Below are 230,686 nucleotides of genomic sequence, written 5' to 3'. Positions count from 1 at the left end.
CTCATCGACCCGCCCTTCCGTGTACTCGGATTGGGGTACCCTACTGAAGTAGAATGCAGCGTGGGTTCGGTGTTTCTGAAAGACTGGACGCCGGAGTACATCCCCGAAGGCTGTCCGCCCTCTTCGCGCACCCAGCTTAAGTTTGGCCCCACCAAACTTAACAAATCGGAGGTAACGATGATCTGGCTGGACGGTGGATTGCGTCCCGCTCACCCCGAACTGATTCCGGCCAACGATCCGATTGGCGACGACGATAGTTCCAACGGGGCTATCCTCATCGGCGACAAGGGCGTTATGACTTGCGGAACCTACGGGCTGGTACCCAAACTATATCTCAAAAACGGTCAGAAAATGGAAATGACCAAGGGAGGCTTTGAAACCAAATATACGGGCCTGCCTGAGTACGGCCACCAGGTAGCCTGGACCGACGCCTGCAAGGCCGGATTTAACAGTAAGGAGCACAAAGAACTTACATCGTCCTTCGATTACGCCGGTCCATTGACTGAGACGGTCATCATGGGCAACCTGGGTATCCGCAGCTATACCCTCCGCGAACCTAATGCCGACGGCAAGGGCTTCTCCTACCCAGGACGCAAGAAGCTGTTGTGGGATGGCAAGAACATGAAAGTGACCAACTTCGACCCTGCCAACCAGTTTGTGAAGCGTAACTACCGCGGCGACTGGACGCTAGGCGCATAAGGTAAATCAGCGTTGATTCTATTCATTTAATGGCTGCTGATGCTCCAATGCGTCAGCAGCCCTTTTTTATCCTTTTCCAGGCGTGCAGGAAATTTCAGACACCTTTTGGCTTTGGCAGTTTTTGGGACGGTTGCACCCGCTCATCGTTCACTTCCCCGTGGGTTTGCTTTGCGTGGCGCTCTTTCTCGAAATCCTCGACTGGTGGGGATCCAAAAAAGAGCTTCGGGCCGGAATTAATTTGCTGGTCTGGATCGGTGCCGTAAGTGCCATGGTGGCGGTGGCACTCGGACTGATCCTGGCCAATCAGGAAAACTACGGCGGCGACACACTTACCTACCATCAATGGTCGGGCATAGCCACCATGTCACTTTCCCTACTGGCCCTGGCCTTACTGCGCATGGGTCGCCTTCGCTGGTACCGGGTTACCCTGATCCTCACGGTGGTGGGCGTCACGGTAGCCGGGCATTTGGGTGCCATGCTGACCCACGGCGACGACTACCTCAGCAGCGTGCTGCCCGGAGCCAACGATCCGGCAGGTCCGGGTTCACCTACCGCTACCTTTGTTTTGGCCAGCGCCCGTCAGCCGCTTTCTACGAAACAGGTAGAAGACCTGAACCTGGAAGTACGTTCCATCTTGGCACATAACTGTTACAGCTGCCACGGGGCCACCAAGAGCAAAGGCGAACTGCGGCTCGATAAGAAAGAATTCGTGATGCAAGGCGGCGAGGACGGCCCCGTCGTGATTCCCGGTCAGCCCGAAAAAAGTGAAATGATTCGTCGGATTTCCCTGCCGACGGGCCATAAGGAAGCTATGCCTACCAAAGGCAAGAGATTATCCGCCCAGGAAATAGCGGTACTGGAATTCTGGATCAAACAGGGTGCTCCCTGGCCCAGTGGTGCAGAGAAGAGCTTGTTCAGGGTAGCTCCGCTGGCGCCGCGCACTCCCATTCTGCCCCCGGCTACCGCCGGTCTCACCAATCCCGTAGATCGATTTGTCAACGTGTATTTCCAAGAGCATAAGGTACCCTGGGAACAGGTCGTCTCCGACCGCATCTACATCCGGCGGGTATTCCTGGATGTTATCGGCCTGCTTCCCCCGCCCGCCCGGGTGCAGGCTTTCCTCACCGATCACCGACCCGACAAACGGGAATTACTGGTCAAAGAATTACTGGCCCGCGATACCGACTACGCCCAGCACTGGCTCACCTTTTGGAACGATGCCCTGCGCAACGACTACTCCGGCACGGGGTACATCACGGGTGGACGCTTCGATATGACCAAATGGCTCTATAAATCACTGAAAACCAACAAACCCTACAATTGGTTTGTGCGGGAACTCATCAGCCCGCAGGAAGAATCGGCGGGTTTTATCAAAGGGATCAAATGGCGGGGTACCATCAATTCAAGCCAGCGTACCGAAATGCAGGCTGCTCAGAATGTCTCGCAGGTACTGCTGGGCCTCAACCTCAAATGCGCTTCCTGCCACGATAGCTTTGTCAGTGACTGGAAACTGGCCGATGCCTACGCTTTCGCCAATGTGTTCGCCGACACGCTGCTGGAAATCAACCGCTGCGATCAGCCCACGGGCAAAATGGCAGGCAGACAAATTTTGTTCAAGGAACTGGGCGAAATCAGCATCGATGCGCCCACCGAAGAACGGCTGCGCGAGTTGGCCGATTTTCTGGTAAAGCCCGAAGACGGACGCCTGTATCGGACGCTTGTCAACCGCATCTGGGCGCAGCTGATGGGCCGGGCATTGTGGAGCCCGTGGATGTGATGGACAACCTACCCTGGAGCCAGGATTTGCTGGATTGGCTGGCCACCGACTTTGTCCAAAACGGCTATGACATCAAGAAACTGATGTACACCATTCTTACGTCAAAAACCTACCAGCTACCTTCGGTGGCTGTACAGGAACCGGACTTGCTGATGTCTCCCTCTTACGTATTCCAGGGGATGGTACGCCGTCGCATCACCGCCGAGCAATTTGCCGATGCCGTGAGTACCACCTTTAACCCGATCTATGGGGACACATCCATTGTGTACAAACGGTTCCCCGAAACCATGCCCCAGCAGATTCGTTTCCCTAGAGCGTCATTGGTCAAAAACGATCCTTTCCAAACCGCCCTCGGACGCCCCAACCGCGAAACCGTGAGCACGAGCCGCACTTCGCAGGCCAGCCTGCTGCAGGCGTTGGAACTGACCAACGGCGAGCTTTTGAATTCATCCATAAAAACCGGAGCGAAACGCTGGAAAGCCCGCTTCCCGCAGTCTGACCGACTGATAAGAGCACTGTATCAACGGGCCCTGAGCCGTAATCCCATGCCCCGCGAAATAGCCGTGGCCGAAGAAATAATTGGCAAAAATCCCAGTGAAGAAGGTATCCAGGATTTGGCCTGGGCCATCGTGCTACATCCTGAATTTCAGTTGATTTATTAAAAAAAGACACAAAGGAGCAAAGGCACAGAGTGGGCTTGCGCCAGATTATCAGATTCCATAGTGAGCAAAAAAACTTTGTCCCTTTGCCCCTTCATAAAAACAAAACCATGAAAAGTACCTGGAACCGACGCGAATTTTTACAGCGCAGCAGCGCGGCTACCCTGGCCGCGCTGGCCGCCGGTGCCCCTATGGCCAGTTTGCTTTCGGGCTGTAAATCCGTTGGAAAAACGGACGGCACCGCCGACACGGTCATTCTGCTGTGGATGGCCGGAGGTATGGCCCATACTGAGACCTTCGATCCCAAACGTTACACGCCCTTCGAAAAAGACATGGAGGGGAATCGGGTGCTAAGTACCTTCAAGTCTTTGCCGACGGTGCTGGATGGCATCCACTTTTCCGAAGGTCTGCAAGGCATTGGCAGCGTGATGGACAAAGGTACCCTGATCCGATCGTACGTGGCCGCTGACCTGGGGCACATTCTGCACTCGCGCCACCAGTACCACTGGCATACCTGTTACGAACCACCCCAAACCGTAGCAGCCCCCCACATCGGGGCCTGGATCGCCAAGGAGCTAGGCCCAAAAAATCCGGTCATTCCAGCCTTCATCGACATAGGGCAGCGGTTCTCGGTTGGTGAGGCCGAAGAATTGAAAGCCTTTCACACAGCCGGGTTCCTGGGTAACGAGTTTGGTCCCTTCCTGATCCCCGACCCCAGTCAGGGTTTGGAAAGTGTGCGCCCGCCCATCGGCATGGACGCTAAACGCTTCGAGCGGCGGAATCAATTATATAATGAACTAATTAGTCAGAGTCCGGTGGGTGAATTCGGTAGCGATTACCAGAAAGAATCACTCAGGCGATCCATGGAGCAAGCCTACATGCTGCTCAATTCGCCCGAATCCAAGGCCTTTGACCTCAGCAACGAACCCAAAGAAAGTTACGATATCTACAACACCGGACGGTTTGGCCTGGGCTGCCTACTCGCCCGCCGCCTCACCGAGCAGGGCGCGCGCTTCATCAGCGTCACCACCGAATACGAGCCTTTCAAAGGCTTTGATACCCACGAAAACGGCCACACGCGCATGGCGGATATGAAAAAAATGATTGACGGACCCGTGGCCCAGTTGATCAAAGACCTGGACAAAACCGGCCACCTGGACCGTACCCTGGTGGTGCTGGCCAGTGAATTCAGCCGCGACATGATGGTAGAAGGACGGCCCGACCAAAAGGTGAAAGAACAGGTCAACCAGCCCGATATCCTGACCGAGGAAAAGTTTTATGGCATGCACCGCCACTTTACCGATGGCTGCTCGATGCTGATGTTCGGCGGCGGCATCAAACGAGGACACGTATACGGCAAGACCGCCGACGAACGTCCCTGCAAAACCATCGAAAACCCCGTCAAGATCGACGGTATCCACCAGACCATCTATCACGCGCTGGGCATTGCGCCCGACACACAGTACGAGATCGAGAAGCGTCCTTTCTACACTACCCCCGACGGCAAAGGAAAGGCGGTGCTGGACTTGCTGGGATAGGGTACCCTATAACCCTTCCACCGCTGACCGTACCTCGGCCAGAAACCGGGGTACCTGCACGCGCGGATCACCTGCCAGGGTTTCGATAGGAATGTACCCCCGGTACCCTGATTTTTGGATAATTTCCATGAGGCGGGGTAAGTCGGGTTTTTCTTCCTTACCGTTGCGGTATATTATTTCTTTGATCTGCCAGGTATAGGCATAGGGCGCAAGTTTGGCGATTTCTTCATAGGGATCGCCCGCCCGAAGGCTACCGATGTCGAGGTTGATTCCCAGCCAGTCAGACGCTATTTTGTTGCGGATGTAAAGTACCTGATCTACCGTTTTGAGCAATTCATTATGGTTTTGCAGCACAATCATCACGCCCTTCGCCCGGCCGAGTTCCGTACATTGCCGGAGTCCTTCCACCGCCCAATCCATCACTTCGGCTTCTGTGTTTCCCTCAGGTACCCCTTGCCTGCGAATACCCGTAGCACGGGCGCATCCATTTTGGCGGCTACCTCCACCCACTGCCGTACCAGCTCCACATCGGCGGCGCGCTTGCCGGCATCGGGATTGGAAAAATCGGTGCGTACCCCCGTGCCGCTGATATCCAAGCCCATCAGAAAAGCCTTTTTCTTGATTTCGTATACGTATTCATCGGCAGGTACGGCCGGATAGCCGGGAAAGTAGTAGCCCGTAGGATCTACCGCGGCAAAGCCAATATCGGAGCAGAATTTGAACACCTCTTCCAAAGTCATTTCACTTTTGCGGAGTGGGTCATTAAAGGAATAAATATTGCAGCTGAGTTTTAGGTGGGACTTACCTACCCCGGCATAGGCCCGGGGCCCTGCTATCATTTTTGGAGCCAAACTCAGAGCAGCACCCCCCATAAAAATATTTTTTAGGAACTTTCTTCGATAGTCGGTTTTCATGGACGTGAGAAATTTCAGGGATTTAGTAGCAGTAAATGTATAGGTAAGAATTCAGAAGTGTCACAAATCATGGCGAGTAACCTTCGCAAGCTAGTAACTATTCCTAAAAATTATTACCAAATTCAGATACATTAAAAATTGGCATGGTTTTCGATATAACCCTATTTTCAGCAATTGGAACAGCAGCGGTAATCATTATTTTTTCTCCCTTTTGTAGGATTTTTCCTAGTGTTCGGGGTATTGGGATTGCGTTACGGGACATAAAAGGAAAACTTTTCGGGGCGAATAACACACACTTTTAATATTCTGGTATCTTATAAGTAAGCATCAGTTATAACTTCCCCCTCTATAAAATTTCCTATTCCAATGCAAACACTCACGTTAAAAACCGAATCAAGCTTCAACAACCTTGCCATTGACCTAAACAAAGTAAAGAGAATCAAACTGGACGTAGACAACCCACTGGCTCCCAAGCTGTGGATTCTTTATTTTTACGGGCAATCCCGAGACAATAAGGAGTGCGTGATCCGAATCTGGTTCTTCAACAATGCCTACGAACGTACCTACAAACTCCGGAACATTCTGAACCAATATCCCCATATTCAGCTCAGGTACCTCCGGCAGAATACGTCCAAAAACACCTTAGGCGGGTGCCAGTAACCGCTGGTATAGCCTGTAATTCTCAGAATCGAAGCAGACAAAAATCACCTTGAGGCTATCATCCCTTGCGGCCAGGAATTCGCGTACCGACCGAATCGCAATTTCGGCGGCTTTCTCTTTGGGAAAACGGTACACCCCGGTGCTGATGTTGGGAAATGCAATAGAACGAACATCGTTTTCGATGGCGCATTGGAGGCTGTTGGTATAAGCCGAGCGAAGTAGGGCCTCCTCCTGATTGTGCCCGCCGTGCCATACCGGACCTACGGTATGGATCACAAATTTGGCAGGGAGATTACCAGCCGTGGTGATGACCGCCTCGCCCGTGGGACATCCCCCTTGCCTGGCCCGGATTTTCCGGCAGGCTTCCAGAATCGCCTTACCGCCTGCGCGGTGGATGGCTCCGTCGACTCCGCCACCGCCCAGCAGTGAGCTGTTGGCGGCGTTCACGATGGCATCGGCCTCGATGCGGGTAATATCGTCCTGCACAAGTTCAATCATAGCTTCGGGGGCTTTCAGAATTTCAGATAGAGTGCCAGTCCTGCTGGGGTGGCCGAAGGTAGGCCTACATGTAGGCTTACGGAAGGGTCTTTGCCGGCGTACTCAAAGTTATAATAGTTGACGGCCTTCCGCAATTGCCGGAAACAGACTATTCTTGCCCCTATTCCGGCGGCGGCCAGACCGCCACTTACGATCAAATAGTTCTGAAAGGAATCTTCAAAGCCCGGATCGTATGAAAACACAGATGAAATGGCCCGAATAAATCCGGCAAAAAGAACAACGGTTCCCGTAGCAGTTGCACTGTACCAAACAATTCGATTTCGCTTGTGCCGACCATATAAATCTGCTAAAAGTGGGTCATTGGTAGCATTAAAATACGGCTTGACATAAGATGCCAGCAATTTATTCTCGCCGTTGATTTGATACGAATGTCCGCCAACGAACAGACCTCCGATCGGAACTAGCAGAAAGATCAGATACACTGGTTCAAACTTCATCCTGATGGCGGGCAGCGTATCGCCCGGTAGGGTAGGTGACACGACCTGGGCGTAGAGTGGAGAAAACGCCAGACTAAGGGTGAGCCATCCAAATATAAAAATCAGCCGATATTTCATACGCCATGTCCTGTTTGTTTCTTCTCCCAATGTAGCAATTTCTTCGGAATCAAAATAAAGCCTGACTCATTCCATCACCAGCCAGGTGTAGCCTTCGGCGGGTAAGGTGATTTCTATTTCCGCTTCGTAGGCCCGGTTGAGGGGGTAGGTACGGACTTTTCCTTCCTGAATGCGGATGGACGCTTTTTCCGAAAGCCCAGTGTAGTACAGGGGTAGGCGGATGGTGCGCGTAATCGTCTCTTTGAGTGGATTATAAAGCATCACCAAGCCTTTTTCTGGCAAATCGGGGTTGACGTGCAGAATCCCGTCCCAGTCACGGCCATCGGGCCGGCGCAGGTGGATAATGTCGGAATTGAGGATGGAGCGATACTTTTTATACCAGGCTACTACCTCCTGCACCGTTTGTTTGGTCGCTTCGATATCGTACAGCCTTGGCCCCCGGTAGCAGGCCTGCACCCCGGCGCCGTAGTATTGCATCATCAGTTGTTTATAGTCGGCGAGGTGTTCGCTCAGGGGTTCGAGTACGGCTTCGGGGCCGCCGCCCTGGTACTTGGTGAGCGGCACAAATCCCCAGCCCATGGCGGGTGTCTTTTCCCAGGTACCGTCGAAGATATTCTGCCGGTTCAGAATTTTCTGCTGTTCGCGGGAAAGTGAGAAATTGACTTCGCGGTACCCTAGCCCGGTCTTATGACTCCCATCCAGAAAGTACCAGTCGGGCGCATTGATATATACTCCGCGCGCGTTGAGCCAGCGGTACAACTCCTTTTGCAATTCCATCTGCACCCAGCGCGAGTCTGCAAGGCCTTTGTGACCGGGGTGAGTGGTCGAAGCGCAGAGATCACCAGGGTAGGGTCCGTCATGTTCCAGCAGGTCGAAGCCGGTTTGGGCAATAAAGGTTTTGATTTTTTGTAAATAATCGAGCCCCCAGCGGCTGGCCAGGCAGGGGGCGTGGCCAAACTGCGCACCTTTGTCAGGCAAGCCCGTGACGGGGTCGATCACATCGTTTTCGTCGTCGATGCGGCGACTGCTGAACAGCGAGTACCCTCCCAGCTTTATGCCTCTTTTGTGGGCGTAATCGGCCAGTTCCCGGAATTTGGCAATGTTGGTCGCCGAGGTATCTTCCATGTTCAGTCCGCTGCCAAAACTCAGGATCACCAGTTCGTAGCCCGTTTCGGCGCATTGATCCACCACCCCGCGTACCTGAGCTGGATCGGTACTCACCAAGTGCATGAAGATTGGGTTCTGGGTAGTCCAGGGGGCAACGGTCCGGTACATCTGGCGACGCGCCAGACCGTTGCGCTCGCGGTCGTAGCTATCCAGCAACAGTTCATAGCTACGCACCGATTCAAGCCTATCGCCAGGGGTCAGCGTGGCATCGATGCCACCTTTGGGGTAAATCTCCATCAGGCAGGGAGTCTGGTAGTTGTAATTGACCTGCGAGGTATAGCTCGAATCAACCTTCCAGTGCGTGGCCTGATCGGATAGCTCGTACCGCATGGCGTTGTTGAAGGCGTAGTCGTTCTCGATGTAAATTTTCTGCTGCTTTTTCATTTCCTCGGGCGAGCCCACCACCGCCGATTCCTCCTCGGGCATGGCCAGTATTTCGCTCACGATCTGATCCACCTGCAACGCATGGGTACTGCCATTGGTCACCGTCACCCATTTGCGCAGAGCCGGCAGCCCGTCGTAAATTGCGTAATGCACCGCCACCGTAATGCCCCGCAGGGTGGACAATGGCGAAGTAAAATGCAGCGTGAGTTCCTTTCCGGTGGGTAGTTGCCGATTCATGGTCCAGGTGGTAGGTTGCCAGTCGAATTGGTGAGTGAGCGGACCAATCGAAAAATCAACAAGCTGAAAATCGGCATCGTTTTTTTCAAAACCATCCACCCAGTCTTCCCGCAAATAGGCGTGTTCGGTTTGGCCGTAAAGGCCCCCTACGGCATACGTTCTGCCATCCAACACCACCCGGGCTTCGGGCCGCACCGAGCGGATGTACTGCTGACCCGTGGCCAGGTTCCGGAAATCGATAGTAGCGGCATTGGGAGTGAGGCGAATCCGCCTCTGAATCAGGCCATTGGCAAGCACGATGTCTTTCCCGCCGGAGGCCTGATAAATTCCCGCTTTGAATGAGTCACTGCTCAACAGCCAATCCTGGGTGACTTGGGCGGGCTTGTTTTCAGGTAGGGTCTTGATTTGGGTTAGAAAAGATTGGCCCAGGGTACCTGTATGTATTAAAAGTAAGCTAAAGAAAATAAGAGCACGACACATGAAGACAGATATTAGGTTTTGAAAATCAACCTGGTAGGAATTTCATTTGAAAAGCTATCAGGTACCCCCACTTACTTTAATGAAGGTAGCCGCAGACGCATCCTTTTACCTGTATCGAGGAAAGTCAGGCGACCAGGATCTGAGTCGTTGGGCGTTACCACCCACACCCCAAATACACCCGAGGGTAGCTTGGAGCGATACATTCCGTAGTAGAATCGGGAACCGTAGTAGGTACGCTCTTTCAGAAAATCAGTCCAGGAGTTAGGAGGCGGCAGAGCAGGAAGCGGAAGTACATATTTTTCAGAAACCAAAAGCAGGCAGCCTGGGTCGGGTTCGGTCCGCGGGTCAATGAAGAAGGTGAGATATTCGGCGGGAAGGTTGTCATCGCCTTGGCGGAAGTCAGCTTCGGCTTCGACGTTTCCATCATACTTGGGTGCATTATCCTTCATCAGGGCCTTGATGTGGGTTGGGTCGGGCAGGTAATCCGATGCATAAAACTGGCTCAGTCCACTGGTTTCCACGGCCGCTACCAGCTCTTTCATGCGCGTAGGGTGATTCCAGAAAGGAATGGCACCAAAATCGGTACTGGCGGTCAGGAAAGTCGTATAATGCTTCCAGTAATAGGCATCGAGCGAAAGTTCATCGTACTGCTTGCGCAACTGTATGAGGGAGGTATGGTAGCTTTGAAAGTTGAGCGCCACAAACCCCAGCAACCCCAGCACCAGCACACCCTGCTGCAGGTACTGTACTCGTTTCGTGAGCACTACCAGCCCAATGTAAGCCGTCGCCAGCAGCACCACGCCAAAAAGCATATACCGCCGGGAAAAGACGTTACCGCCGTACATGAAAAACTGGCTCATGGGTCGGCTAAGTACAAACATGGCCCCCGTCCCCAATACGAACAGGAAGGCCCCCAACACAAACCAGTGGCTCCATTGTACCCGGGGCTTGAAGTAATACCGCAGCACCCAGGCCACAAAAACCAGCCCCAGGAATATCCCCAGGAAAATACAGGCGACCATATCGGGGTAAAAAGCCGGATAGAGCGGATGCGGGATATCCAGGTATAGGGCATTTCCCAAAAACCCAAACCAGAGCAGGCCGTTAAAGATCGGGTGTTGCCATACCTTACCTTCTGCCGATTCGATAAAATAGTAATCGAACAGAAAATAGAACAGAATGATACCGACGGCCAGTCCAATCCACGGAATTAGGGTTCGATAGCGTTGTTGGAACCCCAGGATTATGGCCCCCACTACCCAGGCAACCATGCCTGTGCCACTGACAAAAGTAGCCACCAGCGCCGCGCCAATCCCCAGTGCCAGGCCAACCGTGTCGCGCCGTCCGAGGCCGTACGCCGACAGGAAAGCAAAGAAAATCAGCGGGGTGTTCTGAATGGCCGCAATGCCCCAGAAGGCGTTTTCGAAATAGGCCAGGTTGAAAAGTACGTAGGGTACCGGTATGAAATAATGCCAGGTGACACGCTCCTGCCTACACGTCAGGAAGAAAAGATAGGCAATGGCCAGCAGAAACAGGTTGCCCAGCAGGAGCAACCCCTTGATGTTCACGGTTCCGGACAGGGCAACCATCGCTAGCATAACGAGCCGCTCAAACGCAAAGCGGTGTTGATTGACCTGCTCGAAAAGGATTTTGGCCGCCTTCACGAAGTCGGATTCCCTTTGTAGTTTATAAACAGTCTCCAGCAGATTCCAGTCGTCGGTATAGGGAATATTGACGGTATGGGCATCCAGGATAAGGTAAAAGTAGGCCACTGGTGCCGCGATCAACCCCAGGCCCGCGACCGTCCGGAGCCAGGGAATTCTTTTGAAAAAAAAGGTTATTCCAAAGAAGAAAAGTAACACCAGAACGACCCCAAAATATTCAAATAACAAAGGATCGCTCCGTAAAAACTCGTTTGTATTCATTGCAATTGGTAAGAAGAATCAGTCTGCCAGTACTTCTGCACAAAGCAACAAGCGGGCCATTTATGCGGGCCTAATTTACAAATCGCGCAAGTTAGGGAAATCTGATTTCAAACGCACGCTACGCTTGACATGGCCTAAGGTACCCCCTATCGATCCAAGACTAGGCCACGGATTTTAGCTGGGAGTACCTAACCTCCAAAAAACATATTTTTGGAAAGTTTTCGCCAAGCTGCGGCCCTGACCCGTTTTTTTTTGAGCAATGATCCCGTACCTTTCGCTATACTTTTTTCTTGATTCCTAAGGACAATGCCCTCCATCGAACACCACAGTACTTTTGAAAAACTGAACGCCCTGCTGGAAGAAAACCTGGATAACCTGGCATTATCGCCCGATGCGCTCAGCAAGATAATCGGACTGAGCCGCGCGCAATTGCACCGCGTTGTCAAGGAGAAGACCCAGCTTTCGGTCACACTCTACGTGCGGCAGAAGAAACTGGAAAAAGCTAAAGATTTGCTGGCCGAGACAGATCTTCGGATTTCGGAAATCGCCTACCTCGTCGGGATCGAGAGTCCACAGAATTTCAGCAAGTACTTTACCGCCGCATTCCAGATCAGTCCGACCGAGTATCGTAAACAGGCCGAGATTGACAAAATTGCCGTCGAAAACACAGCCGAGGTGTCCATTGCGGTGCTGCCGTTCGTCAACATGAGCGGCGATGCCGGTCAGGAGTATTTCAGCGACGGGGTTACTGAAGAAATAATCAACGTCCTGAGCCACGTACCCAACCTGAATGTGGCCGGCCGTACTTCTTCATTCACATTCAAGGGCCGAAATCAGGACTTACGGCTGGTCGGCGAGCAGTTGAACGTCGCGCATATTCTGGAAGGCAGCGTGCGCCGGGCGGGCGATCGGCTGCGCATCACGGCGCAGCTCGTCAAAGTGGAGGACGGCTACCACCTCTGGTCGGAGACTTATGACCGGGAATTGAAAGATATCTTTGATATTCAGGATGAGATTGCTCTGGCGATTTTGCGGCAAATCAAAGTCCAGCTCCTCGGCGAAGACCAGCAAGCAACGCTCAAACGCTATACCAACAACCCGGCCGCTTACCAACTCTACCTGCACGGGAAATTTTATCACAATAAATTCGCCGGCGCCGAAGAGTACAACAAGGCCATAAGCTACTACCGCGAGGCCATCGCGCTGGAACCTGCCTACGCCATTGCCTACGCGGGCATCGCTTCCTGCTACCTCAACATGTGGTTTTATCGGCACCTGCCCTCCGAGCAAAGTCTGCCGCTGATGCGGCAGGCCACCGAACAGGCCCTGAGCCTTGATCCCGAAATAGCCGAAAGCCATCTGGCCCTGGCTCGCATGCAGATGCTCTACGAGTGGGATTTGGACCAGGCCGCCAGATCATTCAAAAAAGCTCTGGAATTTAACTGGAATACCGCCGAGTTGCGCGGGCAATACGCATTACTGCTGAGCATCCGGGGAAATCACGCGCAGGCCGAAAAGCAGGCCGAGGTGGCTCTTTCGCTGGAGCCATTTTCCCTGATCAATAACTTTTACGCAGGCTATATCTATTGGACAGCGGGCAAGGCCGACGCCGCCATAGCGCAGGGACGGCGGCTGGTCGCGCTCGAGCCTACTTTCTGGGGAGGCCATAGTCTGGTAGGAATGAATCTGATTGCTCAGAAGAACTTTGATGTAGCGCGTCAACATCTGGAAAAAGCCTGCGAACTCAACCGAAATGGCATGACCCTGAGCGCTTGTGGTGCGCTGTACGGACGAGCAGGCGAAGCAGACAAAGCCCGGGATATTCTCGATCAAATGGTAGCTCTCAACCAGTCGCAGCCCGTCGCCCGCTACGATATGGGTATCGTCCACGCCTGCCTGGGCGACTTGGACACGGCCTTTACTTACTTCGAGGAGGCTATTGAACAACACGAGCCGCCCATGCTTTTCTTCAGGTACATTGTGCGTGACTGGCTACCCTCTTTTATACAAGATGCGCGGTACGGCGTCCTCATCACCCGGATTTTCGGGTAGCCTTTCCGGTTATCCCAGTCTTCCGAAGCCAGTTCCCGGAATCGAAACTTGTTCGGGATGGCTCCTACCTTAAGGGTACCTTTCCATCTTGCCCAAAGTGTCATTTTGCGCCTTTTATTGTTGTTTCGAGCGACTTTTTGCCAGAAAAATGCTCCGTGCAACAATAAACCAACTTCCTGCAACAATGCACCACGCCTTTGATAGAATGAGCCAAGTCCAGTCAACCGCAACCCGCGACCTTTGTATTGTTCGCTGCTGATCAATACGCGGACACTTTCAAACACTCATTCTATCATAAACACTTTAAATAACAAGATCATGAAAACGCTCCAAACTTCCGCCATGACCCTGATGCTGGCCCTGTTGACTTCCGCTACCCTGCTGGCCCAATCCGAAATCTCCGCCAAAGCTACCCCCGAACCGGTAGCCTCCGTGAAACATGCCTACGCAGCAGCCCCCACCCTTCCCACTACCGCCACCAGCCCCGAAAGCAAAACGTTCGGTATCGGCCTCTACCGGGTGCGGGAATCGATGACCATGCGCCTGACCCTGGAGAAAAAAGCGGGCGAAAAAGTGCTCGTGCGGCTGCTCAATCAGCAGGGACAGGTCCTGCACCAGGAGGTGGTGGGCCGGCAAACGAAAGTGTACGGCTGCAACTTCGACTTCTCCACGAGTAAGGATGGCAGCTACACCATCGAGGTGGTCAACGGAGACGAAGTCCAGCACAAAACCGTCACGCTCTCTACCGCAAAAGTGGTCGAAACACCTGCCCGTACCTTAATCGCCATGCAATAGGTACCCCCTGCCAACAACCGACTTCCGGTAATATGCCGTCTCCTCTTGTTCACACCTAAATTTTGAAAAGCCGGGGCAGCACGCGCAATGCGCGTGCTGCCCCGGCTTTTCAAGGTACCTTCAATGCATTTCAAAAGGGAAGCAGTATCTTTAAAGGCTGAATTAGGTTGCCGGGTATGATTACCACTGAGAACACACTAATTGAAAGACTGAACCGCCTGATTGACGACAATCTCGACAATCCTGCTTATACGATCGACGCGATCTGCCAGACGCTTGGCGTGAGCCGGTCGCATCTGCACCGTACCGTCAAGGAACTCACCACACACTCCACCTCGCACTATATCAGGAAGCGTCGGCTGCTGCGGGCCAAGGAACTGCTCACCGGAACCAATCTGCGCATTTCCGAAATCTGTGATGCGGTCGGTATCAATAATCCCCAGAATTTCAGTACCTACTTTACGGAAGAATTCCGGATCAGCCCTACCCAATTCCGCAAACAGTTCGCCCAATATACTGCCCTTGCACCAGAGCCTGCTCCTAAGGGGGTACCTCTTCCCGATATGCCGTCAGAACCGGAAGCCGGAGCTGCAAAGCCGACAGTACTGTTCTTAGGTTTTCGCAAAGTCACCTGGATATACGCAAGTATAGCCGCTACCTTGCTGTTAGCTATAGGTACCTGCGCCTACTTCTGGTTAAAGCTCCGGTCTGATCAATCCGTTAGTACATCTGTCAGTTCGCTGGCCGTGCTGCCCTTTGTCAACCTCGGGAATGCCGATGGAAACCCGGCCTGCGTGAGTATCATGGATGATATTTACACCTCGGTCGCGCACCTGGATAATTTGAACGTTATCGCGCGGTCGTCGTCGGACAAATACCAGGGTACGCAAAAGGGAGTCCTGCAAATTGGCGAAGAACTCCGGGTTGCCCACGTGCTGAAAGGAGATTTCCTGAAAACCGGAGATCAGGTTCAGATTAAAATCGATATCATCGGTACCCAAAATGACGCCGCAGCCTGGACGAAGAAATACAGCGCGGCCTACAAGGATATTTTTCAACTCACCAACCAGATCGTGGCCGACGTAGCCCGGCAACTGAAACTGACCCTCGACGCTGGGAAAACGCTGGCTCGTACACAAAACATAGAGGCTTATAACGCCTTTTTGCAAGGGAGGCAATTAATGAACACGCGCACGAAAACCGATCTTCTGGCTGGTATCAAACGCTTCGACCGTGCCATTTCGCTCGATTCCGTCTTTGCCGAAGCCTACGCTTACAAAGCCGCCGCCACGCATCTGCTGCCAACATCGGGAGAAGCCGAAACCCAGGAGAACTTTCGGCTGACGGAGCAAATCGCACTGACCGCCATCCGCCTCGCCCCGACTAACAGTACGGCCTACGCGGTACTGGGCAGCCTTTACCACGCCACCCACCAGTGGCAGGCCGCCGAAAATGCGTTTAGGATCGCACTCCAGCATAACCCCAACGATGCCCAGTCCAATTATTGGTACAGCCTGCTGCTACGGTCGGTGGGCAGGGTGGATGAAGCTGTCGAATACAGTACCCGCGCCGTAACGCTCGACCCGCTGTATCCGGTTATTCTGGCCGGGCACATCCTCAATTGCGTGTATGCCAACCGGCCCGAGCTGGCAAAGCAAAATATCGAAAGTGGACGGGTACTTTTCGATAATTCATCTGCCTTCCACATGGTCATATCACATTTTCACATGCAACAGGGCCACTTTGACCAGGCCATCGCCGAAGTAAAGCGGGCCATCGTTTTGAATCCCGACGATAATGGCCTGATTTCCCTACAGATGTATAGCGAAGCCCGGGCGGGCAATCGCCGGAAAGCAATCACCTTTCTGCACAATTTGACCACTTCCCGTCCCTGGGACGACTACCAACGGTCGGTGGTATATGCCGGGCTACAGGAGGCCGACAGTTCCCTCTTCTACCTGCGAAAAGCCGCCGATGCCGGGTACTATTCCCGTGACACCAAGGTGAATGAGATCTTCGCGCCCTACCGTTCGAGCCTGATTTTCCGGGCCGTCCTGCGCCGGTACAATCTGGCCGATTGATTTTTCTACTTCCTTTTCTCTTCAAAGACACACTTCGTAGGCTATCCGTAGCACAAAAAGTACAGCGGCCTACCCCAGCCATGCCTATCCTATTAGGGGCACAAGGGTCTTCGTGACACAATACACGAAGGATTGGCACAATACACGAAGTTTCTGACACAATACACGAAGAATTTCCTGCCCGTTTCCCGGAGCTTTGTAGCAGCCTGTCCAGATCACTTTCCATCATGAGTTTAGTTGGCGGAATTGTCCATTTATGGGTCGACTCAATGTGTTTAAGCCCCAAACCTATATGAGAACAAATACTCTACTCCTATCGCTGTCGACCGCCTTCGTCCTCCTCGTTGGTTTAGTAGGATGTACTACGGCCCCCAAAGAAACGGTGTCCATGGCCGAACCAACGGGCCAGTTTGATCTGGCGAAAATCCGCACCGAGATTCAGGCCCTGGAAACGGATTTCGGCAAGGCCGCTACCAACCATGACCTCGACGCCCTACTGGAATACTACGCCGACGATGCCATCTCGCTGGCCAATGATGCGCCCATGCTGGTAGGAAAAAAAGCCATCGGCGAACATTATACGAAAAACTTGATGGGCGACAAGAAAACCCATACCTACCAAACCATCGACGTATTTGCAGAGGGAACCCTGGTAGTGGAAACCGGAAAATCCACGGTAACGAATTCGAATGGAACCATTCGTACGGGCAAGTACATGGCGCTCTACGAAAAACGCAACGGGCAGTACGTCTGTCTGCGGGAAATGTACAACAACGACGAACCGTCGCAGTGAAAAACGCTCGATTATAGGCAAATGCAACAATGAACCAAGTCAGTGCGACAATGCTCCACCCCTTTGATAAAATGAGCTAAATCCTGTCAAATCCAACCTGTGACCTTTGTACTGTTACTGCCCTTAAAATCAAGGATTTACCCTCAATATTCATCATTTATTTCACTAGAATAAACCATCATGAAAAAAACAGGCATCATCGGTGGCGCTGGATTTATCGGCAGCCACATTACCAAAAAATTCCTGGCCGAAGGCTACGACGTCCGGGTGTCCGTCCGGGATTTGTCCCAAAAAGAAAAGTACGCGCACCTGCATGATCTGGAAAATGCCGCGTCTCATCTCGAAATCGTCCAGATGGATGTGCAGGATGAAGCCGCCCTCCGCGCGTTTTTGCAGGATTGCGACATCGTCGTCCACAGCGGCACGCCCTTTCAGCTCGACGTGCAGGACCCGCAGCGCGACCTGCTCGACCCGACGATCAAGGGAACCGAGAATTTCCTGAAAGTAGCAGGTGAAACTCCTTCGCTCAAAAAAGTGGTTTTCGTGGGTTCGGTCGCTTCGATCAATACGTCCTACCCGCTACCCGACCCCAGTCGCTCGGCCGACGGCGTGTATGCCGACGACGTATATACCGAAGCGGATGAACCGTACCTCGACGCCAACGACCATCCCTACGCCCAGGCCAAGTACTACGCCGATCAGGTGGTGCGGAAGTTCGTAAAATCTCAGCCTGACGCGGCTTTCGAGGTTGTGAGCGTGTACCCCACCTTCGTGACGGGACACTCGCTGTCAGCTCGTGACGATTCTTCTTCGATGGGGATACAGTATTTGTTCAAAAACAAAATTGCCCCTAATCCTTTCGTGGAGATGATGTTCGCGAAAAACGTCGAGTTTGCCATGGTATCGGTCGCCGATGTGGCTGAGGGGATTTTCCGGGCCGCGACAACCCCTGGGCTGCATGGCAAGAACTATCTGCTCACCGGCGAAAGCTACAAAGTATCGGACATCACGCGGATGCTCAACGGGCAGGAACCCGCAGAAGCAGCCCGTACCGTGTACAGCGGCGCGGCGGCGACGCAGGATTTGGGGTTGCAGTTCCAGGCCGCCCACGTACCGCTCAACGAGTGGGCGTAAGCCAACGCTGTCAGCCATACCCTTTAATTCAATTTTTCACACAAAACTCAAACTCATGAAAACGTCACTCTTTGCCCTTGCCCTGCTGCTGAGCAGCACCTGTTTCACGACGGCGCAGGATTTCTACCTGCCCTCATCTTCAAAATCCAAAAAGGCCGTAGCGGCCCTGCACCAGGCGGCAGAACTTTACGGGAATGTCCACTTCGCGCAGGGCAATGAAAAAACCGCCGAGGCTCTGGCCGAAGACCCGAATTTGTTTATGGCGCATGTGAATGCCGTACAGTTTGCTTCCAAGGCCAACAAACCTGCGATAATCGAAAAAGCGTTGGCCGTCGATGCCAGTAACTTCAACGAAGCCGAGAAAATCATGCGGGGCCTGATGGAAAAATGGGCGCAAGATCTCGACTACCTACCCACCGAAGAAATGAAAGCACTGGTGGCAGCCTATCCCAAAACACCACAAGCTACGGAATGGGCTTCTTTACACGCCTTTTTTACGGCAAAGGATGTAGAAGCGGGCCTGGCATATTCCCAGAAGCTAGCTAAAATGAGTCCGAAGTACGGGCCCAACTACAACACGATGGGCTACATGTACCTAAAAAAAGGAGAAATGGACAAAGCCAAAGCAGCACTCGAAAAGTACATCGCCTCGGCCCCAAAGGAACCCAATGCCTACGACAGCATGGGCGAGTACTACATGAACACCAAGGACTACACCAAAGCGGCGGAGTACTACGATAAAGCGGCAAAACTAGGCCTTGCCGACGCCAAAGAGCGGGCCGACAAGGCGCGCGAAATGATAAAGCAGGAATAATTCAAAGACTCTGATCCTCATACAATTAGTTAGGTCTGTGTTACAGAAAGGCGTTTTCTGCTGGGAAGCGGCTTTCCATTTTTTTCTTTTCCTCACTTTCAAAACCCAATAATTCAATGAAAATCAAACAATTTACTTCCATTCTGGCCGCATTTACTGCCCTAGTTCTATTTGTTGCGGGCTGCAACACGACCGCAAACGAGTCTGCCACGAAAACCACCGACGTTTCGGAGATGACAGCCGAGCAAAAGCAGACCATCGAAAAGGAAATCTCGGCCCTCACGACAGCATTCTTTCAAGATGTCGAAAAACTGGACATCGAGGCATGCATGGCTTACTTTGAAGACACGCCCGAGTTTCTGGCGGTTAATCCGGATGGCACTCCCGGCGACTACACCTCACTCAAAAAGCTGAACGCGGATGCTTTCGACCAGTTTGCTACGATGGCTGTGACCCCTAAAAAGGAAGTCATCAGAATCCTGTCAGACACTCAGGTACTCTACACCGTCTTCACTACGATGAATTTTACGCTCAAAACTGGTGAGAAAATGAAACTCGATGAGGCTGGAACCATGCTCTTTACCAAAATCGACGGCGCGTGGAAAGCTACCTTTTACCATGAGTCGGGATCAGCACCCGTAGTGGTAGAGTAGCGGATAATAACCATGGGGTCTGTGTCGTATGAACGCCCCCTTACAAACCTTCTCTTCTTTTCCTCACTTTCAAAACCGAATAATCCAATGAAAATCAGACCATAGTTTTCCAATCCACCCATCTACGTTGCTGCGAGTAGTCTGCGTACACAGCCGGGCAAGGTACGCTCTGTCCCTACTGTGCCCTATACCAAAAACGCAACGGACAATAGGATATCTCTGCATTCGGGTAACATATAACGATGATGGACCATTGCCCTGAAAAACGCCGCAGGTGCCTCCAACGAAAACTTTGCCCTTTCAATTTTTTCACTTTAAACAACCAATCAAAACCAATTGTGTGTATGAAAAACCACTACACTCCACAAAACCCCACACACCTAGGCTTGGCTTGGCCGCTTAGAAAGCTGTTACTGGTCTTCCTGCTGCTGGGCTGCACCTGCGCCCTCCACGCCCAAACCACCACCTGGACGGGTGCGACCAACATCGACTGGGATACGCCCACCAACTGGTCTACCAATGCAGTGCCCACCGTCAACGACAATGTCGAAGTCCCCTCGGCACCAGCCAACCAGCCCACTCTCAACACAGCAGCCTCCGTAAAGGGATTGCGCGTACAATCGGGAGCTACGCTTATCCTTTCGGCGACGGGTAATCTGATGCTGCCTGACGCGGGCATGTCCAACGATGGTACCCTTACTAATAATGGAACGATAACCATATCCACTACCAGTCAGGATGGTGTGTATAACACCGGTTTGTTTCAAAATAAGCCTACCGGGACACTGAGGATAAACAAGCCTTGGGGGAACGGCATTTGGAATCTAAACAGCAGCAGTACAGTGATCAATGAGGGAAAGATTTTTATTGGTGATACGGACAATACCGGAGTCAGCGGAATTCTGAACTATGGTACTTTTACCAACAAGGCCACGGGTGAAATTCATATCGACCGCAGCCGGTCGAATGCCATCGCCAACACGAGTAGCTTTACCAATTCGGGTACCATCACGATTGGGGCCCTGGTACCCCCTGGTGGCAACGCCATCGAGAACCTGGCTGATGTCGCCACCTTCACCAATGAAGCCTGCGCCCTGATTCGAGCCTTTTCCAATGTCCTGAATACGAAAGGAAGTTTTACGAATAATGGATATATATCCGTCAATTCAGTAAAGGTCCCGAGCGTTCCTGACGTGCTTGTCAATTCGCCCGCGGGCGTGGCGGGCTCCTACACTTTTTCACAAGCCAATTTTGGAGCGAATGTGAATTCCGTCAATTTAACAGCGAATGGAGTTTTTGTAGATGATGCCACTGTACCCAATCCGACTCAGGGATGTAGCCCCCCGGTGAATGCTGCCCAGTTATCGGGTAAAATTGCCCTGATCGACCGGGGAGTGTGCAATTTTAGCCAGAAAGTCTACTACGCCCAACAGGCGGGGGCCATCGGTGTGATTATGTTCAACAATGTAGCCGGTGGAGAATCCATGTTGGTCACGATGGCGCCCGGAGCCTTTGCCGACCAGATCACGATACCGACGGTCATGCTTACCTATGAAGCTGGACAAAGCATACGTGCGGCACTTGCTGGCGGACCGGTCAATATAAGCATTATCCAAGTTAGTCTTCCATCGCCCCCCATTACCAATCAGGGTGTCATCAGCTTTAGCTACCCCCTCGGCATCCCAATTCCTAATGTGACCAATAACGACATCATTGCCCGATCCGGTGCCAGCTGTGGAAACACCCTTTCGCCGGCCTTGCAGTTGGGAGGTTCCGTCAGCCTCACGGTAGGAACCACCTGGTATAAAGACGAGGCACTTACGATGCCCGCCGGTACCTACAACCAGCAAACGAACACTTTCACGATCACAAATCTGGCCGCGGGGGTACCTATCCGGTGTACTTTTCTGTGGCTGACAACGACAACGCCTGCACGCGCACCGTTTCCATCCCCGTGACGGTACGTCCGGCCATCAACCTGACCACCAGCGGCAACACCTCGGTCACTTACGGCTACGGCAGCAGCTGCACCACCCTAACGGCCAACGCCTCGGGCGGCACGGGTACCCTCAGCCTGTCGTGGAGCACAGGAGCCACGAGCGGCAGCATCCAGGTCTGCCCCACCCAAACGACCACCTATACCGTCACGGCCACCGACGTGGTCAATTGCTCGGTCACCAAGCAAATTACTGTAACATTCAACGACGTGCGCTGCGGCTACGGCGGAGTGAAGGTATGCCTGGGCGGTCGCGAGCAGTGCATCGCCCAGTACCTGGTACCCACCTACCTGCGCTTAGGCGCCACGCTCGGCGGCTGCAATGCCAATGTACCCGCCCGTCTGAGTTATGAACTGGCGCAGGAGGTACCCTTCGGCCTCTCCCTCAAAGCCTACCCCAACCCCGTACACGATGCCGTGACAGTCGAGGTGCTTTCCCCTTCGGCGGGACCAGGTACCTTCCAGATACTTGACCTATCGGGGCGGGTGCGGCAGTCGCGGAAAGAGAATCTGATCGAGGGGTTGAACGAGGCGGAGTTCCGGCTGGGTAGTTTGCCGACGGGGATTTATCTGATAAAGGTAATAGACGCGCTTAATCAGCAGGGCGTGGTACGGGTGAGCAAGGAGTAAATTTTCATCAGCCGGACGGGATATCCGTCCGGCTTTTTATCATACATACAACTAACCACTCTCAAATCATGAGGACTACTACCAGCAATAAATCTCGTACAACCACTCGGTGCCGGGCTATCCGGTTATTGTAATACCGTTTGTATCCTGCTGGGGGCTCCCCCCCATTTAGGGACAGAATTCTGTTGAAGTACTCAATGTTTCCGCCGAACTCATGGGCGAACTGTAGAAGCTGGCACTTCGCCGGGAAACAAAAACGGCCCAAATGCGGGCCGATTTGTCTTATACCGCCGCGAAATAGTGGCTTTGCTTTGACAACTTTCAAATGAAGCAGCAATCATTTCATAGACTCTGATCATCCTACGATCAGATTAGGTTTGTGTTACAGAAAGGCGTTTTCTGCTGATGAAGCGACTTTCCATTTTCTTCTTTAAATTTGCACGCACTTATCTATGACCCTCGGACTGTGCCACTTCAACCCATTCTTGCCAAATCCCGCATTGAATCCATCGACGTGCTTCGAGGCCTTGTCATGGTTATCATGGCCCTGGACCACACGCGTGATTTCTTCCATTCCACCGCCTGGACCGAGGACCCACTCAACCTCGCTACTACCACGCCCATCTTGTTTGTAACTCGATGGATTACCAATTTCTGTGCGCCTGTTTTCGTGTTTCTGGCCGGTACGTCCATCTATTTGCAGAGTTTGCGAAAGACCAAACAGGAATTAAGCAGTTTCCTGATTAAGCGGGGGTTGTGGCTGATTTTTGCTGAATTAGTTATTGTCAATTTGGGCATGACGTTTAATCCGCTCTACACGATTCAGATTTTACAGGTAATTTGGGTAATCGGTATCAGCATGGTAATTCTGGGGTTGCTGATTCACCTGCCGTTCCGACTGATACTAATCTTGGGACTCGTGATTGTGCTGGGCCATAACCTGCTGGATGTGGTGGAAGCTGCACCGGGTTTCAAGCCGTCCCTCTGGTGGGATTTGCTGCATCGGCGGGGCATCTATCCCTATGCAAATGGGCATTTTCTTTTCGTCCTTTATCCAATCCTGCCCTGGCTGGGACTGATGCTGCTAGGCTATTGCACTGGCACGTTCTTCGCCCCGACAGTTTCGCCCGCCACACGAAAAACTGCGCTATTGCTGACCGGATTTGGCCTGCTGGTGTTTTTCATAGTCCTGCGGTTCAGCAATCTGTACGGTAATCCGACTCCCTGGAGCGAGCAAAAAAGTGGCTTGCTGACGGTATTTTCGTTTATCGATGTCAATAAATACCCGCCTTCGCTGCTGTATATGTGCATTACCATTGGCCCAGCGTTGCTGTTTCTGGTAGCGATCGAATCAGTAAAAAACCGCCTGACCAATTTCCTGCGGACATTTGGTCGAACGGCGTTTTTCTACTACATCGTCCATTGGTACGTGCTTCATTCGCTTTGTCTGCTGATGTTTCTCTCGCGGGGGCATCTGCTGTCTGATGGCGTAAACATTGCCACCAAAACCCAGACCATCCTTTTGTTTGTAGTGCCTGGCGAAGGAGTTGGCCTGCCTGTCGTTTATGTAATATGGGCGGGGACAGTCTTAGTCCTATATCCGCTTTGCCGCTGGTACGACCGCTACAAAACGAGCCATAAGGAAAAATGGTGGCTGAGTTATTTGTAAAAAGCAGGATGCTTCCCCTAAAAACGCGCTGAATCGACAGTCTACTGTAAGGGTGAGGAAGGAGTAGAATACAAGATATCATTTAAAAAAGGCCGCGTCGTGCGGCCTTTTTTTTGCCTCTTTTTGACTGATTTTATTCAAAATCATATCCCCAAAGCGAAATGCAACAACAAACCACGTCCCTGCAACAATGCACCACGCCTTTGATAGAATGAGCCAAGTTCGGTCAAACGCAACCCGCGACCTTTGTATTGTTCGCTGCTGGTCAATACGCGGACATTTTCAAGCACTCATTTTATCATTAACTTCTAAATACTACGACCATGAAAACGCTCAAAACTTCCGCCCTCGCCCTGATGCTCTCCCTCGTTGCCGCCAACGCTCTATTTGCTCAGAAAAAAAACTCCCCCGCCCAGCTTGCTTCTCAGCAGGTAGTGGTTATGGCTGAGAATGCTTCTACCCATCAAACTCTGACAAACGCCTATCCCGAAGGCCGAACTTTCGACATCGCGATGTACAAAATCAAAGATTCAGTGAAAATGCGCCTGCTGATCGAAAAGGACAAAGACCAGAAATTGTCCATTGTACTTTTTGATAAAGATGGCGGTGTACTTCACTCTGAGACAATCTATAAAGGCACTGAGAAGTACGGCCGCAGCTTCGATTTTTCAAAAATGAAAGATGGACAATACACCATTGAAGTAAAAAACGGCAAGGAAGTGGTCGGAAAAACGATCAGCCTGTCGACCGACGAGGTCATTCAGCAGCCTGACCGGATACTCGTAGCAACCAATTAGCCATCCTTATAGCCATCTATTAGCCATGAACGTATCGGACGGTGGGGTAAGTACTTACCCCACCGTCTGGTTTTTTATGGGTCCGAATTCATATATCAAGTACTGTTGGATATATGTCAATAGCCGACGACTAGGTACCCTTTAAATTAATGCAGCGTATGTCAATAAAGTACCCTCATAAATGTATGATCCGCCCTCAATAACGCGCTAGCTTGTGGGTGTATACCTGATCCGCGCCACCGATGCGCTGAACCATCAGGCTTCCGTACGGGTGAGTAAGCAGTAAAAGAGACTTAACGCTCTACTTCTAAAAAATCCACCAACCAAGTATCAAAGGCTGGTGGAGTTTCTAGAATACAATATTATCAATGAGCCGCACTCCGCCCAGGTGCGCGGCCATACACAGGGCGGTTTGGCCGACAGGCTGTACCTCCTCGACGGGTTGCAGGGTACCCGCATCGGCTACCTCAAAGTACTCCAGCAGAAAATCGGGGTACCGCATGAATTGTGTCCGGACGTGCTGCTTTGCCTCTTCCACCGAATAGCCCGCCGCCAGCATCTTTTGGGCTTCTCCGAGGGTTTTGTAGATTAGGGGAGCCATCACCCGGTGTTCGAGGCTGAGGCGGCGGTTGCGGGACGAGAGCGCCAGCCCGTCGACTTCCCGCACCGTGGGGCAGGGCACAATCTCGATAGGAAACGCCAGATCCTCTACCAATCGCCGCACCACCGCTACCTGCTGCAGATCCTTTTGCCCAAAGTAGGCCCGGTCGGGCTGCACCATGTTGAACAGCCGCGCCACCACGATCCCCACCCCATTGAAATGTCCCGGCCGGAAAGCACCTTCCATCACGTGTTCGAGGCTGCCGAAATCCAGTTTTAAAACGGGAGGTACCCGGTACATGTCCTCGGTCGAGGGCGCAAACACTAGCTGGCAGCCTGCCGATTCCAGCAGGGCGCAGTCCTCATCCAGGGTACGGGGGTACCTGGACAGATCGTCGGGATTATTGAATTGCAGGGGATTGACAAAAATGCTGGCCACGGCGATAGTGTTTTCCTCCACTGCTCTTTCGACCAATTTCAAATGCCCTTCGTGCAACGCTCCCATAGTAGGCACCAGGCCCAGCGTAGTATCAATTTTTTGGATTTTTCTTAGGTGGGTTCGAAGCGCCCCGGGGTCACTTAAAAGAATCATGTGGTGGTGGAGGGGTTAGGAAAGTACGGTTGCTGACCCGAATTCATCCTACAAAACCGGTCCTCGACAAATTTCGGTCTGAGGCCAAAACCATAGGCATGGAAAGAGCCAAGCTGCCCGCAATATTACAATTACTTGGAAATAATTATTGAAATTCGGCTTTTTTTTGTATAATTTTGCAAATCTTTTTTTCACAAACGTCAAGTACCTGTATGGACAAACTACGAATTTTGTATGTATCCAGTGAAATCAACCCTTTTCTTCAAACCACCGATGTAGCCGCTTATGTAAGGCAACTTCCCCAGGCCATGCAGGAGCGCGGCGCCGAAATTCGCATCCTGGTTCCCCGGTTTGGCCTCATCAATGAGCGCAAAAACCGTCTCCACGAAGTAGTCCGTCTCTCGGGCATCAACATTACCGTCGGCGAAGAGGAAAAGCCCCTCGTGATCAAGGTCGCTTCCATTCCCAACGCCAAGCTGCAGGTTTATTTCATCGATAACGAAGACTATTTTCACCGTAAGTCCGTTTTCTTTGACAAGAAAAATAACTTTTACGACGACAACGACGAGCGCGCTATCTTCTTCTGTAAGGGGGTACTCGAAACCGTTAAGAAGCTGGGCTGGGCGCCCGATATCGTGCATTGCAACGACTGGATGACCGCCCTGATTCCGATGTACCTGAAGACCACGTACCGGAACGATCCCATGTTTAAGGACACAAAAAGCGTTTTTACTGTGTATAATAACGCTTTCAGTTATAAATTTGACGCCGATCTGCTGGAAAAGGCGAAGGCCATGGACGTGAGCGATGAAGCCCTGGCCCATCTGCGTTCCGCCGATTTTGAAGGGTTTATCAAGCTTGGATGCGCGTACGCTGACGCCGTCGTAAAAGTAGACGAAGATTACAGCGAAGAATTAAATCAATTATTGAATGAATCACCCAAGCGTGTCGACCTCGTCGAAGAAGACGACAACCTTTCAGAAGCGTATTACAACCTGTATAACGGGTTGGTTGGTTAGAAATAGAGCAATCGGGGTGGTCGTTCTGACCACCCTGCTATTTAGCTGCGATCCCCCCGGCAACATTGGCGTCACGCCGCTTACTCCCGTAGAAACCCTTTTTACTGACACCCTTACCGTCCGAACCTCCACCGTACTGGCCGACTCGGTCCGTACCAGCAATCCCGATATATTTCTGGCGGGTCGCTACGTGGACCCGCTCTTTGGTACTATCACGGCATCCAGCTTCATCCGCATGTCGCTGGGTTTTCAGCTTGATCTGGGCACGACGGCTGTGTATGACTCCCTGGTGCTGTACACGCCTTACAACTATACCTATGGTGATACCCTGCCCGAGCAAACCCTATCGGTTCACCGCATAAGGGAGGTGATCGATCCTCTTAAGAACTACTACAACAACAGTACCCTCACGTACGACCAAACGCCCCTAGCTGCTAAAACCTTCCAGGCCCGACCGCAGGCCGATGGTACCCTGCGTTTTAAATTACCCGACGATTTGGGTAAAGAGCTGTTTGCCCTATCGGGCCAAACCGCCGGACAAACCAACGCCGAGTTCTCCAAAGTATTGGGCGGACTGGCCTTGATTCCTGGTGCCAAAAATACCGCTGTACTGGGTTTTCCCGGTATAGTAGGTACCAATAGCCCGCTTAGTCTTCGGTTATGGTACCATACCACTACCGATACGATCTCCACCAGCTTTCCGCTCAATGCCGTGGTGGCGCTACAATCCGGAGCTACTATCCGGGCGGGCTTCAACCGCGTCACGGCGGATCGAAGTGGTACCCCATTGGCTGCCCTGAAGCCCCTGCAACCCGTACCGGCCAGCAGTACCGGTGAGCGTACCTACGTGCAGGATGCCCTGGGTATTCGTACCAAGATCGAAATTCCCTACCTCAAGGCATTGGCCAAAAACGGCCCGATTGGCATCAACCGGGCAGAACTCAGCGTCAAACCCGACCTCACGGCCGTGCAGCCGGGTCTGACTCCTCCTTCCTACCTGGTGCTGCTGGAAACGAACTCGACCAATCAAGTCCAATACAAGGCTAACGGCTTTGCGAGCGTTGCACTCAATGATAGCACGTCCAGAGGCTCCGATCCTCCTTCGGTTCTATTGGATTCACGCTATAAAAACTACACGTGGAATCTGGCCACGCACCTGAACGCAATACTGGCTGGCAGTAAGACGAACGAAGGCTTTCTGGTGACGCCTGTCTATATCCAAACCCTGGCACAGAGGGGTACCTTATACGACTCCCAATTCAATAACCGCGTGAGCCGCCTGGTACTGAGTGGAAAACCCGAGGATATCAAGCTGATTGTCTTCTATACCCAGGCGAAGGAATAAAAGAGGGGCAAAGTACCTAAGTGCAAAAGTACAGGAGTACCTTGTTTTAGAAGCGTTTTCGCACTGCCTTGGGTACTTCTGAACTAAGGTACTCTCGTACTTAAATACTATTATTCACTCATTCAAAATTAACTGACTATGTGTGGAATTGTAGCGTATGTAGGACATAGAGAGGCATGCCCTCTGATCATCAAGGGCCTGAAGCGGCTGGAGTACCGGGGATACGATAGCTCGGGGGTCGCTTTGCTGAACGGCAGCGGTCTGGTGATACATAAGAAAAAAGGTAAAGTGTCGGATCTGGAAACAGAATTGTCCGCCAAAGACACCCACGCTACCACGGGTATGGGCCACACCCGCTGGGCAACCCACGGCGAACCCAACGACACTAACGCTCACCCGCACTACTCCAACGACCGCAAGCTGGCGATCATCCACAACGGAATCATCGAAAACTACGCCACGCTGAAGCAGAAGCTTCAGCAGAAAGGTCACGTTTTCATCAGCGATACCGATTCCGAGGTACTTATTCATTTCATTGAGGATGTACGGCAAGAAACCGGAAATTCACTGGAAGAAGCTGTTCGCCTGGCTTTGCAGGAGGTCGTGGGTGCCTACGCCATTGTTGTTATGTCCGACGAGCATCCCCGGCAGTTGATCGCCGCCCGCAAGGGCAGCCCGCTGGTGATTGGGATCGGGGAAGACGAATTTTTCTTTGCTTCCGATGCTACCCCGATTATCGAATATACTAAAGATGTGGTGTACCTCGACGACTACGCCATTGCGGTGGTGAAGGATAACGAGCTCAATATCCTGAATCTCGATAACGTACCGCAGGCACCCTATATTCAAAAACTGGAACTGGAACTCGACGCTATCGAAAAGGGTGGTTATGAGCATTTCATGTTGAAAGAGATTTTTGAACAGCCCCGTTCCATCGCTGACAGCATGCGTGGCCGCGTGCGGGCCGACGAAGCCCACCTACAGCTGGGTGGCTTGCGCAACTACCTCGACAAACTGGCTGACTCCAAGCGGATTGTGATTATCGGCTGTGGTACCTCCTGGCATGCCGGACTGGTGGCCGAGTACCTCTTTGAGGAATTGGCCCGCATCAATGTGGAGGTAGAATACGCTTCGGAGTTCCGGTATCGTAATCCCATTATCAAGGAAAATGACATTGTCATCGCTATTTCGCAATCGGGCGAAACGGCTGATACGCTAGCGGCCATCGAGCTGGCCAAGTCCAAGGGAGCGATTATTTTTGGTGTGTGCAACGTAGTGGGTTCGTCCATCGCCCGCGCCACGCATGCGGGCGCCTATACGCACGCTGGACCCGAAATCGGGGTGGCTAGTACCAAGGCCTTCACCGCGCAGGTAACGGTGCTGGCCATTATGGCATTGGCCGCGGCTCAGCGCAAAGGTACCATATCAGAAGAACTGTACCGTCAGCTTCTGATCGAGCTGGAAAACATTCCCGACAAAGTAGAGGAAGTGCTGCAAAGTGCCGCCAAGATCAAGGAAATCGCTTTCATTTTCACCTACGCCCGTAATTTCATCTACCTGGGTAGGGGTTTGAACTTCCCGGTGGCGCTGGAAGGTGCCCTGAAACTCAAAGAGATTTCCTACATCCACGCCGAGGGGTACCCCGCCGCCGAAATGAAGCACGGCCCCATCGCCCTTATCGACGAAGATATGCCGGTGGTGTTTCTGGCGACTAAGGATAGCTCCTACGACAAAATCGTATCCAATATTCAGGAAGTCAAAGCCCGCAAAGGTAGGGTGATTGCCATCGTGACCGCAGGTGATACGCTGATCCCGACGATGGTGGATTTTGTGATTGAGATTCCCAAAACGCACGAAATGCTCATGCCACTACTGTCGGTCATTCCGTTGCAGCTCCTCTCTTACTACGTGGCCGTCATGCGCGGGCGCAACGTGGATCAGCCGCGCAATTTGGCAAAGTCAGTGACGGTGGAGTAATGAATTTAGAATTCTTTGTTCCGAGGCTATGATTCATTTGCAATGAAAAGTTACTGTATCCTTTTTCTGATTTTCGCGCTAGTTTCTTGTGATTTCAACCGCATCGACCCCTCTGTCGATACGTTACGTATAGAGCCCTTGTTTTCTATTGACGAACGGGAAGTGGATATGGCAGTACAGTTGTATCACCATTACACACAAAGTGATAAATCGAAAGAGTTCTATGAGGTAATTGTTGAAAGGACTGGAGCGATTCTAAATTATTGGCCTGAAAAGCAACTGTTGACGGTATGTGCTAATCCAGGCAGTAACTGGCTTGGCCAATACAAAGAGATCGACACAACTAAGTTGAAATGGATTGGGGACAATAAGATTAATTTCAGTCAATACAGAGATTCCCTAATGATCAATCGTCCTACTGATACCAGATTTGTTAAAACCAATGGAAATCCTTAGGGGCCAATAGATATGGTAAAGTCGATAAAAGTTAATCTTTTGTTTCTGATTGGTTTGTTGTTGACGGCCTGTGGTTCGGGTGATGAGCAGGATGGCTACGTACCCAAACCCAAGGGTTACAACCGCATCGCACTGCCGTCGCACCAGTACCAGCCGCTGGAGGGTACCTACCCCTATGCCTTCGAGTATTCCAGGTCGGCGGTTATCCTGCCGGATACCTTCGCCGGGGCCGAAAAAAACTGGATTTTCATCTACTATCCCCGCTTCAACGCCAACATTCAACTTACCTACAAAGAAGTACGCAACAGCCCCGCCCGCCTGAAAGACTTCATCGACGATGCCTACAAACTGGCCAGCAAGCACCAAATCCGGGCTTCGGCTTTACAAGAGCAAACCATCCAAACCGAAACAGGCCGCACGGCCACACTCTTCCGCCTGGAAGGCGACGTACCTACCCCCTTTCAGTTCTACACCACCGACAGCACCACGCACTACCTGCGCGGGGCGATCTACTTCCCCACCGCTACCAAAAACGATTCATTAGCTCCCGTAATCGATTTTATTCAAAAGGACGCATTGCGCCTGCTGAATACATTGCGGTGGAAGTGAACTGATACAGTCAGACGGATTTGTATGATTTATGCAAGCGAAAGCGTATAGTTTTTTCATATTTCTTCCGATGCTTAACAATAGCATGGATTCGGTGAATAATCTTGTTTCGAATGGCGTCTAAAATCAACATTTTATTTTTGCCTCCGCCGGGCGCCCGGCTCTGTTACCTTTCGCTGATAGTATTTTTGCAGCTACCTTTAACTCGAATGGCCGACATAGCCGCTAAATAAACAGAAACTTAACGGGGCCGCCCAGCGGGCGTTTGCGAGCATATTGACTAACATGACTTCGCCCATGAACACTAGTACCAGAACTATGTTCGAAAGGAACCGTGAGCTGGTCCTAAAAATCCGGACACGGAACTTTTTAACTTCGTGTCAAATGGCTAAACATTCAACCCCCAAACGAAAGTACACCGCCGAGTTTAACGGGGCAGCCCGCGCTGACCGATGTGCTGCGCCTAGTTGCTAACGGCGAACCCATTCTCGCAGTAGCCCGCAAAATGGGCATCAGCGACAGCATCATCCATGCTTGGCGTTCGGCTGAAAAAAAGAAGAAAGGAGATGTGAGTTCCACTCTGGAAGAGGAAACGGTCCGCCGTGGCGGTTGAATCGCTCAAAAGGCAACTTCGCCAGACTGAAATGGATCGGACGACCGAAGCCGCGAGAGATTTTAAAAAAAGCTGTCGCCATTTTCAGCCGACAGACCTGAGACTAATCTATCGATTCATTGAGCAGGAAGAGGGCAATTTTCCGGTAAGGCTCCTATGCAACACGCTGGAAGTCAGCAGGAGCAGCTACTATGCATACCGGGCGGACAAAACATATCAACCCTCAGAAGCAGACCGGCAAATGACAGCTCATATTCAAGAAATCTTCTGGGAGAATCGTCGGCGCTACGGTAGTAGACGCGTACAAAAAGCACTTCTTGAAGAAGGGGTTGAGGCAGGCCGCCACCGAGTCAGACGGCTTATGGAGGAGCAAAACTGGCGGGCGATCCAGCCCCGTAGCTTTGTACCCCGTACTACCGATTCGAGTCACGGCTTACGGGCATGCCCCAACTTACTGGTCGCCTTGGGACTGCCTGACCGGCCCAACCAAGCCTGGGTGGGTGAGATCACTTACCTGCCGCTTGCAAGTGGCGACTGGGCGTATTTAGCCAACTGGCTGGAGTGGTCCGCCACCGCGGCTGTTCTCCCGTCGGATTGTAGGCTGGTGTGTGGACGCAACAATGCAGGAAAGCCTTATTATCAGAGCTTTCGATCAGGCAACGGCCTTGCGGAGACCTGAGCCAGGCTTGATTGTCCATTCGGACCGGGGCGGTCAGTATTTTGGCCAACAATTCCGGAAGCGGCTTGCCAAGTGGAAGTGCAGTCAAAGTATGGCCGAGAGAGACAACCCTTACCAGAACGCCCATGCAGAGTCACTATGGAGTCGATTGAAAGCCGAATTACTGGAGGATGGATGTTTTGAAAGCTTGCGGGACGTACATGACGAGTTATTTGATTACATCGAAGGATACTACAACATTCGGAGATTGCATTCGGCGTTAGGCTACCAATCACCAATTAATTTTGAAATGCAGTATTACCAAGCTAATTTTAATAAAACTCTAAATCAAAAAGTGTCCGGCTAGACCGGCCCACCTCACCGCACCTGCAAGACAAGCCAATTTCTTAGGAGCAGTGAATTTTTTAAATTTATCAGTTGCTAAAATTATCGCGGTTGCCACAGCTGGCCCTATACAATGCTCCCCAAAAACTGGCTATTACGCACTTTGTGTGATTCAGCATCGGTAGATCAGCCGTTGTCGCGATAAGTCCAACTTTGCCCGTCCATACATCTGCTGCTTGATGAACTTAAGTCTAGTCACCTGTCCCGCGCGGCGTCCGTCTTAGTTTGGTCGTTAATCCATTCAGTACCCAAGGCCGCTCGTACAGCTGCATATTCTTGTTGAAGGCGCGAACTCCAAACTGATGTAGCAATATGGCTGAGCAAATTTGACAACGAGCCAACCAGCTATCAAGTGACTCCGCCTTCACGTGCACCCGAGCCTACTCGCCCGAATGATCCCTGGTAATCACTTCTACGCCTGGATGGGCCTTGAGCAAATTGCATAAGCCCTCCGCCGTGCGACCCTGCAATAAATCGATGGGCTGATGCTTATTGAGATCAATCGTAACGGCGAACCGTCAGAATTGTACCGTATGTCTTAGCTTTTCGTATTGCCCAGTCATCAACACTCAATGCATGAGGTGTTTGTAGGTCGACCGGTTGCCATTTTCGGATAATCCTCACCAACGTGTCATGACTAGTGAGCATATGTAAATGGATTAGCAAGCGAGCACTAGTTTTTCCACCCAGCACCATGGCCACATTGCGTTGGGCATGAACCAACAGGCTAGTTCGATGAAAAAAAGTAAACAACCAATCTGGACAAGGCTGCCCAAATGTTCGTTTTGGGCGAACTGAGTTCAGGCATCGAAATCGTCTCAACCTTACTCTTAACTGGACTTGTTTATCGCCAATAAATAAATCCGTTGGTTTACGATAATAAAATCCGTGTAATCGGCTTGATACTTGCTGACAGAGTGGACAACAGACCTGCTGATCAGTTGTATGGGTTATTAGCATGTAGCCTCCCTTATTGGACTGGCAGTCTTTAACTTGGCAATTGGGGAGATAAATGGGAAATGGGTGCTCATTGAGGCAGAACAACAAAAGCTAAAAATCAGATCAACTACAATTAGTCAGCCACACAAAGTGCGTAAGAGCCAACTTCTGGGGAGTACCATAGGCATGAAGGAGAAAAGAGAGGGTAAGGAAAAGTACAATTTGATCCTTTTTGGATCAAGCTTAAATCGACCGAAAAACCTTTCCAAGATTTGGAGATCACCATAATCCGAAGTAACTTTACAAAAAAATGTAACCCCAGATTTTGCGATCGCAGGGTGAGATAAGAACAGTTAAAACTATTTTCACAATTCAAACCATTACAAAATCATGAAGAAATTATTTCTTTTCATCACTTGTGTCTTTCTAATTGCTTCTTGTAAAGAAAAAGATTTAATGAATCCACAAACTTTAGAAATCAAAACCATCAAAGATGTTAAGCTAGTGGATGGAGTTCTGAGTTTCTCTTCGAGGCAGCATTTGAAAGATGTGATTCAGGAAATTTCCGCTAGCAAGGAAATGGAGAATTGGTATTCGAATCCTGAATTTACTTCGCTTCTCAAAAGGCAGAGGTCTATTACCCAGTCCGAGTATGATAAGATAGGAAAGACGGGAGAATTGGGGGAGTTAGGTGATGTATTGACCTTTAAAGGAGAAGGCGATAATAAAATTCTAGGAAAAATTATAAAAATACCTGAGCTTTCGGCCGTTTTGAATTCTAAAAGTTATGTGATTGTATCAGATTCTGCATATCATATAGGTACCAATGAGGTTACTTCTATCCATATTGGAGAGGATCTTGACAAGTTGTCAAGCTTTCTCAAGGATCCATATATACAAGGTGCTCACAGAGTTGAGATAGGAAGAATAACATTAAAAAACGCTAGAATTCAAAGTGATTTTCGACAAACTAGAGGTGACCGTCGGATTTATGGCTCAAATGAAATTATAAGCTTTGGCGGGGTGGGATCATACAGACAGCTTTATGTAGAATATTTAAAGAAAAATTGGATTGGATGGTCGCCAACTGAAGCTCCTCGTCTTAGTTTTACGATTACTGCGACGACACAGCCATATGGAGGGCAGTACCTTTATCACAAAGTTGAAGCCTGGAATGTGGAAGGCATTGGGTTTACACTCCAAGAATCAACTTGGGGTACTTTGATATACTATAATTTTAATGCAAACATGGATTGTGATGTATTCGGTGAGTACAATTTTACAGCGAATTTTTGAAAAGTTAGGGTAACATTTGTTGTCAGGAGCGTTTGTATAATTAGTTATACAAACGCTCCTGATTATTTTTAAACCAAATGCATTTCCAAATGCTATGCTATACTTGTCTCCAACGAGATCAAGAACAATTTTTATTTCAGAGCATGAAGTTTATATGTTTTCTTTTATTATTACTTACGACTGGTTGTGAAGAGACTGATCTCAATCTTGATGTACCATATGCAGGTGATAAGCTTGTATTATGGGGAAAACTCAAGGCAGGGTCTCCCATTAGAATTCAAGTAACCAGAACCTTCAATCCAGTTGGCTCTATTCCAAATGACGTCTCCGTTTCGGATGCAAAAGTGGAATTATTAGTGGATGGTAAAGAATCTATTGAATTGTCATCATTGGCTAGCGAAAGAGGCGTCTATGTATCTGATCGTATTGTACAGGCAGGAGCAACCTATATTGTAAAAGCCTCGACTCCATTACTATCAGCTGCCGAATCAGCACCTGTACTAGTTCCATCGGATGTACCGGATATTGAAGTAGTACGAATCCGCAATGTACCTGGTGAAATCAACCACCAGACGCGCCAGGATTTAGTAAGTCTATATTTTACAGGGCAGCAGCCTAAGTTAGAAAGCTATTACACACTCACAATTTTATCTTACTATGAGCAAGATACGATATCTGCTGGTCCGTATGGTGCCGCGGACAATATACCTGCCAAGGAAGAGGATTGTCATACCTGGGCAACAGAAAAAATATCTACCTTTTATAATGAAGTTACAGGACGTACGTTTGATCGTTCCGCCTCCGTCTTTTTTGTGAAAAGTAAATGCTTACCGGACTCTAAGACCCCTATAAAATTCTATATTGAGACAGGTAAGGGAAATTTTGATAAGCCAAAGTGGGCTTCCAAGGTTACAATGAGAATTGGAGTCGTGACCAAAAATGCTTTTGATTATGCCAAAATAGAGTACGACCAGCCTGAGGGCATCGATCTTCTCGTGCTTCCCCCCCAAAGAGCGTTGACCAATATCAAAAACGGCTACGGGCTCATTTTTGCTTCCAACGAAAAGGTGATAGAAATAAAATGACAAGGTATTTAATAATTGCCTTTTTCTTAGTAAACAGCGTACATATAGTTTTTTCTCAAAAATTAATTATAAGTGGAACCGTGCGTGATATAGCGAACGGAGAACTCCTTGTAGGTGCCACCGTGTGGGATAGTCTGTCGCAAACGGGCGTACAAACAAATGCCTATGGCTTTTTTAGTCTCGAAGTCCCGGGCGATAACCACTTCCTTAAAGTCAGCTTTGTTGGCTATGCGTCCGTGTACATCAAGGATTTCGTCCAGTATAAGTACCCCCTTGATATCAAGTTAACGCAGGATAACCTTTTGAAGGAAGTAACTATAAAAGAAATCAAAAATATTGATGCGCCTGCGGGAAGTTTATCGATTCCTATGGATAAAATAAAGGCAATGCCTGCGCTTTTGGGTGAGGTGGACGTTCTGAAGGCGTTAAGTTTTACCCCCGGTGTTTCCACGGGAACGGAAGGTAGTGCCGGTTTGTATATCCGGGGAGGAACACCGGATCAAAATTTGATCTTACTGGATGAAGTGCCTGTCTACAACGTTACGCATTTAGGTGGATTCTTTTCGGTTTTTAATCCAAATTCCTTAAAATCGGTAGATTTATACAAAGGCGCATTTCCTGCCCGGTATGGAGGCAGGCTAGCCTCGGTGATAGACCTAACGATGAAAGACGGGAACAACCAGAAATTCGGCGGGGAAGTAGGGATCGGCATCCTCAACCAAAGTCTGACATTAGAAGGGCCGATCGTTAAAAACAAGGCTTCATTTATTGTGTCGGGGCGGGTTTCCACTCTGGGACTTTCTTCCTTATTACAGCCGAAGAAAACAAGTGGGTATGGTGAATCCCGAAAGTATCGTTTTTATGACCTGAACGCAAAATTCAATTATCAAGTCAACAAAACGGATCAGATTTACCTAAGTTTCTATAATGGTTTTGACAGATTCACCTACGGCGAATGGAGCGCTATAAACGGGAGGTCAACGGAAACCTCACTGGGTAACAACTGGGGAAACACGACCGCAACCTTTAGGTATAGCAAAGTGTTCTCGCAAAAACTGTTTGCAAGGTTCATTTTGCTCTATTCCAAGTACACCAGTGAGCTGGCCAATAACTTTGAAGACCTCAATGTCGACGCGGAACCCGTGAAACTTTATCGGAATACCAATGCGGGGCTAACGGATTTAGGTGCCAAAATTCAGTTTGACTATTTCCTCTCCAATCGTGCGAATCTTAAGTTTGGCCTGGACCTCACCAGGCATTCTTTTAGTCCTTTTGTTACAAAAAGCAACTACAGTGGATCTCAGCAGGAAACCGGGAAAGGGACGCTCCCCGCAACGCAACTGGACTTTCATGTGGATGCTAATATCAGCCTAACTGACAGGTTGCACTTTAATCCCGGTCTTCGCTATAGTACGTATCATGTCAATAACCGGACTTTTTTAAATCCGGAACCACGCCTTGGATTAAACTGGTCGCTTCCGGCCAACTGGGCACTTAAGGGTGGGTATGCAATCATGAATCAATACGTTCATCTACTTACCAACAATGGCTTTGGCTTTGGTTATGACGCCTGGCTTCCTTCAACCGGCAAGGTAGTTCCGTCGCGAAGCGCGCAATTATCAGTCGGTGTGTACAAAACTTTTCCTCAGGGAGGTTTGGAGCTGTCTTTGGAAGCTTATATCAAAAAGATGAAAAACCTGATCGATTATCCTGATGGTACCAATTTTAGCGGCTTGCTTGCTGATTCCTGGGATGACATTGTCATCAGAAACGGAGTTGGGCGTGTGAAAGGAATTGAAATGATGTTGAGTAAAAAGGCTGGCAAATTCAATGGATGGGTCTCCTATACCTTATCAAAGTCAGAACGAAAGTTTTCGGAAATCAATGATGCCGAGTGGTACCCAATGAAGTATGACAGACGGCATAATGTAGCGATAACCACAAACTACGAGCTTGGTAAAAAATGGAAGTTAAGTGCCAGTTTTATTTACCAGACCGGACATGCCGTTACTTTACCGGAAGCGGCCTTTATTGCTGAAAATAGTGACGGCCCCAGATTTATATATGATAAAAGAAACAACGGGCGAATGCCTGCATTTCACCGGCTGGACATTGGCGCAAGTAAATCTTTGGTAACGCCCCATAAACGTAATGCGGAGTTAAGACTGGGCTTGTACAATGCTTATAACAGGAATAATCCGCTGTATCTGGATATGAAGACTGAACGGAATCGGGATTTTGTACCAACCCGGATTTCAATAAAGCAGGTTTCATTCTTCCCTATACTGCCTTATATTGGCTACACACTCAAATTTTAACATAATATCATCCATATTGACCATGAAAAAAATATCTCTTTTCTTTCTTACCGCTTTTCTGATGTTTTCCATCAATTTGTTTGCACAGCAGGGAGGAGATTCCAATCAGATTGATGGATCAACACGCATTCCTACTTATAAGACCTTAAAAAAAGGAGCTTTGACTTTTTCATTAAATGGCTCTGCCAATAATAGCAGGCAAATAGCGGGCTGGTCTCTGACACCCCAGGCTGGATATCTGGTCGCTGACCGGCTTGTGGTTGGGCTGCAAATGTCTGTGGCCAATCGATTCTCCAAACAGGAATATAATAGCTGGGTGAGCCTGAAACGTGGTGCGGTAAGGGAATATGCTTTTACACCAGAGGTTTACGCCCGTTATCATGTGCTTCCGTTTCGATTAAGCCCATTTTTACAATTGTCATCAGGTTATAACATTGGGGAATTTACTATAAACGATGGATTATCCAGAGACAAAATTTCTTTAAGTACCAATAATTACGTCATGTTTGGGGCGCTTGGTTTAAGCTTGCGAATCGGTGAGAAGATGGCGTTACAAACGCAATATAACTTACCATTGATTGTGGACTCGAAAAGAAATGATATGATTGGAGGCAACCGTTTTCGTCTGGGATTGTCATTATACCTCAGATAATACCTAAATTCAAGACCAAGCAGGAACAATAGAAAAAAGTTATTGAATGTAAACAAAACATTTTTTGGAGTGTCCTTATAAAATTGCATCAAGGAAGTTGCAACATACAATAATAGGTTGCAACTACAAAGCGGGCCAAATATCAAATAGAGTTTTATAACTGTTCATTTTCAGCCATTGACCAACGTAAACCGCTCAGATAGGGCCAATCAAAACGGCATTGGGTGCTGCTCTCCAGTTGATCCACATCGCATTCTCCCTGTAGATTAACATAATGCCAGATCATAGCCGTCCCATGGCGAACCGCATCCAGAACTAACTCAAACGTGAGTTTTACAATAAAGTACTGATGATCAACAATTTGGGTAAAGAATAAGGCTAAAAAAGGTGAATTTTGTCGTGACCAAACATACAAAATCCTTAATCAGCCTAGCCAATGTATGCCATCGATTTGACAAAAATAGTTGAAATATTCCGCATCGGCCTTTGGATTTGTGCGATGATAAGAATTCCAAGAAAGCCATAACTTGAAACACTCTCATTTTGAGAGTAAGCCAGTTCCCGTAGTGTCCCTACCCCCTTTTGTAAGCCAGTTTTAACTGGAGTTTAAGACGCTTGTCGGTATTCAACCGGGGGTCATAAACTTCAATGCCTGGTGAGGACGTTCCGTATTGTACTCCACCAACCAAGCATCCCCTGTTCGGCGCACCTGCGCCAGACTACTGAACGCGTTGGCATTCAGCACTTCCCGTTTGAACGTCTCATTGAAGCGATCAATATTAGCATTCTGAGCAGACGCCGCGCGGTCGGTTTGCCCGGCTCGATCTAGTGCAAGGCTACGTCCTGCTCTTTACGCCAATCCCGCAGGTCCTGACTGATAAAACGCAGGGGCGCACCCCTCCGGGCCGTTGTCGCTCCGCAACCCCGCTGGTTTCCCATACCTTTCCACTAGCTTTTTAAGTAAACCAAGCACTTGTTTGCCAGGCAAAGAGTAATCCATGGCATGGGTCGCCCCGCTCAACGCCCTATATCTTCCGCCGGGTGGCTGATGCCGACTCTAGCCCGTCATGCATTGAGTCATAAAACCAAAACCTGCCTTTTCTCCAAAAACTTGCCTCAATACGGCCAACCGTGTATCTTTGAGGTTCAGACACTTATCGCAGGATACCGCTATGGCCAAAAGAATCCCCAAAAACCAACTCCCGCTCGACTACTCGGTACACGCCGACCGCATGGTACTGGCCCTGGGCCAGGTGGAGAGCCAGCAGGTTGCCGAGGTACTGTTTAATGATTTAGTGGCCGGAAACTGGCTCATCGAACCCGCCGGAGAAGTGGCCGATGTATCATCGGCACAGGATATTATCAACAACATCGGTTTGAGGCTACCCTACCCCGAGACCGTCAAGGTAGCACAGCTACACGGCATAGGTACCCTTTTTACGGGCTTTTCGGCGGTATTCCGGCAAAAAGGCTGGGTGTTTGTCAACGCACAGGCCGAAGCCAACGAACGCTGCTACCACACCTACCTGCTCACGGTGTCGCTGGGCCTGAGCCGTTCTTACCCCAATGCGGCTTCGCTGGCGCAACGGGCCGAACAACTGGTTTTTGAAACACAACTACCCCCCAAAGAAGTAGGTACCTTTTTCTACGAAGGCATCACCAAGATCCCGGGCTTTCTGGCGGCTGATATCGCCGATTTCTTCAAGGTACCCTTCCCGATGGTACTCAAGCGGGCCTTGCAACTGGAAATCATCACTGACGAACAGTACCGCAACTTTATGACCGTGCAGCCCGCGCGCTCCGAAAAACCCCGCGAGCTCTTTGTAGCCCAAGAGGGTAGCATGGACGACTTCGAAGCGCAGCTTTTTGGGGGAGAATAACCGTATGGAGAAAAGATACCAGGGATTCCCTTATCAGGTTTCCTTTCTCCGTTTCTTCCTTCTCCTTTCTTTCCTTTTCAAGATTTATAATGAATCGTCAGTACCGTAATATCATCGAACTGATCCTCGGTGCCGATGAACTCCTTCAAATCGACCAGCAGTTTATCATTGATCTGCTTGGGCGTTTCCTCACCCGTTAAGGCCTCCAGGTGCTCCCGTAGACGGGCCAGTCCGTACCGTTCCTTTTGACTGTTGTTCGCGTCGGTAGCGCCGTCGGTATACAGGAAAAAGGTATCCCCGTGGGAAAGTTGCATCACCTGTGTCGTGTAGGGGAAGGTACCTTCGATGGCCAATGCCAGTCCGCCGTGTTTCTTCAGGGTTTCCACCGTACCGTCCTTCCGGCGGATCAGCGGTGGCTCGTGCCCGGCATCCACGTACTCTACCACGCCGGTTTTCAGGTCAATAATTCCCAGGAAGGCTGTCACAAACATAAACGAACTATTGTCGGCGCAGAGGAATGCATTGACCTGCCGTACTTCATCGGTAATGCTGCCGCAGGTAGGGCTCAGGAAATGACTCTTGAAAATAGCCTTCGTGATGGCCATGAACAGAGCCGCCGGAATACCCTTGTCCGACACGTCGCCGATGATGAAAAACAGGCGGTTTTCGTCCAACAGGAAATAATCGAACAGATCGCCGCCCACTACCTTGGCAGGTTCGAGAAAAGCATGCAGGTCGATATCCAGCCGATCGGGGAAGGGAGGCGATTCCTTGGGTAACATCGATTGCTGGATTTCCTTCGCGATGCTCAGGTCGTTTTTGATGGCAATGAGCTGGTCGCGCTCTTTCTGAAAAAGCTTGAGCATCGTGATATGCTCGATGGTCTTATTAATGGTAATCTCCAGATCCTCAAAATTGATGGGTTTGGTAATAAAATCGTAAGCGCCCCGGTTCATAGCCACGCGGATATTGTCCATATCGCCGTAAGCCGACACCATCACAGCTTTCAGCGCGGGATCGCCCCGCTCGTTGAGCATGGACAGGAAAGTCAGTCCGTCCATTTCGGGCATGTTGATGTCCGACAGGATCAGGGCGATGTCGCGGTTCTCATCGAGTTTTTCAAGGGCTTCGAGGCCATTATGCGCGAAGATGAACTCAAACTGTTTCTCGCGGATTTGCTTTCTGAACCGCTGGGTGATCAGCATTTCCATATCGAACTCATCGTCCACATTTAATATTTTCATTCCCATGATCGTATTTGTTTTACTAGATTAGAATTTTTTCGCTATTGCAGAATATTGAAGAGGTTTATCACAAATCGAGCGGCAGCCGGATGGTAAATTCGGTAAATTCTCCCGGTTCGGATTCTACGCTCAGGGTACCCCTGTGGGTGTCGTTGATGGTGGCCAGACTCAGGGAAAGTCCCAGGCCGGTACCTTCGCCCGGAGGCTTGGTCGTAAAAAAGGCATCGAATACCTTCTTTACCACTTCTTCGGGAATCCCGGTACCATTGTCCCGGATTCTTACTTCAACGTGGTCGGCCTTACGGGCCGAACTCACCGTAATGCGGGGCGTGTAGTTGGCATCCGTGCCCAGTTTCCGTTTGGCATTTACAGCATAGCAGGCATTATTCACCAGATTGATAATCACCCGGGTAAATTCATTGACCACCAGCCTGACCTGCCCTACCTGCGGATCGAGCTGGAAGGTAAAGGCCACATTGAACGCTTTATCCTCACCCCGTACGCCCTGATAGGCCAGCTTGGCAAATTCTTCCAGTAACTGGTTCAGATCCGTCGCTACAAACTGCGTAGCATCCTGGCGGGTTTGCGACAGCATGGACGTGACAATCCGCTCGGCGCGTCCCCCGTTTTCCCGAATCCGGCTGAGGTTGGTTTCCACCATCTCCACCAACTCATCCAGTTCATCCGAGTCTACGGCCTCAGGCTCGGTGCGCAGCCGGCTCAGCAGCTCTTTCAATTCAGTAAGCACATCGAGGGCGAGCCGGGAGAAATTGTTGACGAAGTTGAGCGGATTCCTGATTTCGTGCAAGATACCGGCCGTGAGCTGCCCGATGCCCGCCAGGCGTCCCTGCTGTTCAAGCCGCTGCCGGGTTTCAAGAATTTCCTGGCTTAATTTTTCAATATCGCCCGCCAGCATCACGTTGGCCTGTTCGAGTTGCTGCTGATGATCGGTGGTATCCATAGGAGTATAAGTTTGCGGTCGAAAGGAGTAATTAGCTGTTTGGTGACAGCCTTGTATCGGTTCAAGCATCTATCATGCAGTCCTTTATCTGTTTATTATTTAACCCACCAGCTTGCTCAGGCTCCTTGCTTTCTGGTTTTCATTTCCTGTTTCGTCTTCGGCTGCCTGGTATTATAGAACTCTCCCGAATCCAGAAACTACTGTCCTGCCTCCTCTCAGATTGTGGGAAGCATGATGGTCAACACCGCCCCCTGTCCTTCCTGAGATTCGATTTCGATCAACCCGCGGTGAAATTCCACAATGTCCTTACTCATGTACAGCCCAAGCCCCGTACCCTTGGAGGTAGGTTTGGTAGTAAAAAACGGACTGAACATCTGCTCCATTTCTTTTTTGGGAATACCTTTCCCGTTGTCTCTGAACCGGATGACTACTTTTTTGGGAAGGTTTTGAGTAGACACCACCAGTTGCGGACGGAAGTCCCGGTTCTGTCGGCGTTTTTCGGCGGTGGAGTAAAGTGCATTGCTGATGATATTGTTGAGCACACTTTCCATTTCGTAGGGAAGTACATTGACCCGGACCGAGGGTACTTCCAGCTCGAACACCAGATCGAGGCTCAGTTCCTGATCACGATTCTCATTCTTCAATTGCTGGTAGGCCAGCTTGCACTTGCTTTCCAGAAATGAGTTCAGCTCTGTTTCAAAGAAATCGGTGGATTTTTCCTTAAGCAACCGCTGCATATCTTTCACGATCCGGGTCGTGCTATTCCCATGCTCCTTGATTTTCAGGAGATTGGTTTTTAACATATCGAGGTCACCGTAGTAATCGTCGGCGACTTCCTCGGGCAGGCAGTTGCTTTCGGAGGGTACCAGTTCCACCAGCTCTTCGATGAGATCGTGGGAAGATTCCGAAAAGTTATTGATGTAGTTCAGGGGGTTCAGGATACGGTCGACAATCCCCCGGGTGAGTTGCCCTACGGAAGCCAGGCGTTCCTGACGGATCAGTTCCTGCTGGGCTACCTTCAGATTATTCAGCGTTTGCTCCAGGTTCCCCAATATGCGGGTTTTGATGAACGCCGCGATGAGGTGAGCTTTCAAATTGCGGATCATGTCGAAATCCCGCTGGTCGAAGGCGTTGGCCCGGGTGGTGTTTTCAAGGGTGATAAAACCCTCCACGCGACCTTCCACATTCATGACTACCGTAATCAGTGATTTGGGCGGAGGCAGCGTGTCAAGTGCATTACCCAGGGGTGTAAAATGGGTTTCATTCCGAAGGTACACGTCCTCAACCTTCTCCACGGCGCTCGTCAGGTAGCGTTCTTCGGCCTGCCGCAGACTGATGTGAATAGGCTCAAGCTGGGCCATGTCGACATTCCCGTAGGCAGCCTTGAACCGGAAGCTATCGGAAGACTGGTCGTAAATCAGGGCCGTGGCACTATCCATGCCCCGTATGATGTTCAGCTTGGCCAGTACGGTTTCAAAAAGGCTCGTGAACTCAATCTCCGAGTTGATCGACTGAACCACCTGGTCTATTTTTTCCAGTTGGTCATTCTTGGAGGCCAGCTCCAGCGACTGTTCCTCCAGTTCCTGCTTTTGACTGGAGATCTCTTCGGTACGCTCAGCGATCATGCTTTCCAGCCGATCCTTTTCCTTAACCAAAGCGCGCAACCGCCAGCGGATCAGCCAGAACAAGCTTACGCCCATCAGCAGGAAATAAAGCACGAAGGCCCACCACATCCGGTACCAGGGTTTTTCGATCACGAATTCGTAGGATGCCTCCTGGCTATTGATGCCATAACTGTTCCGTGCCCTGACCCGAAACACGTATCGACCGGGGGGTAGGTTGGTGTATTCTTTCTGGCTTTGGGTGGACCATTCGGACCAGGTATCGTCGAAGTTTTCCAGGGTGTACTGGTACACTAATTCTTCGCCGACGTTGAAACTGGTGGCTGCAAACGCAAAACCGATATCGTTCAGATTATAGCTGATTCTTTTCGAGGCGGGACTCAGAACCGAGTTCTTTACTGTCACGTCTCCCTGGTAGTAGCCGTCGTAGGCCAGCGTATCGGCTTTGAGTGTGATCTTGCGGATGAGGGCCGGATAGTCTTTGAGAAAATCATCCGCCAGCCGCAGGTCGAACCGGATCACTCCTTCCGGTCCCCCAAACCACACCACGCTGTCGGCATCGGGATATATGGTTTTGAAAGTCCGATCCGAGAAAGCCCCGAAGGGCTGGTTGTTCTTCTGATACGAGTTCTGACCCTGCCTTTTATAAAGGGTGATATTCTTTTCGTCCCCCTGGGTGGTCCAGAAATTTCCGTTACGATCCTGCACCAGGGTACCTATCCAGTAATTCGTCGCCGAGCTATCGACTCCGAAAAGATTGTAAGGTACAAACCGGTCCGAGGAAGGGTTGTAGCGGAAGGTACCATTTTTGTTCCAGGCGATCAGTCCCTCCGTACTACTCAGAATCTGATTGTACAAAGGGGTAGTCAAACCCTCCTGCTTACCGTAGAGTTTACGCTCAGCGGCCTGGATGCCGGTGCGGTAAAGTCCTTTGGAAAGGGTTTCAAGCCATATATTGCCCGAACCGTCTTCGGTGATTCCCGAAATCTGCTCATTAATCCCCGGGACCTGCCGGTAGCTGTCCGTCCGGGCGTTCAGAATACCCAGCCCGCTTTCCAGCCCCACAAAAACCACATCGGGATCGCTTCGCAGTGGGTAGAGGGCTACGGCGAAGTCGCGGGTGAGCGGCTGAGCGGAGGTTCCGCTGACGCGATAGACCCCCTTGCTGGTAGCAGCCAGCAGAGCATTGGAAGTTGCGGCCAGATAAAAACAACTGGCATTGAGACCCGTAACCGGCCGGGCTACGAAGCCGTCGAGATAGTACAGGCCATTCAGGGTACCAACGTACATCCTTCCCCCATACCTCAGCATACGGTTGACTTCGCCCTTGACTCCCACCCCCTCATCAAAAACCGACACCGGAGAGGGAATATCCACCTGGGCGATGCCGTCGTTCAGGGCCATCCAGAGAATGCCCCCCCGGCTCTGGAACAGGCTGTTGGCTTGGGTATCATCCAGCCCTTTTCCCCGAACGATCTGCCTGATGGTTCCCTGCCGATCCAGAACAGCTACCCCACCCTGAAGCGTGGCCAGAGCCAGGGTACCGTTCCCAAGCCGAAGTCCTGCGCTAATCTGATTGGCAATGAGGTAGGCATTGGCAGGTGAATCGAAGCGCTCAATGCGGTTTCCCGTCAGCTTGTACAGTCCCTGGTTGCTGGTGGCTACCAGCACCGAACCGCCATCGAGTGGTAGCAAGGCACTCATGTCCAATAAAGGAGGAAGCCCTGGAGCCAAGGCCACAGGGGTACTATGCTCGCCATTAAAGCGCGTAAGTCCCTTTTTTTTCTGGTAAAAATAGATTTGCCCGTTCACGCTGAAAGCCGAGCGAATAGGATCATCGGTGCGCCATTCCCGCAGGAGACGGTTTTGCCAGAGGTAGATATTCCGTTTGCCCACAAAATAAACCCCGGCCTTTGTGCCCAGTACCGCAATGATTTCACCAAAGGTAGTCGCCAGGCTATCGCTCAGGCTTTCAAAGTGGAGGGTACCTTTGGCGTCGGGCTTCAGGTAGCCAAACTCACCGTTGGCCCCCACAAAAATTTTTCCTGACGGGTCCAGATACAACGACGATACCTTGGCATAATTATCGGTGGGAATCGTGCGCCAGGTAGCACCATCGTATTCAAGTACCCCCGCAAAATTCCCAAAATAAAGCAAACCGCGCTTGTCCTGTACGATTGCGAAATTCTGGCCGTGCGCGTTATATTCCTTGGAAGTATGTACCTGCGCTATGGGGTTTCCAATCTCCTGGCGGTTGGTCTGGGCAAATACCGGACCTATCAGACACCAGAACGCAACGATCCCCCCAAACCTCCTCCACCGCCAGCCGGGCCGGGCCGGCAGCGTTTCGTTATACAGATTCAGTAAGTGTCGTACGGTACGGATCATTGTTTGTAAAAACCTTGTTCTATCGTATTTTCTGTGTTTGGTGCGTGCTACTGGGCCATGGCATTCTCGGCGACGGCCCCCTGTGGCGGGGCGGCCAGTTGGTACTCGAACGCCCGGAGGTGGTTCAGTTGTGGTTCGTCCATAGCGTATACCTCCGAGGGTTCGCTGGCTCGCATCGTAATCTGTTTTGATTCGGCCGGTGTCAGCTCGCACCAATCGTACGGCCCGAGTACCTGGGTAGGGCCCTGATTCGACTGGACGGTCAAAGTACCGCTTGCCACCAGCCAGAACACTTTTCCGGGACGTACCAGCACCTCTTCGCCCAGAGCCTCTCCCGCTTCCAATGTATACTTATTCAGGAAAGGAGCCACCGTCAGCAGTTCATCCCCGTCTCTGAGCCCAAATCGCTCGGTACGCCGCAACACATCTACCCGGTACCACAACAGGTCATAGTCTAACGGAGAGTTCGCTATGCGGCGGCAAATTTTGAGATGAAACGTGTCGTTCCGTGCCTCCATCACCTGCCGTAACGATTCAAAACGGGCCGGATTGGATTTGTAAAGCGCTGACAGGGCTATTTCAGAAATAACTTCGTCGGGTGATACGGCGTGGGCGGCCAGGATAAGGGCATTGTCTTGAGGCAACTGGGCTAATTGGTGCAGGGCGGTGGCCTTGAGCCAGCTCGAAACCCGCGAGAAGTGCCGGTTGACTATATCCCCAAGTCTCTCCTGAGGCGAGAGTACACGCTGAGGATAGTCTGCGGCGCAACGTTTGAGCTTCTCCACCAGGGGAACGTCTTCAAATAATGGGATCAATTTTCCTTTCCACTCATTGGGAAGGGTCATATTCATCACCTCCAGCAGGTACCCCTGGGTTTCGTGGTTGTCGCTGAGGAGCAGTTCACTGATAAAATCGTACCGCTGTGCACCGGGCAACAATGAGAGCAGCGTGAAGATTTTGGGCACGATCCGGCGTTTTTCACTTTCAATTGCCGACTGGATATCCGAATCGGGCGGGTAGCCGCTTAAGTCGCGCTGCGCGGCCAATAACCATACAAATAACTCAATCCGGTCGCCGATTTCGGAGGTAAGGTAGATACGTTCCGTGATCGTGACCTGATAGTCAAGCTCTTTCAGAGCTCCGTATACCTCATCCCGCACCGCGGCATCCGGTGAGTTCAATACCGACCGCAAAAACTTGACGGCCCTGGGACCGCCGATCTGCCGGATAACCCGGATCAGCCGCAACTGCATTACGGTATGGCCCGCCGACTGCCCAAAACTGCGGGCCAGCTCACGGATAGCGGTTTCGCCAACGCCCAGCAAACCATACGCGGCGGCTTCATGGGTAGCATCCCGCTCCAGATGAACGATCAACAGGGGTAGGAGCTCGGGATTTCGGATGGTAGCCGCGGCAGCCAGAGCGGCGTTCTGAACCGCACTCGATTCATCGTGGATAAGCCGCGTCAGGTATTTATAGGCAAAGTACCGGCCCGACTCGCCCAACAGGCTGGCGGCCAGCACGCGGTCCGCCGTACGGGGAGATTCCACCAGTTTGACAATGAACTCGAAACTGCTCCGCTCCGAACTCAGTGAGGCGGTACGGCGGGCTTCCGCGAGGCGCCACGCCGCGTATTGGTAAGCATCCAGGCTATGCCTGATTCCGGCCTGTGACTTCTCCAGCAACGCCCGCAGCACACCACGATACTGGCCCTGTATCTTGAGGGACACATAGAGCCATCCCATCAGAATAATCAGAAAAAAGGCGGCAATTTCGACGGTACCAATGAAACTCACACTCGTGAGCAACAACAGAATTACCCCCGGTACAATGTTACCGAACGCTTTGGGTCCACCCTCGATCCGGCTTTGCACTTCGGAGCGCTCGGAGGAGGGAATCGGCTGCATAAGTACCTGAAAGGAAGGCTCGTTGATCGACTTGCGCACCGAACTCATAAAAAACCGACTCAGCACGATGAAGGCAAAAAAAAGAGCGGTGGTACCATACACGACGCCATAGCTAACGGCCAACGTCAAGCTGAAAAGCAGCGTTAGGGGTAGCAAAGCTACCCCCAGGGTCAGGCCAAAGCGAGCGATGAGTTTATTGTATAAAACAGTCTTGATCACGATTTCGATTAAAGCACAAAACCCAAAGAAAACCCCTAGGAAACTGGCCAGGAGCTCTTTGTCGGGAAAAACCTCCTTGGATTCTACGGCGAACATAAAATCTACGAAAAACAAACCCACCACCGGCAGCATGGCCAATAGAAACACCAGAAGGTAGTAGGGATTGGCCAGGAAACGCTTCCAGCTGCGCGGGTTGCCCGCCGAGGTAGCTTCGCGGGGCGCGGGTTCGGCAATAACCGCCAGCTGCCCCGAGAAACGATTGATAATAAGGCTCATGAGCAGGATACAGGCTCCTACCGCCAGGGCGACAATGTACAGCAGCTGATCGGTGGATATGAACTTAAGCAACAGGGGGACCGAAAAATAACTGACAATGGAAGAAATCACTTCTCCGGTGCTGATCAGGCCAAACAACCGCTTGGCCTGCTGAAGGTTGAACAGGCGGGCCGCCGTGGACCAAAAGGTGATGCCATTTACAAATACGAACACCCGGTTCCATACAAACAGAAAGAAAATAAACCACTTGATATCGCTGAACTGATAAGAAAGCACCAATCCCGTGACGGAAAACATCAGGAAGTAAATGAGACCGTTGACCAGGTAGGAAAACCGGATCCTTTTTTGGATGTAGCTCGTAATCAACCCCAGGGCATACACTACGATTCCACCCACGATGTAGGCCTTGGGTAGCATGGTGCGCTCAAAGGAAAGCAGGAACAGCGACGTGGTAGCCGTGTAGAAAATAGCTACCGCCACGCCCATAAAGAACGAATAGCCGATGAACAGGCCAACGGTTTTTTCTTCACCTTCCTTAAGGTCGACAAAACGGTATAACGAGCTACTGGTCAAAGCGTGTTTTTATACATAGTAAGCTGAATAACAAATCCTTATTCATCGATCGATCCTTTTTTTAAGTCCAGCGCCATCACAAAAAAGGGACGCTCCGGCATCTCGGGGATATTTTCCAGTTGCTCGATCAGGACGAATCCCTTTCTTTGCAACGACTCGATGCGCGACAGTTGCGGAAAGGCAATCATCACATCGGCCTGCCGGGTGGCGCACTCGATTCTGATCCGATCCATCTGGCCCGCCAGCCCCATCCCCCGGTATTCGGGTGCCACCACCAGGCGGTTGATCGAGGCAATTCGCCGGTTTTCAAAATAGGGCCTGTGCTCAGGCTTGAGCAGGTTCGCATACGGAACATCACTAAGCGAATCATGGAAACTGAGCCTGGAAACCGCCACAATGGTTTGATTTACCGTGGCAACCCAGTGATGGGAAAAGCGATCGATTTCATCGAGCCAGAGGTCTTTGGCAAAGAAATCGGGATTCACCCCACTTTCATTTTTCCATCCCCGTATCCTGAATTTGCCGATTTCGGTCATCTGGTTAGGGTAAAAGACTTCCTTTATTTCCAAACCCTTGCTCAGTTGGTGTAGAGTGCGTGTCATGGCCAATGGGTTTACAATGGGGTATATAGTATTGGTAATGGATGGATAGTTCATGGGGTTAGGGTTTTTAAAGGTTTGTGAAAAGTAATGGCCGGTACCTTAGCTAATGCACGTCCACCAACACGCCCAGCGCTACGTAGCGGCGGTCCTGCGGGAACCTGGATGCGAAAGAAACCCCATCTGCCGATCGGATCCCCGGCACGAAGTATTCTGTATCGGCCAGGTTGTTGACAGTCAATTGGAGGGAAATCCCCTTCAGGATATTTTGATAGGTAACGGTGGTATTAAAAATCAGATAAGGATCAAACCGTGTGATTGGATTGCTGCTTCCCGAGGTACCTAACCCGGTTTTGCGCGCGCTCACATAGTTGGCAATCAGGTTTACGTCCAGTTTTTTGGTTACTTGATAATTGGCTCCCACATTGCCCATAAAATCGGCTATATCACTGATTCGCTGGTCGGTTTCCTCATCCCAGGGCTGTGTAAAGGTAAAATTACCCCACACGTTGAGTCGGTCCGTTTTGTAGGAACCCTCCCCCTGCATCCCCCAGATCATTTGTCTGCCGATGGGCTGGAATTGGTTCGTACTGCTCCCATCGGGTAACTGTACCCGCGCGGTGCCGATCACATTACTATAGACGGCATGGTAAGCCTGCGCACTGAACGACAGTTCTTTGTTAACCCGTAGGTTGGCGCTGACCTCCACATTCTGCACCCGTTCGGGCAGCAGGGTAGGGTTGTTGAGGCGGCGATCGGGTGCGGTGCCGTACTTCTGCAGGTTGGAGGCATCTTTGAATGCTGTGGCATAAATGCCCTTGAAAATAAACTTTCCCCGAATCAGGATGGCCGCCAGACGCGGATTGATCACCGACCCGTAACCACCCAGATTCCGGATACGGTTATCGTCCAGCCGCAATCCGGCCACTAGTTTCAGGTAGCTTGAGGGCCGATAGGTCAGTTGCGAATACAGACCCAGATCATAACTACGGTAGTTGTTTCCACCCGCAACCGAATCGAGCAGATAGCCCGTTTCATCAGGAAAAGGCAGGTTTGAGCGGATATAGTCGCCCTGGATATAGCTGGCCCGGATTTCCAGGCCACCACTTATATCTATTTTAGCCGAGGGCGTTAAGAAAAAGCGTAATTCATTCCGAAGTTGGTTGGAGTAGCGGTAGGAATACTGCGTCGTGGTAGTAGGCATGCGCCCATTGGCCAGGTCGAGCAGGGAATAGCGTGTATTGTAATAGCCTGAGTAGGAAGCCAGGTTAGTATTACCATTTATTTCGTGGATTTTGAACGAAGTGATGTTCAAAACCTGAAATTTTTCGCTGAATGATTTGGTATAAACGCTCGAAAAAGCATTGTTGGCCGTAACCCAGCGCGAGCGGTCGGGAGCCACCAGGCGCGAGCGGTTGGTGTACCATGGTGTGGCTCCCTCATTCGTTTTCCAACTATAGGCTGAGAGCGTCAGCTCCTTGAATTCCACTTTCACGCGTACAAACCAGTCCTGCGAAAAATTATCGTAGCCCACGGGCTCGCCCGTTACCGTACCCGCAAACACTCCGGCATTATCCAATTCGGCTGCTTTCTGCTGCCCCTCGGGCGTAAGTCTGATCGCGGATGCTTGTCCATTGTTGGCATAATCGATGGCAAAGAGATTGCTACCGGGGTACTTCTGGAGCAGCCCGCTGCTGGTCAGGTATTTCTGGGCCAGAAAATTTCCACTGGCATCGGTACCCTCCATGCTCAGCAACCCCGCGTACTGATCGGGCGTTCGGGGATCGTAGTTCCAGGTAGCATAGCGGCGTGCGAGGTTCATTTCATCGGACTGAAAGTAACGCCCGATGACCGACACCGCCACGTCCTTGGTTTTCCCAGTCAGGATGCCATCCACGCTGGAGGTATTCCAGGTACCCGTTCGGGCTTGTCCGGCGAACCCCAGCTTATTGTTGGTTCCGGTGCTGGCTTTGTAGCTTTTGGTAATCACGTTGATCACTCCCGAAAAAGCATTGGCCCCATACAAGGTAGAAGCGGGCCCGTAGATGACTTCCACACGCTCGATGTCGGAAACCGGGTACTGCCGGGAAATGGGTATGTTATTAGAAACCAGGTCGTTTTCTTCCACGCCATCAATCAGAAGCAGGATGCGGTCGTTGGAAATGGAGCGATAACCCCGCTGGTAGAAATAGGCATAGCCGGGCCCATTTCCCTTGGCAATATCGAAGCCGGGCAAATCGTGCAGCATCTGTTCCAGACTATGATAGCCCCGTTGCCGGATGTCCTTTTCGGTAATTACCATCACTGTGGCAGGTACCTGAAGCAGGTTTTCAGCTTTTTTGGAAACCGAGGTGATTTCCATAATTTTTTCCTGCAAATCTTTCATATCCTGCACCAGGGCCTTGAATTGATCGGAGGCCGAAAAGTCGGGTTCGAACACGGGGTTGATGTCCAGAATCTTCTGTGTGGCAATGCGCGCCTGCTCCAGCGAATCCATAGCCAGGTACGTTTTGACCAGAATTTTGTAGGCCTGTACCTTTCCATCCTCATTGAAACCATTCTCGATACAAGGCCGCAGGCTCTGCAATAATTCGTCGAAATTCCCCGTTGCGTACCTTTTTTCGGCGTCGGGAATCAGGATGGACTGGTCGCAGGCATTCTGGGCCCAGGAAGCTGTGCCCAGCAACACCAGCAAGATCGCTCCCAAAGCGTTGGATAACTTCCTGAGCCGAAAGGCGGGCGGTATGGAGATACTGTTATTGAACATCGCTCTTCTTCACTGATTTCTCATAGGGCACATCCCGACCGATGTACCGGTTCCATTCGTCTTGCGTCAAGTCACGGTCCACTTTCCGAAGTACCTGTTGATACAGGCTATCGGGGTCTATATCCCATACCCGCACGGTGCGGTCGGCACCGCAGGCCAGTAGCTGCTTGCTGTCTTTGGAAAAAGCCACCCCGAATACCCAGGTGTCGAAATCGTCGAGCAGGATGGGTTGCACCTGCCGGTTAGCAATATTTTCATAATTCCAGAGATGCACCGTCCAGTCGTAGCTGCACGTAGCCATCAAGGTCCCATCAGGAGAAAACACGATATCGTTGACCGGCGAGGTATGGCGACCCGAGAGGGGCGAGCCTATGCGGTCGATAGTTTTGCCGGAAAAGCCCAGTTGGTACAGCATTCCTGCCGAATTGGCGGTAATCAGACTGGTACCATCCGGACTAAAAGCCAGGGCCGTGACCCGATTGCCGAATCCGAAATAGGAATGAATGTCCGGCGCTTTGCCCAAATCGGCCAAGTCGAACACCGCCACGCGCCCCTGACTGGCCCCGCAGGCGAGGTACTTGCCATCGGGGGTGAGTCGGGCACAGAAAAACTCCATTCCGGATTTAACGTTCTGCACCGAGTCCGGACCCGCGGATGTAATCTTCCAGGTTCTGACAGCCCCGTCTCCGCCGACGGTGACGAGTTGGCCACTGACTGGATTGACCAGTACACTGTTGATCACCCCAGAATGGGCCTGTATCACTTTGGAGGGCCCGCCTGCGGGTTGCGCAGTAGCCCAGGCATACAGGGCTCCGGTGGCGCTGCCCGCAACTAACTGGCTCCCATCCTTTGAAAAGGCCAGGGAGCGGAGGGGTACCTTCTTGTCACCAGTAGAGAAAGTCTGTACGCCCGGATGTCGTCCCAGATCCGCATTCCAGACTTTCACCGTACCGTCGTCACCTGCCGAGGCGTACGTATCACTGCCAGGCTGGCGAATTACCGTCCGCACCTCACCGTTGTGCCAGCGGAGGATCGTCTGGGTATCGGCCACCTTGGCCAGTGCCTTAAAAATGTCGGGATTGTCCTTACGCCCTCCCGTGCGAAGATTAAGTCGGAAAGACTGGGCAGCCAGGAGAGCAGGCAGGCCTTCCTGCGAATTGTCGCTCATCTGGTACGACTGGATGGCTACCGACCGGGCTACCGCCCGTCCCCGCTGGGCTTCGGCATCTTTCTGGGAAGTCTGTGCCTCCCGACGCGACGAGTCGGCCTGAATTCGTAAAAGGTCGGCCAGAGCCCTCGACTTGACCGCCAAATCTTTCTGCATCTCGGCCCGTTTCTGGGCCGAATCTGCCTTGGTTTTTTCAACAATGGCAATTCCCCGGGCTATTTCCGCCTCCAGGCGCTTGACCTCGGCCGTGCGTTGTTCGCGCACGGCAATCGCACGCTGCTCTTCGGTGAGCAGGCGCTGCTCTTCGGCAATGGTTTCCTGCTGTTCCGCAATCCGTTTTTGTGAAATCGACTCCCGGGTTTGCTCCTCTGCCCGCTTCCGTTCCGCCAGGGCCAATTTCTCTTTTTCCACCGACTGTTTTCGGCTTTGTTCGGCATCATAGCGCAGTACCAGGGAAATCACCAGAAAAAGCAGGGACATCAGGGAGCCCACGCCCATGACAATGGCGAAGTAGCGCGCCCGCTTGAGCTCCCGCTTTTGTTTGTCTTCACTATCCTTGATGGTGTTTTCATATTGGATCAGACTGTTGTCCAGATAATTGACTACCCGTTCAAAGTAGGGGTCGTATTTTTCGGCCCATTCAAGGGTAGGTTGCTCGTCACGGAGCCACTTGATGCCCAGCTGCAATTCGGGATTGACGAGCAGGCCCGTTTTACCCGCTTGATTGAGTTGGGCGGCCAGGCCGATTTTCCGGTACAGTTTGGCCGATTCGGTTTCTTCGCTGATCCAGCCCCGGAGGCGATCCCACAGGATCATTATTTTCTCCAGTGAAATATCGATAAATGACTCCTGATCGATTTTCTGGGTATAGGAAGGCGTCAGGAAAGATACCCCCTGTTGACGGAGGCGATTGATCACATCGGTCAGGAGTTCTTCCGACAAACCCGTCACGCGCATGATCTTACGTAGCCGCATGGGACGCATGACCCCGATGTCGCCGGGAGCCAGTTCAATGAGGGACTTGAATAATTTCTCGGTAGCCAACTGGCTTTTGGCGTCGGGAAGAGCGTGATAGATTTCCTCAGCATGGCGCGAAATGGCCTCCTGCATGGTGCCAATGGCCTCGTAGTGCGTTTTGTCGATCGGTTGCGGCGTATGTTGATTTTCCCAATAGTCCCAGGTACGCATCAGTGCGTGCTGCAGAATCGGCAGACTGTCGTAGCTACTGCCGATTTCTCCAATTAGCCGGTTGGTCAGTTCCGAAGTGATAGTGGCTCCTCTGGCTTCGATGGGTAGGACGATGGCCTGCCTGATTTCGCCGGGATTCATTTTGGGGAGCAAATAGTAGCCCCGGTTGATCATTTCGGTAAACCCCTCGTAGTTGGTGCAGTTGTCGAGGTAGTCCGAACGCATCGTCAGTACTACATAAACCGGACTGTCGGGCTGCCGCACCATTTCCATGATCGCCCCGATCAGTTGTGCGGTTTCGCTATTTTCGTCGGTCGAACCATAGCGAAAAACTTCCTCGAACTGATCGATCACCAGCAGAGTGGAGCGGTCGGGAAATGTCCGGAGCATCAGCTCGTGCACCGGACTTGCACCCGCTCTCAATTCGGCCTCAAGGCCTTCAAACCCACTTTCCGAACCCGAAACGTTTTTACGCAGGGCCTGGGCCAGGCTCCGGATGGGGGCCGCACCCGGCTTGAACAAAATGATGTTCCAGTCTTCAGAAGCTGTGCCACTGAGCTTTTCCCGTTTCAACGAGGGTACCAAGCCCGCCTTGATAAGGGACGATTTTCCGCTACCCGACGAAGCCACAATAGCCAGAAAACGGGTAGCGGAAAGTTTGTTCCGCAATTCCCGAATATGGTTCTCCCGACCAAAGAACAGGTCGGAATCCTGCGATTCGAAGCTTCTTAGTCCGGGAAAGGGATTTATTCTGGTGGACATGGTTCGATTTTGAATACTGGATCGAGTGAATGGGTGCTTACTACTACCTGGTTTTGCATTCTGTCACCTTGCCCATGATTCCTGCTCGCTCCCTTCTCCCCAATCGCTTATTTATTCATCTTGAAAATATTACGGTTTCGATCAGCGACACGCTCATAAGAAAAATCATCCACGCCTTTTACAGTCAGAAAAATCCCCAGGCCGCCAATATTTCTTTCTTCCAGCGGCAGGGCCAGGTCTTCTTCATCGGGGAGTTCCCGGGTCAACGGGTCGAACGGGGCGGCGGTATCTTCGAACACGACGACGAGTCCTTCGTCTGTAAAGGCATGCAAGACCTCGATCTCACCTTCCAGCCCGGCTTCTTCGTAGCCATATAGCACAATATTGGTGGCGATTTCATCGGCGGCGAGCCTCAGGTTATAGCTCGCCTTCTTGCTGAGGCCCGCCTGCTGGGCAAGTTCCGAAATATGTTGCCGGATAAGATCAATAGACTCGACCGTTCCGGGAAATACTTTTGACTCCATTTTTTTGGTGGAGAGTTGATCAGGCGGAACACCCCGTAGCGGCCGCCTGAAGATGGATAATTGAACGTGCAGGAATTCCGAAGCGCGTGCCCGGTACCATCCTTGCAGCAATCGGCCTGTAAATTAACAAATTAACTGGGGTACTTATCCACGATTGTGACGCTGTGCAGCAGGCCTGTCTTATCGAGGGTGTCTACGATTGCCTCCTGCGGCTTCACAATGTAGATATTCAGCGACGGGCCGATTTTCTGTTTGGAGAAAATCAACACCCGCAGGCCTGCCGAAGCCATGAAGCTCAAATTCTCCATATCCAGCACCAGATCTTTGGGCGATTCAAGGGCTACTTTTTCGATTTCTTTTTGAAACAAGCGGGCCGAGAGAGAATCGAGCTCACCCGTGAGTTCGATCGTGGCTACTTTGCCGGTTCCGACTACTTCCGACACATTGGAATTTATTGAAAAGCTCATATTTTTTATTAATTGAAAGTGAACGTTGAAGATTGAAAATGCGACTACTCGGTTTGTCGGTGATTTAGACAAAAAGCAAAAAGCTGGGGGTACCCTATCTGATTGCTAAGAAGCAAGCAAATGACCTGCCAAAATCTCTGCCCCTTGAAAGCTACTTTCCCACCAGAATCATCACCGACCGGGGGCCAATGACAATGCTCTCCTGGCTGGCCGTGAGGGGTTCCTTGCCGAGGGTATTCACGGCCTCCGAATCGGGCATATCGGTGTTGGAAAACACGTGCCACTTCCGGTCACGATTAAGGACGGGCAGTTCAAAGGTCAGGCTTTCCCAGTACATGTTCATCGCTACATAGATCATGCTGTCTTTGATCACTCCTTGCTTGGCGTGGTCGCCGTCGAGCATGAAGGCAAACGAACGGCTGTACTCCGCGCCGTCCATGTTCCAGGCCCGAGCTCCGTGAAAGCTGATGTCGGGGTACCCGCTTCCCACATAGTCAGAGTGGGCGAAATGCGTGGAACTGCGCAGCACAGGATGCGCCCGCCGGAACTTGATCAGGCTTTGGGCGAACTCAAAGAGGGATTTGTTCTTTTTCAGCAGCGACCAGTCCAACCAGTTGAGCTCATTATCATGGCAGTAGGTATTGTTATTGCCCAGCTTCGTACGACCCATTTCGTCACCCATCAGTAGCATAGGTACCCCCTGGCTCACCAACAAAATGGAAAGCGCATTCTTGATTTGCTTGCGCCGGAGAAAATTGATCTCGATGTCGTCGGTTTCTCCTTCCCAGCCGCAGTTCCAGGAGTGGTTATCGTTACCGCCGTCGCGGTTATCCTCGCCGTTGGCCTCGTTATGTTTTTCGTTGTAGGCGAACATATCGTAGAGCGTAAAGCCATCGTGGCAGGCAATAAAATTGATGCTCGCCGTGGGCCCACGGTAATAGTACAGGTCGGGCGATCCCTGAATACGTTGGACCATTTCGCCTACCTGCCCCGTATCGCCTTTGAGGAACTTCCGGACCGTGTCGCGGTACTTTCCGTTCCACTCGGCCCAGCGGCCGTAAGCCGGAAACGAACCTACCTGGTACAGCCCACCTGCATCCCAGGCCTCCGCAATGAGTTTGCATTTGGCCAGAATCGGATCGTAAGCCAAGGATTCGAGCAGAGGCGGATTGCTGAGCGGGCTACCATCCTGCGCCCGGCCCAGAATAGCCGCCAGATCAAACCGGAAGCCATCGATGTGGTAGTCGGCCGCCCAGTAGCGCAGGCAATCGAGCACCATGTCACGCACGATGGGGTTGTTGCAGTTGAGGGTGTTGCCCGTACCCGAAAAATTGAAATAGTACCCTTCGGGCGTCAGCATATAGTAGGTCTTGTTGTCGATGCCCCGGAACGAAATCGTGTGGCCCCGCTGGTCGCCCTCGGCGGTGTGGTTGAATACGACGTCCAGCATCACCTCAATGCCATTTTTGTGCAGTTCCTTGATGACCGTCTTCAACTCATCCACCTGCATTCCGAACTTTCCGGTGGCGGCATAGCCCGCCTTGGGCGAAAAGAAATTAACTGTACTATATCCCCAGAAATTGACGAGCATTTCGCCCGTGACAGGATTGGGCTTACTGTTTTCCCACTCGTCGTACTCATAAATCGGCATGAGTTCGACACAGTTGACACCCAACTCTTTGAGGTACTTAATCTTATGTTTGATGGCGCTGAAGGTACCCGCATTTTTTACTTTGGCAGAAGGATGCTGGGTAAAGGCCCGCACGTGCATTTCGTAAATCATTAGATCCTCGATCGGATACTCCAGCGGATGGTCGTTTTCCCAATCGAAATCCTCGAACGCCAGCCTTGAACGGTAGGGGTACACATCGTCCCAGTTGGGTTCGGCCAGCCAGGTGTCGCGTCCACCCAACGAACGGGCGTACGGATCGCTCAGGATCACGCTCTTATCGAAACGATGGCCGAGTTCGGGGGCAAAGGGGCCATCCATACGGTAGCCGTATTCGAGACGCTCCACGTCCAGGTCGAACACGATCATACAGTACACATCACCTACCCTGAACTCATCGGGAAACGGAATTTCGGCAAAAGGTTGGGGCGCGCCCCGGTCGAAAAGCACGAGCGTACAGGCCGTGGCGGCGCTGGAACTAATGCTAAAATTGACCCCGTTGGGTACCGTGGTAGCCCCGTAGGGCATGGCGTGGCCCCGCCGGAATTTTATACCCTCATGCTCGTGGGTAGGGTAGTAGTCAATCCGTATGTCGTTAATACTCTTAGTATTGGTTGCCATTAGCTAAGTGCTTTTACGCCGTCTTCGGGAAGATCGGCCAGGATGAAGAAACTGATGAAGCCCGTATTTTCCATGACGTCCTGGATTTCCTCCGAAACCCCCACAAGGACGATTTTGCCGTTACGGGCTTTTACCTGCCGGTACAGCATGAGCAGAGCCCGTAGCCCGGCGCTGGACAGAAACTCCACTTTGGTAAGATCAATCATGATCTTGTCTTCACCCTGTGTAGCCTCGACAGTCTTTTTCTCGAACTCCCCGGCGGTGCGGCTATCGATATCGCCTTCGGCTTCAATCACCGTGATGTCCTTGATGGTCTTGATGGTAACGTTCATGAGTTATGAATTATGAGTTATGAGATGTATGGGCAGGTCTTGCCTTGCTTGTTCACCTCCTTTCAGACTCCTATTTTTTGGGGGTAAGCAATACCTTTACACGCACCTGTTCTTCGGTTTCGGGCAGGGTGACCGTCAGCCCTTCGGCATCATAGTTGTCATAGGGCTTGTCGTCTATGTAACATTCCGTAATGCTGATGCTACCCTCGGGCAGGATGTCGGGCGATACGCGCAGCACGCCATTCTCAAAAGCGTTGGGGTAGGGCTTGAAATAAAAATAGGTGGGGGTCTTGGTGATGAGCAGATTGACATATACCGTCGACAGGAAGCAGAGCTCCATGCTATGGTAGGCACTCATGGAGTGACTGCCCTTGAAGCGCTCCGTTCCCAGCAGGTAGGGCATGCCGTTGGCGAAGACATTGAAATAAACCCCGCCATCGTCAGTATCCAGGAAGAAGGCGTTGTAGAAAGCCGCCGCTTCACGGGCGTGTTTCAGGTACTCCTCCTTACCATCGATCCCGTGCAGAATCATATAAGCCAGAATAGCCTGCTCCTGCTGCCACCATGCCTTGCGGTCGTGCCATACGAACTGATGGTGGCCATTGGTTTTATTTACACGCTCCACTACATCGTACCAGCCACCACGTTGCCGGTCAGAACCCGCGTCAGGCATGATCTCGGCGATTTTCTCGGCAAACTCCTGATACGAATCCTTGAATTTCAGCGACTGCATCCGCATGAGGTTCCAGGCGATTTTTAGGTTGTGACCCGCTACGGCGCGGTTCTGCTGCCAGCCCCAGCTTTGGTCCTTGCTCCAATCGTCGAAAAATTTTTCCTGTACAAACGGACTGTTCTCGTAATCGGGGAAATATTTGGTGATCGTGTCGAAGGTATATTCCAGAAAATCGGCGTGGGCTTTTTCGCCCGTTGCCAGGTACAGGTTAATCAGGTAGGCCGGTGCGTGGTCCCCCACGGAATTCCAATTTTTGCGAGCCATATTATGGGCCAGCGACTCTTCTTTGGCACTCAGGGAAATAGGATGGATGTGCGAGTAGTACCCTTCCCCGTCATGATCCTTATAGTATTTCTCAAAAAGGTCGAGGGTCTTGTCGATGTCGTAACGGATGCGGGCGTCACCCGTGAGGCGGTAGGTTTGAGTCGGTCCGGCGAGGGCATAAATCTGCTCGTACATCGGGATCGAGTCCAGGTCATCGCCAAATTCGGACGTAAGCAGTTTGGTTTCCTTCTGGCCCTCCACTTTCAGTCCGTGGTACCAGTAAATCAGATCGTCGTCCTGGTCGAAAAACCGCAGGTGGTCGCGAAGGTACTCGGTACCCAATTCGGCCCCTTCCAGAAATTCATCTTGCCCCGTGAGCATATAGGCCGACGCCAGGCCATAGACCATGCGGGAAATCGTGTCGGTTTCCTGCAGATAATCACCATGCTTGGTTCCCGCCAGATTCAGCATGGTACGGTAGTTTTTATAATTGATGCGCTCCTTGGGATAATCGAATTGCCATTTGAGATAGCTCGTGCCCAGCGACCGGATCTGTTCGATCCACCAGTTTGGCTCCTCGTGGCGATACTGGCCCGCTTCGTGGCCGGGGAATATCATCCACTGGCCTTCGAATACATTATCCTCTTCCTGTTCGCCGGGATAGAAAGTACCGTACACAAACACGTGCTGTCCTTTACTGGACAGGAGTTCATCCATCTTGCCCGAAGCATCCTGGTACGATTCGGTCAGATTACGCGTGAATCGGGCATAAAGTGAGGGAGTCATATTGATCTTGAATGACCGTCCATCCGACGTTTCAAGGGTAAACCATTTATCCTGAGGCTGATACTCCGTCACGTAACCCGCGATGGTATCCGAAAAGGTGAAGTCGATTTTCATTCTGCGTTTTGATTAAGGGTTGAAAATGAGTTTTTCATAACATCGGGTAAACTAACATATCTGTGTCGGCCTGCATCAGGCCAGTTCGGGCTGATCCTTATAGCCTTGTGATATTTCCACAATATTGCCTTCGGGGTCTTTGATCCAGACCGTCTTCCAGCCGGGAATAAAATCCTCGAAGCGCAAGGGACCGAGCGTGATCTGTGCATCGTCGCCCATCTCGGCCAGTTTGGCATCCACATCGTCTACCTGGAAGGCGATGTGCCGCAGGCCCGGATAGTGCGGGCCATCGGCACCGGCCATGGGGTAAGGACGCTGTTCTTCGGGCGGAAATACTTCCAGATAGAAATCGTCGGCATTTTTCAGAAAAACCAGTTCAGCATCATCCCCTAGATCAATAACCCGAGCCCGGTGAAAACCAAAGTACCGGGCATAGAATGCCTCGAACGTAGGCATATCTTTGACAGTGAGAGCGATGTGGAAAAATGGCGTCTTCATGGGTACGGCCTAGCGATCGGCTTCCGATAACATTTCGATGATTTTGCTGGCAAACAGGTGGGCATGACCACCCGAACGCCCGGTCACCAAGTCGCCATCGACTACTACATCTTGGTTGGTATACAGGGCTCCGTACGCTTTGGCATCGCCGATCAGGTTGTTGTGGCACACCAGTGGCCTTCCCCTGACCAGTTCGGTAGCGGGAGCCACCAGCCACAGGCCATGGCAAATGATGCCTTTCAAGATTTTCTTTTCGGCAAAAGCCCGTTTCAAAAATTCTGTCGCAGGAGGAATTTTCTCTACGTCTTCGGTATAGCGGAGCCGATCCGACACCATGCCGGAGGGTACGATGATGGCATCGTAGCTGCGCAGTTCTTCATCGGACATACCCTCGAAACTTTCGCGGCACTCCATGGGTGCGCGGTACTCATGCCCATGGAAGGTAATGCTCGGCTGCCCCCACAAGCGGCTCAGGAAGTGCAGTTCGGCTCCCTCCTCCGGAAAGCGGAATTTGTAGTAGAATATTTCATTCTCAAAATAATCCGCCTCAAACAAAACTCCGATTTTTTTACCTTTCAGTTTCATACCATTTGGTTCATTTAATATTAAAATACAGGAGGATTATTCACTTATTGTCGCACGCCAGGGGTACCTTATCAACTGCTCTCTACATTAACTTACTACCTGTCATAAACGGACATTAGAAACCGCTTGCTCAAAGCGTCAAAACGGCGCGTCGAATCAGAGTCTTGGCCAGATTGAAAAGATGACTGCCCAGAGTCAGCGAGGGATTGTAGAGTCTGAGCCGCTCTTCACCCAGCCGAAGCGTAGCTTCTTCGATTCCCCGGACGGTACATTCTTTCCCCGCCAGGGCCGCACTGACTCGATGCAGCGGGATAGGTACCGGCGTACAGCCCGATAGCACAATCCTTACTTCCTCAAGCGTATCGTCTGATTTGCGCGCCCAGGCCGCTACTCCGCACACGGCTTGTCCGGAACGCAGATAGCCGACCGACTGATAGCCGCTGCTGTACCGGCCCGCTTCGGCTAGATAGAAGCCTACAGGAGCCTCTCCGGGAGCCAGTCCCAGGCCCTCAGGGCTCATGTAATGGCCCGCAGAAATCTCCCTTTCCCCTCGGGGCCCTTGCACAATCAGCCTGGCATCCAATACCATCAGAGCCGCGGCCAGCCCCTGAAAGGCAGTCTCCCGTCCCAATATGGCACGCAGGTCTTTCAGCCGCTGGTTGTTGGGGGTAGCCACACTCCGGAGCGCCATATCCAGGGCGGGAAAATCCCGCACCATGGGGTGTCTTTGGAGAGTATCCATGGTAGCCATTATACCAATCAGTAGCCCCCCTCCTTCTCCACCACGGTTTCATCGGGCGAAAGGGTACGGGGTTTCTGGATCGAAATGGGTCGCATGCTAGCTCGCATGGGCATGAAGACTGCAGGCTGATGGGTAGGTTGGGGGACCGTCATTATAAAGTGGCGTTGCGAAAACCGTGAACGAAAAATCAAAAACAATTACTAGTCAATACCTACCTCATGTAGGTATACGTACAGTTTTTGATTTTTCGCCTTCGGCTTCGGGTAGAGAGGGATGACCTCCGTGTATAGAAAGTACCTGATACAAGGATAGTTATTGACCAATCCTTGTTCCTAGCGGATCATAGCGTCGATCAGACTCAAATCCAAACCAACATTCCTATAGTGTTTGCGGGCTAGCTCGAGCATGGTGAAACCATCGTCATAACCGACCATTTTGCCGTTTTCGACGTTGTCGATGTAGATAAGCCCAGCCGATACGACAAAAAAAGTGACCATTGGTTCGGGAGCATCTTCGGGTACAACCAGCGTATGGGCCTCACCCGCCGGCTCGTAGATGAAGGTACCAGGCTTGGCCACCCAGTCGTGCTCAAGGTAATGCCAGGTGCCGCGCAGGGTATATCCGTACACCGTGCTGATGTGGTAGTGTGCGGGGAGCTTGGCGCCGGGTGCTATTTTCAGAACATTCGTGAACCCGCCCGTGCTTACATTGAAACTGCACGCCTGGAACCAGGCACCATCCACGTAGGGAATCCACAGTTTTTCGTCGTCCAGGTTTGTGTGCGTTACGTACTCGTGGTGTTCACGCTGGCCCGGCTGGAGTCCGTCGGTAAAAAAACTGAATTCTTGAATTGGCATAACGATTTTTGTTTAAAAATTGAATAAAGAGATTGCTTTATGAAACTTGGACTGCCTTGCTCGCAATTGCCTCGGCCAGATCGGTATAGCCCAGAAAAGCGGCCAGTTCGGCGGGTGTGTTGCCATCATGGCCTTTGAGGTCGGTGCGTACGCCTGCCTCCAGTAGTACCTCCATGCAGTCGCCATGCCCGTGCCAGACCGAATCGTGGAGAGCCGTGTAGCCATTGTAAGGTCCCTGGGCGTCTACTTCCACGAGCCCCTGCTCCAGCAGAGCTTTCAGCGGGCCGGGGTGGCCAGCGTAGGCCGCCTTATGGAGCGGGGTAGCTTTCAATAGATAGTCAACAATCCGGGGGTTAGCTCCGGCCTGGATCAGCGCTTCTACGATATCCGTAAAGCCATTGAAGCAAGCCACCAGCAGAGGAGTCTGTCCGTCGTTTCCACTGCCTACCACCGGAGACTTTTGATTGACGTCCACGCCCGATTCTATCAATTCTTTTACTTTTTTCAGATCATTGGAGGCAACCGCCTGCATCAGGGCTTGTGATGCCACGGCTTCCTCCTCCTTGCTGCGGTACTCTTCCAGATATTCGCGGATCGATTTTCCCCAGGCCTCCTTTTCGGGATTGGTAAAGCCGGCAGTCCACAGTATATCGTCGCCGATAAAGTCAAAGGCAGTACCACCATAGTGAGTCCTGATGGAAGTAGCAGCGCCCCGCTCCAGTAGGTACTTGACCATCGCCGGTTTCTTGGACCAGATGGCGTCGATGAGGGGCGTGTGTCCTACCGTAGCCGATTGGTAATTGATGAACGCGCCGTGATCGAGCAGTATCCGGGCAACTTCCACTACGCCGCTTTGGGCTGCTTTGTGTAGTACCGACGCGCCTAGCGAGCTATCCACCGCAAAAATATCAGCCCCCGCTTCGAGTAGTTTTTCGGTCATCTGTACCAGGCCGAGGCCGGCGGATACCATCAGTAAGGTATAGGCCGTAGGGCCCCTCCGGTTGACATTGACCCCTTGCGCGATCAATTGGGTGGCAGTGGCGAGGTCATTTGCCTGGACGGCAGTCAACATACGAAGATCAGGAGCAAGTAAGGGGGTTTCTGTTTTCATAGAGAGTTTAGTTAAAAGTATTCCTAACAACCGACCCGATGGACCCGATCAATCGGAAGCCTGGCATCGGGTTTTGCGGTTTGCGGCTTTGAAATTGCAAATCGATTTATTGGCATGCCCCTGAAATTATGGTGAACCTGACAAATCCGGGGATGAAACCTTTTAGAAGCCTGCCCAACTTTATTCATATATCGGTGCCTGATTGTACAACTTGTTTTTTTAAGTTGTAATTTTAGGCTATCCGTTACAAAAAGACTCCGTTGACAAGCATCGTATAACATTTCGATGCTCAAGACCATTGGGACAATGACCGGCTTTCCGGCAGATTCGGGAGCCAAGTTCCAGCTAGCACACACCTGCACCGACCGAAATCCACCGCTCGGCCTACAATCTCTGGAGTTCGCATCCATTTTTAAATTATATGTAGTTAATTATATCATATTTGTTACAGGATAATAAGGATAGGTAGTCTTCAATTGACGGACCTATCTATGAGTTCAGATGTAGTTCATTATTGTGTTCCCTCAACGAAACTTCCTCTCCATGAAACCACTTCAACTCCTCCTGGTATCCCTTCGCCCAGACTGGTGCGAGTCACTTTCTAAATCATTATATAGCGCGGGATACGCTTATAAGATCAAAGAAGTAGGAAATAAGAAAGAAGCACTCAGAGCTTGTAACCAATCGAAGTACGATGCACTGATTACTTGTTGCTGTCTACCCGATGGGTCTCCTACCGATCTGGTACAGGTACTTGGGAATACCATGCCCTGTCTGGTAATTCGTGATGGATGCCCTGCTGGTACCGCCACCGATACGCCCTCTTTTTCCACCCTTGAGGTACAGCCGCCCCCCGCTACCCACCAGCCCAGGGCTTGGGTGGGATTGGTGGAAAATACCATTCGCCGGTGGGAAAATGCCATGGCCGCTCAACTCGATAAGCAAACGGGCAACCAGCGTAAACTCTACGATAAAGCTGCGAATCTATGTGCCAATGAGTTACAAAATATTTCAAATAATACTCCCGAAAACGTACTGGAAATCATTCTGGAGGTACTAGAAGTAAGTCGGGTTTACATCCGTGACACCATCTCCGAGAATTTCCGCGCCTCCCCGTTTGTGCATGAAGTGACAGCTTCCGGTCAAATGCCCGACCTGGGTCCCTATCGTTCGGTGTATGAGGTGGCGCTCTCAGAATCCGATGGCTCGAAACGCTACCTGGGCGTAGAAGACACCATCACTCCCCGTACCTGGAACAAGGGTGAGGCCGAACTCCTGAGTACCGTAGCTACCCTACTTAAAGCCAGCCATGAACATAAAACCCGATCCGGCACCAGCTGGCTGCATGGACTTATGGGGAGCAATTCAGTGTCTATGGCCTCCTAGTTTTCTGCATAACTGATCGGTATCGACCGCCTGGGAGATGATATGACAACACCGCGCTACTTTGGGATTCGGGACTTATGGCGCTTCTGTATAGTCATTAGCCTGATTGTGAACTTGCCTCAGCTTCTGACATTCGCTTGGGAGCCCCGGCTTTCGCCTGCCTTGTACCAAACCGGATCGCTGGCGCTGGTCTGCCAGTTTGTGAGTAGCTTTCTGTTCGGAATGACCCTGGCTCTGCTCGATCTGGAATCGGTCCAGAACTCCATGAAGTGGTACCTCAGGCAAAGACCAGCTACCCGGTGGGTCATTCGGATCGCAGTGCTGCTGGTCCTGACCGAGTTGTTTTTCCAGTTTCAACTCTTAGTTACCGGGCCCGTACGCGAAAACTCGCTGTTGCACCTTACCTACTTTGTGCGTCACTCGGTGATCGTAGCTGCTATTCGGGGATTTCGGTATTTTATTGACATCATGCATAAGGTCAATCGGATAAATATTGAAAACGAACAGTTGAAAAGGCTGCAGATCAAGCACCAGCTGGACGTCCTGAACAATCAGCTCAATCCTCATTTTCTGTTCAATGCCCTGAATATCCTCAACGTTTCGATCATGACTGACCCGGGTAAGGCACAGACAATCGTTCATAACCTGTCGGACATCCTACGCTACAACCTGAAAATCCAAAACCAGAATCTGGTTTGTCTCGCGGAGGAGCTGGAGGTAGCCCATTCGTTCCTGGGATTATATAAGGCCCGTTTTGGCAATAAGTTGATGTTTACTTTCGAAAATACCGAGTTACGCAAAAAATGGTATGTGGTACCCCTGGCGCTGCAGCTCCTCATCGAGAATGCCATCAAGCATAATGTCATTACTTCCGACCATGTGCTGCATCTCAACGTGCTGGTTGACGAAGAGGCGGGACAGCTGACGATCTCGAATTCAATCCATCGTAAAACCCACACGGACGGTCTGGGAATCGGCCTGAGCAATCTGGATAAACGCTATGAACTCATTACCGGCCAAACCACGACCCAAACAGAGGATGCCCGGCACTTTACCGTAATGATACCGCTTGTAGAATCACCATGACCAACCTAGTAATCATAGAAGACGAAGAACCAGCCGGACATTACCTGCGGGATCTGGTGCAGCAAATAATTCCCCAGGCCAAGGTACTGGCAATTCTGGAAAGTGTGGAACAGTCGGTAGCCTGGCTCACGAGCCATCCGGCCCCTGACCTCATTTTTCTGGATGTGCAGTTGGGTGATGGTACCTGCTTCGACATTTTCGAACATACGTCTGTGCAGAGCCCGGTAATTTTCACGACGGCCCACGATGAATACGCGATCAATGCTTTCAGACTGAATAGCGTAGATTACCTATTAAAACCCATAAAGCCCACTGCCCTGCATCGCAGTCTGGATAAATTTCTCCATACCAAGGGGGAAAATCTGAAAGAAAAAGTGAAATCGCTGGAAGATATCATCCATGGCCAGCTGCTGCATAAGAAACCTGTCCGCCGGAACTTCCTGGTACCTTACCGCGATAAGCTGATCCCGATCCGGGACGATGAGTTCGCCTGGTTCACGATTCGGAACGGCGTAGTGGAGGGTACCCTGAGCGATGCCCGCAATTATGCCCTCGACAAACCGCTGGAAGAACTGGATAATATGCTCGATCCGAATCGTTTTTTTCGGGCCAACCGACAGTTTATCGTGGCCCGGGACAGCATCCGGGAAATCGAGTTTTATTTCAATGGCCGTCTGCTGATCAGAGTGTCCCCCGCTTCGCCCCAACCAATCCTGATCAGCAAGGAGCGGGTACCTACGTTCAAAAGCTGGTTTGAGGAAAACTAGGTACCTCCCTCATTCATGCCACTCAAATCCGGCAACGGACTCACCGAAGTCCAGCCGCCGTCGACCACCAGGCTTTGTCCGGTGATGTGCCCCGACAGGGGCGACAGCAGAAACAACGCCGCATGGGCGATGTCTTCCCGAATCGCCGGACGCCCTGTGGGCGTGATTGCCGACCATACCTTGGCGTAGGTCGGGTCTTCCTGCAAGGTGCGCTCGGTCAGGGTGGCGCCGGGCGCTACGGCATTGATCGTGATATTGTGGGGTGATAGCTCCAGCACCAGATTTTTGGCCAGCATTTCCAGTCCGGCCTTGGTCATGGCGTAGGCAGCCAGATACTCATGCGCCTGATGACCCACTACTGACGACATGAGCAGGATGCGTCCGCCGGTCCGCTGGCCGCCCGAATCCTGATGCCGCATCTGTCGGGCTGCTGCCTGGGCCAGCAAAAACGATCCAACCAGATTGGTTTCGAGTACCCGGCGCAAATCGGCCGCCGGGTACTCGAAAAAATCACCAAACAGCGTGATGCCCGCATTGGCTACGGCAATGGTAAGCTTGCCAAAATGCTCTACGGACTGCTGTACCATTTCAGCAATGACCTCCTCATCCGAGGCATCGCCGGCTACGGCCACACATCGGCCGCCTTCTTTTTGAATGGATGAGGCTGCTTCTTCGGCAAGGGCACCATGCAAATCGTTGAGTACTACGCCTGCACCCTGTAAAGCCAGTTGCCGGGCTATCTCAAAGCCTATCCCTTGCGCGGCACCCGTCACGATGGCCACCTGATCGGCAAAAAGTTTATCAGTCATTCTTTTGGATTCTGGATTCTGCGAAAAATGGGTTTAGGAATCAATCTACTCTCACCTCACTACACATATCCTGTACTTTGTGCCTTTGCCCTTTAATGCCCTGTTCCTCAAAAATCAATGCGAATCACGCGTCACCTTGTCGCCTGAACCACCGCGCAGGAAATCCATATCCGCCCCTTCGTGAGCTTGCAACACGTGGTTGATATGCAGGTTAACGTACCCCCGGTTGTAGCCCAATTCCAGTGGTTTCCAATCGACACGGCGTTTTTCCAGTTCTTCGTCCGAAACATCCAGGTGCAGGCGGCGGTTGGCCACGTCAAGCTCGATCATATCCCCATCCTGCACCAGCGCCAGGGTACCCCCTACCGCCGCTTCGGGCGACACGTGCAGCACTACCGTACCGAAGCCAGTACCGCTCATGCGACCATCGGAGATACGTACCATGTCCATCACGCCCTTTTCCAGCAATCGCTTGGGTATGCCCATATTGCCCACCTCGGGCATACCGGGGTACCCTTTCGGACCTACATTTTTCAGCACCATTACGGTGTTTTCGTCAATATCCAGGTCAGGATCGTCCAGCCGGGCTTTGTAATGGTCGATGTCTTCAAAAACCAAAGCCGGACCCCGATGCTGCAGCAATTCGGGTTTCAGCGAAGCCGATGGTTTGAGTACGGCTCCATTCACGGCCAGATTTCCTTTCACCACCACTAATCCGGTCAGTTCCTTCACGGGTTTTTCCAGGGTACCTATTACTTCGGGATCGAAGCATTCGGCCGACGAACTGTTTTCCTGCATCGTTTTGCCATTTGCCGTGATTACACCGCCGTGCAGGCGTGACATAAGCTCTTTTATGACCACGGGTAAGCCGCCCGCGTAGTAAAAGTCTTCCATAAAGTACCCCCCGAAGGTTGCAGATTGGCCAGCAACGGGATATCGGCCGACAGGTGGTCGAAGTCGTCCAGTTTCAGGTCTACCCCGATGCGGCCGGCGATGGCCAGCAGGTGAATCACGAAATTGGTAGATCCCCCGATGGCGGCGTTGATCTTGATAGCATTCTCGAAGGCCTCGCGAGTCAGTATTTGCGACAGGCGCAAATCTTCCTTCACCATGTCCACGATGCGGCGGCCCGACAAATGGGCGGCTACCTTACGGCGCGAGTCGGCCGCGGGGATAGCGGCATTTTCGGGAAGAGTGAGGCCAAGTGACTCGACCATACAGGCCATAGTGGAGGCTGTGCCCATCACGGCGCAGTGGCCCGCGCTTCGACACATGCAGGCTTCGGCGGTACTGAGCTCGTCTTGCGACATTTGCCCTTGCCGGTAGGCTTCACTGAACCGCCAGATATCGCTGGTGCCGATGCTCTTGCCCCGGTAACGGCCCGTGAGCATGGGCCCTCCTGATACCACGATGGTGGGAATGTCAACGCTGCATGCACCCATCACCAGTGAGGGGGTAGTTTTGTCGCAGCCGCACAGCAGTACGACCCCGTCGATGGGATTGGCCCGGATGGATTCCTCCACATCCATACTCGCCAGATTGCGGTAGAGCATGGCGGTGGGTTTGATGAGTGTTTCGCCGAGCGACATCACCGGGAATTCCAGCGGAAATCCACCCGCTTCCCACACGCCACGCTTGACCGACTCGGCCAGTTCGCGGAAATGGCCGTTGCAGGGCGTGAGCTCCGAAAAGGTATTGCAAATGCCAATGACGGGTCGGCCTTCAAATTCGTCGGCGGGGTACCCCTGGTTTTTCATCCAGGCGCGGTAAATGAAACCATCCTTCCCTTCTTTGCCAAACCAGCCCCGGCTGCGTAATTCTTTTTTATCCATGAGTATTATTGGGTTCTTTTTCGTAGATCAACTAAGAAGGCAAAGGTACTTTGGACCGAATTATAATGGCCGTCCGTAGCAGGACTTTTGTTTAAAAAACATTTCCGGACTAAAAAAATGGCTTATCTGCCAAATATGCCGCCCCGAAATACAGTTTATTAGAAGTATCTTGCATTTGATTTTTAGGGACAGGACTGCCCCCGCTTACCAAGTCGAGTACCGTGACTTTATTCCAAACCATGTCTGATTTGATTACAGCTTTCCGCAAAACCTCCGGTCTACTCATCGCCACCCTGGCCTGTATGCTCGCCCCTCCGCTTTCCGCCCAACCCGCTACCGACGCCTTTCTTGAAAAAATACTGCAGCAGCATCCCGACTGGTTTGGCGACCTCCTCAAAAATCCGGACGCGCACGGCGTGCAGATCGTATACACCAAAATAGACCGCAACCGCAAGAACGAGCCGCATTTTACTACCTACCGCTACAATGTAGACCGCAACAGGTACTTCTACCCGGCCAGCACGGTCAAGCTGCCCGCCGTATTGCTGGCTTTGGAAAAGATCAATCAACTGAATATTCCGGGACTGGATAAATACACCCCCATGTTCACTGAGGCCGGGCGTCTCGAGCAAACTTCCGTTACTTCTGACTCGACCTCCGAAAGCGGACTACCCTCCGTGGCCCACTACGCAAAGAAAATCCTGCTGGCCAGCGACAACGATGCTTTCAACCGGCTGTATGAATTCATTGGTCAAGAAGACTTCAACCGTAAACTCCACGAAAAGGGGTACCTCAATGTACGCATCCGGCACCGCCTGGAGCTACCCATGAGTACGGAGAACAACCGCTATACGAATCCCGTCCGTTTTGAGAAAGATGGCAGGGTACTTTATCATCAGCCGATGGCCTACGCCGAAAAAGTCGAAGACGTCGCGTCGCCTATTCGAATGGGAAAGGGGTACCTTAAGAATGGCGAGCTGGTGAACGAACCCTTTGATTTTACCGAGAAGAATTTCTTTGCCCTGGAAGATCAGCACAAGCTGCTCAAGGCTATCTTTTTTCCTGAAAGTCTCCCACCCCACGAACGGTTCGACCTGCGGCCTGACGATTATGCGTTCCTGTACCGGTATATGTCGCAGCTACCCATGGAAACCAGCTACCCCACGCACTATTCGGACGATTACTACGACAGCTATGTGAAGTTTTTCCTATTCGGCGACAGCAAAAAGCGAATGCCCCGCAACATTCGCCTGTTCAATAAGGTAGGTGATGCCTACGGCTTCATGCTGGACAATGCCTACATTGTGGATTTTGAGCGGGGCGTGGAGTTCATGCTAACGGCAGTGATTTATGCCAACGAAAATGAGATCTTCAACGATAATACCTACGAATACGAAACCGTCAGCTTCCCGTTCATGTCGCATTTGGGAAAGGCAATTTTCGACTATGAGATCAACCGAAAAAGGCACGGCCGACCAGATTTGAGCCGTTATGAAGTGGAATATGATAAATAAAACTGACCTTGCCTAGAATGAGTGGCATTCACTCGTTCACAATGCGCCAGGGGCGGCAATAAATCAGGTTATACACATGACCGGCAATGAGAAGGCCCGAACCGAGGTACCCCAGCGTCCGGAAAGCCGGAAAATAGTTTTCCAGGATCAGCGAAACGGAAAATAACAGGAAAGCGCTCCACAGAAAAAGCCGAAGCAGGGGGTTACGATGCTCACGGGTGGCAAAGTAGACTGCTACGCCGTTTATAAGAATGAAAAAATAATCGAGGTCAATTACACCTATCGTATGGCTGTGCGCCGTGAGCGAAGTACCCAGCGCCAAAACGGGAGTAATAAGGCAGTGAATCAGGCAAAGTACCGAACCCGCAATGCCCATGTAGTCGGCTTTGCTGTGAGAATGTCCGGTAGGTACGCTGGAATCGGTTTTCATACTTATTGCAATAGTGATGCAAAAATAATCGGAAACTTTATGATTTGCAACACTGTTGCATAATAAATCGTTCACAGAGCAGGATTGAAAAAAGTACCGTACCTTTACTGCCTGATCCTGCCCATCATACCGCTCAACACCCATGGAACAGTTTGTCAGCTCTACCCTCAAAGATCACAAACTTCGCACGACTTCCTGCCGCGAGGACGTACTGGAGACTTTTGTGAACCGTGAAATGGCGCTTTCGCACGGAGATTTGGAAAGTGCCCTGGGCGAACGTTTCGACCGGGTGACAATCTACCGTACTCTGAAGACCTTCCTGGAGAAAGGTATAATTCACAAAGTGCTCGACGACGAAGGTACCCGTTACGCCCTGTGCCGGGAGCGCTGCACCGAACATGACCACCACCACGATCACGTCCATTTCAAGTGCAATCTATGCGGACAAACCAACTGTCTTGAAAACCTGCACGTGCCGGCCGTCAAGCTACCCGAGGGTTACCGGGTGGAAGAAGTCAATTTGCTGATTCAGGGACTTTGTGCGGCCTGCTCAATTTCGGATGAGTGAATGAGGAAATAAAGTACGCTTCATCCCCTCATTCCAAATCAATTAATCTACTTCACTACCAAGTTAAAATTCAAATTCACATCATCGCTGCCGGGACCGGCGGTACCGTCTTTCATGATTTTATCACTAATGGGAGGCTGATGGCGTAACTGTACGCGCAGGGTACCCGTTCCGGCGGCTCCGGTTTTGACCGTACCGACCAGGCCGATCGGCAGATTACGGGCATCTTTATCACCATAGGTGTACGTCAGCAGGGATGCGGGGGTAGGCGTAAACACAAAAAGATGCTCATCAGCCTTTTCCTGCACTTCCTCAGTAATGTCATCCGCTGGATTTTTGCTTTCGTCCAGCACGGTCACTTTCAGTACGTACTCCGTATTTGCCAGCAGCGAGATGGTATCGAACTTCGTGGGTGGATTACCGCCATCCCCGTCAATATCGCGGTAGGTGAAGGTTTGATCACCCGTAAAGATAAGGGTTGGGGAAAATTGCAATTGAACAGTAGTAATTAATTCATTCTCATCGTCGGGTTCCACGTCGGAGGCCGATTTACACTGCGCTAGCAGAAAAGTCAGCCCGATTAGCATTGCTGGAATCCATTTGTTTTTCATAGCCATACCTGAGTCATGATTTTAGAGTAAACGATTGATTTAAAAATTGTTTATTTTCCAAAAACATAGCGGACGCGCAGGGACACATTGCGCCCCATGTCATCGGCGTAGTAGCGGAAGCGGTTGAGGTAATCGCGGTAGGCCGTATCCAAGATGTTATCTACGGTAAAGGTGAGTTCCAATTCCCGTTTTTCTGCCAGGGGCAGAGTACCACTTGCCTGCACGCTCCACAGGGAGTAGCCCGCGGGCGGGGGGCGAAATCGCTCGCCGGGGGTACCCGTCGCTGCTCTCCTACCCAACGATTGGATAACGATACGGCCATTTTGCGCCAAGTACCTACCTCCTGCCAAGTGGATTTCAGTTGATTCTCCCAACGATTGGCGGGAATATTGACCAGGTACGAATCATTCCGTACATCATTCACCCGCAGGTAGGTCATCTTACTTCCCCACGAAATATGCCTGCCCAGTTTCCAATCCACATTGGCGTCGATTCCTTTGAAAGTTGCGTCAGTTTGGGTGTACCTGAAGTAGGGAAAGGCTCCGCGTACGGTTAGGATGGGTTCGGCCTGGGGTTTGAGGTAGATGTAGTCCCGGACGTAATTATAATAACCACCTACCTCGAAAGTCAGCTTTTCATTGGCGTACCGGATACTGCCAATGGCGTTGCGTGCTTTTTCGGGCACCAGGGTAGGATCACCTTCTTCATAGGCCGCTGCCCCGTGGTGGACCCCATTACTGAACAATTCACTCACATTGGGCGCCCGCCAGGCCGTACCCAGGTTGAGTCGCACCGACCAGCGGTCGTTCAGATTACGCCCTGCGCCCAGGGTGCCCGAGGCATTGTGAAAATTAAAAACATTCGTCTGTTTTTCCCGGCTGACGATCCGGTAGGTAGTGAGTTGTCGGTAATCGTAGCGTAGCCCGGCTTCCAGCTCCCAGCCGTTGTGTACCAGGCGCTCAATGGCGAACAGACCCACGTTCCATTGATCGAAGTTCGGAATAAGGGGACGCCCATTCATCACGTTGTACTGGTACAGGGTACTCACGCCGATTTGCCCGGTAAACTTTTGGGCCAACGGCTTATGATCCCAGAGAATGTCATTCGTCAAAGTAGTGAGGCGAAATGAAAGTTCGGGATGGTTGAGGGCGGCCAGGGAATCATTGCGGGGGCATGTAGGTCATACTCCAGACGATTGTCGTACTGAAATGCCGACACCCATTTCAGGCGATTACCATCCGGAAAATGGTAATGTACCTCACCTTTGAGCAAATTATGTTTAACCTGCTGATAGGGGCGATTGATCGCATAGCTGAAATCGGATTTGACCAGCGGCTCACCGCTGTTGATGACATTGAGCAAATCCGTCACGCTTCCGATATGTGAACCCGAAAAAATCCCAATTCTGGTAGCAAAATGACTGTAAAACACTTCAACACCGAACCCTTTTTTGCGATACCCTGCCGCCAGCGAGTAGTTGCGTTCTGAGATACCGGTGTTATCCAGGAAATAACGGGGCGTTCGAATATTTCCACCCCGCTTGAGGGTACCCTGCGCGCGCCAGCCGAAACCGCCGAGGCCTTTTATGCCCCCCTGTAGCGTTGCCGATCCTGCTCCCTGCCGTCCGTTAGAAAATCCCGCCGCGTTGACTTCCCCACTAAGGGGCTTGTTGATGGGTAGCTCTTCGGGTTCAACCAGAATTACCCCACCAATGGCATCGGAGCCGTAGCGTACTCCCGCTGCCCCTTTCACCACTGACAACCGTGTGGCTACGAATGGGTCTATCTCGGGTGCATGTTCCGATCCCCACTGCTGTCCCTCCTGCCGAACCCCATTGTTCATGATCAAAACCCGGTTGCTATGCATACCATGAATGACGGGCTTGGCGATGGATGAGCCGGTTTGCAGGGTTGTGATACCGGTAATGCCCTGCAGGCTTTCACCCAGGGACTGACCCCGCGTTTGCGCCAGATCGCTGCCGGTAAGCGTAGCAAGTGGTTGCGTGACGGGTGCGTCGGTACGATGGGCGGTAATTTCGACGTCCTCCAGATGAATTTCCTCTTCGGCAAGCGAAAAATTCTCTTCGTGCCCCTCCACCAGATTAACCGTATCGCGCCGGGATTGGTACCCCACAATCCGGCATTCTATTTCGTACCGACCTGGGCAAAGATTAGTAAACTCGTAGCGCCCATCGGCATCAGTGAAAATGCCCTGATTGGATTTCACCAGCAACAACGTAGCCCCCACGATCGGTTGCCCCGTGTGATCGTCGCGCACCACACCTCTGATAAAGCAATGACAATCGGCATTTTGGGCGAGCCCGTCCGTTGCAAAGAACCCTTCGCAACTAATGAAAAGACAAAATAGAATCAGTAGCCGATGCATAGCGCTTCTTTTTTCGGATGTGGCCGTAGGCTTAATGCCACATTGTTGCAAATATAGATCAAATGCAACCTTGTTGCAAATGGTTAGATAAACTTCTTTCCATGCTGCTACACTTTCACAGTTTAGTACCTTTGCCCGCTGTACCAGGACAAGGTTGCCCAAGCATGAACTACATTTTTTTGATTAAAATAACCCTTATGCCTCTGTTGATTGCAGGGGTTACGCTGAGTGTGCGACGGTGGGGAGCAGGATTAGGAGGATGGATAGGCGGCTTTCCGTGGGTAGCAGGGCCCATTTCATTCTTTATGGCCTGGGAGCAGGGGGCGCCGTTTGCCGCCGCTACGATTCCGGGAGCCCTCATGGGAGCGCTGGGTACCTTTCTATTTGCATTTTCGTATGCTACTCTCTCCACCCGTTGGTGGTGGCTGCCCACCGTGCTAGTGAGCTACGGAGTCTTTTTTGTCGTAGCAGTAGTGGCCTTTTATTTCACCCCTACCCTACCCTGGGGCATTCTGATTTCGGTTTCTGTACTGGCAGCCGTGCTGTATTACTTTCCAAAACCAGCTCAGGCTGCCGCCGTTACACGTCAGCCTCGCTACGACATCCCACTCCGCATGCTGGTGGCGACGTTGTTCGTGCTCATACTTACCCAGGCTGCCGAAAGACTTGGGCCGGAATGGAGCGGCTTGCTGACACCTTTTCCTATCATGACTTCCACGCTGGCGGTCTTCACGCATGCGCAGCAGGGCTCCACGGCCACCATACGCATCATGTACGGCCTCCTACTGACAGGTTTTGGCTTTCTCACATTTCTGGTCGGGGTACATTGGATAGTACCTTTGTTCCCCATCGGCTGGGCCTACCTGCTACTATTGGTGGTTACGCTCGTGCTTAATGGCATCACTCTGCGACTGATCCGCTGAGGACGGGCATTTCCACAATGGCTTTTATCACTCCCGATTCTGGTTTTAGAAGGGTAGGAAAACAATCGGGTAGTGCGTCAAACACCACACGGTGGGTGATCCAGGGAGTAGTGTCCATACGTCCGTTTTCGATGGCATTGATAATCGTACGGAAAGTATGGGAGGTAGCATTGCGACTGGCTAAGAGCGTTAGCTCTTTACGGTGAAAGGTAGGATCATGAAAGCTGACATCGCCCTGGAAAAGCCCTACAAAAACCAGCTTGCCGCCGTGGGCGCAGTAGTCAAAACATTTCATCATAGAATTGGGATTGCCCGTGGCATCGAACACTACCGTCGGCAAATCTCCCTGCAGCATATCCCGCAGCGCTTGGGTGGAGTCATCGGCCGCCAGTAGAGTGTGTCCGACGCCCATTTTTTCGCGACAAAACCGCAGGCGGTTCTCGTCACGGTCAGCTACCACGAGTGTGGCCCCGCTTCGTTTTACAAATTCCACCACCGAGAGTCCAATCGGACCTGCCCCTACCACCAGCACCAGATCGTCGGGTTTTAGCTCGGCCCGCTCTACGGCATGACCTCCAATAGCCAGCGTTTCCACCAAAGCAAGTTGTTCTTTTTTCAAGCGGTTGGAGGGATGTAGTTTTCCTGTGGGAATTTTCAGATATTCGACCATCCCCCCATCGGTATGCACACCCAGCACCCGTAGTTTCTCGCAGCAGTTGGTCAAGCCACGCCGGCATGCCTGGCATTCGCCACAATCCAGGTAGGGTTCTACGGCGCAAAAATCACCCACTTTCAACCCGTATGGGTCGCCTTGCAGGGCGAGTACCTCCACAGCAAGTTCATGGCCCAACACCCGGGGGTAGGTAAAAAAGGGCTGGTTGCCCCGGTAAGCGTGCAGGTCGGTACCACAAATTCCGATGCAGACTACCCTTACCAGGGCATGTCCATTCGCAAGGGTGGGGTCGAAAGGTACATCGGCAAACTCAAAATGGCCGGGTTGGTGCAGGGTAAGTGTTTTCAAAGCTCAATGAAATGAAGTAGGCGGCCAAAGTAGCAAAAAAATACTCCGCAATTGCCATCGGCACAACAAAAGAAAGCTCCCACCCAAAGGGCAGGAGCTTATCCATACTATACACACACTAAAACTTTTATATATTGTCACTCCCGGGGGTGGTGACTCAGATCAGGATATTTCGGGTAACCAATTCACCAAAAATACCTGCTCCCAATGTCTTGATCGGATTTTTCACCTGCGGAGCAGAAAGATAGGTCTTCATGTCGGCAGTAATCTCGAATGTTTCGTAAGCGGCCCGGTCGAAGAGCAGGAAATTACTTTCCAGTTCAAAAATCCGGTAGCGGCTCTGATTGAAACGGTAGGTCGTGCGCTTCTTGCTCAGGTCATAGGTGGTATTGACATTGGAATGCTCGGGGTTAATCACCATAGCATTGTGAATGTACGTCCAACCCTCCCATTGATCAGGATATTTCTCAATATACTGGCCAAAGTACTTATAAATGGAACTGAGGGAACGGTAGCAAAATTCTTCGCGGCTCTCGTTCTTCTTTAGAGAAATCGGTTTACCGATCCGGAGCACATTTTGCAGATTATTCTTACGGTACTGCACAATGGGCAAAATAGGAACGCCTGTCAAGTAACTTGCGTAGGGTACACCCTTACGAACCCGGACCTGCTGATTGAGTAAATCAACCGTAACTTTGTGGTCCTCTCCTGTACCGGTGTCGCCATCGAGGTACACCAGCATCGAACGACCTGCCTGTAGCTCCCGGGTCATTTGCAACAGAACCCGGGGATCTTCGGCGTTAAGGATATTTACTTTACTCGGTGTATTAAAAGTATCGTGCATCTCGGCACAGTACTCTTTGAATTCAGCGCGCTGCGATTCGAAGACTCCCTGACGGACCAGTGTGGAAAACTGGTACCCCTTCCGTAGCAGCAGATTGGCAATGAGCCGGTACGATCCGATGTGGAAGGTGCAGAAGATGAAGGGCTTCTTCGGATTTTTGAGGAGAGACAAATCGCCTTCCAAATCCGAAACATCGCTTAGATGCATCAATCTGCGGTCAAACTTTTCCAGAGACAAATTACGAAGCAAGTTCGTATACATAGTCTCATGAGTGGCTTCTGGCAAAGCGGGCAGGAAGTTGGTCAGATTGGCCGAAAACAAGCCCGATCGAACACAGTACCCCTCTTCGCGGCGCATATCAACCCGATTGAATGCATCGATGCACTCCTGCGCTACCTTCTGATAGGATGTAAGTGATTTTGCTTTCATGGGTATTTGATTTTGGCAGTAATATTACTATTACAGTGACACAGACAATCCTTTGGAAGACTCAGGAACTACAATTCCGAAGCATGACATATCGCCCATTCCAGGACCAGCCAGCAAGGTGTGGTTAATTTCGTTTTTGGCTTTGATGATGTTGTTTTTCATGTACTGTGACAACGAGCCTTTAGGAGTAATTTCGAACTTTTTCATAGGGACTAGTTTTTTTTGCGTTTGAGATTTATTTTGACCAATTTGGATACCGATGAACGTCTTGGGGTTATGAGGCGTTGTATTTTCTCAAAACCTTATGATACAAAGGTATAGCACCGAGGCGCTCCAAATAATCCGCGCATTTTCCTATATTTACATTAAAAACTAGTCATTAATGACTAGTTTTAAACTCGTCTTAATTTTGTATGAAGGCCCATGATCCTGCTTCTTTTAGCCACTGAATAAAAATGACCGCTTGTGAAAACGCTTGAACTGAATCGTTCTTTTTTGAAAAAATCGTGGAGTGGCCTAGCTATTCTGTTTGTCATTGTATTATTCTACGAAATTTTCAGCTGGACCTTTAATCCGGAATTCAAATCGACCAGCGTAGAAACCTCCCATGGCTTTCTTGGGTACCTGTTCAACTGGGTCATCGGCTTTTATTTGCCCGAATTTGTCAGTCTATATATTGTAATAGTCCTGATCGATCGTTTCCATGACGTTTTTCGGATCAATGAAATATCCCTTACGCCTAAGTCAATCCTTTTGTATGAGTTAAAGCTTTTGCCCGTTTTCCTGACCGCCTACTTCTTTTTTATTCCTATTACTCTGCATCTTCGTTTCTTTTTGCGTGAGTTTCCACATTTTGAAGCCAGCCGGTATGAGAGTTACTATCTGGTTTTGCTTTACACTTTCACAGGATATATCATTTATACCCCCTTTGTCCTTATTCTGGGCTATATTCTGCTGAATGTCTCCCTATTTGTCGATTTCCTACAAAACTTGAAGAAGACAGCCAGCCCTCAGGAAACGGTCTTCGATGCATTTGCCTCTTATGCGAAAGGTACCCCCGTCCTTATATACAATTGATAGAAGCCAAAACTGCCACAGGCGATACGATTCTCAATGTAAATGACTGCTATCTGTTCGAGACCGAAGATGGAAGCTACTATGTGCATCACAGTCAGGGAAAACTTACTATATCGAAATCGTTGGCAGAACTGGAAAATGAACTGGATCCGGATCGTTTTTTCCGGGGCAACCGCAACTTTATCCTCAATCTCAACTATTTCGATAGCTACACCTACTGGGAAAAAGGAAAGTACATCCTCCATTCAAAGCAGCTACCTAAAAAAGAACTGGTGATGCCCCGCGCCCGCATGCAGACCCTCAAAGAATCGTTGGAAAAGAACTTGTCCAAATCTACTACCCCTGCATCGCTCACTTCCCGCCCGCTTGCGGATTCGACAGAAAACCCTTAATCTGTAATCCCTGCCGCAGTAGGTGCCTTCCACTAGCCAAAGAGAATTTCTGGGTGATGTTCTGTTTATGATTGGCCAGAGTACGGTAGCTCATGTTCAGTTGGTCGGCTACCTGATGGCCTGTGAGACCTTTAGTCAGTAGCTGCAGTACCTGCCGCTCACGCTTGGTAAGCGACTTGATGATCCGCAAAGTTTCGCTGTCGGCCTCGGTGATACCCAATTCATGAATCAGATCCTTGAAACAGGTACTGTAATAGGTATCGTCTTTCTTCGTGGATTGCAGGCAGTGGTATAATTCCTCGAGTTGGTCCTCGGCGTGCAGATAGGCGCTGAACTTGGCCTCTAGTACTTTCGATATATCGCGGGTGTCGTGGCTGTTTACGTAGAGTACTACCTTAGGTACCTTCTTCATTTGTCCCAGGGCATTCATCAGTAAGGAGGCGTCGCCGATAACCCCTACTTCTGTTATGACACACGATGGTTTTTTTGTTTGAATTTTGCTTATCAGATCATCCAGCTTCGAAGCTCTGCCTACCACATCAAATCCTTCGGTCTTGAGCAGGCTTCCCAGTACTTCACATGTGAACGGTTCGGACTTAGCGACCAGGACAGTAGCGTCCGTTTTCTTCAAAGCCCATTTCGAATTCATTTCCTTTTCCATTGTACAGATAGCGTTTTAGTGCGTAGTTATGCATCGAAAGTAGGCTGTGTATTAATACATTAATAATGGTTCACGGTGAAATCAACACTTTTGACCGTGAAATCTACACATTCGATTGGCCCTAAAACGTCGCTTGCTGGCCTTCGCTCATTTAAAGTAAAATCCCGACTGAATCGTCTTCCTTCCCAGAACTTATTTCTGATTAAAACTTTGTCGATACCGGTCCAGCAAACTATCCTTTCTACCGTAAAGCAGTACGGCCAGAAACTATTCGGTTTCATCAGGAAGCGAGTGAACTCGCACGAGGACGCCGAAGACATTTTGCAGGAAGTGTGGCAGCAATTGAGTAGTGTGGTAAACATCGGCGAGATCGAGCAGATGAGTGGCTGGCTCCATACCGTAGCCCGTAACAAGATCATCGACCGCCAGCGAAAAAATGTCCCCGAACCGCTGAGCGATTCTGTGTACGAAAGCGATGACGGAGCACTCAACTTTAAGGAAATTCTGCTGATTGATCCCGGCAGCGACCCGGAGGCGAAGTACATGCGGGAACTCTTCTGGCAGGAGTTGTTCACCGCCCTCGACGAATTGCCTCCGGCCCAGCGGGATGTATTCGTATGGAACGAAATGGAAGACATGACCCTGCAGCAGATCGCGGATAAGACGGAACAGAACCTCAAAACAGTTATTTCTCGGAAAGGATATGCTGTAAAATATTTGCGTAAACGATTGCAAACTCTGTATAACGAACTTTTCAACTACTGATATGACCCCTTCCCGATTTAACCGAAAAAGAGTCGCGCTGCGGTTCCTTCTTATTATTCCGGCTATCATGGCCCTTCTTGCCTGGGTGGTCATGCTGCTATGGAACGCCATACTTACCCCTGTACTGCTCGTCAAGCCGATTGGGTTCTGGCAAGCGGGCGGCCTGCTGATACTGTGTCGGATCCTCTTCGGAGGCTTTGGGCGAGCAGGCTGGGGCCGTCCCCGAGGCAGTGGTCCACCCTTTGGCCGAAACCGGTTTTCGAATATGACTCCCGAAGAGAAAGAAAGGATTCGGGCGGAGTGGAAAAAACGTTGCGTCGAGCGAAAAAAGCAGTAATGCAACATACTCCTTTTGACAGCTCTACTAGCCTACAGGGCTGTTGTTAGTATAATAAAATAACAATGAGCCCTCCTTTTACAAAATATTTCCTGCCCGGTAAAGTAATTCCCCAGGTTATCCGTCTACTTTATTATATCATCTTTCAGTGTGTTTTTTTTAAAATATTTACAGCTATGAAAATTTTGAAACCTATAGTATTTGGCATTTTATGGGGAATTGCCCTATTCTACCTACCCTTTTTCGTATTAAGGGTCGCTATCGTGTTTTTAATCATTGCCAGTCTGTTTCGGCTTTTCCGGGGAAGGGAGTGGCATCGCCGGGGCAACTACGGGTATATTCACGAGCGACGCTTGGCTTTTGCCGATAAAATACGAGCCATGAGTGATGAAGAGTATTTTCAATTTAAGCAAAACCAGTCAAAATTCCGCGATTTCGAGGATGAGGCTAATACCGGTAACCGCCCTTAAACATTCTAAACAGCAAATACCATGAAAAGAAGCAACCGAATTCTCCTTAGCCTGGTGGCCGCTGCCGTCACCTTCGGCAGCTTATATGCCTTTATGGGCCGTCCGCCGGGTTTTTCATACCGCAATCATTTCGACGGTCGTGAAGGCTGTAGGGACTGGTCGTATAGAAAATCGGGGGATCATCCCGACCGATCTACCCAAAATAGAGCATCTTCGGAACCCGCTCCGACCGAAAATCAGTGAGTAGATTCCCTTATTGATTCAATTCCCTAAATAGCCGAAAGCCGCGCCCAGTTACCTTGGGCGCGGCTTTCGATTAAATAAAGCTTTCTTTAAACCTACACTCTCACCAACTTGATCGGATACGTCTTTTTGGCATTCCACTGGCAGATGTATACATTCTTCTCATTATCAACGCAGACATCGTGGCAATGCATAAACTGGGGGTAGTTTTGTACCATCATTTGTAGCTGCCCATCGCGGTATTCGGGTTTGGTACCTCCGGGATTAGAAATCACTTTGTCGTTTTTATCCAGAATCGTCACAAACCCCGAATTGGGCGTTTGATTGAGGTACCTTAGCCTTGACCAACATACGCCGGCGTACAGATTGTCGCCATCCATGACAGGGCGACACACGTAGGCACCCGGTAGGAATATGGTCGATAGGTACTTTCCATCCAAGCTGAAGCGTTTGAAGGAATTGTGTACGCGTGAGGTTACCAACAGCGTAGGATTGGCTTTGTTGCGGTAATCGATGGCTACGCCGTGGGCAGTAGCGAACTGATGATCCTCATCGCCGGGTCCACCAAACTTATCAATATACTCGCCATTCGTGGTGTAGCGGAGTATCCACTGCGAGCCGTAGCCGTCGGCCACGTAGATGGTACCATCAGGCCCGATGGCCGTTTCAGTTGGTTTAAAAGCCATTTTTTCTTCGTAGGCCCCTACTTTCGAGGGATGTTCGATGGTTAGGAGTACCTTACCCTGTATATCGGTTTTGACTACTTTCCCCAGGTTGGGATCACAGATAAACAGGAACTCCTCGCCGTTGGCATTCCAGAGCGTGAGGCCGTGGCCGCCCGGGTACTCGTGGCCCCAACTGTCCAGCAGTTTGCCGGAACGGTCGTACACCAAGATGTTGTTTTTCACCTCGTCACCAACCATAATCAGCCTACCCTTGCTGTCCTGCACCATTTCGTGGCAGTTGTTGATGGGAAATTTAGAGGAATCCAGATCTCCCCAGCCTAGCTGTACTTTGTAGGTATGGGTACCGTGACCGATGATTTCACCATTGGTTTTGGGCTTTGCGTTCAGTATGTAGAAGGGCTTAAAAGTCATAGCTGTTGCAGTGAGGGCCGTAGTTCGCAGGAAATTACGGCGGGAAGGGTTGGAATTGATCATGGATTTAGCGTTTTATCAGCAAATAAAGACTCCGAATGGGGAGTTATACTAAATCAAGTGTAAATTCTCTCTGTTTTGACAGGCTTAGTAGGTACGGACAATCTATTCTTTTTAGATTAAGCATGAAAACCAAGCACAAAATCATTTTATTTCTGCGCTTTACCGTATGGTTTGCCCTGTTCCAACCCGCCCTCGGACAAGAACTACCCTTGATTACCAATTATTCGAGTACGACCTACCGGGCACACAACCAGAACTGGGACATAAGCCAAAGGGACGACCGAATCATGTACGCTGCCAATTCGGACGGGCTGCTGGAATATGACGGGGCCAACTGGCGGCTTTTTCCACTGCCCAACGGGCAGATTGTGCGCTCCGTGCTTTGCGATAAGGATAAAACAGGTACTCAACGTACCTATGTGGGTGGTTTCGGTGAGTTTGGATTTTGGGAGAATACCCCCACCGGGAAAATGACCTATCACTCGTTAAGCAAAGGAATTAGATTCAAGAGTATTGAAACGGAAGAAATCTGGCACATTCTGAAAGCCGGCGAGACGATCTATTTCCAATCGTTTTCCTACATCTACCAATATGACGGCAAGCGTGTGACCGAAATCAGGGCACCAGGCAACTTCATGTACCTGCGTAACGTCGGGAATCGGCAACTCATTCAACTGATCGACAAGGGATTGTATATTCTCGAAGGAAAGACATTCCGCCCGCTAGAAGGAACGGAGGACCTCAGCCGAACCAGTGTATCCTCCATTCTGCCTTTCGATCAGGGCAAAATTCTCATCGCCACCGCCAAACATGGGCTTTTTTTGTGGGAAAACGGCAAAATGCGGCCATGGAATGTAACGATCGCAGCTGAACTGAAAAAAAGCATTCTTAACAAGGCTCTCCGTTTAAAAAACGGTACGTATGCCTTCGGTACCATACTGAATGGCCTGTACCTTGTATCGGCGGAAGGCGACCTGATAAGCCATTTTGATTCACAGAATGGGCTGCAAAACAACACTATCCTGTCCCTTTTCGAGGACGCCCGGCAGAATTTGTGGTTGGGCCTGAACAAGGGCATGGATATGATCAGCCTGGCTTCACCCCTGAGCTTTTACACTAAAACCAATAACCCCCTGGGTACCACTTACGCGGCTGCCGTGTGGAATAACCGGCTCTATGTGGGTTCCAACAGTGGTTTGTTTGTCAAAAAATGGCCCTCCGGCGAGCCATTCCAGTTGGTGCCAGGTTTGCAGGGACAGGTTTGGGACCTTAAAGTGATCGATGGGCAGCTCATTTGCGGCCATAGCGAAGGTACCTTTCGAATCACCGAAACCCAAATAGAAAAGATTTCCTCCATCCCGGGCGGCTGGACCTTGCTCACCATTGAGGCAAGAGGGGAAAAGTTTCTGATGCAAGGTACCTATACAGGACTGCACATCTACCAAAAAAATAACCAAGGCCTATGGGAATACGCTCACCGGGTCGAAAAGGTACCTCCTATACCCATCAAAGGGATAGTCCAGGATAAAAACGGGGTTTTCTGGCTTTCCCACGCCTACAAAGGATTGTACCGGATGCGGCTGAATGATGATTTGAAATCTGCCAAAGAATGGTCGGCCTATGAATCGCCCCTGGAATTGCCCAGCGAGTATTCTGTAGAACTCGCTTCTTGGAAAAACAGGGTACTGATTCGATCGGGAGGGCGCTTTTACACGCCTACTCCTCAATACAAACTGATGCCTGATCCTGATTTTAACGCCGGGGAAGACGATATCTATAAATTACGCATGGGAATGGCGGGTGAATGGTTTAAAATCTACCGCGATCAGGTGTTTCTTGAAAGAACTGACGGTGAAAGTCGAGGTTTTGGTCTGTCACTGGTAAGAAATTCCGAAACGATTGTTCCGCTTACAGACCGTTATTACTTGTTTTGCCTCGGAAACGGCTATGCCCTGCTCGATCGCTCGAACCTGAATAGTCAGGTTGCAGAGCCTTTGGTGCCCCTTATCAGAAAAGTGACGAGCCTGACTCAATCATCGGTTTCGTTCCCAACAACCTACCCACCGCAAATTCCTGATCAAACACGCTCTCTACGAATAAGTTACGCACTCCCATTATACGGCAGTGAAATCCTATACCAATACCGACTGAAAGGCCTGACCGATGCCTGGTCTGATTGGACCGTGCAAAGTTTTGCGGATTTTACCAACCTGGCGGTCGGTACGTATGATTTTCAGGTCAGGAATTCGCTTAATCCGCTCGTGACTTCTTATGTATTTGAGATGCAACCGCATTGGTATGAAGCACTATGGGCCAAAATTCTCTTCTTATTAGTCGGAATCTCTCTGATAATCGGCCTTATCCTTTGGCAGGAGAAACGATTGGCCGCTCACCGTAGGAAGTTATTGGCTGAGCAGGAGCAGAAACTACACCAGCAGCAGTTGGCGGCGGAAAAAAAGATCATCGAGATACGGAACGAGAGCTTACAGAATGAGATAAGGAACAAGAGCCAGCAATTGAGCAATATCGCCATCAACGTGGTACGTAAGAACGAAATCCTGGAAGAAATCCGGGACGAGTTACAGCAGGTGAAAGCAGAAATGGGACAGCAACTGTCTAATATACACTACCACAAATTGTTGAACAGTATCGAACGCAATGTGTCGGGCAAGGAGGACTGGAAGCTATTCGAGGATAACTTTAATGATGTGCACGATGAATTCTTTAAACGGCTGAAAAAAATAAACCCTTCGATTACCCCTTCCGAACTCCGCCTGGCAGCCTGCCTGAGAATGAACCTGGCTACTAAAGAAATGGCCCCAGCACTGGGAATTTCTGTTCGCGGTGTAGAAATCAAACGCTACCGACTTCGAAAAAAGTTAGACTTGGACAATGATGTCAATTTGAACGATTTCATGATGAACGTTTGAATCTTCCCTAAAAATAGCACTTTTACAGCCAATTTTATTGCATTATTTCTTTTGATGTAGTGGTGATGTACTGCTTTATTTGACAATCAGGCACGATCTTTTGTAGTTTTGAATTCAATTAATTCTTACAATAATTCAACATCATTAATCTTCATCATCAATGAAAGAAATAGTACGATTTACGTACCTGCTATTATTTATGTGTACCTGCGGCTACGCGCAGGCGCAAGAGATTAGCATTTCGGGTAAGGTAACTGCTTCGGATGGGAGTGCTTTGCCCGGCGCGAGCGTGCTCCTAAAGGGGACCACGACCGGCGTGCCCACCGACATAGAGGGTAATTTTACCATCCAGGTACCCTCACCTACCTCAGTACTGGTATTCTCCATGATCGGAATGGCACCCAAGGAGGTTACCGTAGGTACCCAAACCAATATAGAGGTCGTGCTCGAAGACGATGCTAAAGCCCTGAACGAGGTAGTAGTGATTGGCTATGGTACGGCCAGTAAGCGTGACCTGACGGGTTCTATCGTTACCATCAAGGGAAAGGATGTGGCTGACAAGCCGGTTGTGAACCCCGTAGCGGCTTTGCAGGGACGGGTAGCCGGGCTATCGGTTGTGAATTCAGGCCGCCCTGGTGAGTCGCCCGACGTACGCATCCGGGGTACCAACTCCATCAACGGCGCTAAGCCTGTGTATATCGTGGATGGCATCCTCAATGACAACATTAACTTCATCAATCCGGCGGACATTGAGTCTATTGAAGTTCTTAAAGATCCTTCGTCACTGGCAATTTTCGGGGTGCGAGGTGCTAACGGTGCTATCGCTATAACTACGAAAAAAGCCAAGCCTGGACAATTAAACGTGAATTTCAACAGTACGGTGGGTTTCAAACAGGTGCAGAAGCGTATTAGCCTCACCAATGCCGATCAGTTTAAAGAACTCTACAACGAGCAGCTTACTAACCAAGGCAGCGCGCCCTACAACTACGCCAACTGGACAGGCAATACCGACTGGCAGGACCAGATTTTCCAGAAGGGCATCCTGAACTACGATAATATCAGCATTTCAGGCGCAACTGAGAAAAACAAGTTCTATATGGGTCTTGGCTACGTGAACGAAGAAGGAATAATCAAGCACGAGCAATACCAGAAAATCACTATCAATATCAATGATGAATTGCAGGTGTCGAAAGCCCTGAAATTTGGCGTGACCTTCAATGCGTACAAGGCCAATTTGCCTGTGAATAAGAATGTCGGCTCTGCCATTGTGGCTGCGCCGATAGCGCCGATTCGTGACGAGGCGAGCGGTTTGTACCATACCTTACCCGATTTTCAACGCGCCCAGGTGTATAATCCTCTGGTAGATGTAGAATTGCAGAAAGGTACCGCCGTCAACCGCGAATACCGGGCCGTCGGTAGTATATATGGGCAGGTTTATTTCTTGAAAGATTTCAATTTTAAAGCATCACTCTATGCCGATTACGGTTTCAACACGGGTCGCTCGTACCAGCCCTTGATCACCGTATATAATCCCGAAATTGTTGGAGAAGACAAACGGGATAATCTGGTACGGCAGACGTCTGTCAATCAGTATCAGAACATTTATCCTAAACTCCAGCAGGATTACCTGCTCACCTACGCCAAAACTTTCGGTAAGCATGATCTAACAGTGCTGGGCGGGGTTACGACTTATTACAGTGGCTATGAGAGTACCTCATCCAGTGTGCAGCAGGGGACGAGCTTTGCCATTCCGAATGATCCACAATACTGGTATGTAGATAACGTAGGCGATCCCTCGACCAAACGCGGATCGGGATCGGCCTGGGAATCGGCTACCCTTTCCTATTTGGGACGGGTTCTGTACAACTATGATGGCAAGTACCTGTTGAACGGTTCTTTTCGTCGGGACGGGAGTTCGGCATTTACGGGCAGCGGTCGCTGGCAGAATTTCGGTGCCATCGGTGCCGGTTGGGTAGTGAGCGAGGAAGATTTCTTCAAAAACCAAGGTGTGATCGACTATCTGAAAATCAAAGGCTCGTGGGGTATCCTGGGTAGCCAGAACATCGACGATCGCTACCGCTATCCCGCCTACCCTACCCTTACGGCGGCTAACTCGGGGGTATTCGGAGAGAATATCGTGGCTGCCTTGCAGAATGAGTACCTCTACGACCCTAACCTGCGTTGGGAGACCAACCGTGCTTTCGAGGCAGGTTTCGAGGCCTATACTCTGAATAACCGCTTGTTCCTGGAAGCTAATTACTACAACAAGTTGACCAAAAATATGCTGGCCCTGATACCGGGTGCGGCGGGTACGGTACCCGGACTGACCAATACGGGTGAAGTTTCCAACCAGGGTATCGAGCTATCGGCCAACTGGAACCAGGATGTCACGAGCGACTTTTCCTACACAATTAGCGGTAACTTCACCACCTTGAATAATAAGGTTAGGAAGCTGGCCACCACCGGTTTCGACATCATCAACGGTGCCTCCCGTACCACCGAAGGCTATCCGATCGGTTATTTCTGGGGGTACAAGGTTGCTGGTGTGTACCAGAATGACGTGGAGTTTGTAAAATCTCCGGCTAGCTCCATCGGGGAAGTATTCCCGGGCGACCTCAAATATGAAGACGTCAACGGCGACGGGTTCATCACTGAAGCGGACCGCACCATCATTGGCAACCCTACGCCCGACTTCACCTACGGCCTGAACTTTTCGGCTACGTATAAGGGCTTCGATTTGGCAATTGGTGGACAGGGAGTATTTGGCAACGAGATTTTCCGTCAATGGAACCGGGGTACCTTTGCCCAGTTCAACTACCAGACTGCCCGCCTCGACCGTTGGAATGGTCCGGGTACCTCCAACTGGGAGCCGATCCTGAACACTGGCCGCTCCAACAACTATCTCATTTCTTCGTACTGGATCGAGGATGGCAGCTACTTCCGCATTCGGAACGTGCAGTTAGGGTATAATTTTAAGAAAGAGGCGCTGGAAAGACTCAAAATTAAGTCCTTGAGGCTATTCGTCAATGCCCAGAACCTCCACACCTTTACCAACAGCACAGGCTATACACCCGAAATAGGAGGTAGTGCTATTTCGTTCGGCGTGGACAACGGCACCTACCCCCTACCCGCGATCTATACGTTTGGTTTGAATCTAAATTTCTAAGGAGAGAAGCGGCAGAGGCATAAAATAAAAACAACTGAGTGACTAAATACCTTGACGAAAGAAACACCCACTTTGTGCCGCTGTCGCTTTGACCCTATCTAAAAACTCAAAAACATTAAACACATAAACTCATGAAATTTTTCAAAAAACCGTTGGTCGTTACGGCCGTTATGGGTCTGCTGATCCTGTCGGGCTGCAAGGATTTCCTGGATCGCGAACCGCTGGGACGCTATACCGAGAAGGATATACCTGCCGGCTCGTTCGACAGCCAGGTATTTGGCGTATATGCCAAAATGCGCAGTTTCGGGGTATCGGCCATGCCCTACCTGGCCATCCATAACTTCCGCTCCGATGACGCCGTAAAAGGTAGTTCCACGACGGATGGAGTGGCGCAGGAAAAAATATACGATCAATTTCAGTATGTCAAAGATGAGTGGCTGATGAACAGCTATTGGAGCGACCATTACGCCCTGATCAACGCCGCCAACGCGGTTATCGCTGACATCGACTCCGTGGGTGCTACTGATGAAGCCACGCTGATTAACAAAGGCGAGGCCAAGTTCATGCGGGCGTATGCTTATTTCAACCTCGTGCGGACCTACGGGGAAGTGCCTAAAATTGATTTCAAAATCAACGACGCTGGACAAGCTAACATTCCTAAATCGCCGACAACAGCCATTTTTACGTTGATTGATGCCGACCTCCAGGAAGCGGCGGCTACACTACCTGTTTCCTGGGACGCCCAGTATATCGGACGGCTCACCAAAGGCGCTGCTCTGGCGTTGCATGCTAAGAGCTACATGTGGCGAGGTAACTGGGCCAGTGCCCTGGCGGCGGCCAAGCAGGTCATTGGACTGGGCAAGTACAGTTTGGTTAGCGATTATAGCGGCATTTTTAGGGAAACAGGCGAAAATAACGCAGAGTCCATCTTTGAGGTACAGGCTTATTACGACATTTCGCAAACGGGTCTGGGTATCCAGTATTCCCAAATGCAGGGCGTACGCGGTTCGGGAGCCTGGGATTTGGGTTGGGGCTGGAACACGCCCACGCAAGAATTAGCCGATGCTTTTGAAAAAGGTGACCCCCGGAAAGACGCCACACTGCTGTACTCCGGCCAGGCAAATACCCCCTACAACGAACTGGTACCTCCCGCTACGGTCAGCGTTCCTCGCCCATATTGGAACAAAAAAACGTATACCAATCCTACCCTACGTGCTGCCAAGGGTAGCCGTTTCGGAGAATGGGTCAACCTTCGGGTGATACGCTACGCCGATGTGCTGTTATGGGCGGCCGAAGCTGCCAATGAGTTGGGTGGTGAGCAAAACACCACGGATGCTCTGGGCTGGCTTGAAATGATACGTGCGCGTGCCCGGGCCGGTAATGCGGCCGTACTTCCTGCCATAACCACTAAAAACCAGGCTGAACTTCGGGAAGCGATCCGTCATGAGCGGCGTGTGGAATTAGGGATGGAAAATGAGCGTTTCTTTGACCTGGTACGCTGGGGCATTGCCGAGGAGACCCTAAAATCCAGCGGTTACCAGTCCCGGAACCGGTACCTTCCCATTCCGCAGCCTGAGATTGATAAATCGAAAGGCGTGTTGGTCCAAAATCCTGAATATTAAATCTTCTAAAATATACCTATGAAAAATAGCAAATCAATTCTAAAGGGGCTCTTCTTCCTCGGAATGATCGCAACGGTCTTTTCCTGTCAGAAAATGGTACGGCCCGAGCTGGTGTTAGTCTCTGACGACGATCCAGCCTTTAATGGCCCCCTACAACGGCTATGGGCTTTTGAAGGTACCCCTACCGACAGCGTATGGGGTAGCCGGGGCACCGCGACCGGTATCTCCTATATCGACGGGGTAAAAGGCAAAGCTTACAAAGGCTCTACAACTGGGCAAATCGAGTACGCCACGGCGGGTAAAGTAGCTACCATGGAGAGCTTCACCATCGCTTTCTGGATGAAAGCCGAGAGCCGGGACGGCGGTGCCCAAGCCGTGTTCATGCTACCCAATACCGACGATTTTTGGGGCAATACTTTCATGCTCATCGATGGGCCCGCCAAAAATGACTCCATGCTCGTCAAATTCAATTTTGCGGGCAACTGGATTGAATTTACGGGTAATGGTACCAACGCCAACGGCCTGAACCGCTGGCCCGACGCCTATAATAAGTGGATTCACGTGGCTTTCACATACGATGCGGCTACGTCGAAGTTTGCCGCGTACCGCGATGGTACCAAACTTCCGCTGGATGCTACTGTTACGGAGCGCAAAAAGGACGGGGCACCGCTGGGAGCTCTCAAATTCAACAACCCATCCAAGTTTGTCATTGGTGGTTTCCAGCAGCATATCGGTATCAAAGCGCCCGCCGACAGCTGGATGCTGCATTACACTGGCGGGCTGGATCAGTTCCGTATTTATACCAAGGCTCTTTCCGATTCGGAGATTAAGGAACTATACACGCAGAAAAAGTAGGGGGAGGGAGGGATTCCTTCTCTCCCCTCTTTTCTAGCCAATGGGGGTACCTTTCCTGAAAATAGAGGAAAGCGGGACTCTCCGTGTACTTCTCAAACCAGTTAACTTTACTTCGATTTTGAATATTAACCGGATAAAGGCCGCATTTTGGCAAATTGGCTGTTGGGCTACTTGCATCATGTTGGTTGCTGGCTGCAAAAAAGAAGATCCTACGCCGCCCAAGCCCACTGTGTTTAGCCTAAATTCCCTCAAAGTCAACGGCACCAATCAGGGCTTTAACTATGACAACTTCAATCTTAATCCGGTAATCGACCTTTCTTTCTCAGCCAAAATAGATCCCGCATCGGTCCCTAAAGGAATTCAGTTGAGCCACAGTTCGGGCAGCAGCATTCCGCTGAAAGTTGTGTACCAGAGTAACGCCACCGATCTGACCGTCCAGCCAGAATCGCCCCTGGTAGCTCTGGAACGCTATACGTTACTAATTTCGCCCGATCTGAAGTCCACAGCTGGGGGTACCTTTCAAGTGCCTATTACCGTCAAGTTACGTACAGGACTGGATTCCACGGCCAAATTCCCCACCATTTCCGATGATTCGCTGCTCACGCTGGTACAGCGCAAAACCTTCGGCTACTTTTGGGAATTCGGCCATCCGGTCAGTGGCCTGGCGCGGGAGCGGAACACCTCCGGCGATGTGGTCACCTCGGGGGGCAGCGGGTTTGGTATCATGGCAATACCTGTGGCCGTGCACCGGAATTTCATCACCCGCAGTCAGGGCCTGGAAAGAATCCAGAAAATTGTGAATTTTCTAGGTACCAAAGCCCAGCGCTTCCACGGAGCATTCCCGCACTGGCTCCATGGTTCTACGGGTGAGGTAGTACCTTTTAGTCCGAAGGATAACGGGGCCGACCTGGTAGAAACGTCTTTCCTGATGCAGGGCCTGCTGGCGGCCCGGCAGTATTTTAATGGAAATGACCCCGCCGAAAAGGCACTACGTGATGACATAAACGCCCTCTGGAAAGCAGTGGAGTGGGATTGGTTCCGGCAAAACGGTCAAAACGTACTGTATTGGCACTGGAGCCCGGACTATGGCTGGGAAATAAATCAGAAAATTTCGGGCTGGAATGAGAGCCTGATTACCTACGTCCTCGCGGCTGCCTCGCCTACCCACACGATTCCCAAAGTCGTGTACGACGAAGGTTGGACCCGAAACGGTGGCTTCCGCAACGGCAACACCTACCAGGGCATCACGCTACCGCTTGGTCCCGACTACGGCGGGCCACTTTTCCTGGCGCACTACTCGTTTCTGGGCCTAAATCCCCGCCAACTCAAAGATGGCTACACCGATTATTTCACTCAAAATCGTAATCATACACTCATTAACTACCGCTATTGTAAAGAGAACCCCAAGCATTTTTACGGATATAGCGGACGCTGCTGGGGCTTAACCGCAAGCGATATCCCCGATGGCTATACGGCCAGTTCGCCTACCAACGATCGAGGTGTCATCGCGCCCACCGCGGCTCTGGCGTCTTTTCCCTATACACCCGACGAATCCATGGAGGCGCTTAAATTCTACTACTATGTCCTGGGCGATAAAATCTGGGGAGAATATGGTTTTCACGACGCCTTTTCGCTCGATCAACCTTGGTTTGCTACGTCCTACCTGGCCATCGATCAGGGACCGATTATCCTCATGATTGAAAACCAACGCTCAGGCCTGGTGTGGGATTTGTTAATGAGCTGTCCCGAAGTAAAATCGGGACTCAGCAAGTTGGGTTTACAGTAACAACTTATCTAAAATCACAGCCTGTGTCCGACAGGATAATATAACCGCCCATGAAACGATCCGCTCTGACTCTACCTATATTCCTCGGCCTGTTTATGCTGGCCTGTATTCCTGGCCTGGCCCAAAAGAAAAAAAACGTATCTGTTACGTCCCCTACTTTTAACCCCGCCGACCGTCCCAAAAACCTATCCGATACTGCCTTATTAGAATTAGTACAGAAACAGACTTTCCGCTATTTCTGGGAATTCGGCCACCCAGTGAGCGGTATGGCGCGCGAACGAAGCAACGAGGCCTACGACTATGGAAATGAAGTCGTCACCACCGGAGGCACCGGATTTGGGGTCATGGCTATGATTGTTGCTGCTGAGCGGAAATGGCAGCCCCGCGATTCGGTAGCCGAGCGACTGTTAAAAATGGTCAAATTCCTGGCCAAAGCCGACCATTATCACGGAGTTTTTCCGCATTGGCTCAACGGTGCCACGGGCAAGACTATTCCGTTCAGCCGTAAAGACGATGGGGGCGATCTGGTCGAAACGTCCTTTCTGTTTCAGGGATTGCTCTGTGCCCGGCAGTATTTCAACGGCGACACTGAAACGGAACGACAACTCCGAAACCGCATCAACTGGTTGTGGAACGACGTGGAATGGGATTGGCATACGCGCGACGGACAGAATGTGCTGTACTGGCATTGGAGTCCCAACAATGGCTGGAGCATGGACTTCGAGCTGCGGGGCTATAACGAAGCCTTGATCACCTACGTGCTGGCAGCTTCCTCACCTCGCTATGGGATTTCTGCCGCGCCCTACCACAAAGGTTGGGCCATGAGCAACCATTTTAAGAATGGAAAGGAATTTTACGACCTGATTTTACCGCTGGGATTCGATTATGGCGGGCCGTTATTTTTCGCTCATTATTCGTTTGTGGGGCTAAATCCAAAGGGGTTGAAGGACCGTTACGCCGATTACTGGGAGCAAAACGTCAACCACTCGCTGATCAACTACCGCTACTGCGTGGATAATCCCAAAAAATTCAAGGGCTACGGCGAAGATTGCTGGGGCCTGACGGCCAGCGATACCTATAATGGCTACAATGCGCACTCCCCCACCAACGATTTCGGTACCATCACCCCTACCGCCGCACTTTCTTCTTTTCCCTACACCCCGCAACAGTCCATGAAGGCCGTACGGCACTTTTACGACGATCTAGGCGATAAAATCTGGAGCGAATATGGCTTTGTGGATGCTTTCAACGAATCTCAGAACTGGTACGCCAAATCGCACCTGGCCATTGACCAGGGACCTATTATTGTCATGATCGAGAACTATCGGACGGGTCTGCTCTGGAATCTGTTCATGAGTGTGCCGGAAGTACAAATGGGCCTTAAGAAACTGGACTTCCAAACTCCGGGCACAAAGTAAGGTAGATTACAAAAGCAGTAGAAAGCATTTTTCACTACTTTTGGTTCTGAACTCAACTCTGATTTAACCCTCATGGCTATTAAAAAACCCATTGTAACGCTCACTGTGAATCCGGCAGTGGACAAGAGCACTACCGTGGAACGGTTGGTGCCTGACAACAAGCTTCGTTGCGAAAAACCCCAGTTTGAAGCAGGTGGCGGCGGTATCAATGTAGCTAAGGCGATACACCGGCTGGGCGGCGAGCCTATTGCAGTTTTTACTTCCGGCGGCCCCACCGGTCAGCGACTGCAAAAGCTTGTCAAAGCCGAACAGGTGAATATCCGGGTGGTGGAGACTAAAGAATGGACCCGAGAAAACCTCAACATCGTTGAGACCACGACTGGACTGCAGTACCGATTCGGGATGCCAGGTACCGAACTGATGCCCACCGAAATTGAGGCCATCATCGACACTCTGGAAGAAATTGATCCTACCCCTTCGTTTATTATTGCCAGTGGTAGTCTGCCGCCGGGGGTACCTACCGATTTTTACCGGCAAATTGCCAACCTTGCCAAGCGGCAGGGGGCCAAATTCATCGCCGATACCTCGGGCGAATCCCTTCGCCTGGCTTCGCAAGCGGGGGTGTACCTCTTGAAACCCAACGTCACTGAGTTGAAAGAACTGATTGGTGCCGACCGTTTGGAAATGGACGAACTCGACGAAGCTGCCCGTGCCCTGATTATCCGGGATAATTGTGAAATCGTGGTGATTTCTATGGGCGCGATGGGCGCCATGCTCGTTACGTCCGATTACGTGGAACACATTCCGGCCCCGCCCGTATCCAAGAAAAGTACCGTAGGTGCAGGCGACAGCATGGTGGCGGGCATGGTCTGGACTTTATCGCAGGGCAAATCCATCCGCGAAGCAGTGCGCATGGGAGTAGCCTGTGGCACGGCCGCTACGATGAATCCCGGCAGCGAACTATTCCACATGCCCGATGTCAACCGCCTACTCGACTGGCTCAATCGCTACGAAGTACGGTATGCCTCGAGTATTCGGTGAGTAAATTCAGGAGTTAATCAAATAAAAATTCCCCACCGATTATCGGCTTATTTTATTGAGCATACTCCATGACCCGCTTCCGTTCCGGAGCGGGTTTCTTTTTTATATCCAGAATAGTAAAGCCAAGAGTTACGAGTGTAGCGATAACAAAATAGGTACCAACGACGTAACTCATCCAATTCCCCGCCGAAGGTACCCCGAACCAGTCACCTAAATAGAATAATATTCCCAGCCCAAGCCCGTTTTTTGCCGTTTCCCACAGCCAGGCGTTGGGGTTGCGGTCCATGAGTTCGGTGTAGGCGTAAATGCCCAGAAAAATAAATCCTCCGCAGAATATGGCGTTGGGAATTCCGATTTGCGTCAGATTGCTGAACAGCATGAATATCAAAAAGAAGGTAAAGGCAAATTGCGTCCAGGTCCAGGCAATGAGCCAGGGCGAAGCAGCAGGGGCATATTTTTCAAAGTCGTAGACATCCTCGATCTTTCTGACAGGGTACCCCTCCACCACATCGGCGGGTCGCCAACCTGTCGGCATGAACCAAATCCGGGCCTTATCATACCAGTTATGGGTACGCCAAGCATCCTGCAACAATAGCCACAGATGCCCCCAGTTGATTTTGATGGGATTCCAGGTACTGACCGGGCGGGTGATGCCGTACACGGGGGTACCTCGGGCAGTTCTTCCTGAAAGGTACCAAACAGTTTGTCCCAAATGATGAGAATCTGACCGTGGTTTTTGTCGAGGTAAATCGGATTGATGGCGTGGTGAACGCGGTGGTGCGAGGGCGTGACCAGAAATTTTTCCCAGAAACCCATCCGACCAATATACACCGTATGGTACCAGAACTGCGCAAACAAGTGAATGGGAGCCAGCACCGCAATGACCACCGCAGGTACCCCCACGATGGCGGCGGGGATCAGAAAAATGGTGAATAAATTGACAATCCCGGAGATACTTTGGCGCAGCGCGCAAGCCAGGTTGAATTCTTCACTACTGTGATGAATAAGGTGACGGTTCCAGAGCACATTGATTTTGTGGTTGAGCAGATGTCCCAGGTACCCGGCAAAATCCAGCGCAATGAAAGCGATAAGCCACACCCAGAAGGTGCTTTTTATTTCAAACATAGCCCAATGCTCCACCATCCAGGCGTAGGTAATGATGGAAATCCCCAACCCCAGCGCATCTTTCAGGCTGTTAGTAAAGCCCGAACTGAGACTCGAAATCATGTCCATGTTCTTGAAGTGATGCCGAAACCGGAGCCAGCCGTACAATTTCTCCCCTAGCACGGTAAGCAGGAAGATGGGCATCGCGATCGTCAGGATTTTAGCATACTGTTCCATTGAATCAAGGGCTGATGAACGATGAAGAGCTGGCAACTAGGTTTACTTGGTCAACCCTGATTGAGGATAAGGGTAGCATTATTCGGATATAAAGTTGCCGAAATTTCAGGAATAAGCCAAGCTTTGATTAAATTCCCTGGGCCTTGCGCCAGTGGAGAAAATACAAAATCCGATGGTGCAGGCGGGAATATTTGGCCGGAGCTGGAGCAGTAGGTATACCAGAATTCGGATTGTCCACAACAAATCCTTCTAGCAACGATCGGTGAGCTTCAATCACGGAATCTGGCTCGGGCTGCTGATCGGCCAGCTGTTTATCCATGAAGGGCGTAAAATCAATTTTGCCCTTCCGGCGCAGAATTTTCTGTGGCAGAAAATCACGCATTGCTTCGCGCAGAGGTCCCCGGCCATAACCTTCGTAAAATTTAAGCTTCGATGGGATGAACATGCACAATTCAATGAGGCGTTTGTCAAAAAAAGGATGCACGATCTGTACCTGATGATGCGCCCCGATGATGTCATAATATTCACTTACCTCACTCATCATCTGGTACAGCATGCCCCGGTTGATCAGCAAATTAGTGGTTGGGTGCAAAGCTTTACCCTCTTTCATAAAAGGAACGCACTTGCCAGGTAAGGTAGGATCTACTGAGTAGGGTTCGGGGGTACCTACCTTACGTGAAAATTTTTCCAGAAATACCTTCGTCAGAAAAAGTGGTGGAATTTTCAGATGAAAAACAGCGCCTTTGAAAAACTCCCATCCCGCTTTTGTCCGGTCGAACATCGTCGGTAATATTCCCAGCAGCAGGGCAATCATTCGTCGGTAGTACACCGTTTTTCCTTCTTTACTGCCGAATACTTTTTGGTAATCACGGGGGTCGTGGGCCTGCGTTATGCGTTCCGCAGCCAGTTTCCAATTCCCCACCTTAATAGCTTCATAAATGTACTCGGTACCATATCCTACGACAGTATCTCCATCGCTACCCGTCAACAAAACCCGGCTTTCGGCTCGGTTCACATCCTTCAGGAGGGGGTCGAAGTTATTGTATGTCAGCGAAAACATCTCCGGCATATCGGTCATCCGGGCTATCTTGGCCAGATTCCCATAGTAATCCTGTTCACCGAGGGTATCAGTATGTCGTACAGGGTACCTTTCCAGAAAAGGAAGTACGTATTCTTTTTCGGAGGTTTCCGCCAGCTCGGTATCCATGTAATACGTGGCTAAGGTACATTCCTCCTGCTGGAGAAGGGTGGCTGCCACAGCCGCCACTGAGGAAGAATCCAGCCCGCCACTCAGGAAGGAACTCACCGCATAAGGCGTTCTGATACGGCACCGTACAGCTTCCAGAAAAGTAACTTTAAAAGCCGCCAGAAATTCCTCTTCACTCTGGTATTGGTAGCTTTTGGGATCTACCTTCCAATACATACGCTCCCTGAGCTGCTGCTGATCGGCCACCAGGCAATGGGCTGGCGGCAAACTGTTTATTTCCTTAAAGAAGGTATTGTGCTGGTAGATGTTATGCTGTCCCCAATGGCAGAGGTAATTGGCCACGCGACTTTCATCGAGTTCCTTAGGAATCGCATCGAATGCCCATAATGCTTTGATTTCAGAAGCGAAAACGAAGTACTGGCCAGGAAGGTAATGGTAATAAAATGGACGCACTCCTGAATGGTCACGTCCACAGAAGATTTGTTGGGTAGCAGAATCCCAAATAACGAAAGCAAAATCCCCGATCAAAAAATCCAGGCAGGCTTCTCCCCACTTTTGGTAAGCGGCCAGAATCAGCCGACTATCCGGTATAGGATCATATTCAGACGGTGCCCCGAGCCCTAAAGTTAAAAGTAGTTCGGTCCGGTTATCGATGCGGGCATCGGCCACCAGCACCAGGCCCGCATCGTCGGTCAGGGGTTGGGCTTCGTAAAAAGATTCGGGAGTGACTTTTAAATGCAGGTACCCCAATGCGGCAGTTCCCTGAATAAGAAATTCTGAACCATCGGGGCCGCGGTGTTCGATCCGTTCGGCCATCTGCCGGATCAATCCGGGGGCCGGTTTTTCACCGTCCCACCGGATTAGTCCTACAATACCGCTCATTTTTATGAAATATTATTGCTGACGCCAGTAGCCCATTTCGGCATTGGTAACAATTTTGTTACGCTCCCGCCCATTATTCAATTCAGTAACATATAAGCTAGGAACCGATGCGTCGTCATTGAGGACATTGGTAAAGATTATGTTTTGGCCGTTAGGGGAATAACGGGGATCCAGATCATTACTACCCGCTGGCTTTTGCAGGCCATTACTACCCCCTGTGGCAGAAGCGGACAGATCGTGCAGCGACTTGTCATTCAGGTAAAGCTCAAAGATTCTCGCATCGATTTGACGCCCCGCCTCGTTGCGGAACTCATTAATGTCCATGGAGAAAAGAACTTCACCCCCATCGATGGATAGTACCGGATTACCAACGCGTCGGGAACTGGTAAGAATTGTTTCTTTGAAACCACTCGAATAGATTAGCTCCAATTCATTGTCGTATACTGTTTCACCGGTAGTACGAGCTACTACCGTTTTGGTAGCGTCATTCCAGTTGCAACCCGCATACTGTCTGCCATTTGCCGCACGTGCTATTTCGGTCAGGCCCGTACCATCAGTGGCAATCGAATATAGTTTGTTATTGCTCGGATAAATAATCCGTGACCCATTATTAGCCCAGCTGAATGACAAATCCAGTGCCATAAGACCGGCGATAGGGACCGTGGTTATCTTTCTCAGCCCTGTTCCATCCAGATTGATCACATAAATATGCAAGCTTGTCGATCGATTGGAGATAAATGCGATCTGCTCACGGTTAGGACTTACTATGGGCCGCCAGTTACTTCCCTCCGAGGTCAGTTTCACAATTGTGTTATCGTCATTTGCGGCATATATCTGATAATTGCCGCCCGTAGATCGCGTAAACACGTAGGATAGGGAAGGGAATTTAGGGGTTGTAAACGTCCATACTTCACTGAATACAGATTCTCGCCCATCCTTTGCCACTACTTGCCAGTAATAGGTTTTATCGTATTCCAGATTATTGACAATCAGCGAATCATTCGTAAAATTCGTGATGTAGGGTGTAGTGGGTGAGCCTCCGCTTTTAAACAGATACACGTCGTAGGTCAGAGTATCCCGGTCAGGGTCGGAAGCGGTCCAGCTCAGGAGCACGTTGTTAATCCCCGCTACCGCACCTCCCACGGCAGGAATAGGATTGGTGGGTTTGGTGGGGGGACGGTTCGATTTCAGGTCCTCGGACATATAAATCGTCACCACCGGATTTTGGTCTTCTGTCACCTCTACCGTGACATACTCGTTGTAGAGCCCCTTCTTTTCAGTACTAATCGTATACTTCCCCACCACCAGGCTGTCAAAAGCAAAGTTGCCCGACGTGTCGGTCTGGAAGCTTCTGCCGGAAGGATTCAGCTTGATGAGTACATCACTAAGTGGTTTTTTCGTAGCATTATCAACGATCTTACCCGTGATCCGCCCGTACACCTTAGGGGTGACAAATAAATCCTCCGTGCAAGATGCCAACCCAATACACAGTGCCGCAATCAGCACCAACGCCACATGGCTTACCTTGAAATTCATCGTATGCGAGTAGATTAATGTATGTTGTATAATATTCAGATCTGGAATAGAGGGAATTGCCTGATTAATTGTTGGTGGCGGGGACAGGCTCCGTGGCTACAATAGCGCGCTTTTTGGAACCTTTACCTATATAAAAGGAAACGCCGGCCGAAAACCTGAGGAACGAATCATTGAGCCGTCCGTTGGCTATGCCATCCACCATATCGTTTGTCATCCAGTAGTAGTCAGCCATCGCCCGTAAACCGATATTCTTGGTAAGCAGGGCTTCGATGCCAATTCCTCCTTTCAGATAGGAAAAAGTTTTGAGATCACTGGAAAAGCCCGAACCACTGGCTGTCTGGGAGATTCCGCCCCCAAAACTCCCGAAAGGAGAATAACGCTCGAAGGGTAAACTTTGATATACCAAGGATAAATCAGCATTGCGCCAGTTCCGGTCCATCACGAAAGATCGGTCAGCCGTTGAAGTAGAAAACGAGCTGACAAATCCATTGGCTTGTACGCCCCATTTGGGTGTTAAGCCCACCGTTACATTCAGGCCATATCCCGGTTTCCAGGTGGGTACCTCATAGTCACCCCGCAAACGTAGCGTGGATGCATAGGGGGATACACTAATTCGGGGGCGTTCAAAATGATCGCTGTTACCGTACACATCCGTGTTGGCCATGAGTTGCTTTTCTTCTTCGTAGTCGGCCAACTGTTGTTTAGTTTGCTCGGCAAATTTTTCATCCGCCTCCCATAGACCGTCTTTAATTCCTTCCAATATCAGTGCCTGTACTGCCTTTTCGATGGCTTCCGTTACCGCCATTTGGTTGGGTTCCGTCGTGGTGAAGCCCGTTTCAGCTTCAAGAATGCGCTTGAAGCGCACTACCCTGTACAAACTGGCATTCACCGATTGGGAAAGAATGGTTTTGGAAGAGTATACCGTTTTCAGGATTTTACCCGAGCGGGTCGCAATGGCTCGAAGGTACACCGTCACCCGGTCCTGCCGATATTCGGTTGACCCTCCCGCACCGAAATAGCGTAGTCCCCCACCTCCTGTAATGATATTGGCATCATAAGAAATAATGCCTCCCTCCAGGATCATCCCGGCATACAACAGTGGGGGTAGAAGTTCATTGGTATTGTTATTACTGTACTGGGCTACGCTCGACCGGATTATCTTCCGTTCGTTCAGAAGGTTACTCACGTTCTCCCGTTCGATATTGACAAACCACTTACTGTCCTCCATGGCTTTGAGCAGGATATTTGTTGCTCCCTGCGTCACTGCGGTAGAAAAGTTCGAAGTTTCCGAAGGCTTATATTGTCCAGTCTGATCCCGAAACTTATAAACCGCGGTCGTAATCGCTTCTTTGGGCGCTGGTAACGAACGTAATTCTTCCGATATGGATGTTTCTTCGCCCAACCGGGCTGATCGGGGTTTAGTGGGCTGATGAAAATAGGCTGCACAACCGTTCAGCACAATGGCGACGGCCATCAAGCATAGCTTGAGGAGGTATTTTTTCAATTGCATACTCTGATAAAACACGAATGGATGATAAAGGAGGATTCCGGGGAATTTTTCAGAAGTAAGGGACGGTGACGGTGGTTTCGCCTCCCTGGCCATCCACAATGCGGATGTTTACACCATCGGCGGCATTAGTAATGTCTACCCGCAGGTCGCCAAACTGAAAGGTACCCTCCTGTAAAGAGTCTTCTCCGAACTGGGCATTCAACAACTGCGTAGTAATGCGGCTGAGCAACTGGCGGCTCAACGAGGAAGAGAAATCATCCAACGAATTGCTATTGTTGAAACCACTGCCCGTCTGGCCGGTTAACGGAGCCGTGGGATCCTTGCTTTTATCCTGGAACTGGGCCGAAGCCTGCAGCCATTGGGCATTGAAGTAGTACCCGCCAAAAGCTGGGTTTTGCGCCCGGTATATCAAGGTCTGCGCTTGTACACTGAGGGTTCCGCCTAAAGCAATAAGTGTGAGGAGTAGTAACTTTTTCATAGAATTGTTTTTTAATGACCATTAGCTAGTTAGTATATACCGCTACCCATTTGGTCGTCGCTGCCCAATTGTTTTTGAAATTCCTGATAGTTTTGAATATACTGCGTTAAGGCCCCAATGGCATCCTCCGCCATAAGTTCAATCACACCCTGGCGAGGTTGAAGAAATTGCTGGTAAATCATAACGTCGTTGACCGAAATGGACACAACTGTGGAAGTGCCAATACCACCCGGAGCGGGTTGCTCGTCCACCGCAACATTCAGTTCTTCTCCAATGTCGGAGAAAGCCGTAGGGGAAATTACGGTAGTGTCCGTCTGGACAGAAAGCCACTGCTGATAAAAAAACTCGTAAAAATCACGACCATTTTTAGTACGAGTGTCGTCCAGTAGTAATACGTTGGATAGGGATTCGAGCGAGATATTTTGCTCTAGGGGTACAAAGGTTCTTTCGTCGTAGTCTTCCTCCACTGCCTGTCCCACACTCATACTACTCACAAACATTCCTGTTACGGTCAGTATTAACCCAAGGAATCGTTTGCACCTTTCTTTATTGTCCATTGATAAATACTTTCATGCCTCCGCTCTGCTCGATTCGGATGGGTCGGCTCAGTAAGCCCGAGCCTTGGTCTATGAGTTGGTTATTGTTACCACGCTGTATGATCTGCAGGGTATTGTCATTGGCCTGTACGTTGCGCAGCTCCAGAACGTTGCGATTACCCTGCTGAACAAATTGAAAATTATTCCGTTCGCCCAATAATTGTACATCCATGGTGTTGAACGACCCATCCTGAATCATCTGGATTTGATTCTCACCCTGCTGTGGATTGATGGTTTGCTGGTTGGCATTACCTCGCTGGTAGGAAGTCAATTCGTCCAGACTTACCGACGAGGCAGAAGCCAGTACTTGTTTGATAGATAGCCCCGATTGGTTGAGCAGTGTGAGTTCCGAAGAGCCGCTGAGTTGCTGGGCATGCGCCGCACTGTTGAGCAGCAGTACCGTTCCTGCAAATGCCAGTAATTTCTTCATGGGTGGATTAGTTTTGTTTGATGCTGATGGAATTGCCTGAGCCGGACTGACTGATTTGTACGGTATTGCCTTTGCCGCCCTGGCTCTGTATAGATACCTTATTTTTCTGGCCGGCCTGTTCGATCGCTACGTTTTCCATGAGGGTACGGAGCGAATCGGGGGTCGTATTGCCTTCGATGTGGATTTGGTTGGTACCTGTCTGCGTGATGATGCGGGTATGGTTGGATAGCGAATCGCCTTCCGTGCTCTTGAGATTCATGTTGATGACGTTTTTTTCTCCCTTCTGCACTAACTGAGAAGGTTTTTCGGCAGTTTGAGCGGACGCAACTGTGGCGGAACCCACCAAACCAAGTAGTATTAGTATATTTTTCATAAGGGCTGAATAGATTAAGGATTGATGTAAGCAAGTATGGAGACCATCCCCTTCCGGGGACAGTCTCCATGCCGCTTTTACATGATCTGCAAAGGTACTAAGAATGTGGATTTATCCAACTTCCTTAGAGGTTCGTTTGCACGATCGTTGACATGTTATTCATGCCCGACTGGTTGAAGTTGATCACGTGATCTTCTCCCGTTTGTGACAACGTAGCCATGTTATTGTGGCCACCTTGCTGTGCGGTAGGATTACCACCCAGACCTTGCAACGTATTGCGGTTACCCGTCTGAGTCAGCGTCAGAGAGTTCTCATATCCTGACTGATCCAACAGGGCCGTGTTCACCTCGCCGCTCTGGGTAATGGTGGCCGTGTGACCGACGCGGCCGGGATCCGTACCCTGATTCAATATAATTACGTTGGTGTTACCCGTCAACTGCTTCAGGGTAGCTTTGTTCTCGTCCAACGTCTGGGTCAGCGTGATGGATTGGTTACGACCATCTAGCTGCTGAACGTCGGCATCGTTACGACGGCCTTGCTGTGTGATGATGATCTGCGACTCAGACACCGTGGATGACTGCGTGGCAACCGCTTTGTTAGGCAGTGAGAATACGTCGGTCAGGCCTACATTGACTTGCAGAATCGTTGCCAAGTTGTTTTGACCTGCCTGCGTAATCGTAGCTTCTGACTTAAGGCCCGCGGTGCCGTCACCTTGCTGACCGATCAGCGCAATGTTCTGACGACCCGTCTGGTTTACAGTAGCCGTATTATCGAACACCTGCGTGAAGCCCAGCAGATCAACCAAGTCGATCGAAGGAACAGCCGGAGCGATGTTACCTTGGGCAACCCCAATAAGGCTCATGTTAGCGTTCTGCGTAAGGTTGATGGTGTTACGCTGACCGTATTGAGCGGCAATAATACCACCTGTCAGTACTCCACTGCCGTTCAAACCGTTCTCAGAGCCCTGCTGATCGATCGTGATCGAGTTGTTGTGGTACCCCTGAGCAGCCACGAATGCGTTGTACGAACCTGACTGATCGGCAATCAGAGTATTACCATTCTGACCGTCCGTTCCGTACTGGGCAGCAAGGCCGATACCGAATGATCCACGTTGAGTAATCGTTGCTTTATCAAATTCACCGGCCTGCAGCACAAAGGCATTGTTATCTGTGTTCATTTGATTCAGCGTCAGGGTTTCGTTGTCACCCGTTTGCAGTACAAATGCCACTTGGTTTTCACCTGCCGTCTGGTTCACCGTAGCGTTGTTGTCCTCCACCTGGTCAATACCGTTACCATAGTTGCCACTGGCTGCCTTGATGTTGTCAGCTACGGTGTTGGCGTTGGTCGACCCCAGCGCTCCGCTTAATCCAGGGTTGTTGTTGGTTTTCAACTGCAATACCGTGGCGCTGTTCAGCTTGCCGGGTGACGACTGCGTCGTCTTAGCAATGTTGGTTGTACCATACTGTACCGTAACGGCAAAGTTGTCGCGGCCCGTCTTCTGGTCGATCGAGGCATTATTTCCGATACCGCCCTGAGCCGTTACAGCGTCGTTGTCGGTACCTGCCTGCATAATCGAGGCCGTGTTCATGGCGTGGTCGAGGGTACCCAACACACCACCCTGCAATACGCGGGCAATGTTGTTATCGCCCATTTGACCTACGGTCGACATGTTGTCGTCACCACCCTGCTCGGTACGTACGTAGTCGCGGCGCGTGCCGTTCTGCGTAACTGTACTCTTGTTGCGGTCACCGCCGTACTGATCTACCTGAGTCGTGCTTCCGTTAGCCGATTGCGTTACGGTAACTTCGCCGGCTTTACCAAGCTGATTTACAAGAACTATGCTAGGTGTGGCCAAATCCAGGGTTCCCGTCTGCGTCACAGTCGCCTTGTTCATGTCGTCGCCCTGTGAAACTTGTGCCTGGTTCCTACGACCGGCGTTCTGCGATACTGTGGCTTCGTTTCCGATAGCAGCCTGTGCGATTACTACATCACCACCCTTGGTACCATCGGCTTGCACTACGGTAGCTTTGGCATTGCCAGCCGTCTGCTGATTGACAATTACAGTGCTTGGATCGCCCAGATCATCCGTACCACTTTGGGTAATGGAGGCGTAATCATCCTCATACTGAATAACCAGTGCCTGGTTCAGGTCACCCTTCGTTTGGTTCACGATGGCCACGTTATTGTCTCCATCAGGAACGTTTTGGATGATTTGCATAATGTTCTGCGAAGTACCAGTTCCCTGAGTAGCCGTAGCCTTGTTGCCCTCCGTGGAAGCTTGATCGTTCAATTGATCAACCAAGATCTGGTTTGTCGTACCAGCCTGATTGAGCGCTATCTGGTTGTTGCGACCATTCTGGGTCAGCGACGTATTGTTGCTGATACCTCTCTGAGTACCGAACGATGACATATCACCGATCGTACCACCGATGTTATTATTCCGACCATACTGAGCAGAGTTGTAGGTATTGGCATTGCCACCCTGGTTCAGTTTAGCGTTGCTACCCTGGAACAATTCAGAGATACCCTGGGTAAAGTTAGCGGTGTTACCCGAGCTATTCTCCATTTGCTCTACTTCCACCGTGCTCGACTTACCCAATTGGTTTACCGTCACTGTGCTGGGAGTACCGCCCAGGCGGGTTCCGATTTGACGGATGGTAGCATAGTTACGCTCTGCGCCGTTTGTGTTCTGGTTTACAGTAGCCTGGTTTCCATCACCTGTAAGTTGGCTCACATCGGCTGAGTTGCGGGTATCGTCCAGTTGGTTTACGCCCTGAAGAATCGTGATTGTGCTGTTAACCGGCTCCGTTTGATTAGCTGGATTGGCGCTCTGCTGCCGTACTTTGGCATACTGGTAGCCCTGCTGTGCTACAGTAATGACGTTGTTGTTACCCGCCTGCTGTACGTTAGCACCACCGTTGTTGGTCTGGTAAATGGTCATCAGGTTTTGAGCAATGTCACCGCCGCGTTGCGTAACGGTAGCTAAACCCGATGAACCCAACTGCGTGATGTTGGCGGTTCCCCTACCCACACCGAGCTGGCTCAGCATCACTGTGTTGCGGCTGGTATTGGGCAGTGGCCCAACATTACCGTTAGCACCATTATAAGCATTACCGGGAATCGCTCCTCCCTGCTGAATGGTGGTGGTGAACTGCGCAGTACCACCGGCAGGATCGCCATCCTGCAATACTATGATACCGTTGTTCCAGCCTGACTGGGAAGTATTGATCGTACTGGTGTTGGTGAATACCGTCTGCGTAGCTTTGAGGCGGTTGTTCTGGCCATACTGGTCAGAATTGATCCGGTTAGAAGCACCTTCCTGGAATACGTCCATGTAGTTGCGCATGTTCAACTGCGTCACTCCGATGGAAATCTGATTCAGGTTGGCTACGTTCTGCTGGCCGGCCGAGAATACGTCGAAACCCTGACGGATTTTGATCTCGTTGTAGCCCTGGAACTGCTTGACATGATATACAGTCAGAGGGTTGGTCTTATCGTTCTGATCAGCGGTAAAGAAGTTATTATTGCCCGATTGCTGGATCGAGTTCTGCGCGTACACGGAGGTGCAGCCAAAAGCGATCCCTACTATTAAAAGTATTCGTTTCATATGTTATTCTGGTAGGAATGAAAATTTTGAAAAAATTTTGATTGGAGCAACTCCGCTTACAGATTGATCACGTTGTTGTTACCGTTCTGCTGGATAAAGCGCGTTACGCCACCCGTAGCAATTCCGTTCACGGTATTGTTCATACCCGTCTGGCGAATTTCCACGTCGGTCGGCAAGCCCTGAATATCCTTTTGGGTCAAGAACGCCTTGTTGGCCGTACCCTCCTGCTGGAGAATCAGGCGGCTACCGCCCGTCACAGATTCCTGCGTAATGGTGGCATCGTGGTTTCCGTTTCCGATCTGGTAAACTTCCGCAATATGACCGTTGGTATTCTGGGTAATGGTTACCCGGCTACCAATTTGTCCTTCCTGGAAAGTGTAAGCCGTGTTGTTATTACCCGGCTGGTTGATCGTAGCTACGTTGGAGCCGGTGTTGGTTCCAATCTGCTGCTGGGTAACGGCCACGTTGAACTTACCCGACTGGTTGATGGTCGCGATGTCGTCCGATCCGTTCTGGATAATGGCCGCCCGGTTGAACTGCGCAAAACCAGTTTGGTTGATCGTAGCCGCGTTGCGATCCTGGTTGCTGTTTACAACAATCAAAGCTTGGTTGTCTTCGGCGTTGTCGGCCTGATTGATGGTAGCCTTGTTCTGGTTAGCTCCATCGGCTTGTGTACCATTCAGCTGGATACCCGCGAAGTTGTTACGGCTAGCAGCACCCTGCGTTACACTGATCGTGTTCATATCACCCACAACAGTGATACCGGCGTTGATTCCTATACCGACCGCAGTGCCATCCGCACCCAGGAAGTTCGGACCTGCCAATGATTGGTTTGGTCCAGCCAGAACCCGTGTCCGGGTAAATGAAGAGCCAATAGCAGGGCCACCCCCGGCGAAGTTACCGATGTTGTTGGTATTACCGGCTTGATTGATCGTGATGGAGTTGTTGTCGCCCACCAGATTGGTGTACGACTGGCCATCCTTGCCCGACTGGGTCAGCGATACGGCATTGTAGTCGTTGTCGTTACCACCCGTTTCCAACAAACGCGCGCGGTTTGTGTCGCCCGATTGGTTGAAAATGACGGGGCTTCCACCGTTAGCCATACCATCGCCCCGAATCTGGATATCGGCCCGCATGCCCTTACCCGATTGCGTTACGCGTACGTAGTTATTTTCACTGTCGTTGTTGATAATCTGCACAGACGCATCGTGGTTTGCAACGGATGTGTTGCTCTGTGTGATCATCACGTCGTTCAATTTACCCGCTTCGTCGATCAATGCCTGATTGGATTTTCCAGTCTGCATGATTACCGCCTTGTTGTCGGTTACCACTACGCCATTCTGGTTGATCCTTGCCTGGTTGTTCTGCCCGTTCTGGGTCATGTTACCCGTGTTACGGGCACCATTGTTCTGGTTAAGGGTAGCGGTGTTGTTTTGTGCGTAAGAAGCCGTTGCGACCGCGATCAGCATCCCAAGCGATAAGATAATTTTTTTCATACTACATTGAATTGTTTGGATATAAAGATTATAAAGTATTTACATTTAATTAGTTAGGGATCAACAAAGAATGTTCATCCCTAACTAAAAATCCTACAATTTAACCACCGCCACCACCGAAAGGTCCGTTGGTGGCACCACCGGGAACGTCAGCCGAGAAAGAGCCAGCGGCCAGCGTTAAATTCTGCACTTTTCCTTTGACGCTCAACGTCGGTTTTGTGTACGTTTTCTTTGTGTTGTTCATTAGAATTCTCATTAAACAGTGAAAAAAAGATTTAAATAGATGGTTTGAGTGAATAAACTAGTAAATACAGATTAATCAACTCCGCAAAGGTGTTGATTAAAGGGTAGGCATCAAATAGGAAATAAGCTAAGAATCCATAGGAAAGTGTACTTATTGATCAAGTGGTCACAGCCTCCACAGTAGGCTGCGTAGCGTACCGCATGGCAAATTTGTACAAATCAATGGTCCTGGCCAATTCGAGTTTCGTCATAAGCTTTGATTTATGGTTTTTTACCGTATGAGGGCTGATAAATAATTCTTCGGCGATCTCTTTGTTCTGCATACCTCTGGATATGTAGTTCAGGATTTTCCGCTCGTGATCCGTGATGCTGGCGGGCAGATGCGGCGTTTCCACATAGGTCCGACGAATGCGGGGGTGCACATACCTCAATCCTTTGCTTACGTTATTGACGCACGAAATCAGTTCCGGCCCTTTGGATTCAGGAATCAGAAACCCATCGATGCTGACCTCCTCAAGCATGCGCTCCGAATACAATTCGTTGGTACATACCAGAATGCGGTTAATATGTGGAAAGTGCTTCCGCAAAAAAGCAATATCAGAAAAAACCTGAGTGAGATGGTCAATCGTTTCGGTGTACAGGAAAATATAAGCAGGATTGTGGTGAATTGCAAGTTTCATCCCATCTTCCAGACTGTATATCCGTAACTCCCACTCGTGTAATGATTCTTTGAAGTGGCGGCAAAACTCCTTTTCCGTCGAAGCTGATAGACCACATAAATATACTAACCGGGATGAGGGTTGAGGCTGTACAAAGTTGACCATAAGCAATTTATTCAAGTCAGTGCGCGCTACCTGGTACGCTCAGAAATTCATCCGCAGTAACCTGGTACCGACAAATCCATTTGCCCGGGCAAAGATATACGATTTACGGTAAAAGGACGTGAATGGACTACTGAACGCACAAATTAATTCACTTTCTTTTGTATATATCCAATGAATTGCAAAGCTCAATCTATGGCCCGGGCTTGTTGCGACCTTCCGGGAAAGGTCCGATGGGCCTGGCTTTCTAATAGGGGGGAGATACTTCTTGGTGGGATAAGCAAGGGCGACCCTGACTCTACTGGTTTTTATTCTTAAATTAATAAATAATTGCCATAAGCCCTGACAAATGTAAATATTTGCCTGCTACTTTAGCAACAGTATTAAATAAATACTTTAAATCAGGTATTCAACAGAATCGACTCCCGCAAGTTGTTGCGTCAAATTTAGCTGCATGGAAATCACAAACGAAAGCGAATATGCCCAGGCTTCCGAACGCGCCGATGCGCTGTACGGAGCACCGGCAGGTACCCCCCAAAGAAAAGAGCTAGAGGAACTTCTGGCCGCCCTGAAAGCCTACGAGGAAGCCTTCATCCGAATGCTGAAAGAAAACAGCTGACCCGAATTGTGCATGAGTAGGTAGCCACAAGGGGAGTCTTTACTTTCACGGTAGCTTTTGCTGCCTACCCTCGCCTACTCTTTTCCTGATCTAGATCTCTCAAACTGTTACTGACTCTATGCAACTCCAATCTCTGGCCCGTGCGGCTTTTTCCCTGGCCGCGACCGGCTTCTTACTTTCCACCTCACTGCCTGCCACCGCTCAGACGGGGGTAGGTACCAAGCCTATCAAGGGCGCGGAGGTCTATTTCGACGGCTCACGTAAAATGCTCGATGAAAAGTGGACCTACTGGGATGGTCCCCGTCTGGCCGCCAAGCCACCCATCAAGTGGACGATCATGAAGGATCCCACCGGCCAGGGTACCGTGCTGAACAGCAACGACCCTACCGCCGCCGGAGGATTATACGGCTCGGCCGATATTGTGACGAAGGAGAAATTCCGCGACTTCCGGGTACATGTGGAATTCTATATTTCCAAACCGGGTGGCAATAGCGGGGTATACCTGCAGAACCGCTACGAGATTCAGGTACTCGACGGCGACACGACCAGCCACGGCCTGGCGGCCGTGATTAACGAAACCCCCTCGCCCTACTACGCCTACAACGGCGTGGGTAAGTGGAATGCTTACGACATCGAGTTCCGGGCGGCACGCTTTCAAAATGGCAAACGTACCGAAAAGGCGATGCTGACCATGTATTTTAATGGGAAGAAGGTCCACGACAATCAGACCATCAACCAGGTGTGGGGAGGTCCCAACTCGGGGATCGACGGAGGCAACGACGGCGGCAAGGGCATTACCGATACACCCGGGGGCCTCAAACTGCAAGCCGAAGGCCATGATGTGCTTTACCGGAATATCTGGATCAAAAAACTGGATCTGGAAAAAGCGGACACTTCGTTTTAGTGGAAAGTATCAGATAAGGAGCAAAGGCACAGAGGCACAAAGTTTTTTGAGGATTGTTTACTGATTCTGTGCCCTCATTCTTCTATTCCTCTTACCACCTACCCCTGTGTTACTAAGGTACCCCGGGTACTTAGCGCCTCTCTGCCTTTGCTACTCTGTGCCTTAAAAAAACTACCTTTGCGCCATGAAAATATACTGGCGATTGCTTTCGTACGCGCGTCCACTACAGCAGTACATTATTCCTTTTTTCTTCACCTCCCTGTTGGCGAGCCTCTTCGGGGTACTCAATTTCACGCTGCTGATTCCGCTGCTCGATCTGCTGTTCAATCAGGTGGATACCCCTACGGTGGTACGCCTGCCTGATCCCTCGTTCAGTCTCGACTATCTGGGTAGCCTTTTCAATTATTACTTCGGTACCTTTTTGCAAAGCCGGGGCAAACTGGGAGCGCTTCAGTTCGTCTGCGGCATTATCATCGCCTCGGTCTTTCTTTCCGATGTCTTCAGGTACCTGTCGGCCCGGATTCTGGAGCGCTTCAAAGTCAACATGGTCGCGCGACTCCGCCAGGCCGTCTTCGATAATACCATCGGCCTACAACTGGGGTTTTTCTCCAACGAGCGCAAGGGCGATCTGATTTCGCGGGTCATGACCGACGTGCAGGAGGTAGAAAATTCTATCGCCACCACGTTTTCGGCGGCTTTCAAAGAGATTTTCACGCTTATCGTGTACCTGGCGGTGCTGTTCAATATCTCAGTCAGCCTTACCCTGTTCGCTTTCCTGGTGTTTCCGGTATCGGGGGCGTTTATCGGCTACATCGTCAAGCAGATGCGCAAGGATGCCCGTACGGGTCAGCAGCGCCTGGGCGGACTGATCAGCCTGATGGACGAAGCCTTCGGGGGTATGCGAGTGGTAAAGGGCTTTAACGCGGAACCGTTTATTAAAGGTAGGTTTGGACAGGAGAACGACGCCTACCGCCGGGCGATCAAGTCCATGGCCTACAAGCGCGAAATGGCCGGCCCTTTCTCCGAATTCATGGGGGTCACGGTGGTGGCGCTCATCCTGCTCTACGGGGGTTCGCTCGTATTGTCTAATCAGTCGGAGCTTTCTGCTTCGGAGTTCATCTCCTACATCATTTTATTTTCGCAGGTACTTCGGCCGGCCAAAGAAATATCCAACGCCTTCAGTAACACCCAGCGGGGCATCGCTTCGGGCGAGCGCGTGCTAGAACTGGTGGATGCCGTCAATGCCATTCCCGAAGATCCCCGGGCGGTACCCCTTACCGAATTCCGGGATCGGATCGAGGTCCGAAACGTGTCTTTCTCGTACGAGGAAGGCCTGCCCGTGCTGAAAAACATAAATTTCACCATGCCAAAGGGAAAAACCATCGCTTTGGTAGGTTCCTCGGGCGGCGGCAAGTCCACGCTGGCCGACCTGGTCCCCCGGTTTTATGATCCCACCGAAGGACAAATCCTGATCGACGGCCAGGATCTGAGAAAACTTATCCCGGCCTCCCTGCGGGCGCAGATGGGAATTGTCACGCAGGAATCCATCCTGTTCAACGACACCATTTTCAACAACATCGCCTTCGGAGCCGACGTTACGCCGGAAGAGGTAGAGGCAGCCGCCCGCATTGCCAATGCCCACGGCTTTATCATGGAGCAGCCCGAAGGCTACCAGACCATCATCGGCGACCGGGGTACCAAACTCTCGGGCGGCCAGCGCCAGCGCCTGAGCATTGCCCGCGCCATTCTGAAAAACCCCCCGATCCTGATCCTCGACGAAGCTACCTCCGCCCTGGACACGGAGTCGGAGAAACTGGTGCAGGAAGCCCTTACCCATTTGATGCAAAACCGTACCGTACTCGTAATCGCCCACCGCCTTAGCACCATTCAGCATGCTGATGAGATACTGGTATTGCACCAGGGTCAAATTATCGAACGGGGTACCCATGAAGAATTGCTGGAAAATTTCGACGGCTTTTATCGAAAGCTAACCGTCATGCAAAACTAGAGGTGAGCCGAGTTTTCCTATCAGTAACTCTGCTTCGGTGCTGTCGGTTGATTGTGGTACCTTTCTTGCGGTGGTAGGATAATCCCTGTAACTTTGAAGCAGCAAATGCCGTCCCCCTTCTCAGAATAGTTTAATAGTCGCTACTTACTTAACGAAGGAGGCCATCATATGTCCAGGAATTACCTCATTTCTACCCTTCTACTTTTTTTATATTTCCCGACCCAGAGTCAGGTTTTACGGCTGGATTCATCGTTTGCCAACTCCAGGCAAGTCTCGCGGCACATGTCTTTTTTCGTGGACACAACCGCCGCTCTTACCTTGTCCGAAGTACAGAAGCAGTCTTTTAGTCCCGTTGAAACTAACAACTTCCGCATACCTTTTTCAAACCATACCTACTGGTACCGGCTTACGCTGAAGAATGTAGGGGCGGACGAGGAAAAATGGTACCTCAGCTGGGATGACAATCCCATGGAGCAGATCGATTTCTACGTTTCTGAGGATAGTTCCGACCGAAACTACCACAAAACATCAGGCGGTGCATTCGTAGCCAAAGAGCAGCGGAAGTACCTGGGCACGAATCCCTACTTTACCTTTGAATTGGGGGATAGCGAGCAAAAAACAATCTACTTACGCGCCAGAACCCAGCGGGGTCAACGCGTACGAGTGATTTTGTACCGGGGCTCATCGTTTTTTCAGGAACAGGCCAAAGGCGAGAGCCGGGCGGGCTTTATCAGCGGGTTGGTCGCCCTTCGGCTTTTTTACATCGTTTTATTGGCGATTTTCGGGGTGCGGGAGTACGTTTTCCGGGCGTATTCTACCAAGCTAGCTATTCACTCGCTTAGTTATTGGGGTTTGACAGGCGACCTGGGAGAATTCCTTACCAATGCTCCTTTCCCGGCCGCACTTATCAATATTATTGCCCCTCACCTTATACCTATCAGCTATGTGATTGCAATTAAGGCACTTTTGCCCATCGGTCGCTTCCCCCCCTATGTCCGTTACCTGTTGAATGGCATCACACTGCTGGTGATTGCCTTGAGCGTGGCCATTGTCCTGGACTACCGCTGGTACTGGCTCCTGATCAGTACCTGGCTGGTACTTTTTTCTCAGGGAGTAGTGCTGCTGCTTTATGCCCTTTCGATGTTCCGCAGGTACTCTATCGACTGGTACTATTCGGTTCCCTTCCTGATGGGACTCATCAGCTATTTTTTCTGGCAGATGAGCCTGCTGGGTATCCTGAATGCGCCCTGGGTGTTCCAAACTTCCAGTCTCCTTTTCATTGGTGAAATATTCGTTTTCGGGCTGTTTCTGGGTAAAATCATTCGCAACTACGAGCGGGTGAAAACAATGGCGCAGCAGAAGCTAGAGTTCACCGAGGCCCAAACCGAAAAGCTGAGAGAACTGGATACACTGAAAACCAATTTCTTTGCCAACATTTCGCACGAATTTCGCACCCCGCTGACTCTGCTGGTGGGGCCGCTGGCCGATTTCAAAAACAAGTACCCTGCCGAAAGCCTGATTCCGGCTATGCAACGCAACGTGCGCCGCCTGCACGACCTTATCAACCAACTCCTCGACCTTTCGAAAATAGAAGCGGGACAACTCAAGCCCACATTGGTCAGGGCCGACCTAGTAAAATTTCTCCGACCTGTACTCGCCTCGTTCGAATCCCTGGCCCAGAGCCGCAATATATTGTTTCATTACGAGCAGAACAGGCAGGAAAAGGAAGCTCTTTTCGATCCCGATCAATTGGAGAAAATCGTAACCAATCTGCTGTCCAATGCCTTCAAATTTACGCCCGACAATGGCCGGATCGAGGTAATGGCCGACTATTCTGCGCGAGAATTGCTCCTTACCGTGCGTGACTCTGGCATTGGAATCCCGGCAGCCCGCTTGCCCCATATTTTCGATCGATTTTATCAGGTCGAGGCACAGGACGAATATGTTCAGGAAGGAACGGGTATCGGTCTCTCGCTGGTCAAGGAGTTGGTTGGGGTGCTACGGGGAAACATCGAGGTGGAGAGCGAGCCAGAACGAGGAAGTACCTTTAAAGTACGGCTGCCCATAGATCCCCAAACCTGGGCAGGGTACCCCATTCGCGAGCATGACGTAGTTTTACAGCCCAGTCTGCCCGAAAATCCAGGAGACGGGGTACCTTCGGGAAACAGTTTTCTTTCGCAGGAGGCCGAGCCCGACCAAGAGGTCGATCATGACGACATGCCCCTGTTGCTGGTGGTTGAAGACAATCCTGACCTACGGGCTTATATTCGCTCAATCTTCGAAAAAAAGTACCGGGTCATAGAAGCAACTGATGGAAAAAAAGGTCTTTCAGAAGCCTATGAGCGCATTCCCGACCTGGTGGTGTGTGATGTGATGATGCCCCGGCTCGACGGCTTCGGCTTTTGCAAAGCACTCAAAGCCGACTTTCGCACCAGCCATATTCCGGTCATTATGCTCACAGCCAAAGCCACTCTGGACGATCGGCTCGAAGGACTTAAATTAGGGGCTGATGACTACCTGACCAAGCCCTTCGACCGCCAGGAACTCAGCGTGCGGGTTCAGAATCTGCTGAAGCAACGTGAACTCCTGCGGCAGAAGTATAGCCAGCAAATGAATGAACCAAGTACAAACACTTCCGTAAAAGACACGGAGCAAGTCGAAAAATATCCAGTTGGGGACGAGCCAGTCCGGGACCATCCATTCCGGGACTATCCAGTCCGGGACGAATTTCTGGAAAAGGCTATTGAGGTGGTGAATGAACACCTTGCCGACAGCAGCTTCAGCATCGAGGAATTTTGCCAGACCATGCAGGTAAGCCGCACCCAGCTGCACCGTAAATTGAAAGCGCTCACCGGCCAGAACAGCACGGAGTTTATCCGCAATTTTCGGCTCCGTCGCGCCGCCGAACTGCTCAGTACGGGTAGGTATACTGTATCGGAAGCAGCCTATCAGACGGGTTTCGAAAGCCTGTCCTATTTCTCGAAATCTTTTCATGAATTGATGGGTATTCCTCCCTCCGAGTGGGGGGCCATAGCTAATTACCAGCCCAATCCCCCAACTTTCTCTTTTTTGACGAGCCACTCAATCTGAAATTGAGTGGCTCTCTCATTTTCAGTCACTTATTAAAATTCTGGAACATAGGAGCAAAACGTTTGGAACATAGGAGCAAAAGAAAATTGTCCTGATGCAACATAAGAGCAAAAGATGTAACATAGGAGTTAACATCCGACGGGGAGGTTTGAATAGGTTTGTGTCACAATCAGGAGAGCGTTGGTGCTTTCGTGTATTTGTTCATCTCGACTTACCGAAAACCTAGTAGTACATGAAAAACGATTTACTTTTTCCGATCCGGAAAACCTACACCTACCTGAGAGCAATGCTGCTTGTCATCAGCCTGCTCATACTGGCTTCGCCTTCCTTCGCCACTATCCGCTACGTCGATGATGCCCGGCCCGACAACAACGGCGATGGCCTCAGCTGGGGCACGGCCTTTAAAGACCTGAAGCTGGCCATATCCGTTGCCCAGGCGGGCGATGAGATCTGGGTAGCCCAGGGTACCTATAAGCCCACGACCAATCCTGCCCAAAATGGGGCTTCGTTTTCGATGAAGGAGGGCGTAGCCATTTACGGTGGCTTCACCAGCGGGCAAGCCAACCGAAACGACCGCAACCCTGATCCTGCGACGAACAATACCCTATTGAGCGGAGATATCGACAACGACGGCCTCCCGACGGGCAATAGCCGTACTGTCGTGTACAATAACTCGAGCCTAACGACGGCAGCTATCCTGGATGGCTTCACGATCACGCATGGAAACAGCAACGCGGCTTCTGGGGGGGAATGTACAATGAAAACAGTAGTCCAAAGGTTGTCAATTGCCGGTTTGTCGGCAATTCAGCGCAAATTGGCGGGGGCATGTACAATACGTCTACCACCGGAAATGTCTGTAGTCCGACGCTGGTCAACTGTACTTTTCAGAACAACTCAGCCAGCTTTGGCGGAGGCATATACAACAATGGCAGAACTGGTACCAGTAGCCCCACGCTGACTAACTGTGCTTTCATCACGAATACATCTGCTTCCGGTGGCGGTGCTATGTATAACGACGCCAGTTCAAATATGGGGGGCAACAGCAGCCCCGTTCTAACCAACTGTCGGTTCACGGAAAACTCTACTACCGGCTCCAATACCTTTGGTGGGGCCGTCTACAATGTAGTCAACGCGGCCAGTGGAACCAGTGATCCGGTCTTTACCAATTGTTCGTTTCAGGGCAATACTTCCACCAGTTTTGGAGCTGCCGTTTTCAACTATGGTGGAACAAGCGGTGTCAGCAGTCCTACCTTTACCAACTGTTCATTTCAAGCCAACATATCCTCCACTACCAACGTAGGAGCTATAACCAATTACAGCATGACTGGGGCAAGAAGTGTACCCCTGACAAACTGTGTGTTTTTTGATAATGGAGGAAGTGGCACGATCAAAAACCTGATTGGTGGCACTTCTACTGCTTCATACAGTCTATTCGAGCCCTCGGTAAACAATTATATCGACGGGGGAAATAACCAGACTACCTCCGTCAATCCCTTTATTTCCACCACCAGCACCGAACTGCGTCCGGGCTCACCTGCCATCGACGCGGGTAATAGCGCGGCCAACGCCACCTGTACCGATCTGGCGGGCAATGTCCGAATACTCAACAACATCGACCTGGGAGCTTACGAGTTTGGCGCTGCCCTGCCCTACTCCGCCGCCCTCAGCGGTACGGCCACCATTCCGGCGGGCGGCACGGCCAATCTGGCCGTTGCCCTCGGTGGTGGAGCTGCTCCTTACACGGTGACGTATGTACCCAATGGTGGTAGCAATACGCCCGTAACCGGCTATACCAGCGGGGCCAACATTCCCGTCAGCCCTAACGCTACGACAACCTACCGGCTGGTCTCGGTCACCGACGCCAGCGGTTGTGCGGCGACACTCGCAGGTACCCCGCCGGGTGGTAGCGCTAACGTCACGATTCAGGCTCCCCCCCCACCATCACTTCTCTCTCACCCGCCAGCGGGCCTTCGGGTACGGAGGTGACCATCATGGGCACCAACCTGAGCAACACCACCAGCGCGCTGCTGCGGGGGATTCCCTGCAAGGTCACGCCCGTGTCGGCCACGCAGGTGCGGTTCATTGTGCCCGCGGCGGCTTCGGGCGGGCCGGTGCGGCTGACTACGCCGGGCGGCACGGCGCTGTCCCCGGCGGCCTTCGCCGTCACGCGGGACAATATCCTTAACTTCCCCCTGGTGACCGAGAACTTTAACAGCATCGCCGTGGGCAACAGGTTCGCCCCCACCTTCACCGACCTGGACGGCGACGGACGGCTGGATATGCTGGTCGGGGAGCAGGATGGCAGCCTCAGCCACTACGAGCAGGACGCGCCCAATGCGACGAGCTTCACCCTGGTGACCGATAACTTCAACAGCATCGACGTGGGTGGCAATTCCAAGGCCACCTTCACCGACCTGGACGGCGACGGACGGCTGGACCTGCTGGTCGGAGAATTCGATGGCAACCTCAACCACTACGAGCAGGACGCGCCCAATGCGACGGGCTTCACCCTGGTGACCGATAACTTCAATAGCATCGACGTGGGCTTTAATTCCGCCCCAACCGTCACCGACCTGGACGGTGACGGGCTGCTGGACCTGCTGGTCGGAGAAGCCAATGGCACCCTCAGCCACTACGAGCAGGACCCGCTCAATGCGACGAGCTTCACCCTGGTGAACGAGCGCTTCAACGACATAGACGTGGGGGGAGCTTCCACCCCCACCTTCACCGACCTGGACGGCAACGGGCGGCTGGACCTGCTGGTTGGGGAAAACGCTGGCAACCTCAACCATTACGAGCAGGACGCGGCCAATTCGACGAGCTTCACCCTAGTGAACGATAAGTTCAACAACATCGACGTGGGCTCAGGATCAATCCCCACCTTCACCGACCTGGACGGCGACGGGCTGCTGGACCTGCTGGTCGGGGAGCAGAATGGCAACCTCAACCACTACGAGCAGGCTACGGCCACCGTCAGCGGCGGTGGCACGGTCTGCGAAGGAGCCACCGCGCCCAGCGTGGAAATCGCACTCAGCGGCGGCGCACCCTACTCGCTGACCTACTCCGACGGCACCAACTCCACCACCGTCAACGACATCAACAGCGACACCTACACCATTACCAATCCCGCGGCGGGCACCTACACCGTCACGGCCGTCAGTAACGTTTATGGAGCCGGCACGGCCAGCGGCAGCGCCATAGTCACGATCAATCCACAACCCATGGCTACCGTCAGCGGCGGCGGCACGGCCTGCGCCGGGGCCACCGCGCCCAGCGTGTCCATTGCCCTGACCGGCGGCGCGCCCTACTCGCTGACCTACTCCAACGGTACCAATTCCACCACCGTCAATGACATCAACACCAGCCCCTACGAGATCACAAACCCGGCATCCGGTACCTACACCGTCACGGCCGTCAGCAACGCCAGCTGCACCGGGACGGCCAGCGGCTCAGCCACGGTAACGATCACTTCCCGCCCAACAGCCCCGACGCTCTCGGCCGCTCCAGGCAACACGACGACCAACCAGCCCATCACCGTCACGGCCAGCGGCTGCGAGAGTGGTACCCTCAACTGGAACGCCAACGGTGGCACCGACAACGAAAACGGTACTTACCTTTTCAACGATCCGGGTAACTACTCGATCTCAGCAACATGTACGGTGGACGGCTGCACTAGCCAAGCTTCGGAGACACTCAACCTGACGATCGGCGATTGCCCAACCATCACGGCCAGCTTTGAAGGTACCACCACCCTCTGCGCCGAAGAAAGTACCAACCTGAGCATCACCCTCAATGGCGGTACTGCACCTTACACAGTAGTATACTCCGACGGCAGCACCAACACCACGCTGAATGACTACACAAGCGGAACCACCTTCAACGTCAGCCCCGGCAGCACCACGACCTACACAATAGTTTCGGCCACCGACGCTAACGGCTGCACAGTCACCGCCGGAAGCTCAGCTACCGTTACGGTCAACCCACGGCCCACAGCCTCCGTCAGCGGCGGCGGCACAGCATGCACCGGGGCCACAGCACCGAGCATCATCATCACCCTGACGGGCGGCGCGCCCTACTCGCTGACCTACTCCGACGGTTCAAACAGTACCACCGTGGACAACATCGACAATAACTTCTACTACATCACCAGTCCCACGGCGGGTACCTACACCGTCACGGCCGTTAGCAACGCCAACTGCACCGGAACGACCAGTGGCAGTGCCAGCGTGACCATAAAGCCGCTCCCCTCGGCCCCGACAATCTCGGCCAGCCCCGCTAACACGACCACCAATCAGCCAATCGTCGTCACGGCGAGTGGGTGCGAAGGTGGAACTATCGACTGGCTGATAACGGGCGGAACTGGCGTAGCGGATGGCAATCAATATACGCTCAGCCAGCCAGGTAGTTACCAACTTGGAGCTACCTGCACCCAAGACGGATGCGTCAGTTCCTGGTCGAATATCCTCAGTCTGACCATCGGCGATTGCCCTGCCATTACGGCTGGCTTTGAAGGTACTACCACCCTTTGCGCCAATGAAAGTACCAATCTGAGCATCACCCTCGATGGCGGTACTCCGCCTTACGCGGTAGTATACTCCGACGGCAGCACCAACATGACGCTGAACAACTACCTGAGCGGCACAGAATTCGCCGTCAGCCCGGCCAGCACCACGACCTACACCCTCGTCTCGGTCACGGATGCCAATGGCTGTGCGGCTACCTTTAACACCGAGAGTAATAGCGCCACGGTCACCGTCAACCCCGTGCCTGACGCCCCTACCCTGTCGGCCGATCCGGGAACCACGACCACCAACCAGTCCATCACCATATCGGCCAATGGCTGCGAAAACGGCACTATCACCTGGTCACCGACCGGCGGCACGGGTCTGGCAAGCGGCAACCAGTATACCTTCAGTCAGCCAGGTACCTACTCGATCTCAGCGACATGTACGGTGGAGGGTTGCACCAGCCAAGCTTCGGAGACACTCAACCTGACGGTCAACAACTGCACACTGGCTCTGGGCCAGCCCATGGTGACCGACCTGACTTGCTTCCAGAGCGGCGACGGGGTTATTTCCCTGACCGCCACGGGTGGGACAGGTACACCGTCCTACACGCTCAACCCTGGCAACGTGCAGAGTGCCACCGGCAGCTTCAACGGCCTGAGCGCGGGCAGCTATACGGTTAGCGTCACCGACGCCAACAACTGCACGGCCACCAGCGGATCGATCCAAGTCGACCAGCCCGAGGCTGTGCCCGCCCCGACTTTGTCGGCCGATCCCGGCACCACGACGACCAACCAGCCTATCACCGTCTCGGCCAATGGCTGCGCCGGTACCCTCAGCTGGAACGCCACGGGCGGCACCGAAAACGAAAACGGTACTTACCTTTTCAACGATCCGGGCAGCTACACGATTTCGACCACATGCACGCTGGACGGCTGCACCAGCGAATCGTCCAAAACGCTCAACCTGACCATCAATAGCTGCTCTACCATTACGCTGACCAACCAGAGCCAAACTGACGTTTCATGCTTCGGAGCCAACACCGGCAGCGTTACCCTCACAGCATCAGGTGGCACGGGCCCCTACACTTACTCGATTGGCGCAGACAGCAACACCGACGGCAACTTCGATGATCTGGCGGCCGGCTCATACAACGTCATCGTTACCGATGCCAACCAATGCTCAGCCAGCACAATTGTCCTTATCACCCAGCCCGACGCACCACTGACCCTAACGCCCGGCTCACAGACCGATGTCGCCTGCTTTGGCGGTAGCACGGGTAGCCTGACCGTTTCGGCATCGGGCGGTACAGCTCCCTACACCTACTCAATCGGTGGAGACAGCCAGCCGGGTGGTACTTTCGATGAACTTGCGGCCGGAATCTACACGGTCACCGTCACCGATGATAACGGATGCACAGCCAACACGCCGGTCACCATCGCCCAACCCGACGCAGCCCTGGGATTGCAGACTACCGCACAAAATAATGTCAATTGTTTCGGCGGCAACGACGGCAGCTTCACGGTCAACGGCACCGGCGGTACGGCTCCCTATACCTACTCGATCGGCGGAGATAGTCAGCCGGGCGGTACTTTCGGTGGCCTCTCGGCGGGTACCTATACTGTCATCCTCACCGATGACAATGGATGCACCGCAACTACCTCTGTCACCCTGACCCAGCCCGAGGCGGTGCCTGCCCCAACGATCTCGGCCAGCCCCGCCACCACGACCACCAACCAGCCCATCACCGTCTCGGCAACGGGCTGTAGCGGCACGGTCAATTGGAACACCAGCGGCGGCACCGACAACGGCGATGGCACCTACACCTTCATGGCTGTGGGCAGCTACTCGATCTCGGCCACCTGCACCGTCGGCGGCTGCACCGGCCCGGCCTCGGAAACCCTCAGCCTGACGATCAACCCCTGCCCCACAATCACGCTCTCCACCACCAGCCAGAGCAGCGTCAGATGCTTCGGCGGCAACGACGGCAGCTTCACGCTGAGCGCCTCGGGTGGCACCGCCCCTTACACCTACTCGATCGGCGGGAACAGCCAGGACAACGGCACCTTCGCCAACCTGGCGGCGGGCACCTATTCCGTTTCCGTCACCGACAACAACGGCTGCACCGCTACCACCGGCGTAACCATCACCCAGCCCGCCGCTCTCGCGCTGACCACCTCGGGCAACACGGCCGTCCTCTACGGCTACGGCAGCTCCTGCACCACCCTGACGGCCTCCGCTTCGGGCGGCACGGGCCAGATCGCCCTGGCGTGGAGCACCGGGGCCACGGGCGGCTCGGTGCAGGTCTGCCCCTCCCAGACGACGAGCTACACCGTGACGGCCACCGACGCGGCGGGTTGCACCACCAGCAAGCAGATCACCGTCTCGGTCACCGACGTGCGCTGCGGCTACGGCGGGGTGAAGATGTGCCAGGGCGGACGCGAGGTATGCGTGGCCCAGTACCTGGTGGCCACCTACCTGCGCTTCGGCTACACGATCGGGCCCTGCGGCGCGGGCAACACCCGGCAGGCCGCCGACGAGCCGGCCGAGCCCACGCTGAGCCTGTCGCTGAGTGCCTACCCCAACCCCACCACGGGCCATGTGACAGTGCAGGTGCAGAGTCCGGGCTCGGGCAGGGCCACCTTCGAGCTGGTCAACGCCCAGGGGCGTGCCGTACAGCGGCAGGCGCAGCAGCTGAGCAAGGGGCTCAACGAGGTACCCCTTGAGCTGGGGGTGCAACCGGCGGGTAACTACCTGATCCGCTGCGTCGACGCGCAGGGGCGACAGGCCGTCGTGCGCGTCCACAAAGAGTAGTCTTTTTTTAATCCCTGGAACTCCTAAAAAAAGCCGCCGACTGCGATTCAGTCGGCGGCTTTTTTGGTAAAATCCAATTAGTAGTAAGCCCATTTTTTGTTGCTTGACCACCTGGCTTTTGTAAAATACTGGCTTGATTTCTGCACGCTTTTGTATCTAAACAGCTCCTTTTAATCAAATTAATTCGCAGTTTTGTAAATCCGCTACAGTTAATGGTACCCCCTTTCAAGTAGTGCTCCCCTCTTTTTGCTCACTGATTTAAAAAGCAATCCATGAGAAAAGACTGACCTATTATAATCCATTTCATGAAAAAAATTGGTTTACTGTTTGTCTCGCTGCTGTTTGCGCTCAACCTCGCTGCGCAAGTCATCACGCTCGACGCTCAAACAAGTACTCCCTTTGTAATTTCCGATCAGGTTAAGCAGTTCGTGGACTCCACGGCAGCTTTATCGCTGGCCAAGGTACAGAATAACGATTTCCAACCCGTTGGAAAGAGTGTTTTTCACTTCCCATTTTCGGATAACGCCCACTGGTACCGCTTCACCCTGCGGAATGATACGCCGGAACGCCATACGTGGTATCTGGAATGGGGAAATTCCATTGTTGAACAGGTAGAATGTTATCTGCCTCGTCCCGACGGCACGTATCAGGTGTTGCGGGGGGGGACACTCGTACCAGAAAGCGACCGAGCCTATGATGGCCCAATTCCGTACTTTGAACTCGGACTGGCGACTGGTCAGCAAAAAACCGTATACCTGCGGGTGAGGAGTCAGCGGGGACATCGCTCGGATATAGTGATCCATGATGCCCGTTCGCTTCGCCGGGTAGAACTGGACGATGCAAGCACGTCAGGATTTGCCAACGGCATGGTGCTACTGCGTCTTTTCTTCGTATTGCTGCTGGCAATTTTCGCGGTCAAAGACAGGGTATTCCGCGCTTACAGCTTCCTGCTGGTACTTCGCTCACTGGGTTTTTGGGGAATTCGCAGCGACCTGGGTGAACTCTTTACGGATAATCCTGACCTTGCTACTCTATTGAATTTCCTGTCCTACCATCTGGCACCCATTGGTTATGTATTGATGGTAAAAGCCTTATTCCCGTTTGAGCGGCTGCCGGGCCTGATACGCCACGGCCTGAACGCGATTCTGGTAGCAGTACTGCTTTTAGGGGTCATCGTTACCGTCGATTATAACTGGAAATGGTTACTGGCCAGCCAATATCTCGTTTTGCTGGCCCAGATTTTTATCTTCGGGATGTATATCTATGCCCTGGCCAAAAGACTGAAGATCAACTGGTATTACTCCGCCCCTTTTCTATTAGGGATAGGTAGCTACTTTTTTCTGGTGCTGAGTTCGGTGGGTGGAATCGACGCAGACTGGGTATTTGGGGTAGCTTACCTGTTGTTTTTCAGTGAAATTTTTGTTTTCGGCCTGTTTCTGGGAAAAATCATTCTCGACTACCGCCGGGAACGCGAAACGGCCCAGCAGAAAGCGACCTTACAGGAGGCGCAAGCCGCCCAACTCAAAGAACTGGATGCACTTAAAACCAATTTCTTCGCCAACATCTCCCATGAATTCCGTACTCCGCTCACCATGCTGGTAGGGCCGCTGGAAGACTTCCGGCAGGAGCAACCTGCCAACCCCCTCATCCCGGCCATGCAGCGCAGTGTACGGAGGCTCAGGTCGCTCATCGATCAGCTACTCGACCTCTCGCGGCTCGAAGCCGGACATCTGAAAGCAGATATTGTTGAGGCCGATCTGGCCGTTTTTTTGCGGCAGTTGTTTGCGTCTTTCGAGTCACTGGCGCAGAGTCGAACCATTATTTTCAATTACCAGCAGAATTTTGGCAACCACACGGCCCGTTTCGACCCCGATAAGCTGGAAAAGATCGTCACCAATCTGCTATCCAATGCCTTTAAGTTTACGCCCGAAGGCGGGCGGGTAACGGTAGACGTGACCTTCACCAACTCCGACCTGACGCTGCTGGTGCGGGACTACGGTATCGGGATCGAGGCGGAGCGGCTGTCGCATATCTTCGACCGCTTTTACCGGGTAGAAAGTACGGGACAAAACAACACGGAGGGAGCGGGCATCGGCCTGTCGCTGGTTCACGAACTGGTGAAAGCCCTCAAAGGACAAATCCGGGTCGAAAGCGAGCCGGGCCGGGGTAGTATCTTCACGTTGCGGCTCCCAACCGACGCCACTACCTGGGCCGAATACACCGCCGGGGAAAATGCCTCCAACTTGGCCCTGGCTACCCCGGAAGCTGATGTTCCGAATCACGGCGATACTCTTCCTGAACAGGGTTCCCGGCCGGACGATACGCCACTGCTACTAATCGTGGAAGACAATCCCGACCTGCGAAGCTACATGCTCGGCATTTTTGGAAAAAACTACCGGATCATCGAAGGCCATGACGGGCTGGACGGCCTCGAACGCGCTTTTGAGGAAATCCCGGACCTGGTCATCTGCGACGTGATGATGCCCCGACTCGATGGTTTTGGTTTTTGTAAAAAACTCAAATCCGATCCCCGCACCAGCCACATCCCGGTAGTGATGCTCACGGCCAAAGCCACCCTCAACGACCGCCTCACGGGGCTGGAACTCGGGGCGGATGATTACCTGACGAAGCCTTTCGTGCGCGCCGAACTGGAACTGCGGGTGCAGAATATGCTTCGGCAGCGCGACCTGATGCGCCGCAAATACAGCCGTCAGTTGACCGACCCCACGGCCCGTAACCAGGATTCCCCCGTGGTGGAATCGATCGATGAGAAATTCCTCCGGAAGGCGATCCGCACCGTGGAAGAACTGGGGAGCGACAGCCAGTTTGGTATCGAGAATCTCTGCGATGCCCTGAACACCAGCCGCTCCAATCTGCACCGGAAGTTAAAAGCCCTCACCGGCCAAAGTACCACGGAATTTATCCGCAGCATCCGCATCCGCCGCGCCGCTGAACTACTGAAACAGCCGGATGCCAGCGTGTCGGAAGTGGCCTATCAGGTCGGGTTCGAGAGCCCCTCCTACTTTTCCAAATCTTTCAGCGACCAGATGGGGGTTTCTCCCACCGACTGGGTCGCCAGCAAAAAAAAGAGTTAAGGGGCAAGGCAGGACAACAATCCAGGCGATGTCCCCCTTTAACCGTTCTCCATTCCCCCCTTTACCGCCAAAACCCCGTTTCCAGCCACCGAGCGGGGTTGGCTGCAACAATAGTACACGTCTGCAACAATAGTACACGTCAATTTTTCTGGTTTTGCAACACTAGTGGTAGTGATTGCAACAATAGTGATAGTCGAGAAGAGAAGCGGAAGGTAGTTTTGTGCGTAACCATTTTCCACCGAAAGGGCAGCGGCCTTTTCCGCCCCTATTTTTTCAACCAAACACTTCACCTCATGAAACTATTACTGCTCTCGCTCTCGGCCTTTGTCAGCGTCATTGGCCTTTTCGATTTCAGCCAGTTCGATCACCTGGACATCACCGGCGACCGGTTCGACATTTCCTGGGGCGACATCACCGATGACCTGTGGCGATAGAAACCGGTGATTTTTTTTAAGTATTTTTTACCCATTCTAAAAATCATTCCTATCATGAAAAATCATTTACCCTATTTCAGGTTCAACAATCTGATGGCGCCGCGCGCCGCAGTACTGCTGCTTGTGCTGTCGTTTCTCATGACGCCGGCCCTGGCCATTACCCGCTATGTAGATGCCGCCCGCCCCGACAACAACGGCGACGGCCTGAGCTGGGCCACGGCCCACAAGTACCTACAGACGGCCCTGGCCGCCGCCCAGTCCGGCGACCAGATCTGGGTGGCCCAGGGTACCTACAAGCCCACGACCAGCACCACCGACCGCGAGGCCACCATGGCCCTGAAAGAGGGCGTGGCCATCTACGGTGGCTTCACCAGCGGGCAGATGAACCTGACCGACCGCAACATTGACCCCGAGACAAACAACACTATCCTGAGCGGCGACATCGACAACGACGGCACGCTTGAGAATAACAGCTACTTTATATTCGTCAACAATGGGGCACTGTCGTCGTCGGCCATTCTGGACGGCTTCACCCTCACCGGTATCAACACGCCGACAAGTTTCACGCGGGGGGGAACGATCTGGTTACAAAGCCCCAGCGCCGACACCCCCTGCAGCCCTTACATAGCCCACTGCCTCTTCCGGGACAATTACGCTGGCAATAACGGAGCCGCCTCCTTTGTAGATGGCAACAGCAGTCCGCAATTTGTAAACTGCACCTTTCGTAATAACTCCACGGGGGTATTTCCCCTATACGGAGCCGGCGGTGCTATTTATATATCTGGGGGGTATGGTACTACTACCAAACCCCAGTTCATCAACTGCGCCTTTCAGAGCAATCGGGCAGGCTTTCAGGGGAGCGCCATCCGTATTGACCAAGGTGGTGGTGGTGGAGAGGCTACGCCTACCTTGATAAACTGTTCTTTCCAAGGACAGCAGCGGGCAGGTGCTTTGGCGCCTGGCAATGCTATTTATAAAGCAGGAAGCGGCCCGTTAGCCATAATGACTAACTGCATATTCTGGGACAACGGTAGTAACGCATTTTCTCAGAATTCTAGGAATACAAATGTCAATGTCAATGCCAGCTACTGCCTGTTCGATGCTGCGATGGGCAACTACCCGGGAACGAGCAACCTGACCACCACAGTCAATCCGTTCGTATCCTCCACCAGCACCATGCTGCGCCCCTGCTCACCCGCCATCGACGCGGGCAACGATGCAGCTTACGAAGGCCCGGCCACCGATCTGGCCAACAACCCGCGGACGGTGCGCACCATCGACATGGGCGCCTATGAGTTTCAGGGGGCTGCCCCCGTCCCCATTCAGGGTATCCTGATTAGTGGCAATACAAACATCACCACGGGCTATGGTAGTAACTGCACCACGCTCACGGCCAGCGGGGGCACGGGTACGTTCACATACACCTGGATGCCCGGCAATCTGACAGGGGCCAGTGTGCAGCTCTGCCCCACCGAGACCACGACCTACACCGTGACGGCGACCAACTCCAGCGGCTGTTCCGCCAGCCAAACGGTGACCGTGGATGTGCAGGACGTGCGCTGCGGCTATGGTGGGGTGAAAATGTGCCTGGGTGGTCGGGAGCTATGCGTGGCGCAGTACCTGATTCCTACCTACCTGCGCTTCGGGGCCACCATAGGCGGCTGCAATAGGCCCATTCCAACGCGTATCGGTTACGAGTTGGAATCGCAAGAACCGAAGCTGGGACTGTCGCTGAAAGCCTACCCCAACCCGACGCTGGGCCGGGTAATGGTGGAAGTTCAGATTGAGGTAGCCGGCACCGCACAGTTCGACGTGCTGGACCTGGCGGGGCGGAGCGTGGAGCAGAGGGCCCTGCCCCTCACTGAAGGTACCCACGAGGTAGCCTTCGACCTGGCTTCCCGGCCAGCGGGCTCCTACCTGATCCGTTGCCGCGATGCGGTGGGCCGGCAGGCTGTCGTGCGTGTCCATAAGCAGTAATAAAATTGAAATAATTCAAAAATAAGGCTAATTCAATTCTAGATAAACCAGCCCTGTTTTTGGGATCTGGTAGTCTTGTCGGAAAAATGGGATAAGTCCGGAAAAATAAAAAATCATGGACAATTAGGCCCATAAAAGCAAAAAGTGGAACATACGAGCAAAAGATGGAACATAAGAGCAAAGGATTTTGGGCTCTGGAGACTTATATTTGCAACAGGCATCCGGAATAGGTTCACGGTTATTCCCCGCTCAACGTTCCTAAAATAGTACTACCCGTTTTCCCGTCGCCGGGAGACAGGTACCTGGCCTTCCTTCCACACCTGATTGCAGACAACTACGATTGGAACACTATACACACACACCCAATTGTTCCGTTGTACTTTGACGTTCTCTCCGGTGAGTTCCCCATGCAGGATTTTACCTGTTTGGGAATCACCGGGGAGAGGCCAGGGTACCCTGCTGCCTCCTCTCCTGGGATTTCAGCCGGAAGGCCACCCAGAGGGTTGAGAAATTACGGGTAGGTTGAGAATTTGTAGGTTCCTTCCTACATTTACCTGATGAAAAACTTTCCTGCCTTTCTTTTCGGACTGCTGGTACTCATGGCCCTGGGGATGTCATCGTGCCAGGAAACGTACCCTCCTTTGGCGGAAACGGAAGAAACCACGGTACCCTACGCCCTGGTTTCGGTGCTTCAGCCCGGCAGCGCCACGGAAGCTACGGTGGAGGTAAAAATCCCCCAAACAGAAACCGAAGATTTTCGGGTCGACTTACGCGATAAATCAGGGCATAGCCTACCCCTCCAGACGGGTTCCAATGTGGGGGTAGCCAATTTTAAGCTGCGTACCTATTCGGCCAGCCAACTCGTAGCCGGAGAGCCATATACGGTTCAGCTCACGTACCGGGATACCCGGAATAACGAAATTACCGTGAACCGAGCCTTTACCGCCCGGTCGTCCGGTTCCTGGACGAAACTCCCCCATGCTCCGATTTTTGGAGGAGACTATACCGGTGCGGCCCTGCTTTCACCTTTTTTCCAATCCCGCATCGCTGTGTATCGGTACGCCACCGAAAGCAACTGGAATTTGCTGCGGTACAGTCAGGGTTGGGAAAGCACGGTAGCTACCAACCCGCTGCCTAGGCACGGAGCCATCACGTTTCAGCTGGCCTATTTTGGCACCAACGAGCAGATTTTTACCGGCTTTGGCTATATCACCAATGAAAAAATCCCCGGCAAAAAAGCCTACCTACCCGATCTCTGGTCGGTCGGCAATTTCTTTTCGCTGGGCGGGAATACTACCCAGGTTTTTCACGGTTTTGGAGCTGTCGATGCCACGGTCAAGTTCTTCACCACTATCGATGAGGTTTTTATTATAAAGGAACATGACCTGGGTACCATGTACTCCATGAATTTCCGTTGGGAAGAGAAGCCCGTTCGACCCTTTCCGGAAAAGACCGGAAGCCTGACGGCCTTCACCCTCGATGAAGTAGGGTATGTACTGAATCAGGTACCCGGTACCGCCCCGCATTTGTACGCCTATTACCCGCAGCGCGATCAATGGGAGCGTAAAGCCGATTTGCCGGGGGGCGAACGCACCGAAGCCGCGAGCTTTTCAGCCCACGGCAGGGGCTACGCGGGTCTGGGCTTGAGCGCCGAAGGTACGGGCCTCCGAGACCTGTGGGAATACGATCCCGGGCTGAACACCTGGCGTTACCATTCGGAGTACCCCGGCCAGGGTCACCAGTTGCTCATCGCCCTATCGGATCAGGAAGAGGCGTACCTGGGCTGGGGTTATGAGAGCCGGACCGTCGAAGGCTCACAGGCCCGACAGCAGGTAGGGTGTACTGATTTTTGGAAATTCGTTCCTTAGCTATGAGATGTGGATTATGAGATATTTTTATAGTCTCTCTTTTCTTTTACTGAGCCTTGTCTTCAATTCCTGCGTGGAAGAGGTACAGCTGCCGCCGCGTTCGGTGGAGTCGCGGCTGGTGGTGGAGGGGCTGGTTACCAACGAGGCTCCTCCCTATTCGATTAAATTGACCTATACGGGGGTGTATAATTCACTGCTGTACGGACAGCAGGAAATCCCCGTCAACGGGGCCGCCGTAAGCATCACCGAAGTCGGGGGACGTACGGTTCAGCTACAGCAAGACCCCATCACGCCGTTTTTTTACTGGCAGCGCGACCCAACCTTCGTAGGTACCGTGGGCAAGAGCTACCAGCTTACCGTAGAACTGACCGATGGGACCCGCTACGTTTCCGACCCTGAACCCCTGCATGAGGTACCCCCCATCGACCGTCTCTACGCCGAGTACCGCCCGCGCCCGAATGACGATTTTTCTAATCCCGATCAATACGAAGTCCTGCTCGACACCCAGGACCCCGACACGCCCGGCAACTTCTACCGCTGGTCGGGCTACGGCTACGTGCCGCGCTTCTCGACGGGTGAACCCAGGGGATTCGCGGGTAAATGCTGCCAGTACTGCTTTTATCCGATCTACGGATCAGGCTCCGACGTACAGTCCGATGCCCTGATCAATGGCAAGGCCATCAGTCGCCGACCCGTGCACGCCTCCCCCATCTACTATCCCGGCCAGCATTTTATCGAAATCAGGCAGTATTCCCTCAGCCAGAAGGCCTACCAGTTCTGGGTTCGCTTCGAGGAGCAGCGCAAGCGAACAGGATCGCTGTTCGACCCCCTGCCAGCCTCCATCGAGGGAAACCTCCACAGCGAAAACGACCCGACCCGGCTAGCCCTGGGGTACTTCGGCGCCTCCGCGGTGAGCACCCGCCGGATGATTATCCCCGGCGACACGTTGACCGTCGGTCGGATCGAGATCAAGTACGGTACTGAGTTTGTCAAGGATGGGAATTGCCAGCGGGTATACAGTCAGGGGCAGTTGCTGGCTCCCGAGAACTGGCTTAAATAGTGGACAGTTGACAATGGACAATAGACAGTTTGAACGCTGGTTTGCGCATGTAACCTGCTCCGCGGGAAGGTACCTTTGTAATGCACTTTGGTGTGTAATCCTACTCGTTCCGCTAAGCGGATTGGGTCAGGGATGGACGTTGCGCGGACGGGTACTGGACGATTCGACGGGGCGCGCGGTGGTAGGTGCGTCGGTGGTATCGCCTGTTTCCAAGGCATCGACGCTGACCGATAACGCAGGACACTATACGCTGCCCCTGAAAGCGGGTGAGCAGGTTGTGCGTTTTTCATCGGTAGGTTATTTTTCCAAAAGCCTGCCCATCACCTACCGCGAAACGCTTTCGGACTTTGACGTGATCCTGCTCCCGGAAATCAGACAATTGCAGGAACTGGTCGTGCGCGATCGTGCGCCCGACGCCAATGTGCGGGCCAGCCAGATGGGTGTGGCCACGCTGGACATCAAAACCCTCAAAAACATTCCGGTCGTATTTGGCGAAACGGACATCATCAAAGCCCTTACCCTGCAACCCGGCGTGACCACGGTAGGTGAGGGTTCGGCGGGTTTCAACGTCCGGGGCGGACGTACCGACCAGAACCTGGTGCTGCTCGACGGCGCGCCCTTGTTCAATACCTCCCACCTACTGGGCTTTCTGAGCAGTGTCAATGCCGACGCCGTGCGGGATGTGAACCTCTACAAAGGTGATATTCCGGCTGCCTACGGTGGGCGCCTGTCGTCGCTGCTGGCTATGACCACCCGCGATGGCAATAAGGAACGACTCCGTTTTTCCACGGGCCTGGGCCTGATGACGGGCAATTTCACCGTAGACGGTCCGCTTACGCACAATAAACGATTGACCTTTGCGGCCGGAGGGCGTATTGCCTACCCTAACCTGCTGATCCGCCGTTTTCCCGAACCCACCAACCAGAACCGGGCGTTTTTTTACGATGTCAACGGGCGGCTCTCGTACGAACTTTCGACCAACAGCATCGTATCGGCCACGGTGTACCGGAGCAGCGATTCGTTCAAATTCCCCGAAGACACACTCTACGGCTGGCAATCGACCACGGCTACCCTCCGCTGGAACAAGCGGCTAAACCAGGCTTTGTCTTTTGAACTCGCGGGCCACCTCAGCCACTACACCTTCCAGCTGGAAGGCATTTCTCCTACCAATGAATACACCTTCCGATCTGGCATCCGCCAACACGACGCCCAGGCGCGACTACTGTGGGTGCCCAATCCGGCGCATACGCTCGAAGGTGGCGTGAGCGTGACCCAGTACCACTTATCGCCAGGCAATCTGGCGCCCGTGGGTGAATCGAATATCATCGAAATCCAGGTCGCACCCGAGCAGGCGCGGGAAGCCGCCCTCTATGTTTCAGACGAGTGGGTACCTGCCCCCTGGCTATCGGTGCGGGCGGGCATTCGCTACGTAGCTTTCAGAAATGTGGGACCAGGGCGGTTTCTACACTACGATCCTGAGGTACCCCGCAGCGCCGAATCTGTGCTGGATACGGTTTTGTTCACCAAGGGCAAAGCACTGGCGCGTTTCGGGGGCTTCGAGCCACGGCTGTCGGTGCGCCTCACGACGGGGAAAGCCAGTTCGTTGAAAATGAGCTATACCCGCAGTCGCCAGTACCTACATCTGATCTCGAACACCACGGCTATTTCGCCGGTAGATTACTGGAAACTGGCCGATCCTTTTGTCCCCCCGCAGGTGGCTACCCAGCTGGCGGTGGGTTATTTCAAAAATTTCAACGACAATGCAATAGAAGTATCCCTGGAAGCCTATCAGAAACAATTGCAGAATCTGGTCGAGTACCGCAATGGGGCTACCCTGTTGCTAAACCAGCATCTGGAAACGGACTTGCTACCCGCGCAGGGAAAAGCCTATGGCCTTGAAATAAGCATACAAAAAACGAAGGGTATTCTTACCGGCCTGCTTTCCTACACCTACAGCCGGACGTTTGCACGGGTGAATACCCCCTTTTCCCGCGATCGGATCAACGGCGGCGACTGGTATCCGGCTACCGTGGACCGTCCCCATAGCGCCACGGCTTCGGTACAGTGGAAATGGCGCAAAGGCTGGACCTTCGGCACGAATTTCGTGTACACCACCGGGCGGCCCATCACCTACCCCGATGGTACCTACCGCCTCAACGATGTGGTGGTGCAGGATTTTTCCAGCCGCAACCTCGACCGCATCCCCGAATACCACCGTATGGACATCGCCTTCACCAAGGACACCCGGCAAAAGCCCGATCAGCCGAAATATACGCTTTGGTCTTTTTCCTTTTATAACCTCTACGCCCGTAAGAATCCCTATTCGATCTATTTTCGGCAAACCGGCACCCGGCTGGTGAGCTACCGCCTGTCGGTATTCGGAACCATCATCCCCTCGATCAACTGGAAACATTATTTCTGAGAGAAAGGTACCCTAGCGCTCCTGGCTCCTGGTTTCGTCCCCTTCTTTGTAGGGGATATAGTACAGCACCAGATTCATCATTTCATTGGTCGAATTCCAGCCATAGGTGACTTCGCGCGCGGGCTGGCTAGGATTCTCCGGATTTTGGGAGGTGTTGTCGTAGGTCGCTTCGGCGATGATGGTCGATCCCGCGGGCAAATGCAGCAGGGTCTTGAACTGGTAAGTCATTTGCCAGGCGTAATCCCAGTCCTCTATTTTCACAAAGGGTACCAGCTCTCCGCCTGGCGTAATGGCAAAGGCCCGGAATTTTTTTCCCAGAAAATGCATGTGGGGCATGACCGAAATCAAAGAAATAGCCTGCTGGGTAGGTCCATAACTCATGTAAAAGGTAGGTTTGCTCTCGGCGGGCAGTACAAACGGCTGATTGGTAATATCATTTTCGGTCAAAGTCAAAGTTCGAACCTCCCGCTCTACCTGGGCCGAGTCGGTGAGATAGAACCGAACGCCCGACTGGTCTGTCTCGTCAATGGGTGAAGGTGCATAGTGCATATTGAGCAACAAGTCGGTACCTGCACGGATGCGCTTGGCCGTACCGGGTGGAAAGTTCACACGGTCATTGCCGGGTACCCAGCCATAGAGAAAATCCTCTTCGAGGGGTGTTTTCTGAAATTCTATCACGCGCGGGTCGTCTTCCCGCATTCCGTCGATGCCGCGCATGGTACGGGTAGTATCGGTCATCAAGCGGCTGTGGTGCAACACCTTGCGATTACCTACCTTAAACTCGATGGCTTTTACGTAAACGTCTTTTTCCAGATTAGTGGGGATATTGAAGTAGCGAAAATCCTCCCGTTCATTTCCGATGATTTCATAAGGCTTCGTCATGGACCATTCCAGAAAATCGGCCGCAGAGGTACCTTGTACAGTATCGTTCTCGATCGAAACGGACTTATTCCTACTGCGCTTGCCTTCCGGCGATCCATGGGTCACCCAAGCCTGAATGGTCGAGATTTCCTCCTCCGACAAGCCCCGTTCATTGGCATACTGCTGAAAATTCCGGTCTGCCCGAAACGGGGGCATATACCGACTTTGGGTGACTTTGCCGATAAATTTGGCCCGCTTGGCGACTTCTTCGTAGGTGGTCAGTGGAAAAGGCCCTATCCCTCCCTTGCGATGGCATTCGATGCAATTACTTTGCAGAATGGGCGCTACGTCGGTCTGGTAAGTGACAGGACGCTGGGCATACCCCCGCACCCCTGCCACCCAGATAATCGCAACAATATACCTACTCCACTGCATGCGTAAATTCTTAATTGAACACCTGTATATACCTACCCAAATATAACAGAAAAAGCGGGCTCAAAGGCCCGCTTTTTCTGTTATAAAGTACTCAGGACTATTAGCGTACCTGCACTGTGATACTGCAGTTCGTAGCCAGGTTCTCGTTACATACCGAGGGGCTCCAGCTTTTGTAGACCAAGCCGTTGTCAGCCACCAAATGCCAGGAAACAACCAGATTGTCACCAGCGATGAACTGTGCCGCAGCGGTACGTTTTCTGGCCTCGCTAAATACCGGCACCGCGGTGGTTCCATCGTATTTGAAGGTAGCCGATTTGAACAGATCGTACACCTTGCTGGCATCAACCGTGAACTTGTTGTCTTCGTAGGCGGCTACCGCGTCCAGCGTGGTGAGGAGCTTGGTACCATGATTGGCCACCGCGGGGTTTCCATCCTTGTCTATGTAAGGCTCGGTAAACTGAACGTATAATTCAATTTTGTTCACCGTCACCTTGTTGTCAAAGGATGCCCAGAACAATTTAGCCTGGGCCGGGGTGGTGGCGAAGGTAGCCGGCTTGATGGACAGAGCGTCCGGTCCTCCCCGCAAAGTACTGCCAAAGTCGGGATTGAAAGGGTCCTTCTGTGCCACACCATTGACGAGGAAGGTACCAAAGCCGCTTGCCGCACCTTCGAACTCCACGTTGGGGTCCAGGTCAGGATTCTCGCAGGACATCAGAATGGCTAAGCCCACCGCAAGAAAAGAAGAGGTCAGTCTAAATATTTTTTTCATAGTGATCGATTCTTAGTTGGATTATCTTGGATAGCTAAACTTCAATTTATCCCAGAAAAGAGCTGCTTCGGGACGGTCAAATGCCACCGGAGTCTGCGGTGCGTTCTGGTTCAGGGTAGTTTCCTGAGCGGGCTGCGGCAAACGCAACGGGAAGTTACGAATCTGCTGAATGGGTACCTGCAGGTTGTTGGGCAGGCCCGTACGGCGGAAAGCATTGTAGATTTCGAAACCATTGCCCAGATTGCTGAAGAATGCCTGCCTAAGGGCTACATTCAGTTTTTGGGTGGCATTGGGGGCTTCGTCATAGCGTTTGAGGTTAAGATTCACGAAGCTGTCGATGGAAGCGGCTGTCGGTGCTACTGCAGTGGCATCAGACGCCAGACCCAGTGCTACTACTTTGGCAATCTGCTCACGAATGGCTTTTTCAAACAAAGTACGGGCATCTCCCTCGATTCCAAGCGCCAGAATGGCTTCAATCTGATAGTACTTTGTCATCCAGCTTGTGATGAAAGGTACGATTCCATCACCCGCCCGGTTTGCGCCGGTTCCGCCTGTTCTACCGGCGGTTGGTCCGTCATAAGCACCAGCCGCGGGGTAGGTACCTGGGGAAAGACGGTAATTCACATCGTTAGGTACCCCCGAAGCATCTCCCCGGTCGCGACCAAAGAAACCTGCCAGGTACTGACGGTCAGCCGCCGTAAACGTTTTGCCCTTATCGGTATACAGCTGCTTGATCACGTTCGGGTTCAAGGCCATATAGGCATAGGTACATCCGGCTAGCTGTGAGCAGGGAATTGTCGAGCGGTCCGTAGGATCCTCGGGGTTCAGCACGTAGTTGGTCTGCCGCTTGAAATAGAAAGGCAGACGGGGATCGTCGTCGCGCAGCATCTCAAATACCGGCTGGTGCAGGAAATACGTGAAGCCGCTCTCGGAGTTCACATACGCCGACTGAAACCAGGGGTGGCGTCCATCAGGTACCGCCAGGCGGTTGTATTTGAACTGGAAGTCATCTGCTGCCGCCGTAATGTAATCGCCCCCGTCCAGAATCGCCTTAATCTCGGCCGCAGCCGTTGGGCGGTCCAAACGTGAGTTGATCAACAACCGCAGCTTCACAGACTTGGCCAGTTTACGCCATCTTGTAATGTTTCCGCTATAGAAAAGGTCACCGGTTACTGAGGTAGGCGCCGTTTTGGCAAAATTAGCTACGGCATCGTCACACAGTTTGATGAGATCTTCATAAATCACCTTATCATCATCAAACGCGGGATTGATGTTGCTTTCGGCGTAGCCTCCGGCAAAAGCCTGGGAATAGGGCACTTCTCCGAACATATCTACCAGGATACTGAAAAAATACGCCTTCATGGTTTGGGCGACACCCAGGTAGTGCGGATTCTGGCCCGAAGCCTGAGCCGCCACGATGATTTCTTCCAGATCCTTCATAGGACCTGAATAGAACGAGTTCCAGCTACCGTTGTACGAGTTGAAGTTCAAATCGTAGGTATCGCTGCTGGAAAGCCAGCCCGTGAATCCGAGGGCGCTATAATTCAGACCCTGGAAGAAATCGACCGCACCCAACTGAGCGGAGGGAAGCAACAGCGCGAAATCAGCCGAAGAGGGGTTGTTGGGGTCTTTGTTAATATCCAGATCGAATAGGCTGCAACTTCCCATGGAAACAAGCAAACCCAGAGTCAGGAGCCATTTATAAGTTTTTTTGATAAATTTCATAGTTCTAGAATATCGTATTTGATTGATTAACAACTCCTATTCTTAGAAAGTCAACACCAGGTTGGCCCCCAAACGGCGCGTTGTGGGCTGTGCTCCCAAATCGAAGCCCTGGATGTTTGAATCAGGGAAGGACGACAATGTTTCAGGATCGAAATTCAGCCCTTTCAGCATGTTGGGCGTGCTGAACCACAGGTTACGACCGGATATGGTAATACGGGCGCTTCCAAAAGGTGTTTTATTCAACAGGCTTTTGGGTACTGAATAGCCCAGTGACAACTCACGCAGACGTAGCGTGGTAATGTCGTACACATTTACTTCATCCTGACCATACGCACCATATCCGCTTGAGAAGTGCGAATCGAAGGCCGTAATACCCGTCGTATTTTTGATTGGCTGGCCATCATCACCCAGAATCGCCTCATAGGTACCAGGGTCTCCGTACACCCCCGGAACCACACGCAGTCCCTCACGATCGGTCGAGTTGGCCAGTTGTCCCCGCAGCAGCAACGAAGCCGCCGTAGCTGAGTACATCTGTCCGCCCTGCCGCCAATCCAGCAAACCTGTCAGTGTGAATCCTTTGAATGAGAAGGTGTTGGTCCAGCCCAGTGTAAAGTTGGCGTTAGGGTTGCCAATGATTTGTGAAGTAGCCATACCGAACGGCAAGCCCAGCGTTTCGTTGATCAGAAGATTGCCTTCCGAATCACGGGCATTCTTAGTACCGAAAATTTGACCGTATGGTTCGCCCGTGCGGTGGATGGTTCCCAAAGCGGAGCTACCCGTACCACCCAGGAAGATCTCGCCCTGAGGACCGGCATCTTTTACGATAGACCGGATGCGGGTAAAGGCCACATTACTGTTCCACTCAAAACCGTTGCTTAACCGCACCGGAACCAAAGTAAGGCCAATTTCCCAGCCCTTGTTGTTGATCCAGCCGGCATTTACCACTTTGTAGTCATATCCAGACGACGAGGCAATGCGTTGTTGTACAATCTGATCACGGGCATCGGAATTAAACCAGGTTACGTCGATTCCTACGCGGTTGTTGAACAGCTGGGCTTCAAAACCTGCTTCAAGCTCCGTCTTGAACTCAGGCCGCAGTTCGGCATTGTTCAGGGTATTGCTGGCCGTAGCATTATAGAAGACAGCACCGGCGTAGTTTCTATAAGCAGTTCCCAGAGGGTACACGTTGAAGATGTTGTAGGGATCGGTATCCGAACCCACTTTACCATACGCAGCACGCAGTTTCAGGTTATCCACCGCAGCCGGGAATTTCAGCGCTTCCGACAGAATGAAGGAGAACGTAGCCGCAGGATAGAAATAGGTGCGGTTGTCGACGGGCAGGGTCGAAGACCAGTCCTTACGGCCGGTCAAGCCGACAAACACCATGTTATTGTAGCCAAACTGCATGTCGGCATACACACCATAAAGTCGACGTAACGAGCGGGAATCCTGATTTACAATTTGGGTAGCCGTAGCGCTGGCGTTAGTAACGGCTTTGGATATGATATCCGTTCCGGTTACTATCTGACGGTTACGAGCCCGCTGGTTGGCGTTACCTCCTATGATGGCGCGGAAGGAAATTGATTCGCTGATATCCTTGTTAATGGAGATAATGGCGTTGTAATCCTGCTCAGTGAAAGTCTGATTATCATTCCGGATAAATCCCAGAGGGGCAGAGACACCACCCTTGGCCTGAGAGCGTACACGGGCATCCGTATACGTGTTGATTCCTCCTTTTACCAGTACATTCAACCAATCTGTGATGTCGTATGACAGTGTCATATTACCATAAGCCCGGTTTACATTACTGGTCGAACGGTTGTATTTAAGGCTCCAGTAAGGATTGTCAAGCGCACGGTAGAACAGATTGTCACCCGAGGCGGGGTATTCATAGGGAAGGCCGTTCAGGTCAAAGTTACGGGGCAGGTAGAAAATACGTCCGAAGATTGATCCTTCGTTGCCATATCCGCCGTAATCGGTGTAGAAGCCGGCACCAAGGGGAGGGTTATCCGTTGTGGTATTCACGTAGTTGACGGTACCACTTACATTCAGCTTGTTAGCCAGTACTGCCGTACCCCCGAAGCTAATCGAAGTACGGGTACCTTTCTGTGAAGGAACGATACCTTCGTTGGTCATCCGTGAGAGTGTAGCATTCAAGCTGGTTTTGTCGCCGGTCGAGCTAATGTTCAGACCGTTTTCGATCAACTTGCCATCCTGGAAAAATCCGCCTACGATATCATGGGGTACCAGGGCATAGGGAAGGCCGTTGCCATACTGGTCGCACATATCGGGAAAGGCCACGCAGAAATTAGGACGGGGAGCCAGTGGGTTCTCCGCAAAGCCAGCGGGATAGGGCTTTCCTTTGTCAGGTCCGAAGCGGTACAAGCTCACATCCTTGGTGTAACGCTGGCGTCCACCGAAATTTTCCTGATTGACCCGATCGACCTCCGAAGGGAAGGGGGAACCCCAGTTCCCAATAAAACCACCATTGTAGTTTCCGTTCGAACCCTGCATGTACACATCCTGGTATTCAGGGAGTTTTGAAATCTGCTCCTGGTTATAGGACGAATTGAGGGTAACTTCTAGTCCTTTGCGGGCCTTCTTACTACCCGCTTTGGTCGTGATCAGAATAACCCCGTTCACCGCACGCGAACCATACAGGGCGGCCGCTGCAGCTCCCTTAAGTACCGACACCGACTCGATGTTGTTGGGATCAATGTCGTACGCCCGGTTGGAAGCGCCCGTGTTGGAAGCAAAGCTACCCGCGCCGCCCGCACTTACCGAGTTGTCGAACGGAATTCCGTCTACTACGAACAAGGGCTGAGTCGAGCCAGTCAGCGAGTTGAAACCCCGGATGTTGATCTTGGTAGCCTGGCCGGGAGCACCGCCGCCCCCTGTTACGGTCACGCCGGGCATCTTGGCCGACAGGGCACGCAGGGGATCCGGCTCGGAGCGCTGGGCAATTGCATCGGCATCAACGCCCGTTACGGCATAGCCGAGGCCCTTTTTCTCGCGCTGGATACCGATGGCTGTCACCACTACTTCCTGCAGATTCTTGGTGTCAGATGCCAATTGCACATTGACTACCGACCGGTTGCCAACCTCAATCTCCTGGGTTACGGTACCCACGAAACTAAAAACCAGCGTAGCATTGGAAGAGGGTACATTGACGGAGTAGTTGCCGTCAGCATCGGTGTTCGTACCGGTGTTGCTACCCTTCACAACCACCGATACTCCGGGAAGCGCGCTACCGTCTTCGGCAGAGCTGATCTTGCCGGTCACTTTTCGGTCCTGGGCATAGGAATACACCCAAGTCGAGCACACCACTAAGAGGCTCAACAGTAAATTTTTCCTCATTTACGATTTAGTTTAGGTTAAAAAATGGTAATCCTTCTGGCAAATGTAATTAATCAAAAATACAATTCAAATCTTCGTGTTTAAATTTAATTTGCCAAACATTATACATTTTACCTGACGCTTCGATGAAATATAATTCTGATTGTAATACTTAAATATTAGTTACAAATTATTATAATGCATTTTTCCGCTATCTGACGGTATATTCTTTTGAGATACATATAGTTAAAAGGACACTAATTAGTTAAGCAATAGTATGCTTACAGCGTATCTTGTCTTAGAAACATGCAATCCTAAAAAGAGCCGTTATTTTTTATACTCTAGAAGATGGAATACGGAAGCCTCAGGCCAGGGAAGGAGTCTGCCGGAGTACTTGACGGGCATGACGATACCCCAGAACGAAAAGCTCGCGGGCTTTTCGGAGATCGTATACGGAATAATCGCCCAGTTGTGGAGATTCAATCAATAGCTGGCATTTTTCGAATCGCTCCATTGTTTTGGCGTGTACCGCCAAAATAAGACTGCGTGCCAGTACTTCACGGGTACTTTGGGGAGGACGCTGCAGCTTGAACGGATTACAATGTACCCCAATAATATAATCAGCTACGCCTTCGAGGGGCTCAACGGGCATGTTGCTGAGTACCCCGCCATCGACCAGATAATGCCCTCCAAACTGCATAGGGGCAAATAAACCCGGCAGACAACTGGACGCCAGCACCGGACGGGCCAGTTCACCTTCGCTGAAATAGATGGTTTTGCCCAGATAAATATCGGTAGCTGAAACAATGAGAGGTACCTTGAGGGACTCAAAGGTATTTTCTGGTATGTATTTTCGATAGAAAGTTTCCAGCCGGTCCAACAGCAGTAGCCCGCTGCCGGCAAAGGTAGGCCGCATATACCGAACGAAATTGGTGCTTACGATCATTTCCAGAATCTCATCCGGACTATATCCATAGGCCAGCAGCCCCCCTGCAATGGCTCCCGCGCTGGTACCACTAATAATATCGGGACGAATGCCATGTTCATATAACGCCTTCACCGCACCCAGGTGCGATACGCCCCGCGCGCCACCTCCGGATAGTACAAGTCCAATTTTCATAACTGCCATGGCCGACTCTGGATAGGTAGTCAGCGTTTTAGTAACGGCTAACCCTCTCCGATAGTTTACAGAAAGGCAGCCATTGGTCCCCGTTCTCTGATCCTTATCCCCTTTTCGGTTTTTTCTACAACGGCGGCTTCGTAGACAGGGTCGTGCTCGAAAAGCAGAATACAGTTTTTTTCCACTGCGCGGCTTAGCACCTGCTCCTTTTCCTGCATCGTCAGCAGAGGTCGCACATCATAGGCCATTACCCAGGGCAGAGACACATGCGCCGACGAAGGAATCAGGTCGGCAGCGTAGATGATCTGATTGCCGTTGTACTCAATCACAGGCAGCATCATTTGCTCGGTATGGCCATTCACATGGATGAAATTTAGGTTCTGGAAAGGCGAAGAACCGGCTTCAATATAGTTGAGTTGGTCCGAAGCCTGAATAGGCAGGATATTCTCCTTCAGAAACGATGCCCGTTCGCGGGGATTAGGATTCAGCGCCCACTGCCAGTGTTCGGTATTGGACCAGTAGGTGGCATTGGGGAAAGTCGGGCGCAGTCCGTTCGGTCCGTTTACGACGGCCCCCCTACATGGTCGAAATGCAGGTGGGTCAGCACTACATCCGTAATATCCTCCGGTTTGAATCCCGCTTTCCCAATCGATTTCAATAGCGTAGCGTCGCCATGCAGATCATAATGTCCAAAGAATTTTTCATCCTGCTTATCGCCCAGTCCGGTATCTATCAGAATCAGCCGGTCATTCTCCTCGATTAGCAGGCAGCGCATAGCCCAGGTACAGCGGTTTTGGTCGTCGGCAGGATTGTGCCTGTTCCATAATACTTTGGGCACGACCCCAAACATGGCTCCGCCATCAAGTTTGAAAAATCCGGTGTCAATAATGTGTAGCTTCAAGGGAGTGATACAGGTTAGTGATGAAATAACCCGAACGATTGGTAGGGAGCTATAGGAATTGATCGGATCGGGAGACCCCAAAAATACGAACTATGGAGCAAATAGAGGAATCCGGGAGCTTGTTCACGTCCTTCTTGGTCGGAATTCAGTTGGAAAAAATAAAAAAGCAGAACCTTATCGATAGCTTTAATGATACCGTTTACAGTCTTAGGCATATACGCTCACAAGGTACCTGACATCGTTATCGGCCGACGCTTCGAGAAGGTGGAAGGTAGCGGGCGCTGAGCGCTGGAAAGGAATTTCTGTTTATTTCTTTCCTATTCTGGCTCCACTGAAATATCTGCAGTCGGTTGCCATTATTGGCAATGACAATCCAGGTAACTCCGTCGGTCCGCTGGAGGGTAACGAGCCCTTTGGCTTCTTTGTCAGCCAGAATCCCCGGGTTGGGACTGTAACGGAAGGCCCCTTTTCCCGCTCCGAGCAGCAGGGTACCTTTAGAGGCATCCTGCCAACCCCCGACAGTTTCGGAAGCATAGGAATTTCCGACCAGAAGTGCATCAAGGTACCCGTCATGGTTGAAGTCTTCGGTCCAAATGCCATACACAGGAGCAAATTGTGCCTCCTGAGGAAGCGGATGGGGTTTGAAGGTGGTACCTGTATTCTCGAAGTACATGGTTCTCAATTCGGTACAGCTCAGGTGGTAAGCCGACTGGATTTCTTCTTCCGTGAATGACTCCTCAAACGTAGCCGTTGCAAAGGACTGGAAATCCGAGAATCGCCGCTTCATGGACGGAATCTGGGAGGTTATTAAATCGCGGGTAGGCAGAATCCACTTTCGATTGCCATTGAACTCAGTCAGGATGGGATCTATGCGCCCGTTATTGTCAAAATCAGCGGCATATACTTCAAGGGGTTCATCTGGCGAAGCTCTGTACTTGGTGTTCAATCCCAGGTTACCGGCCATGAGGTCCAAATCACCATCCTGATCAAAATCCCGGGCGGTCAGAGTATTCCACCAGCCGCTTGAGCCCGGTACCTTATGTACAGAAAATTGCTTTCCTGCCTGATTGGAAAGAATGGTTATGGGCATCCACTCTCCGCACAAAGCCAGGTCCGGCCAGCCATCACGATCCGTATCAGCCCATGCGGCCGACGTAACCAGCCCCAGAGTCCGAAGGCTGGGCGCCAGTTGATCCGTGACGTCAAGGAAGCGCCCTCCCCTATTTTCGAGCAGGAAGCTCTTCCCAGGCATGGGGTATTGACCCGGAATAAGGCGGCTGCCCCGGAATAAATCCAGGTCACCATCCTGGTCAAAATCCCCCGCTACTACGCACGATCCGCTAATATCGATAGTGGGAAGAGACTGCCTGCTCAGAGAGAAGTTGCCAACGCCATCATTCAGGTATAGTCGATCCTGATAGGCGGCAGAGGTACCCTCGGCGTGGCTCCCCCCGCTGACGACATATAAATCGGAGTCGCCGTCCTGGTCGGCATCAAAAAACAAGGCTCCGGTGTCCTCCTGATTGGCTTCCTTAGGTACCTTGGTTTTGAAGAACCGACCATTGGCCTGCTGTAGATACAGGTAGCTTTCCTGCTCGAAATCAGACCCGATGAACAGGTCATCCAGCCCGTTGCCATCGACGTCCGCTACGGCTAAGGGAGGGCCGTTCTGTGACTGCTTATGGGGCAGCAGGGGCGTGCGGGCAAAGTCGTTGAACTCAGTTTCTGTGTGTGTATAGTCCAGCCCCCATAATTGGGGATCAATTTCCTGAAAATAAGCCGGGGTAGTAGGCAGAGGCTGTTTATAAATACCCATCGGGCGATAGGGAATATGCAGCAACTGATTGGCGGGAATGTTTCGCAGCACTTGATATTGTCCGTTATTCCAGATGATTTCCACGGAATCAACCTTCGCTGCGTTTCCCAAACCGAAATGCAGAAAAGGTTCTACGGACGATACGTACCCCCGCGTCGGGTTCAATTCTGCCGTTTGCACTTTGCTATTATAGTAAAGATTGACTTTCGTTCCCAGCGCCGAATTGCGGTCGAGAGTAAGCCGGAGCCAGGTGTTATTTTCGGGTACTTTTTTCTGGCTCTCTTGATTGAGGGTATTCTCATAGACGAACGCCTCATCGTCGATAGCATTAATCACGATATCCAAATCGCCATCGTTGTCCAGATCGGCATAAGCCGCTCCGTTGGAAAAGCTGGGCGCATCAAAGCCCCACTTTTCAGAAACGTCCTCAAAGGCCAGGGTACCTTCGCCCCCCCGGTTGCGGTAGCAGTAGTTGGCTAGTTTGACTTCGGGAAGCTGCAGGAGCTGCTGGTAGGCCTTCGCATTCTTCTTCTGACCTTCACCAAAGCCACCCGCGTGCAGATCGGCCAGATAGGCCGTAAAATCCAGATTCGTTACATCGCGGCGGTAGCCGTTGGTGATCAGTAGGTCGCGGTACCCGTCATTGTCAAAATCGGCGAAAAGAGGAGCCCAACTCCAGTCCGTTCTGTCGACACCCGCCAGTTGTGATATATCCGAAAAGTTTGGCCTAGAGGGTACCCCTTCCTGCATCCCTCCGCTCTGCCCACGGTTCAGCTGTAAGGTATTGCGCATGAACTGCGGCTGGTACCCCATCGCTAGGTCCATCTGAAAGCGATTGTAGTTATAGCCGGGCAGCATCATTTTTCGCCGTTCGTTGGTGCCGGGCAACATATCGACTACCATAATATCAGGCAATTGGTCATTGTCGATATCGGCGATATCGACCCCCATGGCATTGTGAGTCTGGTGGGTAAGGTAGTCGGGGGCGCGATTCGTAAAGGTTCCGTTGCGGTTATTGACCCAGATCAAATCATTGGATAAGAAATCATTGGAACAGTAGATATCTTCCCAGCCGTCGCCGTTGAGATCGCTGACGGCGATTCCCAGCCCGTATCCTTCCGTAAGAATGCCCGCTTCGCGGGTGACGTTAGCAAACACCGGATGGCCCGCCGCGCCTACCCCCTCGTTCCGGTACAGGCGGTCGTTGGAGGCCGCTTCGCCCTTCACATGCTTGGGGCGCAGGGCGTTGCGATTGTGCTGGTCGAGGGCATTGGTAAGTACGTAGGCGTCCAGGTCGCCGTCGTGATCGTAGTCAAAAAAAGCGGTTTGGGTACTGTATCCGCAATCGTCCAGTCCATAAACCTGCGCCTGCTCGCGGAAGGTTACAGGCTTTCCGGCACCGCTGGCCTGATTGACAAACAGTAAATTGCGCCGCCGGGTCGTATCCGGGCCGAAGCCCGCCACGCTGACGTATATATCGTCCCAGCCATCCTGGTTGATATCCACTACCGTCACGCCCGTGCACCAGGCGTTGGTACCTACCCCCGCTTCTTTCGTGATATCCTTGAATGTCAATGGTTTTCCGGCCAGTTGCCCCTGATTGAGGTACAATCGACAGGAAACCTGATTGCCGGTAAAGAATACATCCTGCCAGCCATCCTTATTGAAGTCGCCGATTCCTACGCCCCCGCCATTATAGAGGTACTCGAACCGCAATACATTGAGTGAGTCGGATTCCTGTATCCGGTTATTGAACGATATGCCCGTGCGCGAGGACGGAAGCTGACGGAACAGCTTCGCGGGAGGTTGCGGGACAAGGGCCCACACCACCAGGGCCAGTACGGGAATCAACAGCAGCAGTGGTCGCATGGTTTTAGGCTGGTTGAGTGGGGTCGGTTTCATAAAGAACCGCGGGGTATGAATTGCATCGGAATGCGGACGGTTTGCTTCTGATTGCGGGTGATGATAGCACTCAGATTTCGGGCAATGGCGGATACGTCCGTTTTTATGACGGAAATACCGCCGCCGACGATGGTCTTGAAACTGGCATCGTTGAAAGACACGACGCCTACCTGCTGCCCCAACATCCACCGCTTGGAAATTACCTCCTGCACAGTTTTTACCAGATCCTCGTCATCAAAGAGCAGGTACGCCGATTCTTTCTGAAGAGGCACTTCGTCTACCGCGTCCATCACGCGACCTTTCAGGCCGTATTTCTCCGTAAACGACCAGAACGTATTGTACCACTCGGCGGGGATATATTGGTTGTCTGTGGTGATAAAATTGAGAACGGGGTACTTCCGAAACAGGCTGGCGGTCTGTTCAAGTACCTGCCTGAACTGGTCACTGTCTCCAAAGCGCACCGATGCACATTTGATGGAAGAAACTATGCTGGAGTCATCCAGAAGGATGAGGCGCTCGGTGGGGATTTTATTCAGTACTTTCCTCAGCTCGTCCGTCTCGAATAGATGGTGGGCCATCAGGACGAAATAATGGTAGTGGCCAGCCTGATTTTCCAAACTGTCCAGAAGGTACTTATGCTGATATTCGTACGTATAAATATCTACCTTATAGCCTTTTCCCAGTTGCTCGCTGACAGCATTGAAAAGGGTCCGGTTGCTCTCGTTGATTTTACCCGTCAGGAACAGAACCCTTTTCAGGGCCCGGCCCTGGGCAATGAAAAAGCCCTGGCGGTACAACGAGGTGATGTGTCCACTCTTCAGCAGGGTACCATACGCTTTTTCCACCGTGGCGCGGGCCATGTAATGTTCGGTGCTGGCTTCGTTGATGGAAGGCAACCGATCGCCGGGCTTGAATACCCCCGCTTCGATCTGGGATATGATGCCGTTGGCAATCTGTAGAAATTTAGGGGTACCTCCCCGTTCGTCGATGCGTAAAAAGCCCGCCCGTATGTTTGTCGTTTGTCCAATCATCGTTTTTGCGGTTTTGCGTGGAATTATTAGCCAGTCACTGAATCCGCTTCCTGAAACACGGTCTGGATAGTGACACGAAAGTAGGGAAGCAGAGCGTAACTGACTTAGACGATTCGTGCAAAAACTTGGACATTTTTCACATAACATATTCATCAACAAGCTATTTCAAAAAAAGTAGACCGAAGAAAGTCTTCGGTCTACTTTGAACATCGGCCTAATGGAAACTAATCTCTCGTTAGGGTAGCTGGCGGAAAATCAGTACCCTGGGTTTTGGACAATATTGGGGTTCAGGTTGGTTTCAATATCCGGGATGGGGTAATACAAATTCTTATTCACATCGAACGAAACGTCATTACGGGCCGAGCTCCAGTCCCAGGTAGCCAGGTTGATCTTGCCTCCCAAATGCCAGCGGCGCAGGTCGAACCAACGGGCTCCTTCTTCACCTGCCAGTTCTCGAAAACGTTCAGCCATGATCCAGTCAAATATCTTGGCCTTGTCGGTTTCGGTGGTGGAGAAATTGGCCGGTACCGTTCCGTTAGGTACCATCTCACGCGCCCGGGTCCGGATCTGATTGATCAGTCCGATCGCTTCGGCCGTCGAACCGCCCGATTCGAGGATGGCCTCGGCTTTCAGCAAAAGCACATCGGAGTAGCGCAGGATGCGGGCATTGTTGACCGACGCTACCCCTGACTGTGATTTCTGATCGCCCGTGTGCCAGTATTTGTAGAAAATGAGCGTCTGTGGGTCAAGGGTCGAGGCGATGCGCGGATCACCCGCTTCGAAGGCGTTAACCAGCTTTTGCGTAGCCGTATAGCGGGGTTGCCCGCCCAGTTGCGAAGAACCTTCGTACCATCCCCAAAATCCGGAGGTCGAGCCCACGCCATTGCGCTGGAAATCGTTGGCCAGCCAGACATTGTCGTTATCGGGCTGTGAAGCCTGGAACTCAAACAGCGATTCAGCGTTATTTTCGGTTTTAGCGTCGAAATTGTCATTAAAATCGGCCACCAGACGCACGCCCGTTATTTTGTTAAAGGCCGCGATGGCCGCGGTGTAATCCGTCGTATTTTTCTTGACCGATCCCCGGAATACCAGCGCCTTCCCCAGCATACCATTGGCCGAATTGCTCGTTACCCGGCCGCGATTCATATCATCCCAGGCAGCGGGGAGCAGCGTGGCTGCTTCGGTCAGGTCTTTGATGGCCTGGTCGATCAGCTCGGTATCCTTGGAACTGGGTGGAGTGGTCTGATCGGGTGTCTGAATCCGTTCGGTAATCAACGGGGCCGTTCCGTAATAATTCCAGAGCAGGAAATTGGTATATCCGCGCAGGAACAGCGCTTCACCCCGAAAACTGTTTTTCAGGTTGGGCGTCTGAATGATCCCGCTCTCCTCATCCAGTTTCTGGAGCGTCGTGTTGGCCCGGTTGATCAACTGATAGGCGGTGCGATAAAATACCTGGTTCTGACTGGTGGATGGCTGCAGGGTTCCAAAAATCTCGAAGGCGTAAGTACCTGTAGACGTGATGTCGTCGCCGGGAAGCTGCCAGAATCCATGGATCGGCGAGTTCGCATTGAACCAGTAGAAATCCGTCAATTTGGCGTAAATCCCCAACACACTTTTATTAAAGTCCGATTCTTCGGTGAAGTAGGAGGCTTCGGTGGGTGAGAGCGGTTGCAGATCCAACCGCTTTTCGTTACAACTGGCGTAGATCAGTATAGTAAAAGCGAAGGCAAACAGAGAAATTACAGAATATTTTTTCATGATAGCGAGTTAGAAAGAAGCGGTGATACCCAGTGTTACAGAACGTACGGGGGGAATAAGTTCGGAGCCTCCCCGGTCGATATCCTCGGGATCGGGGCCGGTCCAAGGTGTAATGACAAACAGATTCGTAGCCCCCACGTAAGCCCGCAGACCATTGATAAAACCCAGTGATTTGGTAAGCGAGGCAGGGATCGAATAGCCCAGTTGTACGTTTTTCAGGCGCAGGAAAGCCGCACTTTCCACAAAGCGGTCCGAGAATCGGTTGTTGTTGGCGGGGTCGGAACGTACCGCGCGCGGCATCGTGGTCGACGGATTCTCGGGCGTCCAGCGATCGAGGGTCGTGGTCCACTGATTCGTGCCGGTACTGCTCATGCTCTCGCCCGCGGCCCGCCAGGAATTGTAGCGGTACACATCTCCCACCCCCTGAAAAAAGATAGACAGATCGAACCCCTTGTAGCTTCCACCCAGATTTACTCCGTAGTAATAACCCGGAATCGTACTGCCCAGAAAGGTTCGGTCGTTGGAGTTGACCACGCCATCCGGCGTATCCGAAGGCAATTGTCCGGCCTCGGTGGGGTTGCCCTTCACATCCTGAAAGTACATATCGCCCGGAGCAAAATTATTGTTGTTGGTCGCGTCGGAGTATTGGGATTTCCAGGTATCTATTTCGGACTGATTCTGGAAAATACCCCCCACCTTGTACCCCCACAGGTAACCGATGGGCTTACCGACTTCGATGCGTCCGAATTCACCACCAAAGGGCTGATTTTGAAACGTCGATACCACCGCGTTTTTAGTCGTGGTCAGATTGCCGGATAGGTTGTACTGGAAATCGTCCCCGATCGAACCATTGTAGCCCAGTTGAAACTCCACCCCACTGTTGCGGACCGAGGCAATGTTCAGAATGGGCTGATTCTGATTTCCCACGCTGGCCGCCAGGTTGGCTGACTGTAGAATGCCGGACGTGAGGCGGTTGTAATACTCTACAGTGGCGGTCAGCTTCCCGTTAAAGAACGAAGCGTCCACTCCCAGGCTACTGGTGGTGCTTACCTCCCACGTCAGGTTCTGCACCGGGAAATCGGGTAGCGACACCCCATTGAGCAGGGTACCTATGGCATTGCCATTGCCCGACCCCAAGGCATAATCCGGAGCATCGGAAACGAGCGACAGGTAGGCAAATGAGCGTGTTTCCTGATTTCCCAGCTTACCCCATCCCCCCCGGATTTTCAGGTCGTCGATAAAGGTAGCCGATTTCATGAAGGGCTCCGCGCTGATGCGCCAGGCCGCCGAAATGGCCGGGAAAGTACCCCATTTGTACCCGGGGGCAAACCGCGATGCTCCGTCCCGGCGCAGTGTAGCGTCCAGATAGTATCGGCTGGCGTAGTGATAGCTGACGCGCCCCAGGTACCCCTGCAGCGCGTTGATATCGCGCAGGGAACTGACATTGGTGTAAGGCTGGATGTTGGTGAGACTGCGAAATTGAGGTTGTGAAAACTGGATCTGGGAGGCACCGCCCTGCAAGAACTCATACACATAGCGCTGGTCCATGGCGTTGGCCAGCAGATCGAGATGGTGGTCGCCAAAGGCTTTGGTGTAGTTGATACTAAACTCCTTGACGATGTTGGTGTTGCGGGTATGGCGTTCGCCGTAGGTACCCTTCGAGGTACCATCGCCCACCGAATAGGGATTGCCAGGATTCTGCAGGAACAGGTAGTTGCGGACATCCGTCCAGCTGTTGCGGCGATTGTAGTAAAAGTCGGCGCTCAGAGTACCTTTGAAGCGCAGGCCGGGTAAAGGCTCCAGCTGAATAAACGCCGTTCCGATGTTGCGCAGCAGCGTATAGCGGTTATCGGTGGTTGCCGCTGAGCCAAAGCTGTTATTATTGGTTTCAGGCCCCCACAGCAGTGTCGACTGGTCGATGACAAAGGGTGGAATGGAAGGCAGGTACTGGGGACGCGCGCTAAGGGGCGCGCCCAGCTCGGGGTTGGGCGCAAAGGTCACGTTCACCGAAGGCGCGTAGCCCAGCGGTCCGTCAGCATCGTAAATCGGTTGCCAGGGTGAAGTATCGGCCGCGTACTGCAGGGCGCTGGGCGTATTATCCAGCGCTTCCGAGTACGCCAACCGGTAGGTGAGCCCGGTCGAGAGGTACTTCGAAATTTTGGTATCGACATTGGTCGCCAGCGTGTAGCGTTTCAGATTATTCTGAATCAGCGGACCTTCCGTATCCGTATACCCCGCCGACACATAGTAACGGGTCGACTCATTGCCTCCCGATACGCGCAGGCTGTAATCGGTGTTGGGCGCGTTCCGGTTCAGCAGGGGCGTCTGCCAGTCGGTAGTAGGTAGATTGCCGAGATAGTTGGGGCTATCCGGATTGAATTGTGCGGGCAGGTTGACGGCCTCATTGGGATTGTTCGCGTAGGCTTCGCGGTACAGGGCCGTAAATTGGGGTACATCCAGCATATTCAGCTTTTTGGTTACGTTCTGAATACTGTGCGACAGGGAAAAATCCACTTTCGGGGCGCCTTTCGCACCTTTTTTGGTCGTAATCAGCACCACGCCGTTGGCGGCCCGCACGCCATAAATGGCCGCCGCCGACGCGTCTTTAAGCACAGAAATAGACTCGATGTCATTCGGGTTGATCATCGACAGTACGTTTACATTGCCCCGGATGTCGCGCGTAATGGATCCTGAGGCGTTGTCGGTACCCGAACCGAATTCCGTAAGGGGAATCCCGTCGACCACATACAGGGGCTCGGCGTTACCGAAGGTACCCACGCCCCTGATCCGCACCTGAGGCCGGGCCAGCGGACTACCGCCGGGGGTCGACACGTACACTCCGGCCATGCGGCCCTGCATGGCCAGTTCGGGAGCCTGAGCGATGCTTTTGCTGATTTCTTTGGAGGAAACCGTCGAAATGGCCCCCGTCAGATCTTTCTTCTCGCGGGAGCCATAGCCGATCACCACGACTTCGCTCAGGGAGCTTTCTTCGGATACCAGCGAAACCGTGTACTCGCCCGCGTTGGTAATTGGAACTTCCTGGCGGGTGTAGCCCACAAACGAAACGACAAGCTGCTGCGCCGATTCGGGAACGGACAGGCTGAAGGTACCATTAGCATCCGTCGTGGTACCCTGATTCGAGCCGGCCACAATCACGCTCGCTCCGGGCAATGGGGTATTGGGGCCCGCCTCGAGTACTTTTCCTCGTAATATTCGGTTCTGGGCATAGGTACTGCCTGAAAGCAGCAGTAGCCCCACCCCGATTAGTAGTGTACCTAGACACCGGTAAAGTAGGTTCATCATGTAAGAGTCAGTAAAAGATTTGTATTTTAAGGGTGAAAATTGAAATCTTTAGAAGATAACTTTGTCCTGTTCTGTCATAGTAATGCGTATTCTGAAACCTTACCTGCTAGTACTTATCCTGGGATTTCCGGCCTATGGCCAAATCTCGTTCGCGCATCTGACAACGGCTGATGGTCTGTCGCAGAGCACCGTATGGGAAATGGTGCAGGATAAAAAAGGCTTCATCTGGATGGCTACCGCCGACGGACTGAATCGCTACGACGGCTATACATTCAAAGTCTATCGCAACCAGCCCGGCCAACCGACGAGCCTCCCCACCAGCAACCTTGGGGCTATTTATGCCGACCGGCACGGTACCCTCTGGGTCGGGCCCCGTAAAAACGGCTTGAGTCGACTTCGTGAAGACGGCGAAACTTTTGAGCATTATTCGCTCTACTCACCGGATAATCCCACCAAACAGATCAGTATTTCCTGTTTTGCCGAAGATGAAAGCCGCCTGTGGATAGGTACCGTGGAAGGGGGACTATTTTATTATGATTTTGCCCAAAAGAAAATAGCGCACTGGCAAGATCCGCGCGTGGACAATTCCATTACGGCTATGTACCGGGATGAGCAGGGGGTACTTTGGCTCGGAACCGAGCAGGGTACCCTACTCGCGCTGACGGCGTCTACGGGCGAACTGGCCGCCTACCCTATTCCGTTTATCGCCGAAGCGGCTCCGCATCATCAGACGATCAACGTCATCAAAAAAGGCCGCTGGGGCGGCTTATGGGTCGGTACAAACGGCCGAGGCTTGTTTCAGTTCGATCCTCTGGCCAAAACGTTCCGGCAGGAGCTGATCAAGCCGGGTGTGTATGAAAAAGTTAATGTCATTACGGATGTGGTGGATGACCGGACAGGAAACCTTTGGATACTGACCGATTATGGTGCCTGGCTATACCCACAGGGCGACCGCGAGAAACGGATCTACCTCCTCCCCGATAGTGAGGATGAACGTAGCCTGAGTACCCACGCCCTAAAAAAAGCGTTTTGCGATGCCGCCGGCAATGTCTGGATCGGTTCCTGGCAAGGGGGCGTCAATATCCGGTATGCCCAGCCCGAACGATTCAGTTCTTTCCGGCACCAGCCCCACAATCCGCAAAGCCTGCTGGACGACCGGGTAACGGCCGTCGCCTACGACCGGATCGGGAATTTATGGACGAGTTCGACGAAGGGCTTGACCCGGATTTCGGCCGACCGAAATGGGTTTCGGCGTTTTACGTCCGACAATTCGGCTTTGGCGGCCAATGATATCAATACGATTTGTACTACCCCGCAAGGCAATCTGCTGATCAGTACCTGGACCGCAGGTTTTGCTTTTTACGACGCCGATCAACAGCAATTTACGCCCTACCTATTGGGCGGAAAAAGCAAATCGGTGAAGGCCTTTGCCCTGTCGGCATCCGGCCACGTGTGGATCGGAACCCACGAGCGGGAGTTGTACCAGTTTGATGAGCGTACCCGGCAACTTCGCCGGGTCGATACCCGACCGCTGAGCAGTTTTTTTCAAAAACTGGATCTCAATACGCTCTGTGAGGACTCGTACGGTAATTTATGGATTGGTACCTACAATTCCGGGCTACTCCGCTGGAATCCCCGAACGGGCCGTATCCGTCATTTTACCAGCAGTCCTACGCCGGGCAGCCTGGGTAGCAACAGTATTACCACGCTATATGAGGATTCTCAAAAACGACTCTGGATCGGGACAAACGGAAACGGTTTACAGCGATTCGAGGCCCGAACCGAAAAATTTCAATCCCTGACCAGCCAGCAAGGGCTGGCCAACAACTTCATTGCCGCTATCGTCGAGGACGAAGCGCATAACCTCTGGCTCTCGACCAATGGGGGCATTTCGTGCTTCAATCCCCGCACTTTGGGTATCGAAAATTATGATCCGAGCGACGGACTCATTGGCCGGGAGTTTTTACCGGATGCCTGCGCCCGACTTCCTACGGGTGAGTTAGCTTTTGGGAATATGCTCGGCCTCGTCGTATTCCGGCCCGAGCGGGTGCGCGAAAAAACAGCGCCGCCCAAGGTGTATTTATCCAGCCTCAAATTATTTAACCGCCCCGTTAGCCCCACCGACGCCGATGCACCAACATCCGTGGATCTAACCGATGCCACGCGCCTTGTTTTCCGTCCGTCGCAATCGGTTTTCACGATTGACTTTACGGCGTTATCGTTCCTGCCCCACCGCAACATCCGGTACGCTTACCAACTGACCGGCTTTGACGACGACTGGAACTACGTAGGTTCGCAGCGATCGGCACCGTATACCAATCTGCACGAGGGCGATTATACTTTTCTGGTAAAAGCCGCCATCGGGAATGGGGACTGGAGCCCGATCAGATCGGTGCAGATCACCGTGCTGCCTCCCTGGTACCGTACCTGGTGGGCCTATTCGTTGTATACGTTACTCTTGCTAGGTACCTTGTTCGTCCTCCGACGGGTTATTCTGATTAGAGAAAGGCTTAAAGCCGATATTCGCATGAAGCAATTGGAAGCGGATGCCATCAAAGCCCTCGATGATGCCAAAACCAGCTTTTTTACAAATATTTCTCATGAATTCAGGACTCCGCTTTCGCTGATTCTGGCTCCAATGGATAAGTTGATCGGCGACCCTACCTTGGGTCAACGGTTCCAGCACCAGTTCCTGACCATCCAGCGCAATGGCCAGCGCCTGCTCAGGCTCATCAACCAACTCCTGGATTTATCGAAGTTAGAGAGTCAAAGTCTGCGTCCGGACATCAGCCGCAACGACATCGTGCCGTTCGTAGAACGTATCGTCCATTACTTTGACGAATTGGCCGAAAATAAACAGATCAACCTCATTTTTCTGTCTAATTTCGATTCCTTCGATGGGTGCTTCGATCCGGATATTGTTGAAAAGGTAGTTTACAATCTCTTATCCAACGCGCTAAAATTCACACGCCAGGGTGGGGAGATCAGGGTAGTTGTAAGCATTGATCCATCCGAAAAAAGCATAAAGTTAACGGTAAAGGATTCCGGAATTGGCGTGTCGGAAGAAGCCCAGGCCCACATTTTTGAGCGTTTCTACCAGGCCGACGGGCTGCCTGCGCAGAAGAAATCGGGTAGCGGAATTGGCCTGGCCCTGACCCGTGAGCTGGTCGAACTCCACCGGGGGCGCATTACTGTAGAAAGTACCCAATCCGTAGGTACCACGTTTTCGGTGTACCTGCCGCTGGCTGAAACGGCCTTCCCAGCCGAGTGGCTGGCCCAACCCGCCGATTCGTCGGCCGCAATGCCACAGGCGATTCTGCCCACGTTTGATCCGGAACGGCCCGCCGTATCCATCCCTACGGACAAAGCCCAACCCATTCTGCTGGTTGTGGAAGACAACGAAGAGCTCAGACAGTACCTGAGCGAGAGTTTCGCCACCAGTTACCAGGTTCTGACGGCGGCCCATGGCCGACAGGCGATTTCGCTGGCCCAGAAACATATTCCCGACCTTATTCTATCGGATTGGCTCATGCCCGAAATGGACGGTACGGAGCTTTGCCAGGCGATCCGAAGCAATGAAAAAACCAGCCATATCCCTTTCCTGCTGCTTACGTCCCGATCAGCCAACCAGAGTCAGATCCTGGCCCTCAATACTGGCATCGACGATTATATGACCAAGCCGTTCAATCTGGCCGTACTGGAAACCAAGGTGAAAAGCTTGATCCAGAACCGCCAACTCTTGCGCGAGAAATGGAGCAAAAAACTACTGGTTGCTCCCACCGAAATTCAACTCCCACCCATGGAGGAGCAGTTTATTCAAAAAGCGGTGGCCATTGTCGAAACGCACATCGACGATGCCCATTTTGACGTGGAGCAGCTGGAGCAGGCGATGAACATGAGCCGGATGCAGCTCTACCGCAAACTGAAAAGCATCGTCAATATGTCAGGTATCGAGTTTATCCGACAGGTACGGCTGAAACGCGCGGTGCAGCTTTTGGAAAGCGGCCACTTCAATGTCTCGGAAGTGGCCTGGCAGGTAGGTTTCAACGATCCTGCCTATTTCACCCGCTGTTTCAAAAAAGAATTTGGCAAAAGTCCTCAGGAGTTTCAGGCAAAGACTTAGATTAGCTACTGTTTTGTTATTCGGATGTCATCGCACCAGAAATCCGAAGCCGTATCGCTTTTGTAGATAACCAGAAACATACTGGTAATAGATGCCGGTAAGGTAAAAATGGCTGACTTTTCCTGAAAACCCACTTCGGTAAAATTGAGCGAACCAACTTGGGTTTCGGTACCACCCGCGGTGGTAGTGTACTTCAGAGCTACTATCGTCGCCACCGAAACAGTCTGGCTGTTTTTTCCCCAGGCGGTTATTTTGTAGGTCGCGCCGGGTTGCAGATAAATGACCTGACCCAATCCCCCCGCTGCTCCCTGTTTTACCTTCACCGAATAGTTACCTTCTTTGACGTTGGTCGGGGTATTGTCCAGTTGAGCCGTGCCGAAATTAACCCAACCGGCAATGTTTGCGGAGTTATTGACGAGGGTTCCTCCGTCAAAATTAGCATTGCTAAGCAAAACGGCGGGCGGCGTCAAAGCCACATCGGTACCCTGTAATTGAGTATGGTTATCCAGCCAGATCAGGTTTCCGCCAAAGCCAAGATTGGTGGGTTTTGCCCCCGTCGTATTGTCGATGGCAAACCCACCGCCATCGCCTGTATTGGCCAATTTGTAGGTATCGATTCCGGCCCAGTGCCAACCAATCCGCCCTATCTTTTGCGGAATACCCACCTGCATGACAGACGAGGCAACTTCGGCCGTCACATCGGTTGACCCAACGCCATATTCGCCGATGAGAAGGGCCAGTTTTTTGGCCTTTACTGAATTTACATAGTTGTCCAGCCTTGATTTTCCATAAACCCACAAATCATAAAGATGCAGGGAAAACACAAGATTCCGGTACTTGCTGGTAAGCATTTCGCCGTAAGTGAGTGCTGCACTATTTTCGGTTGCGGCAAACCCATTGGCCTGCCCATATCCATGCTCATCGCACACGATTATATTGTCGGCTCCGGCATTGCGGATGGCCTTGATGATTGTTTCGTGGACTGTTAGCCACGAAGCCGGTACGGATCCTGAGCCTGAGCTACCGGGTTCGTTAATCAGATTAAACCAGACGTACGCGTTCGTTTTGTACTTAAGTGCTTGCGCGGTCCACCACGAAACGGCGGTATTCAACTGGTCAGTGTTTGGATACGTACCGGTAAAACTATGGTCTTCCAGTATTACGACCACCTTCTTATCAGTAAATGACTTCACGATCGCATCTAGATCGGAATTGTTGGGATTGTTGTATGGGGGATTCTGTACCCAGCAGTTTAGCCGTATGGTGTTAAATTTCCAGGTATCGACGATCAGGTTTATATCAGGAATTGTCTGTCGGGTCCAAGGCCAACCCGGACCGTTGACATTGATGCCTTTCGCGATAAATTCCGCGCCGGTTTTATCTACTATTGTCGACCCGTTTACGGAGAAATCAGCAGATTCCGTAACCGGAGGTACGCCGGGTATTACTGGCGCAGGCGAAGTGCCGGAGTCCGTATTTTTACAGGCTAATAACCCGCAGGTAGCCAGGAGCAGAAGTACAAAATACACTTGAAGGGTTTTCATACGCGCGTAGAATAACAATAAAGCAAAATTTTCGATTTTGAGAAGAGCAGGAGTTCGTTCAGCGGTAGCTCACGGTAACCTGATGCGTCCCGGCGGGTACCTCCCTAATCACCACATACTGGCTGTCTTTAACTTTTTCCAGGCTGGCAATGCTCTTTTTACCGTCAATACTTACCTGCCTAAGTTGCTTGCCCGGTGGCAGAAGTTGCCGGATCGTGTATTGCTCCGGATCGCCCTTGACGGCTAGCGAAATGGTTTTGCCTTTTGAATCATGCTGATACGTATAGCTGACCGATTTGCCCGAGGGACCGTAGGCAATGGTAATGGACACATCGTTTTTGTTGGCCGCCAACCAGCGGGGCGACAGTTCGACCTGCTTGAACGATTGATCCAGATCCACCACGCCCGCCAGTCCTTCTACCAATGCACTCATGACGGCGGCCTGCCCCCAGTTGTCCGGAATACCGGCATCCACGGTACCATCGGGCTTATAGGAAACTGGAAGGGTACCTCCGTGTTTGGCATTGAGGGCCATCATCCGGTTCAGAATATCGAGGGCGTACGATTCGTATCCGTGCTGAAAAGCCGCTTTGGCCAGCTCTCCGCCCACGATAGTATTGACGCCTCCGTTCATATACGAACCGGGCAGGTACCCGGCAAAACTCGGCTCCACGGGCGGGTACACGCCAAACCATTCCGCAAAAGCATTTTCCACGTTACTATCCCGGAGGCCCCGGTAGGTTTCGATGATTGACTGAGCCATCGAATCGGTAGGCAAGCCCCGGTTGATGTCGTAGGGATTGGACAGGCTCAGCGTATTTTTCTGATCCATCTTGAGGTAGGTCGGCATCGGATCGTCAGGAACAAAATGGGCGTAATAGCGGCCGTTCCAGCAGAGGTCGTTTGTCCGTTTTCTGAAACCTTCGGCCTGTTCGGTCCAGTAGGTAGCTTTCTGCGAATTTCCTAAGGCCGTATACAATTGGGCCAGTTGCCGGCTGGCGGCGTACATGCCGCTGTTGTCTCCGTGCATGATGCCCATCGGCGTATTTTCATCGATGTCAAAAATACCGGTCTGGACATCGTGGCCCTGCTGCACGTACTCGGCCCGGGTCGTCGGGAGTTGCATGAAGTCCCAGGTATCGAGCGTATAGCCGCGCTTTACCAGCTGGTATTTGTCCGACCATCGCAATGGGTCGGTCATGGAATAGTGAAGGCCTTTTTCCAATCGATCGATCCATTGACGAATGTAGGCCGTATCGCCGGTGGCCTGCCATATATAATGGCCGCCTTCCACCATCAGGTATTCCAGATCGGCCTCCACCGGCAGCCGGTGCATCTGAATCGTGTCGCGGGCAAAAATGTGCCAGTAGCGCTTGTCGAACAGATTCATACGGTGGTTCTCGCGCGCATTCATAGGGTAATAATAGTCGTAGTACAGACCTTCCCGGGTTTGATTCTCCACGAAAAACTGCCAGAAACTACTAATATCCGGCTCGAAGTACTTCATGGCTTTCATGACATGCACATGATCGCGAATCCATTGCACAAACTGTTTCTGCTCCTTGCCACTGAAATGCACGGTTTTGCGGTACTCAGTTTGGATTAGCTGCTTCTTCATACTGTCGAAGAAAGTCTGATATTCGCCGGCACCCTGACCAAATTCGGTCTGCGCCTGCCCCAGACAGGTATTACCAAGCGCCACACTGAAAAGAAAGAGAAGTTTACCAACGGTTCGCATAGGTATTATGATTTTGCATAAAGGGCACAAATAAGTCAGCAAGTAAATAGCTGCAAATGGAAGGTTTATCCTGCTTTATCCTCGGTGGCCTGGAAACACTGGCCCGGAATTTCTAGCCAGGGTACCTTCCCAATCCATACAGAACAGGACAGGGCGGCCGCCCGTTTGTCGTAACTAGCATCCAAAACCAAAAAAATGCCGCCCTACAAGCCGCTTTATACTTGATTCTATTGATGAGGTTTTTTTTGCCAATTCTACTCCTGCTGATATTTTCGGACCTGTGCGCCCAGGAACCCAGATCGGCCGTCGTGAAATCTTATAATGGGCGACCTACCTTGTTCGTGAACGACACCCCGCAGGTACCCGCCTTTTATGCCCTTACGCATGCCTACGGAGGGCGGTGGTCGTGGGAAGAGGTACCTGCCCGTAATCTCAATAATTTTTGCCAGATCGGCTTCCGGCTTTTTCAGGTCGATTTGTGGCTCGAAGACCTCTGGTACCCCAATACCGACACGCTCGACATCCGTAAGGCGCAACACCAGGTGCGCGGGGTGCTGGACCAGTGTCAGGACGCCAGCGTCGTCATTCGCATTCATGTCAATGCGCCGTTCTGGTGGAACAAAGCCCATCCCGAGGAGTGCACGCAGTTTGCCGATACGCCCGTGGATACCACTCTCAAGGCCGGACCACCCTACCACAACGAAGAACACGACATTCACGCGGCGCTACGGGCCAGCCTGGCCTCGGCCCGCTGGAAGCAGGAGTCGGGTGAGAAGCTGGTGGAACTTTGCCAAAAACTGGCAAAAACACCCGAAGGAAACGCCGTCATCGGCATGCACGTGGCCGGGGGTATCTACGGCGAATGGCATTACTGGGGCTTTATCGACCACGATCCCGACACGGGCCCGGCTATGACTGCCTACTTCCGCAACTGGCTCAAAACCAAATATAAAACCAAGGAAGCGTTGCAAAAAGCTTGGCAATCGACCACCTACACGCTCGCTGATGCTACGGTACCCAATACCGCCGAGCGGCTCAAAACGCAGGATGGTTTTTTCAAGGACCCCAACCAGGAACAGCGTACCATCGACTATTTCACCGCCCAGCAGCAGGTGGTTGCCGACGATGCCATCTACTTCTGTAAGCTGGTAAAAGATACCTGGCCCCGGCCCATCGTTACCGGTATTTTCTATGGGTACCTGCACATGACTTTCAATCGGCAGACGGTAGGCGGGCATTTGTTCATTCGGCAGGTATTGGACAGCCCCTACATCGACTACCTCGCTGCTCCCCAAACCTACTGGCCCGATAGCCGCAAGGCGGGTGGCTCGGGCAATTCGCGGGGCATCATCGAGTCGACGCTTCTGCATGATAAATTGTGGTTTGACGAGATCGACAACGGGTACCTTCACGCCAAAAATGATTTTGAAAATATCCGGTACACCGAGCGGTATGACTCGACCTATGCCAATATCATCCGTCGGTCGGCGCTGCTGCCGCTCATGCGGGGCATCGGTTTCTGGTTTTACGATTTTGGTCCGCAGAAAGGCTTTGGCTGGTGGGACAATCCGAGGTACCTGGCCAGCATGCAAGCTGAGAAACAGCTCTTTGAAAAGCGGCTGACGGTACCTTACCATTCTGAAGCCGACGTGCTTTATGTCTGGAGTCAGGATGTATTTTACTACCTGAAATCCGCCCCGCTGCCCATCACGGTCAATGTACTCGATCATTCCATCGAACAGGCGCTGCGGTCGGGCACGGTGGGCGATCAGATTTACGATTTCGATCTCGATCGCGTGAACCTGGACCAGTACAAGGCGGTGGTATTCATGAATGTGTATGCCCTGACCGATGCGCAACGCGATTTCATTCAAAAGAAAGTGGCCAAAAACAACCGGACGATTATCTGGAATTACCTGACCGGCTATACCAATGGTACCCGGCTGGATCTGGATTTTGTCAAGACGCTTACGGGCATGAATCTCGAACGCGTACCCACTGGCCCGGCCCCATCGGTTAACTTTCTGACACCCGGCTACACCTATACATTCAGCGGACCGGTCGAACCCCTCGTGGTGGTGCAGGATAAAAGCGCCCAGCCTCTGGCCCGGCTTGCAGGTACCGACCAGGTTATCATTGCCCGGAAACAAGAAAAGGAATTCACCTCGGTTTTCTGCGGACTGCCCCTGAATGGAACGGATGGCTTTCGCGAAATTTTCCGACAGGCGGGTTGTCATATCTACAACGAACAGAACGATTTTACCTATGCCAATTCGGGTTTGCTGTTGCTGCATACCAAAGCGGGAGGTACCCGGACCATCCGACTCAAAAACGGGAAGTCCATCTCTGTTCCTTTGAAGCAAGGTACCACCCTGCTTCTGGATGCCCAAACGGGTGAAATCGTACTACAATGAACTTCATGAGGGTTAACTATCAAATAGTGGGGTTCTGCATCATTTGCCTGCTGGTTTGCCTCAGTGGCTTTGTCGTTGAGGTACCTGCGCCGCACCACGCAAAATCCGATGCGGACACGATGCAGGTACCTGCCGGATTCATCGTGCAGCAGTTCGCCGCGGAACCCCTGGTAACCAACCCGACCAACCTGGAAGTCGATGAGCGCGGGCGGGTCTGGGTGACCGAGTCGCACAACTATGACGTAGCACCCGCTGAGTTCGATAAAAAAGGCGATAAAGTCGTCATTCTGGAAGATGTCGACGGCGATGGAAAAGCGGATAAGCGAACCGTTTTTTTTGAACATCCCGGTCTGAAATCACCCATGGGATTGTTGCTGGGTGAAGACCGGGTGTATCTGGCCCAGGCCCCCTACCTCCTGATGCTTTTCGATACTGATCACGACGACCGGGCCGACCGCATCGATACCCTGTTTTCGGGTTTTGGCGCGCGTGACCACGGTATCCACGCGCCCTTCTGGGGACCCGACGGCAAGCTATATTTCTCGATGGGCAACCACGGCGGTGAAGTACTCGACAAGCAGGGTACCCCCGTGCTGGATAAGGCCGGAAATCCGGTCAACGGAAAAGGAAAACCGTATTGGAATGGCCTGATTCTGCGCTGCAATCCCGATGGCAGCCAATTGGAAACCATCGCTCATAACTTCCGGAACCACTACGAGCCTGCGCTCGATTCGTACGGTAATCTCTGGGTGTCCGACAATGACGACGATGGTAATGAGTCGGTCCGTATCAACTACGTGCTGGAATACGGAAACTATGGGTTTGCCGACGAAATGACCGGTGCCGCCTGGACTACTTTCCGGACGAATCTTGAAAAGACTATCCCCGAACGCCACTGGCATCAGAACGACCCTGGTGTGGTCCCCAATGTGTTGATCACCGGGTCTGGCTCCCCGGCCGGTCTTTGCTTTTACGAAGGAGAGCAGTGGCCATCGTCCTACCGGGGGCAACTGATCCACGCTGAAGCCCTGCACAATGTGGTGCGGACTTACCACCTTCAAAAAGAGGGCGCAGGGTACCGCGCCACTATTCAAGAGGTATTAAAAAGTAGTGATCGGTGGTTCCGTCCGATCGATGTGAGTGTAGCACCCGATGGATCGGTGCTGGTGGCCGACTGGTACGATCCCGGCATTGGGGGAGGCACAGCAGCCGATGCCGACAAAGGCCGGATTTACCGCATCAGCTACGGGAATAACCGGGCATATCGGGTACCCAAGCTACGTTTCGACACCTATGAAGCGGCAGCCGAAGCCCTGAAAAGCCCCAACTGGGCGGCGCGCCGAAAAGCCTGGAGTAGTTTGAAGAAAGCAGGTACCTCGGCAGAAACCGTACTGGAGAAACTGTATCATTCGGGCAATCCAATCTGGCAGGCCAGGGCGTTGTGGTTACTGGCGCAGCTGGAAGACAAAGGTACCTCGCACCTGACCCTCGCCCTTGGGGAGTCGAATCCTGATATTCGCATTACTGCCCTGAGAGCCGCGCGGCAGCTACCTGTTTTTCCATTTTTACTTTTCGCCAAACTGGCAAAAGATCCTGCCCCGGAGGTACGGCGTGAGTGGGCCATTGCCCTGCGGCCTCTCAAAACCACCGAAGCGGCCGAGTCGTGGGCGACGCTGGCCATTCAGCACACGGGTAGCGACCGCTGGTACCTTGAGGCCCTGGGAATCGGCTCCGATCTTAATGCCGACGCCTGTTTCGAGGCTTGGCTACGGAAAGTCGATAACAAGTGGGATACCCCGGCGGGGCGCGATATTGTCTGGCGGATCCGCTCGGCGAAGGCGTTGCCGATGCTGGCCCAACTGATTCGGGAGACACCCGATGTAGCCGAAACGCTGCGTTATTTCCGGGCTTTCGACTTCCATAATTCCCCGACCAAAAATAAGGTACTGTTATCGCTGCTGGCCGATCCCCGCCCTGATGTTCAACGACTGGCTCTTGAGCACATGGACAGCAAGTCCTTGGTCCGGACTCCGATGCTCGATCGGGCGATTGAAACGGCTTTGGCTACGGCGGGTCAAACGGAAAGTTACGTGCATCTGGTCGATAAATTCAATCGTTCCGATCAGAAGAGCCAGCTCCTGAATCTGGTCCGGTGTTGTGCAGAACGTCAGGTAGGGGTCGAGGCTTTGCAGCTGCTGTGGCGGTTTGGCGGGAAAGAATACATCCAAAAACAAATGCAGGATGATTCAACGGCTCGGGCTATCATGACTGCCTTGCAGGGAAATGGCAGTCCCGACGCCCTGGCGTTGCTGCGGGAGACGATGCTGAACGAAGTCCGACCGGTGGAACTCCGAAAAAAAGCTACCCGGGTGCTGGGCAGTACCTGGGTGGGCGAACGTTATTTGCTGGATGAGGTTAAGAAAAAGACCTTCCCCGAAGTCTTGAAACCCAGCGCGGCTAGTGTATTATTCAGTGCTTACCGCAATGAGATCAAGCGCGAAGCCGCCAACTACTTACCCAAACCGGCCGCCCGAAACGGCGAGCCGCTCGATCCCATCTATTTGCTGGTCAGTGCGAAGGGGGTACCTGATCGGGGGAAAACAATTTTTGCTCAGAATTGCCAGGCCTGCCATCGGGTGCGCGGATCGGGTGTCCTGTTCGGACCAGAACTCTCCAAAATCGGCGCCAAGCTACCGAAGGAAAGCCTGTTCCGGGCCATTCTGTATCCCGATGAGGGCATCAATCAAGGATACGAAACTTACCTGATCCAAACTCGAAGCGAGGGTCAGTTGATGGGCCTGATCAACAGTGAATCGAATCAGGAGGTTGTTCTGAAACTCCCCGGCGGCCTAACCCAAACTATACCGAAAACCAGCATTATTTCCCAAACCAAGGTACCTCAATCTATGATGCCTCCGTTTGGTGAAGTTCTCTCCCAGCAGGAATTGATTGACCTTGTGTCCTATCTGGAAAGCCTGAACTAAATAAGCGACAAGAGGTACTCGACAGGGTGATAGTCCAAACCTAGCCAAAGGTACCTTACATCCACACTTCATGTTAGCTCTCGATCCAGTTGGGTTAACATCACCTACCTACAGGCAGCCAGAAATAAAAGGTGCTGCCCATGCCCACGGTACTTTCAACACCGATTTGTCCGCGCTGGGCTTCGATGAACTCTTTGCAAATGGCCAGCCCCAGCCCGGTCCCTTCCTTCAAATGGCCGGGTACCTGAAAATAGCGGTCGAAAATGCGGCTCAAGTACCTCTCCTCGATGCCTTTACCCTGATCTTTTACATAAAAAAAGAGCTGGTTTTCTTTTTGTTCGAGGCTGATTTCTACCCGGCTCTGCTCGGGGGAGTGCCGGATGGCGTTGGTCAGCAAATTAGTAAGTACCCAGGTGGTTTTATCGTGATCGGCCTGAATGCGTGGCAACGACTCGCCCAAACGAGTGACGAGACTCATGCGCTTTTGTTCGGCAGGTACCCTGATCGTTTCCAGGGCGTAGTCCAGAATCCTGATCGGGTCGGTGGGTTCGATGAACAACTCGATTTTGCCCGTTTCAATCTGAGTCATGTTCAGGAGCTCCCCCGTAATCCTGAGCAGCCGGTCGCTGTCGTCACGAACACTCTCGAGGAGCTGGGCCTGCTCGTCGTTGATGGTACCCGTCACCGGGTTCTGCAGGAGCTGCAGGCTCAATTTGATGGAAGAAATCGGCGTTTTCAATTCGTGGGAAATGGTCGCCAGAAAATGGGTTTTGGCGTAATCCAGCTCTTTGAAAAGCGTCACATTTTTCAATAGAATCACGTGCCCCCTGGATTGCTCCTTCCTTTCGCCCGTAGGAACCACCTGGATCCCCACGATTTCCTTTTCGAAATAGCTTTCCCGGTTATCCTTGAAAATTTTTAGCGGGGCAGGCGCTTCCTTCGGTTCCGAACGCGTTTCAGCCGACAGGTCGTCAGTCAGCGCCCGCATCAGGTCGTTGACTTTGGCAATATCCTTCGACGAGCGACCTACCACCTGTTCTTTGGCCATGCCCAGTACCTGCAGGGCATTGCGGTTGGCAAACAGAATCACCTGATTTTCATCTAGCCCAATCACGGGCTCCTCCATGTGCTCGATGAGAGCTTCACTCCGCTTTTTGGCATAGAGCAAATCGGCCAGGCTACTGCTGTCAAACTCCTGCAACTTCTCAGCCATGGTGTTGAACGACCGCGCCAGATCGCCGAATTCTCCGTGGCTTTCGAAATGGACGCGCTCGTCGTAGTTTTTAGCCGCGATTTGCTGAATGCTTCCGGTAAGCTCACGAATGGGATTGGCAATGTTGCCGGGCAAATTGACCAAAAGCACCAGGGCTATCAGCAAACAGATGGTACCGGTGAAGGCAATGGCCGATGTGGCCGTTTCGGCAGTAGCTCTGGCCTGATCACTTTTGGCTACGATCGCCCGCATGTTCAGCCCCATAATGTCTGACAAATCACGCCGCACCAGCCGCCGGAGCGAGTCGCTGGACAGACTTTCCTTCAAAGCTTGAAAATGTGCGACCAGCTGGCGAGTCGCTTCGGCCTCGCCGGGTTCGGTGATATTGCCTGCCTGCCGGGCGAGGTTCTCCTCAAAGTCCCGGGACGAAAAGTGCTCCAGATCTGGTTCGTCCAGGGCGATCATCATGTTCCGGGCATAGTCCAGCGTCTTGTAATTGGCGCGGAGGATGTTTTCGGTGTCGTTCCGCAGGTCGCGAATGTACTTTCCGCTGACAAAAGTGACGGTCACGATCAGCAAAAGCAGCAATCCGACACCGAGCGAAAGTTTGGTTTTTATTTTCATCAGGAAAGAATGCCTACGTCAATGTCCGTAGTATTGAGTTTTTTGAGTAAATCATTGAAAAGACTGGTCATCGCAATCACCCGCAGCAGGCTCAGGTGAGGCTTTCCCAAGCAGATGGTGGTAATTTGGCGGTGTTCGGCTTCTTCAATGATCGCGGTGGATATGTCGCGCTTTTCTACCACAACTACCTCAGCGCCCAGGCTGGTAGCCAGCTTGAAATTGTTGATCAGATGCCGCTGCCGGTCGAGCGGAATGCGGTCATTGCTTTCGCGGGGCGTGCGCACATACAGTACCAGCCAATGACTGGTGTAATAGCTTGCCAGCCGCGCAGTTTTCCGGATCACGGCCCGGGCCGTTTTATCATTGCTGCTGATGCAGGCCATAAACCGTTCGTGGCGTCCCATTTCTCCACGGGGTACCTCCTTTTCCACTTTTCGTTCGACCTGTCGTGCCACTTCTTTGAGAGCCAGTTCGCGGAGCTGTAAGATACGATCGGGCTGAAAGAAATGGGTGAGCGCGCGCTGAATTTTATCCTGTGGATAGATTTTTCCTTCTCTCAGGCGCGCAATCAGCTCATCGGCGGTCAGGTCGATGTTGACGACTTCGTCGGCCAAATGCAGCATCCGGTCGGGGATGCGCTCGGCCACTTCGATGCCGGTGATCCATTTCACTTCTTCGTTAAGGCTTTCGATGTGCTGGATATTGACCGCACTGATCACGTTGATACCCGCCTCCAGAATCTCGACGACGTCCTGCCAGCGCTTCTCATTTTTACTTCCCTCAATGTTGGAGTGGGCCAGTTCATCGACGATCACGACTTCCGGTCGCAGATTGATAATAGCCTGCACGTCCATTTCTTCCAGCTCTTTCCCTTTGTAGAACAGCCGCCGCCGGGGTACTAGGGGCAGGCCGTCCAGCAAGTCGTGCGTTTCGGCGCGGTTATGGGTTTCGATATAGCCAATTTTCACATCGATGCCGCTTCTGACCAGCATTCGTGCCTCCTGTAACATCCGGTACGTCTTACCTACGCCGGCGCTCATGCCAATGTAGATTTTAAACTTTCCCCGTCTTGCTTTTTGGATCAAATCCAGGAAACGCTGCACATTTTGTTCCTTTTCACCCATAACAGAAAGGTTTGGCACTCGCGGTGGTCAGCCAGTTTTTTTTCGAAAGTTATTGGGCCAAATTATCCAAAGCCAGGTTCAACGCTAATACATTGACTTTTTCGGGGCCAAATAACCCCAGGAGAGGTTGTTCGGTGTGCGCCGCGGCCAACTGGCGCAGCGATTCCTCTGAAACGCTCCTTGCCCGGGCGATTCGCGGAATCTGCACCAGCACGGCTTCTACCGACAAGTCGGGGTCGAGGCCACTGCCGCTGGCCGTCACCAGTTCGGCGGGTACTTTCTCCATCCCGGGATTATGCGCCCGAAAGGTATCGACGCGAGCCGCCACGGTGGCCAGGTACTCGGGATTGGAAGGCCCCTTGTTGCTGCCGCCCGACCCGGCGGCGTTGTAGTTTACCGCCGAGGGACGGCTGTTGAAGTACCGGTCGGTGGTGAAGTTCTGGCCGATTTGGGTAAAGTAGGTCGCGCCGTTATGCGCTACTACCTCGCCTTTCCCCTTATTGGGGGCAAGCTGGGCGATACCCCAGATGAGGGCGGGGTAAAGACCCATAAAAAGTACCACGCACACCAAAGTCAGGCGCAGCGCGGGAATCAGGTTCGTTTTCATAGTTTATTTCATTACAATTTTTTGAAAAAATGAGCGGCTACTTATAAAATTGTCGCCACCAACAAATCAATAAGCTTGATTCCAATAAAAGGCAGCGCAATACCACCCAAACCGTACTTCAAGAGGTTTTGGCGCAGCAACGCACTGGCTCCGATGGGTTTATAAGACACACCTTTCAAGGCCAGCGGAATCAGAATCGGGATGATGATGGCGTTGAAAATGACCGCCGACAGAATGGCCGATTCCGGGCTGTGTAGCCGCATAATGTTCAGCCCCTGCAACGAGGGAATAGCCAAAATAAAGAGGGCGGGCACGATGGCGAAGTACTTGGCGACGTCGTTGGCGATGCTGAACGTCGTGAGGGTACCCCGCGTCATGAGTAGTTGCTTTCCGATTTCGACAATCTCAATGAGTTTGGTGGGGTCGTTGTCGAGGTCCACCATGTTGCCCGCCTCCTTGGCAGCCTGGGTACCGCTATTCATGGCCACGCCCACATCGGCCTGCGCCAGGGCGGGGGCGTCGTTGGTACCGTCGCCCATCATGGCTACCAGCTTACCGCTTTGCTGTTCGCGGCGGATATACTCCAATTTATCTTCTGGCTTGGCTTCGGCGATGTAGTCGTCAATCCCGGCTTTCTCAGCGATGTAGCGGGCGGTCAGGGGATTGTCGCCGGTGACCATGACCGTCTTGACGCCCATTTTTCGCAGACGATCGAAACGCTCGCGTATCCCCAGCTTAATGATATCCTGCAACTCGATGACACCGATCACGGCTTCGTTGACCGCAACCACCAGCGGGGTACCCCCATTGCCCGAGATGTCGTTGACGCGCTCGGTTATTTCCTGGGGGAAACTATTGCCGCTCTTTTCCACCATGTCGCGCATAGCGTCCGAAGCCCCCTTACGGATGCGGGTCGGTCCTTCGCCACGCGGTCCGGCGGGCAAATTGACCCCACTACTGCGGGTTTGGGCGGTGAATTTTATGAAGGTCATCCCGGAAGTATCGTCGCTGATTTCCCGTCCGGCAGAATAGCCCGGCTGAGCCAACGTCTGCTCACGCGCCAATTCCACGATCGACTTACCCTCCGGGGTATTGTCGGCCAACGAACTAAGTACCAGGATTTCCCGAAAATAATCGTCTGAAACACCGGGAGCGGGATAGAAGTGGGTGGCTTTGCGGTTACCGATCGTGATGGTACCTGTTTTATCCAACAACAGCACGTCGATGTCGCCCGCCGTTTCCACGGCTCGGCCCGACTTGGTGATCACGTTGGCCCGCAGGGCGCGGTCCATGCCCGCGATGCCGATGGCCGCCAGCAGGCCACCAATGGTAGTGGGAATCAGGCACACGAACAGCGAGATGAAAGCGGCGATGGTAATGGGCGTGTTGGCAAAATCCGCGAAGGGTTTCAGCGTCACCGTTACCAGAATGAACACCAGCGTAAAACCGGCCAGCAGGATCGTCAGCGCGATTTCATTGGGAGTTTTCTGCCGTGCGGCCCCTTCTACCAGGGCAATCATCTTATCCAGGAAACTCTCGCCGGGCTGCGTGGTCACTTCCACGATTATACGGTCGGAAAGTACCTTGGTACCGCCCGTCACGCTGCTTTTGTCACCATCGGCTTCCCGGATTACCGGGGCGCTCTCGCCCGTAATCGCGCTTTCGTCGATAGTCGCCAAGCCTTCCACAATCTCCCCGTCGGTCGCGATAATGTCGCCCGCCTCGCAGAGGAAACGATCGCCTTTGCGTAGCTGCGAGGAAGAGATGTTCACAGGGTTATTGGCCAGCAAAGTATCGCCCGCTGCCACTCGCCGGGCGGGCGTTTCTTCCCGCGTTTTGCGCAAACTATCGGCCTGTGCCTTGCCGCGCGCTTCGGCGATGCCCTCGGCAAAATTGGCAAACAACAGCGTGAGCAGAAGAATCGTAAAGATCGCCAGGTTGTAGCCCAAAGTACCCTGCGACTGCTCCCCGGCCAGAATCCACAGGCAGACGCCCAGCATGATAAAAGTACCTATCTCCACCGTGAACATGACCGGATTGCGGTACATTCGGGCGGGATTCAATTTAATAATAGCCTGTTTTCCGGCTTCCAGCACGAGGTCCCGTTGGAAAAGGGACGTATTTTCAGTTGCCATGAGAATATGATTTTAGGTCAGTAAAGAGAGAAGTATTCGGCCAGCGGTCCGAGGGTCAGGGCGGGGAAAAAGGACAGGGAAGCAATGATGAAAATGACCGCGAAAATCAGCACCCCGAAAGTACCTGTATCCACCCGCAGGGTACCCTGGCTTTCGGGTGTGTAGCGCTTGGCGGCGAGTTGCCCGGCGATGGCCACGGGCCCGATGATGGGCAGGTACCTCGCCAGCAGCATCACCAATCCTGTGGCGTAGTTCCAGAACGGCGTATTATCGCCTAATCCTTCCAGACCGCTGCCGTTGTTGGCCGAGGCGGAGGTAAACTCGTACAGCATTTCGCTGAAACCGTGGTAGGCCGGGTTGTTCAGCCAGCCCGCCAGTTGAGTCGGATTCTGCATATACAGGTAGCTAGACAGCGCCGTTCCCGCCAGAATCAGAAAGGGATGCAACAGGGCTATCCCCATGGCGATTTTCATTTCGCTGGCCTCAATTTTACGGCCCAGCAATTCGGGCGTGCGGCCTACCATCAGACCACTGATAAAGACGGCCAGAATGATGAATACGTAGAAATTAAGAAACCCAACCCCGACGCCGCCGTAGAAGCAGTTGATCATCATGCCCAGCAGGGTAGTTAGTACCGTGAGCGGGGTCATGCTGTCGTGCATGGCGTTGACCGAGCCATTGCTGGTGACGGTGGTATTGATGGCCCAGTAGGCCGAAGCCGCCGGCCCGAAGCGTACCTCTTTCCCCTCCATGCTTCCCGCGTTTTGCGCTACTCCCAGCGCTGTGAGGGCAGGATTTCCCCCCAGTTCACTCGTCACCGCCGGAATGACCAGTAGTAAGAAACCGAGCGTCATCACGCCGAAGATGGTCAGAGCCAGTTTGCGGCGTTTGAGCATGAAGCCCAGCGCGAAAAGCAAGGCAATGGGAATGAGGAAGATGCTGACATTCTCGACGATATTGGTGAGGTAGGTCGGGTTTTCGAGCGGATGGCTGCTGTTGACGCCGAAGAATCCGCCGCCGTTGGTACCCAGCTGTTTGATGGAAATAAACGCCGCGACCGGTCCCCGACTCACGGCCACGGTTTCGCCTTCCAGGGTAGTCATGGTACCCTGGCCCTCAAACGTCATAGGTACCCCCTCAAACACCAAAATGATGGAAGAAACGATGGCCAGTGGTAAAAGAATACGTGTGCAGCTGCGCACGAGCAGCCTGTAAAAGTTGCCCAGCGAAGGGTTCAAACTTTCCCGCATAGACTTGAAAACGACCGCCACGATCGCCAGACCCGTTCCCGCGCTGATAAATTGCCACAGCATCAGCGTCATTTGACCCAGGTAGGAAAGCGACGATTCGCCGGAGTAGTGCTGCAGATTGGTATTGGTCACGAAACTGATCGCCGTATTGAACGCCAGGTCGAGCGACATGGACGGGTTGCCGTCAGGATTAAGCGGCAGCCAGCTCATGTTGGTCAGCACGAGCAAGGCAACTACCAGCCACCAGCCATTGATGACCAGCAGGGCCACCAGGTTTTGTTGCCAGGTCAGGGAAGCACGGGAGTCGATACCGCTAAGCTGGAAGATCAGCCGATCCAGCGGATCGAAGATTTTGTCGAGCCAGGTACTTTCGTCGTCGAATACCTTGCCGATGTACCGTCCCAGCGGAACGGCCAGCAATACGACCAAAAGGTACATCAGGACTATACCGAAGATTTGTGTGTTCATAGTTTAGAATTTTTCGGGTTTGATCAGCACGTAGGCCATGTAGGCAAATACGGCGATGGAAATGATGAATAAGATGAGCATACGGAGCTTTCGTTGGTTTGTGAAAGTGGATATGCCAAAAGCGTGCGCTAAAAGCCAGTGTCTGGTTAACTACCTATAAGTCAAAACCTTGAAGCGGACTCGAGAAATTCAGGCATAAAAAAAGCCTATCAAAATGATAGGCTCTTCTCAAATTGATAGGGTACTTTAGAGGGAATACTCCTCGATTTTTCGGTATAGCGTAGCGATTCCGATCTCAAGCAGGCGAGCGGCTTCGGCCTTGTTTCCTTTGGTATGATTGAGGACTTTCTGAATCTGTAATTTCTCGGCGCTGTTCAGCGAAAAAGCGGACAAACTCGGACTGGGAGCGGCAGGTACGCTAAACTCAAAAGGCAGCAAAGCGGCCGACAGCGGTTCGGTTCCGGCCAGGATCACAGACCGTTCCAAACAGTTGCGAAGTTCGCGGATATTGCCAGGCCAGGAATATGCTTTCAGGGCGGCCAGAAAATCAGCCTCGTAGCTCAGGGGTACTTTTTTCAGCTTGGCGCAGAATTCCGCAATGAAGTGCCTGACCATGGGTTCGATGTCGGCCACGCGCTCGCGGAGGGGGGCAGGTGCAGCGCGAACACATTGAGCCGGAAGTAAAGGTCCGGCCGGAAACGCTGCTGTTCGCTTTCGGTTTTCAGATCGCGGTTGGTTGCCGCAATCAGCCGGAAGTCGGACTTTCGGGGCTTCTGCTCGCCTACCCGGATGAATTCACTGGTTTCCAGTACCCGCAACAGCTTGGCCTGCAAATCCAGCGGCATTTCGCCAATCTCATCCAGAAACAGGGTACCTCCATCGGCTTCTTCGATAAAGCCTCTTTTATCATTTAAAGCACCTGTAAACGCCCCCTTGACGTGACCGAACAGCTCACTTTCCAGCAGGTCACGGCTGAAAGTACTGCAGTTCAAAGCCACGAAACTGCGGCTTGCCCGACCGCTCGCCTGGTGGATGGCCTGGGCAAAAACCTCTTTGCCGGTCCCGGTTTCGCCCGTCAGCAGCACCGTGGCGTCGGTAGCGGCTACTTTCTGCGCCAGCTCAACTACCCGCCGCAGCGCCACCGAATGGCCCAGAATGGCATCGAAAGAGTACTTTTCCCCGACCCGTTTTTCCAGATTTTCCACCCGTTGGCGCAGTTGGGTTTTCTCAATGGCCCGGTGAATCAGGGGAATGATCTTGTCGTTGTCATTGCCTTTGGTGATGTAGTCGAAGGCTCCGTGCTGGATGGCCCGTACCCCGTCGGGAATGTTGCCGTAGGCGGTCAGCAAGATCACTTCCGTGGCCGGAGCGGTTTCTTTCAGTTTTTTGACCAGCTCTACGCCATTGGCATCGGGCAGCTTAACGTCGCACAGAATGACCTCAAAAGTTTGCCTTTCCAAAAACTGCAGGCCCGTTTTTGCATCGGCAGCTTCCTGTACTTCGAAGCCCTCGGCCCGGATAATACGTGCCAGCAGGGAACGCAGCTTGTCTTCGTCGTCGATGATCAGGATTTTATGCACAAGCGATTGATTTTAGTCCCGAATATAGGAAGGTTCTTTATAAGGAAAACGCGTCTTGAGAAATAGGATTGGCAAGGATGTGCCGAGCCCAGGGTACCTCTCCCTCCGAATCACTGGCTAAGGCTTCACAGTCTTATACGGCCCGAAGGTTGAAGCCCGCTCATCAGTAAATTTTCTTACTAATGCTTTTTCGAAAGGGAAAGTAAACCTTCTTCCAGTGCACGTGATTTCTCCTACCGACGAAATACTATGGCACCGCCTCATCGATGGTAATGAGGCGGCGTTTACCGCATTATTCGAGCGATACTACCCTACCCTAGTACGCTACGGAAGGTCGTTTATCCCTGATTCAGACCGGGTTCAGGATTTTGTTCAGGATGTATTTGCGGGCATTTGGCTGTATCGTTCTACATTGGACGAATCCGCTGTGGTGAAAGCCTATCTGCTGGCTTGTGTCCGCAAGCGCATTGCCCGTTTTCAGGCTCGTGACCGTATATTCAGGGAAACCACTATCCTGGATGACGCTGAGTTTTCCATTTCTTTCACGGTGGAGGACCACCTGATTGCCAATGAAGAAACAGCCCGCCGGGTCTATCAACTCAATCAGCATCTCAACTCCCTACCTCCACGCCAAAAAGAGGCTTTGTTCCTGAGGTACCACCATGGGCTGAAAACCGAACAGATCGCCCGTATTCTTAACGTCAACTATCAGTCTGCCAGTAATTTGATTCACCGAGCCCTAGTATGCCTCAGACGGGACTTGAAAGGTACCCTGCTTTCACTGGGGCTGGTGCTTTTTGAAATAATTTAAGTTTTTCAAAAAAAATCACCATTTACTGAGTATCGGCCCGAAAAGCTGTCCTCTCTGCTGTTGAAATGTACTTTCAGATGCAGCAGCGAGATCAATATACATCCGTGGAGCACTTCCTGGACGATGAATCTTTCAAGAGGTGGGTCCTTAGGGGGGAGGACACCCAGGGATGGGAAGAGTGGACCGTAGACACTCCGCAGCGGGCCAAACTCGTGAAGGATGCCCGCGTTGGGCTGTTGGCCATGAGGGTACCGGAGGAAAAGGTTTCCCGGCCGGAAATTCAGGAAGCCCTGCAAAACACCTGGGCTAAAATCAAAGCATCCGATACCCCCTACCAGAATACAGTCAGAGTTCCGTTCATGAAACAGAATTGGTGGAAAATTGCCGTTTCGGTACTGATCACGGGTACATTACTTATGGGTTTATACAGGGCATGGCCAGGTACCCTTCCTGAACTATTACAGAGTTCGCCTGCACCTGAAAATCAGATCGCTACCCTGATCCAGAAAACCAATACGGCAGACCATCCGCTGCTCATTATGCTACCCGATGGCAGTTCGGTGCTGCTGCAACCCCGAAGTACGTTGCGCTATCCGGTGAGATTCGATGAACGCAGTCGTACGGTTTACCTAACCGGGGATGGTTTTTTTGAGATAAGCAAGAATCCTGAAAAACCATTCTATGTGTACGCCAACGAGCTCGTTACCAAAGTGGTAGGTACCAGTTTCAGGGTTAAAGCTTTCACAGATCAAGAGAACGTGGAGATAGTGGTTCGGACGGGTAAAGTCAACGTCACCTCCACGCAATCAGCTGGAAATCCAGAAAGTGAGAAGGTACTTCTTCTACCGAATCAGGGCTTACGTTTCGCGCGCCAAAGCGGCATTTTTGAGAAAATTGAGGACCTGACGCAGGAGAAAAACCTCACCCGGGATCTGAGTAACATTGAGAAACTGAGTTTTGAATTTGCGGATGTCCCCGTGGCCCAGATATTCAAAACCCTCGAGCAGGCGTATTTGGTGAAGATTGATTTTCCCGCGGAAAAGCTGACGAACTGCTACCTGACTACCTCACTGAACGATCAGCCACTTTCGGAAAAGCTGAAGATAATTTGCGAAAGCCTGGGACGACGCACACGCTACTATATCAATGAAAATCAGATCACGATCCAGTCCGATGGATGCAACTAACCTAAACCCGAATGCCCATGATTAGAAAAATCCCTAAACAAAATGAGCGTCGAAATGCTGTAACATACTCGACGCTCAGGGTACCCCGGCATGTTCTGTAAAACATGTTCCCAACGAGAAAAAAGGGGAAATGATTTTGCCAACACTCCTGTAAAAAGTATCAACCAAACCAATCAAAAGTATGAAAATATCTTTGACTCCTAAACGATTGCTCTATCGAATCGTGCAAATATCTCTACTACAAATAACGATAGCCTTGCTGTGCTCAGGGATTACCCTAGCTACCTCGGTAAAGGGCCAGGGACTGCTTGATCGAAAGGTTTCTGTGCAGGCGACGGGACAGTCGCTCAGCCAGGTGTTGGCCTCGCTGGAAAAGTCGGCCAAGGTAAAATTCTCGTACAATTCCCGTACGGTGGATCTTAGACGGCCGGTCACGATCAAAGCTAGTAACGAACCATTAGCCGACGTTTTGAACCGGATTTTGACGCCTTTGAAAATAAATTTCCTCCAAGTCAGTAATCGGATCGTCCTGCGGAATGAAGTTGCCGAAAATCTGAAGATCCTTACCAGGGTACCTGCGCTTTCGATTCCTGTCAATATTCCTCTGGACTTCAATGTGAGCGGCAAGGTGACCGATGAGAGCGGAGAGGGATTGCCCGGAGTGAGCGTGGTGGTGAAGGGGACCCAACGGGGTACCACCACAAACCAGGAGGGTCTGTACACCGTGGCGGCACCCGATGGCCAGGGTACCCTGGTTTTTTCCTTTGTGGGGTATTTGTCTCAGGAAGTAGCCATCAACAACCGCGCCCAGATCAATCTGAGCCTCAGTGTAGACACCAAGGCGCTGAACGAAGTGATTGTGGTGGGCTATGGTACCCAGAAAAAGCGGGATCTGACGGGAGCCATTTCCAGCATTTCCAGCCGGGATATTGCCGAAACACCTTCCTCCAACTTTCTACAGAACGCACAGGGTCGTCTGGCCGGGGTTGATATCGTACGTACCAATGGGAATCCAGGCTCCGCTCCTACCATCCGTATCCGGGGAAACCGCTCGATCAACGCCAGCAACAATCCGCTCTATGTCATTGACGGCATCCCGACGGATGTGAGCATCAACGATTTCAATCCCAACGATATCGAGTCCATGGAGGTACTTAAGGATGCCAGCGCCGTGGCCATTTACGGTTCACGCGGGGCCAACGGGGTTATCCTGATCACCACCAAGAAAGGCAAAGAGGGCAAGGCGGTCATCAGTTATGATGGCTACTACGGAATCAAGAAAGCCAAGAAGAACCTGAACCTGATGAATGGTGAGCAGTTTGCCCAGTATTCCCGGGTTTCCAGGGGGATCGACGCCAATGACGCCAGCAAGGACAATACGTTCTTCAGTACCCTGGAAATCGATAATCTCAAAAATGGCGTGGAAACCGACTGGCTCGACCTCATCCTACGGGACGGACAGCAGCAGCAGCACCAGATTTCGGCCAGTGGCGGCAACCAAAATACGACCTACTACCTCTCCGGAGCCTTTTACGACGAAAAAGGGATTATGCAACAGAGCGACTACCAGCGTTACTCGTTCCGGGCCAACATCGAAACCAAGCTCACCGAGCGGCTTCGCGTGGGCGTCAGTTCGACGGTATCCAGTGATTTGCAGAATGTGATGTCCAATGCTCCCTATACAAATGCCTTGCAGTTTTCACCCCTGGTACAACCCTACGATGCCGATGGGAATTTCATTGCCTACCCCAACCCCCGCGAAGGACTGCTCACCAGCCCCTTGCTGCAATACCAGTCCGGGCAGTACACCGATGAGCGCAGAAAGTACCGGGTATTTGCCAATATTTTTGGGGAGTACACTTTCACCGAAGGGCTTACCTACCGCCTGAATTATGGTCCGGATTTTAGTATCTCACGCCAGGGACAATACAGCGGTACGCTAGCCGGAAGTGCCAATACCGCCGGAGTTTCCAACCAGCAGAACTTCGCCTATACGCTGGAAAATATTCTTTCATTCAACCGCAAGTTTGGTGATCACTCACTCAATGTAGTAGGACTGTTCAGTACTCAAACCAATCGTTTCGAATCGTCGGGAGCTACCGCCCGGAACATCCCCATCGAATCGAGCTTGTTTTACAATCTGGGCAGTGCCGAAACCGTCACGGGCATCAATAGCTCGCTCACTAAATGGGGACTACTCTCCTACATGGGCAGAGTCAATTACAGCTTCAAAGATAGGTACCTGCTTACCCTGACGGGCCGGGCGGACGGTTCCTCCCGCCTTTCCCAGAAAAACAGGTGGGCCTTTTTTCCATCGGTATCGGCGGGTTGGGTGATCTCCGATGAGGCGTTTATGAGCAACGCGAAGGTTTTATCCTTCCTGAAACTCCGGGCTGGGTACGGAGCGGTGGGCAATACTTCCATTGCTCCCTATCAAACGCTGGGTGGGCTCGAACGCTCCGTGTATGCTTTTGGCAATGACCCAGCCTTCGGCTACGCGCTGAACGTGATCCCGAACCCTGACCTTCGCTGGGAGATTTCGAGTACGTTGAACCTGGGTATGGATTTTGGCTTACTGAATGACCGCCTGACGGGTTCGCTGGAAGTGTACAAGACCAACACGACCGATCTTCTGCTGAATCGTCTGATTCCCATTACTTCAGGCTACGAGTCTATTTTGCAAAATATTGGCGCCACCAGCAATCAGGGCTGGGAGCTATCGCTGAACGGCAATATCCTCCGCTCACCCAATGGATTCAAGTGGGAAGCGAATCTGAATATATTTAGCAATAAGGAAAAAATCGTCGAGTTATTCAACGGGAAGGACGACGTGGGAAACCAATGGTTCATCGGACAACCCATCAGCGTTTTCTATAATTTCAAACAAGAAGGTATCTGGCAGACCAGCGAAGCCGACGAAGCCGCCAAGGTGAAGCAGAAGCCTGGTGACATCAAGATTGCGGACGTCAATGGCCGCGACGCCGAAGGCAACCTGACCAATCAACCCGATGGGGTTATCAACGCCGACGACCGGACGGTACTCGGTTCTACGGTACCCAAGTGGAGCGGCGGACTAACCAACCGGTTGAGCTACAAGGGAATTGATTTCTCTTTTCTGGTATACGCCCGGCAGGGACAGTACATCCGGAGCGACTTCCACAATCTGGGCGGAAACAACTGGCAGGGACGCTACAATGCCATCAATTTTGATTACTGGACGGTTGACAATCCGGTCAATAAAATTCCCCGACCCAACTCCGCCGCGGCTCCCCTGTACTCCGATGCGGTCCGGTTTTTCGATGGCTCTTTCGTAAAAATTCGGAACATCACCCTGGGTTATACCATCCCCAAAGCGATTACTTCCAAAATCAGAATCAATAGCCTACGCCTGTACGCAACGGCCGACAACGCTCTGATTTTCTCTCCCTACAAGCTAGTAGATCCCGAGACCGCCAACGGTATCGTAGGGGGTAGTTCACCGATGACCTCGGCCACCTACGTGTTTGGTTTGAACCTTAAATTCTGAAACCCTTACTAACATGAAAAAGAAATATATTGTATTCAGCCTGCTGTCTGTATGTACCCTCTTTACTTCCTGCAATGATATTTTACAGGAAAATCCGGTTGGACTGGCCACCGCCGAAAGCTACTACGCTACCCCCAAGGGCATTGAGGATGGTCTGAAAGCTACCTACACGTCCCTTCGTAAATTTTATGGTCGCGAGCCTGCTTTTTTCCTCACCGTAACCGGCACCGACATGTACACCAATGGATTTGGCGGTGCCACCAATAATCCGGACTACAACAACTATTCGCCTAACTTTTTAGGGTCCAGTGCCTATGTAAAAACCATTTGGGATACTTTTTACGTCGGGATCAACCAGGCTAACGCCGTAATCGGGCGCGCGCCCAAAGTGGCTGGTATCAGCGAGTCCGAACGCAACCGAATCATGGGAGAAGCGCGCTTTTTGCGGGCCCTCTATTATTTCCACCTGGTACAGCAGTTTGGTGATATCCATTTTACGCTGGAAGAAACCCAGGGCGTTGAAACGGAGGCAAAACGCACACCCGTAGCTACGGTGTACCAACAGGGTATCCTACCGGATTTGCAATTCGCCGTAGCCAATCTGCCCGCCAAAGCGCAGAACTACGGACGGGCTACCAAACATGCCGCGGAGGGACTTCTGGCACGCGTACAGCTCACGCTGGGCAACTGGGCCGAAGCCGAAAAAATGGCCGCCGCTGTGATCAATAGCAATGATTTTTCGCTGGTGAAAAATTACGCCGATTTGTGGGATATCAACAAAGAGCTAAACACGGAGGTGATCTGGTCGGTACAGTATACCGACAATCCACTCACCAATGGTACAGGAAATCCGGATGATGGTTCAGGAAACTGGGGGCATTTGTATTTCCAGTTTGACTACACCCTCAACCCGGCCCTGACCCGCGACATCGTAAACGGGCGTCCTTTCCAGCGGTTCATGCCCACCAACTACACGCTCAATCTTTTTGATCTGAGTAAAGACAGCCGCTTCGATGGCTCCTTTAAAACCGTCTGGATTGCCAATACGAAGGCCACTATCAACGGAAAGACTGTCGTACCCGGCGATACGGCCATCAAAATCGTGCTGCACCCCGTACCCGATGCCGTACAAAAAGCCGCGCCTTACTGGCTCATTGACTATAACAACAAGTGGGTAGCCAGCGTAACGGACCCGCTGGAAATAGGCGGATCGAGCCGGCGCCAGTTTCCGACACTGAAAAAATACCTGGATCCCCTGCGTACCAGTGTGAATGCAGAAGACGGAAGGCGTGATTTCATGGTGCTTCGTCTGGCCGAAATGTACCTGATTGCCGGTGAGGCGGCATTCCGGCAGGGTAACCTGACCAAAGCCGCTGAGTATGTCAATGTGGTACGTACGCGGGCGGCGCTGCCTGGCAAGGTAGCCGAGATGCAGATTACAGCCGCCGATCTGAGTGAAGATTTTTTCCTCGACGAACGTGGCCGCGAGTTGGCTGGTGAAATGCACCGCTGGTACGACCTGAAAAGGTCGGGAAAATTTCTGGAACGGATCAAGAAATACAACCTGGATGCGGCCGTCAATGTAAAAGAGATGCATCTGGTGCGACCCATTCCCCAAACCCAGATCGACCGCGTGACCAACCCCGGTGATTTTCCTCAAAATCCCGGCTATTTATAATAGTAAAAGGCAAGAAATTCATGGTAAAGAAGGGATTTTATATAAGTGGGGCGCTCGTTATTCTGTTTTTCGTGCTCAGCGGTTTGTTTGTGCAAAAGCAACCGCCCAATGTGCTTTTCATTTGCATTGATGACCTCCGGCCCGATTTGAAATGCTACGGAAATACCGAAGTACGTTCTCCTAATCTTGATGCACTGGCGGCGGAGTCGAGCCTTTTTACGAGACACTACGTCACCCAGCCTACCTGCGGAGCCTCGCGCTTCAGTCTCTTGACGGGCAGGCGTCCGCGGACGCCGATCCACCTTACCAATGAAGCCATTGAGCGGGAAATCAGCGGGAAGCCCCGCTCCGAAATACCCGAAACCTTCGTGGATCATTTCCGGCAGAGCGGCTACTATACCGTAGGGATTGGCAAGATCAGCCATTCGCCGGACGGCTACGTGTACGGCTACGAAGAACCCCGAAGCAACCAACTGGAGCTACCCCACAGCTGGGACGAAATGCTGCTGGATGCCGGAAAATGGATAACGGGCTGGAATGCCTTCTTTGCCTACGCCGATGGCACCAACCGCCAAACCCATAAAGGAGAGGTAAAACCCTACGAAAGCGCCAAGGTACCCGACGAGGGGTACCCTGACGGACTGAGCGCCCAACTGGCCGTGACCAAGCTGAACGAACTGGCGAAGAAAAGTCAACCGTTTTTTCTGAGTGTTGGCTTCTTCAAACCCCACCTCCCGTTCAATGCCCCGCAGAAATACTGGGATTTGTACGACGAATCGAAACTTTCGTTGACGCCCTCGCCCGACCTACCCACCGACGTAAACCCGGCCAGCCTGCACAACAGTGGCGAGTTTAACTCCTACAAGGCTGGGGATGAGAATGCCTCACTGACTAAGCCCGTTTCGGATGCGTATGCGCGCAAGTTGCGCCACGCCTACTACGCCGGTGTGAGCTACACGGATGCGCAGGTAGGTAAGGTATTGGATGAATTGAAAAGACTGAAACTGGATAAAAACACGATTGTGGTGGTGTGGAGCGATCACGGCTGGCACCTGGGCGACTACCGGGTGTGGGGCAAGCATACCATCTTCGAGCGCGCAGTCCGGTCTGTTTTGATGGTGAAGGTACCCCAAACAGCCGGCGGGCAGCAACGCGACGAGATTGTGAGTAGTATCGACATATATCCTACCTTACTCGAGCTGTGTAGCCTCAAACCCGTCGGGAATCTGGACGGACAAAGCTTCGTCCGTTTGCTAAAAAAGAAGAAGGCACCTGCCTGGGAGAATGTGGCTTACAGCTATTTCAACCGGGGTGTCAGCCTTCGTACCGACCGCTATCGCTTTACTAAATACTTCCGAAAGCAGGAGCCTATCGTTGAATTATACGATCATCAGGTTGACCCTAACGAAAATCACAACGTAGCCAAAGAGCGCCCTGAGGTCGTGGAAAAACTAACGCCCCTATGGGCAAAAGGAAACACCGGAGTTTACCAATAAACTTAATTTCAAATTTTATGAAAATCAGATCACTTCTTACCCTATTCCTGCTCGCCCTTTCGGGGATTCTTTACGCCCAGAAACCCAACATCATCGTCATCATGGCGGATGACCTGGGGTATAGCGACATCGGCTGCTACGGCTCTGAAATCCAGACTCCGAACCTAGACGCCCTGGCCGCGGGGGGCGCAAAATTCACTCAATTTTATAACGCTGCCCGGTGCTGTCCGAGCCGGGCGTCACTGCTCACGGGTGTGTACCCCCATCAGGCGGGTATGGGTCGGATGGTGGTGACCTCGGCCATCAAGAACCGGGACCCCGAAACTCCCTACCAGGGCTGGCTGAGCCGCAATACCGTCACGATTGCCGAGGTACTTAAAAATGCCGGCTACCAAACTTACATGTCGGGCAAATGGCACGTGGGCGAAGAACGCCCGGACTGGCCATTGCAACGGGGATTTGATAAGTACTTTGGCCTGATCAGCGGGGCCAACAGCTACTACCGACTGCTACCCGGTCGGTTGATTCTGGAAGGTAACGAACCCTACCAGATTCCCGAGGGCTTTTATATGACCGATGCCATTTCTAAAAAAGCCGTGGACTACATCGATGCTTCGTCAGGAAAACCCTTCTTCATGTACGTGGCTTACACCGCGCCGCACTGGCCGCTGCACGCACCCGAGGAGGAGATGGTAAAGTACCAGGGCAAGTACCTGAAAGGCTGGGATAAGCTGCGGGAGGAACGCCACGCCCGGCAACAGAAAATGGGCCTGCTTCCAGCTTCTCAGGTACTATCTGACCGTGACCCGACTCTGCCCGCCTGGGAGGATGCGCCCGACAAGGACGAGTGGGATCAGAAAATGACCGCCTATGCAGCTATGGTCACGCGCATGGACAAGGGCATCGGGCAAATCGTAGCCAAGCTCAAAGCCACTGGCCAGTTGGATAATACGTTGATTATGTTCCTCTCAGACAATGGTGCCTGCGCCGAAGAGCTCGACGGTCGGGCTAAACGTGACCTGGGTGAGGAAGCCTACGAACGGTCGCTGGTCACGCCGCCGGGTAAGAAAGGATCTTATGTGGCCTACGGCAAAGAATGGGCTAACCTGGGCAATGTACCCTTCCGCTTGTACAAAAGCTATACGCATGAGGGGGGTACCTCTAGCCCGTTGATTGTACATTATCCCAAACTGATCAAGAAATCTTTCCAAACCGATCAGGTAGGCCACATCATGGATATCATGCCTACCTGCCTGGAACTGGCCGGAGCGACCTACCCCACCACCTATAAAGACCACAAGATCAAGCCCGTGGAAGGGAAAAGCTTGCTGCCGATTCTGCGCGGGCAAGTGAGGGTACCCCATGATTTTATCGCCTGGGAACACTTTGACAGCCGGGCCATCCGCCAGGGCGACTGGAAACTGGTGTGGGCTAAGGAACTGAAAAAATGGGAGCTCTACGATTTGTCCAAAGATCGCGCTGAACAGCATGACTTGGCCGGTTCCAAACCTGAAAAAATGCAGGAATTACTTGCCAAGTATACCGCCTGGGCGAGCCGCGTAGGTGTAGATAAATGACGTTGTGGATGAGTAACTGGTAGCAGACCTGGCCAGAGTAATCTTTGATTTACAGGGAAATACTTCGGATAGGTCTCGTGTGCGTTTGAACCGTTCTGTTTATGAACGGTTCAAACGCAGTGCTCAATAGTGACCAAGTGGAGGTCGGGCAAGTAGAATATAGCATCCGCTGCCTATTTCTTACAAGTACCTGCGCAATTTCCCTCCGAACACATGACCCTACAACAACTTCGCATCTTCCTCGGGCTGGCCGGCATGGGTTTCTGGCTGGCGGCCTGCATACCTTCGCAGGAACAGCCCACTGATCGCGAGGTAGTGTACCAGGTGTCTACCATCGATGCCCTGCTTGCGGGCGAGTACGACGGGGAAGTCACCTACGGGCAGGTACGCCAGCACGGTGATTTTGGCATAGGTACTTTTAACGCTTTGGATGGGGAAATGCTGGAGCTTGACGGGGATGTGTTCCAGATAAAGTCCGATGGCAAGGCTTATCCCGTGGCGGATTCAACGAAGACACCCTTTGCGGCCGTAACCTATTTTGAAGCCGATACCGTGGTACCCCTTACAGGTCCCGTTAGCTTTGAACAACTTTGTGCACTGATAGACAGTCTGATTCCTTCTGAAAACAATTTCTACGCCATCAGGATAGAGGGCGAATTCGAATCCATAAACGCCCGAAGTGTGCCCCGGCAGGTCAGGCCCTACATTCCGATGGTGGAAATCGTAAAAACCCAGCCTACGTTTGCCTACGAGCGGGTGCAGGGTACCTTGATGGGCTTCCGTACGCCGCCGTTCATGAAAGGCCTCAATGTACCCGGCTACCACCTGCACTTTATCACCCACGACCGAACGCGCGGCGGGCATGTGCTGGCTTGCTCTGTGGCCAAAGGTACCCTGTCGATTGATTTCACTTCGGGCTTTCACATGACACTGCCGAACTCGGGCAGTTTCCACCGCATAGATCTTACTCAGGACAAACAGGCCGAACTGGAAAAAGTAGAAAAATAAGTGGTCGTAGCAGGCTTATTTCTCAATAATCACTTAACCTGCCTGGCTTAAACCATGACTAAGTAATGGCATCTAACCCGTACAACAACACCGAATCAGCCATGGAACCGAGCCGCACAACCGCCCAATACAGCGTACAGAAAACGCCCCTGGATCAAAAAGTAAAAATCAGCACGGCCGAACCTTTTGAAGAACTCATCCGGAAGTACTGCTACGTCAAAATGTTGAGTTGATTGTTCAGCCGTTTACGCTACCTTTTTCATTCCTTCGATTTTCTGAACGACGATAGATTGTAAGTCAGCGCTACAAACCAGCCCGTCCGGGGAAACACCTGGACGGTGGGTACCTCCCTGGGAAGTGTTTCGGTCGGGTAAGACCTATCCGTCCTATACCGCCCATCTAGGAGGGTACTTCCTTTGAAGGTTGCACCAAGAGTCAGTACCAGCCGGGTCTCGCGGCCCATCAGTACCGACCCGCCTAGATGGAATAGAAATCCGTCGAAGGCGGTGGTGGTACTTACACCGGGGCTAAGCGCCCAGCTGGTTTTACGGGCCGTACGCTTATACAGGTGCGCAAATGCCCCAATCGAAAGTAAAAGCCGGGTGCCGGCCTCTTTCTCGTAGATGAAGGATTGGCTCGAATCCTCGGAAGACCCTGCGTAATAGAGTTCCTGGCCGAAGAAATGGTTATTTTTTAGTTGTCCGCTAAATAACACCCCCGTACTGAAATCCACCTTCCAGCCCCCCACAACGGGTATGCTGGTTCGCGCCGTCAGTCGATTGGGATAGTTACAGGTCAGAAGCGTATCAGCCTGGAAAGTCAGGCGCAGGTTCACCTCATCCTTACTGGCTTTAAAAGGATCCGATACGTAGGTAAAGTTGGCCCGGTTGATACGATTGTAATTATCGAGCAGGGCCTGTATTTTGTTTTCCTTGGCCAGTTTATCCATTTCATCTACCTTCTGGAAAGCCATTGCCACAATGGGCGCCACCTCCGCGGCATTCGGGCTAACATTCGTAGCCGGAATCCTCAGTACCTGAGCCGCAATGACATTGCGGGCGTAGCGGACCGCGGCGATACATTCCAGGCACTCATCCCGCAGCTGGGCTGCCTGCTCGGCCCGCCCCTCTTTATCTACCAGCAGCACTGCGTTCGTAATCCGGCAAAGCTCCTCTTCCAAAGTCCCGTACGGACGTTCGCAGTCGCGGAGCAGGTTGGTAATGACGTTACCCAAGCGTTCCACTTCTTCCATATAGGCGTAGCAGTCGTTGATCGTTTCTAGCTGGTGGTCAATTTCGCGCAGGGCTTCCTGGCCTGAGTCAGGCATTTCCAGAATATCCGGCCCGGCATCTTTGGTTTCGGGAAGGGTCAGTGTGGCAAAACCCGGCAATCTGAAACCCGTAAGCACACCCGGCGAGTCCACGTTGAAGTTCTGTTGGTTCGCCGAGCCTTCCACCCCGAACAGGCTCCGATTTACGTCGGTCACCTCGATGCTGTATACCTCTCCGTGTACTAAACTGGTGGGCCATCGGTAAATGCGGTCTTTGATGTCGTTAAAGGGAACAATAATAACCGACTGCGCCTGGGCTTGCCAGGCCATCAACAGCCAACAGAACAAGAATAGTTTTTTCGTCATATGTGGATTTATACGGGCCGATGAAAAATATCGCAACCGGGCTGTCCTACCCCTATGCCCAAAGTTAGCAGGCTTGGGAAATAAACCCAGTTTTCTTCTCCCGAAAAAGGATGTTTTTTCGGGATGATTGGCCAGAAATCGCCGTCCGTTGCTTTAAAACTTGTTGCATCTGGGGCATTTTATAACTTTGAGTTGGCTAAGTATTAGTCCATTGATAAAGCGCAGGTAGGGTACCTTATCCGATTAGGATGCTCTGAGCCAGACCAAATTATTCCACTACGTTTGTCACCCGCGTAGGTATTCTTGGAACGATCAACGGGTACCCTAGGGTACTCATTCAGAAAATGGACCATTTGAAAGTAAGATTGGATTTCAGTGGGCTATATTTGAGTAGAAACCCGGTTTTCAAGTCTATTTTTTTATCAACCATCTTTTTCCCATGCCTTTTAAAATAGCTCTGTTCTTTGGTTTTGCCCTGACGACTCTGCTCCGCCCCGATCCCGTCAATCTGTATCTTATTGGAGATTCCACTGTAAAAACCGGCTCGGGCGTGGGACAAAACGGCCAATGGGGCTGGGGAAGCGTGCTGTCACAACATTTCGACACCACCCGGATCAAGATTCACAACCATGCAATCGGGGGCCGGTCGAGTCGTACTTTTGTGAGCGAAGGACGATGGGACAAGGTCCTTTCCCAACTCAAGCCGGGAGACTATCTGCTCATCCAATTCGGACATAATGATTCGAGTCCGGTAAATGATACGCTTCGCGCCCGGGGTACCATCCGGGGCATCGGGGAAAAAACCGAAGAAATTGATAATCTAATTACCAAAAAACACGAAATAGTTCATAGCTATGGCTGGTACCTGCGCAAATTTATCGCCGAAGCTAAGTCCAAAGGTGCCATCCCGATTGTCTGTTCACCGATACCACGCAACAGCTGGAACAAGGACCATATCGTGCGCCCCGACGACAGCTATCCGCAGTGGGCAGAGGCCGTTTCCGACGCGCAGGGGGCCTACTTCATCGACCTTTACGAGCTGATAGCCACCGAGTATGACCGCAGTACTCCCGCGCAGGTCAAGCAGCAGTATTTCACATCGCTGGATGATACCCATACGGCCCTTGCCGGCGCTGAACTTAACGCCAAAATGGTAGCCAAGGGGATAAAGTCATTGAAGAAATGCGGGTTGAGGGGGTACCTGAAGTAGAACGTCAGTCTTTCAGTTTTTGAAGGAAGAAATAGGGTAGTTAAATGCAAAGAAAATGCCGCTTAAATCAAACAAAAAGCACCTAGCGACTCAACGCTAGGTGCTTTTTTGATGTGGGCCCACCAGGGCTCGAACCTGGGACCACCTGATTCACTTTCCTCCGATTTCCCGGAGTAGTAGGACTATCTCATCACCCGTCTCACCTTGGTGAGGATGGGGTGGGGGGCGTTGTTAGGGGCGTATTGGTGGTCTCCTCACCCCTTAGTCTCTGCACCTTCCAGATTACAAAATCGACCTTTATCTGGCTTGGCTCAGGATTGCCATCGGCACTACCCGGAAGGTTTCCCTGAATTAACCCCTACACATCCGCTGATTCCTCAGCGGAGGCACCGCGCAAAATTCGTTGAACACTTGGAATGAAAAGTTCGGGGTTATGTTCTTCTGCGTGGCAGTTAGAACAAAGCAAAATGCATTTTTTGGCTTCCTCCAGTATCAGGTTCCATCTCTTGTTAGAAAGGACTCTCATATCCAACTTGAATTGCTTCAAATCAGCATCTACATGATGAAAGTGCAAAGCCGACAGATTGCGATCGTATCCGCAATTGGCACATCCTCCGCCCATTAAAGCAATCAACTCCGTCTTTCTTTTCAAAGACCTTAGCGTCTGAGAAAAATAGGTGTTGGCTTGCTCTTTTATTCTGTAATAGTGGCCTCTCTGTTTACAAGCATTGGAACAATACTTTACTTTCTGTCCACTAATCGCAGTTTGGCAAACGATGCACTTTCTTTCCATTTGTTCAAAGAACTTGGCCCGATGAGTCAGGTGCTCTAACCGACTGAGCTATAGGCCCCACTCTTGACGAGTTTGGATTGCAAAAATAGGCGTTCCAATTCTTATCACCAAGTATGTTGTGTAAATGTTTAACTGTGTAATCGTGTAATTGTATCTTTGACGGAGACACATGCACGGTGGATCATTTGTAAGTGAACCCAATAGCCTACTCTTGCAACAGTCTGACAATTATACGATTCAACCAATCGATACCCCTTTGAACAAACGAAAAATCCTCAATGATCCGGTCTACGGGTTCATCACCATCCCGTCGGAACTGCTGTTCGATCTGGTGGAACACCCGTACTTTCAGCGGCTACGGCGTATCCGGCAGTTGGGAATGGCCGATCTGGTATATCCCGGAGCGTTACACACGCGCTTTCATCACGCGCTGGGAGCCATGCATTTGATGGGACAGGCCTTAAAGTCGCTGCAGGAAAAGGGGCATCTGATTTGGGAGCCCGAATGTGAGGCCGCACAGATCGCCATTCTGCTGCACGACATTGGACACGGACCGTTTTCGCACGTACTCGAAAACACTCTACTTTCGGGGGTACCCCACGAGCAATTGTCGCTTCTTTTCATGAAAGATATGAATCGGGCAATGAATGGGCGACTGGACATGGCCATTCAGATGTTTCAGGGTACCTACCCCCGCCATTTTTTCCATCAGCTGGTTTCCAGCCAGCTGGATATGGATCGCATGGATTATCTTAATCGCGACTGCTTTTATACAGGGGTGGCCGAGGGTACCATTGGGGCCAACCGTATCATTAAAATGCTGGATATACATAAGGATGAGCTGGTCGTAGAGGAGAAAGGGCTACTTAGCATCGAGAACTTCCTGAATGCCCGCCGCCTGATGTACTGGCAGGTGTACCTGCATAAGACTTCGCTCTGCGCCGAAGCCATGCTGACGCAGATCATTCGCCGCGCACGCGACCTGAGCGAAGCCGGAGCCGACCTGTACGCTTCTTCAGATTTGGGCTTTTTTCTGAGAAACCGATCGGCCCTCGATGACTTTAAGAAAGATGCCGACCTGCTGCAGACGTTTGCCCGGCTGGACGACTACGATATATGGAGTGCGCTGAAAGCCTGGGCCCGATACCCCGATCCGGTGCTATCGACGCTCTGTCAGGGCCTACTCAACCGCCATCTCTTCAAAATCCAATTCCTGGATTCTCCCCCCAGCTCCGAGCTGCTGGAAGTCCTGCACCGTCAACTTGCAGCACAGGGGGTACCTCAAGACCTGATCTCTTATTTTCTGGTAGAAGGACAAACCACCAATTCGGCTTATGTGACCGGTGAGGACCAGATCAAGGTAAAAATGAAGAATAATACCATAGTGGACATCGTGGAGGCCTCTGAGCTACCCACCATTCAAGCGCTTAGCAAGATTGTCCGTAAGTATTACGTATGTTGGGCTAAAACCGTATCTTTGCCGGCGTAGTCGTGCCGCAAAGATTTATGGGACAATGAAGCTTAGTGAACATAAAAACTGAACCACACCCTCGTAAAGCGGTATTTGTCCAAGTCGTTTTGATCTAACTATGGAATTTACTATCGGGCAGATCGCTCAGTTATTAAAGGGTACGGTGGTAGGCGACACCGCCGGTATCATCCATTCCGCCGCCAAGATTGAAGAGGGAAAACCCGGATGTATTTCGTTCCTTTCCAATCTTAAATACGAGAACTATCTCTACACGACGCAATCTACGGCGGTATTGGTGGATCACGATTTTAAACCCCGCAAGGCGCCTTCGACCACGCTCATTTATGTAGAAAACGCTTATCTGGCCTTTACGCAACTGCTGGAGGAATATCAGAAAGTAACCAAAAGCGCACGACGGGGCGTTGAGCAGCCTAGTTTTCTGGGTGAAAACACGCAGGTAGGTCAGGATGGCTACCGGGGTGCTTTTTCTTACATCGGCCGTCAGTGTCAGATCGGCGAGCGGGTCAGGATTTACCCACATGCCTACATTGGCGACAACGTGCAGATTGGCCACGATACGGTCATTCATCCGGGTGTCCGGATTTATGACAACACCATCATTGGAGCCCACTGCATCATTTTTGCCAACAGTGTCATCGGTAGCGACGGGTTTGGCTTCGCCCCCCAGCCCGATGGCAGCTACAAGACCATCCCCCAACTCGGCAATGTCGTAATCGAGGACCACGTCAGTATCGGGTCAAACACCACCATCGACTGCGCTACCATTGGTTCGACGATCATCCGCGCCGGGGTCAAAATCGACAACCTGGTCCAGATCGCCCATAACGTTGAAATTGGGAAAAACACCGTTATCGCCGCCCAAACCGGCATTTCGGGTTCCAGCAAGCTCGGAGAGCAATGCGTGATAGCCGGACAGGTGGGTATTGCCGGACACCTTTCCCTGGCCAACCGAACCAAAGTAGGGGCACAGTCGGGGGTAGGTAAGACTATCCGGAAAGAAGGACTCTCGCTGAGCGGCTCACCCGCCTACGACCTGACCGCCCACCTGCGTGCCCTGGCCGTGCTGCGGAATCTACCCGAACTGGAAAAACGCCTCCAGGCAGTGGAAAACGAGCGCATTGACACCGCCAACAACGCCCCTTCCTGACTCTTTCTATTCCCTCGAAATCTCTCCTGTCATAGCAGTATTACCAGTAAGCAATGAACGAAAAACAACAGACCATAAAGAAAGCGGCGTCGGTGTCGGGCGTAGGACTACACACGGGTGTGTCGGCCACGATGACTTTTCTGCCTGCTCCCGCTAACCACGGCTATAAGTTTCAGAGAGTAGACCTGCCCGACCAGCCCATCGTGGATGCGGATGTGGATAATGTAGTTGACCTTTCGCGGGGCACAACCATTGAACAGAATGGTGCCCGTATCAATACTGTAGAGCATACCCTGGCCGCCCTGGTGGGCCTGCAAATTGACAATGTCCTGATTCAGCTCAATGGTCCTGAACCCCCAATCCTGGACGGAAGCTCGATGAAGTTCATCGAGGCGCTGGAAGATGCAGGCATTGAAGAACAAAACGCCTACCGTAACTACTTTGAAGTACCCGAGTATGTCCACTATGTCAATGCCGACAAGGACATCGAAATGGCTGCCCTACCCTTGTCTGACTACCGCCTGACGGTGATGGTGGACTACAACTCCAAGGTTATCAATAGCCAGCACGCCTCGCTGAACGACATAACTCTTTTCAAAGAAGAAATTGCCTCCTGCCGTACCTTCTGCTTTCTTCATGAATTAGAAGCCTTGTATAAGCAGAATCTGATCAAGGGCGGTGACCTCACCAACGCCATCGTGATCGTGGATCGCCAGGTACAGGAAGGCGAACTAGATCATCTGGCCAAACTGCTCGATAAGCCCAAGGTAAGTGTAGACGAGTCGAAAGGAATCTTGAACAATGTAGATCTGCACTTTCCCAACGAAATGGCCCGGCACAAGCTGCTGGACCTGGTAGGTGACCTGGCGCTCGTGGGTCGTCCGCTCAAAGCGCAGATTCTGGCGGCTCGTCCCGGTCACGCGGCCAACGTGGCTTTGGCCAAGAAAATCAAAAAGCTGATGAAAGCCGCCAAGGACGGGGTACCACAGTATAATCCCAACAAGGCACCCATTCTGGATATCAATCAGATCGCCAACCTGCTGCCACACCGCTACCCGTTCCAGATGATCGATAAAATCATCGCTCTGGACGAAATGAGCGTGGTAGGCACCAAGAATGTGACTATGAACGAGCAGTTTTTCCTCGGTCACTTTCCTGGCAACCCGGTTATGCCCGGTGTGATGCAACTGGAGGCCATGGCCCAGACCGGCGGTATTCTGGTGCTTAGTACGGTACCCGATCCCGAAAACTACTGGCCCTACCTAATCGGAATCGATAATTGTCGCTTCCGGCGCAATGTTGTGCCGGGCGATACCGTCATATTCAAATGTGTGTTCACATCGCCCATGAAACGGGGCATTGTAAAAATGAGCGGACGTGGCTACGTGAGCGGACAACTCGTGTGCGAAGCCGACATGATCGCCAGCCTGGTCAAGAAAAAATGATACAACCCCTAGCTTATATTCATCCCGAAGCAAAAATTGCTCGTAATGTTGTCGTCGAACCGTTTGCCATGATTCACAAGGACGTGGAAATTGGCGAGGGTACCTGGGTGGCCTCTCACGCTGTAATTAACGAAGGGGCGCGCATTGGCAAGAACTGCCGGATCTATCCGGGTGCGGTCATTTCGGCCATCCCCCAGGATCTCAAATACAACAACGAGTACACGCTCACTTTTGTAGGGGACAATACCACAATCCGCGAGTATGCTACCATTAGCCGGGGTACCGAGGAACACTGGAAAACTGAAGTCGGCAGCGACTGCCTACTGATGGCCTACGCCCACATCGCCCACGACTGCGTCATTGGCGATCACTGCATTATTGGCAATAATGTGCAGATGGCAGGACATGTCCACGTGGATAACTGGGCCATTGTGAGCGCCATCAGTGCGGTGCATCAATTTGTCAAGATCGGTGCTCATGCCTTCGTGTCGGGCGGATCGCTGGTACGCAAGGACGTACCACCCTTTACCAAGGCAGCCCGCGAACCGATTTCCTATGCGGGGATCAATTCGGTAGGCTTGCGGCGGCGTGGCTACACCAACCAGCAAATTGCCGAGATTCAGACCGTGTATCGCTACATCTACATGAAAGGCCTAAATAATTCCGACGCCCTCAACCAGATCGAACTGGAGCTACCTCCTTCCGACGAGCGCGACGAGATTGTGAATTTCATACGTACCTCCGAGCGAGGTATCATGAAAAGCCCGCTGCAATTCGGTGAGCATCACGACCATGAATGAGACGGGGAACCGATAACGGGGCAGGATTGAATAATGGACTTATTAGGGCGAACTTACGTGTTCGCCCTTTTTGGTTTTTAGCTAGAAATCAAATCGGCGACTTGGCTTCCAATTCGGGTTCTGTTTCCGGTTCTTCCTTGTTGATCCAGGTAGCCGCCGTGGCAAACCAAACGACCGTGGCTACCAATAGCGTTGTTTTCATTTGGCTTTCGGTCAGAGTGTCGGCATAGAAAAGAATGGGAGCCAGTACCACAGCCAGCAGGCAGAGGTAGGAGAGAATTTTTACGACCGTCATAGTTTCTTCTGGGAATATTTGCTGAATATCAGGTATAATGCCCCGCAGCTAAGCCAGGCAGGTAGGGTCAGGAAGGAGAGAAAAACACCACCAAACGCAGAGATCGAGTAAAATACGGCCATGCTGATAAGCCAGGCCAGCAGCACGGAGCTATTGAAATTAATTCCTGCTTTCTCTGCGTAATTTTGAATGATTCCCGCTTTCCCGGCAAAATAATGATCGAATACAATGATGGCACCGATGGGAGCCAGAATAAAGCCATACACCGCCACGAAGTCCAATAATTGCATGGCGAAAGCTGGGAAAAGTCCGGCGATGGTAGCTACGGTCCCGGCAATCAACGTCACTTTTACCGTTGAAAAGCGCGGCGCAATGGCCTGAAAGGCCAGCCCGGCCCGATAGATGGTCGGATTGGCAGTGGTCCAGCCCGCTACCAGTACGCAGATGAGTCCGGCAATGCCCACCGCATTATTAGCCAGGGGGCCGGGCGCGACGGTAGGTGCCTGTCCCGCCGCCAACATAGCTTGCGCTTCGGCCGAACGAATGTAGAGCGCATACATCAGACAAGCGCAAATCCAGGCCAGGTAGTGGCCTACGTACATGCCCGCCGCAGTAGTCCAGCCGGAACGTGGATGCCGGGCATAACGGAAAACGGACAAATCGGACATACCAATGTGCATGGCCGCATTGCAAAACCATGACCACAACACGACGTGCCAGAAGGTGTATTTGATTTGCCCGGGAAAGGGTTCCCGACCTTCACCGAAAATATCCCAGAAATCACCAAAGGAAGCTACCCCCAGCCCCTTCAGTGCCACTACTCCACAAGCCAGAAAAACCAGTACCATCCACGGTGAAGCGATGTTGGCAAATTTTGAGACCATATCGTAGCCTCGTGCCGCGATGATCGAAATCACCGCACCGATGGCTACTACCACCACGATCCAAGTAATACCATTGGGCGTAGTATCAGTCAGTTTGGGCATCTCCATATCGAAAGGAATCCCCACCGCCGTGGCCGAAACGGTAATCATGGCCCCCGCCAGAAAGCAGAAAAGTACCCCATTGGCCAGATTGTAAACCGTGACCAGGCGGCGTCCGCAGATTTTTTCCAGCTGGTAATAGAGTGTCAGCCGGACGTCGGTAGCGATAGCGGCTGTAAGGTACCTCCAGCATAGTACGGCCAACAGATTACCTAAAAATAACCCCACCAGCAAATCGAACGCACTGACACCCGCCGTCAGGAATAGCGGCCCGATGACAAATTCGGTACCGGCGGCGTGCTCGCCGGCATACATGCCCAGAAAGCTTTTCCAGCCTTTCAGCTGGCTGGCTGGAACGGGTTCACGCTCGTATTCCTGTACTACGGGCGGGGTAGGTGCAAGGGTAGTGTCGGGGGTCATTTTTTTTAAGGATAAAGGGAGGAGAAAGAAAAAGGTGAATGGTCAAAAGGTGAATGATTAATCGTCAATAGGCTATTGTTTAAAGTCAAAACCTCTTTACCCGTTGACCATTAACCTTTTTATCCTGAAATTAGCTCATAAGAAAAACCGTCATACTGCGCGAACCGTGGGCACCCAGTACCAGCGACTGTTCAATGTCGGCGGTTTTGGAAGGTCCAGCCAAAAACAGCCCGAACGGATATTCGGCCTGCGCGATGCGGTCGTAGGCGTGGTGCATGGTAGGTAGCAAATCGGTTTTCTTCACGACCACCGCCAAATTTTGGGTAATGAACGGCGCCACACGCTGCCCCATCTGCGCTTCGGTGAGCCACAATGCTCCGTTCTCTGCCACGCCGAACTGCGCTTCCAGAATGCACAGCTCCACATTTTCCAGCGAGTGGGGGTCGTCCTGCTGCCAGTCGGTTTCAGCAACCGATGAAAGTTCAGACAAAGTGGATATAATACGCTGATTTTCTGTAAAATATTTATTTACATAGGAAGTAATTTCCTGTATTGTCTCAATCTCGATGACCTGACCGCCAATCCCTTCCAGCGTAGTCGTGAACTTTTCCACGGAATCGTAATCCACTACGGCTAGGGTGGAAATATCCGGTAGCGGCGTAGCCACGGGCTGATTTCGGGCGATGGCCTGCAGAATATTAGCTCGACTGTCCATTTCTATTTTTTGAATACCATTCCCGAAAACTTTCCTTGGGCGGTTCGGGCATCTCGCGCTGTTTGTACCATGGATTGAGGCCATTGCTGACCACAAAAGGAGCTACCCCCATCACCTTACGACCTACCTTGCCGGCCAGGCCAAACACACCCGGATGCGATAACGTGAAGGTCATGGCCTGCATGGCGACTTTCTTGCCGAAGGGCACGTATCCTTCTTTTACCAGTACCTGCCGCCATTTGTACAGCTGATCATGAATATCAATTTTGACCGGACACACATTGCTGCACGAACCGCATAGCGTGGAGGCAAAGGGTAGGTCGGCATTTTTGCGCATGTCCAGGTTCGGGGCAAGAATGGAACCGATGGGCCCGGCTACGGCCGAGTGATAGCTGTGGCCCCCGCTGCGCCGGTATACCGGACAGGTGTTCATGCAGGCCCCGCACCGGATGCACTTCAACGAATTACGGAAATCCTCGCGGCCCAGCTGCTGCGAACGACCATTATCCACAATCACGATGTGCATCTGCTGACCCGCGCGCGGTTTCTTGAAATGGCTCGAATAGGTCGTGATCGGTTGGCCCGTGGCCGAACGCGCCAGTAGGCGCAGAAAAACCCCCAGGTGCTTACGCTGCGGGATGATTTTCTCGAACCCCATGCAGGCAATGTGTACGTCGGCCAGGTGGGCGCCCATGTCGGCGTTACCCTCGTTGGTACACACCACAAATTCGCCGGTTTCGGCAATGGCAAAGTTGACGCCGGTAAGCGCCGCCCGGCGCGATACAAATTTTTCGCGCAAATGCTGCCGGGCGGCTTCGGTCAGGTACTGGGGATCTTTATTGCCTTTCTCGGTACCCAGGTGTTGGTGGAAAGTTTCGCCAACATCCTCTTTTTTGAGGTGAATCGCGGGCAATACGATATGGCTCGGTTTCTCCTCGCGTAGTTGTACGATGCGCTCACCCAGGTCGGTATCTACCACCTCTACCCCATTTTCAATCAGGTATTCATTCAGGTGGCATTCCTCGGTGAGCATGGATTTACTTTTTATTATGGCCTCCACACCGTTATCTTTCAGAATTCCGAGCACGATCTGGTTGTGTTCCAGGGCGTCCATCGCCCAATGTACCCTGATGCCATTCTCTTTTGCTTTTTCTTCGAAAGCCATCAGGTAATCGTGCATATGGGATAGCACGTTATGCTTGATTTGGGAGGCAGCTTCGCGTAGATTTTCCCATTCGGGCAACTGAAAAGCCGCCTTGTCGCGCTTTTGCCGTACCCACCACAGCGTTTCGTCGTGCCAGGTGGTACGTTCGGCGTCTTTTATGAAATTCTCCGCTAATTCTGCGTGGTTCTGTTGCTCTTTCAATTCAAGAATATTTTTATCAGGCCATGACAGCGACCATATCGACTATTTTTTCGGCTAGTTGCGTATTTCCACTACTCGTAATCTGCTTTCTTGCTTCTTCGGGGGTTACTGCTTTTGAAAAAATCCGCCAACTTATTTCCTGACTCAGGATGATTTCACCCGCCGGCGCTAGATTTGTTTCCTTCCGTAACTCCCAGGTACCTCCATCCGAATGCAGAAACCATATATAGTCCGTTGCTGCTCTAACTACGAATTTAATGACCGTTCCCGCGGGCGCTTTGACGTTCCGGTAGTGATAGGGGAGCGCACGCATCGAGGTTTCCAAATAGGGATAAAACAGCTCCCCCACATACAGCTCCTGCTCCTGCCCCACCGCCGCGCGGATCTGCTGCTGGTGGTGCCACTTTTCGGTATAGTCCCGGGCGATATGAAACCAGTTTTGGGATTCTTCTTCGCCCGCCCAGGCCACGGCAAAAGCCGCTTTGTCCGTGGGATCCAGCGTTTTCAGAAACGTACTGTACTGATTCCCGGTCTGCTCCAGTAATTCAATAATAATCGCCGGACTGAGGCGCTTCATGGCCAGAACCCATTCAGCATTCAATCGATTAAGGTACTCGACCAAGTCCCGGTAAGAATTGATTTCCGGGGCCGCGCTACCAAAATAGCCATCCCGTAACATAGACAGCGTGCGCAGATTTCCGTCCAACAAATGAACCGCCACATCTTTGACACACCAGGCGGAAGCCAGGGTAGGTTTCTGCCAGTCCTCCGGCGTCAACGTGCGAAGTACCTCAATCAGTTTTGCATCAAGACGCGGAAAAAGATCGACCGTTGGAATAATGTCCATTGTACTCATGGCCTTGCTTTCAGACTGACTCGCCTATGCAACGGGTTCGGTCACTCCTACCTTCGCTCCGTTCAATATTTCGGCCAGGTGCATCACCTTAATCGGCAACTTCTCGCGGCGAATGATCCCTTCCATGTGCATCAGGCACGACATATCACCGGCCGTCAGTACCTGCGTACCGTTCCTAACATGATCATAGACGCGATCCTGACCCATGCGCACCGACAAGGCTTCTTCGGACACGCAGAAGGTACCCCCAAAGCCACAGCATTCGTCCTTCCGGTCCAGCGTGACCAATTCCAGGCCTTCGACCTGACTTAAAAGCTGCTCGACTTTGGAAAAAGGGGGCGCGTTCAATTCGCTCATCTGCGCTATTTTAAGACCGCGCTGTCCGTGACAACTTTGGTGCAGACCTACCCGATACGGGAAACGTACCTTCAAGTCGTTCACATGCAGCACATCCGTCATGAATTCCGTCAACTCGTAGCACTGCGCGGCTAACTGAGGTACCCCCAGGTGCTCTTTGATGTGCATCGTGCAGCTACCCGACGGACAGACGATGTAGTCGTAGCCGGTGAAGTTTTTTACAAACAAATCGTTGCATCCGTGCGTCAGATGCTCAAAGCCCGAGTTGGCCATGGGCTGGCCGCAGCAGGTTTGATTTTTGGGAAAATGCACTTCGCAACCGTGCTTTTCCAGCAGTTCCAGCGTAGCGATGGCTACCTGTGGATAAAACTGATCGACGTAACAGGGAATAAACAGACCTACTTTCATTGTCAGTCGTTAAACGCTGACAGCGTTTGTAACGCTGTCAGCGTTGATTTATAGGCCAGTGGCCACCGTTTTCAAACCGCGTTCTTTGATTAAATGATCCCGTACCTGCAAACTACGGTAGGTCGTGATCGGATTCAGAGCACCGTTGCGGCGCAGCCGTGCTTCGCGGATCAGCGGACGGACATCGGTACGATAGGCATCCTGCAACAATTCCTGCCCCAGTACTACATCATTGTCAGCCTGCGCGGCTTCCAGCGCGGGCGTATCGACCAGCAAAGCCTGCGCGTACGCCAGTTGAATGGCTTCCAGCGACTGGATCAAATCTTCCAGCGGATCTTTGATGTTGTGGCTGGCGTCGATCATCCAGGCAAGCGGCGGGTTATTGGCTTCGTTATGGTTCATACCGTAGACCAACTCATTGAAGATCAAAAACAATTGGTAGGGCTTAATACTACCTACGGTCAGGTCGTCGTCGCCGTACTTGCTGTCGTTGAAGTGGAAGCCACCGAGTTTTCCTTTCATCATCAGGGTAGCTACAATCTGTTCAATGTTGGTGTTTGGCAAATGGTGTCCTAAATCGACCAGACAAAACGCTTTTTCGCCACAACCTTCGGCCAGCATCAGGGAGGTACCCCAGTCCTGAATCACCGTAGAATAGAAACTCGGCTCGTAGGGTTTGTACTCGATGAACATCCGCCAGTCAGCGGGCAATTCGGCGTAAATTTCCTGCAGCGAACGTTGCGTATTCTGTAACGATTTCCGGAAATTATTCTGCCCCGGAAAGCTCGCCCCGTCGGCCAGCCAAACCGTCAGCGATTTCGAACCCAGCAGCTTGCCGTACCGGATTACCTCCGTGTTGTGCGCCACGGCCTGTTCGCGCACGGCGGTCTGGCGGTCGGCCAATGAACCATACTTATAGGTTTCGACTTGCCCCTCCTGGTCCTGAAAGGTATTGGAGTTCACCGCGTCGAACACAATACCGTGGCTGTCGGCCAATTGTTTGGTGGCTGCCGGGTCGGTAGGAATATCCCACGGGATGTGCAGCGACACCGCGCCGGCGGTCTGCGTCAGGGCGTGGAGCAGACCGATATCCTCTATTTTCTGTTCCAGGTTGACGGGTTGCCCCCCGGTCGAAAACCGCCCGAAGCGGGTACCTCCCGATCCCAGCGCCCAGCTCGGTATGGCTACCTGAAAGTCAGCCAGTTTCTGAACAATGGCCTCCGCATCGATGCCTTTTTTGTCCAGCGCCAGTTTCAGGAAGCCGAAATGCTCGGCCTGTTCAGCGGCCTTTTGTTTGTTTAAATCCTGAATTTGATTTAATTCTAATTTCATTCGTCAAAAATGATTAATTCTACCGCACAAAGGCATTGGCCATTCCGCCGTCTACATTGATGATATTGCCGGTGCTCTTATCCAATATGGCGACCAGCGCAAATACGCCGTTGGCGATATCGTCGGGATAGATGATCTCATTCATCAGGTTGCGCTTGGCGTAGTGGGCAGGCAGGTCTTCTACCTTGATACCGTACGCCTTGGCGCGGCCTTCGGCCCAGGCACCTTCCCAGATTTTGCTACCCACAATCACGCCATCAGGATTGACGGTGTTGACGCGGATTTTCTCCGGTCCCAGCTCGGCGGCCAACAGGCGGGCCATATGTTGCTGGGCGGCTTTGGCGGTCCCGTAGGCCACGTTGTTGGGGCCAGCGACCAGACCGTTTTTGGAAGCAATACTAATAATGTCGCCACCGAAGCCCTGCTTACGCATGACGGCTACGCCCGACTGCGCCATGTGGAATTGGCCTTTGACCAACACATCCTGCAAAATATCCCAATCTTTCTGCGTGGTTTCTTCCAGCGGTTTCGAGATGGCTAGTCCGGCGCAATGTACCACGATATCGACCCCGCCGAATTCCAGACAAGCCTTCTCAAAGGTACCCTCTACGGCATCCGGATTTGTAACGTCGCCCGCGGCGTAGATCGATACGTCGCGCTTGTAGGTAGCATTGGCTTCCATGAGGCGATCTTCGGCGATGTCGGTCAGTACCACGTTGGCACCTTCGGCGGCCAGTTTGTCGGCAATTGCTTTGCCAATGCCACCACCACCGCCCGTCACGATCGCCACGCGGCGCGACAAGGGCTGCTCTTTCGGCATCCGCTGCAACTTGGCTTCTTCCAACAGCCAATACTCGATGTCAAAAGCCTCCTGACGCGGCAGGGCGGTGTATTCCGAAATCGCCTCGGCACCGCGCATGACATTGATGGCGTTGATATAAAATTCAGCAGCTACCCGGGCGGTTTGTTTGTTTTTGGCAAACGTGAACATACCTACCCCCGGATACAGAATCACGACCGGATTGGGGTCGCGCACCGCCGGGCTGTTGTCGCGTTTGTGCGCCTGGTAGTAGCCCCTGTATTGCAAGCGGTATTCCTCAAATGCATCCGTAAGTTGTTCCTTTACTTTTTGGGTATCGCTCAGGTCGGCGTTGGGTTCCAGCGATAGCACGAGGGGCTGAATCTTGGTGCGCAGAAAGTGGTCGGGGCAGGAGGTACCTAAGGGCGCGAGTTTGGCCAGATCGTGGCTACCCACAAATTCGAGCACCCGCTCGTCGTCGGTAAAGTGTCCGATCATGCGCTTTTCGCTGGAACACAGTCCGCGCAGAATCGGAGCTAGTTGGGCGGCTTTTTTCTTACGATCCGCCTCAGGTAGGGCCATTACTTTTTTGCCTCCGAACACCGGTCCTTTTTTGCCCAGATGATCTTCGATATATTGCGAAGCCTGCTCGATAACTTCCAGGCTATTCACGTAGCATTCGTACGAAGTATCGCCCCACGTAAACAGTCCGTGGCTACCCAGGATAATGCCCCGGATGCCGGGATTTTCGTTCAGGCAACGTTCCAGCTGCAACCCCAGGTCGAAGCCCGGCCGCTGCCAGGGTACCCAGCCCATGGTATCGCCCCAGATCTCTTTGGTAATCGCCTCGCTGTCTTTGGCGGCGGCAATGGCGATGAGGGCGTCGGGATGCAGGTGGTCGATATGTTTGAAGGGCAACATCCCGTGCAGCGGCGTGTCGATGGATGGGGCCGCGCTTTCCAGATCATAAAGTGTATGGTAAAACAAGGCCACCATTTCGTCCTCATGTTCGAGCCCGCGGTAGATTGATTTCAACGAACGCAGCCGCTCGGTATAGAGTCCGGCGATTCCCTTGCGCGTCAGGGTACCTATGTCCCCGCCAGAGCCTTTGATCCACATAACCTCGGCGGGCTCGCCGGTCAATACGTCTTTTTCGATGGTTTTACAACTAGTGTTACCTCCTCCATAATTCGTGATACGGAGGTCGGCTCCTAATATATTGGAACGGTACAGAAACAAAGCCACTTCGTCGCCCGCCAGTTCGGCGGCTTTGGCTTCGTCCCAGAGATAACTGACGTGCTTGAATGTTTTGGTAGGATTCATGGAGTTCTTGGTTCTGAGTTCTGAGTTCTTTTTACAAAAGTACCTCGCCTCCTAAACCTAACCATCCTATGCTGTCCCACCAGGCTAAAGCCTTAAGAATCACAAATTCAAAAGTACCTATAACGATGCCCGTACTGTGAGGTAAAAAGGATTCTCGTAGTGCTCTTTTGAATTGGACAAGATGAGTTCAGCGGCCGTACGCCCCATCGCTTTGAAATCGGTAGACATGGTCGTGATGCCATTCAGCAGCAGTCTTTTCAGGGGTGTTTCATTATAAGAAACCACTCCGACTTCCTTCCCCATCACCAGCGATTCCTGGATAATTTTCTCAATCAGAATCACCAGATCATCCTCCATAATGTTGATGTAGGCCTGTTTTTCCTGGATGAATTCCTGGCTAATATCCGCGATAATGCGGTGATCGAAGGCGTAGTCGCGGCAAAAATTGATGAAACCTTCGGTGATTTCACGGGGTGCGTAGCTATTTTCCGGGAAAATCAGGTTTAGCGTGTGGTACTTGGCCAGCGCGTCGGCGGCTTTTTCCAGGGAGGTATAGATGTCACGCTCAAAATTCTGGTATACGGCCCCAAACTCGCCACTAATTCCCGGAATGATTTTGTCCAAAATAATCAGTTGCTCCTTGGGCAGCGTGTTGATCACTTCGTAGGCTTTTTCCTCGCCTTCTATAAAATGAGGAATGATCACGTAGTGCGTGTACTCATCCTTGCGCTGCTCAATCAGGCGCTTGAAGAGGCCGAAGTCATTGTTATAAATGTAAAAATCGATGGCAGCCTTATCGCCGATGGTCTCGACGAAGGCATCATAAATGATTTTTTTGTGGGTACTCAGCTTATTGAATAGCAGGAACACTTTCAAATGCTGGCTGTGGTCGGTCTGTTTGATGAAGTACCCTTTGCCGGGTACCGAGCTAAGTACCCCCAAGCTTTTGAGGTGATTGTATCCCTTCTCGGCCGTCACGCGGGAAATGTCGAACTCGAAGCTGATTTCATTGATCGAGGGCATCACATCGCCCTTGTCGATCACACCCGTCTGGATTCCCTTCAGAATCGCGTTGCTGAGTTGGAGGTACTTGGGCGTTGCCGAGTACTCGTCGATCCGGATGGTGCTGAGTATTTTTTGGGAAAGAGACATGGCTTGCGAAAGAAATATCCAGGCTTCCTGTCAACGTAAATCCTTGATGGCGCAGAAATCCATATCGCCGTAATCGAGATTTTCGCCCGCCATGCCCCAGATAAACGTATAGCTGGAGGTACCCGCCCCGGCATGGATGGACCAGTTGGGCGAAATCACGGCCTGTTCGTTCTGTACCCATAGATGTCGGGTTTCCTGCGGCTGGCCCATGAAATGACTCACCGCCTGGCCTTCGGGTACCTCAAAATAAAAGTACACTTCCATGCGACGGTCGTGGGTATGGGCCGGCATCGTGTTCCAGACACTGCCCGCTTTCAGTTCGGTCATGCCCATTTGCAGTTGATTAGTGGGCAGAATACTATTCACAATCAACTTGTTGATAATCCGGTGGTTGGCCGTTTCCATGCTTCCCATTTCTACCACCTCAGCATCGGTGCGCGCGATCTTCCGGCTCGGGTAAGCCTGGCCGGCAGGAGTTGAATTGAGGTAAAATTTGGCGGGGGTACCTTTGTCGTGCGACAAGAACTGAATATCGCGGGTACCTTTCCCTAAGTAAAGCGCTTCTTTGTATGCCAGCTCATACTCCACCCCATCGGCTATGACTAGGCCTGAACCACCCACGTTGATGATGCCCAACTCGCGGCGTTCCAGAAAATAGGCTGCTTTGAGGGCTTCGGGGGCTTCCAGAGCCAACGACCCGGTGGTAGGCATTACGCCGCCGGTGAGGTAGCGATCAAAAAAGGAGAGCGTCCAGCAGAACTGATCGGCCACGAACAGGTTTTCGATCAAAAAATTCTGCCGAAGCTGCTCGGTGTTCATGCCCTTGACTTCATGGGGAGAACTGGCGTAACGACTCTCAAAGAAAATGTTTTGCTCCGTATTTACGTCGTTCTTATCACTCATTTTGGTTTATAGGAAAATGGGTTAGGAATATAGGTATTGGTTCCGGGCGGCGACCCGGTCGCAAGGTACCTATTCTTCCATTTTATTGGAAGTGTTCTTAAAAAGGAGTCAGTTTTCCATCCTTATCTTCTCCGTGGGGACGATCCAGGTCCAGGCCATCCAGTATGATGACGCCCTGAATCGATGAGAATCTGGCCGGGTCCTGCTGCCACGACCAAACCAGCTGCCCCATAGGACTATATTCGAGGAGTTGGGTACCTTTCGCGCCCATTTCCTCGCCGTGGCCTTGCCAGTTGGTCACGACGATGTTGCCACTTTTCAGGATTTGGAAACCCGCGTAGAAGTACGGATGTACCTCGGACGGGCCACCGAGGGTATCTTTCAGGGTACCATCCGGGGCGAGAATCTGCAAATTGGCAGAGAAACCCCCACTTACGAGAGTACGACCATCAGCCAATCGCACGGCCTGCCAGGCATGTTGTCCCTTTTTAGGGTAATTCAACTTGGCCCGCCAGATGATGGTACCATCGGATTTTCCCTCAAAGACTGTATCGTCGGAAGTGATCAGAAAGGTATCCGTAGCCGTTTCTCGCACCAGACGGACGTAGCTGAAACCCGGATAGTTGATAGTTTTTATGACTGATCCGCCCTCACCTACCTCGACCAGCACAATGCCTTCCTTGCCCTGCCAGTTCAATCCTGTCAATAAAGTGTTGCCGTTGCGCAAGCGTCGGGCGGCGATGGTACCCTTGAATATGTTCAATTCGGATACCTTATTTCCCGTTTTTATATCGTGTTCCTCGTAGCCATCCCCGGTACCGACCAGTACCCGCCCCCGACCGACCAGCTGCAGGTCGCGACCATTCGGGATGGGGACGTACCAGTTTTTTTCGGGATGAGCCAAATCTACGTAACTGAGTTGCGACAAGCCTTCGTCGCGCAACAGCAGCTGTTTCGGTGGGGTACCTGACTGTTCTCCTCCACTCGGCCGGGACGGTTTACAACCGCTCAGCCCAAAGGCCATAAGAAAAAGAAGCGCGAAGCAGCAATTTTTCATTCAACAATACTCAAAAATGTGAAGCATCTGTGCCGTTGACCTTTCCTATTTCCGGTAATCCAGCGCCGGTGGACGATCACCCAGCAAGGCCTCATATTTGAATTTCTTCCCGCGTTTTTCGTCGAGCTCAGCCTTGGCTTCGCTGAGGGCTTTGGGATTTTGGAAAAGATCCGCCGCTGTGTACGCGATGGTTTTGGCAGCTACCATCATGCCCTTGCGGCCGATGCTGGTACCTCCGGCCGCCACGGCCTGCCAGCTGTGCGCCGCCGTGCCGGGTACCCAGGTGGCCGTGCGCAGGCCTACCGTTGGTACTGTCCAACTCACATCGCCGACGTCAGTAGAACCCATGCCCGCGCGCTCGTATTCGTAGGGAAGGATTTTGGCCGCGCTGGCCGGATCGGGCTTTTTGTCTTCGGGCACATCAAAAGAGGTTTGCATTTTTTTGGCAAAATCCATTTCGGCGTTGTCGTACTTCACCCCACCTACCTCGGTAAGGTTTTTGTACATCACTTTGGCCAGTGTTTCCAGCGGCAGCAGTTCGTGCACTCCGCCTATAATCTCGTGCTTCACGGTGGTACCCGTACCCAGGGCGGCACCCTCGGAGGCTTTTACAATCCGCTCCCACATATCCTGCACCACGTCGCGGCTCGGATGCCGCACGTAGTAGTATACTTCGGCAAAATCAGGTACCACGTTGGGCGCCTTGCCACCCTGCGTAATCACGTAGTGAATCCGTGCGTCGGAAGGTACGTGCTCGCGCATCATGTTCACCATGTAATCCATCGCCTCCACGCCATCCAGTGCCGAGCGGCCACGGTCGGGTGCGGCGGCAGCATGGGCAGCTATACCTGAGAAGCGGAATTTGGCCGAAATATTGGCCAAAGAAGAACCTGCACTGGCGCTGTTGGAATCCGAAGGATGCCAGTGCAATACGGCATCTACATCGTCGAACAGGCCAGCGCGTACCATGTATACTTTGCCCGATCCCCCTTCTTCGGCGGGGGTACCGAATACTTTGACGGTACCTTTCTGCTTGGTAGCTACCATCCAGTTCTTGACCGCGATAGCCGCCGCGGCAGACCCTACCCCGAACAGGTGGTGGCCACAGGCATGGCCCGCCGCGCCCTCCTTAAGTACCTTGCGGCTGGGCCAGGCATCCTGCGACAGACCGGGCAAGGCATCGTATTCGCCCAAGATACCAATCACGGGCTGGCCCTCGCCAAAACTGGCCACAAAAGCCGTAGGAATCCCGGCGACACCTTTCTGGATTTTGAAGCCTTCCTTACTGAGCATATCCTGCAACAGCGCCGAGCTTTTATCTTCCTGGTAGCCTACCTCGGCGTAGTCCCAGATTGTTTTGGCGGCTTCGCCGTATGCCTCCTCCTTTTGATTCAATTCTTTGCCTATGCGCTCGTGCGCACTCTGAGCCCATAGGCCGCCACTCAGCAACAGCGCTGCTGCCAGCAACAATCCGTTTCGTTTTTGCGTATTCATTCTTGATGTTCGTTTAGGTTTTCTCGTCCAAAATAAGGAATCTGTGTAGATTTGTTCAGTTGAAAATGGAAAGTTGAAAGTTGAAAATTATTAGAACTCTGTAAAACAGCAAATTACCTTCGATTTGCAAATGTGAAATGGCTAGGGCCAGTATTTCAATTCCAACCAATCTCCAACTATTTGAATCCAATCTGTTAGTGAAAATTTCCGCAAAAGAGGTAGGTAAGAAGTTTGTATCGGAATGGATCGTGCGAGGCGTCAATCTGCTGTTAGAGACGGGTGAAAGCTACACGCTGGTGGGTCCCAACGGGAGTGGCAAATCCACCTTGCTCCAACTGCTGATGGGTAACATGCCGCCTTCGGAAGGAACAATTCACTACGAGATGGCTGGCAAAGAGCTGGATATCGACGACTGGTACCGGCAAATCGTGCTGGCCGCGCCTTATCTGGAGCTGATCGAGGAATTCACGCTGCGCGAAACCGTCGTGTTTCACCAAAAATTCAAACCTCTGAAAAACGGACTTTCGGCGGCCGATTTCGAGGATTTTGTGCAGCTCTCCCACGCCCGAAACAAAGCATTGCGCCACTATTCGTCGGGTATGAAGCAGCGTGTGAAGCTGGGACTGGCTTTTTTGTCGGATGTTCCGGTGGTGCTACTGGACGAACCCACCTCGAATCTGGATGCGGCGGGCTCCAAATGGTACCTCGATAATGTGGTGAAGCTCACCGATAATCAACTGGTGTTGCTAGGTTCCAACCAACCCCAGGAATATGAATTTTGCAAAAATATCATTTCCGTTTCGGCGTTCAAGAGGTAGGACCTTTTACAAAAAAATTTACGATTTGAGATATATTTTTACTGCGTTGGCATGAACAATTTTTTACAACGTCTTTGTCTGCTCGGGATCGTGTGGCTTTGGTTTGGGGGAATGGCGGCAGCCGAAGGGTTGCGTTTTATTCAAAACAAGGGACAATGGGAGCAGGAGGTACTTTTCCGCGCCGAGATCCCCGGCGGCTTTCTTTTTCTCAAAAAACAGTCTTTGGTGTATGTGCTGTACGATGGGCGCGAACTTTCGGCCCGCCACGCGGCGCAGCCTCTGACCGATACCGACGACCGCGCCCGGTTGGCTTCTTCTCCCACTTTCATCAAGGCGCATGGTGTGGAGGTACATTTTGCGGGCAGTAGTCCCAATGCTCAGCTTTTGCGGCTCCGGCCCGATGGCAGTTCCTACAATTATTTCATTGGCAATGATCCCAGCCGCTGGGCCAGTCAGGCCGAAGGTTTCGGGGAGGTATACTACAAGAATCTATATCCGGGAATTGATTTTCGGATCTATGCCCATGAGTACACCATCAAGTATGAGTTTATCGTCCACCCCGGCGCGGATGCTTCCCGCATTGGGCTCGATTACGATGGCTCAGACGAACTGTTGCTAAACTCGGCCGGACAGCTTGAAGTGAAAACGAGCGTCGGCTCTTTCAAGGAAGCCAAACCCTATACCTTTCAGGAAATCAATAGCCGTACCCGGGAAGTCAACGCCCGCTTCACCCTCATGGGCAAGCAGGTGCAGGTTGCCTTGCCCAACGGTTACGACCGTACCCACGATTTGACGATTGATCCCGAACTGATTTTTTCCACCTATTCAGGCTCGCTCTCCGACAACTGGGGCCATACGGCCACCTACGACGCACAGGGGGATTTGTATTCGGGTGGTACTGTGTTCGGAGTTAATTTTCCCGTAACGATTGGTGCCTTTCAGGTGCAGTTTGGCGGCCAGGTCGATACGGGTATCATGAAGTTCAGTCATGATGGTACTCTGCTCATGTACTCGACTTTTCTGGGCGGCAACAGTACCGATATTCCCAATAGTCTGATCACTAATTCCAAGGGAGAGCTTTTCATTTATGGAACTACCTCTTCGCCCAATTTTGCCACCACGGGTTCGGCTTTTCAAAGATCGTTTGGTAAAGGCGCGGGCATCACGCCCATCGACGGGCTCGACCTGCCCAATGGCAGCGATATGTACATTGCCCGGCTTAGTGCCGATGGCAAGCAACTGTTGGCCGCTACCTACCTGGGCGGCAGTGGTAACGATGCGCTGAGTACCGTGCAGAATGTCCAAATCAGGAATTACGGGGATACCTTCCGGGGCGAGATCGTACTGGATAAAGATGAAAACGTGCTGGTGGTTTCCTCGACCAACTCCACCAATTTCCCCCTGAAAAACGCCTATCAATCTACCTTGCAGGGGCGGCAGGATGCGACCATCTCGCAGCTATCACCCGACCTTTCCACCTTACAATGGAGTACCTATTTCGGGGGTGGGGCCTACGACGCCGCTTTTTCGATCAAGCCCACGCCCGATGGTGATGTGTACATTACGGGTATCACCCAAAGCAACAACCTACCTGTGCAGACGGGAGCCTATCAGAACCAGCTGAAAGGCTCCGAAGATGCCTACGTGGCGCGCTTCAAAAACCAGCAGTTCCAGCAGGTTAGCTACCTGGGTACCGATGCCGCCGACGGGGCCTACCTGCTCGATCTTGATCCGAGCGGAAATGTCCATGTCCTCGGCCTTACCCGCGGCAACTACCCCATTACCAACGGCGTGTACAGCAATGCCAACAGCGGGCAGTTTGTGCATGCCCTCGACCCTACCCTTTCCAAATCGCTCTTTTCCACGGTGATCGGTTCCAGGAAAGGTACCCCTGATATTTCACCCACGGCTTTTCTGGTCAACGAGTGCGGCAATATCTACATCGCCGGCTGGGGCGGTAGCGTGAACGTACGCACCGCCTACAATACCCAAAGCAGCACCAACGGTATGGCCGTCACGGAAGACGCCCTGCAACGTACCACCAATGGCAACAATTTTTACATTGCCATTCTGGAAGCCGGCGCCAAGACACTGCTCTACTCGACGTTCTTCGGTAGCGTGAGTCCGCCCAACCCGGCTGAAGATCGAGGCGACCATGTAGACGGCGGAACGAGCCGTTTCGACAAAAATGGTGTGATTTACCACGCCATCTGCGCCTGCGGAGGTACCCGCTTTCCGACTACCCCCAAGGCCTGGTCGCGGGTCAACCGGAGCGACAACTGTAACAATGCAGCCTTTAAGATCGACATCGACCGCCTGAAGGCCGATTTCGATGTGTATGAAGGTACCAAAAAAGATGTAGTACAGGGCTGCGCTCCGCTCAAACTCAACTTCCTGAATACCAGTCTGGGTGGGGTAGACTATATCTGGGAAGTGAATGGCAGCGGTTTTTCGCGGGACGAAATCCAGTCGGAATACACGTTTGAAAATGCTGGGGAATATACCGTAACCCTGCGTGCCTTCAATCGCCTGACCTGTAAAAAAGTGGACGTCGCTACGCGCAAGATTGTGGTGAAAAGCCTCGACACGGTCACCAAAGGCGATACAACCGTTTGCCACGATGTACCCGTACCCTTGTCAGTATCAGGCGGCACGGAGTACACTTGGACGCCCGCCCTGGGCCTGGACAACCCCAAGAGCGCCACTCCTACCGCTCAGGTGAAAGAAACGACGGAGTTCAATGTCGAGATAAAAGACGCCGCGTTCGGCTGCGTGGTGAACAAAAAAGTGAAGGTAACGATCGACGACAGCAAGCCCGATTTTCTGGCGGGTACCGACGCCACGATCTGCCCCGGCCAATCGGCCCCACTCACGGCTTCGGGTGGAGCCACACGCTACCGCTGGCTGGCCGACCCCACTTTGAGCGATAGCGTAGGAAACAAAATAACAGCCACTCCCATCATTACAACCACTTATACCGTAGAAGCAGAATATGGAGACGGTTGCAAACCGAAAAAAACCGTCACCATCACCGTAGAAGACAACAAACCCGACTTCAATGTAAGTCCCGCGCTGCTGGTGTGTGCGGGGGTACCTACAGAGCTTCGGGCCTCGGGCGCGGCTACCCAATTTGTGTGGAAAGGCGACTCCACGCTCAATCCTACCCTAGGTCCGGTGGTCAGCGTTTCGCCCGCCTACACCACCACCTACACCGTACAGGCGCAGTACGCCGATGGCTGTAAACCCGAGAAACAGGTAGTGGTAACAGTGGAACGGAATTATGAACCACTTTTCGACATTGCTACAGCCGGGGAAGCCTGCAATGAACCCACAAAGTACCAATTCATCAACCGCACCCAAAATGCCGACCGATACGAATGGAACATGGGCACGGGACCGATGCTGACGACCAACGATGTGAAAGACCGCACCTTCGACCGCCCCGGGGAATATGTGGTCACGCTGACTGCCTACAACAAGGCGGGCTGCGCTTTAACGGTAGCCAAAACGCTCAACGCCGCGCCACCCCTGGTACTGCCCAATGTGATCACGCCCAATGGCGATGGCAAAAACGATACATTCGTGGTGCCGGTGAGCAATTCTTCACTGCAGGTGTATAACCGCTGGGGCAAGCAAGTTTTTCAGGCCAGCGACTACCAGAACAACTGGGGGAAGAGCATCACGAATGGTACCTATTTCTATGAAATCGTCACGCCGCAGGGTAGCCGGTGCAAGGGTTGGGTGCAGGTTCTGGAGTAGAATTTATTTTGAACTTTATATCCTATAACAACATTTTGAATACATTCGGAAGCTATTTCATATTATTACCTTCAACCAATATTTCCAAAATGAAAAATCTAATCGCATTGCTTCTCTGTCTCGCTTTCACTTTTCAGGCAAAAGCGCAGGAAAATTTCGGTAAGAAAATCAATGAAAAATCAGCCATCGCCGCTTCTCAGCTTCCCGACAGGATGGGCGCTAAGGAAACCATGAACGCCAAGGTGACGGGTACCGTAGAGTCGGTGTGCCAGGCCAAAGGCTGCTGGATGAAAGTAAAACTGGATAATGGCGAAACCATGCGTGTGACCTTTAAGGACTATGGATTTTTCGTGCCCAAGGATATTACCGGCAAAACGGTTGTCGTAGAAGGGGTAGCGGAAAAGAAAACTACCCCCGTGGCCGAATTGCGTCATTACGCTGAGGACGCCGGGAAAAGCAAAGAAGAAATTGCCAAAATCACCGATCCGAAAAACGAACTTGCCTTCGTAGCTGATGGTGTGATCGTTAAATAGGTACCCTTCTTCTGGAAGGTACCCCCCACAATCAAAAAGCCCGCTTTCTCGTCGAGAAAGCGGGCTTTTTGGTAGGCCAATTGATATGATCACACTGGTTTATTCTGATTTTTCGAGTGCATCCAACTGCTGTATATCCTCCTCGTTCAGATTCAAGGAGGCAGCCCCTACATTTTCCTCGAGGTGCGCTAACGAAGAGGTACCCGGAATCGGCAACATGACGTTCGAATGCTGCAACAGCCACGCCAGGGCTACTTGAAAAGCCGTAGCATCATGTTTTTTTGCGACTTTGGCAATTAGTTTCTGGCTATTGATACTCCCCGCCGACAACGGATACCAGGGGATGAACCCTACGTTGTGGGTTTCGCACCACTTCAGGGTACCTTCCCAGCGGCGCTCGGTGGGATTGTACATATTTTGCACCGAAACAACGTCCACAATGCCGGCAGCCTTTTCAAGTTGATCGACACTGACTTCGGAAAGCCCAATGTACCGGATCAGCCCCTCCTCCTGGGCTTTTTTCAAAGCGCCCAGACTATCTTCCAGGGGTACATGGCTATCGATGCGGTGGAGCTGATATAAATCGATGCAATCAACCTTAAGGCGTTTTAAGCTACCCTCCAGGCACGAACGCAGGTAGGCGGGATCGCCATTGGGTTTCCATTGATTGGGACCGGGACGCGTCAGTCCACCCTTGGTGGCAATCAGCATTCCGCTCGGATAGGGATGCAGCGCCTGCGCGATCAACTCCTCCGAAACGTTAGGGCCGTAGCTGTCGGCAGTATCGATAAAGTTGACCCCCAGATCGGGCAAACCGCGCAACAAGCGCAAGGCTTCGTTTTTATGATCCGGTGGCCCCCAAATTCCCCCTCCTGTGATGCGCATGGCACCGTACCCCAGGCGATTTATTTTAAATTTTCCTCCAATTCTGAACGTGCCTGCCTGGCCCGCACCTACCTCTTTATGATTCATGGCTTTAAAATTCTATTTCATTCAGAAAAGGAACTATGCCCTTTTCAGTATATCCCCGCCAGGAACATCGCATTGAAAATTCCCAGCTTAGAAAAACTACCCGTTTCCAGTCGTCGCTGCCGGGCCCGCTTTCGCATCCGCCGGGTTGATTCTCCCTCAAAAAACTGTTTGTATTCGATCCAGAAACGATACACCCCTACCTTTAACTTTCTTTGCTTTTTCCGTTCCATGTCTCTGCGGAGTTTTATAATATTGGTGTTAGGAATAAATTTCCTAAACTTCGCAAAATTTCTATGCCATCACGCCTCCATCCCACCAATCGACCTGAATCTGGGGCAGGTACTCACATTCTTTGCCCTAAACGGATTTATCCCTCCCCAAAACTGGGAAAATCAGTCAACATTTATTGCATGGACGTACGCGGGGAGAAATAGCAGGCGGCTAGTGGCGGCGGGCGGATATCACCTCCACCAGGGAGCGGTCAGGGGTGGTCCGGAAAGTAGAAGCGGTTCACCAATCCGGGGCGTAACCAGGGGTACCTTCAGCTCTCCGGCCTTGGCCGTAACCCGCTCGATAGGCTCATACCAGGGGTGCAAAGCGAGCGTAAATTTGCCCCAGTGGACAGGTAGCAGCATTTTGGCCCGCAGATCTACGGCCGCCTGAGCGGTCTGTTCGGGCATCATGTGGATGTAGCGCCAATTGTCGTTGTATTGCCCGCATTCCAGAATTGCAAGATCGAACGGCCCATACTGATCACCGATCTCCTTGAAATGTGTGTCGTAGCCCGAATCGCCGCCCAGGTAAAAGGCATGGCCGGGGGTTTGTAATACAAACGACGACCAAAGCGTTTGGCCACGCTTGAAAAGGCGACCCGAAAAATGCCGCGCGGGCCATGCCGTAAAATTCAGTACCCCAGCTACTGTGACATCTTCGTGCCAGGCCAGTTCCTGAATCATTCCCGGGTCGTAACCCCAGCCTTCCAGGTGCGCCCCTACTCCCAACGACGTAACCACCTGCTTCACTTTGGGACGCAAGCGATTGATGGTTGGATAATCTAGATGGTCGTAATGGTCATGCGTCAGGAGCAGCACATCGATCTCGGGCATGTCATCGACCGAGTATATATTACTACCGGGATAGTTTTTTCCAAAAAAAGAAACCGGCGAGGCATGGCCACTAAACACCGGATCTACCAGAATTTTCCTGCCCGCTACGATCAGCAAATAAGAAGAATGTCCAAACCATACCAGCACCGGCTCATCCGTGGGTAGGGTTTTCAGGTTGGTATGTACCGAGGGTAAAGGTTTATCGGGCTGGCGATCCTTGCCGGGCTTCAGAAAATCAACAAACGCCTTCCACATGGAGACGTCCTCCGACATGACAGGAGTAGCACTAAGGTTATGAAAGGTACCCTCGCGGTAATTTGAGGCTTTTCGAATACGTTCGAGCCGGGCGGCGGCAGGTACCTTGCCAAATTGGGGCTGTTGGAGAAAAAACCAGATGCCGAGGGCAATAAAGATTATTAAAATAAGAAATAGCATAGGAGATTAAGCAGAAATAGGTTTCGTCTTTCTTCCTAACTCAACGCGCCTTCTTATAATTCAAAACCGACTAATCGTTGAATAGCATCCGGATTTAGAGTATTCGCTACGCAGCTAATATTTGCCCCGTACCTACCCTTTTCCTGAAGGTATCTCTCCCAAAAATTCGTTTCATACCTGTCCAACCTACCCACATATAGTCAAGATTCAGTACGCAACTTAGACGTCTGGAAACGTCCGGAGAATAGGCATAACCCGTTTATTCCGAACGTAAGGCTTTGATGGGATTGGCCCGCGAAGCCTTCAGACTCCGAAAACCGACGGTGAGTAAGGCCACAAACAGGGTGATTACGATTGCCAGGATAAAAATGCCCGCGCCGGGTTCAACCCGGTATACGAATTTATTCAGCCAACCTTCCATTACCCACCAAGCCAGAGGAGCCGCTAAGGCAAAAGCGATCAGCAGCAGTCGAATAAATTCTTTGCCGAATAGCCACAGGATGCTCGGATTGCTCGCTCCCAGCACCTTGCGCACCCCTATTTCTTTGGTTTTCTGCGCGGCCATGAACGAAACCAATCCATACAAACCCAGGCAACCTACAAAAATCGCAATGCCTGTAAACGCCTGAATGAGCCGAAGCAACATATTGTCCAGTTTATAGAACCGCCCGATTTCCTCATCCATAAAACGGTACGTAAAAATGGAAGACGGGTATAGGGTCGTCCATACTTTTTCAAGTCCCGCCAGGGTAGGTCCCAGATTCGCCAGGTTCACATTTATCCCGCAACTGCCGTAACTCTCGCTCCGGGTCGTGAGGCACAATGGCTCGATGGCGGCACGAAACGATTGGAAATGGAAGTCTTTCATAACCCCGACAATGGTACCCGGCCGGCCATTAATCGTGGCTGGCTTCCCGAGCACATCGTCCAGGGAGGCTAGCCGGAGTGCCTTCACGGCCGTTTCATTCAGTAGGTATTCGCGAATCGTGTCCGAGGGATTCAGATTGCGCCCAGCCAGAATGGGAATTTTGAACGTTGGGACATACTGGTGATCGGCGGACTTGATGGCAATGGAAAAATCTTCGGCTTCCGGCCGCGAATCAAAGCGGATACTGGTACTTCCTACGGCTTCGGAGGCGGGAGGGGTATCAAAAAACGTCGCATTTTCAACCCCCGACAACTCAGAGAACTCGGCACCCAGCGCACTGAGTTTTGATTTTTGGTTATCAGGTACCGGCAGAATGACAATGGCATCTTTCTGGAAACCCATATCAGCCTGCTGTGAATAGCGCAACTGGGTAGTAATGATTAGCGTGCCGATGATGAGGAGTTGTGAGATGGCAAACTGACCGACGACCAGCCCTTTCCGCAACGAAAAGCCTCCTGCCGACCGCTGGGCGGGCATCCCTTTCAGCGCCAGTAGGGGCTGAAAACGAGCGAGGATGAGTCCGGGATAAGCCCCGGAAAAGAAAACCACGAGCAACAGCAGAACCGATAAAAAGGCGAGCAGGTACCTGTCAGTCAGCAGATTGAGGGTCAGATCAATTTCAAACCACCCATTGACAAAAGGCAGGGCCAGATAGGCCAGTCCCAGAGCGACAACCATGGCCAGGCCCGCTATGACTGCCGTTTCGGTGATAAATTGCCAGAAAAGCGGGGCGCGCCTACTACCCAGGGCTTTTCGGACGCCAATCTCCCGGGAACGACCGATCGCCTGCGCTGTAGCCAGGTTGATGAAATTGACACAGGCCGTCAGGATCAGGAAAAAGCCGATCCATGCAAACGTCCTGAGGTTCTTCTTATCGGTCTTCCCGCGTAGCTCCGGGTTGAAATGGACGTCCGAAAGGGGCTGCAGTCTGAATTGAAAATATTGGGCTGGTTCCTTATCGTAATACGTATTAGAAATCGCCGGAAGAATTGTCTTGTTCACTGAGGCCGCCGATATGCCGGGTTTTAACCGGACAAAACACTGCATCTCTTTATTGACACTGAACCACCAGTCCTTTTCGACCATCCAGGGGCTGTGATCTTGCAAATTGCTGAAAGGAATATAGATTTGAGAACGAAAGTCGGTGTTGGGTGGTAGGTCTTGAAGTACCCCCGTTATTCTCACCAGTAAAGAATCATCGACACGCAATAGTTGACCGACCGGATCCTGAGTTCCGAAATATTTTTTAGCGATTTCATCGGTAATGAGGACGGTATTACGGTCCTGAAGAGCGGTTTTCGGATTACCCTGTATCAACGGAAAATTGAAAATGCTCAGAAACTCCGGATCGGCGAACGCGATATCTTCTTCAAATTTTTTCTCCGGCGATACCGAAACGACCCGTTTGGGCAGAAAAGCGATTCGACCTACTTCTTCCGCGGCATTGTACCCGCCTCGGAAGGCCTCACCCAGCGGATTGGGTACCCCCGTATTGTAGGTGACTTTTTCCCCATGAAACTCGGTATAAATACGATAAATGCGGTTTTGATCGGCATGAAAATCGTCAAAGCTCAGATGGTATTTCACGAGCGTAAAAATCAGAATGGCACAGGCAATACCCAGACTTAGACTGACCGCATTGATTAGAGTATAGGATTTGTGGCGACTGATTTTTCTGAAAGCAACCTTTAGATGATTATTGAACATGGCTGTAGGGTTTGATTGTGAATCAAAAATGAATTTGCTATCTAAATGGGTGGATCGGGAAGTATTGCGCCACAGCCGGGGATGTAGGAGCAACACCATTTCCAGCACATATAACAGGCGGGCTTTTGTATAGCCGTATCGCTGACCTCGCTTGTGGAATAATTCATACAGGTCACCCAGAATTTCTTCGCGGTGGTGTGGGGCTGCGATTCGGCCTAGCAGGCGCTCCGCCCAGCGCGGCGGCTGTGAATTGATTTTATTCTTTCGATTCATCTCAGATTCCAAAAGCAGTTTTAGGAATACCCTCCCACAATTCATTCCGGATCCGCCGCGCTTCCCGCAGCGATTGTTCTCCCGCCATAGTCACCGTGAACAAGCGTTTGCGACGCCCCCCACGTTCCGCGGTAGCCTCGCCCAAGCGGGATTGCACGAGCCCTTTTTCTTCCAGCCGCTGCATAGCCCGATGTACCGCCCCCAGGCTCATGGGCCGCTCCAGGCGTTGACTTAATTCTTCCATAACCGCCACGCTATAGGCTTCATCGTAGCACAGCGCGATCGTTAGCAAAACGATCTCTTCGAACTCGCCCAATTGGGTACCTTTCATCGATCGGGATTATTAATTCCAGAAGGTATAGTATTTCTTTCTCTTTTGCATAGCAAATCCGATGCCAGTATAATTCACCGGCTTCTAAGGCTCAAAAATGGCCTTTTTGTAAATTGAAGGATTTTAAATCGTCCGTTTCCGAACATTTCGCCGTCCAGATTTGAACGGCTGGTGAGGAGTTCCAAGATTCGTAGGAGATTTCCTACCCGGTGGCTTTCTGCGGGAAGGTACCTATCTACTTGTGAGCGTTAAAAACGCGGTGCAGAAAGTCAGTGATGTAGGTGACCGTGGGAGAAAACCAGGGATTGAAAAACAAAAAAGTGTGGGGCGCGTCGGGAAAGGCATGTACCTCTGAATAGATACCTAGCTTGTCCAAGCTCGTAATTAAGTCGTCCCGCCCGGCGTGCATCCGATCTACCCCGCTATTGATGAACAGAATGGGAGGCATATTCCGATCGGCATGGGTGAGGGCTGAAGCTTCCCGCCACAAGTCAGGTTTTTCGGTTTTGCTATACCCAAACCAGTACGTAGCCGCCGATATATGCCTTAAATCATCACCCTCGCCCGATTCGGGATGGATGAATGCCAATATACCATCAATATCGACTACCGCCTGTACCGTACTCGTCGGGCTTGGATTGTCCCCTACCCCTTCGAAGGCCGGGTTGTGGTTGGTGCTGCCGATGAGGGCAGCCAACTGCCCTCCCGCCGAAAAACCCAATACGGCAATCCGGCTCGTGTCGATGCCATACGTTGTGGCATGGGTACGGAGCCAGCGAACCGCCGCTTTCAGGTCATGTACGGCAGCCGGGTACAGGGCTTCCGTCGACAGGCGGTACTCTATGGGTACGGTCACAAACCCGCGGGCTGCCAACTGCGCCGCCAGCGGGTAATTGTGTGAGCGGTCGCCCGATCGCCATCCACCGCCGTGAATCATCAGAATAGCCGGACGGGACCGGAGGGTACCTTGTGGCGGGGTATATACATCCAGAACCAGATCCCGACCAGGCATGGGAGTACTGTACGGTATGTTTTTGTCAATCCTGACCCCAGGCGGCAGGGTGGAATCGGCCAAGGTTATTTCAGGGTACCGTTTTTTTTCTTGTACAAAAGACTTCCGAACCGTGAAGCTCGTATCGCGCCCTCCGGTGGGGCTTAGCTGCGCATAGGTAGCCGTAACGAACAGGGTACCTACCAGCAAAAGTATCGTCTTTCTCATTGACTTTTATTTCTGTTTGCCTTCCTATCTAATGCGCCGTCGCCCTATGTTACGGTGGCCGGGGGTACCTGTGCAACGGTACCTAGAGCCAGCCGAATTAGATAAAGATCAGAAGCCCTGACATGGCCTTAGTTGGTTTTGGGCTGCACGATGTGGTCGGCCAGATCCAATTTGAGCGTTTTGATGGAAGCCAGCACCAACTGTGCCATTTTTCGGGCGCCAAGTTCGCTGAAATGCGTATTGTCTACTTTACCGTTCGGGTAATTGGGATGCTCACCCGGTGCGAGTTGCAGAAATAGCAACTTTGAAGTTTCGGGGCCGAAGCTTTGAAGCAGCTCCTGACTCTGCCGATCCAGATCAATAAGCGGTACGTTAGTTTCACGCGCCACTGCCCGCGTGAGTTCAGAATATACCGCGTGGGTTTCCTGAATTTTCCCTTTTTCGTCGAATTGGCGGCGGGCAACGGGCGTGATGAGTACGGGATGGGCTTTTTTTGCCCGGCTTTCCTCAATGAATCGAACCAGGTTTTGCCGAAATTCAACCTCCGGAGTATAGCTCTTTTTGGTACTTACCTCATCATTATGCCCAAACTGGATCAGTACGTAATCGCCCTCGTGCAGATGGTCGGCTACGGGCTGCCAGCGGTTTTCTTCGATGAAGGTACGGGTACTTCGTCCGTTCATCGCCCGGTTATCGACCGTAACCTGCTCATCAAAAAAATGAACGAATGGCATTCCCCAGCCCGTTTCGGGGTAGGCTTTTTCGGCTTTGATCGACATGGTCGAATCACCGATGAGGTACACGGTGATTTTTTCAGGCGGAAATGTGAAGGCCAGCAGCAAGAATAAGCCAACACAGGCGACACTTCTGGAAAATGCAGATTGGGTCATGAGTTCAAGGGTTTGCGTATATGAGGGGTACATCAGATTCTGAAAGATGCCGCTAATAAAGCCAATGCTGGCTAACGAGTAGATTAAAAACCTACGGTAGCGGGCTGGGGGCTGAAACCGAAATAGGCTTTGGCATTGCCATAGCAGATGTTCTGTACGACCTTCCCCATCCAATTAAGATCGTCGGGGAGTTCACCGTTTTCGATGTCGTTGCCGAACAGGTTGCAGATAATGCGGCGGAAATATTCGTGACGAGGGTAGCTCAGAAAACTACGGGAGTCAGTCAACATACCCACAAACCGACTTAGCAGCCCCATATTCGACAGGGCGTTCAGCTGCCGCTCCATGCCGTCCTTCTGATCCAGAAACCACCAGCCCGATCCAAACTGAAGCTTACCCGCGACGGAGCCGTCATTGAAGTTGCCGATCATGGTAGCCAGCAGCTCATTATCACCAGGATTCAGATTGTACAGTATTGTCTTCGCCAATTTGTCATTCGTATCCAGGCGGTCAAGAAAACGAGCCAAGGCGCGGGCCTGGGAAAAGTCCCCGATACTGTCCCAGCCCGTATCGGGGCCGAGTTGCCGCAGCATCCGCGAGTTGTTGTTACGCAGGGCACCGAGATGAAACTGCTGGGTCCAGCCTTTTTCCCAATCCATCTCGGCCAGGTACACCAGCATCGCCGATTTGAATTTCTGTACCTCCGCCCCGGTCAATACCCCTCCGGTACCCGGCTGGCTCGCCCGGAGTTTGTCAAAAATGGCATGGATTTCGGCTTCGGTGTAGTCGTCGGCGTAAATCTGCTCCAAACCATGATCGGAGAGCTTGCAGCCCATCTCCGCGAAATAATCGTGTCGCTGGCGCAGAGCTGTCATAAAATCGTCAAAACCACCGATCGCTACGTTGCTGGCTTCTTCGAGCCGATCGACATACGCATTGAAAGCCGCCGCATCTTCTACGGCCATGGCCTTATCGGGCCGGAAAGTAGGCAGTACCCCAATCTCAAACCCATCGTCCGACAACCTTTGGTGGTGTTCCAGTGAGTCAACCGGATCGTCGGTAGTACAGACGGCCTCTACATTCATCCGGCGCAGCAGGTTTCTGACCGAAAAATCGGGTGATTGCAGTTGTTCGGTGCAAGCATCGTAAATACGCCGGGCGTTCTGGCCGTGCAGTATTTCAGTAATGCCAAAATACCGCTGCAATTCGAGATGGGTCCAGTGGTAGAGCGGATTCCGGACGGTATAGGGTACGGTTTCGGCCCATTTTTGGAATTTGGCAAAATCCGGTTGATTGCCCGTACAGTACTTTTCGTCCACGCCGTTGGTACGCATGGCCCGCCATTTGTAATGATCTCCATAGAGCCAGATTTGGGTGAGGTTGTCAAACGTATGATCATCGGCAATCTGGGTGGGAGGCAGATGGCAATGGTAGTCGATAATCGGCATTGGTTTGGCAAACGTTTCATAGAGGTGCTGTGCCGTTTCGGTTTGCAGCAAAAAATCATCATTCAAAAAGGTTTTTTTCATTGGAATAGGGAGATGATGGAAAATAGGCTATTCTTAATTCTATATACTATTATTTCTTCACAGAAAGGAGGACGAGCCCAGTGGAGTTTTCGAGGTGTATTTTCAATTGGCTGCGACTCCATAATGAACAAACTGGGTGCCGAGTGTCGCCAGGGCTCCGTGATCTACCAGTTGGGTCAGGTAGCCAGTCACAGCATCGGCAAACCCGGGTAGGAGGCTCAAATCCTGTCCCCAAAGATTTGTGTTTTGAAGGACCGTTTGTGTAAGGGCAGAGGGAGGCAGCCGGGCCCATAGATCGGCAAAATAGGGCGCTCGTGAATCATGAATCGGGTACTTCTCACCATTCCGTTCGCCGCACAATACACCATCCTGCCGGGTGGTTGCCCGCATAAATAACAGATACCCCGCAAAACCGAAGGCCATGTACCGCGACCCGACCGGCCGGCTGGCAATATTTTCCCTCTGATAATACCTGACAAGGGTCTGCACATTCCGAAGCTGCATCTTCATGGAGTACTGAAGCGTGATATCCAGCCAGCGATGTTCAATATAAGGATTCCGGTATCGGTCCAGTACCTGAAGCGCGAACCGTTGGGCTGCTTTTTCGTCTACGTCCGGCATTCCCGGAATCAGTTCGGCCAGCAGAAGCCCGCTGATAAATGCGGCCATTCGCTTGTCGGCCATCGCTTCGCCGACCGTATCGAATCCACACAGAAAGGCCAACCCACAGCTCAGCGTATGCGAACCGTTGAGCAACCGAATTTTCAGTTCACGGAAGCGATTGATATCAGGCTGGATACGAACGTTTTCATCAGCCTGATGGAAAGACAGTACCTGCTTTATCCGCTCCATGTCCGCATGGGGGGGTACCTCAATAGCCCACAGGCGGTACGCCTCCGCTATGGTCATCAAGTCGTCCTGGTACCCTAGTTGCGCCGTCAGCGATTCATACATCGCCGGTTCCGGCTCACCCGGCACAATGCGGTCTACCAGGGAGTTGCAGCAGATATTGGCCGTTTCGAGCCAATCGAGAAACTCGCCTTCCAGACCGTTGCGGTGCGCAAGTTCAAGCAGAATCGCTTCGAGTTTGGTACCATTGTCAGGCAGGAGTTCCGTCGGAACGATCACCAGTCCTTTGGCAGGATCACCCTCGAACGCCTGGTACCGCGCGTAAAGTACGGCCAGCAGTTTGCCTGGAAAAGACTGGGGTACGGTCTGTAGGATGTCTTCATTCACCAACTGAATACCTATCTCAGTAGTATTGGAAATCACAATCTGCAGATCGGGACTGGTGGCTACCCGCATCACCTCGTCCCACTGTTGGCTGGCCGACAGCACGCGGCTAATGGCTGAACAGACGACGTTTTCCTCGATAAGTTGTTTGTCCCTGATGCCTCGGATACAGAGCGTATAGAGATTGTCCTGTCGACGGAAGGCCTCGAGATCGCCCCCTTCGGTCGATTTAACAACGACGATGCGGCCATTGAAAAAACCCCGTCGATTGGCCTTATCGATCAAATAGTCGGGCAATCCGCGCAGCAGCACGCCCGTTCCGAACTGGAGTACCCGCTCCGGCAAGGGCTGTAGCCCGAGGGTACCGGTTTGGGCGGAAAGCAGAGGAAGTAATTGGGCAGATGAAAAAGGCATAGGGAATGGTTACGGGGGTCAGGTGATTATGCTCGTCACACAAGTAAGTGAGCGGGATAGGTAGGTATCATAATTTATTCGCGCAAACGTCATCGGATTGGTGACCAGGGAATCAGAAAATAAGTAATTGTTTTACTGTCGGTTCTTTTCTTTGGAAACGGTCACGCTGATTTAAGTTTTGTACCTGACTGAGACTAACTATTGGATTCAATCACAATTAAAGATATTGCCCGCGCCCTGGATCTGTCCACATCGACCGTTTCACGGGCTTTGCGGGACAGTTATGAAATCAGCCCGGAAACTAAAAGGCTCGTGCTCGATTATGCCAAACAGTTCAACTATAGGCCTAATCAGATTGCACGGAGTCTGAAAGAAAACCGCAGTCGCATCATCGGGGTGATCGTTCCGCAAATTGCCAATAACTTTTTCTCGGAGGTCATCAACGGCATCGAGGCCGCCGCTTACCTCCGGGGTTATTATGTGTTTATTTTCCAAAGCCACGAATCCTACGAACGTGAACTGGTGACTTTGCGGCAGGCCATTGACCGTAAAGCCGATGGTCTGCTTATCTCCCTTTCCAGCAGCACCTCGGATGTGTCGCTCTTGCAAAGCCTGCAGGAGAAGAAGCTACCCATTGTGCTATTCGACCGCGTTTCGGCCGAACTGGACGTACCCTGTGTCACTTCCGACAACTTTGGCGGCGCTTTTGCCGCCACCGAGCACCTGATTGAAACGGGACGACGACGCATCGCGCACATCACCATACCCTCGTATATTTCCATCACCCAGGAACGCCTGGCCGGCTACCGGGCTGCCCTCGAACGGTACGGGCTGGGGTATGACGAAAACCTGGTCCGCTACACCGACTTTGGACAGACCGACGTGGGGCCGGTTATCAACGATCTTTTGACCCAGGCCCCCGATGCCTTTTTAGCCGCCAGCGATCGGCTCGCCATTAGTTGTCTGGCCGCGCTGAAAAAGCGAAATATAGCCATTCCAGAGACCGTTTCGCTCGTAGGCTTTACCAATACCCCCGTGGCTGATTTGCTGGACCCAGCCCTCAGCGCGGTCGAACAGCCCGCGTTGGAAATCGGCCGCATGGCCGCTCAGCAATTGATCGACCTCATCGAAATGAAGGCCGATACCCTCAGAGTCGGCCGAATCAGTATACCTACGCGGCTGGTGGTCCGGGCTTCTTCCCGGTTGACGTAGCTCCCAGTCAATCGATTTTCGATAGCTCATCGCATTGATCCATCCCATTTCTTCAGCCATTTCGGATATTCTCGGGCCAGCAATTGGGCGGGCCAGGTACCATACCAGGCATAGCCCGTCCGGCGTTCGGGATCGATTTCTGCCAGGCTGTATTTTTTGATACCATCGCGCCCACAAAAAAACGGCCGGTTGGTATCGAGTTCGTAAAAACGCGCCCACAGGGTCGAGTTGGAATCAGCTACTACCACCATATCCTTCCCTCTCGGTAGTTGCGGGGCGCTAACGATTTTGGTAGCAATACCCGTCAGCCGTACCGAATCGAGCCAGGCTACCCCCGCCCGAACGGCTTCTTTCACTGCGGGTGACGGATTTTCAAGGCTCATCAAAAACCTCAGGATTCCCACGCTTTCACCTCCGCTCAACGATGGCAGCTCAAACTTTCGGGCATGGGTAGGCAACAGGGTGATCCGGTCGTGTTGGGCGCACCAGGCGGTACGGGTACCATTCTGTATGTACTGCGTATTCAGGATGCAGGCAATGCCACGCTCCACCGCCTGTTGGGCTGGCAATACAAGGGCTTTGTCGACTGCGTCGAAGCCTTTGGTGCCCTCCGCGGTGTATCGCATCACCCACAGTACGTCAATCATGGCGTTATCGTTGTAGGTAATCTGCTTGCGGTAGCCGCTCGAATCCGGATAAAACTGCGCCCAGCCACCGCTGGCTTGCTGGGCGGCCAGAAGGTACCGGATACCCCGTTCGGCTGACTGAAGGTAGGCAGGGTTTTGTGTTTTCTGGAAAGCGCTGACCAGGTAGTTAATTTCATGAGTAGTGGCCTTGTCATCGATGGTAGCATCGAGCCGTACCTTGTTCTGGACCAGCAGCTGCTGCTGCTCTGGTGTGAGTTGCAGAGAATAGTCGATGGCGTCACCGCCCGGTTGGGGCCATCCGCCATTGTCGCGCTGGAATAGCAACATTCGTTCAGCAATCGGGTCAATTGTCTCCTGCGTATAACCAGCGGCGGAAAAATGCCAAACAGAAATACTAAAAAGAAACAGGAACATACTACTAT

172 protein-coding genes and 3 pseudogenes (1 of these 175 cut by a window edge) are annotated in these 230,686 nt (G+C 52.0%); 81 read left to right on the top strand and 94 right to left on the bottom strand.

The window, feature by feature from the left end; genetic code table 11:
* From GBK04_RS18915 to GBK04_RS18905, 4 genes are all read left to right on the top strand, one after another.
* Positions 1–699, top strand: the 3' portion of a protein-coding gene (locus GBK04_RS18915) for a Gfo/Idh/MocA family protein (RefSeq protein ID WP_152762349.1). It extends 792 nt beyond the left edge of the window; the window shows 699 of its 1,491 coding nt (coding positions 793–1,491); its start codon lies beyond the left edge, outside the window; its stop codon occupies positions 697–699.
* A gap of 82 nt (positions 700–781) precedes the next feature.
* Positions 782–2,476: a DUF1549 domain-containing protein gene (locus GBK04_RS18910; protein WP_373331128.1), complete on the top strand. Its 1,695-nt coding sequence runs from the start codon at positions 782–784 to the stop codon at positions 2,474–2,476.
* Positions 2,476–3,138: a DUF1553 domain-containing protein gene (locus tag GBK04_RS30805; protein ID WP_373331127.1), complete on the top strand. Its 663-nt coding sequence runs from the start codon at positions 2,476–2,478 to the stop codon at positions 3,136–3,138. Before GBK04_RS18910 ends, GBK04_RS30805 begins: the two co-directional genes overlap by 1 nt.
* 107 nt (positions 3,139–3,245) lie before the next feature.
* Positions 3,246–4,673 (top strand): DUF1501 domain-containing protein, encoded by a 1,428-nt coding sequence (locus GBK04_RS18905; RefSeq protein ID WP_152762347.1) that lies wholly within the window; start codon positions 3,246–3,248, stop codon positions 4,671–4,673.
* 6 nt (positions 4,674–4,679) lie between these two features.
* Here the strand turns inward: GBK04_RS18905 and GBK04_RS18900 are convergent, their stop codons facing one another.
* Both GBK04_RS18900 and GBK04_RS18895 read right to left on the bottom strand, forming a co-directional pair.
* On the bottom strand, positions 4,680–5,093 hold the full coding sequence (locus tag GBK04_RS18900; protein ID WP_373331469.1) for a sugar phosphate isomerase/epimerase family protein: 414 nt from the start codon (positions 5,091–5,093) through the stop codon (positions 4,680–4,682).
* The gene (locus GBK04_RS18895; RefSeq protein ID WP_152762343.1) at positions 5,093–5,587 is read right to left on the bottom strand and encodes a sugar phosphate isomerase/epimerase family protein; all 495 of its coding nucleotides are present in this window, start codon (positions 5,585–5,587) and stop codon (positions 5,093–5,095) included. Before GBK04_RS18895 ends, GBK04_RS18900 begins: the two co-directional genes overlap by 1 nt.
* A gap of 366 nt (positions 5,588–5,953) precedes the next feature.
* Here GBK04_RS18895 and GBK04_RS18890 point away from each other — a divergent pair, with 366 nt between their 5' ends.
* Positions 5,954–6,247 carry a hypothetical protein gene (locus tag GBK04_RS18890; RefSeq protein ID WP_152762341.1) on the top strand — a complete coding sequence of 98 codons (294 nt, stop codon included), beginning with the start codon at positions 5,954–5,956 and terminating at the stop codon, positions 6,245–6,247.
* Here the strand turns inward: GBK04_RS18890 and GBK04_RS18885 are convergent.
* The 4 genes from GBK04_RS18885 to GBK04_RS18870 all read right to left on the bottom strand — a co-directional run bounded on the left by GBK04_RS18885 (position 6,230) and on the right by GBK04_RS18870 (position 11,552).
* A complete protein-coding gene (locus GBK04_RS18885) occupies positions 6,230–6,745 on the bottom strand; it encodes an O-acetyl-ADP-ribose deacetylase (RefSeq protein WP_152762339.1) in 516 nt (171 codons plus the stop codon). The genes GBK04_RS18890 and GBK04_RS18885 overlap by 18 nt on opposite strands.
* A gap of 14 nt (positions 6,746–6,759) precedes the next feature.
* Entirely contained in the window at positions 6,760–7,359 is a 600-nt protein-coding gene (locus GBK04_RS18880) for a hypothetical protein (RefSeq protein ID WP_152762337.1), read from the bottom strand.
* Between the two features lie 66 nt (positions 7,360–7,425).
* Complete coding sequence (locus tag GBK04_RS18875) at positions 7,426–9,627, bottom strand: alpha-galactosidase (protein WP_373331126.1); 2,202 nt, start codon at positions 9,625–9,627, stop codon at positions 7,426–7,428.
* A gap of 71 nt (positions 9,628–9,698) precedes the next feature.
* Positions 9,699–11,552: a hypothetical protein gene (locus tag GBK04_RS18870; RefSeq protein ID WP_152762335.1), complete on the bottom strand. Its 1,854-nt coding sequence runs from the start codon at positions 11,550–11,552 to the stop codon at positions 9,699–9,701.
* A 306-nt stretch (positions 11,553–11,858) separates the two neighbouring features.
* On the opposite strand from GBK04_RS18870, the gene GBK04_RS18865 reads away from it, so the two are divergent.
* The 11 genes from GBK04_RS18865 to GBK04_RS18815 all read left to right on the top strand — a co-directional run bounded on the left by GBK04_RS18865 (position 11,859) and on the right by GBK04_RS18815 (position 24,966).
* The gene (locus tag GBK04_RS18865; RefSeq protein WP_152762333.1) at positions 11,859–13,604 is read left to right on the top strand and encodes a helix-turn-helix domain-containing protein; all 1,746 of its coding nucleotides are present in this window, start codon (positions 11,859–11,861) and stop codon (positions 13,602–13,604) included.
* Between the two features lie 318 nt (positions 13,605–13,922).
* Positions 13,923–14,399 carry a hypothetical protein gene (locus GBK04_RS18860; RefSeq protein WP_152762331.1) on the top strand — a complete coding sequence of 159 codons (477 nt, stop codon included), beginning with the start codon at positions 13,923–13,925 and terminating at the stop codon, positions 14,397–14,399.
* Between the two features lie 176 nt (positions 14,400–14,575).
* Positions 14,576–16,480: a helix-turn-helix domain-containing protein gene (locus GBK04_RS18855; RefSeq protein WP_152762329.1), complete on the top strand. Its 1,905-nt coding sequence runs from the start codon at positions 14,576–14,578 to the stop codon at positions 16,478–16,480.
* A gap of 292 nt (positions 16,481–16,772) precedes the next feature.
* Positions 16,773–17,273, top strand: coding sequence for a YybH family protein (locus tag GBK04_RS18850; RefSeq protein WP_373331125.1), 501 nt, complete (start codon positions 16,773–16,775; stop codon positions 17,271–17,273).
* Between the two features lie 180 nt (positions 17,274–17,453).
* Entirely contained in the window at positions 17,454–18,407 is a 954-nt protein-coding gene (locus tag GBK04_RS18845) for an NAD-dependent epimerase/dehydratase family protein (protein ID WP_152762325.1), read from the top strand.
* Between the two features lie 55 nt (positions 18,408–18,462).
* Positions 18,463–19,221 (top strand): tetratricopeptide repeat protein, encoded by a 759-nt coding sequence (locus GBK04_RS18840; RefSeq protein WP_152762323.1) that lies wholly within the window; start codon positions 18,463–18,465, stop codon positions 19,219–19,221.
* A 116-nt stretch (positions 19,222–19,337) separates the two neighbouring features.
* Positions 19,338–19,874: a YybH family protein gene (locus GBK04_RS18835; protein ID WP_152762321.1), complete on the top strand. Its 537-nt coding sequence runs from the start codon at positions 19,338–19,340 to the stop codon at positions 19,872–19,874.
* A 344-nt stretch (positions 19,875–20,218) separates the two neighbouring features.
* A complete protein-coding gene (locus tag GBK04_RS18830) occupies positions 20,219–21,832 on the top strand; it encodes a PA domain-containing protein (RefSeq protein WP_373331124.1) in 1,614 nt (537 codons plus the stop codon).
* Complete coding sequence (locus GBK04_RS18825) at positions 21,784–22,500, top strand: T9SS type A sorting domain-containing protein (RefSeq protein WP_152762317.1); 717 nt, start codon at positions 21,784–21,786, stop codon at positions 22,498–22,500. Before GBK04_RS18830 ends, GBK04_RS18825 begins: the two co-directional genes overlap by 49 nt.
* Before the next feature lie 466 nt (positions 22,501–22,966).
* Positions 22,967–24,169 carry an acetyltransferase domain-containing protein gene (locus tag GBK04_RS18820; protein ID WP_373331123.1) on the top strand — a complete coding sequence of 401 codons (1,203 nt, stop codon included), beginning with the start codon at positions 22,967–22,969 and terminating at the stop codon, positions 24,167–24,169.
* Positions 24,170–24,492: 323 nt separating this feature from the next.
* Positions 24,493–24,966, top strand: a complete 474-nt coding sequence (locus GBK04_RS18815) for a T9SS type A sorting domain-containing protein (RefSeq protein ID WP_152762315.1) — start codon at positions 24,493–24,495, stop codon at positions 24,964–24,966.
* A 349-nt stretch (positions 24,967–25,315) separates the two neighbouring features.
* On the opposite strand, the gene panC is transcribed toward GBK04_RS18815, so the two are convergent.
* Entirely contained in the window at positions 25,316–26,158 is an 843-nt protein-coding gene (gene panC / locus GBK04_RS18810) for a pantoate--beta-alanine ligase (RefSeq protein WP_152762313.1), read from the bottom strand.
* A gap of 212 nt (positions 26,159–26,370) precedes the next feature.
* Between panC and GBK04_RS18805 the strand changes: the two genes are divergently transcribed.
* The 8 genes from GBK04_RS18805 to GBK04_RS18775 all read left to right on the top strand — a co-directional run bounded on the left by GBK04_RS18805 (position 26,371) and on the right by GBK04_RS18775 (position 33,202).
* A complete protein-coding gene (locus tag GBK04_RS18805) occupies positions 26,371–27,177 on the top strand; it encodes a glycogen/starch synthase (RefSeq protein WP_152762311.1) in 807 nt (268 codons plus the stop codon).
* Positions 27,178–27,193: 16 nt separating this feature from the next.
* A complete protein-coding gene (locus GBK04_RS18800) occupies positions 27,194–28,522 on the top strand; it encodes a DUF4270 family protein (RefSeq protein WP_373331122.1) in 1,329 nt (442 codons plus the stop codon).
* Between the two features lie 138 nt (positions 28,523–28,660).
* On the top strand, positions 28,661–30,499 hold the full coding sequence (gene glmS, locus GBK04_RS18795; protein ID WP_152762307.1) for a glutamine--fructose-6-phosphate transaminase (isomerizing): 1,839 nt from the start codon (positions 28,661–28,663) through the stop codon (positions 30,497–30,499).
* A 42-nt stretch (positions 30,500–30,541) separates the two neighbouring features.
* Positions 30,542–30,955 carry a hypothetical protein gene (locus GBK04_RS18790; RefSeq protein ID WP_373331121.1) on the top strand — a complete coding sequence of 138 codons (414 nt, stop codon included), beginning with the start codon at positions 30,542–30,544 and terminating at the stop codon, positions 30,953–30,955.
* Between the two features lie 12 nt (positions 30,956–30,967).
* Positions 30,968–31,564, top strand: coding sequence for a gliding motility lipoprotein GldD (gene gldD, locus GBK04_RS18785; RefSeq protein ID WP_152762304.1), 597 nt, complete (start codon positions 30,968–30,970; stop codon positions 31,562–31,564).
* A 454-nt stretch (positions 31,565–32,018) separates the two neighbouring features.
* Positions 32,019–32,177, top strand: coding sequence for a hypothetical protein (locus GBK04_RS30800; protein ID WP_373331120.1), 159 nt, complete (start codon positions 32,019–32,021; stop codon positions 32,175–32,177).
* Positions 32,178–32,208: 31 nt separating this feature from the next.
* Positions 32,209–32,856, top strand: a complete 648-nt coding sequence (locus GBK04_RS18780; protein WP_152762302.1) for an IS3 family transposase — start codon at positions 32,209–32,211, stop codon at positions 32,854–32,856.
* Positions 32,756–33,202 carry a DDE-type integrase/transposase/recombinase gene (locus tag GBK04_RS18775; RefSeq protein ID WP_373331468.1) on the top strand — a complete coding sequence of 149 codons (447 nt, stop codon included), beginning with the start codon at positions 32,756–32,758 and terminating at the stop codon, positions 33,200–33,202. The genes GBK04_RS18780 and GBK04_RS18775 overlap by 101 nt, the downstream gene beginning before the upstream one ends.
* Positions 33,203–33,738: 536 nt before the next feature.
* Here the strand turns inward: GBK04_RS18775 and GBK04_RS18770 are convergent.
* Positions 33,739–34,200, bottom strand: a complete 462-nt coding sequence (locus GBK04_RS18770; RefSeq protein WP_152762298.1) for a transposase family protein — start codon at positions 34,198–34,200, stop codon at positions 33,739–33,741.
* Between the two features lie 369 nt (positions 34,201–34,569).
* Here GBK04_RS18770 and GBK04_RS18765 point away from each other — a divergent pair, with 369 nt between their 5' ends.
* From GBK04_RS18765 to GBK04_RS18750, 4 genes are all read left to right on the top strand, one after another.
* On the top strand, positions 34,570–35,475 hold the full coding sequence (locus GBK04_RS18765) for a hypothetical protein (RefSeq protein WP_152762296.1): 906 nt from the start codon (positions 34,570–34,572) through the stop codon (positions 35,473–35,475).
* A 143-nt stretch (positions 35,476–35,618) separates the two neighbouring features.
* A complete protein-coding gene (locus tag GBK04_RS18760; protein ID WP_373331119.1) occupies positions 35,619–36,560 on the top strand; it encodes a DUF4249 domain-containing protein in 942 nt (313 codons plus the stop codon).
* Between the two features lie 80 nt (positions 36,561–36,640).
* A complete protein-coding gene (locus GBK04_RS18755; RefSeq protein WP_373331118.1) occupies positions 36,641–38,878 on the top strand; it encodes a TonB-dependent receptor in 2,238 nt (745 codons plus the stop codon).
* Positions 38,879–38,900: 22 nt separating this feature from the next.
* A complete protein-coding gene (locus tag GBK04_RS18750) occupies positions 38,901–39,530 on the top strand; it encodes an outer membrane beta-barrel protein (protein WP_152762290.1) in 630 nt (209 codons plus the stop codon).
* Between the two features lie 625 nt (positions 39,531–40,155).
* On the opposite strand, the pseudogene GBK04_RS18745 reads toward GBK04_RS18750, so the two are convergent.
* A pseudogene (locus GBK04_RS18745) lies at positions 40,156–40,320 on the bottom strand (integrase core domain-containing protein); the annotation flags it as partial.
* A gap of 382 nt (positions 40,321–40,702) precedes the next feature.
* On the opposite strand from GBK04_RS18745, the gene GBK04_RS18740 reads away from it, so the two are divergent.
* Positions 40,703–41,410, top strand: a complete 708-nt coding sequence (locus GBK04_RS18740; RefSeq protein ID WP_152762288.1) for a hypothetical protein — start codon at positions 40,703–40,705, stop codon at positions 41,408–41,410.
* A gap of 77 nt (positions 41,411–41,487) precedes the next feature.
* Here GBK04_RS18740 and GBK04_RS18735 read toward each other — a convergent pair whose 3' ends face one another.
* From GBK04_RS18735 to GBK04_RS18655, 17 genes are all read right to left on the bottom strand, one after another.
* Positions 41,488–42,660, bottom strand: a complete 1,173-nt coding sequence (locus GBK04_RS18735) for a PP2C family protein-serine/threonine phosphatase (protein WP_152762286.1) — start codon at positions 42,658–42,660, stop codon at positions 41,488–41,490.
* 61 nt (positions 42,661–42,721) lie between these two features.
* The gene (locus GBK04_RS18730) at positions 42,722–43,615 is read right to left on the bottom strand and encodes a sensor histidine kinase (RefSeq protein WP_373331116.1); all 894 of its coding nucleotides are present in this window, start codon (positions 43,613–43,615) and stop codon (positions 42,722–42,724) included.
* A 215-nt stretch (positions 43,616–43,830) separates the two neighbouring features.
* Positions 43,831–47,625: a sensor histidine kinase gene (locus tag GBK04_RS18725; protein ID WP_152762281.1), complete on the bottom strand. Its 3,795-nt coding sequence runs from the start codon at positions 47,623–47,625 to the stop codon at positions 43,831–43,833.
* A 47-nt stretch (positions 47,626–47,672) separates the two neighbouring features.
* A complete protein-coding gene (locus GBK04_RS18720; RefSeq protein ID WP_152762279.1) occupies positions 47,673–50,600 on the bottom strand; it encodes a HEAT repeat domain-containing protein in 2,928 nt (975 codons plus the stop codon).
* A 38-nt stretch (positions 50,601–50,638) separates the two neighbouring features.
* Positions 50,639–51,256: a GNAT family N-acetyltransferase gene (locus GBK04_RS18715; protein ID WP_152762277.1), complete on the bottom strand. Its 618-nt coding sequence runs from the start codon at positions 51,254–51,256 to the stop codon at positions 50,639–50,641.
* Positions 51,257–51,305: 49 nt separating this feature from the next.
* Positions 51,306–53,966 carry a TonB-dependent receptor plug domain-containing protein gene (locus GBK04_RS18710; RefSeq protein ID WP_152762275.1) on the bottom strand — a complete coding sequence of 887 codons (2,661 nt, stop codon included), beginning with the start codon at positions 53,964–53,966 and terminating at the stop codon, positions 51,306–51,308.
* Positions 53,956–57,084 carry an NACHT and WD repeat domain-containing protein gene (locus GBK04_RS18705; RefSeq protein ID WP_152762273.1) on the bottom strand — a complete coding sequence of 1,043 codons (3,129 nt, stop codon included), beginning with the start codon at positions 57,082–57,084 and terminating at the stop codon, positions 53,956–53,958. The genes GBK04_RS18710 and GBK04_RS18705 overlap by 11 nt, the downstream gene beginning before the upstream one ends.
* A 107-nt stretch (positions 57,085–57,191) precedes the next feature.
* Positions 57,192–57,608 carry an ATP-binding protein gene (locus GBK04_RS18700; RefSeq protein WP_152762271.1) on the bottom strand — a complete coding sequence of 139 codons (417 nt, stop codon included), beginning with the start codon at positions 57,606–57,608 and terminating at the stop codon, positions 57,192–57,194.
* 131 nt (positions 57,609–57,739) lie between these two features.
* Positions 57,740–58,075 (bottom strand): anti-sigma factor antagonist, encoded by a 336-nt coding sequence (locus GBK04_RS18695; RefSeq protein WP_152762269.1) that lies wholly within the window; start codon positions 58,073–58,075, stop codon positions 57,740–57,742.
* 151 nt (positions 58,076–58,226) lie between these two features.
* Positions 58,227–60,365 carry a glycogen debranching protein GlgX gene (gene glgX / locus GBK04_RS18690; protein ID WP_152762267.1) on the bottom strand — a complete coding sequence of 713 codons (2,139 nt, stop codon included), beginning with the start codon at positions 60,363–60,365 and terminating at the stop codon, positions 58,227–58,229.
* On the bottom strand, positions 60,365–60,697 hold the full coding sequence (locus GBK04_RS18685) for an STAS domain-containing protein (RefSeq protein ID WP_152762265.1): 333 nt from the start codon (positions 60,695–60,697) through the stop codon (positions 60,365–60,367). The genes glgX and GBK04_RS18685 overlap by 1 nt, the downstream gene beginning before the upstream one ends.
* A 70-nt stretch (positions 60,698–60,767) precedes the next feature.
* Entirely contained in the window at positions 60,768–62,594 is a 1,827-nt protein-coding gene (locus GBK04_RS18680) for an AGE family epimerase/isomerase (protein WP_152762263.1), read from the bottom strand.
* Between the two features lie 75 nt (positions 62,595–62,669).
* Positions 62,670–63,092 carry a VOC family protein gene (locus GBK04_RS18675; protein WP_152762261.1) on the bottom strand — a complete coding sequence of 141 codons (423 nt, stop codon included), beginning with the start codon at positions 63,090–63,092 and terminating at the stop codon, positions 62,670–62,672.
* Positions 63,093–63,101: 9 nt separating this feature from the next.
* A complete protein-coding gene (locus tag GBK04_RS18670) occupies positions 63,102–63,677 on the bottom strand; it encodes a DJ-1/PfpI family protein (protein WP_152762259.1) in 576 nt (191 codons plus the stop codon).
* A 130-nt stretch (positions 63,678–63,807) separates the two neighbouring features.
* Complete coding sequence (locus GBK04_RS18665; protein ID WP_152762258.1) at positions 63,808–64,428, bottom strand: FAD binding domain-containing protein; 621 nt, start codon at positions 64,426–64,428, stop codon at positions 63,808–63,810.
* A gap of 323 nt (positions 64,429–64,751) precedes the next feature.
* The gene (locus GBK04_RS18660; protein ID WP_152762256.1) at positions 64,752–65,276 is read right to left on the bottom strand and encodes a 2,4'-dihydroxyacetophenone dioxygenase family protein; all 525 of its coding nucleotides are present in this window, start codon (positions 65,274–65,276) and stop codon (positions 64,752–64,754) included.
* A gap of 37 nt (positions 65,277–65,313) precedes the next feature.
* Positions 65,314–66,387, bottom strand: a complete 1,074-nt coding sequence (locus GBK04_RS18655; protein ID WP_152762254.1) for an ankyrin repeat domain-containing protein — start codon at positions 66,385–66,387, stop codon at positions 65,314–65,316.
* Positions 66,388–66,930: 543 nt separating this feature from the next.
* Here GBK04_RS18655 and GBK04_RS18650 point away from each other — a divergent pair.
* The 3 genes from GBK04_RS18650 to GBK04_RS18640 are packed head-to-tail and all read left to right on the top strand — an operon-like array spanning position 66,931 to position 69,626.
* Entirely contained in the window at positions 66,931–67,773 is an 843-nt protein-coding gene (locus GBK04_RS18650; RefSeq protein WP_152762252.1) for a hypothetical protein, read from the top strand.
* Positions 67,774–67,815: 42 nt separating this feature from the next.
* On the top strand, positions 67,816–68,859 hold the full coding sequence (locus tag GBK04_RS18645; protein WP_152762250.1) for a sensor histidine kinase: 1,044 nt from the start codon (positions 67,816–67,818) through the stop codon (positions 68,857–68,859).
* A complete protein-coding gene (locus GBK04_RS18640) occupies positions 68,856–69,626 on the top strand; it encodes a LytR/AlgR family response regulator transcription factor (RefSeq protein ID WP_152762248.1) in 771 nt (256 codons plus the stop codon). Before GBK04_RS18645 ends, GBK04_RS18640 begins: the two co-directional genes overlap by 4 nt.
* Here the strand turns inward: GBK04_RS18640 and GBK04_RS18635 are convergent.
* Together GBK04_RS18635 and GBK04_RS18630 are read right to left on the bottom strand one after the other, a co-directional pair.
* The gene (locus tag GBK04_RS18635; protein ID WP_152762246.1) at positions 69,623–70,435 is read right to left on the bottom strand and encodes an SDR family NAD(P)-dependent oxidoreductase; all 813 of its coding nucleotides are present in this window, start codon (positions 70,433–70,435) and stop codon (positions 69,623–69,625) included. The genes GBK04_RS18640 and GBK04_RS18635 overlap by 4 nt on opposite strands.
* Before the next feature lie 114 nt (positions 70,436–70,549).
* Positions 70,550–72,267, bottom strand: a pseudogene (locus tag GBK04_RS18630) (IlvD/Edd family dehydratase).
* A 239-nt stretch (positions 72,268–72,506) separates the two neighbouring features.
* On the opposite strand from GBK04_RS18630, the gene GBK04_RS18625 reads away from it, so the two are divergent.
* Complete coding sequence (locus tag GBK04_RS18625; protein WP_152762244.1) at positions 72,507–73,781, top strand: serine hydrolase; 1,275 nt, start codon at positions 72,507–72,509, stop codon at positions 73,779–73,781.
* Positions 73,782–73,809: 28 nt separating this feature from the next.
* Here the strand turns inward: GBK04_RS18625 and GBK04_RS18620 are convergent, their stop codons facing one another.
* Entirely contained in the window at positions 73,810–74,211 is a 402-nt protein-coding gene (locus GBK04_RS18620; protein WP_152762242.1) for a MerC domain-containing protein, read from the bottom strand.
* 142 nt (positions 74,212–74,353) lie between these two features.
* Between GBK04_RS18620 and GBK04_RS18615 the strand changes: the two genes are divergently transcribed.
* The gene (locus GBK04_RS18615; protein ID WP_152762240.1) at positions 74,354–74,779 is read left to right on the top strand and encodes a Fur family transcriptional regulator; all 426 of its coding nucleotides are present in this window, start codon (positions 74,354–74,356) and stop codon (positions 74,777–74,779) included.
* A gap of 47 nt (positions 74,780–74,826) precedes the next feature.
* On the opposite strand, the gene GBK04_RS18610 is transcribed toward GBK04_RS18615, so the two are convergent.
* From GBK04_RS18610 to GBK04_RS30790, 3 genes are all read right to left on the bottom strand, one after another.
* Entirely contained in the window at positions 74,827–75,396 is a 570-nt protein-coding gene (locus GBK04_RS18610; RefSeq protein WP_152762238.1) for a hypothetical protein, read from the bottom strand.
* Between the two features lie 154 nt (positions 75,397–75,550).
* On the bottom strand, positions 75,551–76,501 hold the full coding sequence (locus GBK04_RS30795; RefSeq protein WP_373331115.1) for a TonB-dependent receptor plug domain-containing protein: 951 nt from the start codon (positions 76,499–76,501) through the stop codon (positions 75,551–75,553).
* A complete protein-coding gene (locus tag GBK04_RS30790) occupies positions 76,498–77,775 on the bottom strand; it encodes a TonB-dependent receptor plug domain-containing protein (RefSeq protein ID WP_373331114.1) in 1,278 nt (425 codons plus the stop codon). The genes GBK04_RS30795 and GBK04_RS30790 overlap by 4 nt, the downstream gene beginning before the upstream one ends.
* Before the next feature lie 197 nt (positions 77,776–77,972).
* On the opposite strand from GBK04_RS30790, the gene GBK04_RS18600 reads away from it, so the two are divergent.
* A complete protein-coding gene (locus GBK04_RS18600) occupies positions 77,973–78,698 on the top strand; it encodes a hypothetical protein (RefSeq protein WP_373331113.1) in 726 nt (241 codons plus the stop codon).
* Here GBK04_RS18600 and GBK04_RS18595 read toward each other — a convergent pair.
* The 3 genes from GBK04_RS18595 to GBK04_RS30785 form a co-directional block, all read right to left on the bottom strand.
* Positions 78,676–79,719, bottom strand: coding sequence for a zinc-binding alcohol dehydrogenase family protein (locus GBK04_RS18595; protein ID WP_152762234.1), 1,044 nt, complete (start codon positions 79,717–79,719; stop codon positions 78,676–78,678). The genes GBK04_RS18600 and GBK04_RS18595 overlap by 23 nt on opposite strands.
* Before the next feature lie 157 nt (positions 79,720–79,876).
* A complete protein-coding gene (locus GBK04_RS18590; protein ID WP_152762232.1) occupies positions 79,877–80,992 on the bottom strand; it encodes a hypothetical protein in 1,116 nt (371 codons plus the stop codon).
* A 30-nt stretch (positions 80,993–81,022) separates the two neighbouring features.
* Complete coding sequence (locus GBK04_RS30785) at positions 81,023–81,199, bottom strand: hypothetical protein (RefSeq protein WP_373331112.1); 177 nt, start codon at positions 81,197–81,199, stop codon at positions 81,023–81,025.
* Positions 81,200–81,457: 258 nt separating this feature from the next.
* Here GBK04_RS30785 and GBK04_RS18585 point away from each other — a divergent pair, with 258 nt between their 5' ends.
* Both GBK04_RS18585 and GBK04_RS18580 read left to right on the top strand, forming a co-directional pair.
* On the top strand, positions 81,458–82,069 hold the full coding sequence (locus tag GBK04_RS18585; RefSeq protein WP_152762230.1) for a hypothetical protein: 612 nt from the start codon (positions 81,458–81,460) through the stop codon (positions 82,067–82,069).
* On the top strand, positions 82,066–82,461 hold the full coding sequence (locus tag GBK04_RS18580; protein WP_152762228.1) for a LytTR family DNA-binding domain-containing protein: 396 nt from the start codon (positions 82,066–82,068) through the stop codon (positions 82,459–82,461). Before GBK04_RS18585 ends, GBK04_RS18580 begins: the two co-directional genes overlap by 4 nt.
* Here GBK04_RS18580 and GBK04_RS18575 read toward each other — a convergent pair.
* On the bottom strand, positions 82,421–83,122 hold the full coding sequence (locus tag GBK04_RS18575) for a response regulator transcription factor (RefSeq protein ID WP_152762226.1): 702 nt from the start codon (positions 83,120–83,122) through the stop codon (positions 82,421–82,423). The two genes, GBK04_RS18580 and GBK04_RS18575, sit on opposite strands and share 41 nt — an antisense overlap.
* Before the next feature lie 210 nt (positions 83,123–83,332).
* Here GBK04_RS18575 and GBK04_RS18570 point away from each other — a divergent pair, with 210 nt between their 5' ends.
* The 4 genes from GBK04_RS18570 (at position 83,333) to GBK04_RS18555 (ending at position 84,937) form a co-directional block, all read left to right on the top strand.
* Complete coding sequence (locus tag GBK04_RS18570) at positions 83,333–83,887, top strand: RNA polymerase sigma factor (RefSeq protein ID WP_152762224.1); 555 nt, start codon at positions 83,333–83,335, stop codon at positions 83,885–83,887.
* Position 83,888: 1 nt separating this feature from the next.
* Entirely contained in the window at positions 83,889–84,224 is a 336-nt protein-coding gene (locus GBK04_RS18565) for a hypothetical protein (RefSeq protein ID WP_152762222.1), read from the top strand.
* A 176-nt stretch (positions 84,225–84,400) separates the two neighbouring features.
* Entirely contained in the window at positions 84,401–84,694 is a 294-nt protein-coding gene (locus GBK04_RS18560) for a hypothetical protein (protein ID WP_152762220.1), read from the top strand.
* 21 nt (positions 84,695–84,715) lie between these two features.
* On the top strand, positions 84,716–84,937 hold the full coding sequence (locus GBK04_RS18555) for a hypothetical protein (protein ID WP_152762218.1): 222 nt from the start codon (positions 84,716–84,718) through the stop codon (positions 84,935–84,937).
* A gap of 95 nt (positions 84,938–85,032) precedes the next feature.
* Here GBK04_RS18555 and GBK04_RS18550 read toward each other — a convergent pair whose 3' ends face one another.
* Positions 85,033–86,097, bottom strand: a complete 1,065-nt coding sequence (locus GBK04_RS18550; RefSeq protein WP_152762216.1) for an NHL repeat-containing protein — start codon at positions 86,095–86,097, stop codon at positions 85,033–85,035.
* A gap of 122 nt (positions 86,098–86,219) precedes the next feature.
* Between GBK04_RS18550 and GBK04_RS18545 the strand changes: the two genes are divergently transcribed.
* The 7 genes from GBK04_RS18545 to GBK04_RS18515 all read left to right on the top strand — a co-directional run bounded on the left by GBK04_RS18545 (position 86,220) and on the right by GBK04_RS18515 (position 98,915).
* A complete protein-coding gene (locus GBK04_RS18545) occupies positions 86,220–89,027 on the top strand; it encodes a triple tyrosine motif-containing protein (protein ID WP_373331111.1) in 2,808 nt (935 codons plus the stop codon).
* Between the two features lie 160 nt (positions 89,028–89,187).
* Entirely contained in the window at positions 89,188–92,193 is a 3,006-nt protein-coding gene (locus GBK04_RS18540) for a SusC/RagA family TonB-linked outer membrane protein (protein WP_152762212.1), read from the top strand.
* A gap of 131 nt (positions 92,194–92,324) precedes the next feature.
* A complete protein-coding gene (locus tag GBK04_RS18535) occupies positions 92,325–93,815 on the top strand; it encodes a RagB/SusD family nutrient uptake outer membrane protein (RefSeq protein ID WP_152762210.1) in 1,491 nt (496 codons plus the stop codon).
* Between the two features lie 18 nt (positions 93,816–93,833).
* The gene (locus GBK04_RS18530) at positions 93,834–94,670 is read left to right on the top strand and encodes a LamG domain-containing protein (protein WP_152762208.1); all 837 of its coding nucleotides are present in this window, start codon (positions 93,834–93,836) and stop codon (positions 94,668–94,670) included.
* A 178-nt stretch (positions 94,671–94,848) separates the two neighbouring features.
* Positions 94,849–96,456 carry a glucoamylase family protein gene (locus GBK04_RS18525; RefSeq protein WP_152762206.1) on the top strand — a complete coding sequence of 536 codons (1,608 nt, stop codon included), beginning with the start codon at positions 94,849–94,851 and terminating at the stop codon, positions 96,454–96,456.
* A gap of 50 nt (positions 96,457–96,506) precedes the next feature.
* Positions 96,507–97,874: a glucoamylase family protein gene (locus GBK04_RS18520; RefSeq protein WP_373331110.1), complete on the top strand. Its 1,368-nt coding sequence runs from the start codon at positions 96,507–96,509 to the stop codon at positions 97,872–97,874.
* Positions 97,875–97,946: 72 nt separating this feature from the next.
* Entirely contained in the window at positions 97,947–98,915 is a 969-nt protein-coding gene (locus GBK04_RS18515) for a 1-phosphofructokinase family hexose kinase (protein WP_152762204.1), read from the top strand.
* Positions 98,916–98,967: 52 nt separating this feature from the next.
* Here the strand turns inward: GBK04_RS18515 and GBK04_RS30780 are convergent, their stop codons facing one another.
* The 13 genes from GBK04_RS30780 to GBK04_RS18460 all read right to left on the bottom strand — a co-directional run bounded on the left by GBK04_RS30780 (position 98,968) and on the right by GBK04_RS18460 (position 113,294).
* Positions 98,968–99,294 carry a hypothetical protein gene (locus GBK04_RS30780; protein WP_373331109.1) on the bottom strand — a complete coding sequence of 109 codons (327 nt, stop codon included), beginning with the start codon at positions 99,292–99,294 and terminating at the stop codon, positions 98,968–98,970.
* 5 nt (positions 99,295–99,299) lie between these two features.
* Positions 99,300–100,256: a sterol desaturase family protein gene (locus GBK04_RS18510; RefSeq protein WP_373331108.1), complete on the bottom strand. Its 957-nt coding sequence runs from the start codon at positions 100,254–100,256 to the stop codon at positions 99,300–99,302.
* Between the two features lie 127 nt (positions 100,257–100,383).
* Positions 100,384–102,345, bottom strand: coding sequence for an asparagine synthase-related protein (locus GBK04_RS18505; protein ID WP_152762202.1), 1,962 nt, complete (start codon positions 102,343–102,345; stop codon positions 100,384–100,386).
* Between the two features lie 12 nt (positions 102,346–102,357).
* Positions 102,358–103,881 (bottom strand): carboxypeptidase regulatory-like domain-containing protein, encoded by a 1,524-nt coding sequence (locus tag GBK04_RS18500; protein WP_152762200.1) that lies wholly within the window; start codon positions 103,879–103,881, stop codon positions 102,358–102,360.
* A 64-nt stretch (positions 103,882–103,945) separates the two neighbouring features.
* Complete coding sequence (locus GBK04_RS18495) at positions 103,946–105,391, bottom strand: CsgG/HfaB family protein (RefSeq protein WP_152762198.1); 1,446 nt, start codon at positions 105,389–105,391, stop codon at positions 103,946–103,948.
* 49 nt (positions 105,392–105,440) lie between these two features.
* On the bottom strand, positions 105,441–105,869 hold the full coding sequence (locus GBK04_RS18490; protein ID WP_152762196.1) for a curli assembly protein CsgF: 429 nt from the start codon (positions 105,867–105,869) through the stop codon (positions 105,441–105,443).
* Positions 105,870–105,898: 29 nt separating this feature from the next.
* Positions 105,899–106,369 (bottom strand): CsgE family curli-type amyloid fiber assembly protein, encoded by a 471-nt coding sequence (locus GBK04_RS18485; RefSeq protein ID WP_373331107.1) that lies wholly within the window; start codon positions 106,367–106,369, stop codon positions 105,899–105,901.
* Between the two features lie 46 nt (positions 106,370–106,415).
* Positions 106,416–106,895, bottom strand: a complete 480-nt coding sequence (locus GBK04_RS18480; protein WP_152762192.1) for a hypothetical protein — start codon at positions 106,893–106,895, stop codon at positions 106,416–106,418.
* Positions 106,896–106,902: 7 nt separating this feature from the next.
* Positions 106,903–107,268, bottom strand: coding sequence for a hypothetical protein (locus tag GBK04_RS18475; protein WP_152762190.1), 366 nt, complete (start codon positions 107,266–107,268; stop codon positions 106,903–106,905).
* Positions 107,269–107,392: 124 nt separating this feature from the next.
* Complete coding sequence (locus GBK04_RS18470) at positions 107,393–110,875, bottom strand: beta strand repeat-containing protein (RefSeq protein ID WP_152762188.1); 3,483 nt, start codon at positions 110,873–110,875, stop codon at positions 107,393–107,395.
* Between the two features lie 56 nt (positions 110,876–110,931).
* Positions 110,932–112,371, bottom strand: coding sequence for a hypothetical protein (locus tag GBK04_RS18465; RefSeq protein ID WP_152762186.1), 1,440 nt, complete (start codon positions 112,369–112,371; stop codon positions 110,932–110,934).
* Positions 112,372–112,471: 100 nt separating this feature from the next.
* Positions 112,472–112,615 carry a hypothetical protein gene (locus GBK04_RS30775; protein ID WP_373331106.1) on the bottom strand — a complete coding sequence of 48 codons (144 nt, stop codon included), beginning with the start codon at positions 112,613–112,615 and terminating at the stop codon, positions 112,472–112,474.
* A 157-nt stretch (positions 112,616–112,772) separates the two neighbouring features.
* Complete coding sequence (locus GBK04_RS18460; protein ID WP_373331105.1) at positions 112,773–113,294, bottom strand: response regulator transcription factor; 522 nt, start codon at positions 113,292–113,294, stop codon at positions 112,773–112,775.
* A 595-nt stretch (positions 113,295–113,889) separates the two neighbouring features.
* On the opposite strand from GBK04_RS18460, the gene GBK04_RS30770 reads away from it, so the two are divergent.
* The 13 genes from GBK04_RS30770 (at position 113,890) to GBK04_RS18405 (ending at position 138,231) form a co-directional block, all read left to right on the top strand.
* Positions 113,890–114,054, top strand: a complete 165-nt coding sequence (locus GBK04_RS30770; protein ID WP_373331104.1) for a hypothetical protein — start codon at positions 113,890–113,892, stop codon at positions 114,052–114,054.
* Between the two features lie 118 nt (positions 114,055–114,172).
* Positions 114,173–114,958: a 3-keto-disaccharide hydrolase gene (locus tag GBK04_RS18455; protein WP_152762182.1), complete on the top strand. Its 786-nt coding sequence runs from the start codon at positions 114,173–114,175 to the stop codon at positions 114,956–114,958.
* A gap of 184 nt (positions 114,959–115,142) precedes the next feature.
* Complete coding sequence (locus tag GBK04_RS18450; protein ID WP_152762180.1) at positions 115,143–116,966, top strand: ABC transporter ATP-binding protein; 1,824 nt, start codon at positions 115,143–115,145, stop codon at positions 116,964–116,966.
* Between the two features lie 282 nt (positions 116,967–117,248).
* Complete coding sequence (locus GBK04_RS18445; protein WP_373331103.1) at positions 117,249–120,056, top strand: ATP-binding protein; 2,808 nt, start codon at positions 117,249–117,251, stop codon at positions 120,054–120,056.
* Between the two features lie 232 nt (positions 120,057–120,288).
* A complete protein-coding gene (locus GBK04_RS30765; RefSeq protein WP_373331102.1) occupies positions 120,289–121,014 on the top strand; it encodes a DUF1565 domain-containing protein in 726 nt (241 codons plus the stop codon).
* A 47-nt stretch (positions 121,015–121,061) separates the two neighbouring features.
* The gene (locus tag GBK04_RS18435) at positions 121,062–122,042 is read left to right on the top strand and encodes a choice-of-anchor Q domain-containing protein (RefSeq protein WP_373331467.1); all 981 of its coding nucleotides are present in this window, start codon (positions 121,062–121,064) and stop codon (positions 122,040–122,042) included.
* A gap of 5 nt (positions 122,043–122,047) precedes the next feature.
* Complete coding sequence (locus GBK04_RS18430; RefSeq protein ID WP_152762175.1) at positions 122,048–127,375, top strand: FG-GAP-like repeat-containing protein; 5,328 nt, start codon at positions 122,048–122,050, stop codon at positions 127,373–127,375.
* Positions 127,376–127,680: 305 nt separating this feature from the next.
* A complete protein-coding gene (locus GBK04_RS18425; protein WP_152762173.1) occupies positions 127,681–130,470 on the top strand; it encodes an ATP-binding protein in 2,790 nt (929 codons plus the stop codon).
* Between the two features lie 293 nt (positions 130,471–130,763).
* Positions 130,764–130,904, top strand: coding sequence for a hypothetical protein (locus GBK04_RS30760; protein ID WP_373331101.1), 141 nt, complete (start codon positions 130,764–130,766; stop codon positions 130,902–130,904).
* A 54-nt stretch (positions 130,905–130,958) separates the two neighbouring features.
* Positions 130,959–132,881, top strand: coding sequence for a choice-of-anchor Q domain-containing protein (locus GBK04_RS18420; protein ID WP_152762171.1), 1,923 nt, complete (start codon positions 130,959–130,961; stop codon positions 132,879–132,881).
* A 557-nt stretch (positions 132,882–133,438) separates the two neighbouring features.
* A complete protein-coding gene (locus GBK04_RS18415) occupies positions 133,439–134,749 on the top strand; it encodes a Kelch repeat-containing protein (RefSeq protein ID WP_152762169.1) in 1,311 nt (436 codons plus the stop codon).
* 16 nt (positions 134,750–134,765) lie between these two features.
* A complete protein-coding gene (locus GBK04_RS18410; protein ID WP_152762167.1) occupies positions 134,766–135,809 on the top strand; it encodes a DUF4249 domain-containing protein in 1,044 nt (347 codons plus the stop codon).
* 13 nt (positions 135,810–135,822) lie between these two features.
* Complete coding sequence (locus GBK04_RS18405) at positions 135,823–138,231, top strand: TonB-dependent receptor (RefSeq protein WP_152762165.1); 2,409 nt, start codon at positions 135,823–135,825, stop codon at positions 138,229–138,231.
* 12 nt (positions 138,232–138,243) lie between these two features.
* Here GBK04_RS18405 and GBK04_RS18400 read toward each other — a convergent pair whose 3' ends face one another.
* From GBK04_RS18400 to GBK04_RS18355, 10 genes and pseudogenes are all read right to left on the bottom strand, one after another.
* Complete coding sequence (locus GBK04_RS18400; RefSeq protein WP_152762163.1) at positions 138,244–139,527, bottom strand: monooxygenase; 1,284 nt, start codon at positions 139,525–139,527, stop codon at positions 138,244–138,246.
* Between the two features lie 100 nt (positions 139,528–139,627).
* Entirely contained in the window at positions 139,628–140,296 is a 669-nt protein-coding gene (locus GBK04_RS18395) for a hypothetical protein (protein WP_152762161.1), read from the bottom strand.
* Between the two features lie 21 nt (positions 140,297–140,317).
* Positions 140,318–142,021, bottom strand: coding sequence for a SusD/RagB family nutrient-binding outer membrane lipoprotein (locus GBK04_RS18390; RefSeq protein ID WP_152762159.1), 1,704 nt, complete (start codon positions 142,019–142,021; stop codon positions 140,318–140,320).
* Between the two features lie 42 nt (positions 142,022–142,063).
* Complete coding sequence (locus tag GBK04_RS18385) at positions 142,064–145,378, bottom strand: SusC/RagA family TonB-linked outer membrane protein (protein WP_152762157.1); 3,315 nt, start codon at positions 145,376–145,378, stop codon at positions 142,064–142,066.
* A gap of 343 nt (positions 145,379–145,721) precedes the next feature.
* On the bottom strand, positions 145,722–146,477 hold the full coding sequence (locus GBK04_RS18380; protein WP_152762155.1) for a patatin-like phospholipase family protein: 756 nt from the start codon (positions 146,475–146,477) through the stop codon (positions 145,722–145,724).
* A 65-nt stretch (positions 146,478–146,542) separates the two neighbouring features.
* Positions 146,543–147,378: pseudogene (locus GBK04_RS18375) on the bottom strand (MBL fold metallo-hydrolase).
* 241 nt (positions 147,379–147,619) lie between these two features.
* Entirely contained in the window at positions 147,620–151,063 is a 3,444-nt protein-coding gene (locus GBK04_RS18370; protein ID WP_373331100.1) for a VCBS repeat-containing protein, read from the bottom strand.
* Positions 151,064–151,092: 29 nt separating this feature from the next.
* The gene (locus GBK04_RS18365) at positions 151,093–152,127 is read right to left on the bottom strand and encodes a GntR family transcriptional regulator (protein ID WP_373331099.1); all 1,035 of its coding nucleotides are present in this window, start codon (positions 152,125–152,127) and stop codon (positions 151,093–151,095) included.
* A gap of 255 nt (positions 152,128–152,382) precedes the next feature.
* A complete protein-coding gene (locus GBK04_RS18360; RefSeq protein ID WP_152762149.1) occupies positions 152,383–153,885 on the bottom strand; it encodes a RagB/SusD family nutrient uptake outer membrane protein in 1,503 nt (500 codons plus the stop codon).
* 9 nt (positions 153,886–153,894) lie between these two features.
* Positions 153,895–157,188, bottom strand: a complete 3,294-nt coding sequence (locus tag GBK04_RS18355) for a SusC/RagA family TonB-linked outer membrane protein (protein ID WP_152762147.1) — start codon at positions 157,186–157,188, stop codon at positions 153,895–153,897.
* An 82-nt stretch (positions 157,189–157,270) separates the two neighbouring features.
* Here GBK04_RS18355 and GBK04_RS18350 point away from each other — a divergent pair, with 82 nt between their 5' ends.
* The gene (locus GBK04_RS18350) at positions 157,271–161,311 is read left to right on the top strand and encodes a hybrid sensor histidine kinase/response regulator transcription factor (protein WP_152762145.1); all 4,041 of its coding nucleotides are present in this window, start codon (positions 157,271–157,273) and stop codon (positions 161,309–161,311) included.
* Between the two features lie 5 nt (positions 161,312–161,316).
* On the opposite strand, the gene GBK04_RS18345 is transcribed toward GBK04_RS18350, so the two are convergent.
* Positions 161,317–162,855, bottom strand: a complete 1,539-nt coding sequence (locus GBK04_RS18345; RefSeq protein ID WP_152762143.1) for a cellulase family glycosylhydrolase — start codon at positions 162,853–162,855, stop codon at positions 161,317–161,319.
* Positions 162,856–162,913: 58 nt separating this feature from the next.
* The gene (locus tag GBK04_RS18340) at positions 162,914–164,593 is read right to left on the bottom strand and encodes a glucosidase family protein (RefSeq protein ID WP_152762141.1); all 1,680 of its coding nucleotides are present in this window, start codon (positions 164,591–164,593) and stop codon (positions 162,914–162,916) included.
* Between the two features lie 308 nt (positions 164,594–164,901).
* On the opposite strand from GBK04_RS18340, the gene GBK04_RS18335 reads away from it, so the two are divergent.
* Positions 164,902–167,007, top strand: a complete 2,106-nt coding sequence (locus GBK04_RS18335; protein ID WP_152762139.1) for a hypothetical protein — start codon at positions 164,902–164,904, stop codon at positions 167,005–167,007.
* 5 nt (positions 167,008–167,012) lie between these two features.
* Complete coding sequence (locus tag GBK04_RS18330; protein ID WP_373331098.1) at positions 167,013–169,991, top strand: PVC-type heme-binding CxxCH protein; 2,979 nt, start codon at positions 167,013–167,015, stop codon at positions 169,989–169,991.
* Between the two features lie 100 nt (positions 169,992–170,091).
* Here GBK04_RS18330 and GBK04_RS18325 read toward each other — a convergent pair whose 3' ends face one another.
* From GBK04_RS18325 to GBK04_RS18295, 8 genes are all read right to left on the bottom strand, one after another.
* Complete coding sequence (locus tag GBK04_RS18325) at positions 170,092–171,828, bottom strand: HAMP domain-containing sensor histidine kinase (protein WP_152762135.1); 1,737 nt, start codon at positions 171,826–171,828, stop codon at positions 170,092–170,094.
* The gene (locus GBK04_RS18320; RefSeq protein ID WP_152762133.1) at positions 171,828–172,952 is read right to left on the bottom strand and encodes a sensor protein KdpD; all 1,125 of its coding nucleotides are present in this window, start codon (positions 172,950–172,952) and stop codon (positions 171,828–171,830) included. The genes GBK04_RS18325 and GBK04_RS18320 overlap by 1 nt, the downstream gene beginning before the upstream one ends.
* A 49-nt stretch (positions 172,953–173,001) precedes the next feature.
* Entirely contained in the window at positions 173,002–173,559 is a 558-nt protein-coding gene (locus GBK04_RS18315) for a K(+)-transporting ATPase subunit C (protein WP_152762131.1), read from the bottom strand.
* Positions 173,560–173,600: 41 nt separating this feature from the next.
* On the bottom strand, positions 173,601–175,694 hold the full coding sequence (gene kdpB, locus GBK04_RS18310) for a potassium-transporting ATPase subunit KdpB (protein ID WP_152762129.1): 2,094 nt from the start codon (positions 175,692–175,694) through the stop codon (positions 173,601–173,603).
* A gap of 17 nt (positions 175,695–175,711) precedes the next feature.
* Positions 175,712–177,412: a potassium-transporting ATPase subunit KdpA gene (kdpA, locus tag GBK04_RS18305; protein WP_152762127.1), complete on the bottom strand. Its 1,701-nt coding sequence runs from the start codon at positions 177,410–177,412 to the stop codon at positions 175,712–175,714.
* A 3-nt stretch (positions 177,413–177,415) separates the two neighbouring features.
* Positions 177,416–177,493 carry a potassium-transporting ATPase subunit F gene (locus tag GBK04_RS18300; protein ID WP_152766227.1) on the bottom strand — a complete coding sequence of 26 codons (78 nt, stop codon included), beginning with the start codon at positions 177,491–177,493 and terminating at the stop codon, positions 177,416–177,418.
* Positions 177,494–177,658: 165 nt separating this feature from the next.
* Positions 177,659–178,027 (bottom strand): AAA-type ATPase lid domain-containing protein, encoded by a 369-nt coding sequence (locus GBK04_RS30755; protein WP_373331097.1) that lies wholly within the window; start codon positions 178,025–178,027, stop codon positions 177,659–177,661.
* Positions 177,988–178,992, bottom strand: a complete 1,005-nt coding sequence (locus GBK04_RS18295; protein ID WP_373331096.1) for a sigma-54-dependent transcriptional regulator — start codon at positions 178,990–178,992, stop codon at positions 177,988–177,990. The genes GBK04_RS30755 and GBK04_RS18295 overlap by 40 nt, the downstream gene beginning before the upstream one ends.
* 223 nt (positions 178,993–179,215) lie before the next feature.
* On the opposite strand from GBK04_RS18295, the gene GBK04_RS18290 reads away from it, so the two are divergent.
* The 8 genes from GBK04_RS18290 (at position 179,216) to GBK04_RS30750 (ending at position 190,508) form a co-directional block, all read left to right on the top strand.
* Complete coding sequence (locus GBK04_RS18290; RefSeq protein WP_373331095.1) at positions 179,216–179,803, top strand: RNA polymerase sigma factor; 588 nt, start codon at positions 179,216–179,218, stop codon at positions 179,801–179,803.
* 77 nt (positions 179,804–179,880) lie between these two features.
* Positions 179,881–180,990, top strand: a complete 1,110-nt coding sequence (locus tag GBK04_RS18285) for a FecR family protein (RefSeq protein WP_152762125.1) — start codon at positions 179,881–179,883, stop codon at positions 180,988–180,990.
* Between the two features lie 181 nt (positions 180,991–181,171).
* Positions 181,172–184,516, top strand: a complete 3,345-nt coding sequence (locus GBK04_RS18280) for a TonB-dependent receptor (RefSeq protein WP_152762123.1) — start codon at positions 181,172–181,174, stop codon at positions 184,514–184,516.
* 13 nt (positions 184,517–184,529) lie between these two features.
* The gene (locus tag GBK04_RS18275; protein ID WP_152762121.1) at positions 184,530–186,194 is read left to right on the top strand and encodes a RagB/SusD family nutrient uptake outer membrane protein; all 1,665 of its coding nucleotides are present in this window, start codon (positions 184,530–184,532) and stop codon (positions 186,192–186,194) included.
* Between the two features lie 20 nt (positions 186,195–186,214).
* Positions 186,215–187,690, top strand: a complete 1,476-nt coding sequence (locus tag GBK04_RS18270) for a sulfatase (protein ID WP_152762119.1) — start codon at positions 186,215–186,217, stop codon at positions 187,688–187,690.
* A gap of 17 nt (positions 187,691–187,707) precedes the next feature.
* Positions 187,708–189,267 carry an arylsulfatase gene (locus GBK04_RS18265; RefSeq protein ID WP_152762118.1) on the top strand — a complete coding sequence of 520 codons (1,560 nt, stop codon included), beginning with the start codon at positions 187,708–187,710 and terminating at the stop codon, positions 189,265–189,267.
* Between the two features lie 213 nt (positions 189,268–189,480).
* Complete coding sequence (gene budA / locus GBK04_RS18260) at positions 189,481–190,275, top strand: acetolactate decarboxylase (RefSeq protein WP_152762116.1); 795 nt, start codon at positions 189,481–189,483, stop codon at positions 190,273–190,275.
* Between the two features lie 65 nt (positions 190,276–190,340).
* On the top strand, positions 190,341–190,508 hold the full coding sequence (locus GBK04_RS30750) for a hypothetical protein (protein WP_373331094.1): 168 nt from the start codon (positions 190,341–190,343) through the stop codon (positions 190,506–190,508).
* Positions 190,509–190,534: 26 nt separating this feature from the next.
* Here the strand turns inward: GBK04_RS30750 and GBK04_RS18255 are convergent, their stop codons facing one another.
* Positions 190,535–191,911 (bottom strand): hypothetical protein, encoded by a 1,377-nt coding sequence (locus GBK04_RS18255; protein ID WP_152762114.1) that lies wholly within the window; start codon positions 191,909–191,911, stop codon positions 190,535–190,537.
* 439 nt (positions 191,912–192,350) lie between these two features.
* Between GBK04_RS18255 and GBK04_RS18250 the strand changes: the two genes are divergently transcribed.
* Positions 192,351–193,121: a rhamnogalacturonan acetylesterase gene (locus GBK04_RS18250; RefSeq protein WP_152762112.1), complete on the top strand. Its 771-nt coding sequence runs from the start codon at positions 192,351–192,353 to the stop codon at positions 193,119–193,121.
* Positions 193,122–193,479: 358 nt separating this feature from the next.
* Here GBK04_RS18250 and GBK04_RS18245 read toward each other — a convergent pair whose 3' ends face one another.
* Positions 193,480–193,773, bottom strand: a complete 294-nt coding sequence (locus tag GBK04_RS18245) for a hypothetical protein (RefSeq protein WP_152762110.1) — start codon at positions 193,771–193,773, stop codon at positions 193,480–193,482.
* Positions 193,774–194,170: 397 nt separating this feature from the next.
* On the opposite strand from GBK04_RS18245, the gene GBK04_RS18240 reads away from it, so the two are divergent.
* The 4 genes from GBK04_RS18240 to lpxA all read left to right on the top strand — a co-directional run bounded on the left by GBK04_RS18240 (position 194,171) and on the right by lpxA (position 198,798).
* Positions 194,171–195,403 carry an HD domain-containing protein gene (locus tag GBK04_RS18240; protein ID WP_373331093.1) on the top strand — a complete coding sequence of 411 codons (1,233 nt, stop codon included), beginning with the start codon at positions 194,171–194,173 and terminating at the stop codon, positions 195,401–195,403.
* A gap of 100 nt (positions 195,404–195,503) precedes the next feature.
* Positions 195,504–196,553 (top strand): UDP-3-O-(3-hydroxymyristoyl)glucosamine N-acyltransferase, encoded by a 1,050-nt coding sequence (gene lpxD, locus GBK04_RS18235; RefSeq protein WP_152762106.1) that lies wholly within the window; start codon positions 195,504–195,506, stop codon positions 196,551–196,553.
* A gap of 53 nt (positions 196,554–196,606) precedes the next feature.
* Complete coding sequence (locus GBK04_RS18230) at positions 196,607–197,998, top strand: bifunctional UDP-3-O-[3-hydroxymyristoyl] N-acetylglucosamine deacetylase/3-hydroxyacyl-ACP dehydratase (RefSeq protein ID WP_152762104.1); 1,392 nt, start codon at positions 196,607–196,609, stop codon at positions 197,996–197,998.
* Positions 197,995–198,798, top strand: coding sequence for an acyl-ACP--UDP-N-acetylglucosamine O-acyltransferase (gene lpxA, locus GBK04_RS18225; RefSeq protein WP_152762102.1), 804 nt, complete (start codon positions 197,995–197,997; stop codon positions 198,796–198,798). The genes GBK04_RS18230 and lpxA overlap by 4 nt, the downstream gene beginning before the upstream one ends.
* 88 nt (positions 198,799–198,886) lie before the next feature.
* On the opposite strand, the gene GBK04_RS18220 is transcribed toward lpxA, so the two are convergent.
* From GBK04_RS18220 to GBK04_RS18165, 12 genes are all read right to left on the bottom strand, one after another.
* Positions 198,887–199,093 (bottom strand): hypothetical protein, encoded by a 207-nt coding sequence (locus GBK04_RS18220; RefSeq protein ID WP_152762100.1) that lies wholly within the window; start codon positions 199,091–199,093, stop codon positions 198,887–198,889.
* Positions 199,090–200,496, bottom strand: a complete 1,407-nt coding sequence (locus tag GBK04_RS18215) for a purine-cytosine permease family protein (protein WP_152762098.1) — start codon at positions 200,494–200,496, stop codon at positions 199,090–199,092. Before GBK04_RS18215 ends, GBK04_RS18220 begins: the two co-directional genes overlap by 4 nt.
* Positions 200,497–200,626: 130 nt before the next feature.
* Positions 200,627–201,211: a LutC/YkgG family protein gene (locus GBK04_RS18210; RefSeq protein ID WP_152762096.1), complete on the bottom strand. Its 585-nt coding sequence runs from the start codon at positions 201,209–201,211 to the stop codon at positions 200,627–200,629.
* Positions 201,195–202,577 carry a lactate utilization protein B gene (locus tag GBK04_RS18205; RefSeq protein WP_152762094.1) on the bottom strand — a complete coding sequence of 461 codons (1,383 nt, stop codon included), beginning with the start codon at positions 202,575–202,577 and terminating at the stop codon, positions 201,195–201,197. The genes GBK04_RS18210 and GBK04_RS18205 overlap by 17 nt, the downstream gene beginning before the upstream one ends.
* Positions 202,578–202,593: 16 nt before the next feature.
* The gene (locus GBK04_RS18200; protein ID WP_373331092.1) at positions 202,594–203,424 is read right to left on the bottom strand and encodes a maleylpyruvate isomerase N-terminal domain-containing protein; all 831 of its coding nucleotides are present in this window, start codon (positions 203,422–203,424) and stop codon (positions 202,594–202,596) included.
* Positions 203,425–203,457: 33 nt separating this feature from the next.
* Positions 203,458–204,198: a (Fe-S)-binding protein gene (locus GBK04_RS18195; RefSeq protein ID WP_152762090.1), complete on the bottom strand. Its 741-nt coding sequence runs from the start codon at positions 204,196–204,198 to the stop codon at positions 203,458–203,460.
* 48 nt (positions 204,199–204,246) lie between these two features.
* Positions 204,247–205,530, bottom strand: coding sequence for a sugar isomerase (locus GBK04_RS18190; RefSeq protein ID WP_152762088.1), 1,284 nt, complete (start codon positions 205,528–205,530; stop codon positions 204,247–204,249).
* 19 nt (positions 205,531–205,549) lie between these two features.
* Positions 205,550–207,652, bottom strand: coding sequence for a bifunctional aldolase/short-chain dehydrogenase (locus tag GBK04_RS18185; RefSeq protein ID WP_152762086.1), 2,103 nt, complete (start codon positions 207,650–207,652; stop codon positions 205,550–205,552).
* 117 nt (positions 207,653–207,769) lie between these two features.
* Positions 207,770–208,804 carry a GntR family transcriptional regulator gene (locus GBK04_RS18180; protein ID WP_152762084.1) on the bottom strand — a complete coding sequence of 345 codons (1,035 nt, stop codon included), beginning with the start codon at positions 208,802–208,804 and terminating at the stop codon, positions 207,770–207,772.
* Positions 208,805–208,834: 30 nt separating this feature from the next.
* Positions 208,835–209,707, bottom strand: a complete 873-nt coding sequence (gene kduI, locus GBK04_RS18175) for a 5-dehydro-4-deoxy-D-glucuronate isomerase (protein ID WP_152762082.1) — start codon at positions 209,705–209,707, stop codon at positions 208,835–208,837.
* A gap of 97 nt (positions 209,708–209,804) precedes the next feature.
* A complete protein-coding gene (locus tag GBK04_RS18170) occupies positions 209,805–210,764 on the bottom strand; it encodes a hypothetical protein (protein WP_152762080.1) in 960 nt (319 codons plus the stop codon).
* A 45-nt stretch (positions 210,765–210,809) separates the two neighbouring features.
* The gene (locus GBK04_RS18165; protein ID WP_152762078.1) at positions 210,810–212,258 is read right to left on the bottom strand and encodes an amidohydrolase; all 1,449 of its coding nucleotides are present in this window, start codon (positions 212,256–212,258) and stop codon (positions 210,810–210,812) included.
* A 197-nt stretch (positions 212,259–212,455) separates the two neighbouring features.
* Here GBK04_RS18165 and GBK04_RS18160 point away from each other — a divergent pair, with 197 nt between their 5' ends.
* The 3 genes from GBK04_RS18160 (at position 212,456) to GBK04_RS18150 (ending at position 217,368) form a co-directional block, all read left to right on the top strand.
* Positions 212,456–213,076, top strand: coding sequence for an ABC transporter ATP-binding protein (locus tag GBK04_RS18160; RefSeq protein WP_373331091.1), 621 nt, complete (start codon positions 212,456–212,458; stop codon positions 213,074–213,076).
* Between the two features lie 51 nt (positions 213,077–213,127).
* Positions 213,128–216,835, top strand: coding sequence for a DUF7948 domain-containing protein (locus tag GBK04_RS18155; RefSeq protein WP_152762074.1), 3,708 nt, complete (start codon positions 213,128–213,130; stop codon positions 216,833–216,835).
* Between the two features lie 89 nt (positions 216,836–216,924).
* Entirely contained in the window at positions 216,925–217,368 is a 444-nt protein-coding gene (locus GBK04_RS18150; RefSeq protein WP_152762072.1) for a DUF4920 domain-containing protein, read from the top strand.
* A 99-nt stretch (positions 217,369–217,467) separates the two neighbouring features.
* On the opposite strand, the gene GBK04_RS18145 is transcribed toward GBK04_RS18150, so the two are convergent.
* From GBK04_RS18145 to GBK04_RS18105, 9 genes are all read right to left on the bottom strand, one after another.
* Entirely contained in the window at positions 217,468–218,340 is an 873-nt protein-coding gene (locus GBK04_RS18145) for an aldo/keto reductase (protein WP_152762070.1), read from the bottom strand.
* 44 nt (positions 218,341–218,384) lie between these two features.
* Positions 218,385–218,570 carry a hypothetical protein gene (locus GBK04_RS18140; protein WP_152762068.1) on the bottom strand — a complete coding sequence of 62 codons (186 nt, stop codon included), beginning with the start codon at positions 218,568–218,570 and terminating at the stop codon, positions 218,385–218,387.
* A 231-nt stretch (positions 218,571–218,801) separates the two neighbouring features.
* On the bottom strand, positions 218,802–219,881 hold the full coding sequence (locus GBK04_RS18135; protein WP_152762066.1) for an MBL fold metallo-hydrolase: 1,080 nt from the start codon (positions 219,879–219,881) through the stop codon (positions 218,802–218,804).
* A 259-nt stretch (positions 219,882–220,140) separates the two neighbouring features.
* Positions 220,141–222,789: an ABC transporter permease gene (locus GBK04_RS18130; RefSeq protein WP_373331090.1), complete on the bottom strand. Its 2,649-nt coding sequence runs from the start codon at positions 222,787–222,789 to the stop codon at positions 220,141–220,143.
* 1 nt (position 222,790) lies between these two features.
* Positions 222,791–223,120, bottom strand: a complete 330-nt coding sequence (locus GBK04_RS18125; RefSeq protein ID WP_152762064.1) for a PadR family transcriptional regulator — start codon at positions 223,118–223,120, stop codon at positions 222,791–222,793.
* A gap of 235 nt (positions 223,121–223,355) precedes the next feature.
* The gene (locus tag GBK04_RS18120) at positions 223,356–224,339 is read right to left on the bottom strand and encodes an alpha/beta fold hydrolase (RefSeq protein ID WP_152762062.1); all 984 of its coding nucleotides are present in this window, start codon (positions 224,337–224,339) and stop codon (positions 223,356–223,358) included.
* Positions 224,340–224,467: 128 nt separating this feature from the next.
* Positions 224,468–225,229 carry a rhamnogalacturonan acetylesterase gene (locus GBK04_RS18115; protein WP_152762060.1) on the bottom strand — a complete coding sequence of 254 codons (762 nt, stop codon included), beginning with the start codon at positions 225,227–225,229 and terminating at the stop codon, positions 224,468–224,470.
* An 83-nt stretch (positions 225,230–225,312) separates the two neighbouring features.
* Positions 225,313–226,758 carry a glucuronate isomerase gene (gene uxaC / locus GBK04_RS18110; RefSeq protein WP_152762058.1) on the bottom strand — a complete coding sequence of 482 codons (1,446 nt, stop codon included), beginning with the start codon at positions 226,756–226,758 and terminating at the stop codon, positions 225,313–225,315.
* A gap of 102 nt (positions 226,759–226,860) precedes the next feature.
* On the bottom strand, positions 226,861–228,405 hold the full coding sequence (locus tag GBK04_RS18105) for a tagaturonate reductase (RefSeq protein ID WP_152762056.1): 1,545 nt from the start codon (positions 228,403–228,405) through the stop codon (positions 226,861–226,863).
* 201 nt (positions 228,406–228,606) lie between these two features.
* On the opposite strand from GBK04_RS18105, the gene GBK04_RS18100 reads away from it, so the two are divergent.
* Positions 228,607–229,617 carry a LacI family DNA-binding transcriptional regulator gene (locus GBK04_RS18100; protein WP_152762054.1) on the top strand — a complete coding sequence of 337 codons (1,011 nt, stop codon included), beginning with the start codon at positions 228,607–228,609 and terminating at the stop codon, positions 229,615–229,617.
* Between the two features lie 26 nt (positions 229,618–229,643).
* On the opposite strand, the gene pelA is transcribed toward GBK04_RS18100, so the two are convergent.
* Positions 229,644–230,591, bottom strand: coding sequence for a pectate lyase (pelA, locus tag GBK04_RS18095; RefSeq protein WP_373331089.1), 948 nt, complete (start codon positions 230,589–230,591; stop codon positions 229,644–229,646).
* Positions 230,592–230,686: the final 95 nt, after the last annotated feature.

Origin of the sequence: Salmonirosea aquatica, from assembly GCF_009296315.1 — a bacterium.
GTDB lineage: Bacteria > Bacteroidota > Bacteroidia > Cytophagales > Spirosomataceae > Salmonirosea > Salmonirosea aquatica.
Note: the sequence above shows the minus strand (reverse complement) of the source record. Positions and strands in the feature narration are given on the sequence as shown.

Excerpts from the sequence above, each read along its gene's own strand:
- GBK04_RS30805 (WP_373331127.1), top strand. The coding sequence starts at position 2,476 with ATGGACAACCTACCCTGGAGCCAGGATTTGCTGGATTGGCTGGCCACC.
- GBK04_RS18905 (WP_152762347.1), top strand. The coding sequence starts at position 3,246 with ATGAAAAGTACCTGGAACCGACGCGAATTTTTACAGCGCAGCAGCGCG.
- GBK04_RS18900 (WP_373331469.1), bottom strand. The coding sequence starts at position 5,093 with ATGGATTGGGCGGTGGAAGGACTCCGGCAATGTACGGAACTCGGCCGG.
- GBK04_RS18895 (WP_152762343.1), bottom strand. The coding sequence starts at position 5,587 with ATGAAAACCGACTATCGAAGAAAGTTCCTAAAAAATATTTTTATGGGG.
- GBK04_RS18890 (WP_152762341.1), top strand. The coding sequence starts at position 5,954 with ATGCAAACACTCACGTTAAAAACCGAATCAAGCTTCAACAACCTTGCC.
- GBK04_RS18885 (WP_152762339.1), bottom strand. The coding sequence starts at position 6,745 with ATGATTGAACTTGTGCAGGACGATATTACCCGCATCGAGGCCGATGCC.
- GBK04_RS18880 (WP_152762337.1), bottom strand. The coding sequence starts at position 7,359 with ATGAAATATCGGCTGATTTTTATATTTGGATGGCTCACCCTTAGTCTG.
- GBK04_RS18875 (WP_373331126.1), bottom strand. The coding sequence starts at position 9,627 with ATGTGTCGTGCTCTTATTTTCTTTAGCTTACTTTTAATACATACAGGT.
- GBK04_RS18870 (WP_152762335.1), bottom strand. The coding sequence starts at position 11,552 with ATGAATACAAACGAGTTTTTACGGAGCGATCCTTTGTTATTTGAATAT.
- GBK04_RS18865 (WP_152762333.1), top strand. The coding sequence starts at position 11,859 with ATGCCCTCCATCGAACACCACAGTACTTTTGAAAAACTGAACGCCCTG.
- GBK04_RS18860 (WP_152762331.1), top strand. The coding sequence starts at position 13,923 with ATGAAAACGCTCCAAACTTCCGCCATGACCCTGATGCTGGCCCTGTTG.
- GBK04_RS18855 (WP_152762329.1), top strand. The coding sequence starts at position 14,576 with ATGATTACCACTGAGAACACACTAATTGAAAGACTGAACCGCCTGATT.
- GBK04_RS18850 (WP_373331125.1), top strand. The coding sequence starts at position 16,773 with ATGAGAACAAATACTCTACTCCTATCGCTGTCGACCGCCTTCGTCCTC.
- GBK04_RS18845 (WP_152762325.1), top strand. The coding sequence starts at position 17,454 with ATGAAAAAAACAGGCATCATCGGTGGCGCTGGATTTATCGGCAGCCAC.
- GBK04_RS18840 (WP_152762323.1), top strand. The coding sequence starts at position 18,463 with ATGAAAACGTCACTCTTTGCCCTTGCCCTGCTGCTGAGCAGCACCTGT.
- GBK04_RS18835 (WP_152762321.1), top strand. The coding sequence starts at position 19,338 with ATGAAAATCAAACAATTTACTTCCATTCTGGCCGCATTTACTGCCCTA.
- GBK04_RS18830 (WP_373331124.1), top strand. The coding sequence starts at position 20,219 with ATGAAAAACCACTACACTCCACAAAACCCCACACACCTAGGCTTGGCT.
- GBK04_RS18815 (WP_152762315.1), top strand. The coding sequence starts at position 24,493 with ATGAAAACGCTCAAAACTTCCGCCCTCGCCCTGATGCTCTCCCTCGTT.
- panC (WP_152762313.1), bottom strand. The coding sequence starts at position 26,158 with ATGATTCTTTTAAGTGACCCCGGGGCGCTTCGAACCCACCTAAGAAAA.
- GBK04_RS18805 (WP_152762311.1), top strand. The coding sequence starts at position 26,371 with ATGGACAAACTACGAATTTTGTATGTATCCAGTGAAATCAACCCTTTT.
- glmS (WP_152762307.1), top strand. The coding sequence starts at position 28,661 with ATGTGTGGAATTGTAGCGTATGTAGGACATAGAGAGGCATGCCCTCTG.
- GBK04_RS18790 (WP_373331121.1), top strand. The coding sequence starts at position 30,542 with ATGAAAAGTTACTGTATCCTTTTTCTGATTTTCGCGCTAGTTTCTTGT.
- gldD (WP_152762304.1), top strand. The coding sequence starts at position 30,968 with ATGGTAAAGTCGATAAAAGTTAATCTTTTGTTTCTGATTGGTTTGTTG.
- GBK04_RS18780 (WP_152762302.1), top strand. The coding sequence starts at position 32,209 with ATGGATCGGACGACCGAAGCCGCGAGAGATTTTAAAAAAAGCTGTCGC.
- GBK04_RS18770 (WP_152762298.1), bottom strand. The coding sequence starts at position 34,200 with ATGCTAATAACCCATACAACTGATCAGCAGGTCTGTTGTCCACTCTGT.
- GBK04_RS18765 (WP_152762296.1), top strand. The coding sequence starts at position 34,570 with ATGAAGAAATTATTTCTTTTCATCACTTGTGTCTTTCTAATTGCTTCT.
- GBK04_RS18760 (WP_373331119.1), top strand. The coding sequence starts at position 35,619 with ATGAAGTTTATATGTTTTCTTTTATTATTACTTACGACTGGTTGTGAA.
- GBK04_RS18750 (WP_152762290.1), top strand. The coding sequence starts at position 38,901 with ATGAAAAAAATATCTCTTTTCTTTCTTACCGCTTTTCTGATGTTTTCC.
- GBK04_RS18740 (WP_152762288.1), top strand. The coding sequence starts at position 40,703 with ATGGCCAAAAGAATCCCCAAAAACCAACTCCCGCTCGACTACTCGGTA.
- GBK04_RS18735 (WP_152762286.1), bottom strand. The coding sequence starts at position 42,660 with ATGGGAATGAAAATATTAAATGTGGACGATGAGTTCGATATGGAAATG.
- GBK04_RS18730 (WP_373331116.1), bottom strand. The coding sequence starts at position 43,615 with ATGGATACCACCGATCATCAGCAGCAACTCGAACAGGCCAACGTGATG.
- GBK04_RS18725 (WP_152762281.1), bottom strand. The coding sequence starts at position 47,625 with ATGATCCGTACCGTACGACACTTACTGAATCTGTATAACGAAACGCTG.
- GBK04_RS18715 (WP_152762277.1), bottom strand. The coding sequence starts at position 51,256 with ATGAACTATCCATCCATTACCAATACTATATACCCCATTGTAAACCCA.
- GBK04_RS18710 (WP_152762275.1), bottom strand. The coding sequence starts at position 53,966 with ATGTTCAATAACAGTATCTCCATACCGCCCGCCTTTCGGCTCAGGAAG.
- GBK04_RS18705 (WP_152762273.1), bottom strand. The coding sequence starts at position 57,084 with ATGTCCACCAGAATAAATCCCTTTCCCGGACTAAGAAGCTTCGAATCG.
- GBK04_RS18700 (WP_152762271.1), bottom strand. The coding sequence starts at position 57,608 with ATGGAGTCAAAAGTATTTCCCGGAACGGTCGAGTCTATTGATCTTATC.
- GBK04_RS18695 (WP_152762269.1), bottom strand. The coding sequence starts at position 58,075 with ATGAGCTTTTCAATAAATTCCAATGTGTCGGAAGTAGTCGGAACCGGC.
- glgX (WP_152762267.1), bottom strand. The coding sequence starts at position 60,365 with ATGGCAACCAATACTAAGAGTATTAACGACATACGGATTGACTACTAC.
- GBK04_RS18685 (WP_152762265.1), bottom strand. The coding sequence starts at position 60,697 with ATGAACGTTACCATCAAGACCATCAAGGACATCACGGTGATTGAAGCC.
- GBK04_RS18680 (WP_152762263.1), bottom strand. The coding sequence starts at position 62,594 with ATGAAAATCGACTTCACCTTTTCGGATACCATCGCGGGTTACGTGACG.
- GBK04_RS18675 (WP_152762261.1), bottom strand. The coding sequence starts at position 63,092 with ATGAAGACGCCATTTTTCCACATCGCTCTCACTGTCAAAGATATGCCT.
- GBK04_RS18670 (WP_152762259.1), bottom strand. The coding sequence starts at position 63,677 with ATGAAACTGAAAGGTAAAAAAATCGGAGTTTTGTTTGAGGCGGATTAT.
- GBK04_RS18665 (WP_152762258.1), bottom strand. The coding sequence starts at position 64,428 with ATGGCTACCATGGATACTCTCCAAAGACACCCCATGGTGCGGGATTTT.
- GBK04_RS18660 (WP_152762256.1), bottom strand. The coding sequence starts at position 65,276 with ATGCCAATTCAAGAATTCAGTTTTTTTACCGACGGACTCCAGCCGGGC.
- GBK04_RS18655 (WP_152762254.1), bottom strand. The coding sequence starts at position 66,387 with ATGAAAACAGAAACCCCCTTACTTGCTCCTGATCTTCGTATGTTGACT.
- GBK04_RS18650 (WP_152762252.1), top strand. The coding sequence starts at position 66,931 with ATGAAACCACTTCAACTCCTCCTGGTATCCCTTCGCCCAGACTGGTGC.
- GBK04_RS18645 (WP_152762250.1), top strand. The coding sequence starts at position 67,816 with ATGACAACACCGCGCTACTTTGGGATTCGGGACTTATGGCGCTTCTGT.
- GBK04_RS18640 (WP_152762248.1), top strand. The coding sequence starts at position 68,856 with ATGACCAACCTAGTAATCATAGAAGACGAAGAACCAGCCGGACATTAC.
- GBK04_RS18635 (WP_152762246.1), bottom strand. The coding sequence starts at position 70,435 with ATGACTGATAAACTTTTTGCCGATCAGGTGGCCATCGTGACGGGTGCC.
- GBK04_RS18625 (WP_152762244.1), top strand. The coding sequence starts at position 72,507 with ATGTCTGATTTGATTACAGCTTTCCGCAAAACCTCCGGTCTACTCATC.
- GBK04_RS18620 (WP_152762242.1), bottom strand. The coding sequence starts at position 74,211 with ATGAAAACCGATTCCAGCGTACCTACCGGACATTCTCACAGCAAAGCC.
- GBK04_RS18615 (WP_152762240.1), top strand. The coding sequence starts at position 74,354 with ATGGAACAGTTTGTCAGCTCTACCCTCAAAGATCACAAACTTCGCACG.
- GBK04_RS18610 (WP_152762238.1), bottom strand. The coding sequence starts at position 75,396 with ATGGCTATGAAAAACAAATGGATTCCAGCAATGCTAATCGGGCTGACT.
- GBK04_RS30790 (WP_373331114.1), bottom strand. The coding sequence starts at position 77,775 with ATGCATCGGCTACTGATTCTATTTTGTCTTTTCATTAGTTGCGAAGGG.
- GBK04_RS18600 (WP_373331113.1), top strand. The coding sequence starts at position 77,973 with ATGCCTCTGTTGATTGCAGGGGTTACGCTGAGTGTGCGACGGTGGGGA.
- GBK04_RS18590 (WP_152762232.1), bottom strand. The coding sequence starts at position 80,992 with ATGAAAGCAAAATCACTTACATCCTATCAGAAGGTAGCGCAGGAGTGC.
- GBK04_RS30785 (WP_373331112.1), bottom strand. The coding sequence starts at position 81,199 with ATGAAAAAGTTCGAAATTACTCCTAAAGGCTCGTTGTCACAGTACATG.
- GBK04_RS18575 (WP_152762226.1), bottom strand. The coding sequence starts at position 83,122 with ATGGAAAAGGAAATGAATTCGAAATGGGCTTTGAAGAAAACGGACGCT.
- GBK04_RS18565 (WP_152762222.1), top strand. The coding sequence starts at position 83,889 with ATGACCCCTTCCCGATTTAACCGAAAAAGAGTCGCGCTGCGGTTCCTT.
- GBK04_RS18560 (WP_152762220.1), top strand. The coding sequence starts at position 84,401 with ATGAAAATTTTGAAACCTATAGTATTTGGCATTTTATGGGGAATTGCC.
- GBK04_RS18555 (WP_152762218.1), top strand. The coding sequence starts at position 84,716 with ATGAAAAGAAGCAACCGAATTCTCCTTAGCCTGGTGGCCGCTGCCGTC.
- GBK04_RS18550 (WP_152762216.1), bottom strand. The coding sequence starts at position 86,097 with ATGATCAATTCCAACCCTTCCCGCCGTAATTTCCTGCGAACTACGGCC.
- GBK04_RS18545 (WP_373331111.1), top strand. The coding sequence starts at position 86,220 with ATGAAAACCAAGCACAAAATCATTTTATTTCTGCGCTTTACCGTATGG.
- GBK04_RS18540 (WP_152762212.1), top strand. The coding sequence starts at position 89,188 with ATGAAAGAAATAGTACGATTTACGTACCTGCTATTATTTATGTGTACC.
- GBK04_RS18535 (WP_152762210.1), top strand. The coding sequence starts at position 92,325 with ATGAAATTTTTCAAAAAACCGTTGGTCGTTACGGCCGTTATGGGTCTG.
- GBK04_RS18530 (WP_152762208.1), top strand. The coding sequence starts at position 93,834 with ATGAAAAATAGCAAATCAATTCTAAAGGGGCTCTTCTTCCTCGGAATG.
- GBK04_RS18525 (WP_152762206.1), top strand. The coding sequence starts at position 94,849 with ATGTTGGTTGCTGGCTGCAAAAAAGAAGATCCTACGCCGCCCAAGCCC.
- GBK04_RS18520 (WP_373331110.1), top strand. The coding sequence starts at position 96,507 with ATGAAACGATCCGCTCTGACTCTACCTATATTCCTCGGCCTGTTTATG.
- GBK04_RS18515 (WP_152762204.1), top strand. The coding sequence starts at position 97,947 with ATGGCTATTAAAAAACCCATTGTAACGCTCACTGTGAATCCGGCAGTG.
- GBK04_RS30780 (WP_373331109.1), bottom strand. The coding sequence starts at position 99,294 with ATGCTGTTCAGCAATCTGACGCAAATCGGAATTCCCAACGCCATATTC.
- GBK04_RS18510 (WP_373331108.1), bottom strand. The coding sequence starts at position 100,256 with ATGGAACAGTATGCTAAAATCCTGACGATCGCGATGCCCATCTTCCTG.
- GBK04_RS18505 (WP_152762202.1), bottom strand. The coding sequence starts at position 102,345 with ATGAGCGGTATTGTAGGACTAATCCGGTGGGACGGTGAAAAACCGGCC.
- GBK04_RS18500 (WP_152762200.1), bottom strand. The coding sequence starts at position 103,881 with ATGAATTTCAAGGTAAGCCATGTGGCGTTGGTGCTGATTGCGGCACTG.
- GBK04_RS18495 (WP_152762198.1), bottom strand. The coding sequence starts at position 105,391 with ATGCAATTGAAAAAATACCTCCTCAAGCTATGCTTGATGGCCGTCGCC.
- GBK04_RS18490 (WP_152762196.1), bottom strand. The coding sequence starts at position 105,869 with ATGAAAAAGTTACTACTCCTCACACTTATTGCTTTAGGCGGAACCCTC.
- GBK04_RS18485 (WP_373331107.1), bottom strand. The coding sequence starts at position 106,369 with ATGTTTGTGAGTAGTATGAGTGTGGGACAGGCAGTGGAGGAAGACTAC.
- GBK04_RS18480 (WP_152762192.1), bottom strand. The coding sequence starts at position 106,895 with ATGAAGAAATTACTGGCATTTGCAGGAACGGTACTGCTGCTCAACAGT.
- GBK04_RS18475 (WP_152762190.1), bottom strand. The coding sequence starts at position 107,268 with ATGAAAAATATACTAATACTACTTGGTTTGGTGGGTTCCGCCACAGTT.
- GBK04_RS18470 (WP_152762188.1), bottom strand. The coding sequence starts at position 110,875 with ATGAAACGAATACTTTTAATAGTAGGGATCGCTTTTGGCTGCACCTCC.
- GBK04_RS18465 (WP_152762186.1), bottom strand. The coding sequence starts at position 112,371 with ATGAAAAAAATTATCTTATCGCTTGGGATGCTGATCGCGGTCGCAACG.
- GBK04_RS30775 (WP_373331106.1), bottom strand. The coding sequence starts at position 112,615 with ATGAACAACACAAAGAAAACGTACACAAAACCGACGTTGAGCGTCAAA.
- GBK04_RS18460 (WP_373331105.1), bottom strand. The coding sequence starts at position 113,294 with ATGAAACTTGCAATTCACCACAATCCTGCTTATATTTTCCTGTACACC.
- GBK04_RS30770 (WP_373331104.1), top strand. The coding sequence starts at position 113,890 with ATGGAAATCACAAACGAAAGCGAATATGCCCAGGCTTCCGAACGCGCC.
- GBK04_RS18455 (WP_152762182.1), top strand. The coding sequence starts at position 114,173 with ATGCAACTCCAATCTCTGGCCCGTGCGGCTTTTTCCCTGGCCGCGACC.
- GBK04_RS18450 (WP_152762180.1), top strand. The coding sequence starts at position 115,143 with ATGAAAATATACTGGCGATTGCTTTCGTACGCGCGTCCACTACAGCAG.
- GBK04_RS18445 (WP_373331103.1), top strand. The coding sequence starts at position 117,249 with ATGTCTTTTTTCGTGGACACAACCGCCGCTCTTACCTTGTCCGAAGTA.
- GBK04_RS30765 (WP_373331102.1), top strand. The coding sequence starts at position 120,289 with ATGAAAAACGATTTACTTTTTCCGATCCGGAAAACCTACACCTACCTG.
- GBK04_RS18435 (WP_373331467.1), top strand. The coding sequence starts at position 121,062 with ATGTATAACGACGCCAGTTCAAATATGGGGGGCAACAGCAGCCCCGTT.
- GBK04_RS18430 (WP_152762175.1), top strand. The coding sequence starts at position 122,048 with ATGGGCACCAACCTGAGCAACACCACCAGCGCGCTGCTGCGGGGGATT.
- GBK04_RS18425 (WP_152762173.1), top strand. The coding sequence starts at position 127,681 with ATGAAAAAAATTGGTTTACTGTTTGTCTCGCTGCTGTTTGCGCTCAAC.
- GBK04_RS30760 (WP_373331101.1), top strand. The coding sequence starts at position 130,764 with ATGAAACTATTACTGCTCTCGCTCTCGGCCTTTGTCAGCGTCATTGGC.
- GBK04_RS18420 (WP_152762171.1), top strand. The coding sequence starts at position 130,959 with ATGAAAAATCATTTACCCTATTTCAGGTTCAACAATCTGATGGCGCCG.
- GBK04_RS18415 (WP_152762169.1), top strand. The coding sequence starts at position 133,439 with ATGAAAAACTTTCCTGCCTTTCTTTTCGGACTGCTGGTACTCATGGCC.
- GBK04_RS18410 (WP_152762167.1), top strand. The coding sequence starts at position 134,766 with ATGAGATATTTTTATAGTCTCTCTTTTCTTTTACTGAGCCTTGTCTTC.
- GBK04_RS18405 (WP_152762165.1), top strand. The coding sequence starts at position 135,823 with ATGGACAATAGACAGTTTGAACGCTGGTTTGCGCATGTAACCTGCTCC.
- GBK04_RS18400 (WP_152762163.1), bottom strand. The coding sequence starts at position 139,527 with ATGCAGTGGAGTAGGTATATTGTTGCGATTATCTGGGTGGCAGGGGTG.
- GBK04_RS18395 (WP_152762161.1), bottom strand. The coding sequence starts at position 140,296 with ATGAAAAAAATATTTAGACTGACCTCTTCTTTTCTTGCGGTGGGCTTA.
- GBK04_RS18390 (WP_152762159.1), bottom strand. The coding sequence starts at position 142,021 with ATGAAATTTATCAAAAAAACTTATAAATGGCTCCTGACTCTGGGTTTG.
- GBK04_RS18385 (WP_152762157.1), bottom strand. The coding sequence starts at position 145,378 with ATGAGGAAAAATTTACTGTTGAGCCTCTTAGTGGTGTGCTCGACTTGG.
- GBK04_RS18380 (WP_152762155.1), bottom strand. The coding sequence starts at position 146,477 with ATGAAAATTGGACTTGTACTATCCGGAGGTGGCGCGCGGGGCGTATCG.
- GBK04_RS18370 (WP_373331100.1), bottom strand. The coding sequence starts at position 151,063 with ATGCGACCACTGCTGCTGTTGATTCCCGTACTGGCCCTGGTGGTGTGG.
- GBK04_RS18365 (WP_373331099.1), bottom strand. The coding sequence starts at position 152,127 with ATGATTGGACAAACGACAAACATACGGGCGGGCTTTTTACGCATCGAC.
- GBK04_RS18360 (WP_152762149.1), bottom strand. The coding sequence starts at position 153,885 with ATGAAAAAATATTCTGTAATTTCTCTGTTTGCCTTCGCTTTTACTATA.
- GBK04_RS18355 (WP_152762147.1), bottom strand. The coding sequence starts at position 157,188 with ATGATGAACCTACTTTACCGGTGTCTAGGTACACTACTAATCGGGGTG.
- GBK04_RS18350 (WP_152762145.1), top strand. The coding sequence starts at position 157,271 with ATGCGTATTCTGAAACCTTACCTGCTAGTACTTATCCTGGGATTTCCG.
- GBK04_RS18345 (WP_152762143.1), bottom strand. The coding sequence starts at position 162,855 with ATGAAAACCCTTCAAGTGTATTTTGTACTTCTGCTCCTGGCTACCTGC.
- GBK04_RS18340 (WP_152762141.1), bottom strand. The coding sequence starts at position 164,593 with ATGCGAACCGTTGGTAAACTTCTCTTTCTTTTCAGTGTGGCGCTTGGT.
- GBK04_RS18330 (WP_373331098.1), top strand. The coding sequence starts at position 167,013 with ATGAGGGTTAACTATCAAATAGTGGGGTTCTGCATCATTTGCCTGCTG.
- GBK04_RS18325 (WP_152762135.1), bottom strand. The coding sequence starts at position 171,828 with ATGAAAATAAAAACCAAACTTTCGCTCGGTGTCGGATTGCTGCTTTTG.
- GBK04_RS18320 (WP_152762133.1), bottom strand. The coding sequence starts at position 172,952 with ATGGGTGAAAAGGAACAAAATGTGCAGCGTTTCCTGGATTTGATCCAA.
- GBK04_RS18315 (WP_152762131.1), bottom strand. The coding sequence starts at position 173,559 with ATGAAAACGAACCTGATTCCCGCGCTGCGCCTGACTTTGGTGTGCGTG.
- kdpB (WP_152762129.1), bottom strand. The coding sequence starts at position 175,694 with ATGGCAACTGAAAATACGTCCCTTTTCCAACGGGACCTCGTGCTGGAA.
- kdpA (WP_152762127.1), bottom strand. The coding sequence starts at position 177,412 with ATGAACACACAAATCTTCGGTATAGTCCTGATGTACCTTTTGGTCGTA.
- GBK04_RS18300 (WP_152766227.1), bottom strand. The coding sequence starts at position 177,493 with ATGCTCATCTTATTCATCATTTCCATCGCCGTATTTGCCTACATGGCC.
- GBK04_RS30755 (WP_373331097.1), bottom strand. The coding sequence starts at position 178,027 with ATGGTCAGGCACTTCATTGCGGAATTCTGCGCCAAGCTGAAAAAAGTA.
- GBK04_RS18285 (WP_152762125.1), top strand. The coding sequence starts at position 179,881 with ATGCAGCAGCGAGATCAATATACATCCGTGGAGCACTTCCTGGACGAT.
- GBK04_RS18280 (WP_152762123.1), top strand. The coding sequence starts at position 181,172 with ATGAAAATATCTTTGACTCCTAAACGATTGCTCTATCGAATCGTGCAA.
- GBK04_RS18275 (WP_152762121.1), top strand. The coding sequence starts at position 184,530 with ATGAAAAAGAAATATATTGTATTCAGCCTGCTGTCTGTATGTACCCTC.
- GBK04_RS18270 (WP_152762119.1), top strand. The coding sequence starts at position 186,215 with ATGGTAAAGAAGGGATTTTATATAAGTGGGGCGCTCGTTATTCTGTTT.
- GBK04_RS18265 (WP_152762118.1), top strand. The coding sequence starts at position 187,708 with ATGAAAATCAGATCACTTCTTACCCTATTCCTGCTCGCCCTTTCGGGG.
- budA (WP_152762116.1), top strand. The coding sequence starts at position 189,481 with ATGACCCTACAACAACTTCGCATCTTCCTCGGGCTGGCCGGCATGGGT.
- GBK04_RS30750 (WP_373331094.1), top strand. The coding sequence starts at position 190,341 with ATGGCATCTAACCCGTACAACAACACCGAATCAGCCATGGAACCGAGC.
- GBK04_RS18255 (WP_152762114.1), bottom strand. The coding sequence starts at position 191,911 with ATGACGAAAAAACTATTCTTGTTCTGTTGGCTGTTGATGGCCTGGCAA.
- GBK04_RS18250 (WP_152762112.1), top strand. The coding sequence starts at position 192,351 with ATGCCTTTTAAAATAGCTCTGTTCTTTGGTTTTGCCCTGACGACTCTG.
- lpxD (WP_152762106.1), top strand. The coding sequence starts at position 195,504 with ATGGAATTTACTATCGGGCAGATCGCTCAGTTATTAAAGGGTACGGTG.
- GBK04_RS18230 (WP_152762104.1), top strand. The coding sequence starts at position 196,607 with ATGAACGAAAAACAACAGACCATAAAGAAAGCGGCGTCGGTGTCGGGC.
- lpxA (WP_152762102.1), top strand. The coding sequence starts at position 197,995 with ATGATACAACCCCTAGCTTATATTCATCCCGAAGCAAAAATTGCTCGT.
- GBK04_RS18220 (WP_152762100.1), bottom strand. The coding sequence starts at position 199,093 with ATGACGGTCGTAAAAATTCTCTCCTACCTCTGCCTGCTGGCTGTGGTA.
- GBK04_RS18215 (WP_152762098.1), bottom strand. The coding sequence starts at position 200,496 with ATGACCCCCGACACTACCCTTGCACCTACCCCGCCCGTAGTACAGGAA.
- GBK04_RS18210 (WP_152762096.1), bottom strand. The coding sequence starts at position 201,211 with ATGGACAGTCGAGCTAATATTCTGCAGGCCATCGCCCGAAATCAGCCC.
- GBK04_RS18200 (WP_373331092.1), bottom strand. The coding sequence starts at position 203,424 with ATGGACATTATTCCAACGGTCGATCTTTTTCCGCGTCTTGATGCAAAA.
- GBK04_RS18195 (WP_152762090.1), bottom strand. The coding sequence starts at position 204,198 with ATGAAAGTAGGTCTGTTTATTCCCTGTTACGTCGATCAGTTTTATCCA.
- GBK04_RS18190 (WP_152762088.1), bottom strand. The coding sequence starts at position 205,530 with ATGAAATTAGAATTAAATCAAATTCAGGATTTAAACAAACAAAAGGCC.
- GBK04_RS18185 (WP_152762086.1), bottom strand. The coding sequence starts at position 207,652 with ATGAATCCTACCAAAACATTCAAGCACGTCAGTTATCTCTGGGACGAA.
- GBK04_RS18180 (WP_152762084.1), bottom strand. The coding sequence starts at position 208,804 with ATGTCTCTTTCCCAAAAAATACTCAGCACCATCCGGATCGACGAGTAC.
- kduI (WP_152762082.1), bottom strand. The coding sequence starts at position 209,707 with ATGAGTGATAAGAACGACGTAAATACGGAGCAAAACATTTTCTTTGAG.
- GBK04_RS18170 (WP_152762080.1), bottom strand. The coding sequence starts at position 210,764 with ATGAAAAATTGCTGCTTCGCGCTTCTTTTTCTTATGGCCTTTGGGCTG.
- GBK04_RS18165 (WP_152762078.1), bottom strand. The coding sequence starts at position 212,258 with ATGAATACGCAAAAACGAAACGGATTGTTGCTGGCAGCAGCGCTGTTG.
- GBK04_RS18155 (WP_152762074.1), top strand. The coding sequence starts at position 213,128 with ATGAACAATTTTTTACAACGTCTTTGTCTGCTCGGGATCGTGTGGCTT.
- GBK04_RS18150 (WP_152762072.1), top strand. The coding sequence starts at position 216,925 with ATGAAAAATCTAATCGCATTGCTTCTCTGTCTCGCTTTCACTTTTCAG.
- GBK04_RS18145 (WP_152762070.1), bottom strand. The coding sequence starts at position 218,340 with ATGAATCATAAAGAGGTAGGTGCGGGCCAGGCAGGCACGTTCAGAATT.
- GBK04_RS18140 (WP_152762068.1), bottom strand. The coding sequence starts at position 218,570 with ATGGAACGGAAAAAGCAAAGAAAGTTAAAGGTAGGGGTGTATCGTTTC.
- GBK04_RS18135 (WP_152762066.1), bottom strand. The coding sequence starts at position 219,881 with ATGCTATTTCTTATTTTAATAATCTTTATTGCCCTCGGCATCTGGTTT.
- GBK04_RS18130 (WP_373331090.1), bottom strand. The coding sequence starts at position 222,789 with ATGAATCGAAAGAATAAAATCAATTCACAGCCGCCGCGCTGGGCGGAG.
- GBK04_RS18125 (WP_152762064.1), bottom strand. The coding sequence starts at position 223,120 with ATGAAAGGTACCCAATTGGGCGAGTTCGAAGAGATCGTTTTGCTAACG.
- GBK04_RS18120 (WP_152762062.1), bottom strand. The coding sequence starts at position 224,339 with ATGAGAAAGACGATACTTTTGCTGGTAGGTACCCTGTTCGTTACGGCT.
- GBK04_RS18115 (WP_152762060.1), bottom strand. The coding sequence starts at position 225,229 with ATGACCCAATCTGCATTTTCCAGAAGTGTCGCCTGTGTTGGCTTATTC.
- uxaC (WP_152762058.1), bottom strand. The coding sequence starts at position 226,758 with ATGAAAAAAACCTTTTTGAATGATGATTTTTTGCTGCAAACCGAAACG.
- GBK04_RS18105 (WP_152762056.1), bottom strand. The coding sequence starts at position 228,405 with ATGCCTTTTTCATCTGCCCAATTACTTCCTCTGCTTTCCGCCCAAACC.
- pelA (WP_373331089.1), bottom strand. The coding sequence starts at position 230,591 with ATGTTGCTATTCCAGCGCGACAATGGCGGATGGCCCCAACCGGGCGGT.